Genomic DNA, 230686 nt, shown 5'->3' with positions numbered 1-230686 from the left:
TCACCCGTTACACAATGTTTAATTGAAAAATCAATCGCAGGTTATAAAGAAATTGAGTACGAAGTAATGAGAGACTCAAATGATAATGCAATTGTAGTTTGTAATATGGAAAACATTGATCCAGTCGGTATTCACACAGGGGATTCAATCGTAGTTGCACCTTCACAAACATTAAGCGATAAAGAATATCACATGTTACGTGACGTATCATTAAGAATCATTCGTGCGTTAAAAATTGAAGGTGGATGTAACGTACAGTTAGCATTAGATCCACATTCATTTAATTACTATATTATCGAAGTTAACCCACGTGTATCACGTTCATCAGCATTAGCTTCAAAAGCAACAGGATATCCAATTGCAAAGCTGGCTGCGAAGATTGCGGTTGGTCTAACATTAGATGAAATGTTAAATCCGGTAACAGGCACAAGCTATGCAGCATTTGAACCAGCGCTTGACTATGTTGTATCTAAAATTCCACGTTTCCCGTTCGATAAATTTGAAAAAGGTGAACGTGTACTCGGAACACAAATGAAGGCAACTGGAGAAGTCATGGCTATCGGACGTACATACGAAGAGTCGTTATTAAAGGCAATCCGCTCTTTAGAATATGGTGTACACCATTTAGGATTACCGAACGGTGAAAACTTCGAATTAGATTTCATTGAAAAACGTATTAAAGAGCAAGATGATGAGCGTTTATTCTTTATTGGTGAAGCAATTCGTCGCGGCATTTCTTTAGATGATATTCATGAATGGACGAAGATTGATTACTTCTTCTTAAATAAATTCCAGCATATTATCGATATCGAGCATGACCTAAAAGAACATATTGGTGATATTGAACGTTTAGAATGGGCGAAAAAATATGGCTTTAGCGACCGTGTTATTGCACATCGCTGGAATATGACAGAACGTGAAATCTATGATTTAAGACAAGCTAACAATATCAATCCAGTATTTAAGATGGTTGACACATGTGCATCAGAATTTGAATCGAATACCCCATACTTCTATGGTACATATGAAAATGAAAATGAATCTATCGTAAGTGATAAGAAGAAAGTCATCGTATTAGGATCTGGTCCAATCCGTATCGGTCAAGGGGTAGAATTTGACTATGCAACAGTGCACGCTGTATGGGCAATTCGTGAAATGGGTTATGAAGCAATTATCATTAATAATAACCCGGAAACTGTGTCAACGGACTTCTCTATCTCAGACAAATTATACTTTGAACCATTAACTGAAGAAGATGTTATGAACATTATTAACCTTGAAAAACCTGAAGGTGTAGTCGTTCAGTTCGGTGGACAAACAGCAATCAACTTAGCAGAAAAATTAACGAAATACGGTGTAAAAGTATTAGGCACTTCTTTAGAAAATTTAGACCGTGCTGAAGACCGTAAAGAATTTGAAGCGTTAATGCAAAGAATTGAAATTCCTCAACCATTAGGTAAAACGGCTACATCTGTAGAAGAAGCTGTAGATAATGCTAACTTTATCGGTTATCCGGTACTTGTTCGTCCATCATACGTATTAGGTGGTCGTGCGATGGAAATCGTATATAATGAGTCTGAACTTGTGGATTATATGAACAGAGCAGTTAAAGCAAGTCCAGAACATCCGGTATTAATTGACCGTTACTTAACAGGTAAAGAAATTGAAGTAGATGCGATTTGTGATGGTAAGACAGTGGTGATTCCAGGTATTATGGAACACATTGAACGTGCCGGTGTTCACTCAGGTGACTCTATCGCAGTTTATCCACCACAAACATTAACTGAAAAACAAATCGATACTTTAGTAGATTATACGAAACGCTTAGCGCATGGTTTAGAAATCGTAGGACTTTTAAACATTCAGTTTGTTATTGCGGATGAAGAAGTTTATGTTTTAGAAGTAAACCCACGTGCATCTCGTACAGTACCATTCTTAAGTAAGATTACAGATGTACCGATGGCAAATATCGCAATGAAAGGTATTTTAGGTGAATCATTACTTGAAAAAGGTTACAAAGAAGGTTTAGTACCATTTAAAGATGGCGTATTCGTAAAAGCACCTGTATTTAGTTTCTCAAAACTTAAAAATGTTGATATTACATTAGGACCAGAGATGAAATCAACTGGTGAAGTGATGGGGAAAGATAAAACCCTTGAAAAAGCATTATACAAAGGTTTAGTAGCAAGTGGATTACAGGTAAAAGATCATGGTACAGCATTGATCACTGTTGCAGATAAAGACAAACAGGAAGCGTTAGGTCTTGCGAAACGATTACATGAAATTGGATACCGTATTATGGCAACAAGTGGTACTGCTAAACTATTAAAAGAGAATAATATTCCGGCGGTAGAAGTAAGTAAGATAGGTACAGAATTTAACTTATTAGATGTTATTCGTGATGGACACGTTCAAATCGTTATTAACACAATGACAAATGGAAAGCAAACTGAACGTGATGGCTTCCAGATTAGACGTGATTCTGTTGATAATGGTGTACCATGCTTAACATCATTAGATACTGCACGTGCATTAATTGAAGTAATTGAGAGTATGACATTTAATATGAATCAAATGTAGGAGGGATCACAAATGCAGGAAGAAATGAGAGTCGTTAGTCAACAAAGTATCGCAAAAAATATTTTTGAAATTGTACTTGAAGGTCAAATTACGAAAGAAATGACAACACCTGGACAGTTTGTTCATATTAGAGTAGGGAATTCTTCTGAGTTTATGCTACGTCGTCCCATTTCTATTTGCGAAGTTGATCAATCTAAACATACATTAACTTGTTTATATCGTGCAGATGGTAAGGGTACTAAAGCATTATCACAATTAAAACAAGGTGATACTGTTGATATTCTCGCACCACTTGGACATGGTTTCCCTGTTGAAGCAGCAGGAAATACTGCATTACTTATCGGCGGAGGAATAGGTGTTCCGCCTTTATATGAATTATCGAAACAATTAAATGCACGTGGCGTTAAAACAATTCATGTATTAGGATTCCAATCAAAAGAAGATATGTTTTACCTGGAGCAGTTTAGTGCTTTAGGTGAAACACATATCGCAACGGTCGATGGTTCTTTCGGTACGCAAGGATTTGTCACTGATGTTATAAATGCATTACCTAAGATGTATGATACTTTCTATACGTGCGGGCCAATCGTGATGATAAAAGCGATAGAAAACGCATTACCGGATACACCAGGGTTCGTATCACTTGAAGAACGAATGGGATGCGGTATCGGTGCATGTTATGCATGCGTTTGTAAAGCTGATAATGAAGAAGGATATGTAAAAATATGTACAGACGGTCCTGTATTTGAGAAAGGAGCGTTAGCCCTATGAGTCGATTAAATGTTACTTTACCTGGCTTAGATTTGAAAAATCCAATAATGCCTGCCAGTGGTTGTTTCGCTTTCGGGAAAGAATTTGCGAACTTTTATGATTTAAATGAACTAGGTGCCATTATGATAAAAGCTGCGACACCTGAGTTACGTTTCGGTAATCCGACACCACGAGTTGCTGAAACTTCAAGTGGAATGATCAATGCGATTGGATTACAGAACCCTGGCGTTGATCATATTATTGCACATGAATTAAAATGGCTTGAACAATTTGAAACGCCGATTATCGCAAATGTTGCGGGGTCTAAAGAAGAAGATTATGTCGAGGTTGCTGAAAAGATTTCTAAATCACCTAATGTTAAAGCATTAGAGTTGAATATCAGTTGTCCAAATGTAAAAGAGGGTGGCATCCAGTTCGGAACTGACCCAAAAACAGCTGCTGAATTAACACGAAAAGTAAAAGCAGTATCTCAAGTACCTGTATATGTTAAATTATCACCGAACGTAACGAATATTGTAGAGATGGCAGAAGCAGTTGCTGAACACGCTGATGGTATTACAATGATTAATACACTTGTTGGTCTTCGTATCAATGAAAAAACGGGTGCTCCAATTATTGCCAATGTTGTCGGTGGACTTAGTGGACCTGCAGTCAAACCGGTAGCAATGCGTATGGTCTATGAAGTGCGTAAAGCCTTACCTGATTTCCCAATTATCGCAATGGGTGGCGTTACAGATGCACAGGATGTAATTGATTTTATTTCTGTGGGGGCTGATGCTGTTGCAGTAGGTACAGCAAACTTCCAAAATCCTAATGTTTGTGTAGATATCATCAACAGTTTACCTGCTTATTTAGATAAACTTGGTGTAAACCATATTCATGAATTAAAAAATAGAACACATCAATTACTGGAGGCAAAATAAATGTTTCATAAACCGATTATTGCATTAGATTTTAAAAATATGGATGAAGTAAATGCATTTTTAAAGCCATTTGATGAACCGTTATTTGTGAAAGTCGGTATGGAATTATTTATGCAGAATGGTCCGGAAATTGTGAAAGTGATTCGTAGTAAAGGCCATGAAATATTTTTAGACCTAAAACTTTATGATATACCTAATACCGTGCGTCAAGCCATGTTAGGCTTAGGAAAGCTAGATATACAAATGGTGAATGTGCACGCTGCAGGCGGAAAAAAGATGATGCAGGAAGCGATGAATGGATTGCGTGATGCAGGAAGTGAAGCGAAATTAATAGCTGTAACGCAATTGACAAGTACATCGGAAGCGGTAATGCAAAATGAACAAGGTATACCACTAACGATTGATGAATGCATATTAAATTACGCAACATTAACACGTGATGCTGGGCTTGATGGTGTTGTATGTTCTGCTAATGAAAGTAAAATGTTAAGAGATGCTTTAGGAGAAGACTTTTTAAAAGTAACTCCAGGGATTAGAACATTATCAGATGCTGTTGGAGATCAAGTGCGAGTGGCGACACCGGAATTCGCTAAAGAAAATGGTTCAACGCATATTGTAGTTGGTAGATCAATCACACAAGCTGATAATCCTGTAGAAAAATATTATTCAATAAAGAAAGCGTGGGAAAATCATGTTAAGTAAAAATATAGCGAAATCATTATTAGAAATTGGAGCAGTATCTTTACAACCAAATGATCCATTTACATGGTCATCAGGAATAAAAAGCCCGATTTATTGTGATAACCGTTTAACGATGAGTTATCCTGAAGTCAGAGATGAAATTGCTGAAGGCTTAAAAACATTGATCGAAGAACACTTCAGCGATGTAGAAGTTTTGGCGGGAACTGCAACAGCAGGTATACCCCATGCTGCTTTTGTTTCTCAAAAGATGAACTTACCGATGAGCTATGTACGTTCTTCAAGTAAGAAACATGGAAAAGGCAATCAGATTGAAGGGAAAGTTGAACCTGGGCAGAAAGTTGTTGTTGTAGAAGATTTAATTTCTACTGGTGGATCAGCAATCGATGCTGCTGATGCTTTAAAAGCGAATGGTGCTGAAGTTTTAGGAATTGTTGCGATATTTAGCTATCAGTTATCTAAAGGTAAAGAACGTTTAAGAGAGAGTGGCTATGAATATTACACATTAAGTGATTTTGATACGTTAATTCAAGTCGCTAAAGAAATAAACAAAATTGAAGCTAGTGATATAGACAGCCTAACTGAATGGCGAGACGCTTTATAATGTTAATTGAAACTGTTTAATGTATACTTACATTAAACAGTTTTTTTGAGGTGACAATATTGGCAGACAAATGGGGACATATTAATAAATTTATAAAGAATCCAACACCTGTGGCTGGAAAAAAAAGAATTGACACTGAAATTAAGGATAACGAAAAATTTTCTAAAAATAAATTGATTGCACAAGTTAAACGACCTATTAAAGAATTTGATTATCAAATCGATTCTTTCTTTAACTATGTTTATAGAACAATTGCAATGCCAAATAAAATTATTGATAATCCAAAAAGCAGTAAATATTTTTTCTTTGCAGCACTGAACTTTATCGTCTATTTACTGCTCATATTTGCACTTGGTGCATTTCATTCTACGCAATTTAATGTTGAATCAGGACTAAGAATGACTGTAAGTGGGGCAATTTTCTCTTTAATATCAATATTTTTTACATTTCTCATACAAATGGTGGCATTGAATCGTACGAATAATTTCTATAAAGTATTTGTTGATTCAATCAGTTATTACACTATATATAATCTATTTGTCATATTTGAGCTCATCGCATTATATTTTTCACCAGATACAGTGATGCTTTTTTATATCATTCGTTTCTTAATTATCATGACAATTCCATTTAAACTTTTTGTAACATATCGTGAAATGAATGACATAAAAATGGATGTCTTTCCTCTACACATCACATTTATCATTATCATGGTAATTTTTATCTTTATTTCTAAAGATATAGAGTGGTTAAACTTCTTTAAGTTTGAACCGACAAAATAAAACGAGACTGGAATATCCAGTCTCGTTTTATTTTTATATTTTTTATTTACCAAATATTTCATTGTTAATTTTTTCAGCAATGGTATCAATATCATCTGTAATCATTGATACATATAATTTTATTTTAGGTTCAGTACCAGATGGGCGTAGTGCAATCCATCCTTCTTCAAAGTAGAACTTTAATACATTTGCTGGTGGTAATTCTAATTTCGTGATACCTTCTGCAGTAGTGCTAGTCTGCGCTAAGAAATCTTCAGTTTTAATCACTTTAAATCCAGCGATTTCAGATGGTATGTTTTGTCGATTTTCACTCATGATTGTATCAATTTTGTCTTTACCTTCTTGACCTTCAAATGTATGTGAGAATAATTTTTCATGATAGTTACCATATTTAGCATATATCTCATTCATTGCATCTACAATTGTTTTACCTTCATTTTTTAATTCGCTTGCATGTTTAATAATCAATGGAACGATTTGTACGGCATCTTTATCGCGAATGAAAGGACCAGCCATATATCCATAGCTTTCTTCATATCCAAAGATATAGTTATAATCTTTCGTTTCTTCAAAAGAAGCAATTTTTTCTGCGATAAATTTAAAGCCAGTCAACACATCAAACATCTTCACATTATTTTGTTCTGCAATGACTTTACCTAATTCACTTGTCACAATAGACTTTACAGCTGCACGATTTTCAGTGTCTTGTGTTGATTGAATTCTATAATTTAGGAGTAATGCACCAATTTGATTGCCATTAAAATAGTGGAATTGTCCATCAACTTGAGCGACAATACCCATTCTATCAGCATCCGGATCCGTCGCAATCAGTAAATCAGCATTGCTTTTTTTAGCATACTCAATGGCCATGTCAAAAGCATCGTGATCTTCTGGGTTTGCAGATTTTACTGAAGAGAAATCTGCATCAGGTACAGCTTGTTCTTTTACGACTTCATATTGTGTAAAGTTCAGTGCATCTAAAATCTCTGGAACAATTGGAACACTTGTCCCATGTAAACTCGTAAATACAACCTTTAAGTCTGAAGCTGGAATACTTTCAACTAAATTAAATACTTCCTGTTTATATGATTCAATGACGTTTGTATCTACGTATTCAATTAAACCTTTATTTATTAATTCTTCTTTATCTTCTGATTGTAAATTGAATACATCATCTATCTTATCAATAAATTCACTAACTTTTGCAGCACCTTCTAATGCTAACTGACCGCCATCCGGCCCATAAATCTTGATACCGTTGTATTCTGGAGGATTATGACTAGCAGTAATCATCACACCTGCATCTGTTTTAAGGTGTCTTACACAGTAAGAAAGTTCAGGTGTCGTATGATAACGGTCAAACATGAATGTTTTCACGCCATAACTACCAAGTACGCATGCAATCACATCACAAAATTCAGGTGAAAAATGACGTGTATCATAAGCGATAACGACAGTGGCATCTTTTTTCACTTCATTTAAATATTTTGCAAGACCTGTAGCTACTTTTTGCACTGTGTATTTGTTTAATCGATTCGGACCTAGACCGATTTTCCCACGGATACCTGCTGTACCGAATGCAAGTGCACCAACATATCCATCTTCTTTTAATGCTTCAGAAGTGGCCGAATAAACTTCTTGCGTAATTAAACTGTTTTCCAAATTTTTTTCCCATAATTCACGAACTGACATGTGCTTCCATCTCCTTAGTAATCATCATATATTTATTAAAACAGGTAATGATATCGTTTACAATTAATTTCTATTAGACTTTTCCCTATAATTTCTTTTTTAATACAACATATTCAAAAGGACTGAGGTCGTAAAAGTTTTTAATTGCAATGTCCTCATTATAGTTCGAAAGAATGACCATAAATTCACCCATTCTTGGTAGGTTGACGATATGATGTAATGGTGTTGGATTAAAAAGTAAAATGAGTTCAGATTTTGAATCAAATAATAAAATACCGAGCAAAGGATGTTCCAATTCAAAAGGTATAATGCGTTTATTGATTTTATCGATATTTTTAGTTCTAAAAATGCGATGTTCATTTCTAATTTGAATGGCTCTTTTTATCAGATTGATATCTTCTTTGTATTTTATGCGTCGGTTCCAGTCAATGCGGTTGATGAAGTCACTTAAATTATACGTATTCCCATGGCCATATTTAGTTCTGTAAAATTCCTGACCGGCATGTAGAAACGGGGTACCCAGTGATAAAATTGTAAAGACGGTTGCTAACTGATGGATCATATTTTTTTCTGCTAAAGATTTATTACTCGTATAGTTGATGCGATCAAATAATGTATGATTATCATGAACTTCTACATAGTTCACAGTTTGGTTGACAGGTAACTCGCCTTTCAGTCCAATAAATATATTGAACATTCTTTCATAATACCTACCACCACCATTAAAATATCCTCGATCCATCAAATTAAAGTTATTACCTTTTAATGTATCTCTAAAATAATCATTGAAAAAATGTATCTCCGGAAGTTTATATGCGTTTTCATGTGTTGTCTTAAGTTCTTTCGGAAGTGCTGTAGCGAGATCCCAGCCTTCACCAAGTAAAAATGCATTTGGATTATCCTGCATGACAACAGATTTAATTTCCTGCATAGTATCAATATCAATCGTTCCCATTAAATCAAAGCGAAACCCATCAATTTTAAATTCATGGATGTAATATTTAATCGTATCAACAAAGAATTTACGCATCATTAGACGTTCTGTCTTTGTGTCATTACCGACGCCTGTTCCGTTGCTTACTGTACCGTCCTCATGATATCTAAAGTAATATCCTGGCACGAGCTTATCAAAACTTGAATTCGGCATGTAGAATACATGATTAAATACTACGTCTAATATGACACCAATACCTTTTTCATGAAATGCATGGACAACATGTTTTAATTCCTGAATTCTTTTTGCGGCATTAGCAGGTTGTGTTGAATAACTGCCATCGATTGTCTGAAAGTATTCAGGATCGTAGCCCCAGTTATATGCTTTTTCAAATTCTATATCGTCAACTCGCGCAAAATCATTGATAGGTAATAATTCTACATGCGTAATACCTAATTGAGTCAAGTAATCAAATCCTGTTGATTCACCTGTAGCAGTCGTTGTATGGGGTTCGATTAATCCAAGTAATTTACCTTTATTCTCTGGAGAAACCCCACTATTAGGATGCATCGTAAAATCTCTTACATGTACTTCATAAATAAGTGCATCTTTTTGCATTGTTTCAGGTCGTGATAGGTCATAGAAACCGTCGATGTTCGTTTTATTAAAATCGATAACGACAGATTCAGTAGCATTCAATGTTAAACCTTTTGAATATGGATCATTTACCTGAATCCATTGGTGGTTAATATATGCATCATAATGATAACTTTGGAGATGGTAATTTCCATATAAAGTGATACGGTGTGTACCATCTTTTAATTTCTCCATCGTATGACTCTTATCATTAATATTGAGCTTAATAACTTTTGCAACTGGTGACCAAACTGTAAATGTAGTTTTATTGTCACGAACAATTGCACCAAACTCATGTTCACGCGCATCAAACATTTGTTCAAACGTATCCGTTTGGGTAACTTTACCTAAGATTACAGGTATTTTTAACTGTTTGATATGAATAAAAAATTTATCTGAAATATCAATCGGTCTATCTGTTTTAAACTTATAGTAAGAATGATTTTCAAAATGATTCGTTTCAATTAAATCGAGATTATGTACAAATTTATTGCTGACAAGTTGAATCGTCTTAAAATAGTTTTGTGGATTTTCGACTAAATCATAATGTAGCGTGATAATCTGAAAATCATCAATATATGCTGTGCTCATAACAACCTCCTGATACGATTATTATATCGAGTTTTTCAGATATTAGTAAATAAAATGATATTATTATTAAAATTAAGATGACAGATGTATACTAATAATATATAAGCATTTGTGTTATAAATTTTATTATGGTTAACGCCATACAAGTTAACACGAATGTAATGATTTCTTTGGGTTAATTCACACTAATTGACGTAATATTTACAAAATTATTATATAATAAAAGATAGAGAATAGAAGCGGTAAGGGGTGAGGGCATGATAACAGATTTAGACAAATATTTATTTCACCAGGGAACACACTATCAATCTTATTCATTTTTAGGTGCACATTATAAACCGGAGACTAAAGAAACAACATTTAGTGTATGGGCACCTAATGCTTTAGAAGTATCAGTTGCATTAGATGAAAATAATTGGACAGGGAATCATTTTCATCTAACTCGAGTTGAGGATAGTGGTATTTACACTGGAACGTTCAAAGTACAGGAGAATACTGCATATAAATACAAAATAACGCCTCAGAATGGAGAACCGTTTTTAAAAGCGGATCCTTATGCATTTTATGCAGAGAAACGACCACTTACAGCTTCAATCGTTCGTGATATTGATTATATCTGGCAGGATAAGCAATGGATGAATAAACGTAAGCAATATAATCATCTATCTTCTCCGATGAATATTTATGAAGTGCATCTCGGAACATGGAAAAAGCATAATGCTGAGCGAACACCAGAAGATACGATAGATACTTATACCGATAAAACGCACTTTTCATATATTGAAATGGCAGAAAAGCTCGTTCCATATTTAGTTGAAATGGGTTATACACATGTTGAACTGATGCCGATAACTGAACATCCTTTTGATTTAAGCTGGGGCTATCAGGTAACTGGATATTATGCACCGACTTCAAGATTTGGCACACCTCAGGATTTTAAATATTTTATCGATCAATGTCACCAGCATAATATCGGTGTCATTCTTGATTGGGTACCCGCACACTTTTGTAAGGATGAACATGGATTACGTATGTTTGACGGTACACCATTATTTGAATATCAGGATATGTACCGTGCTGAAAAACGTAGCTGGGGAACATTGACCTTTGATTTTGGACGTACAGAAGTTCAGAGCTTTTTAATTTCAAATGCTATTTTCTGGTTGACTGAATATCATATTGACGGCTTAAGAGTTGATGCAGTGCATAGTATGACAGACCTCAATTTTGAGAACCATGAAGATCATGAAAAGATTTATAACGATGAAGGAACAAATGAACATAAAGAAGCGGTAGCTTTTATAAAGAAATTAAATGATGAAATCCATAAAGCTGTACCACATGCAATTATGATAGCAGAAGATTCCTCAGATATTACGTCCATTACAACACCTGTTAAAGATGGCGGATTTGGATTTGATTACAAATGGGATCTCGGATTTATGCACGATACATTAGATTATTTTGAAATAGCTCCGGAAGACAGACAAAGCCATCATAATCACCTCAATTTCCCGATGATGTATCGATATAATGAACATTATATTCTGCCTTTTTCACATGATGAAGTTGTGCATGGTAAATTATCAATGCTTGATAAAATGCCAGGAGATGAATGGAGAAAGTTTGCACAATATAGATTATTGTATGGCTATCAATTGACCCAACCTGGTAAGAAACTAAACTTTATGGGTAGTGAAATTGGAATGTATGCTGAATGGAAAGATAAAGAACAAGTAGACTGGTTCTTATTGGATTATCCTGTACATAGTGGCTTACATCGATTCATAAAAGATTTTAATAAATTGTATTTAAGAGAAAAAGCATTATTTGAACAGGATTATAGTCACGATGGATTCCAATGGATTGATGCAGATAATAATGAACAGCGTTTATTAAGTTATATACGTCGGGCAAAAGATGGTACTGAACTCATCGTACTATTAAATTTCTCACCTGAAGTTTATTATGATTTCAAAGTTGGTGTATCACAACCAGGAAAATATCGTGAGTTATTTAATTCAGATGCAAAGCAATATGGCGGATCAAATCAGATAATATCAAAATATTTATTTAGTAATCCAAACCCTATGCATGGTTTAAATCATTCAATTCAAGGGAAAATACCACCATTAGGTTTTGTTATTTATAAGAAAGTTAAAGAGCGAAAAAATTTATCTAAGTAAAGGATTTTTTGCAAGAAAACTATAAATAATTTTAGAATAGGGGATTTCAAAATGGCTAAAGAAATTGTTGGTATGTTATTAGCAGGTGGTAAAGGTACAAGGTTAGGTCAATTAACAAAAAATGTGGCAAAACCAGCAGTACCATTTGGGGGGAAATATAGAATCATCGATTTTACCTTAAGTAATTTAACGAACTCAAATATTAATACAGTAGGTGTGCTCGTTCAATATGCACCTTTGATGTTAAATCGCCATATTGGCATGGGTAAACCTTGGTCGCTGGATAAACTTGATGGTGGCGTTACAGTTCTTGCACCGTTTGCTAATCAGACTGGTGCTTCATGGTTTGAAGGAACAGCTGATGCAATTACAAAAAATATTCATTTTATCGATCAATATGACCCTGAATATTTATTGATTTTATCAGGTGACCATATTTATCAAATGGACTATCAGGCAATGCTCAACCATCATAAGGAAAAGAATGCAGACGCAACGATTTCTGTAATCGAAGTACCTTTTGAAGAAGCAAGTCGATTCGGTATTTTAAACACGGAAGATGATCTTAAAATTTATGAGTTTGATGAGAAACCAGCAGTTCCTAAAAATAATCTAGCTTCTATGGGTATTTATATCTTTAATTGGAAAGTATTACGTGAATATTTAGTTGAAGACGAAAAAGATACACAATCTGAACATGATTTCGGGAATGATATCATCCCAAAAATGTTAGAGGATAATAAATTGTTATATGCTTATCGTTTTGATGGATACTGGAAAGATGTAGGGACTATACAGTCATATTGGGAAGCAAATATGGATTTATTAAATGAAGATTTATCTGAATTATTAAATAGTAAGACATGGCCGACATTTTCTCATGAGGCTAATTTACCACCTCAATTTATCGGTAGTGAGGCTAATATAACTGATTCTTTAATTTGTCCTGGGTCATTTATCTTTGGTCACGTTGAACACTCCGTTTTATTTAGTGAAGTAACGGTTGGTAATGGTACTTTCATTAAAGACTCTATTATTCACCCTAAAACAGTAATCGGTGAAAACTGTAAAATTGATAAGGCGATTATCATGGATAAAATAAATATTCCTGATGGCACTGTAATAGATGGCAATACTAGTGAAGAACCAATTGTAGTTGGACCAGATAATTTAAGCGAGTTCACAGGGGGTACTAAATAATGAGATCATTAATGGGATTAATCAATATCGAAAATGAACATGACTTTTTAGAAGAATTAACTTATTTTAGAAATGGTGCAAGTGTTCCATTTGCAGGACGTTATCGTCTTGTGGATTTTAGTTTATCGAATATGGTAAATAGCGGTGCAAATGAAGTTGCTCTATTTGTTAATCAGAAATATCGTTCATTAATGGACCATCTGGAAAATGGTGATAACTTTGGATTAGATGATAGACAATCTCGTTTATTCGTTTTACCTCCTGATTGGCATGATCCGACAGATATTTCTCGTGGTGACTTGCGTCATTTCCATAACAACCGTGATTTCTTTACAAGATCAAAAGCAACAGATGTTATTATTTCAGGGTCACAATTTATTGCCAATACCGATTATAAAGAAGCATTTAAACATCATATCGAAAGTGATGCGGATATTACACTGATTACAGAACAAAAAGAACATTTAGAAGAGATGCATCAGCCATTGCTACGTGTCAATATAGATGGCGATCGTGTAACATTTTTAAATCATGATCAGGAGAATCATCATATATTTACAGGTACTTATATTGTTAAAAAAGAAAAATTATTTGAAATTATGGATTTCTGTATTCAAAATTATAAAGATAATTTCTTTGTCCAAGGTATTCAGGAACGTATGCACGAATTAAATATTAAGTATTTCGATATCGAAGAGACAACGATGTATATCAATTCTTTAAAAGCATTTTACAAGTGTAATCTTGATATTTTAGATCCTGATAAATATAAGAAAATATTTATGAAGGAAAACCGTATCAAAACTAAGATTTCTAATCAACCACCTACAAAGTATAAAGATGGCTGTATCGTTAAAAATTCAACCGTTGCTAACGGATGTGTGATTGAAGGCCATGTTGAAAATAGTATCTTATATCGTGGTGTAGAAGTTGAAAAAGGTGCAGTGATTAAAAATTCAATTATTATGACAAATTGCTGTATTCATAAAGATGCTTACATTGAAAATGTAATACTTGATAAGGATGTTACGGTTAATGAACATCAAAAGTTAATTGGATCGACAGATAAACCATTTGTAGTTGCCAAAAGACAAACAATTTAACAGAAAGTTGGAAGATAATAATGAAAAAAGTATTGTTTGTGGCCTCAGAATGTACACCATTCTTTAAATCTGGAGGACTTGCCGATGTAATCGGTAGTCTTCCAAAATATTTAAATCAAACGAATCAATGTGAAGTTCGTGTCATTTTACCGATGTATGCAAGCCTGAAAAAAGAATACCGAGATATGCTTGAAGAAGAAATGGTTTACCAGACACCTGTTGGCTGGCGTTTTCAATATACACGTATATTATCTTTAGAATTAGAAGGCATTAAGTATTACTTTGTTGATAATTTACAGTATTTCGGTCGTGATGGTATGTATGGATATGAAGATGACTGTGAAAGATTTGTATTCTTTTCAAATGCAGTAATAGAATTTATCTATCGCAGTGATTATAAACCTGATATATTACACGGACATGACTGGCAAGCAGGTGCAGCTGTAGCAATTTGTAATATTAAACGACCGGTAGAAGGTATTAAGACTGTCTTTACCATCCATAATATTAAATATCAAGGTTTACTGATGTACGATGCTTTTGAAGATGTGTTTAACTTAGATAGAACACATTTTGCAGGCTTTGAATGGAACGGCATGTTAAATTTACTTAAAGCTGGTATCTTCCATGCAGATAAGATTACAACAGTTTCTCCAAGCTATGCTGAAGAAATAAAGACACCTTATTACGGAGAAGGTTTAGAAGATTTGCTGAATATGCGTCACCATGATTTAATAGGTATTGTGAATGGCATTGATGTTGATGATTATCACTCAATGAAAGATCCGTCAATACCGGTTAATTTCAAAAGTTCAATCCCTAAAAAGCAAGAAAATAAGACCATTTTACAAGAGAAAATTAATTTACCTGTCAATAAAGATATCCCTATGTACGCGATTATTACAAGAATGGTTGAACAAAAGGGACTCGATCTTGTTATGCGTATATTAGAAGAATTTGTTCAGCAAGATGTTCAAATTGTTATTTTAGGTAATGGTGATTATCGATATGAACAATATTTCCATTATTTAAGCGATAAGTATCCTGATAAAGTGAGTTTACATCTTGGATTTAATGAAGCATTTTCAAGAGAAATTTATGCTGCAAGTGATTTCTTTATTATGCCATCATTATTCGAACCATGTGGGTTAAGTCAGTTGATAGCACTTCAGTATAAATCAATACCAATCGTTAGAGAAACAGGTGGATTAAAAGATACTGTTATGCCATTTAATTATGTGACACATGAGGGTACTGGTTTAAGTTTCGCTAATTATAATGCACATGAATTACTTGACCGCTTATATGCTTCATTAGCAATTTATAGAAATAAAGAAGAGTACAAATCATTAATTAAGAATATTACCAAAGTAAATCATAGCTGGGATGCATCAGCTCAAAAATATCTAGAGATCTATTAAGGAGACTTCAATGAAAACTTATTCAAAAACAGAATTCCGTGAACGCCTGGAGATGAAATTAACGAACAAAAGAAATACAACATTAGAAGATACGACAGATACAGATTTATTCTATGCGATTTGTTCAATTTTAAAAGATGAAATCAACCAAGCGAGTGTTGAAACGAAAAAAACTAATATAGAAAGAAAAAAACGTCAAATCAACTATTTATCTATGGAATTTTTAATTGGTCGTTTAATTGAAAGTAACTTATTAAATGCAGGTTTATTAGATGTTTGTAACGAAGTATTAACTGAATTAGGACGTGATCCTAAAAAAGTTTATAGTGAAGAAAATGATGCTGGACTTGGTAATGGTGGATTAGGACGACTTGCAGCCTGTTTCTTAGATTCTATCGCGAGTCTTGGTTATTTAGGTAATGGTTTTGGTATTCGTTATCGTTATGGATTATTTGAGCAACGCATCGTCAATGGTACGCAAATTGAATTACCAGATAACTGGTTACAAGAAGTATATCCTTGGGAAACACGTAAAATAGATGAAGCGATGCATGTTAACTTCGGCGGTGAAGTATCAAGTGAAGTCGATGAGCATGGTAATTTTAAATTCACGTATCACAATCAGGAAACAGTATTAGCTGTACCATATGACGTGGGTGTAGTGGGATATGACAATGACGTTGTGAACCAGTTAAGATTGTGGAGCGCTGAATTACCATCAGACGTTATCGATTATGGCAATTATAAAAATAGATTAGAACATATGCAGAATGTTGAACGTATCTCAGGGTTCTTATATCCGGATGATTCGACTGAAGAAGGACGTTTCCTGCGTCTAAAACAACAATATTTCTTAGTATCATCAACGATTCAGACATTAATTAAACAGTTTAAAGAAAAATATGAATTACCAGTGACGCAGTTCCATGAATACCATTGTATTCAAATTAATGATACACATCCTACATTCGGTATCCCTGAACTCATGCGTATTCTAATGGACGAAGAAGGCTTAGGATGGGATGAAGCCTGGTCGATTGTTACTAAGACATTTGCTTATACGAACCATACAATCATGCAGGAAGCATTAGAAAAATGGCCAGTAAGTCAAGTTCAAAAGGTAAATCCAAGAATCTTTATGATTATTAATGAAATTAATGAAAGATTCTGTCGTGAAGTATACGAGAAACATCCAGAAATGCGCGACAAAATAGCTGATTTAGCAGTGATTAGTAATGATGTTGTGCATATGAGTAAGCTAGCTATCGTGGGCTCGTTCTCAGTAAATGGTGTTGCAGCACTTCATTCTGAAATTATTAAAGATCATACATTTAATGATTTCTACAGAATCCAACCTGAAAAATTCAATAATAAAACAAATGGTATTACGCACCGTCGTTGGTTAATGACAGCAAACCCAGGCTTAACGCATTTAATCAATGATGCAATAGGTGATGCATGGCATAAATCACCACAAGAATTAACACAGTTAATGCGTTATTATAACGATGAATCATTCTTAAAAAAATTAGCTGATGTAAAGTTAGAGAATAAGCGTGTATTAAAAGAAGTGATCTATCAAAAGACCGGTATCGAAGTTGATGAAAATTCGGTATTTGATGTACAGGTTAAACGCCTACACGAATATAAACGTCAATTGCTGAATGTATTACACATTATCTATCTATACAATGAAATTAAACGTAAACCATCAATAAAAATACAGCCAAGAACATTTATCTTTGGCGCGAAGTCTGCACCAAGTTATCATATTGCAAAAGAAATTATTAAGTTAATTCATTCTGTAGCACAAGTAGTGAATAATGATGCTGATGTAGATAACAGAATTAAAGTAGTATTTTTAGAGAACTATAATGTAACACTTGCAGAAGATATTATGCCAGCTGCTGAAATCTCTGAACAAATATCTACAGCATCTATGGAAGCATCTGGAACTGGTAATATGAAGATGATGATGAACGGTGCCGTGACACTTGGTACAATGGATGGTGCGAATGTTGAAATCGCTGAATTAGTAGGTAAGGAAAATATCTTTATCTTTGGACTAAGTTCAGAAGAAGTGATTAACTACCAGAACAATGGTGGTTATCAGGCGGAAGCTATCTATCAAACAGATGGACGTGTTAAAGGTGCGATGGATGCACTTAAAAACGAACAGTTCGGCCGTGACTTTGCATTTAATGATCTATATTATCATGTGCTTACAAATAATGATCCATATTTCTTATTAAAAGATTTTAATTCTTATGTTGATATTCACTTAACTGCGATGGCAACATATCAGGATAAGAAGAAATGGAATCAAATGAGCTTGATGAATATCCTGAAATCAGGACAATTCTCAAGTGATAGAACAATCCAGCAATATGCAACTGATATCTGGAAATTAGTATAGTAAGAGTTTGACCAATCCCGAGTGAAGGGTTGGTCTTTTTTATTTGCTGGCAGAGATATAGCGGAATCGATGGTATTAAGACTAAGATACCGCTAAAAGTACATAGTAATAGCGGAATCGATGGTATGAAGAGTGAGATACCGCTAAAGGTACAGAGTAATAGCGGAATCGATGGTATGAAGAGTGAGATACCGCTAAAGGTATAGAGTAATAGCGGAATCGATGGTATTAAGACTAAGATACCGCTAAAAGTACATAGTAATAGCGGAATCGATGATATGAAAAGTGAGATACCACTAAAGGTAGTAAGTATTAGCGGAATTACTATCTAAAAATAAACAATATCGCTATTACTTTCACTATAAATCTATTCTCTGATAATATATAATATAAATAAATGGAAGGAGTGGATAAAATGACTAAACATATCATGAGTGTCAATGCATCGATGTCTTTATATCGATCAACTTTAGTACCAGGTAAATTAAATTTATATGATGACGTCATAACTTTTGAAGCACAGGGTCCCTTGGCAGGAACTGAAGTAAAGGATACTTTTTTATTAGATGAAATTAAGAGTATCAAAAGCGGCATCTCAACAGTTCCATTCCGTATCGCGATTATGGAAAACAACGGTGAATCGTGGCTGTTTGATCAAGTGAATCGAAAGGAAGCAAAAGCATTTGTAGAAGCATATAAAGCAACCGTTGGATAATTACCTGACGGTTTTATCTTGTGTTTAACATTCTAAAAGCATCTCACCTTTATAACATGTATTATTTTATAATACATGTTATATTTAAGAAGTCGTGGTATTGTTGAAGCATTATATCAGGCTGGGGCATTCGTAATTATCGCTGACATTGATGAGGAGAATGGTCAGAAAGCATCTGAGGATGTACAAGGTCAATTTATTAAATTAGATGTAACTGATCAGCTGACTTGTAAAGCAATCATCAAAGAAATAATTGATGAGCAAGGAAAGTTTGATATATTATGTTCAAATACAGGGATTTTTCCACAGGTGATGATTGAAGACATGACTGAGGAAGATTGGGACAAAACACTTAATATTAACTTAAAAGGGATGTTTAATATAACGCAACAAGCATTAATAGCGATGAAAGAAAAGGGTTATGGTCGTGTCATTCTTACATCTTCTGTGACTGGTCCAATTACGGGTTATCGAGGATGGGCACATTATGGTGCATCAAAAGCGGGTCAGTTAGGTTTTATGAGAAGTGCTGCTTTAGAATATGCAAAGTATGGTATTACTATCAATGCAATTCAGCCCGGTAATATATTAACAGCAGGCTTGAAAGCACAAGGTGAAGATTACTTAAAAGGAACTAAAGCGATTGTACCGACGCATGAACTCGGTGAACCGATAGATATCGGATATGCTGCAGTGTTCTTTGCATCAAAAGAAACTAAATATATTACGGGTCAAAGTATAGTCGTTGATGGTGGACAAATTCTGCCTGAAGAACCTAACGGTATTTTGTAATTAAGCTAATCATTGTTATAATGAATGTAAATATAATACTTATACACTAGGGGTGCACTTCAGTGCTGAGAGGATTCATCCGACCCTTTGAACCTGTTGGTTAATGCCAGCGTAGGGAAGTGGGAAGATACCTATACCTTACGTGTATAGGTATCTTTTTAGCGAGGAGGAATAGAATGTTTACGGAACGTATTTGGCAACGTGTTGAACCTATTTGGAGTTCTTATCTTGATCATCCTTTTGTGAAAGGATTAGCGGATGGTACACTTTCAAAAGAAAAATTTCAGCATTGGTTGAAACAAGATTATGTATATTTAATTGAATATGCTAAATTAATGGCGATTGGAAGTGCTAAATCTAGAGATTTATCTACGATGAGTACATTCGCACATTTGTTGCATGGCACTTTATTTATGGAGATGGATTTACATCGTAAATATGCAGCATCTTTTGGCATATCTTCTGATGAACTTGAAGCTACTGATTCAGCTGCCACAAACACTGCTTATACGAGTTATATGCTGAATCATGCACAACGTGGAGGTGCTGAGCATGTCGTTGCATGTCTACTAGCATGCGCATGGAGCTACAATTATATCGGTAAATCATTAGCACAAATGCCTGGTGCACGCGATGAAAGTAATCTTTATCACGACTGGATAGCAACCTATTCTGGTGAAGAATTTACTGAATTAACGAATGAAGCAATCAGATTAATGGATGCGTTGACTGAAGGTAAGCCTGAAGCGGAATTAGCAGAATTAGAAGAAATGATCGTTAAGACAAGTTATTATGAATATATGTTCTGGGATATGTGTGAAAATCTTGAAACATGGCCAATCCCACAAAAATAAACCTAGGCATTTTCCTAGGTTTTTATTTTTCAAATAAAACGAGTTCTTTAACAAGTGTGCGATAGAAATCAATTAATTCTCCTGGTGTATGGAGTAAATTTGTCATATTACCGCCAATCTGATCCATATGATCCCAGCCATACATTCTAGGAACAACATGCCATATACCACGATCTATCATCACCTTTTTGTTGTAAGATTTAGGTTCGGTGAATGGACCTTCAGCAGAAATTGCTGGGACAAGTCCATCATTTTCCCACCATTCTGGTGTACCTGATATTGTACTGATCATACCTGTAAGATAGAAAGGGGCAAACATCCCGACATTTGCAATTTGATATTTCGTGAAGAAACTTTTATGTGTAGCAACAGTCGCATAACTTTTATATCGAATGTTGGGATTAATTGAAAGCTTGTTATTGATTTCCTCTGAACCTTTTAATGTTAAGTCATAAAAGCCGTTGTCAGTAGTCTGCCAAAGCTTATTCGCTCTAACACGTTTAATGTATGCAAAGTAACTTTCATCTTTTTGTTGACGTAACCCCCATTGACCAAAGCCCCAGTCTACTTTAAAGCTTGCTAAACCTTCGTTCTCAACGAGACGATAAAAAAATGATTTAATCAAATTCTTATTACCTAATCGATCTGCAATATAAGTTCCATTATGAGGTGTGCCAATTGTCGTAATTGTATTGATCATATCATCTTGTCCACCTATAAATAGAGGAGCAACTTTTAAATGGTGGGCGTTTGCATAGGCTACTTCTTCAGGACGACCAAAACGTAACATATGCTCTAATATACGAATTGTCTGTCCGCCCATACTATGACCTATGAAATGCACTTTTTTACCTGGCTGCCAATCTGGAAAAATGCCCTCATATGTCTTACCGAAACGATGATGCCCAAATTTCTTACTATGAAAAGCACCATAGTCTACACGTCCACCTTTTATATAATAATATAATTCAACAGCACGGTCATAACTTGAGGTCATAGCACCTATGCTTGCTTCATAAATATTATAGCCTTCAATATTTAATGTAGAAGTTATATTAACTTTTAAACCACCCCAATAAGGCATTAACCCATGCGGTGTATTGTCCCTTGCAAATCCCGCAAAACCATGGACTAAAATAATCGGCTCTTTGTTAATTTTTAAATCATTGTCTGCTACTTTCTCAGGTATAATCGGTGCACGTTCTGTAAGTAATGTTGTAAGACGTTTACGCATTATCAAAACTCCTTCAACAAAATAAGATCTTAAAAAATTGTTTAATATATTATATCATTTCAAAATATTTATATCAGAATCTAAAATTATATATTGACCATGACGTAACGTTATAGTTTAAAGTAACATTGTAAGGAGGTCGGATATGAATATTAAAAAAGTATCTGAATTAACAGGTGTAAGCATAAGAACTTTGCATTATTATGATGAAATCGCCTTACTATGTCCAAATAAAAAGGATAACGGATATCGTGAATATAATGATTTAGATTTAGACAGACTTCAACACATAATGCTCTATCGCAAAATGAATCTATCACTAAATGAAATCAAAGCGCTATTAAACAACAATGCAAATATGATAGATGTCCTTACAGATCAACGAACAAGATTGGAAGCGCAACAACAACAGATTCATTCAATGATTACACTAATCGACCAAACAATAAAAAGTAAGAAAGAGGGTAGTAAGATGACACCAGAAGAAAAATTTAAAGGGATTAATTTTAACGATAACCAGTATGAACAAGAAGCTCGTAAGAAGTATGGGGATAAAGCAGTAGATATATCACAAAAGAAAATTAACCAGCTTTCAGATAATGGTAAAGATCAGCTTTCACAGGAATGGATAGATATATTCGTGACATTTAATCAATTAAAAGATAAACCTATTGAAGACCAAACAGTCTTACAGCATACTGAAAAATTTTATCACTTTCTAAATAAAAATTTTGGAACTTATTCATTAGATGCCTTTTATGGATTAGGTGATATGTATATAATTGATGAACGATTTACCAACAACATCAATCAGTATGGCGAAGGACTTGGGGAATATATGAGTGAAGCAATGAAATATTATGCTACGATAAATTCTTAAAACAGCGCATCAGCTGTTTTTATTTTGCATAAATTTAACTATGCAAAATAATTATTATACGTTAAAAATAAAGTCCTTAGTAATAAATTTTTTCAAAGACTTTTAAAAATTCAGAATTTAATATAAAATGTTATTAACAAATATGAAAAATAGGTGACATGATGATAAAACCAGTAAAAATAAAAAAAGGTGATACAATCGCCATTGTATCTTTATCTAGTGGCATGGCAGGCGATGATGATTTCATATGGAGAACGAAGCAGGGCTTAGAAAGACTTGAATCTGTATTCGGGTTAAAATATAAAGTAATGCCGAATGCATTAAAAGGTTCGGAATATTTATATGCATATCCTGAAAAAAGAGCAGAAGATTTTAATCAGGCAGTTTTAGATCCAGAAGTTAAAGCAATTATTTGTACAATAGGCGGTACCGAATCAGTGCGTATTATGTCTTATATAGATGTAGAAGCGTTTAAACAGAATCCAAAGATTTTTATGGGATATTCAGATACGACAGTACAACATCTTTATTTCTATCAGCACGGAATAACAACATATTATGGTCCTGCACTGTTAACTGACTTTGCTGAAAATGTAAAGATGGATGAATATACAATCAGTCAAATATTAAATTTACTTTTTACTGATAATCCAGTTGGGCGTATATATACTTCAGAAACTGTGCGTAAATTTGGATTGTTATGGGATGAGATTGCTAAAGATTTTGAGCGAGAAAATTTACTCAATACAGGGTACGAAGTGATTAATGGCGTAGGTAAAGTTCAAGGACACTTAATAGGTGGCTGTGTTGAATCGTTAAATCATATGCAAGGCACGAAATACTTTCCAGAATTATCAGCATTTAAAGATGCGATTCTGTTCCTTGAAACATCAGAAAGACACACACATCCTGAAGTGTTAGAGCAATATATTAGAACGTATGCAGTGATGGGAATCTTTGATATAATCAATGGGATGATAATTGGTAGACCACAAGATGGTGTCTATTATGAAGAAATTAAAACAGTCTTTCAAAAAGTACTTAAAGAAATCGGCAGAGAAGATTTACCGGTATTTTATAATGCAAGCTTTGGCCATAATGAACCAAAAGGGATATTACCTTATGGCGTTCAGGCTGAACTCGATACTAACAATAAGACGTTTACAATATTAGAAAATGCAATAGAATAACCAGCGCTGGCTGGTTATTTTTTTAACTAATATTATTGATTCATTCTTTTGAAAAATCTGATAATAATATATCATTAATATAATATGTTAAGTGGGTGATGATTATGAGTAGCATACAATATACATCTCAAATCAAACAAGATGAGTATCAACAATTAGTAGCGGTATATCATAGTGTTGGATGGATGGGACATGATTTAAATAAAGTTGAACAAATATATAATAATAGCTCACATTATATGATTGCCAAAGACAATGAAACAGTAATTGGATTTGCGAGGGCATTATCTGATGGCGTATTTAATGCAGCAATTTATGATGTTGTTGTCCATCCGAATTATCAAGGACGAGGTATTGCTAGAAATCTCGTGCAGCAATTATTAGATCAATTTGAATCATTATCGTGTATCCATTTGATATCAACAACAGGAAATGAAGCGTTCTATAATAAGTTGGGATTTAAAAAACTAACAACAGCAATGGCAGTATATCATAAACCACAATTGGAAGCAGAATATACTGAATAAATTTTTTTGATATAAATTTTTTGTTATCAAACGAACAATCGAGATAATAAAAATCTAAATAATTCGCTACCTAGTACTTATATACAGAGGTGATGACAATGGATGAATTTATAAAAGAAATAATGAAACTAATTAATCAATCGACTAAATCAATCAATATTAGAATTAGTGGACATGGTGCATCTGGCAAATCTACATTCACTAATCGATTAATAGGTAAACTGGAAGATGAAACATACAATTTATTAGAGACAGATCCATATATTATTGATAGCGGCATTAGAAAATTAGCATATGCTGAATATGTGTTTAATGGACAAAAGTATAAAGAAAAAATTACGGGATGTATGCCATTAGCGCATGAACTTAATAGTTTAAAAAGAGATATATTGGCATTAAAGAATGGTATGGACATCATAACAATTGATGAACCTTGGGCACCTAGTGTCAAACTAAATGGTAATCGTAAAATTAATATCTTTGAAGGATTGAGTCTATTTTTCTTAGATAAAGCGTTATTCGATATTTCGATTGTATTTAAATGTGATGATGAAACTGAAATACTGAGAAGGCTAGATAGAGATGTCAATATTAGAGGTGGAAATCCTGAATATATTAAATCAACGCAAGCATTACGTAGAAGACAATATGAACATTTCATGATGCCTCTAGAAGCTGAATTTGATTATGTAATCGATACTTCTAACAACGCATTTATTATGGAGAAATCAATATGAAAACATGGAATGGTGCGAGTGTTATTGTAATTAATAATAATAAATTACTAATCGTTAAGTCAAAGAGTGAACAGAAATGGTCTATACCAACAGGTGGTATTGAAAAAGAAGAGACTTCCGAGGAAGCTGCAATAAGAGAAGTATTTGAAGAGACAGGTTATACCATTACAATATTAAACCATATTAAAACGCTAAGTAAATTAGTGAAAGAATATAAAGTTACCGTAGATTACTTCTTAGGAGAAGTGCATTCTGGAGAAATGTTAAATAATGATCCTGATGACGAAATTGAAGAAATAAAATGGATAACAATATCTGAATACGATGATATAGATTGGATGTATCCAGAAGATGAAATATTCATAAAAAGTTATATAAAACCGGGAGGTCAATATGTTTAATAAAGTATCTATCATTTTACCAAATAAAGAATTTATTGCTGATTTATATTTTTGGCTATTTGAAGATGAAGTACAAGAATCTTCCAAATGGAATGGACCATATTATGCGAGACCTACAACGGAGCTAACAAAAGAGGAATATGTGAACAAGCCACTGAATATAGAATATGTCTATCAATGTATTCCGAAATCAATGTATATCATCCACGAAGGACAATTTCTTGGGACTCTTCATGCAAACTGGGTGAGTGAAGAAACAAATTGGATGGAGATAGGTATTGTTATTTTCAATCCTGAATATTGGAGTGGAGGTTATGGTACTTCTGCATTCCAGCAATGGGTTGATTATATATTTAATAATAGTGATTTACACCGTATCGGGATATCAACATGGTCTGGGAATGTTCGTATGATGAAATTGGCTGAAAAAGTTGGAATGATGGAAGAGGCAAGAATTCGTGATGCAAGAATAGTTGATGGAAAATATTATGATGCGATTAAAATGGGCATGCTGAGAAGTGAGTGGGAGGTTCAAAATGATCATAAGACATGCGACAATTAATGACGCTGAACGATTAATGAATTTAATATCACATGTAGAATCGACATCTGACTTTATGTTGATGGAGCCGGGAGAGCGTAATAATAGTGTGGAGAAACAAACGAAAATGATTGAGCATTTTAATAATCAATCTAATAGCACATTATTAGTTGCTGATAATGATGGATTATGTGGTTATCTCATCGCGATAGGCAATACTTCATTACGAAATAAACATTCAGCGTATTTAGTAATAGGCGTACATCAAGATGTCAGAGGACAAGGTGTTGGGACTTTGTTATTTGAAGCGGTTGAACAGTGGGCTAAAACTGTCGGTATAACGAGATTAGAATTAACAGTTGTAACCGAGAATGAAGCAGGTGTTAAATTGTATCAGAAAAGTGGATTTGAAATCGAAGGTACAAAAAGAAGATCACTCAAAATTAATGAGAAATTTTATAATGAATATTATATGAGTAAATTATTGTAGGTGAATCTATGGTTCCACAGATAAGATTAAGATTATTAAATATTGATAAAGATATAAAATATGCTGAAAAATGGTATAACAATCGGAGAGTATTACTTGGTTCAGAAGGTATAAACGTCTCAGGTTATAACGAGTTGACAATTAGAAGAATGTACAATGATTTAAATACTAAAGGTACTGTGTTTATCATCGAAATAATGGATAAACATTGGAAACCCGTTGGAGATATAACACTTTCACTAACTACTGTACCCATAATTATTGGTGAAGATAAATATGTTGGTAAAGGGATAGCTAAACGAGCGATGAAATTACTCTTAAAAATTGCAAAGTATAATGACTATAAAGAAATAAAAGTAAGTAAAGTTTTTGACTATAATATAAATTCACAAAAGTTATTTGAAAGTCTGGGCTTTGAAAAAAGTGAATTAATAACAGGTAGTAAAGATGAATTATATTATCAATATTATTTGAAATTGTGAGTAAGAAAAGGTGTCACTTCAATAAAATGAGAACTATGTTGGACATAATTGCTTAATAGTTATTGAACTCATTATAATTAATGTTAACAATAATAATCTGATTCGATTAAATTCCGATATAAATATTTAATCATACCAATAAAAAGGTGAAATATTATGCCCATAACAATTAGAACAGCAGAAATTAACGATTTTGATTCTATATATAAAATTGATGATGAAATATATAAATCAGAATTATATTTTATTTCAACTTTAAAAGAATGGCATGCTGAAGATAAAAATAAATATAAAGAAAATTTACTGACTAAGATATGCGATCCACAGTCACAATTTTTGGTTGCAACTATGAATAATGAAGTAATTGGTTACATTGTTGCATATCGTTCGAATCGAATGAGAACCCAACATAATAGAAGCATAACAATGGGGTTAGCCTCTCATTCAAGAGGGAAAGGTATAGGTAAGCAATTATTGAGAGAAATTATATCATGGGCAATAAATAATGATTCTGTAGAGAATCTTTGTTTAGGTGTACTTTCAACAAATATAAAAGCGATTAAATTATATAAATCTTGTGGTTTTACTGAAGAGGGAAGGTTTGTTAACGAATATAAATTTGGTGAGCATTACGTTGATGATATTTATATGAAATTAAATGTAAAAAGCGTCGTATGTGAATAAATGCATACGACGTGTTTTTATTTTTGTATTAGATTAATAAGACTAGTTTTAAAAATAAATTTTTAAATAACAGTTGATAATATATATAGTTGATAATATCAACTATATATATTATAATTTTTCCAGGGGGTAATTATAATGCAAATAAAAGAAATTAGACGATTAACAAGATCATTAAGTCGTTCACTAGTAGTATCTGAAAAAGAAGGTGCAAGTTGTTGTGGATTACCTATTCTCCAAAGTCATATTCTTATCGAACTCGGGGAGAAAAATGGTTTATCATTAAATGAATTATCAAAACAATTAGCAACAGAAAAAGCAAGTTTAAGTCGTGCAGTACAGGCTTTAGTTGAAAAAGGTTACGTATCTAGAAATACTGAGAGAAAAGATAGAAGAGCGATTTCAATTCAATTGACTGATAAAGGTCAAAAAAGTGTGAATGATATTACAAAAGATATGAATAGATATACAGAAGAAGTTATAAATCAATTTGATGAAAGTGAAATTGAAGATTTGATGTATTATTTAAAAAAATTAGATAATGCACTTGAAAAAGTCAATCATTGCACTTCTGGTAAATGTAAATGAATGAGTCCATATTAATAAAAATATTTACAGAGTTTATCTCACTTAGTAAAAATTTGTTGGTTCTTTTCTTTCTTATTTCATTATTTGTTAGTTTTCTAGAGCCTTTTATTCCGTTTGAAAAATTGGAAAGATGGATGAACAAACAGAATTTGTTATTAGGAAATTTTGCCGGTGCATCATTAGGTTTTATCACACCTTTTTGCTCATGTTCTACAATACCTTTACTTGTTACAATGATTAACCGTAATATTCCATTTCAAATTATGATGACATATTTATTTTCATCTCCACTATTGGATCCGTGGATATTAGGTTTAATGTATTATATTTATGGCTTTAAAGTTACTTTAGTTTATGGTTGTGTGACTTTTATATTTTCAATGATAATAGGACTTATACTTGATAAGTTAGGTTTTGAAAAATATGTAAAAAACGTTGTATTAGAAGGAGTTAATTTAGAAACAGATCATAAAAGAAGAAAAAATATATTATTGAATATTAAGGTTTCATTAATAGAAACATTACAGTTAATGAAATCAGTTATTGTATATATCCTTTTAGGAGCATTTATTGGTGCTATTATTAAAGAAGCCGTTCCAACAAGCTTTCTTTCATCAATCGGGGATTATAATCAATGGATTATTGTTCCGTTGGCAGCGATTATCGGTGTTCCTTTATATATAAGATTATCAACAATGTTACCATTAACGAATGCTTTGCTTGCTAGTGGTTTTCCTTTATCTCCGATGATGGCTTTACTCATAGGAGGCGCAGGTGCGAGTTTGCCGGAGGTAATAATGTTAAAGAGTATTTTCCAGAACAGATTAGTTTTAGCTTTTGTCATTTCAGTATTTTTAATGGCTACTTTATCAGGATATTTATTTTTATTGATAAATGTTGATTAGGAGGTAAAATATGAAAATAAGAGATCTTTTTAAGAAAAAAGAAAAAGACTGTTGTACCATTAAAGTTATTAATTTAGATACAAAAAAAGAAGAGAATAATGGTAAGAAAAAAGAAAGTAAATAGGTTCAAAATTAAAGGAAATCTTTTAGAAAAGATTTCCTTTTTTACTAATAAAAAAGTACTATTTATGATAATATAAAATGATACAAAATATTCTGATAAAAGAGTTGATACTATGTATAAAGATATATTTATAAGTATTCATCCAAAATATACAAAGAAAATTGAATTCAAGGAAAAAAGATATGAATTAAGAAATTTTAATACCAAGTATCCCATAAAACGTTTTTATATATATGAATCAATGCCAGTATGTAAATTGACTTACATAGCGAATGTCGAACTTCCAATTATTTTTCCGAATAAAATAAAAAATAGTTGCATAGAATCAGAAAGATTTAATAATGGAGAAACTCATTATAAAAAAGCATATGAAATAAAAGATTTATATAAAATAGAGGAACCAATACCTTTACATAAATTAAAAGAAGATTATCAATTCAATGCACCGCAAAGTTATACATATTCAGAGAAATATCCAGATTTAATTAATAAAATCAGTAACATGAAATTAATTAAAATTTTTTAATAACAATATTATATGAGGTAAAATTATGAAAAAAATCGGACTTATTTCAGACATACACGGCAATACTACTGCTGCAAGAGAAGTGATAGAAGATGCAAAAAGAAATGGCGTAGATGAATTTTGGTTCCTAGGTGATTTATTTATGCCTGGCCCGGGGACTTCAGATTTGTTAGATTTACTACTTGATTCAAATACAACCACTTTTGTAAAAGGCAATTGGGATGGGTGCTTTACTAGTGTTATTGAAGAATACGACACAATTAATTACGACGATCCGGAAGAAATATTTATCTTTATGTTAGTGAAGTATGTATTTGATAATTTAAGTGAAGATCAAATAAACTTTATGTTCGATTTACCAATGACAGTTGAAAAAGAAGTTTATGGCGTAAAGTTTCATCTGTCACATAATTTACCGAATAAATTTAATGGTGGTGATTTAGTCGTAGAAGCACCATCAGAAAATTTTGCAAAATTGTTTGAACATACTGATGCTAAAGTTGCTATATACGGTCATATTCACCAACCTGTCATGAGACAAATAGGTATTGGGGATGAAAGAAGTATAATCAATCCTGGTGCGGTCTCTACAACCAAAGGAAAAGAATCGAATTATGCAATCTTAAAAGTCGAAGAAAACGGTAATTGGTCTGTGGAATATAGATATATTGTACATAATCATGATGAAGTATTAAATGAATCAAGAATAAAAATGATTCCATACTTCGATTTATACGAAGACACAATGCTCACACATGTGATACATACACATAATGCAGAAGGTATACACCAAAATAATATGAAGTATGACTATGCGGAGATATTGAAAGAATGGTTAGAAGACGAGGATAATAAGCGAAAGTTTGACGCGATCAAGTTAATGAGAAAGGAATAAGAAAATTGAAATATTATATATGTCCCGTATGTGGATACGATAAAATAGATGAACCTCCATATGGAATTGGTGGTAGTCCATCTTTTAACATTTGTTCGTGTTGTGGATTTGAATATGGATATAGTGAAGATTTTGAAGTCAAACATAAAGCAATAGTCTTACCTAAAAGTCAATTTAACTGGGCATTTCACCAATATTTAAAGCAATGGGTTAATGATGGATGTAAAGTTTTTGATGAAGAAGATTTTACAAATGAAGAAGTAGAAAACGGTATTTTGAAGAAAGAAATTTTCAAAGAACAATTAAAAAGAATTGATATTAATATTGATGATGTTTTATAAAAAAGGAGGAGAATTATGTTAGATACAGAACGATTACTGATTAAAACACCGACACTTGAAGATATACCTGAATTATTCACAGTTCATAATAATCCCGCTAATCAACTATATAATCCGAATGGTCCTGATACAGATATTGATAAATTTACAGAAGGTATTAAATCATGGATTAAGCACCATGAACAACATGGATTTGGATATTATGCATTAATAGATAAAGAAGACCAAAAAATATTTGGCGCATGTGGATTGAAATTTAAAACAATTCTTGATAATACTTATTTAAATATATACTACCGTATTAATTCAGATAAAACACGCAAAGGTTTTGTAAAAGAAGCGGCGAATGAAATCATTAAACACGTAAATCAAATAACTGAAGGTAAGTATAAACTTGTTGCTCAAACACAATATAATAATATTCCATCAATTAAAACTGCTGAATCATTAGGTTTTGAAATGGACCCATCTTTTGATGACGTGTTAGAGAAAGGCAATGTATTTTTGTTTAGATAAAAATAATATAAGGAGCAGTATTTATGGATGATGAGATAATTTTATTAAATTGGATTGAAGATTTTTTTAAACAAAACATTAGTATCAGTATTTTTGTGAAATATTATAGAGATATCTTCGATTTCCTAATTAGGGAAGAAGAAATAGAAGAACGAAGATATTATTTGTATAAAGAATTACATGAATACTTAGAAAGTTATGATTTTATAAGTAATACAATTGCTGAATATTATTATTTAGATGAAAATGATGTACGTGTGAAAGTATCAGAAATGTATTCGAGAATTCTTAACTGAATATAATAGGAGATTAATAAGATGGAATTCAGAAGACTGACGATTAATGATGAAAAATTATTTATGGAATATTTTAATGCTTGGGGAGAAGAACAGGAAAGTATTGTACCATCTGCTACAAACTTTAAACGATATAAATCTTTTCAAGACTTTATCAACAATTTAGAAGAACGTGAAAAATCATATGAAGTATTAAATACTACATTATTTTTAATTGTAGATGGTAAAATCATAGGTTCTTCTAATATACGTCATTACTTAAATGAGTTTTTAATGAATTATGGTGGCCATGTTGGATATGGAGTAAGACCTGATATGAGAGGTCAAGGTTATGCATCAAAGATTCTAAATGAGTCCTTAAAATTTTTGAAATCTTTGAATTTAGAAAAAGCACTTATTACTTGTGATGAAGAAAATATTGCGAGTAGAAAAGTAATATTAAACAATGGTGGTGTACAAGATCAATCGCATATAAGGGAAGATGGTGGCGTAACGAACAGATTTTGGATTGTAATAAAATAACAGGGGTGAAAAGAATGAAAATCAGACCATTTGATATATCAGACTTAGGTCAAGTTGCTGTATTGTTAGATGAGTATAGAATGTTTTATAAAAAAGATTCTGATGTTAAAGCTTGTAAGCATTTTATTGAAGCAAGATATAATCATAACGAATCTATCATTTTTGTTGCTGAAGAAAATGATATCGTATTTGGATTTGTTCAACTATATCCTGTATTTTCAACTGTAAGTCTCCAAAGAGCGTATATTCTCAATGATTTGTTTGTGCAATCAAATCATCGTTCAAGTGGAGCAGGTAAGAAATTAATTGAAAAATCATTTGAATATGCAAAAGAAAATAATGCAAGATATGTATGTTTAGAAACTGGTGTAGATAACGTGAAAGCACAAGGATTATATGAAAAAATGGGTATGTCAGTAGATAATGAAGTATTGTATTACTCAAGCGTATTTTAATATACTTGTATTTATAATCTATTCATTGTAAAATGTAAATGAAAAGAGGAGTGCTACACACACTCCCCTTGTAGATTCGTTTATACGGTGACTAGCTTTTTATGGTTTCAATTTCGAATAACCACTCAGCTTAGCCAAGCCATTTAGTGGTTATTTTTTTGATTATCTATTAGTCTAATAATGAGCGGTATAATGATTGCAAACATCATCAACATTATACTCAATAACTCAAAATCAGTCATGCATTCCTTTCCAGGAGAAACACCTAATAAACATAATCAAAGGCATCACCCCCTAGGGCTAGCCACCACTATAAACTTATCTACAATTACTATTATAAAGCGTAAATAAAATAATTAGAACAAATGTTCTCTATTTGTTGTTTTTGCATTTTCATGAAATCCATTGTAAAATGTAAATGAAAAGAGGAGTGCGGTAACACTCCTCCGGTAGATCCGTTTATACGGTGACTAGCTATAGTATTTAATTGATCAATAACCACTCAGCTATGTCCAGCTTATGAGTGGTTATTTTTTGTCTTTGTCATTTAGTCTAATAATGAGTGGTATAATGATGGCAAAAATCATCAACATTATACTCAATAACTCAAAATCAGTCATGCATTCCTTTCCAGGAGAAACACCTAATAAACAAAATCAAAGGCATCACCCCCTAGGGCTAGCCACCACTATAAACTTATCTACAAATACTATTATAAAGAGGAAATAAAATAATTAGAACTGATGTTCTGGTTATTTTGTTATTTTTATCCCAAAGTCAGTACTCGCAATATACTTTATTTCTTTCTGATTGCGAAGTGTTGGAATCAATAACCAGAGTATTGAAAGGGCAAAGTAACATATTCCAGATAGAGAAATAAGTTGTATAGCACTTACATACTCCAATAGTATACCAGCAAGTAAAGAACCTAAAGGTAAACCTAATATACCAACACTATTAGATACAGAACTAACTCTCGCTAAATATTCATTCGGAATAATACTTTGGTTAACAGAAACGAGTAGAATATTAGCGATGCCAACAATAATCCAACTTATACAGTAAAAAATTAAATAGAATGGTAAAGAAATGAAAAATCCGATCAGTATAGTTAACCCAGCTGTTACAAATAGAAATATCATTAATTTCCCGAGTGGCTTAGACTTAAATTGACCTGCTATAAAAGTTGAGAGTATCATACCAATACTCATTGTTGCTAAAAATAGACCATAATAGACTGGATTTTCAATTTCATGAGCCAATGTTGGTAATGCACCGTAAACGATACCAATACCAATATTCACAGAAAAAGCACCAATAATAAATATCCAAATGAATGATGAGGTTACTATTCTAATGCCAGAGCGTAATGATCTGAAATAATTAAACTTTGTATTATCATATATTTTTGATTGTTTAACCATTGGTATCTGAAAATATGAAAGTGCAGCAAATAAGAATAACATGGCACTTATCATATAGAAGATATCAGCACTCATTGTGATAAACAACCCAGCTATTACAGTATTTAAAACGATATCTAAGGTATTATTCGCAAACGTCATCTGTGCATTTCCTTTTACCAATTCTTCTTTAGATAACAATTGAGGTACGAGTTTATTACTAATTGGATATGACATTTCACCAAATAACATTGATAGTACTACTAATGTAATGATTAATTGCCAGTGATTATTCTGATTCATCACAAAAATACCTAATATCATCATTAAGATTGATTGTGAACACTGTGAGAAAATTAAAATTCTTTTTACATTAAAGTGATCTATTATTGGTCCATATAATAGTTGAATGAATTTCACCGCTAACATTGCAGATGTTGTAAAACCTGATATCAATGGACTTTGTGTAATTTGAAATATATAAAGTGATGAAATAATAAAATATATACTATCTGCTGCATTTGTAAAAATTCGTCCTATTAATAATCGATGAAAAGGACTTAAAGTCATTGAATCACCTCATTTTATTCAAATACATCTTTCGTTATTTCAAATGCTGTGAGATTAATATAATAGTTTTTTGATAAATTTTCTTCTTCCCCCTCCATCATATTCTCATTATCAATTGCTTTACTGTATTTTTTAATCAAAAGATTAAACGCATCTTTAAAAGCTGTAACATCATTCTTATCAATTCTAATTTGCTGTGTAGTTGAAATAACATATTGATTATCTTTAATTATTCCAAATTGATTTAATACTTGAACCGTTCTATTTAATTGTTCGGTTATGATTTTTTTGGATGGATGTATATTATCGCTATTAATTAATGCAGGATTGACATTAAATCCGTTGTGTGTGGCTCGGTAATATTTTAGTATGTTGCTGCCTTCAGGAATTTGTTGTGTCATTTCGATCATTTTGTGTTTCTCTAATTCTTTCATGTGATAAAAGATTTTTGCTTTAGGAATATTTAACTGTTTAGATATATCAGTAACTGTCATTTCTTTTTCAATCAATAAAATAGAAATTCTCATACGTAACTCATCTGAAATACATTTTAATTGTTCGAACGTATTAATTTGAAATTGTGTCATAGCTGCCTCCTAGGTTAGTTGAAATAAACCGGTTAATTTATTTTAACCCTAAATATAATAAAACACAAATGATTTATGGGAATATTCTAATTATTTGTGCTTTATTACTTAAGAAAGGATGATTTATATGATTAGACTCGAGCAAACAAAGCATTCAGAAGTAGATGTATTATTAAATATTCAAAAGAGGGCATTTATAACTGATTTTGATAAATACCAGGATCATGAAACGAATCCCTATTGTGAAACAGAACAAATATTATTGGATAGCATAAAGAACGATGAATTTTATACGATTTACGATAAAGAAAAAATAGTCGGTGCTGTTGTTTTGAAAGTAGTTCCGAAAGAGAGAATTCATATTTATAAATTATTTATTGATCCTGAAATACAAGGTTCAGGTTATGGTACGGCTGCAATTAAAAGAATCTTTAATCTTTATCAAGATGTTCCACTATGGACGGTATACACGCCGCACGGTAATGTGTTAAATCATAAATTCTATGAAAAATTTGGATTTGAAAAGTACGGTGAGGCAGAAATTAGTGATAAATTATCTTTATACAAATTCAAAAAAGAGGATGTATTTTATGATTGAAGCAATAAACGAACAGAATAGAGCATCAGTTATTGAATTCTTTAATGAACATTGGGGATCTTCAGAAATAATTGTTTCTTCTGGGAGATATAATTGTGCTGAGTTACCAGGTCTAGTTTATATGGAAGATAAAAAGATTACTGGGCTATTAACATATATTATTAAGGATAAAACGATTGAAATCATTTCTTTGGATAGTGTAATTGAAAATAGAGGAGTCGGTACACAATTAATCAATTTCTTGGAACGATTAGCGTATAAAAATTGTAAATTTAATATTAGAGTAATAACAACTAATGATAATATAAATGCATTGAAGTTCTATCAAAAATTGGGCTACAGAATAAAAGGAATAATTCCCGATGCTGTAAATGAAGCGAGACTAATTAAACCACAAATACCAATGGTTGCTGAGAATGGAATCCCAATATTAGATGAATTAGTATTAGAAAAATTTATATAGAGAGGTAAATAAATGAATATAAGAAAAGCAACAATTAATGATATAGAATCAATTAAATTAATTTATAATCAAGGTATTGAAGATAGAATAGCAACATTAGAAACTGATGTAAAAGATAATGAGTATATTAAAAATTGGTTATTTAGAAGACCTGAAAAATATACCACGATTGTATTACATGATGCAGAAGAGATTCTAGGATTTGCAACCATTAATCCATATAGTTCCCGATGTGCTTACAGTGATGTTGGTGAAGTATCAATTTACATTGATAGAGAATATCGCGGTAAAGGATTCGGTACCATAATATTATTGGAGTTAGTAAAAATTGCAAAAAATAATAAATTTCATAAGTTGGTATTATTTGCTCTTGAGAAAAACAAAGCAGGTAATAAATTATATGAAAAAATAGGATTTAAACATGTTGGTGTTTTTAAAGAGCAAGGCAAAATTGAAGGGGAATATGTTGATATTGTAATAAAAGAATTATTACTTGATTAATGTTTTCAGAAAAGATTTTATTTTATCCACATATTTTCTTATTATTTTTGGACAGATCAAAACATCCCGTAAACATTAGCAAATAAACATTCACAATTTTAAGTTGGAATGATCAATAAAAAGATATTTATGAATGATGTACTTCCTGATATTTATATGGTTGAAAATAGTATTTTAATAAATCCAATGAGCAATGAATCCATTGAATTTTATCCCTATGAGGTACTTGAAGAAATTTAAGAGTTAGAAACCCTCCATTGACAAAATAATCTATGTCAATGGAGGGTTTAGGGTTTATTCTAATGGTAAAAAGTCACCTTTAAGTTTGTACTTGTTCTTAAATTTTTGAATGTCGTGTTTTTTAATTTCTTTCTTTTTATTATTAATAACGTCGTAAGTGAAGTATCTATTATTTCGGTTCCTTGTAATGAAAAATGTTTTATTATAAATAATACCAGTCATGTATTGAGGATACTGTATATCATCATCTTGTCGCTTTACGACATATGATCCTCCCCCCATACGCCATATTTTGATGTCTTTTTCCTTATCAATCCAAATGGTATTAGGAAAAGAATTTTCTATTTCTGCTAATCCATCTATCCATTCTTGTTCTGTAGGAAGCCAGTCGATAAACGCTACGATTAGGATAATAAACTTTGTTATTACAAAGAATACATTATTTTTATTTTTCATCTAGATAACTTCTCCTTTTACCCCCACCACATTGCAGTAATGAAGAAAGTGATAGCACCACCGATAACAGAGAATACGATGACCATCATTGAAGATACTATATAAGGTTCGCTATTATTTTTTCTAATATTATTAATAGATTTAAATATAGCTAATAATAAAAATAAGAAAGCAAATATATTAAGGGTTGTAAGAACATATATAGGATTTATTATTGCTTCAGGTAAGTATGCGATATCTTGTGAAGTGTATGTAATTAAGATTGCGATTAATAAAAAAATAACGTGTTTCCATTTTTGAAAATACTGACGTATTATCACTCTTTTTATTTATTATACACAGAAATGCAGAAAAATAGAAAAATATGTATAATAAAATTATTAAAAATAGTGGAGGAAAGATTAATGAAAAATCAATACCCAATTGGTCGTTATCAAATACCTCAAGAATATAATAGAAATATCTTGAATCAATGGATTACAGATATCGAAGAATTACCCTATAAGATAAACGAAATAATTTCAAATATTGATGATGAATCTAGAAAAAAACAATATAGAAATGGATCGTGGGATGTAAATACCTTAATTCATCATATAGCCGATAGTCATCTTCATGGTTATATACGAACAAAATTAATATTAACTGAGGATAAACCAAAAGTATCTACATATGAAGAGAATGAATGGATAAAACTTGCTGATAATGAAAATGACTGTCATGATTCGATTATGTTTTTATTTGGTATACATCATAGATGGTCAACTATATTAAAAGAATTAACAGAAGAACAATTGGAAAGAGTTATGATACACCAAGATAACGGGGAAGTGACGTTGAAACAAATGCTATCACTTTATGCCTGGCATGGAAATCATCATTTAGAACATATTAAGATAGCTCTTGGTATTATTAAGGGAAAATAAATTTAGTTAAAAAAATTATGAGAGTTAATATGCAATAAAAATGTAAAGATGCAGTAAAATAAATAGTTTCGAATATTTATTTATATAGATTTCTAAAAGAGGTCTATTTTTTTATTTTTTTCATATATAATATAAATATCTAAAAATTCTGAAAAAGGAGTATATATGAAAAACATAATAAATATGTCTATCACCATTCTCATGCTCTTTTTTATTGCTTGTTTACCATCACTTTTTCACAATCAAAGAATAGATGTTCCTAATTTATTAATTGCAATTAAAGACGCGTTTTATTCATTATTACATCCAGATACAATCGTATTTGAGAATTTAAAGTCAGGTGTCAAACATGATATTTTCACATTTATTATTGAACCTTGGATAAATTCAATGACGATACTATTTAGTGCGCTTATTATCTCTTTATTATTCTCATTAATAATCGCATTCTTGATGTATCAATCTCAAGTTTTTCACAATATTGTAATGCATATTAACCGCGTATTAAGTATTGTGCCTGATATTTTTTATATCCCTGTATTTATTTCAATTATTATATTCATTTATCTTAAAACACATGTATTGATATTTGATGTTGCATCAAGTCATGAACAAAACGCTGTTATATTCCCGATTTTATTACTGCTAATTATCCCAATAACAAATAGTATTACTGTGATTAATCAATTATTAATTGCAGAAAGAGAAGAAAGCTATGTATCTTTTGCAAGAAGTAAGGGTTTAAATAACAAAGAAATTTTCTATCGTCACATTTTAAAGAATATACTAACAGGCTATTTTATTAACTTTAAACAAATTGTCTGGATGACTTTATCAAGTTTATTATTTTTAGAACGATTATTAAATGTATTTGGAATTTCTGTTTTTATTTTTGAATATAATACGCCAGTAGTACTGTTTATCTCATTTCTAATGATGTATATCCCAATACGTTTATTATTCTTATTTTCTGATTTATATACTAGACACACTACAGGAAGGAGCATGTCATAATGAAACGCATTTATCTTTCTATTTGTTTGCTCATCATTCCTGCGATTATTGGATTTATTTACTTTGATATATTAAATGGGAAGGTGAAAAAGACCAATTTCTTATATGATAAAGATGGGAATATGTTGGCGAGTTCACCATTTCCGCCCGGAAAAGATTATATATTTGGCGTTGATAGGAACTCTAGACATATGACTTATGAAGTATTATCTGGGTACAGAATCACATTAACACTACTTATTGTTGTTGCTTTAATGACACTCATCATAGCGATCATCATAGGAACTTATTTAGCCTTTAAGAAAAGTAATTTGGCGTTAATTGATCAATTACTACATCCGTTTTTTTATATACCGCAGTCGATATTAGGTTATTTATTACTCAAACCTATACTTTATGAACCAATCGATCAATTTACGACAACACAAAGTTTTCGAATAATATTTAATTTAATTATTCTAATTTTACTCATGTTACCAACAACGATAGTATTAGTGAAGTCAGCAACACAAATGATATTAGAAAAAGAATTTATCAGTAGTGCGAAGACAATGAGCCCATCTAAAGTTTATATCTATATAAAGCATCTATTACCAAATATGATGATACAATATGTCATTGTATTTTTTAGAATTATGTTTCAGTCACTAGTAGTCATATCACACCTCGCATTTTTTAAAATATTCTTTGGAGGAACAGATGTATGTTATGGACCAGGTTGTTTAATAAATGAGCAACCAACGATACCAGAACTAAGCAGTTTACTTGGATTTCATTTCTATGATTTACAAGTTGCTTGGTGGACATTCTATTCGCCATTATTTGCAATAATCTATATGTTGTTTATTTGTCAGTATGTTTATCAACGATTAGATGTTATGAGTGCAAAGTGATTTTTCCTTTTTAACGATAGAAATGATTGATAAAGGTACTTTTATTAATAGAGTTTTAAACGACATTGGCATGGAAGAAAATTGTATTAATTTAAATCCACTGAGTAAAGAATCTATTGTATTTTTTCCAGAAGAAGTGTTTGAAGGGTTTCAATAAAATTGAAAAAGAAATATTTAATAGATCTCTAAAAGAGGTCTATTTTTTTATAATTTATTGTATAATATAAATGACTAAAAATTCTGAAAAAGTAGTTTATTTCAAAATTTTTGGATAACATGAAGTATTAATTAAAAAATTAAACGGGATAAGGGGATTTTATAATGGAAAAGATTAATATTTTTAATAGCAACTATACTTCAAAAGGGGTTATGGCTTATGAAGAGGCACATCGAAATGAAGAATGGCATGAGACATTTCAGTGCATCTTCACTTATAAAGACTTCGTTATTTTACAAAAACGCAGTCAGGAATTAAGTGATTATACTGGTATGTTAGACGTTTCTATCGGTGGGCATATTCGTCATGATGAGACGATGGCAGATTGTGTGCGAGAAATTAAAGAAGAATTAGGTATAGAAATATCATTTGATGATTTAAAGATGCTATGTGTCATTCCTGAAAGTATTGACAATGAAGGTACAATGGATAAGGAATTTATCAATATATTCACTTGTGAAATCTCACGTGAATTATTAGACAAGATTGTAATCGATAATCACGAGGTTGAGGATTTAATCTTAATGAATGTGATGGACTTTAAATCATTGCTTCAAAATAAACAGAAAGTTTTATCAGGAAAGACATTTAAAGATGATGAAAGATTTGAAATTACAAAGCAGATGTTTATTCCATATAGTGATAAATACTTCTGCATCGTAAGTGAAGTAATATAAAATGATATTATTAGATATAAAAATAATAACACCTGTAAACTATTATTTTACAGGTGTTATTTTTGCGCTTTTGATAAAGAAGAATACAGATAAATATGTAACACCGCCTAAAATCGACCAGATAATAAAACCGTTAGATAGGTTATCGATTAACAATCCACCGGCAAGTGGTGCAATGATACGCGAAATACCAGTAAGGCCTGTTAACGCATAATACGAACCCTTCATTGATTGAGGTGAAAGCTCATCAATTCTCAAGTCCCACATCGTGAAGACGAAGATTTCACCGATTGTCAGAATAAACATTGCTATACAAAGATTAAATAAGTCAGGAGAGATACCAACAAGCATCAAACCTAATGGTAATAATATTGCTCCGATAATGATAGAGGTACTTGTCTTAATATGCTGTCCAATTTTATAGACGACAATCTGTAGACAGATTACAGCAATCGCATTGACTAGTGTAAGTATTGCATAATGATGAATGGCAGTTGCATAAGGATAGATCTTACTTAAATAGATGCTCAGTGAAGTCATCATCTGCGTATAACCAAATACGATAAATATATTACCGAGTATTAAATACAGAAAAGCTTTATCCTGTTTGAAGATAAACATCATATTAAAGAAAGGGATATGTGTCATGGATTGTTTATTTTTAAGATCGATATCATATTTATTGAAGATAACAATAAACATGACTAAATTAATCAGCAAAGCTGCAACCACGATATAAAAAAGCTTTTCAATACCAACCCACTGAATTTGACTAGAGATATAAGGACCCATTGCAGCAGCAACGTTGATTAAATAATATCTGATATTAAATATCAGTTTCTTGTGCTCATCTGCAGTAAATTGTGTAATAAGTACACGATATGTCGGCTCAACTAGTGTATTGCCGATAGTGGAAGTAATAGAGAAAAGAATGAAACCAGGAAAACTATGTATCATTGGAAATGCGAGATAACTCAGTATACCGATAATGAGACCGAAATATATGACGTGTCTTTTATTGAAGCGGTCGATGACACTACCTGACGTCATACTTAATATAATCGCTACGATACCTGCCACTGATAAAATGATCCCAATCTGAAACCCTGAATAATGATATGTATTGATTAAATAGATAGATAAGAACGGCATAACCATCAACAAACTAAACCGTGCAATGAACGTTGCTGCAAGTAAAGCTAAGATAATTGGTGAGAAACGTTTCATATATAACCTCCCACAAAGTAAATTTAAATCATTATAACATATTGAAAAAATAAAAAAACTGCCATAATAGACAGTTTAGATTAATCAGTTTTTAAAACATGATGAACAATAGACTTTATGTTGACTTAACCAGCTTTTTAGATTGGTAATACCGTTAAGCCCTGTATTTTTAATTTCAGGATAAAATACTTCATTCTTTTCAATTAATTTACCGCATTTACTACATTTTAAGTCACCAAACAATTTCATATAAACACTCCTAACGATCTGATCGGAATACTTTTGAAAAATTCATTAACAGTAACGATCCAAATATTATAAAAATGAAAGCTATCATTAAAATATGTTCACCTAAATTTGTATACTCCACCAAAGTGATGAAACAGGCAGTAAAAATTAGTAACACACCTACAAACTGACATAATCGTTTTTCATTATACTTCGCTTTTTCTGCTTCAGGCATAGTATTATATCCAGCAACTAAGAACCCACCACGACCTGTTAACATGTAAATACCTAAAAGTGCAAATAACAGAATAATAACTATCATAATATCACTCCTTATGTTTTTTCTTAAAAGGTATGAATCTAATCATAAAAGCTATAAATAGCATAAAGTAAAATGGATACAATGAAATGATATAATCATCTTCGCTATGATTTTCTCCAATTATGCCCGTATCAATTGTTAAATAGTGCCATGAAATCGATAATGGATTCTTAGCATGCATTGATATATCACTTAAGTAAAACTCAGGTCTAGAAATGAGCCATATAAAATATGAGACAACACATAACATAAATATGTTAGAAATGATTTTTCTTTTCATCATCTTACCACCCTGAAATGTAGTAGGCTAAAAGCAAAAGTGCACCCATCAATAATATTGGAACAAGACTAAATAACAATAAAAGTATTTGATGTTTTGCTTTTGAGATAATGGATAATATAAATCCGACGAATCCTGAGAACATAAAGATATTCATACAAATACCTTGAGTATCATAATTGCTCATTATATCGTATGGGAGTATAAAGGATAGGGCGAAAGCGATTAAACTAATTGATGTAAAAAATATACTTATCCATTTCAATTGCATATCATCACCTCTTACAATGATTATACACTATTTACAAAATTAGTATAAATCAAAACATATCGATGATATTTTTGATAACAATACAAGAGACGATTAGGATAATAATCGCTGAAACTTTATTAAGGATTACAATAATAGTACCTTGCTTATCAATAGATCCAATAATTTTTCCGATATAGGCAAGTGATATGAACCATAACCACGATACTGCGATACAGGTTAATGTAAATGCAATTCTGTTATGACCAGCATATGTCGTTGCACTTGTACCGATGACACCAATAGTATCCATTATAGCGTGTGGATTAAGTAAAGATACACTCATTGCAAATCCAATTTGTCTTTTCGCTGACATTGCTTCGGATTTATCTTGATTTCCTGGATTTTCATTCCAAATTGAATATGCCATATATAATAGGAATAATAAACCGATGATATAAATGATGAGCTTCAAAGTGGGAAATGTATTTAAAAATAAAGTAACGCCAAGGACTGCTAACAAAATTAAAAATGTATCACAAAGACTTGCTGTAATGATAACGGGTAAAGATTTCTTCAAACTTTTATGGTTCGCACCTTGATTAAATACAAAAACATTTTGTGCACCTAACGGAAGAATTAATCCGAAGGCGAGTAGAATACCGTGAAAAATTGCTTGTGCCATAGGTTCTCCTTTCAAACCAACCAATATAGGTGGTTAATTGTTATTTTACTTAAATTTTAAATTATATTATTATTTTAATAACCAACCAGATTGATATTTTTAAATCAACCAGAGGTGATTAATTGAAGAAGACAGATGAAATAATAAATATCATTGTAGATGAAATTAATAAAGGAATTTATGAAGTCGGTGATAAATTGCCATCTCAAAGGGCTTTATCACAACGTTTTAATGTTAATCGTTCAACAATAGTGGATGTGATGAATAAACTGAAATCATTTGGTGTTATAACAACAATAGAAAAGAAAGGAATATTTGTTAGTGATTCATTAAATGTAATGGTCCATAACCACGTAAAATGGAAGAATCGTATTCAACCACATTTAGAGAAACAAAATCAATATTATATAAAACGAATCAATGAACTCGAATTTGATGAAAAAATAGTTAGACTTGGTACTGGTGAATTATCACCAGATTTAGTTCCTATAAATAAATTTAAAGAGATTATGGAAGATGATTCTTTACATCCTTTTACATCAAATTATGAAGAACCACTTGGAAATATTCATTTACGAAAAGCAATTCAAAAGCATGTACTTAAAAGAGGAATCAAATGTGAAATAAATGAAATATGTGTTACCTCAGGCGCACTTCAAGGGCTAAAATTAATTGCAGAAGGTTTTTTATTACCTTCTTCAAAATTATATATTGAGTCACCTTCATATATGCATTCTGTGAAAACGTGGAAAAATTATTCTTCAACGATAATACCAATTGATATAAATCAAATAGAAAGAAAACTGATGATAGAAGAACGGTATCAATCTAATAGTTTGCTATATTTAAATCCGATTTTACATAATCCAACTGGTCATACTTATTCAAAAGAAGTAATGGAACGACTTATTAAAGAGTGTAATGAATTAGGACTACCAATCATAGAAGACGATATTTATAGTGAGATTTGGTTTGATAATGAACCACCATTACCTATGAAGTCGTATGATTTAAATAATAATATTATATATTTAGGAAGTTTGTCTAAGACTGTGAGTCCTGGCTTACGTATCGGATGGGTAATTGCAAATCATAATGTAGTAAAAAATCTAGCAGAGTTAAAGATGCAAACAGATTATGGAGCAAGTTCCATAGCTCAATATGTTGCTTCTAAGTGGCTACAATATCATCACGACGAACATATTAATCAATTAATAAAAAAGTTAAAATATAAAAGTAAAAAAATGATCCAATCACTAGATACATATTTTTCAGATATTGCAATATGGAATGAACCTCAAGGCTCGTTCTATATATGGTTAAAATTCAAAGAGAAAATAAATATGAATAAATTATTTGAGACTTGTATTGAAAATAATATACTGATACATCCTGGTGAAATTTATGATGAAAAGCAAAAATATGCATTGCGCCTATCTTATGCTTATGTCGATGAATTAGAGATTGATAAAACAATTAAACTTTTAAGAAAGATAGTACAACAAATACAAAAATAAAGGAGTATTTATGAACATTGCATACAGACCATTAATCATAGAAGATAAAGATGCAATTTTTAATTTATTAACGAATGATGAAGTCTCACGTTATCAATCATGGGTTATTGAAACCATGGAAGATACCGAGGCGTATATCCATCAAATGCTATCACTCTCTGATAAGATGCATTATCGAGTAATTGAAGATAAAGATTCAAATAAATTAATTGGAATTTGCAGAATCACATTAAATCATAAACATCAAAAAGGTGAGATTGGATATATGATTCATCCAGATTATTGGGGGGATGGTTTTGCAACACATGCTGCGAAATATTTAGTTCAATATGGTTTTAACGATCAGGGGTTAAATAGAATTTATGCTGTAACAGATATTAAAAATACAGGTTCGATTCGTGTTCTAGAGAAAACAGGGCTACAAAGAGAAGGATTAATGCGTCAGGATAAAATAATACGTGGGCGATTTAGAGACAGTTATATGTATAGTATATTGAAAAATGAATATAGGGGATAGAAATGAAACATATTGAAATAGATGATAAACTAGTAAATCAAATATTTAAAAAATTCATTAAGAAAGTGTCTCCATTTGGTATAGCATATCTTGGTTTACATCAAATTAACCGAGTTCCTCATAAGAGATACGATATATTATTCATACATAATGAGGACAAGTTCCATCGTGGTGAGAATGAAGCAATCGACCTTTATACTTACTTTTTTGTAAAAAATATTATAGCTGCTTTTCCTGATAAACGTTTACTAACTTTAAGTTACCATACAGAAAGTTTTGAAATACAGTATTCACCGGATTTATATGTAGATTATCCAGCATTTCCAAATAGTGATGATGTCTTATATTATATAGATGATGATAATATGATTTGGATACCATGGTTTGGTCATTCGATTTATGTCATCGGAGAAAAGTTGATAGAAGTAATAGATGTTTTTAGTGAGAAGAATAATTCTAATAATAAATTTATTAAACTTTTAGAACATAAGAGTCGTAAATTTTTTAAAGATAATGAAGTTGAAGAACGAGGTCCAGTGGTTGATTTAATTATGAAAGCAAATGAGGCGGTAATTGATCAAGTTGAGATTTATGAAGAAACTTTTACTTTAATTGATGATTTAGTAGCAAATCATAATAAAAATTATTCGATTTATGGTGAAACAATAATAGATGAAAAACTAAAGTTACAAATATTAAAAGATATTAGAAATAAACAGTATAATCCTAAACATGAACCTATCATTAAAGAATTCGAAGCCATATTAAATACATATAATATGACTTCACTAATAATATCGGGTGTATAAATTAATGAACTATTAACCACCCGATAAATGCTATTATAACTAACACTAAAATAAATATACCTAAGGCTTTATTACTCATAGAACTTAAAAAATTACCGGTATATGCATTTTGTGAACTATCTTTAAGATTGCCGATACTATTTCGTTCCATTTCTTTTCTTCTTAACTGGTCTCTTTGATCCTCTGGTGACAGACTCATTAATATCAACTCATTTCATTTTTTAATTTATTATACATAATTTTCAGAAAATTGAAAGTAAAGTTTTATATCGATCTTCTCTGGGTATGTATTAACTTTAAGATATTACATACTAACTTAGAGGAGGCGCATATGAAAGATATCGAAATCATCCAATACACAGACGACTATAAGCAAGAGGTGAATGAGTTTATCATCAATATCAAACTCCATGAATTTGATATTGAAAATGTAACTTATGATAATCAACCAGATTTAAAGAACATTTTAGGAACCTACATTAATACAGGTGGTCAGTTCTGGTTAGCACTCTATGAAGGTAAAGTCGTTGGTACTATCGCTTTATTAAAATTAAAAGATAACAACAGTGCTTTGAAGAGGGTATATGTTGATTCAAATACAAGAAATATGAAAATAGGTAAGAAACTATTAGATCATGTTACTCAACACGCACATGACGATGGTATTAAATCTATTTATTTAGGAACAATTGATAAGTTTGAAGCAGCTCAACATTTCTATAGAAAGAATGGCTTTCATTTAATTCCGAAAGAAGAACTGCCAAGCGATTTCAGTGTTGCTCCACAGGATAATCGTTTTTATTATAAAGATATTTAAGATACCGAGAGGTGTCTTTTTTTATTTGTTCATATATAATATTGATAATTATTTGATATGATAAGGAGATTCTAATGTTCAGAGAACTAGATGATATTTCTATGATAAATCAGGAAATAACTGATTTGATACAATTAGCAGTGAGTTCTAAAAGTGTAAACGAAATATTAGTAAATGCCATTACTTGTAACGATGCTAAGTGTTATGTTTATGAAGATGAGCATAAATTCATTGGTGTTATAACTATAAATGTACAAGACGATAAATGTGTAATTACTAGTCTTGCAGTTGATACAACTTATCAAGGAAGAGGTATTGGAAAGAAATTGATCAATCACATTAAAGATAAATATAATTATATTGTTGCAGAGACAGATGATGAAGCAAAAACGTTTTATCGTAAACAAGGATTTGTTATTGAATCATTAGGAGAAAAATATCCAGGTGTTAATAGATATTTATGTACAAATAAAATAGAGCGGTAATATATTGATATAAAGAATTCTATAAAACGTGAGAGGTAGTGAATGGTTTATGTGTATTTTCTGTAATGGTCTTGATAAAGATCAAATTATATATGAGACAAAGCATTTTAAGGTTGTATTTGATATCGATCCAGAACAAGAAGGGCATATGCTTTTGATATCAAAGGAACATTATATGAATTATCTAGAACTACCAGATAGAGTGGTTTTAGATTTAATTCAACTAGAAAGAAAACTAATTCAAATATTAGAAAGTGATATGAATATATTTGGCGTTTCATTAATAAGAAATAATGGACGAGTAATGGACAATGGAACACATTTTCACGAACATATTATACCGCGATATGAATCAGATGGATTCTGGGAAGAGGGTCCAACTGAAAATTTCCCGTTTAATTTTAAACAATTTATAACATTATTAAATGCCTGAATGAGCATAGCAGATGCTATGCTTTTTTATATCATCTGAAATTTAGATAATATTAGCGGTATCACCTGATTTGAAATCAGGATACCGCTAATACTCATGAGTTTTAGCGGAATTGAATTAAAAATTAATACGATACCGCTAATATTCGATAATTTTAGCGGTATCGGTTTATAAAAAGTTACGATTCCGCTATATACATAAAGAAATGTTCTGCTATACCTTAAATTTAACTTAAATATTTAGTATTTTTATCCAATTTTTTAATTTTAGTGGTAAATTTAAGTTGTACTCATAGAAAGGGTGTTGTATATGAAAGAAAAAATTAGTATTAAAGATTATAAATTTATGCTGCTTTATTTAATACCATTTGCATTTTTTGATGCATGGGCGGAAATTGTCAGAGGGGATATGATAGTATTTATCCCAATTTTAATTTTTGTTGTAATTATGAATACGATAATTTATAGAAAGAAACTGAATTTTGGTTTCATAGCACTTGGTGTATTTATGAGTTACTTAGTAAGTTTAGGTGTGAGCTATATTGCACCTATTACAGTAAATGCTAGAAATGACAGCTATGCATTAATGCCACTTGGCGTAAATTTATACATTTTACTTTCTTCCATTGTATTTTTATTTATACATACAATTTCTTATTTCGTGATGAAAGTGATCTATAACACGAGAGGGAAAGGGTATTATAAGAACTAACGGAGGTAAATATGGTAAGAAATATAACTTTTAAAGATGCCTATATGGATTTCTGGAAACGCGCTTTAGATTTCTCAGGGCGCTCATCACGTAAAGAATACTGGATTCCGATGTTAGTGAATATCATTTTTCTATTGTCAACATGGACGATGTGTACATATATAGATGGACAGTTAGATATTGATCCAGATTCTAGATTAAGTATAAGTAATATTGTATATAAAACACTTAGTTTCTTTTTCTCGATTGGTGTTTTAAGCGTTTCAGTTAGAAGATTGCATGACACAAATTTATCAGGAATTATTGCAATAGTACCTGGAGTACTAGTTATGACAATCGTTTTAATATCGATGTTATTAAATCAATTTGGAGTGGATACAGAAAGTATGATTAGTATTGCAATGCCCGTTTGCCTTATTGGTATTGTAATTATATACCTTGTGTTACTTCTTAGAGACGGAACACATGGACCAAATGAATATGGTGAAGACCCATTGAACAGGTAATAATAGCGGTATCACCTGATTTGAAATCAGGATACCGCTAATACTCATGAGTTTTGGCGGTATCGAATTAAAAAATAATGCGATACCGCTATTATTCGTTTGTTTTAGCGGAATCGGCACATAAAAAGTTGCGATACCGCTAAGTACATTTCATAAAGTCGGTACTTACCTTAAATTTACCTTAAATATCAAAATAATTAGCACTATTTTACAATAAAAATGGTACATTTAATTCAAGAGGTGATGATATGAGATGGATGTTTATAATAGTGATATTTATACTCTACATCAGTCTCACAACGCGTTTAAATATGATGACATTTAATCGAAGAAAAATGGAACGTAATATAAGTAAGGATACATATTTTAAGTTAAGCCTTGGTGTAAACACTTTATGTATAACTATATTTATTATTTATTACATTTTTACAAAATAAAGAATAAGAGGAGCAATATCATGAAAAAATTACTAGCAGCAACAATTATTATGACGTCTTTAGTATCACCTGTTGTTATGAATCAATCAGCAGAAGCGGCAACGAAGTTAGAAAAGAAAACAATTGTATTACCAAAAATCAATCAAACAAATATCAACCAAATGAAAAAAGGAACTTACAGTTACCATGGTGTTCGCCTTGGCATGACAAAAAAACAAGTTGAAGAAAAAATAGGGAAGACAAAGTTAGCAATGGGATCTCATGATAAAGACGATATTATTGGTACTTCTTACACTACAGTCTACGGTAAGAGCGAGCGTTTATGGCTGAATTTTTATGATATTAATTATAAAACAAAATATAATGATGCTAAACTTGCAACAATTGGTTTTAGAACAGATGATAAATATATTACAAAAAAAGAATTTGAAAAGTATACGGGTAAAGCTACTGAATATGAAGGTAATATGAAAAAAGATAAAGAAATTGTACGTAAGTATGGAAAACTTCATGTAGCTTATTGGAAGCAAAAAGGGAAATGGGTTGTATATAGTTATGGGATTGTAAGTCCTATGAATGAAGTAGGTATGCATGAATATGGTTATAAAGAAGGTCGTAAATTACCAGCAGGTGTGAAGTTACCTAAATGGATTACTGAAGACAATGGTGTTGAATATCAGTAAGGTATAGAAAGAAATTATGAGGTGATGATATGGACATTTTTTCAATGATATCAAGTTGGACTTTTGTTATTATTATTGCAACTCTAATGACGTATGAAGATAAGAAGAATAAGGTAAAAGTTACTAGTAAACGTAGTTATTGCTACATTGCAACTGATGCTATCATGAGAATCGTTATTTTATCAGTTGTAATGAAATTTACGATGGAATTTATGATTAATATATTTAACTTATAAGTATTAACAGACACCCCTTACGGACAAGTAAGGGGTGTCGTATATATTTGACACTTGTTTTGTATTACCATATACTAGTAGTACAATATATATGACATATTGGGGTTGGTGATTTGAATAAAGTAAGAGAAAATAGATTAGCATTAGGTCTTTCACAAAAAGATCTTGCACTAAAAGTCGAAGTGTCCAGACAAACAATTAATCTGATAGAAAACGATAAGTACAATCCCACAATTCAATTATGCTTAAAGATTTGCTGGGCATTAAACAGTGATTTAAATACTTTATTTTGGGAGGATTATCATGCGTGATATATACAAGAAAGATGAACGTGAAATGTTGAATTACAATCAAGCTATGGCGAACTCTTTTAAAATAACTTTCACCGTAATAGTTGGATGTTTATTGCTAAGTACTGTATTTGATGCAATTAAAAGAGAGATTTCTTTAAGCTCAGTTTTATTATTACTGACACTATTAATTGTTTCGATAGTGGCAATAATTCAAGCCACAAAACATGATAGCAGAGATATCGCTGTTTATAGTGAAGAAGAATACAAAGGCGCACTGCGAAAAATAAAAAATACGATGATAACACTTTGCATTCCTACAGCATTTATTTGTCATATTTTATTTAATATACTTCCACAATTCTTTCAAAACAAATCGATTACGATTGACCCTTTAGCGATAATTGATGATTTTGTTTTCATGACGATATTGGGAATTATTTTTTATTTTATAGAGAAGCAGAGGGTTAAGAAAGATTATTAAATGTATTATAACTCTAATATTCAAAGTGAAAACCAGACGCTAATTTTTTATGTTAGCCTCTGGTTTTTCTAGATTATTTATTAAATTCTTCTGATTTTTTGTAATATGCGATAGTAGAATAGATGAGCACAGATGTAATTCCTATCATTGCTAAATATTGATTTTCACCACTTGCAGCATGATAGTATGCCAGTAATAATAATAATCCACTTAACATATATATCATTACGATATATGTCTTTGATAGTGCATGTAACATCACAAGTCTTTCACCTTCATCTATATTGTTAATAAGCGTTGTCATGATTTGTCTATCTTCATAATCTAATTCAAATCCGCTATTAGTGATTGAAGGAAAGGCTAATATTACAGTTCGATTATGTTTAGTGAATATAAAGACTAGAATTAAAAATATAACTACTAATACAACATAATATATTAAATATTGATTTGAACTCTTCAATATAAAATCTGCTGTTGCTAAAGCAATTGCCAGAATAAGAATATTACTAGCATTTACAATATTTTTAGAAGATTTATTATATTGATTAAGCTGATAGATATATTGTTCATCTTCACTTTTATTTTGTGGTTGAGACATTGATTTATATTGTTGCTTAGATTTTAAATATAATAAAACAGAGACGATCATTAACAATGGAACGATATATATCATAAAATCAATTTGATATTTATGCGTAAAGTAAGTTATAAAGTCATTTACTAAAGGGACTCCACTTCCTATTATCCCACCGAAAATAGCTCCGATTAATATTAGATATAAGCTTCTTCCTAACTTTTTATCTTTTTTCACAGCTCTTCCTCCTCAAATATAAATACATTTTCCACGGGTTCATCAAATATTCTAGCAATACGTACTGCGGTAAGTATGGATGGCATGAAATCATCTCGCTCTATGAGAGAAATGGTTTGTCGAGATACTTTAGCGAGTTTAGCGAGTTGCGTTTGGTTATAGCCATCGCGTGCTCTTAGTTCTTTGAGTCTGTTTTTCATCTCTTTTCTCCTTTCCCTTCCTCTTTCTACACTCATAGTGTAATACATATTTATCATTTTGACAAGTATAATAGTCAAAATAAATATTATATTTGTCAAAAATATAAGGATAATAGTCAAAAAAAGTTGGAAATATTCAATAATATTTATTGTTTTGTTGTATTTATTCACTATTAAGTGTTGTAAAATATAGTTCAATAAACGGAAGGTAGGTAATCATATGTCGGAAGGTTTAACGATTAGTGGGATTTATAAACAGTATTGGTTAGACAGTTTTAAAGTGAAGGGTAGAATCAATCGTTCTTCTTTTTGGATTCCATATGCACTTTTTTTACTGATGTATTTATTTTTCATGTTTGTTGGAATGGCGATTGATCTTTCGATAGAAAAGTATAATATCAAAATTTTATTTAGTTCAATATTACCTATACTATGGTACTTAATTAATCTTTTCCCACTATCATCGAGTTATATTAGAAGATTACAAGATGTAGATGTAAAGCCATATTGGGCAGGTATTCCGATAGTATTTACTTTTATTTTTGCTTTATTTATCAAGAATATATTATACTTTGGTGCATTAGGAGTTACGTTGTTATTTTTATTCAGTATTATCTTCCTATTAATTGCAATTCTGATAATTGGATTAATTATTGCTGGGATAATGATTGTTGTAGCAGTTATTATTATTGGAATGATTTGTATTATTTATTTTTCAATCTTTTGTGCAAAAGGGACAGTAGGTCCGAATAAATTTGGTCCTGAACCCCCTAAAAATTTACTACACAAACTTTGAATGGAGGTATAGCAATGGATAACAATATGAATGTAATGGATATTTATATGAGCTATTGGAAGAATTTCATTAACATGAATGGGCGTACACGTCGACGTAATTATTGGATTCCTGTAATAATTACACTTGTTATCGAGTTTATAATCGGTATTATTGGAGGCTTCTTTGATTTAGTGGTAGGTAACCATTTTGGTGAAGAAGGCGGTATTGGGGATAATTTAGGTGACCTTATGGAGTTTAATCAATTTGATACCGAACTTCACTTTGACTGCACGTCGATTACAAGATTTAAACTATAACGGCTGGCTCGCATTAATCCCAACGCTTGGTTTAGTGATACTGATATTTGGGACAATCATATTTGCTTTTATTACATTTGGAATTGGATTAATATTCGTACCATTTATAATATTATTAGCGATATTAATTCAAATTGGATTCTTCATATTAACGCTCATAGAGGGGACACAAGGTCCAAACCAATATGGACCTGACCTAAAAAAAGAATGGCACGTTATTAATAATTGAAAAAATAGGTTTGATCTTGAATATATTGATCAAATCTATTTTTGTGTTTTTTGGAAGTATCATGTAATATAACAAATAGAGGTGAATACATTATGAATAAAGAATTGAAAGAATGGATTATATCCTTAATCATTGCGGTTGCTGCAATTTTACTTATACGCACGTTTTTCTTTGTACAGTATCAAGTGAGTGGTGATTCTATGGCACCGACATTTGAGGATAAAGAACGTTTGATCATCAATAAAATGTCAACTTGGACAAATGGATTGGATAGAGGAGACGTCATCGTCTTTCATGCAAATGAAGAGAAAGATTACATTAAGCGTTTAGTTGGGCTCCCAGGCGATAAAATTGAGTACAAAGATGATATGTTATACGTAAATGGTAATGCTGTAGAAGAAAATTATTTAAAATCGAATCGTGAATTAACAGCCAATCCTATGCTTACACCAGATTTTTCTGTGAAGACATTGACGCATTCAGGTGGTAAAGATACTATACCTGATGGAAGATATCTTGTTTTAGGTGACAATCGTGATATTAGTTTAGATAGTACGAAACCAGAGTTAGGTTTAATTGAAAGTAAAAGTGTAGTAGGGAAAGTATCATTACGTTTTTGGCCGTTGAAATCTTTTGAAACAGGTTTTTATGAAAGTGATTTTGATGAAGTGAATAAATAATTCTTTGGAAATGTAAATTAAATGAAGCAAGAAGAAAAAATCATTGAAATAGCACCAAAAGATACTAATATTATAGAAATGGTTGAAAGAATACCACGTAGAATTAGTAGTTTTGTAAAGGAAATATCATTAGATCAAAGTCTAGGTAACCCTAGATTTTTAAGAAATACAATCAATCCAAGACGTTTTTATTTAGTATATAATAATGACTTTGCCACACTATATGATATCAATGAAAAATTAATCGTATACGAAACAGATGTTACAAATTTAATTGATAAAGAAATGAAAGAAATTACATTTGAATTAGGTGATAGTATGTATGAATTACATAAAGTAATTCGACGATTATAGAAAAACGACTATTTGGTTTTTACCAGATAGTCGTTTTTTTATCTTATGATTCTAAGAAATTGTGTGTTAATGTTGCTAATGCAGCGCCAACTAATGGTGCTACGATAAAGATCCATAATGTTGATAAAGCATCTCCGCCAGTAAAGATTGCTGGTGCAATACTTCTTGCTGGGTTCACTGATGTTCCTGTTAATGGAATACCGATTAAATGCACCATTGTTAATGTTAAACCAATTACAAGCACGGCTAAACTTGGTGCGATAAACTTAGTTTTTGTTACAGATAATACAACGAACACAAATACGAACGTAAGAATTACTTCTACTAAGAAAGCGCCCATATTGTTGATGTTATTTGGCACGTTAGCACCATAGATGAAATCAACTTTTTTCGTAAATGAGCTTAGGATCGCCCAGATTAATGATGTCGCAATAAATGCTCCTATGATTTGGAATACAGAATAAATCGCGAAGTCTTTAAAAGATAAACGTTTATCTAGAAACATTGCAAAAGAAATTGCAGGGTTAAGATGTCCACCAGAAATATCACCGATTGCATATGCTGCTGCAATAACAGTTAAACCGAATGCGAATGCGATTCCGAAGATTCCTACGCTAGCGTCTGGATTTAATGTAGCCATAACTGCTGTTCCAGTACCAAAGAATACTAGTACGAATGTACCTAGTAATTCAGATAAATATTTTTTCATTATAAAATTTCCTCCTAAAAATAGTGACAAGAACAATCATAATACAATTAACATGTATATGCAAGAGTAAATTTTCATTAAAAAAGAAGAATCATATATTATGATTCTTCCATGAATTTATTAGTTGTTATTATAAACGCGCTCCACATACTGGCCATGGTTGAGATCCACGTTGGCTGTAAAGGATTTGTGCACGTTTCGTTTGCTCAGCAGCTGATGCTTGTGAAGGAACACCTGATCCTCCAACTGCACGCCATGTTTGAACGTCAAATTGGTATAATCCGTGGTAAGTTCCTGAAGCATCTACGATACTTGGATTTCCACCAGATTCACATTGTGCTAATGCTGACCAGTTAACACCGCCAGTATTAGATACTGCTGCAGTTTGTTGAACAGGAGCTTTGTAAGTTTTTACTGCTGCAGGTTTAGCTACAGGAGCTTTATAAGCTGTTTGTTGAACGGCTGGTTTAACAGCAGTTTGAGTAACTGTTTTCGCAACAGGTGCACTTACTATTGATTGTACTTCAGCTTTAGGAGCTTCAACAGATGCAACTTCTACTGATTTATTAACTACAGTATCAGCAGCGCCAGTGTATTTATATTCCCAAGTCCAGTAGATACCATCTGATTTGAATTCATAAGAGAATCCATCTTTGCTGAATTCGTAGTGGTAAGGTCCAGCATGAACTGGTTTTTCGTTTAATGATGCAGATTCAGCTTTAGCTAATTCAGCTAATTGAGCGAAGTCTACTGTTTCTTTTTGAGTGTTTTCAGTTTCTGAAGCATATGCTTGACCAGCAGTTGCTACCGACGTTGTACCTAATGCTAATGCTAATGATGATGTTAAAATTGCTTTTTTCATAATATATAAGTCCTCCATTAATTTACGTTTTGTTATTTTCGTTATCGATTGTCAAAGTTGACTGTCGATAATTATCTCTCTTTCGACATTAATAATGTAACATATAAAATCATTACATACGTTACAGTAAAATAACAATTCATTACAATGTCGAAATGTTTTTGTAATATAAAAAGTGAAGAATGCACTACAGAGCATTCTTCGCGTGTAATAATTTAAATATTAAGCTGTAACCCAATGTTGTGCACCGTACTCATTATATAATTTTACGGCAGCTGCATCTTGAACAGATTCCGGTGCTGAAGCTGGTGATTTACCTTTCCATTCTGCCGGAGCAACAGTATCCCATGTACTTTGTAAAAATTGATATTTACCTGCTGCACCTGATGTAGGGTTGATCGCACGAATATTACCACCTGATTCGCGTTGTGCAATTAACTGTAAATGTGCATTGACACTTACATTTGATGTTGACGTTTGTGAAACGGGAGCTTTATAAGCGCTTTGTTGAACCGGTGCTTTTTGTTGAACCGGTGCCTGATAAGTTGTTTGTTTAAATTGTTTAGCTGGTGCTTGATAAGCTGTATGTTGAATTGGTGAATGTTCTTTAACATTATCAAATTGTTGTACGGCTTTTGTTTGAGTAGATGTATGATTTACAACCGTATCTGCTGCACCTGTGTATTTATATTCCCAAGTCCAGTAAACGCCATCTGATTCAAAGTTATAAGAATATCCATCTTTATTAAATGAATAATTGTAAGCTCCAGCGTGTACTGGGCGTTCATTTAATGTTTCTGAATTGTTTCTTGCTAAGTTTGCAAGTTCATTGAAATCCACTTTAACCGCTTGTGTCGTTTCTGATGCTTGTGCTTCGTGTGAACCATTTACTCCTGATAATCCTGTTACACCTAATGCTAATGCTAATGATGAAGTTAATAATGCTTTTTTCATAATATATAATCCTCCAGTAATTTAAAAATTTAATGTCTCTTGTCAAACTATGTCGATATTGATGTGTATTTCGACAAGAAGAAATGATTTAAAAAATATTTTAATAAGTTACAGATAATAAGAACAATTTTTAATTCTCCATATTTAAACTGAAATGCAAAGTTTATTTTTCTGTAACGGTTCATATTAGACCATATATATTCTTTGAGTTCAAAAATTTTGAGTAAGAAAAAGATAATTCTATTCATATTGCTTACATTTTATGTAAAAAATATATGTTGTTTTTATTTCATTGATGGTGATTAAATATAGGAGATGAAAGAGATAAAATATATATATAAATTTTGCAACGAATATGTTTGTCAAAAAATGGTCACAAATAAAAAATTTTTTAAAAGGATACTATACTTCTGATTTATTTATCACAATTTGCAAAGAAAAATTGATGTTTAATAACACTATATTAATTTGAGTTTCTTCTATTATAAATGTTGATCATTATTTGCTGCTGGTTTAATAAGAAGTATTTAATGAAATAAAATAAAGGTCAAAGAAAGTCAAAATAATGTTTGACCTTCTTTGACTAAAGAAGTATAATAAGATTATCAAAGGAACATAATACCCTTTGTAGTAATACTTACAACTAAATAGGAGTGATTTTTTATGAATAACGGAATTTTTGACAGTAACTTTGATGCAATGTTCAATAGCATGTTTAATGAATTAGGACAAGGTCAAGTGAAGCGCAAATTTTATATTAATGGGCAGGAAGTAACACCTGAAGCAATTCAAAATATACAAAATAACCAATTTAATGATAATCAGACACAACAATTAAAACATCAAAATAACAATGTACAGGGAGAGCTTTTATCAAAAATTGGTAGAAACTTAACTGAAGAAGCACGTAATGGGGAACTAGATCCAGTGATTGGACGTTCTAAAGAAATACGTAATACTGCAGAAGTATTAAGTAGAAGAATAAAGAATAATCCAATCTTAGTTGGTGAAGCAGGGGTAGGTAAGACGGCGATTGTCGAAGGTTTAGCTCAAGCTATTATTGACGGAGATGTACCGCAGGCAATTAAAGATAAAGAAATTATTTCAATAGATATTTCTGCGCTTGAAGCAGGGACACAATATCGTGGTGCTTTTGAAGAAAATGTTCAAAAATTAATTGATGAAGTGAAATCTAACGATAATATCGTATTATTCTTAGATGAGATTCATCAAATGATCGGAAGCGGAGCAACAGGTGCTGATTCTGGTAGTAAAGGCTTATCTGATATTTTAAAACCAGCATTAAGCAGAGGAGATATTACAATCATCGGTGCTACTACTCAAGATGAGTATCGTAATAATATATTAAAAGATCCAGCTTTATCTCGTCGATTTAATGAAGTTGTCGTGAATGAGCCGAGTGCAGATGATACAATCGCTATATTACAAGGTATAAAAGAAAAATATGAACAACATCATGCAGTAGAAATACCTGATAATGTGATTAAAGCTTGTGTTGATTTAGCGATTCAATATATCCCGCAAAGATTATTACCGGATAAAGCGATAGATTTACTGGATATCACTGCAGCACATGTTGCTTCTAATCATACAGTCGTTGATACGGTTCAATCAGAAAAACAAATCGAACAGCTTGAACAAGATAAATTAAAAGCAGTAGATAGAGAAGATTATGAACAAGCAAAAGCACTACAGATGAAGATTAAATCAATAAAGGATAGTCTAGAAAAAAGCGTCGATACAAATACGTTAACAGTTGATGATGTAGCAGGAACAGTTGAAAGATTAACTGGTATCCCTGTTTCACAGATGGACAGTAATGATCTTGAACGTCTGAAAAATATTAAAGATAGATTATCAGAAAAAATTATCGGTCAAAGTGAAGCGGTACAGGCGGTGGCAAAAGCAATCCGTAGAAATCGTGCTGGATTTGACGAAGGTAACCGACCAATCGGTAGCTTCTTGTTTGTTGGTCCAACTGGCGTCGGTAAAACAGAACTCGCAAAACAGTTAGCTGTAGATTTATTTGGTAATAAAGAAGCATTAATTCGTCTGGACATGAGTGAATACAGTGATTTAACAGCTGTTTCTAAAATGATCGGTACTACTGCAGGTTACGTGGGATACGATGATAACTCAAATACATTAACAGAAAAAGTGCGCCGTAATCCTTATTCAGTGATTCTGTTCGATGAAATTGAAAAAGCAAATCCACAAATATTAACATTGTTATTACAAGTATTAGATGATGGAAAATTGACTGATGGTCAAGGTAATTTGATCAACTTTAAAAATACGATTATCATTGCTACAAGTAATGCAGGATTTAGTTTAGACAGTAAAAAAACTGATGAAACTGATATTATGGCAATCATTAAAGATTATTTCAGACCTGAATTCTTAAATCGATTTAATGGTATTATTGAATTTAAATCTTTAGATAAAGCAAGTTTACTTCAAATTGTTGATCTTATGTTAGATGATGTAGAACGAACTTTAGCTAAAAAGGAAATCACAATGAAAATTACAGATGAAGCGAAAAACTGGTTAATTGATAATGGTTATGATGAATTACTAGGTGCAAGACCGTTACGCCGTGTTGTTGAACAACATGTTAGAGACAATATTACAGATTATTATTTAGATCATCCGGAAGTTAAAGCTGTTCAATTAAAATTAAATGAAGATAAAACAGATTTAGAAGTTGCATAAGAAGAAAGCGAGTACATTTGTACTCGCTTTTTATTTTTGTGATAAAAATCACTATTTATTATACATTTATAATTATATATGTCTAAATTATGAATATATATATAATTCATATAATATTTAGATATTGCTTAGACAAAGATGTAAGCGTTATCAATTTTATTTATACATATATAGATTTTAACGATTTCACAATACATTAATATATCAATATACTAAAGATATAAAAGAAAACGTTTACAATAAAATGGAGGTTGAACAACATGACAATTAAATTAAGTGATGTGAATTTTAGCAAGACTTTTGAAGACTATGCAACACCTTTTGACATGGTACAAGTTTTAGATCCGGAAGGTAAAGTTGTAGATCAGGAAACAATAGAAACTCTGTCAGACGAAGAGTTAGTAAAAATCATGGAAGATATCGTTTGGGGTAGAACTTTAGATGAAAGAACAATTCTCTTAAACCGTCAAGGTGCTTTAGGAAACTATGCAACAGCAGGGGGACAAGAAGCTTCTCAACTTGCATCGATTACTGCAATTACAAGAGATGACTTCTTCGTACCAACGTACCGTGATATTGGTGCATTAATCAAACATGGTTTACCGATGTATAAAGCATTCCTTTGGTACAAAGGACATGTTGGTGGTAACCAATATGATCAGGACTTTCATGCTTATATCCCTCAAGTTATGGTAGGGGGAACTTTACCACCAGCGGCGGGCGTTGCAATGGGTAAGAAATTTAATGGATCTAAATCAGTTGTATTAACTTTCTGTGGTGATGGCGCGACAAGTCAAGGTGACTTTTATGAGGGTTTAAACTTTGCTGGCGCATATAAAGCACCTTTAATCACGATCATTCAAAACAATGGATATGGTATTTCAGTACCAACATCGAAACAAACAGCTGCACAAACATTAGCGCAAAAAGGTGTAGGTGTAGGTGTTCCTGCAATTCGCGTTGACGGTATGGATCCAGTTGCAATGTATGCAGCAGTTAAAAATGCTCGTGCATATGCTTTAGAGGGTAACGGTCCAGTATTAATTGAAGCAATGACATATCGTTTCGGTCCTCATACGATGAGTGATGATCCTAAACGTTATCGTACAGATGAAGAAGTTGAAGTGTGGCGTGCGAAAGATCCATTAAAACGTTTAAGAAATTATTTAACTGAAAAAGGTTTATGGAATGAAGAAAAAGAACTAGAAGTATACGAAGCTTGTAAACAAGAAGTAAAAGAAGCGATGTCACAAATGGCGAAAGAGCCAGCTCAAAAAGTGTCTGACTTCTTAAAAAATATGTATGAAGTTCCACCACAAAATATTCAAGAACAAATTGCTTACTATGAAAGAAAGGAGCAACAATAACATGGCAGAATTAACTTTAGCGCAAGCAGTCACTCAAGGTTTAGATGAGGTGTTAGCGAAAGACGAAAAAACATTGATTTTTGGTGAAGATGTAGGTAAAAACGGAGGAGTATTCCGTATTACGGATGGCTTACAAGCGAAATATGGTGAATCGCGAGTATTTGATACACCTTTAGCAGAGTCAGGTATTTTAGGAATTTGTGTAGGTTTAGCAACAGAAGGTTACAGACCAATTCCAGAAATTCAGTTTTCAGGATTTATTTTAGAAGCGATGGATGCTTTAGTTGCACAATTATCACGAGTAAGATATCGCTACGGTAATACACGTAACGCAGCCATCACAATTCGTGCACCATATGGTGGTGGCGTGCATACACCTGAACTTCACTCAGATAGTTTAGAAGGTATTATGGCACAAGTGCCAGGTATTCGTATTGTTATTCCTTCTTCTTCATACGATGCAAAAGGGTTAATTATTAGTTCTGTAGAATCAAATGATCCGGTTATATTTCTGGAACATTTAAAATTGTACCGTTCAGTTAAAGGAGAAGTTCCTGAAGGATATTATACAGTACCTTTAGATAAGGCAAACGTTGTTAAAGAAGGTAAAGATATTACGTTAATTGGTTACGGTTTAATGGTGCCATTAGCAATGAAAGCCGCAGAAAGCTTAGCTGCAGAAGGTATCGATGCAGAAGTAATTGATTTACGTACAGTTGCACCATTTGATATGGAAACAATTAAAGCATCGATTCAAAAAACACATCGTGCAGTTGTATTACAAGAAGCACAACGTATTGCAGGTGTAGCTGGCCAATTAATCTCTGAAATTAACGAACGTTGCTTCATGGATTTAGATGCTCCGGTAAACCGCGTAACAGGTCCAGATACAGTATTCCCGTTCGGAGCTGCTGAATCAGTGTGGATTCCAAATGAGCAAGATATCATTGAAAAAGCGAAAGAAACTTATTCTTATTAATTGGGAGGGTCAACAATGTTCACATATATTATGCCTGATGCAGGTGAAGGAACACATGAAAGTGAAATTTTAAAGTGGTTTGTTGCTGAGGGTGATACAGTTACTGAAGATCAACCATTGTTAGAAATTCAAAGTGATAAAGCAGTAGTAGAATTACCAAGTCCTGTAAGTGGTGTTGTTAAAAAGCTATATGTACCTGAAGGTGAAATGGCTTTAGTAGGGAAACCGATCGTAGATATTGAAACAGGTGATGGATCTGCGCAACCTGAGCAAACGGCACCAGTAGAAGCAGTAAAAGAAGAAGTACAAGTAGAAAAAGTTGAACACTCAGTAACACCAGCAGCAATGAATGCAGATGTACGTCATTTAGCAGTGCCACGAGTACGAATTTATGCACGTAGTAAAGGTGTTGATTTAACACAAGTAACAGGTACAGGTAATCACGGTAAGATTACCATTGAAGACATTGATCAATTCTTACAAAATGGTTCTGCAGTACAACCAACAGAAGCACAACCTGAAGTTCAAGCAGCGGATGAAACAAAAGTTCATGAAACAGTTCAACCTGCAAAAACCGTTGAAACTGTTCAAGGTGACCGCGTAGAAAAATTAACACCAATGCGTAAAATTATTGCTAAAGCAATGGTAGATAGTAAACATGTATCACCACACGTTACAGTGTTTGATCAAGTCGAAGTTTCTGGTCTTGTTGACCACCGTAACAAAATGAAAAAAATAGCGAAAGAAAAAGGCGTTAAATTAACATTTACAGCTTATTTCGTCAAAGCAATCGTTGCAATGTTAAAACGATTCCCTGAATTAAATGCTTCTATTAATTTAGAAAAAGGTGAAATGTACTATCACAACTACTTCAATGTAGGTGTCGCAACGAACACTGATAACGGTTTATTTGTTCCTGTCATTCGTAATGCAGAACGTTTAAGTCTTTTTGAAATTGCTGAACAAGTGACAGAATTATCTCAAAAAGCTCAAAATGGTGAACTAAAAGGTACAGATATGGGTAACGGTTCTATGACATTAACAAACGTTGGTGGTGCCGCGACAGGTGGTGTTTGGTCTACTCCAATCATTAACCAGCCGGAAGTAGCAATTTTAGGTGTTGGTCGTATTGAAGAAATGTTCGTTCCCGACGAAAACCGCCAACCTGTATTAAAACCAATCTTAAAATTATCATTTGCGTTTGACCACCGTGCAGTCGATGGTGTGTTAGCTCAAACAGCAATCAATACATTAAAAGAGTATTTAAATAACCCTGACTTATTATTAGCGGAAGGATGATGATCAAATGGTAGTAGGAGATTTTTCTAAAGAAGCAGAAACGATTGTCATTGGTTCTGGCCCTGGTGGATATGTGGCTGCGATTCGCGCAGCCCAACTGGGTCAAAAAGTTATCATTATTGAAAAAGAAAATATCGGTGGTGTGTGCTTAAATGTAGGGTGTATTCCTTCAAAAGCATTAATCTCAGCTGGTAAAGATTTTTCAAAAACGAAACAAGACAATCCGTTTGGTATCACTTATGGTGAAACAACGATCGACTTTAAACAATTACAAACTTGGAAACGTGACAAAGTCGTTGCAACACTTACTAAAGGTGTACAAGCATTACTAGGTAAGAATAAAGTTCAAATCGTTAAAGGTGAAGCCTATTTCACAGGACCTAATAGTCTACATGTCATGCAGGAAGAAGGCAGCATGGGTGAGACATACAGTTTCAAAAACTGTATCGTTGCTACAGGATCGCGTCCGATTGAAATTCCAACGTTTAAATTCAATGATAACGTATTAGATTCGACAGGATTATTAAATCTTGAAGAACAACCGAAATCATTGATTATAATCGGTGGTGGATATATTGGTATGGAACTTGCGGGTGCATATCAAAATTTAGGCACTGAAGTAACTGTATTAGAAGGTGCTGAACGCGTTCTTGCCGGATTTGAAAAAGATTTAGTAAAACCTGTCGTTAAAAAGTTAGAAGAAAAAGGTATGAAGATCATTACGAATGCTAAAGCGAGTGGTTATACAGAAGCAAATGGTCTAGTTGCAGTGAGTTACGAAGTTGATGGCAAAACAGAAACAATTTCAGCAGAAAAAGTAGCTGTCGTTGTTGGGCGTCGTCCAAATACTGATGAACTTAGCCTTGAACTTGCTGGCGTAGAAGTTGGAGAACGTGGTTTAATTCCGGTTAACGAAGTGGGTCAAACAAACGTACCACATATTTATGCGATTGGTGATATCGTTGCTGGACCTGCTTTAGCACATAAAGCAAGTTACGAAGCTAAAATTGCAGCAGAAGCAATCAGTGGCGTACCAGGTGTTGCTGTAGATTACCAAGTAATACCTACAGTATGTTTCACATCGCCAGAGATCGCAACTGTTGGTATGACTGTAAATGATGCAAAAGAAAAAGGTATTGATGTAAATAAAGCAACTTTCCGTTTCCCGGCAAATGGTCGTGCATTATCTATGAATGAATCGGAAGGATTTGTACGTTTAGTATCAGATAAAGCAACTGGTAGATTACTTGGTGCACAACTTGTAGGACCTGAAGTAAGCGAACTTATTGGAGAAATCACATTAGCAATTGAAAACTTACTTACAGCAGAAGATTTAGTATTAACGATTCATAATCATCCATCGCTTTCTGAAACATTTATGGATGCTGCTGAAGTATTACTTGGGCAAGGTATTCATCAATAGGAAGAAGGAATCGATATGGAAAAATTATCGGCAAAACAATTTACAATGAACGTATTAAATGGACTAGCAATCGGGGCGGTAATTGTCCTGATTCCTGGCGCATTACTTGGAGAATTAATTAAAGCGTTATTACCTAGCATGCCATTTTTAGCACCTGTATTAGGCGCATTATCAATGTCAAATGCAATGATGGGATTAGTCGTTGGTATGATGGTAGGAATGAACTTTAAGTTCAATCCAATTCAATCAGCATCACTTGGACTTGCAACAATGTTTGCTTCTGGTGCTGTCCAATTTGGTGAACAAGGAGCAATGTCATTAAAAGGTACTGGTGATGTTATTAATATGGGTATAACTGCTGCTTTAGGTGCAGGACTTATTTTACTCATAGGTAACTCTTTAAAAGCTTATACAATTTTAGTTATTCCTGCTTTAATATTATCTGTTATTGGATTTATTGGTCGTTTATTATTACCACACGTGATGCAAATTACAGCATTAATTGGTAAAGGTGTTGCCTCACTATTACATTTACAACCGATTGTTATGTGTATTTTACTTGCAATTATTTTCGGTGTATTAATTGTTTCACCGATTACAACGGTAGGTATCGCACTTGCAATTTCACTTGCTGGCGTTGGATCAGGTGCAGCAAACGTTGGTATTTGTGCAACAGGATTTGGGTTTGCAATTTTAGGGTGGTCAGTTAACACGCGTGGAACAAGTTTAGCACATTTTATAGGATCGCCTAAAATGTCTATGGCCAATGTTGCTAAGAAACCAATTATATTACTTCCGATTATTTGTTCGGCAGCTTGTTGTGGATTAATCGCAGCGATATTAAATATCGTAGGTACTCCTATGAGCGCTGGATTTGGATTTAGTGGACTTGTTGGTCCGATTAATTATCTTAATTTAGCAGAAGGCGGCTGGAACTTTATTAATTTTATGAAGACACTTATTGCCTTTATAATAGCTCCGGTTGGTTTTGGTTTCTTATTTAAATATGTATTTACTAAATTAGTACCAATAGTAAAAGTTGAAGATTATTATTTAGATATTTAAGGAGTGAAAAGATGACTTTAATGCAATCAATGAAAGACATTATTCAGAACAAATCAAATGATAAACAGTTTAACCTTGTTGCTGTTAAAGCAGCAAATGATGAAGTCATGTCGTGTATTAAAATGATGCTCGATGCAGAAATAGGTAAAGCGATTCTGATTGATGATGAAAGCACATTAAAACCACTCATCACGTCTTATGGTTTCACTGATGATCAAGTAGAAATCGTGAATATTGCAGATGACTCATTAGCTGCAGAAGAAGCGGTAGCACTCGTTAGAGCAGGTCGTGCAAACGGTATTCTTAAAGGACATATTAGCACAGGTAAATTATTAAAGGCAGTCGTAAATAAAGAAAAAGGCATTGTAAAAAGTCCTTTATTATCACACGTGGCAGCATTGCATGTACCTAAATTAAATAAAATTATTGGTATTACGGACGGTGGTATGATTCTTACACCGAACAAAGATGAAATGAATGTAATTATTGATCATGCTGTTGAAGTATTCCATAAGCTGGGTGTCTCAACACCAAAAGTTGCATTATTATCAGCAGCTGAAACATTAATTCCAAAGCTTTCTTCATCAGTGATTCAAGATGAAATCGCAAAACAAAATAACCGTACAAATTGCATTATTGAAGGACCACTATCAGCGGATTTAAGCTTAAGTCCTGAAAATGCCAAAGATAAACATTATCCAGGGCAAATTCAAGGTGATGCTGATATTATCGTTGTACCTGATATTGTTACTGGAAACAGTTTATCAAAAAGTATGTTGATGTTTGGTGGGGCACAAATGGCTGGATTAATTATCGGTGCACAAGTACCGATCATATTAACATCAAGAAGTTCATCAGCAGCTGAAAAATTTGCATCAATTCTACTAGCACAAATTGTTGATGCATAAGGAGGACATTATGAAGAAAATAATCGTTGTTAATCCGGGTGCAACATCAACAAAAGTTGCGTATTTTAATGATAAAGAAATGGTTTGGAGACATGAAATTACTTATGATAACGCAGTGATTGATCAATATGAAAAAGTTTTTGATCAGTTTGACTTACGTTATAAAGATATCCATGATTTATTAGTAGAAAAAGATATTGAATCAATTGATGTTGCAGTAGGTCGCGGTGGATTAATCGGTCCAGTTGCACCTGGTGCGATGATTGTAGACGAAAAATTAATTGATAAACTAAAAAACAATCCAATGTTAGAACATGCATCGAATTTAGGTTGTGCATTAGCAGATCGCATTGTTAAAGATTTTGGTGTTGATAACGCAAACGCTTATGTATATGACCCAGTAACTGTAGATTCAATGAGTGAAGTTGCTCGTATTACAGGTCTAAAAGAAGTGAAACGTTCAAGTGTAGGCCATCACTTAAATATGCGTGCTGTAGCGATTCGTGCAAGTGAAGATTTAGGGAAGTCATATAAAGATACAAACGTTATCGTTGTTCATTTAGGTGGTGGTGCATCAGCAAGTGCCCACCAATATGGACAAGTGGTAGACTTTGTATCTGATGATGAAATAATGTTCTCAGCTGAACGCAGCGGTGGATTACCAATTAAAATGATGATGCCTTTACTTAAGTCAATGTCTTTAGATGAATTTAACAAAAAAGTACGTAAAGAAGCAGGACTTCAAGCGCATTGTGGTACAAAAGATTTACGTGAAATTGAAGATCGTATTAATAATGGTGATCAATATGCGAAACTTGTTATTGAAGCGATGGCATTAGGCGTTGCAAAATGTATAGCAAGTTTAGCAGCAACACTTGAAGGACAAGTAGATTGTATTTCAGTTACAGGTGGAATGGTTCATTATCCATTTTTACGTGAAGAAATTGAACGTCGCGTATCATTTATCGCACCTTTTAAACCATATCCTGGTGAATTTGAATTACAAGCATTAGCATATGGTGGATTACGCGTCATTAACGACGAAGAAGAAGTGAATTATTATACTAAATAAACTAAATAGATGCAATAAAAAGAGTAAATTGAGTAAAATCAATTTACTCTTTTTTTAATTTTTGAACAATTTTCGACATTCATTATATTTCTATTTTTTATTGTTGTAAGAAAAGTATATAATATAAATGAAAGCGTTTACATATATATTGCGAGGAGGCATTAAAAATGATTAGTGTAGCAATACCAGGTGGGTCACGTAAAGAAATATTAGCAGTCGTGAAACAAGCTAAAGCAATTTATAAAGATGATGTAAAGTTCTTAGTATTTGATGAAGAACAAAATATTGATGTAAATGACTTATGGGAATATAGGCCATGCACTTCAGAGGAAGATAGTGTAAAAAATGCGGTACAAAGTATTGTTGATGGACATGCACAAGTATTAATGAAAGGAATGGTTCAGACAAGAACGATGCTTAAAGAAGTATTAGTTAAAGAAAATGGATTGCGCGATAAAAATGTATTATCGCATGTTGCGCTCGTTAATTTGCCTCAATATGAGCGCAATATTTGCTAACTGATGCAGCGATGAATATTGCACCGACAACGGAGCAATTGATTCAAATTGTGGAGAATGCAATTCAAGTTGCGCATCGTACTGGGATTAGTCAACCCAAAATTGCGTTACTTAGCAGTGCTGAGAAATATAATCCAAAAATGCCATCATCAGTGTTAGCAAAAGAAGTGATGGATCATTTTACTGACCGTAACGACGCTATCATTTATGGACCAATCTCTTTAGATCTTGCAATTTCTGAAGAAGCTGCTGAGCATAAAAGATTTGATGCACCAATTAAAGGAGATGCTGATATTTTAATCGTTCCAACCATAGATGTCGGTAATACATTATATAAGGCATTTACAATAATTGGGGATGCCGTTATTGGGGGCGTTATTGTCGGTGCAAAAATTCCAATAGTATTAACAAGTCGAAGTGATGATAATGAAAGTAAATTATTTGCATTAGATTTTGCAATACAACAAGTTCGATAGGAGGGTTTTTATTGGGATATGTATTAGTAATCAATCCAGGATCAACATCAAGCAAAATCGCACTCTTTAAAGATGGAGGGCTAATAAATGAAAAGTCAATACGCTATACAAATGAAGAATTATCAATATATGAATCAATATTTGACCAGAAAGATTTCAGAAAATCACGTATTGATGACTTCTTAGCTGAAAATGGTATCACGAAAAACGACTTAATTGCAGTTGTAGGCCGAGGAGGGTTAATGAAAGCTGTCGAAGGTGGTACATACATCGTAAATGACACAATGGTGAAAGATTTATCAGAAGGTAAATATGGTATGCATGCGTCAAACTTAGGTGCAGTACTCGCAAAAGAAGTAGCTGATGAAATTGGTATAAAAGCATACATTGTTGATCCTGTTATTATCGATGAGATGCAAGATATTGCACGTATCAGCGGTCTAAAAGGAATAGAGCGCAGAAGTGTATTTCATGCTTTAAATCAAAAGTCAGTCGCAAGAAAAGTTGCAGAACAGAAAAATAAACAATATGGTGAAGTTAATTTAATTGTTGCACACCTCGGTGGCGGTATATCAATCGGTGCACACGAAAAAGGTAAAGTGATTGACGTGATCAATGGAATTGATGGTGAAGGACCGTATTCTCCAGAACGAACTGGCACGTTACCTTTAATTGATTTTGCTCAATTAATTATTAATGAGAAATTAAATATTGAGCAAGTAAAGAAGATTCTTGCAGGTCATGGAGGCATTCAATCATATTTAAATGATATCGATATGATCAATGTAGAAAATCGTGCTTTAGCAGGTGAAGCAGAATATAAAAAATATTTAGACGGCATGTGCTATCAAATTGCAAAAGGTATCGGCGAAATGTCAGTTGTGTTAAAAGGTAACGTAGATTATATCGTGCTAACGGGTGGTATCAGTTATTCTGAATACGTCGTACAATCCGTCAAAGAACACGTACAATTTATTTCAGAAGTTGTGGTAATGCCTGGTGAAGAAGAAATGCGTGCTTTATATGAAGGGACAAAGCGTGTATTAGATGGCATTGAAGCAGCAAAAATTTATTAATAAAAGGAGCGTATCACATGATTGAAACAGATTTACTCATCCTAGGCGGTGGGACTGGTGGTTACGTTGCTGCGATACATGCAGCAAAAAAAGGAATGAATGTCATTATTGTAGAAAAAGATAAAATGGGAGGGACATGTTTACATCGCGGATGTATTCCTACGAAAGCACTACTAAGAAGCGCTGAAATATATGACACAATGAAAGCAGCAGATAGTTACGGAATTGAAACAGAAGGTAACATGGCGGTGAACTTCCTAAAAGTTCAGCAACGTAAAGCGGAAATTATTGAACAGCTTCATCAAGGTGTTGAAGGATTATGTAAAAAGAATAAAATTCAAATCATTCGTGGCGAAGGTGCAATACTTGGTCCATCTATTTTCTCGCCAGTATCAGGTGCAGTTGCAGTGACATTTAAAGATAGTGATGAAGAAGAAGTCATTATTGTTCCGAAAAAGGTAATAATCGCAACTGGATCATCACCACGTACATTACCAGGTGTAACGATTGATGAACAATATGTATTATCTTCTAACGGTATGTTAGAGCTTGAATCTTTACCAGAGCGTATCGCAATTATCGGTGGTGGTGTTATTGGTGTTGAGTGGGCATCATTACTCAATAGTTTTGGCGTTGATGTAACGATAATCGAATATGCTGATCGCCTTGTGATTAACGAAAGTAAAGCAGTGTCAAAAGCATTAGAAAAGTCATTTAAAAATCGTGGTATCAAAATCATTACTAACGCTGCAGTTGCTTCAACTGAAGTAAATGGTGAACAAGTAACTGTAAAAGTAAAAGATATGGATGATCAGACATTTGATAAAGTAATGGTAGCAGTTGGTCGAGCTCCAAATGTTAATGGAATAGGATTACAAAATACATCAGTTAAGTTTGATGATAAAGGTATTGAAGTAAATGAATATTATCAAACAACTGAAAGCCACATTTATGCAATTGGTGACTGCATCAATACTTTACAACTGGCGCATGTTGCATCAAAAGAAGGTGAACTTGCAGTTGATCACATCTGTAATGAAGCAGTTGAAACGCTTAACTATACAAACGTACCAAAATGTACGTACACGAGCCCTGAAATTGCAAGTGTTGGTTACAATGCGTCAAATGTTCCGGAAGGCATGAAAGTCAAAGTAGGGAAATTTAACTTTGCAGGTAACGGTAAAGCATTAATTCATGGTCATGCTGAAGGTTTTATAGAAGTGATTCGTGACGAAGCTACTGATGATTTAGTTGGTGTGTCAATTATCGGACCAAATGCAACAGACTTAATTGCAGAAGCAAGTACATCGATTTATTTAAATGCAACACCATTAGAACTAGGTCAGGCAGTTCATGCACATCCAACGATGGCTGAAACGTTAATGGAAGCAGCACTTGATACTTACGGACTAGCGATACACAAATAATATAAGAAAGTAGGGAAAGTAATGAAACAACTAAAAGAAACAGGGTTATCAAAAGAGCAATTAATCGAAGCATTTACTCATGTACTTAGAGGACGTAGATTGGATGAACGTTTATGGCAGCTTACACGTATCGGAAAAACATCATTTAACATTTCAGGTCAAGGTGCTGAAGTAGCACAAGTTGCCATGGCTTTAGCATTTGATTCAAGCAAAGACTACTTCCTACCCTATTATCGAGATATGACTGCTTGTTTAACATGGGGGATGAGTTCTAAAGATGTATTGCTCGGTTCATTTGGTAAAGAAGCGGACCCATCATCTCATGGACGTCAAATGCCAAACCATTATGGTTCTAAAAAACACAATATCGTATCGCACTCTTCACCGGTATCAACACAAATGAACGTTGCAACAGGTGTAGGATATGCATCATTACTTGAAAATGATGGATCAGTTGCTTTAACTACAACAGGAGAAGGTTCATTTAACCAAGGTGAAGTTGCAGAAGCGATGAACTTTGCAGGTGTTAAGAAATTACCAATTATATTCGTTGTTGAGAATAACCAATGGGCAATTTCAGTAGGAGTAAAAGAACAATATGCCAATGAAAAAATGTCAGACCGAGCACATGGTTATGGCTTTGAAGGAAAAACGGTTGACGGCAGTGATTTCACTGATGTGTTCTTAACATTTAAACAATACGTTGAAAAAGCAAGAAATGGTGAAGGCCCAGCATTAGTAGAATTAATGGTTTCGCGTATGACTTCACACTCTTCTGATGATGATCAAACGATTTATCGCTCTAAAGAAGAACTAGAAGAAATGAAACACCATGATGCACTTGCAACATTCCAAAAACAATTAATTGATGAAGGTTATTTAATGCAAGATGAAATTGATGAAATTGAGAAAAAATTAAAAGATGAAATAAATCAAGCAACAGATGAAGCAGAAGCAATGCCAGATCCTGATCCAAATGAATTATTAGATGAAGTTTGGGCTAAAAACTAAAGAGGAGCGATAAATTATGACAATGATGACATATTTAGAAGCAATTAATAAAGGAATTGCTGAAGAAATGGAAAGAGACGAAAAAGTTGTAATTTTTGGTGAAGATGTCGGTGGAGATAAAGGTGGTGTATTTGGCGTAACGAAAGGTCTTGCTGCTAAATATGGTGATCACCGCGTGTTTAATACACCTCTGACTGAAGGATTGATCGGGGGTCTTGCGGTTGGATTAGGTGTTAGAGGATACCGCGCAATAGGGGAATTCCAATTTGCAGACTATATTTTACCAGCTGTCAATGAAATTATGTCTGAAGCAGCTCGAATGCGTTACCGTACAAAAGGTGACTGGACAACACCAATTGTTTATCGTACCCCATACGGTGGAGGCGTTCGTGGTGGATTTTATCACTCTCAAACAACAGATAAGATTTTCGTAGGTCAACCTGGTTTACGTGTAGTTACACCTTCTTCAGTATATGATGCTAAAGGTTTAATTAAAGCAGCGATACGAAGTGATGATCCGGTTCTATTTTATGAGCATAAACGTTTATATCGTTTACTGAAAGAAGATTTACCTGAAGAAGATTACATTGTACCTTTAGATAAAGCCAATGTTGTAAAAGAAGGTGACGATGTTACTGTCATCGCATACGGTATGGCACTACAAATGGTAATCAAAGCAGCTGAAAAGTTAGAAAAAGAAGGAATCAGTGTTAATGTAGTTGATGTACGTTCACTTTACCCGTTAGACAAAGAAACTTTAGTAGAAGCAGCAAAGAAGACAGGTAAAGTATTACTTGTTACAGAAGATAACAAAGAACAAAGTGTCATGAGTGAAATTGCGGCAATCATTGCTGAAGAAGCATTATTTGATCTAGATGCACCAATTGGTAGACTTGCAGGACCAGACTCACCTTTAATGCCTTATGCATTGCCATTAGAACGTGCATTTTTAATTAATGAAGATAAAGTTTATGCTGCAGTTAAAGAATTAGCCGAATTTTAATAATAGGGGGATTAATTGATGGGAATTAAAAAAATCTTATTACCGGGCTTAGGAGAAAGTGTTACTGAAGCTTCAATTACAAATTGGTTAGTAAAAGAAGGTGACACAGTTGAGCGTTATCAACCAATCGCAGAAGCAGTGTCTGATAAAGTAACAACGGAAATACCATCTGATTTTAGCGGTGTCGTTAAATCATTTTTAATAGATTTAGATGTAGATGTCCCAATTCATACACCGATCATGGAAATTGAAGTTGAAGGTGAAGGCGATTCAACAAGTACTAGTGACATTCAAGAAGAAAGTGCGGCTCTACAAGAAGAAACAACTGCAGCGCCTGTAAAGAGTGCAGGGGATGCCATCGTGAATACTTCTGAAATGCCATCTGACGAAGTAAATACGAAACCTGAAAAAATCGTATCAGAAAAAGGTGCACGATTCTCACCAGCAGTATTAAAAATTGCGGGAGAACGTGGTATTGATTTATCACAAGTTAAAGGAACAGGTAAAGGTGGACGTATTACGCGTAAAGATGTATTAAACTTTAAACCTGAATCAGTTAAACAAGAACCAGCAGCGATGCATGACATGGTCGCTTCACAAGTATCTGAAGCACCAGTTCAAAGCGCGCCTGAAGTTAAATCAGCACCTAAAACAGAAAGTATCAGTAATTCTCAAGATACAATTGTTAAACCTGATGGTGTACGTAAAGCTATCGCAAAACGTATGGTACAAAGTGTAAATGAAATCCCACATGCATGGTTAATGGTTGAAGCGGATGTGACTGAACTTGTGAAATTAAGAAACAAATACAAAGATGACTTCAAACGTAATGAAGGTATTTCATTATCATTCTATCCATTCTTTATTAAAGCGGTTGTTCAAGCTTTGAAGAAACATCCTAAATTTAACGCATCTTGGGTTGATAATGTCATCACATATCATAAAGATATCAACATCAGTGTCGCTGTTGCGACGGATGAGCATTTATTTGTACCCGTTATTCGCAATGCAGATCAATACTCTGTTATGGGCATTGCGAAAGAAGTGAAACGATTAGCAGATGCTGCCCGTCAAGGTAATTTAAGCAATGAAGATATGCAGGGTGGTACGATGACCGTTAACAACACAGGATCATTCGGCTCAATCATGAGTCAAGGTATCATTAATTATCCTCAAGCGGCGATATTACAAATTGAAAGTATTAATAAACGCCTTGTACCAACTGAAGATGGAGGATTTAAAGCTGCAGATATGATTAATTTATGTTTATCGATTGATCATAGAATATTAGATGGATTACAAGCAGGACGATTCTTAAAAGATGTGAAAGAGAACTTAAGCCATTTTACAAAAGAATCAGATATATATTAAATAAGGAACAGCAATCGCTGTTTCTTATTTTTAATTTGATTTAATGAGTTTAATAAAATCAGTTACAGATTCACTGCATATGGTGTTTTTCTTAAGCGAAATGCCAATAGGATAGTGATTATTTTTATCAGCCAAAGGAATCCAAACAAGTGATTTTAATTTACTAAAATGTTCGTACTCCGTTGGTAATAATGATACAGAATTTAGATTGGTCAAGCTATGTGTTAACACTTCCCAATCATTATTGATAAAAACAATATTAGGTTCGAATCCAAGTGATCTAGTACGCTCTGTCACAAGTTTGCCAAGCATAAAATCTTCTGTTAACGTACTAAAAGAAGCATCCTTCAAATCGGAAAAACTGATGGTATTACGACTAGCTAAAGGATGCGATTGATCCATAACAACACTGACATTATATCCATGTGTCGTCGTATTAAGTGGCTCCATTATGATGTCATCATGGATTTGAGGAAATGAGTTCAGTCCGACATCAATTTTACCTTCAGCTAGCATTTGTTGAATTTTTCGAGAACCACCTTGTGTAAAATGTATATCGACATTAGGATGCGTCGCAATAAACGTCGATATTTCTTTCATAAATTGAATAGCAAAGAGTGCTGTAAGTCCAACACGAATTGTTTCCTTTTGCTTATCTTGCGTTTGATGTAGTTCTTCGATTAATTCGTCGAAATCTTTCACAATTTTTTTACCTTTGTTATAAAGAATTTCTCCCGTCTTTGTAAGATGGAATTGTTTATCATTATGAATGAACAATGAAGTATTCAACTCAGCTTCTAATTTTTTAATGGATTGAGAAAGTGTTGGTTGCGTAATAAATAAACTTTTAGCAGCATATGAAAATTTTAGTTGTCTGCAACTGCAATAAAATATTTTAATTGTCGAATATCCATAATTTACTCCTTATTCATTGTTGGCGAGCTGATAATTATTTTTTAACTTTTCAATATATGATTTTTCCGGTGTAACAACAACAGTAGATTGATCTGTATACGTTACAAAACCAGGTTTAGCTCCGGTTGGCTTATAGACATATTTAATTTCAGTATAATCTACTGGAATTTTAGACGAGCCTTGTGCTTTAGAGAAATAACCTGCTAGCATTGCGGCATCTTCAATTGTTCCATCTGTTGGGTTACTATCTAAGATAACGACATGACTGCCCGGTATATCTTTCGTATGGAACCAAAGATAATTGTTTCGCCCAAGTTTGTGTGTAATATATTCATTTTGAAGATTATTACGCCCTACGACCATCTTTTGATTATCTCTAGATAAATAATGATCGATACTTTGTGTGTTATTTTTCTTCTTATTCGTTTGTTTATGCTTTTTCTTTATTAAATTTTGTTCTGCAAGCTCGTTACGAATATCATCAATATCATTTAATTCAATATGATTCAGCTGCATTTGAATGGTTTGAATATATTCGATTTCAGATTTAGTTTCATCAATTTGAGCAGCAGCATGTTGCTTACGTGTTTTTAAACGATTATATTGTTTGTAATAAAATTGTGCATTTTCTGCAGGCGTTTTTCTTGGATTCATTGGAATCGTAACAGTTTCATTATTATAATAATTAATTGTTTCAAATGATGCCATTCCTTGCTTTAACTGATACATATTACTTGTTATCAGTTCACCAAATAAATTCATTTCTTCCATACGACTCGTTTCTTCTAATTCATGAATGAGCTTTGCTAATTTTTTCTCGTTCTTTGCAAGTAAATTCGATAAATGACGTGATAAGTCATTCGTTTGATTTCTAACACGTTCTCGTTTTGCACGATCTTTGTAAAAATCATCAAGTAATGCGCTTAATGTATCGTATTGCGTCATTTGGGTGGCATTTGCGACAGGTTTAAAATAGAAATCTTCTTTATCGTTTAAAGTAAAAGCAACAGGTGATATTTTATCCTGAGCCATAAATTGTTGGAAATTCTCATCTAAATCATTTCCAATTGCGAGCATGTCATTGATGGCAATTGGACTAAATCCCTCTAGGGCATTTAATAGTGCTTTGTTAAGCTTTAATTCCGGATCAATGATGTGACTAATCTTATTTAATTCAAATGGATTGTATTTCTTTATTGTCGGTGGATACTCATACATAAATCCTGGCATTAACGTTCTAGCACTATTTGTGTTCGGTGTTAAATGTTTTAAGCTATCAAGAATTTTTCTGTTTTCATCTGTAAGGATGATGTTGCTATGTTTACCCATTATTTCAATGTAGAGATGTCGTACGATACGATCACCGATTTCATTTGTATTATTGATGATAATTTCAATAATGCGGTCATTTCCAATTTGATTGATGGAATGAACAATACCACCTTCGATATGTTTACGTAATACTCTTAGAAACATTGGTGGTTCAAAAGGATTATCAAACGTGTTATCTGTCAGTTGAATACGCGCAAAATTTGGATGTGCTGATAATAGAAGTTTCTGATTTTTTCTATTCGCACGGATGACGAGTACTACTGTATAATCATCAGGTTGTGTAATTTTATTAATACGTGCTGTTTCTAAAAATGATATTTCTTTAATCATTTGATGTGTAAATAATCCATCAAAAGCCATATGCTCACCTCTTTTTTTCGTCCCTTTAGTGTATCATGAATTCATTCATCATCATATATAAGTGCACATTAATAATAGAAAACCTATCTGCTTAATATTATCATGTATTTTTCTTAAGATTTATGATAAATTTAAATATAATCACTTTTAGATGAAAGGTCGTTATTATGGAGAAAGAAAAAGGGTTATTAATTGTTCTATCAGGTCCATCAGGTGTTGGTAAAGGTACAGTGCGTAAAGCAATATTTGATGATCCGGAAACTGATTTTGAGTATTCAATTTCTATGACTACACGCAACCAACGCGTTGGAGAGGTTGATGGCGTAGATTACTTCTTTAAATCAAAAGAAGAATTTGAAGCATTGATAAAAGATGATGCATTTATAGAATATGCAGAATATGTTGGTAATTATTACGGAACACCTGTACAATATGTTAGGGATACGATGGATGCAGGTAAAGATGTATTTTTAGAAATAGAAGTGCAGGGTGCACGTCAAGTACGTAAGAAATTTCCTGAAGCTTTATTTATCTTTTTGGCACCACCTACTTTAGAACATTTAGAACAGCGTTTAATCGGTCGTGGTACTGAATCGCAGGAAGTGATACAAAACCGTATTAATGAAGCGCGTAAAGAAGTAGAAATGATGAATTTATATGATTATGTTGTCATCAATGATGAAGTAATGGAAGCGAAACAAAAGGTGCAGACCATCGTAGAAGCAGAACACTTAAAACGTGAACGCATAGAAGCGCGTTTTAGAAAAATGATATTGGAGGCAAAATAGATGTTAAATCCACCGTTAGATCAGTTGAAGAAAAATGTAAATTCTAAATACTTAATCGTAACACTTGCAGCTAAACGTGCACGTGAATTACAGGATAATCCAGAAGGTGCTTTATTAGATGATTACATCTCATATAAACCAGTTGGACGTTCTTTAGAAGAAATCGCAGCGCATAAAATTAGAATTACGAATGAATTACCAAATTAAAACTAAGACTGACAAATTAATTTTTGTCAGTTTTTTTACTAGGAGGAAATCATGAAAATAATATTAGGTGTAACAGGTGGTATTGCAGCATATAAAGCGATTGACTTAACGAGCAAACTGACACAGGCTGGTCATGAAGTACGTGTGATTATGACGGAGGGTGCATTGGAATTTGTAACACCACTGGCATTTCAGGCATTGAGTCGAAATCCTGTGTATACAGATATCTTTAAAGAACATAATCCAGCTGAAATTCAACATATTAGTCTCACTGATTGGGCAGACTGTATGGTAATCGCACCTATTACCGCATCAACTATTGGTAAGATAGCACATGGTATCAGTGATAATATGCTTACTGCAACGTATTTAGCATATACTGGACCTGTATATATTGCACCTGCGATGAACGCTAAGATGTATGATCATCCTGCTGTGATAGAGAATTTAAAGACGTTACATGAAAGAGGCGTTCAAATTATTGAGCCAGGCGCAGGTTTTCTTGCATGTGGATATATTGCAAAGGGACGTATGAGTGAACCGATTGATATTATGAACATTATCACTGCAAAACAGCAATTGAAACAAGTTGAACAGGATTTAACAGGTAAAAGTGTGCTAATTACAGCTGGTCCTACCATTGAGAAAATAGATCCGGTGCGATATTTAACAAATCGTTCTTCTGGCAAAATGGGGTACAGTTTAGCTGAAGCGGCAAGTGTACGCGGTGCGCATGTCACGTTAATTTCAACAGATTTACCACTAGATGTTCCACAAGGCGTAAATCATATCAAAATTGAAAGTGCTGAAGATATGTTCAATGCAGTAAAAGATAACATGGATAAAGCTGATATTATAATCAAAGCAGCAGCAGTTGCAGATTATACGCCTGTTGAAGTGTATGATCAGAAGCTTAAGAAAAAAGACGGTGATTTAACGATTACATTTAAACGTACACAAGACATTCTAATGTATATCGGGACACATAAAACGCATCAATATGTTATCGGATTTGCAGCTGAAACCGAACAGGTTGAAAAGTATGCACGTGGCAAACTCGTTAAGAAAAATGCAGATGTCATTATTGCAAATAACGTTGGTGATAAAACGATTGGTTTCAAGTCAGATGATAATGCAGTAACGATGTATTTTAAAGATGGAAGTGAAGCATCGATTGAAAAACAGCCGAAATTAGGTGTTTCTCACGAAATATTAACACAAGTGATAAAGAAGGGATTTAATTGATTGCTAAAGTAATCGTTGATGTGAATAGCAAACGGGTTGACAGATTATTTGATTATCTTATACCCGATCATCTTGAATCACATATTGTTCCTGGCATGCGTGTCGTCGTTCCCTTTGGACCTCGGAAAGTACAAGGTTATGTGATCGCATTAAGTACGACTGCTGAATTTGATAAATTAAAACCGATCATCAGTGTACAGGATTATGTACCGGAGTTGACACAGGAACTGATTGAATTAAGTGAATGGATGAGTTACACACATGTTTCAAAACGTATCGCAGTACTTGATGCAATGCTGCCAGCTGCTTTAAAAGGAAAATATAAGAAGATATTACGTGTCGTAAATGACGAGGATATACCGCAAGATTTAATAAAATATTTTAACAATGATCAATTATATTTAGAGCGTGCACAAGAATTAGAAATGATGCCGATACTTTCCCCATTTATTGAAAACGGAAGTATCGTAGAAGATATTGAAGTGACTCAGAAAAATAAGGTGAAGAAATTACTAGGTGTAAAGCTCGCTCCAGGTGTCGATTATGAATCATCGGCAAAAAATGATAAGCAGCTTGCAGCCTGTGAAGAAGTACTATCGAACCGTGAAGGATTAACATTTGTTGAATTGGAAGCACGAGGTATTTCAAAAGGGGTATGTAATACACTTATAAAGAACGGTGTGTTCGAAAAAGTCGAACTAGAACAAATGCGAGATCCATTTGCACATAAAGTATTTTTTGAAGATGATAAGAAACAACTGCTTCCTGAACAGCAAACTGCGTATAACGCAATTCACGAAGTTTATGAAAATAAAAAAGCTGAGACATTTTTACTACATGGTGTTACCGGTTCAGGTAAGACAGAAGTATATTTACAGCTGATTAGCGATGTATTAGATAATAATCAGCAGGCGATTGTGCTTGTCCCTGAAATTGCTTTAACACCTCAAATGGTTGACCGCTTTAAATCACGATTTGGCGATGAAGTGGCAGTATTACATTCAGGACTATCAAGTGGTGAACGATATGATGAGTGGCGTAAAATTAAAAATCAGACTGCAAGTGTGTCAGTCGGTGCTCGAAGTAGTATATTCGCACCATTTAAAGATGTCGGTATCATCATCATCGACGAAGAACATGAAACGACATATAAACAAGAAGATTATCCAAGATATCATGCACGAGAGATAGCAGAATGGCGTGCGAAATATCATCAATGCCCACTCGTATTAGGAAGTGCGACACCATCACTAGAAAGTTATGCAAGAGCTGAAAAGGGCGTCTATACGAAGCTTGAAATGTTAACGCGTGCGAATCAACAGGCGATGCCTGAAATGTATATTGCCAATATGCGTGATGAACTGGCAAATGGCAATCGATCGATGTTCTCTGAAATTTTGCGTGAAAAGATACAGGAAAAAATCGATAAAGATGAACAGGTCGTTCTATTTTTAAATCGACGAGGACATGCGCAATTTATGTTATGCCGAGATTGTGGTCATGTGCCCATGTGTCCGAACTGTGATATCAGTCTGACTTATCATAAGTTTACCGATGATTTGAAATGTCATTACTGTGGATATAAGGAACCACCAGTAAATGTATGTCCAAGCTGTGGAAGTGAACATATCCGTGAGATGGGTGTTGGGACACAAAAAGTTGAAGAAATTATTTATGAGACATTTCGTGATGCGAAAGTATCCGCATGGATAATGATACGACAAGAAAGAAAGGATCTCATGAAAAACTGCTTGAGCAGTTTAAACGAAAAGAAGCGAATATATTACTTGGTACCCAGATGATTGCAAAAGGCTTAGACTTTCCTGATATTACACTCGTTGGTGTATTAAATGCAGACACGATGCTGAATCTACCCGATTTCCGTGCAAGCGAGAAAACGTATCAATTACTTACACAAGTATCCGGACGTGCCGGAAGAAGCACGAAAAGTGGGGAAGTCGTCATTCAGACATACAATCCAGAGCATTATGCCATTCAATATGCAGTAGCAAATAATTACCACGGTTTCTATAAAGAAGAAATGACGTATCGTAGATTAGGGAAGTATCCACCGTATTTTTATATGGTGTATCTGAATTTTAGTCATTACGATTTAAGGAAAGTACTACTCGAAAGTAAACATATACATCAAATATTATTACAACATTTGACGCCGGGCAGTTATGTATTAGGGCCTGCACCAAGTCCGATTGCACGCATTAACAACCAGCACCGTTTCCAGATTATGATTAAGTTTAAGTCGGAACCGGAATTACTGAAAGCATTGAACTACCTTGATGATTATTATCATGAACAGTTTATGAAAGATAAGTTTACGCTGCATATAGATATTAATCCATATATGATGATGTGATTATATGGACAAAATTGCTTGAAATATGTATTTATTACTTATAATAAGTATGATAATCGAGCAAAAAGAGGCTCTTGAGCGTTACAAAGATAAATCTAATACAAATATGCAGATACTAAAAGAATGCTTAAGACACTACTCTAAAAACGAACAGAGGGATATTAAACGTTATCTAATATCAAACGGTAATTATGGCAGAATTGATTTAATTGAACAGTTAAGAAAAGATATATTTGAGTATCGTCTTAATGGCTTTTTAGAGCGTGATACAGAGCAATTTAAAGCAGAGGATATAAAAACCTATGGAAAGTGTTTGATTGCAGTATGAGTAAGGAAAAACGGGAATTAAAGAAGTACATATTGAACTATCACAAACAAATTGAAGATGTTGAAATTGATGATCATATGTTGGAAGATGAACAATTTTTCTCTTTAGATGATGTAACTGATGTAGATTACAATGATGCACTTGAACAGGATACTAATATAGCAGATTCAAATACTATTAATGTGCTGATTGAGAAAATTCAAGAGGTGACAACTGAAAGAGAAGAGGCTATATTTATATGCTTCTTGCAGGGTAAGGATATGGAAGAGATTAAACGTATATTTATGCTTGGTGAGGCAATGCTTAATAAACATCTTGATAAAGTGATTGATAAAGTGATAGAGGGTAGCCATTAAATTGGTTATCCTCTTTTTAATGGTGATAAATGTTGATTTGGGTGATAGTCAGATAGCCAATGATTACCGGTATAATAGTAGTTTACAGTGTGATAAGACATTTCATATTCACTATTATGATTTGCCAATCATTTTCCATTCCATTAAGATTATTGTAATAAATAAATTCAATGGAGGGCTTATAGTGAATAATGTATTTTTCAAATCTAAACTACTTATTTCATTAGCAATAATCGGGATATTATTTGGTATTCTCGGTGTCATTCTAGCAATTTATAAAAGTGAGTATGCATTGATCCCAACATTAATATGTGCATTAATACCTATACTTTTTGTACATTACTATGATAGTGAAGAAAAAAAGTATTATGAAAATCACAAATAACCACATTGTATAAATAGCAATGTGGATTTCTTATGCCAAAATTTAAAACACTTTTCTTGCAATCACCCACTAACTAAAAGTTATCGTGTAAAAAGGGATGTCAGAACACTGTAATTTACATAAATCATTGAAAAACAATCTTTATTTCATTAAGATGATTGTAATGGAAGATAATTCTAAATGATATTACTTTGTGAAAGGGATGTTATTTTGAATAATAAAAGCTACAAACTAAAAGAATTAGATGTAATTTTGATGGTAGTTTGTATGGGAATAGGTGCGTTTCTAGGGTTATTAGCATATACACAAAACTGGTTAGGATAATGTTTAGGTACAATTAATTTATAATAAGGTGGTTAATATGCAATTTTTTATAATGATGATTTGTTTCTTATGTTTAATACCTCAAATAGTAGAAGTGATAAATAAGAAAAAAAAGACAATAACCTGATATGCACCCTATAAAGTTTTCACTTTTAAAGTGTCTAATTGACAGGGTGATGTTCAACCACCCACAACAATAGTTGTAGAAACACAAAAAACTACAAAAAAACGACAATAAAACTACAATAGATAATATCCAATGAAATATAAAACTACAGATAGGGTGCTTTAAACCCTTGATAACACTGTATTTTACATTTTATCGGATGTTATTTTTTCGCTATACGTGATACATATATGATGATGTGATGTGATTTGTAAAGTTGTGACGGAAACGGTAGTATTTCAAAAATACAGCCGCTTCCGCAAAGAAAAAATCAACATCACATGAGTAAACGGTAGTATTTCAAAAATACAGCCGCTTCCGTAAAGAAAAAATCAACATCACATGAGTAAACGGTAGTATTTCAAAAATACAGCCGCTTCCGTAAAGAAAAAGTCAACATCACATGAGTAAGCGGTAGTATTTCAAAAATACAGCCGCTTTCGCAAAGAAAAAGTCAACATCACATGAGTAAGCGGTAGTATTTCAAAAATACAGCCGCTTCTGCATCACAAAATCAAACCCCACACCCCAACATTTTGTATATAACCGCAAAATATAGTAAAATGACACTAAACACTCTCTTTAGCCAAAGTTAAAGAGAGTTTTATCATTCAAACGAATATATCGCAATCTTAAGCAAAATAAAGTAAAATAAAATGATTGAATAAAAAAGGAGCAAGTCCATTGATTAAACCATTAATAGATAAAAATGATGCATTACTGCATAGAGAAGTTAAAGATGTAACGGCTTTTGACAATAGTCTAAAAGCTTTGATTCAGGATTTAGAAGATAGTTTATACCATTATAATGGTGTAGGGATCGCAGCCCCTCAAATTGGTGTCGATTTAAAAGTTGCACTTGTAGATATGGAACAGGATGGTATTTTACAGCTCGTAAATCCAGAGATTACTTATTACTCGGAAGATAAAGAGAGTGATGTTGAGGGTTGTTTATCGGTGCCAGATGTATTTGGTATGGTTGATCGTTCAACAGAAATTGTTGTAAAAGCAAATGATTTAGAAGGTAATGAAATTGAAATGACGGCATATGATGATATCGCGCGTATCATTCAACATGAAGTTGATCATCTGTACGGTACAATGTTTACAGATAAAGTAACGCGTTACATATCTGAAGAAGAGCTGGAGGCGATGTATGATGAAGAAGCCTAATATTATTTTTATGGGAACACCTGACTTTTCAGCACCTATTTTAAAAGCAGTTCACGATGCATATGGTGTAGCGCATGTCATCACGCAACCGGACAAACCAGTTGGTCGTAAAAGAGTCCTTACAGCACCGCCTGTGAAAGTTCAGGCAACAGAACTTGGGATTGAAGTTTATCAACCGGAAAAGATGACAAGTGATGAAGCTTATGAATATGTTCAAAACTTAAATCCAGATCTTATTATTACAGCTGCTTATGGTCAATTGTTACCTGAGCGTGTGCTTGAAATTCCTCGACTTGGTTGTATAAATGTACATGCTTCATTGTTACCGAAATATCGTGGAGGTGCACCGATTCATAAAGCCATCATCAATGGTGAAAGAGAATCAGGTGTTACTATTATGTACATGGCAAAAAAACTAGATGCTGGTGATATGATTGCTCAAGTTGTTGTACCAATTGAACAAAATGATACAGTTGGCACATTACATGACAAATTAAGTACAGCAGGTACGAAATTGTTACTACAGACTTTACCGGATATATTTGCAGAAACAAATGACAGAATACCGCAAGATCACGACGCCGCAACGTTTGCTTCAAACGTCAGTCGTGATGAAGAATTTGTTTCTTTTGATCGAACTAGTCAAGCGGTTCATGATCATATCCGTGGGTTAAGTCCATGGCCAGTCGGTTTTGCTAAACTTGATGGACAAAACATGAAACTTTGGATGTCTGAAATTGTGGATGGTTCAGGACAACCTGGTGAAATAATAAGTGCAGATAATAAAGGGATTAAAGTGGCGACAAACGACGGTGCAGTGTTGCTCACTGAAGTTCAACCGGCTGGCAAGAAACGAATGAATGCCGGTAGTTACGTTGCAGGATTAAAACAAACGATTGTGGGGCAGACATTTAATGGAGCATAAACGTAGTGTTAGATATATTGCCTTAGAAATTTTGGATCAGGTTTTAACGGATGGTGGCTATAGCAATTTGCTTATTAATGAAGCGATTAAAGAAGGTTATGTTGAACCTGTTGATAGAGCTTTACTCACAGAACTTGTTTATGGTACTTTACAACATAAATTAACGCTTGAGTTTTACATTGAGCCTTTTATAAAAGCAAATATAAAAGGGTGGATGCGTCGCTTACTATTAATGAGTGTTTATCAGGCTGTATATTTAGACAAAGTACCAGATCATGCGATTATTAATGAAGCGGTAGAAATTACAAAGCAACGTGGCTCAATTAGTGGTGCAAATACAATGAATGCTATTTTGCGTAACTTCCAGCGTAGTGAATTACGTGATTTTGCTGAAATTAAAGATGACCTAAAACGTTTAAGTGTTGAAACAAGTACACCGCTTTGGTTAATCAAACACTGGAATACACATTTCGGTTACGATAAAACACGTGCGATGGCGGAAGAATTTCTGACGTATCCTGATACAACGGTGCGTGTTAATACGACAAAAATTACGATTGAAGAAGCAATTCAGCGATTACAGGATGAAGGCTATACTGTTGAACAGTCAGAGATTATTCCGGAATGTCTAGCGATTGATGGGCCGCCTATCGTACAGAATCCATTGTTTAAACATGGTTTCTTAAGCGTTCAGGATGCATCAAGTATGCTTGTTGCAAATGTGTTAGATCCACAAGAGGGAGAAACAATCCTTGATACATGTAGTGCTCCTGGTGGTAAGTCTTGTCATATCGCTGAAAAGATGAACCGTACGGGACGCGTCATCAGTCACGATGTCTATCCGCATAAGATAGATTTGATTAAATATAATATCAATCGTTTAAGTTTACGCAATATAGAACCTTCAGTACATGATGCATTACTACCGTTTGAAGGAGAGTATGATAGAGTACTCGTTGATGCACCTTGCTCAGGATTTGGTGTCATTAAGCGTAAACCTGAGATTAAATATGAAAAGACACCTAAAGATATTGATACACTGTGGCCGATGCAATTAGAAATACTCACGAATGCCAGTAAAGTTGTAAAACCAGGTGGTCTCTTAGTATACTCAACATGTACGATAGAACAGATGGAAAATGATAACGTTGTCTATTCATTTATAAAACAGAATCCAGATTTCGAGATTGAACCGATAAAATTACCAGTATTAGGTGAACATAAACTATTGCAAATTTTACCGCAAGACTTAAAGTCTGACGGATTCTTTATTGCAAAGTTAAGAAGGAAGAGTGAATAATTATGGCTTTATTAGAAAAGAAGAATAAAAAATTTATGCCCAATTTTGAAAAACCGTCAATCTACTCATTACAATTGGATGAGTTAAAAGATTGGTTAGCAGATCACAAACAACAATCATTTAGAGCGAAACAAATCTTTGACTGGCTATACGTTAAACGTGTAACCAGTTTCGAAGATATGACGAACTTATCAAAAGAATTACGCGAAGTGCTAGAAAGCAACTTTACGATGACGACTTTAAAAACAGTCGTTAAACAGGAAAGTAAGGATGGAACAATTAAGTTCTTATTTGAACTACAAGACGGATATACAATTGAAACTGTATTAATGCGCCACGATTACGGTAATTCTGTCTGTGTTACGACACAAGTTGGATGTCGTATCGGCTGTACCTTCTGTGCTTCAACGTTAGGTGGCTTAAAACGTAATTTAGAAGCTGGTGAAATCGTTGCTCAAGTACTTGCAGTGCAACAAGCGTTGGATTTAACAGAAGAACGTGTAAGTCACGTTGTTATTATGGGTATCGGAGAACCATTCGAAAACTACGAAGAAATGATGGACTTTTTAAAGATTATTAACCATGATGATGGATTAAACATTGGCGCACGTCATATCACAGTTTCTACTTCTGGTATCATACCAAGAATCTATGATTTCGCGGATGAGGCATTACAAATTAACTTTGCATTAAGTCTACACGGTCCTAATAATGATATTAGAAGTCGTTTAATGCCGATTAACCGTGCATATGATCTAGAGAAGTTAATGGAATCAATTGAATACTATGTGAATAAGACAGGACGCCGTATCACTTTTGAATATGGTTTATTTGGTGGCGTGAATGATCAGGTACATCATGCGAAAGAGCTTGCTAAACTAATTAAACATTTAAACTGTCACGTAAATTTAATTCCGGTTAACCATGTACCGGAACGTGATTACGTACGTACTCCGAAAGAAGATATCTTTAAATTTGAAAAAGAATTAAAAAGAAATGGAATAAATGCTACAATTAGACGTGAACATGGTGCAGATATTGATGCTGCATGTGGACAATTACGCGCGAAAGAAAGAGCAGAAGAAACGAGGTAGTCATATGCACGCACGTTTTTTTACGGATATGGGACCGGTCAGACAACGCAATGAAGATGCTGGCGGAGTATATTACAATCATACTGGACAGATGCTCGTAGTTATTTGTGATGGTATGGGTGGACATAATGCAGGGGATGTAGCAAGTAATTTTGTTAATGATTTACTTGGTGCACGTTTTACAGAGGAAAACTATATTGAACGTCAAAATGCTGAAAGTTGGCTGAAAAGTAATATCTCGGATATTAATCGTCAACTTTATCAGCGAAGTCATGAAAATAATGAAAATCAAGGAATGGGTACTACTCTAGTTTGTGCTTTAATGTTCGACCATCAGGTTGTAATTGCGAACGTTGGTGATTCACGTGCTTATCTTATCAATGAGCGTGAAATGCGCCAGGTAACGCATGATCATACATTTGTAAATCATTTACTGATGGCTGGTGGTTTAACGAAAGAAGAGGCACGTAACCATCCTCAACGCAATGTTATCACAAAAGTAATGGGTTCAGACAAACGTATCCATCCGGATATGTTTGAATATAATTTCGACCGTTATGATTATCTTCTATTATCTTCTGATGGCCTAACTGATTATCTTGAAGAATCATACATACATGATATTATCAAGACACGTGAAAATGTTAAAGCAGCTGGAGAAGCATTGATTAATGCTTCTATAGAGGCAGGAGCACGTGATAATATATCTGTAGTACTTGTCCCTTTAAAAGGGGGCGAGTAAATGATTGGTACTATTATTAGTGATCGCTATAAATTAGTTAAATATATCGGTGGTGGTGGAATGAGTAGTGTATACCTCGCCGATGATATTATTTTAGATGCACAGGTCGCTGTAAAAATCATTAATGTTCCTCCTGTCGATGTTGATCGTGCAGTTAAGCGTTTTGAACGTGAAGTACAGAATGCAACGACATTATCTCATCCTAATATCGTTAAAGTGCTCGATGTAGATGAAGATGAACGTCATTATTATATGATTATGGAGTATATTGATGGCCCTACATTACATGAATACATACGTGAGAATGGTCCGTTAGATGTAAAAGAAGCTGTATTTTTCACGAAACAAATACTGCGTGGTATTGAACATGCGCATCAACATCGCATTATTCATCGTGATATAAAACCTCAAAATATTTTGATGACGCAATCAAAAGAGCTTAAAATCTCTGATTTTGGGATAGCACGCGCATTGAGTGAGACAGCATTGACGCATACGAACCACATTATGGGAAGTGTGCATTACTTGTCACCTGAACAAGCTAAAGGGAAACAAACGGATGAAGCAAGTGATATATATTCAATAGGTATCGTTTTATTTGAAATGTTAACCGGACATCCTCCTCATGAAGGTGAATCTGCAGTCGGTGTAGCGATTAAGCACATTCAGGAACAACTGCCATCTGTAATTGAAGAAAACCCAGCAGTACCACAAGCGCTTGAAAATATTATTTTAAAAGCAACGATGAAAGAAAAATATCAACGTTACCGTACAACGCAGGAAATGTATGATGATTTAAACACCTGCCTTGACGAAGAACGTTCAGAAGAACCTAAAATGATGATTGTTGACGATGCAACAAGAATGATTCCAGTTGTTCAGGCTGATGATACGATTGAAATGCATCCTGTTTCAACGATGCCAACGGAATCAGCAGAGGATCAAAATAATGATGAAATAGATAATCATGAATCGAAGAAGAAAAAGAGAAAATGGTGGTTATGGTTATTACCGTTATTACTAATTTTAGGTTTAGGAACGGCTATTGCTTATATGACCTTTGCACCAAAATATAGTGAAGTACCGGATATCAATGGTAAATCAATATCAGAAGCAACAAGTTTACTTGAACAAAATAATTTACGAAAAGGTCATGTTGATTATGTTTATAATGATTCATATGACGATGGTACTGTGATAGAATCTGACCCGATGATCGGAGAAAAAGTGAAAGAGTTATCACTAATAAATCTTACGGTATCAAAAGGTACTAAAAAGTTTATGTTCGAAGATTATGTGGGGCAGGATATCGCGAAGGTCAAGAAAAAATTAGAAAAGCAAGGTTTCAAATCAGTGAAAGTTAAGCAAGTCTATAATTATGAGAAGTCAGGCACGATTATTAAGCAAAATTTAAAGGGTAATAAAGAAGTGGTGCCTCAAGATACGAATGTTGTTTTTACAGTTTCAAAAGGCGTTGAAGAGATATTTGTACAGGATTATACGGGTCAATCCTTTGAAAAAGCCAAAGCAGAGCTTGAGCAGTTAGGTTTTGTCGTTAATGTGGTACAAGTAATATATTCTGATGACGTTGCAAAAGGTGATATTATTTCTCAGAATGTCCGTAACATAAAGTTCCCTTATGGATCAACAATAAATTTTGAAGTATCAAAAGGAAAAGAGAAAAAGAATACAGAAGAGAAAGTCACTACTGAAACACCAAAAGAAAAAGATAAGAAGTACATCGGAATGGTTAGTATTCCGTATAAAGGCAAAGAAGTGACGCCAACAACAGAAGCACCTGCTACAAATGAAGAAGGTGATACTGTAGAACAACCTTCTGAACCGCCTGCTACCGAAAAGATGCCACAACTTGTCGAGATTTTTATTAAAGATAAAAACAATGATATTTCAACAATCTATGAATCTTATGAAACAACAAAAGAAAGTAAGAAAAGATTAGTACTTACAGTTGAACCAGATACACAAGGTGCGATTATTATAAAAATTGATGGCAAGACGTATTTGCAGGAACAAATCGATTATGACGAAATTGAATAGTTTTTTAGACGGCATAGTAAATTCATTTTTTGCCGTCTTTTTATGCTTTTTATTTGTAATATTTAATAATTAAACCTATATTTTAAATATACACACAAGGGGGTCACGACATGTCATACCATTACCACGAAATATTTTCTGAAGTGAAAGAGAAAATAGCAGCACAGTATAATTTATCAGATGATGCTGCAAATACATTATATTTAAATATTATTAAAAATCTAGCACCGGACAATGACTATACTTTTCAACAGATTATGCTGGAATATTTAACTGAACTACAAATAAAAAGCCTGTTTTTCTTTCACAAAGATATGGTAGGACATAATGGCTTTTACGTAAAAAAACAAGGTGATGCATTAATCGTCACAGAAGTAAATGAAGATAATCGTCTCGTTGTTGGGGATGTTATTACAAAAATGAGTAATGATGAAATTAATATTCTTGAATCAAGATACAAAAAATTGTTATTTCATGAAGATGATAATAACCAGGACTGGACACATATTATTGCTAAACAATCACAACTTTCTATTTCACGTGGGGCAGAAGAATATACATTTGAGGTACAGCACTTCAATCAATTTCCAGAAAATACAGTAAGACGATATGACGGCTATCAGGTTGTTACAATCTATAATTTTGATGAAATGGTTACATATCAGCATGATTTACCTGTTATTTTAGATCTTCGTTATGCACGTGGTTTGCATACACATCAATATGCAGCTGATATTATCTTAATATCACCATTAACGAAAGGAAGTCCTGAATATTTTGCATCACAAAGTAATGCAAAGAAAATTGGAGAAAACTCTTTCGGTGCGGCAAACATCTTTAATACAATTGAATTTGATGACTTTGTATTCGTACATGGCACAGATGAAGAATTTGTAGTTCAACCGGATATGCATATAACGAATGAAGCAGAAAGTGATACAATATTGGAAGAGGCAAAACGAATAATTTTAAGTTAAATTTTTGTAATTTAGGGTATAGATAATTAATACTTATTAGGGGGAATCATCATGGCGAAAAGAATGCCAAAAGATAGAGGTCTTGATAATACTTTAACGATTATGAAAGAAGGATATGAATATATCCAGAATCGTACGAAAAAATTTAATTCTAACGTATTTGAAACCCGTGTTCTAGGTGGTAAACAAGCTGTTGTTATTAGCGGTAAACAAGCTGCTGAATTATTTTATGATAACGATAAGATTGAAAGATCTGGTACATTACCACCTCGTGTAGTTAAGACGTTATTTGGCAAAGGTGCGATACATACAACGACGGGCAAAAAGCATATTGATAGAAAAGCTTTATTTATGTCTTTAATGACAGATGAAAATTTAACATATTTACGAAAGTTAACGCGCAATTACTGGTTTCAGAATACGCAACGTATGCAGTTAATGGATGAAGTGAATGTATATAAAGAGTCTATTATTTTATTAACAAAAGTTGGCTTTAGATGGGCCGGTATTATTGAAACACCTGAAAATATTGAACAGCACGCAATGGATATGGATAAGATGATTGATTCATTTGGCGCAATCGGTTCACCATATAAAGGATATCGTGAAGCTAAAAAAGCACGTGCACGTGTAGAAGATTTCTTAGAAGAACAAATAATTAAGACACGAAAAGGTAAGATTCATCCGGAGCCAGGAAGTGCATTATATGAATTCAGTCATTGGGAAGATATGAACGGCAAACCAATGGATTCAAGACTTTGTTCAGTAGATTTAATGAACGTGATTCGACCACTTGTTGCAATTAACCGATTTGTAGCTTATGGTGTACTTGCGATGCATGAGTTTCCTGGAGAAAGAACGCGTGTTGCCCGTGATGATAATGATTATGCGTATAAGTTTGTACAGGAAGTTCGTCGTTATTATCCTTTCGTACCTTTCTTACCAGGTAAAGCTGCAAAGAATATAGAATTTGATGGCTATAAGATTAAGAAAGATACGATGATTATATTAGATGTATTTGGTACATTGCATAGAGAAGATACATTTAGCGAACCAGAACGATTTAATCCGTATCGTTTTGATAACTGGGATGGTAGTCCGTTTGATTTGATTCCTCAAGGTGGAGGAGACTATCATACGAATCATCGCTGTGCTGGGGAATGGATGACGATCATCATTATGGAAGAAACAATGAAATACTTCGCGCAGGAAATTAATTATGATGTGCCACCACAAGATTTTACTGTTGATCGTACGAAGTTACCAGGGCGTGTGAAATCAGGCATGATCATTAATAATGTAAGATTGAACATTGATCGTACTAAATAGAAATGTATTTAAAAACCGTGCTCGATTGAGCACGGTTATTTTTAATCTTCTATCTTTACTTCTCCAGTCCAGTCATCCATACCTTGTTCTGCAACAGTAACGTTGTAACCTTTTTCTTCCAAATACTGACCAGCTTTCATCGCACGGCCACCTTTTTTACAAATAATAATATATTCAACATCTTTAGCAAGAGCAACCGATTGCGTTTCAATTTCCGAAAGTGGAAGATGCGTAGCTTCAGGAATATGACCTGCTACAAACTCATCTAATTCTCTTACATCAAGTATAACTGCATCTGTTCCAGTATTTATTGTATCCTGTATTGCGTCTAATGTGATTGTTTTTGTCATTTGTTTCACTCCATTCTTCATTTATAGTAATATCATACATATATTTAGTGCATTTATAAAATAATAAGAAAATAATAAGGGAGATTATTCATGATATATTTTACGAAACCATTTAAAAACTTAGAAGATTTTATTGTTGAAAAGCAGGATCAGTTTCAGGCAATGATAGATCAGCTTCAATTGATGGTGATATTGGGATTTTCTAGTCTAGTTATCTTGATGTTATCGATATTATTCTTCAACTATAAGATTTATCGTCGTATGAGTCAGTCACATATTGATCGAATAAAGCTGGAAGTAGAAAGAGAATTACTTAAAAAATACGATTTAGAATTAAAGCCGGAATATAAAGAAAATCTTGGTAAAACATATAAAAATATTGATCGTAAAAACGAGAAACTGGGTAATCAATAAGTGTTAAAAAATTTTTTTGTAATATGCTTTAAATGAGAGTGAAATGCAAGAATCGGTTGAAATCGATAAGTAAATGATTAGAGGTGCGATAATGCATATAAATCAGAATAAAAAAGTGAATATAGGGATGCTGTTAATCGCCCTTGGTATTGTATATGGCGATATAGGAACATCACCTTTATATGTTATGAAAGCAATTGTATCTGTTAACGGAGGATTAGCACATTTAACAAGAGAATATATTTTAGGATGTCTATCACTTGTTATATGGACGCTCACGATGCTGACAACGATAAAGTACGTGATGATTTGTATGCGTGCGGATAACCAGGGTGAAGGTGGTATATTTAGTCTATATACACTCGTACGCAAGCAGAAGAAATGGTTACTTGTTCCGGCGATCATCGGTGGTGCTGCTTTACTCGCCGACGGTATTTTGACACCTGCAGTTACTGTGACATCAGCTATCGAAGGACTACAGGAAATTCCTTATTTTTATCATAGTTTCGCATCTGATCAGAATAATATTATTATGATTGTTATCGCGATTATTACGGCTATATTTTTTGCTCAACGATTTGGTACAGGAAGTATCGGTAAAATCTTTGGGCCGGTGATGCTGTTATGGTTTTCGATGATGGGTATATTCGGAACGATTCAGCTTGTACAGGATTTATCTGTTTTAGAAGCTTTTAATCCATTACTTGGCATTAAAATATTATTTAGTCCTGACAATAAGATGGGATTATTAATTTTAGGGACAGTATTTTTATGTGCGACTGGTGCAGAAGCACTTTATTCAGATATGGGACATGTCGGTAAAAAGTCAATTTACTACACATGGCCATTTGTAAAAATAATGTTGATTTTAAGCTATCTTGGACAGGGTGCCTGGACAATTCAGCATATTGGAGATACAAAGCATCTAGAAGAAATTAATCCATTTTTTCAGATTATGCCTGAGTCTTTCATTCTTTATGGTGTATTAATGGCGACATTTGCTGCAATCATTGCATCGCAAGCTTTAATTACTGGAGCATACACTTTAGTTTCTGAAGCAATCCATTTAAAGTTTATGCCTAAACTGGATATTAAATATCCTTCGACAGTAAAAGGTCAAATGTATATTCCATCTGTGACAGCAGTGATCTGGTTTTTATGTATACTTGTTGTCCTGTATTTTAAAACGAGTGTCAACATGGAAGCAGCTTATGGATTAAGTATTACTGTCACAATGATGATGACAACAATTTTACTTTCTTACTATCTTAAAAAGAAACAAGTCAATACATTGTTATTATATTTAACGATTTGCTTCTTCTTTATATTTGAATTCGCATTCTTTATCTCAAGTCTGGCAAAATTCATGCATGGTGGTTATGTAGCAGTGCTTATTTCTTGTTTGATCATATTTATCATGATCGTTTGGTATAACGGTTATCTGATAAAAGATAAACAGTCACATGATGTTGCGATCGATGAATATTTAGGACAACTGAAGTCATTAAAACAAGATCGTAGTATACCGAAATTTGCGACTAATTTAGTTTACTTAACGACCAATGAAGAGGATCGTATGATAGAGAAACAAGTGATTAAGTCTATATTAGACGGTCGACCAAAACGTGCTGATGTGTATTGGTTTGTGAATGTAAAGGTTAGTGACGAACCATTCCAGGTCAACTATCGTATAGAAAACTTTAATACTGACTCAATATTTAAAGTTCAATTAATATTAGGATTTAGAATGCACCAGAACGTCAATTACTACATCAAGAACATTGCCAGAACTTTAGTTAAAACGAAACAGATGAAAGAACAGTTCAGACCGTATGGTACAAATAATCTGCGTGTCATCAGTGACTTTAAATTTGTAGTACTTAAAGATGAAGTATTACTGGATGGCGATCTATTATGGTACGAAAGACTTATTCTGCAATGGAAGATCGCGATTAAAAGATTTACTGCATCACCGGTGAAGTGGTTTGAACTACCTTCAAATGAAGTAATGTATGAAACGATACCGCTGACTACACCGATGACAAAAATGATTCCGATGAAACGAATCGATTAATTATAAAGTATTTTAAAGTAATGGGACATTTAATAGTCCTGTTGCTTTTTTTTTAGAAAAAAAGTTGTTGTATATTAAGTGATAATGCATTAAAATTATCTTGTGAAAAATATCACATAAGGAGAAAAGATATGAAGAATAATAACCAGTCATCTGAACTAGACAACTTTAACTTTCCGGAAACCGAAAAATTTTTTTACGGAAGAAAGTTAATGGATGGGATACAGGACACAGTTTTAACGAAAGAAAGTCTCGTAAAAGATTTTTTTATCAGATATATATTTAGAGCGATGATGGCAGGTTTTATTATCGGATTAATGATAGTATTCACCTGGAAAACGCGCATTGATTTTACGCCATACATTGGTGCAGATCTGGCTAGCCTTGTCGGTGGAATAACTTTCAGTTTTGCACTCATTTTTATTATATTTACCTATTCGGAGCTGCTAACGAGTAATTTTATGTATTTTACAGTTGGTATTTTCTATAAATCAGTGACAGTTCGTCGTGCATTCCTTGTTTTTACACTGTGTTTTCTTGGCAATATGATAGGTGGTATATTGTTGTTTAGTCTGTTAAAATTTAGTACAGTAGTATCAAATGATATGCTTGGATTAATGCATACAATCGTTGATAAGAAGCTTCATTTATCAAATGATGATATTTTTATTCGCGGAATATTAGCCAACTTTTTTATCAATATTTCTATCATCGTAACGATGCATTTTAAAGAAGCTTTACCAAAGATGGTCGCGATGATTATCGGTGTGACGATATTTGCATATATGGGATATGAACACGTTATCGCTAATGGCGTTATGTTTATCTGTTCTCTATTTTATCAATTTAACCCGGAGAACATTTTACCTATGCTAAGAAATTTATTATTTAGTGGTCTGGGTAATTATGTTGGTGGGGGACTATTTATCGGTTTATTCTATGCATATTTAAATGCTCCGAAAAGACATTAATATAAGAGGTGAATATTATTAAAGGTCAAATTATTAAAGCATTAAGCGGTTTTTATTATGTGAAAAGTGAAGATGATAGCGCAATTTATCAATGTCGTGCACGAGGAAATTTCAGAAAAAAAGGTATAACACCATATGTCGGTGATTTCGTGACATTTCAAATAGAGAACGAAAACGATGGTTACATTCTTGAGATTCATGAAAGAAAAAATGCACTGGTACGACCGCCAGTTGCAAATGTAGATCGTGTAATAATCGTCATGAGTGCAAAAGAACCTGAATTCAGTTTAAATTTAGTAGATAAATTTATTACGATTATTGAATCTTATGATGTAGAACCCGTACTTCTTGTGACAAAAAAAGATTTATTAAATGAACAGGAAATTAGTTTTATTACGACACATTTAGACTATTATGAACGAATTGGATATGAAGTAATGTTCGTTTCAAATCTAGAACAACAAAACTTTAATGATTTAATAAAAGGCATCACTGTGCTTGCTGGACAATCAGGTGTAGGTAAATCATCGTTTATCAATGCTTTAATACCAGATGCGAATTTGAATACTGGTGTTATTAGTAATGCGCTTAATCGTGGGAAACATACGACAAGACATGTTGAATTGATTCCATTAGATCATGGCTATATCGCAGATACACCGGGTTTTAGTTCACTAGATTTAGATAATCTTGATAGAAATACCTTAAAATATTGTTTTATTGAATTTGCTGACCGTGCCAATGAATGTAAATTCAGAGAATGTATGCATATCAATGAACCAGGTTGTGCAATTAAGGCTGGTGTTGAAAATGGAGAAATTCTGGAAACAAGATATTTACATTATCAGCAAATGCTAAATGAAATAGACACGAGAAAGGTGAGATACTGATGAAAGTAGCACCAAGTTTACTATCTTGTAATTTTTTAAACATACAGCAGGAAATTAAGCGTCTGGAAGAAGCAGGAGTAGACTATATACATTTTGATGTGATGGATGGCAATTTCGTTCCAAATATTTCTTTTGCTTTTCCAGTCTTAAATCAAATTAGACAAGTTACTGATTTAACGATTGATACACATTTAATGGTTCAGGATCCTGAGCGATACATTCAAACCTTTGCTGAAGCTGGTAGCGATATTATTACCGTACATGTTGAAGCAACAAATCATATTCATAGGGCAATTCAAATGATTCATGATACAGGGAAGAAAGCAGGTGTTACACTAAATCCAGGTACACCTATTGAATCCGTTGTACCTGTGCTTAAGGATGTTGACCTTGTGCTTGTCATGACAGTCAATCCTGGCTTTGGTGGTCAGCAATTTATCGAAAATGGTATTGAGAAAATTAAATTTTTAAAAGACTATAAAGAAAAACATCATCTTAATTATGAGATCGAAGTTGATGGTGGGGTAAACGAAGATACTGCTAAAGCTTGTATTGAAGCGGGTGCTGATGTATTAGTAGCAGGATCATACTTCTTTAAGCATAAAGATTTATCAACACCAACAAGTGTATTGAGAGGTGAGTAATATGGACTTACATATACTTTGTACACATTTAGGGGTATCAAATTCCCTTTTAGAAAAATATCATGATGAAGATTGGATTGGTATTGATTACGGAACAATAATGCTTGTTGATGCAGGTATTCGACCTATAGCAGCATTTGGTGATTTTGATTCTGTGTCTGAGGACGAACGTTTAAGGATTGAAGAAGTAATTGATATTGAATATCTGCCATCTGAGAAAAACGAAACAGATCTTGAAGTTGGTGTACAATATGCCAACGGATTAGGATATGACAAAGTTTATATTCATGGGGCAACAGGTGGAAGGTTGGATCACTTTTTAGGTAATTTACAGACTCTTGTCCATCCGGATTTGTTATTATCTGAAACAGAATTTATTATTGTAGATGCATATAATGAAATACAGGTGTTATCTACCGGTACACATATTATTGAAAGAAGCGAAGATAAAAAATATATATCGTTTATCCCAGTCAATGATGGTGTAGTACTGACAATTGAAGGATTAAAATATGAGACCGACCGTTTAGAAGTAAAAATGGGGTTTACCCGCACAGTAAGCAATGAATTTATAACGGACCGAGCAGAAATAACAGTCGAACAAGGTATGGTCTATATGATTCAAAGTAGTGAAGCTAAATAAGACAAATAAAAAAAGACCTTTCACACAAAGGTCTTTTTTGTATCTATATATTCAATTAAACGCGAGTCACTTTACCTGATTTTAATGCACGAGCTGAAACCCATACACGTTTAGGCTTACCATCAACTAAGATTCTAACTTTTTGTAAGTTAGCACCAAAGCGACGTTTGCTGTAGTTCATTGCGTGAGAACGGTTGTTACCTGAAACTGCTTTACGACCTGTAACATGACATACTTTAGCCATTGTTTTGCCTCCTTTAATAGAATATAGAGATACACTTATCTTTTACATACTATAACAATTTATCACAATCGACTTTTGATTGCAAGATTTATTTATCCATTAATCCATTTTTTACTGCTTCTATATGACTGATAAATTGCTTTCTATTCTCTTTTGTATCTTGCAGGTGATAGTAGCGCATTTCATAGATAAAATCGATTAATGGATTTGCAGTATTGATCTGACTGAAGTTTTGAGCAAACGTTTTATTCGGTTGAATCGGATAGCCCTTTTTAATATAAAGTGATTCCAGTTTTTTAAGATGTTTCATATAAAAAGGAGGTAAATGTTTGTAATCTGAATTTACTGTTTTAAATTGATGAACATATTGAATCTTTCTACTTTCTTGTTGGATTTGTGGTATCTGAAATACATCTCGTCTTTTGTAGAGTATTAACGCGATAATCGAAAGTATTATCGTTGCCAATGCATAAACCCACAAGAAGTTGTCAGGTTCTTTTTTTATTTTTCTCATCGGTTTTGTTTCTATTGAAGGTGATTCTTCCTGCTTTATATCTTCAATCTGCCTAGGATTGATTTTCATCGGCTCATAGTCAATATTTTTCAAAATATTAGAAGGGATATGCATAACAACCGTTTGATATGTTATTAATAAACCTGTTCCGATGATAAACGTTGCGCCCATAATACTTAATAAAGCAATAATCTTTTTATAATCGTTAAATATCGGGAAGAATAAAATGAAAATCATACATACCGCATAGATTGCAGCGAGCACAAAAAAATGTTGATAATAACTTAGAAATAACAATAGATGCACGACAAAGAATGATTGAACGTAATATGCTAGATGCATGTCGTTTGTTACCTGATATAATGCAACTAAACCGTATAATAACATTAAATAAAAATGTGATACATCAAGATAAATACTTGCAATGATACCGATGATTAATGATATACCCAAACTTAATAAAACATTATCTTTCGTATGATATAGCATCAATAACAAAAAAACATGAACGATAAAAAATGAAGAATGAATAAACGTTAAAGGTGATAAAGCAATAAAGAAAATAAAATAATTAAAAATATTTTTATATTGCATCGATTTCACCTCGCTCAAAATAAATCATATGGTGCTTTATTTTCATAACATCACTATCTTTTATTTCCCCGAAATGAATCCATCGGTTTACTTTATGAGTATGAAGCACTTCGTCAACGAGGTTACTGAATTGAAAAGTGTAACTATCCTGATTGAATTCAGCAATTGCCCGATGCATCGCATGCATATCACCTGTGTTTTTTATAGTAATGACAACTGGTTCATCTGAAATGAGGCTCGTTTTTATATTAATCGCAATGAAAAAAGACATGTGCTGTTCGAAATAAGTATAGGCATAATCTGAAAGTGACTTTAGAATTTCTTCGATTTTATGATGGATGTGCTGATTACTTAATACATTTGCGCTAAGCATGATTTGATTTGCTTCATAGACTTCTGTTTGTTTAACGAGCAGCTCATTAGCTTTTAATGATGCATTAAAGTCAATAAGATGGAAAGGCAAGTCATATTGATAAGGCAAATTACTATATTTATCGTTAGAAGGACCTATGACTTTATGACCTGTTTCATCCAGTGACAGCTCGTGCTCAATATTTTTTTGATTATAGGTGCCGTAACTTGCATATAATGTTGATAAAGAAAATGGTTGATCTACTTTATAACGCAATAACTTAAAGAATCCTTCTACTTCAACTTCATATATATATACTTTGAATCTACCGCGCTTATTGACTGTTATCGGTAGAGAAATAACTGTCATTTCGTGAGGTGAAATTTCAGTTTCAATTATTTGAGAACGATTTTGATTTGCGAAATAATTTTGTTCCAGCCCAAAGCGAATTTTTAGCTTTTGTTGAGATTTCGATGTTATGAACACTTTATAATTGAAGATTGAATCAACGAATGGATAAGTGTGTTGCTGATCATCTTCAATTAAAATGGCGTGTTTTAAAGCGAAACGTCTATCTAAAAAAAACAATATATAGATTAATACGATAAAATAAGAAAAGATGAAAAACCTTAAAAATAAACTAGAAATTAATACAAGCATTAGTAATGCATTGACTGGTGCAAGGTTATATACAGGCTTTAAGTTGATATCATTTTTATAATGGAACATGAATATTTCCTAAACATTCATTTAGACAATCAATCTTTTCGTTATGATGTCTAATCTGACTGTTAAACTGAATTTTATGAAGTGCTACATAAGGTAGGACTGCCTGTATATCGTCAGGTATGACATAATTTCTATCGTTTATATATGCATAGCTTTGTGCCATCTGTCTTATTTGAATGCCTGCACGGGTGCTTAATCCTGTAGTGATATTATGATGATTTCTTGTTTCATTCAATATTTGAACGATATAAGTTGTTAAATCTTCATCGACATGTATCTTTTCAATTTCTTTTTGATACGCTAATAATGTTTCTTTATCCATAACATTTTGTATATTGGCAAATTGTTTTAACAATATATTTTTTTCTGCATCAACATCTGGATAAGTTACGTTAATCTTGACGATAAATCTATCCAATTGTGCTTCCGGTAAAGGGTATGTACCTTGATTTGTCTCAATATTGTTTTGAGTACCGATGACAAAAAAAGGTTCAGATAACTCGTGTGTTGTGTCATCAATCGTTACAGTATGTTCCTGCATTGCTTCGAGCAAACTACTTTGTGTTTTCGGTGTCGCACGGTTAATTTCATCGGCAAGTAATATATTAGTAAATACAGGTCCATATTTAATTTCAAACTGCTTCGATCCAGGATGAAAAAACTTTATTCCTGTAACATCGCTCGGTAACACATCAGGCGTAAACTGAATACGATTAAATTGTAGACCTAAAGATTGTGCAATTGTATGTGCGAGTTGTGTTTTTCCGACACCTGGTGGACCTTCCAGTAAAATATGGCCCTTACTGAGCATTGCGCAGTAGATGATTTTTAAACTTTTGGTATGACCGATAAATCCCTTTTTCCATTCCTGTATTATAGTGTTCATCTTATCTCCCTCATTTTTTGAATATTTAGTAAATTAATTATAGCAAAAAGTTATATTTCTGAGTATAATTTTGTCATTTTGTGTGTGATTTACTATTCGTTTATAATAAATTACACAGAATACAATAGAATTCTTGTAATTATCATAAATTATTGATTATAATAATGTGACGAATGTAAAACGATAAGGAGGATGGATTATGACGTTAGAGATAACAAATGAATTAGGCTCTATTGATATTTCAAGTGATGTCATTGCTACAATTGCAGGTGGGACTGCAGTAGAATGCTATGGCATTATTGGAATGGCGAGTAAACATCAGGTAAGAGACGGTATTGCTGATATCGTTGGAAGAGATAATTATTCAAAAGGTGTCATTGTAACGAATAATGATGGTGTGTTAGATGTTGATATGTATATCATCGTTGCATACGGTACAAAGATTTCTGAAATTGCAAATAACGTTCAATCATCTGTTAAATATACATTAGAAAAAACATTAAACTTAAAAGTAAATTCAGTAAACATCTATATACAAGGTGTACGTGTTATTAAACTGGACGATGAAGAATAGGGAGGATAATATAATGAAAACGATTGACGGCAAGCTATTTGCTGAAATGATTATCACAGGAGCAAATAACTTATCTCAAAATGCAGATTATGTAGATTCATTAAATGTCTTCCCGGTACCAGATGGTGACACAGGAACAAATATGAATTTATCAATTACATCAGGTGCTCAAGAAACTGAAGCACATATTGAATCACATATTGGTAATGTTGGGATCGCATTTTCTAAAGGTTTACTTATGGGAGCACGTGGAAACTCAGGTGTAATTCTTTCTCAGTTATTCCGTGGCTTCTCAAAATATATCGAACAAGATGAAGAAATCGATGCGAAGAAATTTGCTAAAGCATTTAAAGCGGGTGTGAAAACTGCTTATAAAGCAGTAATGAAACCTGTTGAAGGTACAATCTTAACAGTTGCGCGTGAAGCAAGTGAAGGTGCAATGAAAGTTGCTGAAGAAACGGACGATTGCATCGCTGTTATGGAAGAAGTAGTTCGTGCAGGTAATGCATCATTGCAACGTACACCTGATTTATTACCAGTCCTTAAAGAAGTTGGCGTTGTAGATAGTGGTGGTCAGGGATTAATGTATGTTTATGAAGGATTTTTAAGTGTGATGAAAGGTGAAGCGATTGCGGCACCTGTTGCCCGTAAAGTGGATGATGACTTTATTAATGATGATCATGACTTTGGTGATGTTGTAAAGACAGAAGACATCGTTCCTGGCTTCTGTACAGAATTTATGGTACGCTTCAAACCAGGAATGAAACCATTTAATGAAGATGATTTCAGAAACGATATGGCAGAATTCGGCGATTCATTACTGGTAATCTCTGATGAAGAAATCGTAAAAACGCATGTCCATTCAGAAACACCTGGTGAAGCGTTAACATATGGTAGTCAGTATGGTGAAATTATTAAGATCAAGATTGAAAATATGCGAGAACAACATAGAGAAGTGTTGCGTAAACGTGGTATACGTCAGGAAGAAACAGCTAAAGTAGAAAAAGCAATTATTACTATTTCTATGGGTGACGGTATTACTGAACTGTTTAAATCAATCGGTGCAACACATGTGATCAGTGGTGGACAAACAATGAATCCATCGACTGAGGATATCGTTAAGATTATTGAGAAAAGCGGATGTAAAGAAGCAATCGTTTTACCGAATAATAAGAATATCATCATGGCCGCTGAACAAGCAGCTCAAGTTACAGATATTCCTGTAAAAGTTGTACCCTCAAAAACGATACCACAAGGTTTAACAGCAATGTTATCATATAATTCTGATGCTTCAATTGAAGAAAATGCACAAAATATGACAGATGCACTGTCTAATGTTAAATCTGGTTCAGTAACTTATGCGGTAAGAGATACTTCAATAGATGGTGTGAACATAGAAAAAGATGCTTTCATGGGTATCAATGAAAGTAAAATTACGGTATCTGATAAAGATCAACAAAAAGTGTGTATTGAATTATTAAAATCTATGCTAGATGAAGACTCAGAAATTGTTACTGTTATAAAAGGAGCAGATGCTTCTGACGCAGATGTTCAGGCGATTGAGTCGTTCTTAGAAGAACATTATGATGATGTTGAAGTTGAAGTTCAGGATGGTAAACAACCGATTTACAGCTTTATGTTCGCTGTAGAATAAATCATATTGTAAAATAAAATCCGAGCAGCTTATTTATCCATGCGGATGATTAGTTTGTTCGGATTTTTCACAATAATGAAGTATTAAATATTCATGAATATAATTTAAAGGGGAAATGGAAATGAAATATAGAAGTGTTTTTGATATTATTGGTCCGATAATGGTTGGACCATCTTCATCACATACTGCGGGGGCTGTTAGAATCGGTCTGGTTGCAAGAGATTTATTTGGTGGAACACCTGCTCAAGCTGACATCTATTTATATGGTTCGTTTATGGAAACATATAAAGGACATGGAACGGATGTTGCATTAGTTGCAGGATTACTTGGCTTTGATACAGATGACAGTCGTATTCCTGAAAGTCTTGAACTTGCTAAACAATCTGGTTTAAACGTAACATTTATTGAGCAGGATGAAGAGAAAAGCCATCCGAATACTGCAGTCATCCATATGAAAGATGGAGATAAAGAATTAACGATAGAAGGTATTTCTATCGGTGGTGGTAAAATTGAAATTGTTGCATTAAACGGCTTCCCGATTACGATTTCAGGTAATTATCCGGCATTACTTGTTTTCCATCAGGATTCATTTGGTACAATTGCAAATGTGACACAAATACTTGGGGCAAACAGGATAAATGTTGGTCAAATGCAGGTATCACGTAAAAACAAAGGTGAAATTGCTTTAATGACTTGTGAACTTGATGATTTAATTGACGAAAGAATTATAGAAGAAATTAGACAATGTAATGGCATATCTACTGTTACTTTAATGTCTGAAGCTTAAGGGGGATAATATGTTTAATAGTGTAGAAGCATTAATAGAACTATGTAAAACTGAAAATATTGCTATATCAGAAGCGATGATACGTCAAGAAATGGAAGTATCTCGTGCGTCACGTGAAGAAGTATTTGCAAAGATGGAACGTAATCTCGTGGTAATGGAGCAAGCTGTTGAAAGAGGTTTAAATGGTGTAAAAAGTCCGACAGGTCTTACAGGAATGGATGCTGTAAAATTACGTGAATATATAGCGCGTGGCAATACATTAAGCGGTGAAACATTACTGGATGCTGTAAGTAAAGCTGTCGCAACTAATGAAGTCAATGCTGCTATGGGTTTAATCTGTGCCACACCAACTGCTGGTAGTGCCGGTGTTGTTCCGGGTACATTGTTTGCTATGAAGACGAGACTGAATCCGACGCGTGAACAGATGATTGAGTTTTTATTTACTACTGGTGCATTTGGATTTATTGTGGCTAATAACGCATCGATTTCTGGAGCTGCAGGCGGTTGTCAAGCTGAAGTAGGTAGTGCTGCTGCAATGGCAGCTGCTGCGATTGTTGAAATGGCTGGTGGAACACCTGAAATGAGTGCGCATGCATTTAGTATCTGTCTAAAAAATATGTTAGGACTTGTTTGCGATCCAGTTGCAGGTCTTGTAGAAGTGCCTTGTGTCAAACGTAATGCAGCGGGTGCATCAAATGCTATCGTTTCAGCAGATATGGCTTTAGCAGGTGTAGAGAGTAGAATTCCTACAGACGAAGTAATTGAAGCGATGTACAAAATTGGACAAACAATGCCGAGTGCATTACGTGAGACTGGTAGAGGTGGTCTTGCAGGCACTAAGACTGGCCAGGAAATGAAGGAAAGAATTTTTGGAAGCAAAACAACAACTCATTAAAGAACAGTCGATTGCTACATTAAAAGGTGTTGGACCAAAAACACTTGAACATTTAAATACATTAAATATATATGATATGGAAAGTTTATTATTATATTTACCATATCGTTACAATGATGAAACAATTATTAATATTCATGACGCTATGGATGGTGAGAAGATAACAGTTGCCGGAGAAATTTATTCTCAGGCAACTGTTGCACATTTCGGCAGAAAAAAATCTAAAGTATCTTTTCATATCATGGTTGATAATGTTGCAGTGCGTGTAGAATATTTTAATCAGCTATATATTAAGCCGCAGGTTGTCGTCGGTGAACAAGTAAAAATAACCGGTAAGTGGATGAGAGGTAAACAAATTATACAAGGTACTGGTTTTAAGAAAATATCAGAGGCCAACCAAAATGATGATCTTGTCCCACAATATAGTCTTAAAGGGCTGATTAAACGCGCTACTTTTCAGAAAATATTGCATAATGCATTATTAACAACTGATTTGCCGCCATTTTTACCGGATTATTTAAAACAAAAATATAAACTTTGGGATTTTAAAGAAGCAGTCGCTGAACTTCATTTCCCAGGATCACATGAGCGTCTTATACAGGCTAAGCGAACATTTGCTTTCTGTGAATTATTATTGTTTCAGTTAAAGATGCGAATGCTGCATCTTAAGGAACATCAATCAAGCAATAGTGATATTCATTATAATATAGATGACGTCAAAACATTTATTCAAACGTTGCCATTTGAACTGACTGACGCTCAAAAACAAGTTGTCAATGAAATATTCCGTGATTTAAAATCACCGATGCGAATGAATCGGTTATTGCAGGGAGATGTTGGTTCAGGAAAGACGGTTGTTGCAGCAATAGCAATGTATGCACTTAAAACAAGCGGTTTACAAAGTGCATTGATGGTTCCAACTGAAATTTTAGCAGAGCAACATGCTGAAAGTTTAAGTGAATTATACGGTGAGACGGTTAATGTTGCGCTATTAACATCATCCATAAAAGGGAAACGTCGAAATATTATTCTTGAACAATTAGCTTTAGGTGAGATAGATGTTTTAGTTGGTACACATGCACTCATTAGTGATCCGGTAAATTTTCATCATCTTGGCCTCGTTATTACAGATGAACAGCATCGTTTCGGCGTGAATCAAAGGAAGTTATTACGCGAAAAAGGTGAAAATGCTAACGTACTATTCATGACAGCGACACCTATTCCACGAACTTTAGCAATTTCTGTTTTCGGTCAACTTGATGTATCTACAATCAAACAAATGCCTAAAGGTAGAAAACCGATTATTACTGAATGGGCAAAACATGAAGCAATAGACACTGTCTATGAGAAAACAAAAAGGCAGATAGAGATTGGGCATCAAGTATATGTTATATGCCCACTCATTGAAGCTTCTGAGCATCTGGATGTCAAGAATGCTACTGAAATATATATGGCTTATCAAGCTATTTTTGGAAAAGACCGTGTAGGTCTCATGCATGGTAAGATGAAAGCTGAAGAGAAAGATAGCATTATGCAGCAATTTGCCACTCATGAAATTGATGTTCTCGTATCAACTACTGTTGTTGAAGTAGGTGTAAATGTTCCGAACGCTACAATGATGATTATCTATGATGCAGAGCGATTTGGATTATCAACATTACATCAATTAAGAGGCCGTGTAGGTAGAAGTAGTCATCAAAGTTATTGTATACTAGTAGGTAATCCAGAAACTGAAACGGGTATCGAACGTCTTCAAATAATGACTCAGACGACAGATGGCTTTATTCTAAGTGAAAAAGATCTGGAAATGCGTGGCCCAGGTGACTTCTTTGGGGTGAAACAAAGTGGTTTGCCAGATTTTAAAGTTGCAAATATTGTAGAAGACTATAGAATGTTAGAAGTAGCAAGAGATGAAGCAAGTGAAATTATTTTAAGCGGAATGATTGATTCACCTGAATTATCGTTTTTAAAACAACGATTAACCGACGAGATACATTCACAAGAAATTGATTAAGGAGCACATGATGGGAAGAATATTACTGAGAATTATTGGCGTACTTTGTATTGTAGCAGCATTGGTTATGTTTTTCTGGCAGAATATCCGTGAGTATTACACTGAAATTGTAAACGAAAAGATTATTACTGCATATGAAAAAAATGAAGATAAACCTAAAGTAAATGAATTGGAAAAATGGATTACGAAGACTGAACCTGATAAATTAAAATTAAAGGCAAATATGTTAGGGTACTTAAAGGTACCGGCAGCTAAAATTAATGAACCGCTACTTAAAGGACCAGCAACACAAAAGAATTTGAAGAATGGTGTGTCTCTTGTGGAAGAAGGAGAAAAGCTATCTGAACAAAATGTAGCAATCGCTGGACATAGAGTGGAAGGTGCAGGCATACGATTCAATTATTTAGATCGTGCCAAAGTTGGAGATACTGTCATTCTGCAGTCACGTGATGGAATTAAAAAGTATCGCATCTATAAAATCTTTAACGTAAAACCAACACAAGTTGGTGTGCTAGATGAAAAGAAAAACGCACTACAGGAACTTACATTAATCACGTGTGATAATTATGATCCACAGCGTATGCTTTTTAGTGAACGCATGATTTTTAAAGCAAAGTTATATGAAGAGAATGGTGAAAAAGTAAAAGCACCACAAAAATCAAATACTAAAAAAGCTGCATAATAAAGATCAGACATTTAAGTCTGGTCTTTTTTCGTATAAAAAGTTGCAGTTAAAATAACAGTTATGTTATATTTACTAGTACTAAGACCAACTACTAAAAGGATTTGTATATATGAAAAAATTAAATAAAAAAGAACGTCAGTCAGAACTCACGAAAAGACTTAATGAAGACCCATTTTTAACCGATGAAGACTTGAGTCGTGATCTCAATGTGAGTATCCAGACAATTAGATTAGATCGATTAGAACAAAATATTCCGGAACTACGCGAACGTATTAAAGATGTAGCAGTAAAACAGCGAGACGAGGTACGTGCATTACCATTAGATGAAATTATTGGTGAAGTCATAGATCTGGAACTTGATAAATCTGCTATCTCTATACTTGATATAAAAGACGAACACGTATTTTATAGAAATAAGATTGCACGTGGACATTACTTATTTGCACAAGCTAATTCATTATGTGTAGCTGTGATTAACGACGAATTAGCACTTACAGCTAAGAGTGAAATTAATTTTAAGAAACCTGTAAAGCTAGGAGATCGTGTCATTACGAAAGCTACCGTTATCTCGAAAGGAAATAAACGTGCTAAAATCGAAGTTGTAAGTACAGTTAAACAGACGACGGTATTTACCGGACAATTTGAAATGTATTATACAGGTGAGGATGAGATAAATGATTAAAATAGCAGTTGATTTGATGGGTGGAGACGATGCCCCTCAAGCTGTATTGGATGGTATTGAACTTTTCTTAAAAGCGTTTAATGATGTTGAGATTCAGGGATATGGCTTACCAGAATATAACACGATTAAACATGATAATTTTAAATTTATTGCTTGTTCAGAACAAATTACGATGGATGATGAACCGGTACGTTCAGTACGCAGGAAGAAAGATGCATCGATGGTACGTGCTGCAGAAGCCGTTAAGTTAAAAACAGCTGATGCATGTGTTTCTGCAGGTAATACTGGTGCATTAATGTCAGCAGGTTTATTTATTGTTGGCCGTATTAAAGGCATAGAGCGTCCAGCCTTAGCCATGACGATGCCGACGATTGATAATAAAGGCTTTATGTTACTTGATATGGGAGCAAATGCTGATGCAAAACCTGAACATCTAGTACAATATGCAAAGATGGCAAATATCTATGCGAAAGCAAATCGTAAAATCGCTAATCCGACCATTGGATTAGCCAATATTGGCACTGAAGATAAAAAAGGAAATACATTGACGAAAGAAACATTTGCATTACTAAAAGCTGAAAATACAATAAATTTTATTGGTAATGTAGAGCCTAAAACGCTATTGAATAGCACGGCAGATATCGTCGTAACAGATGGTTTTACCGGAAATATCATATTAAAAACACTAGAAGGTACGGCTAACAATATTTTTAAAATGTTAAAACAAACGTTAACAAGCAGTACTAAAAATAAACTCGCAACAGCAATTATAAAGAACGATTTGGCAAAACTAAAAGGTAAGATGGATTATTCTGAGTATGGTGGAGCTGTATTGTTTGGTGTGAATGGTCTTGTAATAAAGGCACACGGATCTAGCGATAAAGTTGCGATTTATAATGCACTGCGTCAGGCTCGAATTGCCGTTGAAGAAGATGTCGTATCAACATTGACGAAAGAGGTAGGAACAGATGAGTAAAGTATTGATGTTTCCTGGACAAGGCTCGCAGTACACTGGAATGGCAAATGATATCTATAATGATCCAACAGGTAAGTCATTATTAAATGACTTAAATGCAGTTCTTGATGAAGATATTATTGCAATCATGGAGAGTGGAGAAAAATTAGCTGAGACAGAAAATACACAACCTGCAATCGTCATGCATAGTATAGCTGCACTGAAACTTGCGCAGTTAAACGCTGATTATGTAATTGGCCATAGTTTAGGTGAATATGCAGCACTTGTTGCAGCAGAAGTCATTTCACCGATAGATGCTGTGCGAATCGTACGCAAACGTGGTCAATTGATGCAGTCTGCATTTCCTCCGGGCGTTGGTTCAATGGCAGCGATAATGGGGACAGACCGAGACATTATCGAAAAAGTATGTCAAAGTTTATCAAATGACAATGAAAAGATAGATATTGCAAATTTAAATTGTCCTGGCCAAATCGTCGTTGCAGGTCATAAGACATTGATCGATAAATTAGTTGAAGCGAAAGCAGAGCATCAAATAAAGAAGATTATTCCTTTAAATGTTACGGGTCCGTTTCATTCAAGCTTAATGAAAGTTATTGAAAGTGAGTTTAGTGCATTTTTAGATACAATTGATTTTAGTGATGCATCAATTCCAGTTATCCAGAATGTGACAGCATTACCTGTAACAGATAAAGACGAAATCAAAGCAAATTTAGTGAAACAATTGTATTCTCCAGTTGAGTTTACCGCTTCTATAGAATATTTGCTAGCACAAAATGCAGATACATTTATAGAGGTAGGTCCAGGAAAAGTATTATCTGGATTAGTGCGAAAGATATATAGAAATACAAATACGTTACAAGTGGATACACTTGAACAAATCAATGAGGTGAAGTCATGGCATTAGCAATTGTAACAGGAAGTTCAAGAGGAATAGGTGAAGCAACTGCAATTAAACTTGCTGAAGATGGATTCGATGTTCTCGTGAACTATTCAGGTAATCAGGAACGTGCAGAAGCGGTTGTTGCAAAGATTGAAGCATTAGGACAAAAAGCGATTGCTGTTAAAGCGAATGTCAGTGATGCTGAAGAAGTTAAAGAAATGGTACGTATTGCAATTGAAACTTTTGGTTCAATTGATGTCGTTGTCAATAATGCAGGGATAACACGTGACAATTTAACAATGCGTATGAAAAGTGAAGATTTTGATGATGTTATTGCGACAAATTTAAAAGGTGTATTTAACGTTGTGCAATCGGTAACACGACAAATGCTTAAGCAACGATCAGGCGTCATTATTAATATGAGTAGTGTTGTTGGTGCTTTGGGTAATGCCGGACAAGCGAACTATGTTGCAAGTAAAGCAGGTGTTGAAGGTTTAACGAAAACATTTGCTCGTGAGTTTGCTAGTCGTGGCGTGCGAGTAAATGCTGTAGCTCCTGGCTTTATTGTAAGTGATATGACAGATAAATTAGGTGCAGATTTAGTAGAAGGTATGAAACAGCAAATTCCACTTGGTACACTTGGTGAAGTGAATGATATTGCTGAGGCAGTGAGCTTTCTTGCAAGTAATAAAGCAAAATATATCACGGGTCAGACATTACATGTAAATGGTGGCATGTTTATGAACTAAGGGGTAAAATAATATAGGATATTTTAAGGAGGTGAAACACATGGAAAACTTCGACAAAGTAAAAGAAATCATCGTTGATCGCTTAGGCGTTGATGCGGATAAAGTTACTGAAAATGCTTCATTTAAAGATGATTTAGGTGCTGATTCTTTAGATATCGCTGAATTAGTAATGGAATTAGAAGATCAATTTGGAATGGAAATTCCGGATGAAGAAGCTGAAAAAATCAACACAGTTGGTGATGCAGTTAAATACATTGAATCTTTAGAAGCTTAATCGTAGGAAGAGGCTGGGACAGAAGTGTTCTGCCACAAGCAAAAACCGGACAAAACTAATAAATCACTCTTTGATTTATAGTCTTAGTTCGGTTTTTGTCGTAGGGGCAACTTTTGTTTCGCCGTTTAATCTGTTAAACAGAAGAGGGATAAGCTTATGTCTATCCTTTTTTTTAGAAATCTCATATATTGCTTTTTTTATAAATCGTTTTAACGTAAAATATAAAGAGTGTAACCTGAAAAGGAGGAAAAAAATGAACAAAAGACTAGCAATTATTGAGAAGTTTAAGAAAAAAATTAACATAACGTTTGAAATGCTGGATATTGTACCTCAAGACATCACGATTTATACGCAGGCGTTTTCACATTCTAGTTTCATCAATGATTTTAAACTAGATAAAGTGAATGATAACGAACGTTTAGAATTTTTAGGTGATGCGGTGTTAGAATTGATGGTCTCACAATATTTATACAAAGAGCACAGTCATTTACCAGAGGGTAAATTAACGAAGTTACGTGCAGCAATCGTATGTGAACCTTCACTTGTGACATTTGCGAAACAATTAGGATTTGATCAATTGATCCTTCTTGGTAAAGGAGAAGAAAAAACTGGTGGCAGAACCCGTCCGTCATTAATTGCTGACGTATTTGAGGCTTTCGTTGGTGCATTATATTTAGATTTAGGATATGATGCAACGTTAAAGTTTTTCAATCAGTTTATTTTTCCGAATATTACTGAAGACTTAATTGAAGGCATATTAGATCATAAGACATTTTTACAGGAATATATTCATAAGACGAAAAATGTTCAGGTGACATATCAATTGATTAGTGAAGAAGGTCCAGCACACTTTAAAACGTTTACTTCGGTTGTCTGTATCGAAGGTGAGCGTTTAGGTATCGGAAGCGGAAGAACGAAGAAAGAATCAGAACAGAAAGCGGCGCAGGATGCGTTAGCAATTCTGATGGCAGGAGCGTAATATGGTTTATTTGAAACAAGTCTCTGCATATGGCTTTAAATCATTTGCAGATAAGACAACTGTTAATTTCGATTCGGGTGTAACAGCAATAGTTGGACCAAACGGTTCAGGAAAAAGTAACATTACGGATGCAATTAAATGGGTGTTAGGTGAACAATCAGCAAAGAGTTTACGTGGCGCGAAGATGGAAGATGTAATATTCTCCGGTGCACAGGATAGAAAGCCACAAAATTATGCTGAAGTTACACTTACGATGGATAATCACAAACGCATGTTAAACATAGATGCTGATATTGTAGAAGTAACACGTAAATTATATCGTAATGGTGATAGTGAATATTTATTAAATAAACAAAAAAGTCGTCTTAAAGATGTAACGGAATTATTTTTGGATAGTGGACTAGGACGAGATGCATTCAGCATGATTTCACAAGGTAAAGTCGATCAAGTATTAAACGCAAAACCAGAAGAACGCAGACAATTAATTGAAGAAGCGGCTGGTGTATTAAAGTATAAAAAACGCAAAAAAGAAACAGAATCCAAACTCGAAGATACGAATAATAATTTGCTGCGTGTTCATGATATCATTTACGACCTAAAAGATAGAGTGGAACCATTAAAGATTGAAGCCAGTATCGCTGAAGAATATTTAGCACTTTCTGAAGAAATGAAAGATGCTGATATACAAGTGACAATTGCTGATATTGAAACGACGCGACAAGACTTTACGAAATATGAAAATGAAATCAATGAATTTAATGGTTTGATTCAGTTTAAAAAAGAAAAAAGTGAGCGTATTAATGAAAGGTTATCACATCATAAATCAGAAAGAAAAACACTTCAGGAAAGCATTCATACTTTGAACCAATCGCTTCTCTCAACGACTGAACAAATTGAACGATATATCGGTCAGGTAAACGTTCTAAAAGAACGTTTAAGCAACCAGAATGAATCTTCAGCGAAACGAAACGAACGTTTAAAAAAATATAATGAACAGTTAACAAATGAATTAGCAAGAAAAGAAGAAATTGAAGCGAAGATTCAAACTTTATCGGTGAGTAAGAAAGCGTTAGACCGTCAATTAAAAACGCAACAAAAGGAATTAGCAGAACTGGATTCAGATATTGAAACGTTGATTGAAGAAACACGTGATAGCTATTATGAAAAGTTAAGCGAGCAAACTGCACTGTCGAATGAAATAAAACTTATTGAAAAAGAAGTCGAGCAATTTAATCAGAAACAATCGAAACAACAAACTGTCAATAATAATGTAGAACAAGACTTTGAAGCGATTCAGCATACAATAGGACATTTGAACAATACAATTATATCCAAGACAAATGACCTTGATAAATTGCGAGAAGATTATAAACGGGCACTTTCTCATATAGAAACCAGAAAAGCAGAATATAATACCGCGCGGGAAAAATATTCACAAGCACGCCGTTATATTGAAGATTTAGAGCGTAAAAGAGAACGCTTAACATTAATGCAGGAAGAGTATCAAGGGTATTATCAAGGTGTCCGTATGTTGTTAAAGCATAAAGATCAATTAAATGGCATCCACACTACTGTATTAGATGTCATTGAAATAGATGCACAATATAATGATGCGTTAGATAGTGCACTTAGTGCTAGCTTACAACATATTATCGTAGATGATGAACAGGCGGGACGTGCAGCAATTCAATTTTTACGCGATAAAAAGTATGGCAGAGCAACATTTTTACCGCTCTCAGTGATTAAACCGAGATTAATCACACATGAAGTCCGTCAAATGGTAAACAATATGCCAGGTTTTATTAATACTCTGAATGAACTGATTCAAACAGAGCAAACGTATCAATCAATTATTGATAATGTATCAGGAAATGTACTTGTTTGTGATACTTTGAAGCATGCTAATGATATTGCGAAAGCAATTGGATATAAATATCGTATCGTAACATTAGATGGGGATATTGTTAATCCAGGCGGATCAATGTCTGGAGGAAGTAAAAATAAACCGACGCAAGCTTTAACAGCACGAAATGATTTACAAGTGATAACAAATCAACTTGCAGAATTTAGAGCATCTACAGAGCAACTAAAAAAACAGGTTGATACTTTATCAGAAATGATAACAACTGAAGAAATGAAAGTGAACCAGTTGCGTATTGATGGCGAAACATTGCGTGATGATGTGCATCAACTGAAATTGTCATTAGAAGAAGCAACTGCAAAAGAACGCCGACTAAAATTGATGCATGAAGAAGTGGAATCATTAATGAAAGAGTCTGAATACATTGCTTCTAGACAACAGCTTATTAAAGTGCATCGCGAAACGATAAAGGCAATCGAATTAGAACTGGTTAATTTAAATACACGTATTCAAAATTTTAATAATAATGCGACCGACAAGAAGTCAATTGAAAAAAAATTAAATGATAATATTAATGATTCGAAAAATGAACTTGCAGTATTAACAACAAATATTACGCATCAGACTGATATATTAAATGAACGTATAGCTCAAATCAAAGATATACAAGCAGAAATAGATGCCCTTCATCTGGATGCAAATCAAATAAATGTAGCAGCTGTTGAGCAGGAGATTATTGCTAAAGAAGAAACATTAAGAACATTATCTGAAGAAAAATTAGCAATTGAGTCGCGTATGCAGACTGAAGATGAAAATTTATCTGAACTTGCATCATCCATTGATAATATGGATAAAGAATATAATGAATTATTGCGTCAGATTAGTGGTATTGAGAATGGAGTAGGTGAATTAAAAGGGAAGCATTCCAGATTAAATGTTCTGCTGGACAACCTAATTAATCATTTACTTGAGCAATATCAAATGACATTTGAAGCAGCAAAAGATTATGTTTGGGAAACGCTCGGTGTTGACGATGTCTTCCAGACCGATTTAGAACATCTACGCAAGCGAGTTCGTTTAACGAAGATTTCTATCGAAGAACTCGGTAATGTTAATTTAAATGCGATTGAGCAATATAAGGCAGTCGGTGAACGTTATGAATTTTTAATAAATCAGGAAGCTGACTTATTAGAAGCGAAAGCAAATTTAGAATCGATTATTCATGAAATGGATGATACAGTTTCTGTTCGTTTTATGGAAACGTTTGAAACTGTATCTCATGCATTCGAACGTATATTTAAACAGTTATTTGGTGGTGGTACTGGATTATTACAACTTACAAGTGAAGATGTACTGACTGCGGGTATCGATATATTTGTTGAACCACCAGGGAAACGACGTCAAAATTTAAGTCTTTTGTCAGGTGGGGAACGGGCGCTGACTGCGATTGTATTATTATTCTCAATTTTACAGGCAAGAAGCGCGCCATTTGTTATACTAGATGAAGTAGAAGCGGCACTTGATGAAGCAAACGTTAATCGTTTTGCTGATTTCCTGAATACTTTAACACATGAAACGCAGTTTATCGTTATTACGCATCGAAAAGGAACAATGGAAAAAAGTGATCGTCTTTACGGTGTAACAATGCAAAATTCTGGTATTACACAGCTTGTGAGCGTAAATTTAAAAGATTTAGATGATAAAAAACTAAAGGAGCTGACTAAATAATGAGTTTTTTTAAGAAACTTAAAGATAGATTCGTCGCAAAAGAGGAACCGAAAGATATGCAAGATGACTTGCAGCCTTTAGATGATATCGGCACGCAGGATATCGATCCTCAAAGTGAGAGTCAAACGAAGACGTTCGACCATAAACCTGTTGATGTATTTGAGCAACCCAAGCAACAAACGAAGTCACAGCCAAAAAAGCAATCCAACGGATGGGAATTTGACTTTGAAGATGATGATTTAATTTCTATAGAAGAGTTCGAAGAATGGGAATCACAACAACTAGGTGCGAAATTCCGTGAAGGTTTAGAGAAATCTCGTGAAAACTTCCAGAATAAATTAAATGATCTGTTAGCGATGTATCGTACAGTAGATGAAGATTTCTTCGAGGCATTAGAAGAAATGTTAATTCAAGCCGACGTTGGATTTAATACAGTGATGGAACTTGTAGAATCATTACGTATGGAAGCGAAACGCCAGAATATCACTGAAACTGCAGATTTACGTGAAGTTATCGTTGAAAAAATTGTAGAAATTTACGAGCAGGAAGACGATGAACTTCAAAAGATGAATATTCAGGAAGGCGAGTTAACGGTTATTTTAATGGTTGGGGTAAACGGTGTTGGTAAAACGACAACAATCGGTAAGCTCGCACACCGCTATAAAGCGCAAGGTAAACAAGTAATGCTTGCAGCAGGAGACACTTTCCGTGCCGGAGCCATTGAACAATTACAAGTATGGGGAGACCGTGTTGGTGTCGAAGTCATTAAACAGAAAGAAGGATCAGATCCAGCGGCTGTTATGTATGATGCAGTAAATGCTGCGAAGAACCGTGGCGCAGACATTTTAATTTGTGATACGGCAGGTCGTTTGCAAAATAAAGCGAACTTAATGACAGAGCTTGAAAAAGTGAAGAAAGTATTATCAAAAGCAGTACCAGGTGCACCCCATGAAGTATTATTAGCACTTGATGCAACGACCGGACAAAATGCTTTAGTTCAAGCGAAAGCTTTTAAAGAAGTAACAGATGTGTCAGGTATCGTGTTAACTAAATTAGATGGTACCGCAAAAGGTGGTATCGTACTTGCTATCCGTAATGAATTACACATTCCTGTTAAGTTTGTCGGACTAGGAGAAAAGCTGGATGATTTGCAACCGTTCGATGCAGAAAGTTATGTATACGGATTATTTGCTGATATGATTGAACAATCTACAGAAGAAGAAAATAAAGCAGCAGAAGTATTAAAGGATGCTCGAGATGAGTAGTGATTTAGTTAAAACGATGCGTATGAATTATTTGTTTGATTTTTATCAGTCATTATTAACTGATAAACAGCGCAATTATTTGGAGCGTTATTACTTACTGGATGAATCACTTTCTGAAATTGCAGAAACTTTTAATGTGTCACGTCAGGCTGTTTATGATAATATTAGACGTACTGACGAATTATTAGAAGAATATGAGACGCGTCTAGGCTTATATGGAAAGTTTGAAGAAAGACAACAATTAATCAGTAGTATTCAATCAGAGTTAGCAAAGGAAACAATTAATAAAGAAAAGATTAATCAATATATTGAAGCACTACAGAAAATAGAATAAGGGGGTCATTGTATGGCTTTTGAAGGATTATCAGATCGACTCCAGGCTACAATGCAGAAAATTAAAGGAAAAGGTAAAGTTACTGAAGCGGATATAAAAGTAATGATGCGTGAAGTACGTTTAGCATTGCTTGAGGCAGACGTTAACTTTAAAGTTGTAAAGCAGTTCGTTGCAACTGTTTCTGAACGCGCGCTGGGTTCAGATGTTATGAGTTCTTTAACACCTGGACAACAAGTCATTAAGATTGTACAAGATGAGTTAACAACGCTGATGGGCGGAGAAAACACTCAAATTAATATGAGTAAAAAACCACCGACAGTAGTTATGATGGTCGGTTTGCAAGGGGCAGGTAAAACAACAACTGCAGGGAAACTTGCACTATTAATGAGAAAGAAATATAATAAAAAACCTTTACTTGTTGCCTGTGATATTTATAGACCAGCAGCAATCCAGCAATTACAAACAGTTGGTAAACAAATCGATATACCAGTATTTACTTTAGGAGATCAAGTATCACCTGCTGAAATTACAGAACGCGCATTGCAACATGCAAAAGAGGAACATCTTGATTTTGTGATTATTGATACTGCAGGTCGACTGCATATTGATGAAAAGTTGATGCAGGAACTTGTAGATGTCAAAGAAGTAGCGAAACCTGATGAAATAATGCTCGTTGTTGATTCAATGACCGGTCAGGATGCAGTAAACGTTGCTGAAAGCTTTGATGGACAGTTAGATGTTACGGGTGTTACTTTAACTAAACTTGATGGAGATACACGTGGGGGTGCGGCGCTATCTATTCGTAGCGTAACGCAAAAACCTATTAAGTTTGTTGGTATGAGTGAGAAGATGGACGGCTTAGAACCTTTCCATCCTGAACGTATGGCATCACGTATTTTAGGTATGGGTGATGTATTAAGCTTAATCGAAAAGGCTCAATCTCAGGTTGATGAATCGAAAGCAAAAGAATTAGAACAAAAGATGCGTACGTCATCATTTACTTTTGATGATTTTCTCGATCAGCTGGAGCAAGTGAAAGCACTTGGACCTTTAGATGATTTGCTTAAAATGATACCTGGTGCAAACAAGATGAAACAGGTTAATCAACTGAATATGAATCCAAAACAAATTGATCATATACAGGCGATTATTCGAAGTATGACAAAAGAAGAACGTGAAAATCCGGCAATTATCAATGTGAGCCGTAAAAAACGTATCGCTAAAGGCTCAGGACGTAGTTTATCGGAAGTTAACAAACTGATTAAACAGTTTGATGAGATGAAGAAAATGATGAAGCAGTTTAGCGGAATGAAAAAAGGTAAAAAAGGCAAAAATCCATTTGCAGGTATGAATTTACCATTTTCATAAAAATTATTATATTTCATAGTTTATCACTGTAGGCAACCACTTCAAATAGAAGTTGATGTCTACAGTTTTTTTAGTGAAATACACGATGATTGACATATGAGCATATAAATATTATACTTAGTATATTAATTATATCTTGAGAGAGAAGGTTTGAGATGAAAGTTGAATTAGGTTTAACATCATTTGGAGATAATAGTGATATTCATACGCCGGACGGCATTTTACCGAAAATACCTGCCGATGAAAGAATAAGAAATATTGTAGAAGAAATTAAACTCGCTGAAGAAGTAGGTTTAGATATTTATGGTTTAGGTGAACACCATCGTAAAGATTTCGCAGTATCGGATCCTGTTACGGTTCTTGCTGCAGCAGCAACACAGACTAAGCATATTAAACTTTCATCAGCGGTTACAGTCCTTTCTTCTGATGATCCCGTCAGAGTATATCAGAGATTTGCAACATTAGATGCATTATCTCATGGCCGTGCAGAAATAATGGCAGGTCGTGGTTCATTTATTGAATCATTCCCATTATTCGGTTACGATTTAGATGATTATGATTCATTATATGAAGAGAAATTGGATCTACTGATGAATATTAACAAAAATGAAATCGTGAACTGGTCAGGTCAGACAAGAGCTCCTATAAATAATTTAGGTGTATATCCACGAGCGGTTCAAAAAGAGATACCGATTCATTTAGCCACTGGTGGTACACCTGAATCATCGGCTAGAGCTGGTATTTTAGGGTTGCCAATTACATATGCAATTATTGGTGGTAATCCAGCGAGATTTCGTTATAATGTTGAAATATATAAAGCTGCGGCAAGAGAACATGGCCATGATTTATCTAAGTTGGTGATTGCCAACCATTCATGGGGATACATTGCAGATACGGATGAACAAGCCTTTAAAGCATATTATCCTTCAATGGCCGCGAGTCATGCAGTTATTGCAAAAGAACGTGGCTGGGGTGCGTATACAATGGAAAATTATATGACTGAAATTGAACACGGATCGTTGTATGTAGGTGGCCCAGAGCGCGTTGCACAAAAGATTATTAATACGATGGAAACGCTCGGTTTAACAAGGTTTATGATTCATCTCCCCATGGGTTCAATGCCTCATGAGCAGGTGATGCATGCGATAAAACTTTATGGAGAGAAGGTTAAGCCGATTGTTGATGGGCATTTTGAAAATAAATAATTAATCTGTAAAGAAAAAATACTTTACAGGATGAAGAGAGTCTGTTATTATTAATTCTTGTAGAAAGTTATGAAATGGAGAGATTTAATTATGGCAGTAAAAATTCGTTTAACTCGTATGGGATCAAAAAGAAACCCATTCTATCGTATCGTAGTAGCAGACGCTCGTGCACCTCGTGACGGACGTATCATCGAAGCAATCGGAACTTATAATCCAGTTGCTAAACCAGAAGCTGAAATTAAAGTTAATGAAGAGTTAGCTTTAAAATGGTTAGCTGAAGGTGCTAAACCTACTGATACAGTACGTAATATCTTGTCTGGACAAGGTATCATGGAAAAATTCCATAACCAAAAAATCGCGAAGTAATTCCGATGGAAAAATTATTACAAACGATTATTGAACCACTCGTCGATCATCCGCAAGATATTAAGATTGAAAAAGAAGAACATGCAACGAGTATTACCTATCATTTAATACTACATTCAGATGATGTTGGAAAAGTAATAGGTAAACATGGACGTATTGCGAAAGCGATTCGAACGGTCGTTTCAGGGTCTAATAACGAGTCAAGTAAGAAAGTGTTTGTAGAAATTGATTAAGAGTGCCATTTTTGGTACTCTTTTTTTATGAGGATGAGTGGAGGTAATCATAATGAATGTAAATGTTGGAAAGATTGTAAATATGCATGGTGTTAAAGGTGAGGTTAAAATATTATCAGCATCTGATTTTGCTGAAGAACGTTTTCAGCCCGGTAAAGTATTATTGATTCCTTTTAAAGATGAAACAGTGGAACTTACAATTAAGTCATATCGTGTGCATAAGAACTTTCATATGGTCTCATTCGTTGGCATTAATAATATTAATGACGTTGAACAATATAAAGGTCTTGATGTTTATCAGGATGTAGATACTGCATCACTACCTTTAGAAGAAAATGAATATTATTATAGCGACATCATTGGATGTGAAGTTTTTAATGATGGTGTATCAATCGGTAAAGTGACAGATATTTTTGAAACAGGGGCAAATGATGTTTGGGTAATTCGTGGAGAAAAAGAACATCTTATTCCATATATTGAAGATGTCGTAAAAGAAATTGATATTGAAAATAAACGTATTACAATAGAAGCGATGGAAGGTCTTTTATCGTGAGGATTGATTATTTAACACTTTTTCCGGAAATGTTTGATATATTAAATCATTCCATTATGAAACGTTCACAAGATAAGGGCATCGTTCAATTCAATACTGTTAACTTTAGAGATTATTCAAACAATAAACATCATCAAGTTGACGATTATCCATATGGTGGTGGTCAGGGAATGGTGTTAAAACCAGAACCAATCTTTAATGCGATGAATCATCTTAACAAAACTGATAAGACGCGTGTCATATTAATGTGTCCACAAGGAAAACGATTTGATCAGGCTAAAGCCGAGGAATTAGCACATGCAGAGCATCTCGTATTTATTTGTGGTCATTATGAAGGATATGATGAGCGTATTCGTACAGAACTTGTTACGGATGAAATTTCTTTAGGAGATTTTGTATTAACGGGTGGAGAATATGCGGCGATTACGATGACAGATGCCATTGTACGACTCATACCGGAAGTATTAGGTAATGAAGTTTCCCATGAAGATGACTCATTTTCAAGCGGTTTACTTGAGCACCCTCAATATACGAGACCAGCAGAATTTCAAGGCTTAAAGGTGCCAAACGTACTCATGAGCGGCGATCATAAACGCATTGCAGAATGGAGACATATAGAATCTCTAAAGAGAACGTTAGAGCGTCGACCTGATTTGTTAGAAACTTATCCTTTAACCGAACAAGATTTAAAGATATTAAAGCAATTGAAAGATAATAAGTAGTATAATATAAATAATATATTGACTTGTATTATGTAACCTAGTATAATTATAAAAGTGTGAAAAGCACATAAATCACTATGATCCGCTGAGCAAAGCCTTAAGAACATAGGTAGAAGGAGAAGAATAATATGTCAAATAATGTATTAATCGATGCAATTACAAAAGACCAATTGCGTACAGACTTACCATCATTCCGTCCTGGTGATACTTTAAAAGTACACGTACGTATCGTTGAGGGATCTCGCGAACGTATCCAGGTTTTCGAAGGTGTTGTCATTAAACGTCGCGGTGGCGGAATTTCTGAAACTTTCACGGTTCGTAAGATTTCTTACGGTGTTGGTGTTGAGCGTACATTCCCTGTACACACACCTAAAATCGAGAAAATTGAAGTATTACGTCGTGGTAAAGTACGTCGTGCGAAACTTTATTACTTACGTAGCCTTCGTGGTAAAGCTGCTCGTATTAAAGAAATTCGTTAATAGAAGCAACAATTGGAGTCACTTCAGAAATGAAGTGACTCTTTTTTTAACTTAAATAAACACCCCTAATGATTTAAGGTTCAACTTTAGGGGTGTATTTCATATTTGACCATTTTTTGTTATCTTTTTAATATTAATATCTCTAATGTTGATAAATGGTATTCTTTATAGCCAAGTTTCATATATTGTGCGATTAACTGAGACTGTTCAGAGCCATCAGTCGATAATGCTCTAGGTACAACGACATATTCAATATTTGTATCTATTTTCTTATCATTATGATAATCAAGATCATATAAATATTTGTTTTGAGCAAGCTGCGTCGTATAAAAGCCATAGGCCAATATTTTTTTATTTCGAGGCAGTGATTGTAACGTTTGCTTTTTATCTTTATAGTAAGCACTTTGTTCTACATATGCTTTAATACCGTATGTTGATGGATGCATCAATGTAAAGAATATCGACGCTGACATAATGCATGCACATGTTAATAATAATATGATTTTGCGATGACCTTTTGTCATTAATGTTAGTTGTTGTTTTTGATTCTGTTCGTTGATTGAATCTCTATTTTTGTCTAATGTATTAACTGCAAGTATTGTCATAAACAATAACAATGCTGTACTTCCGTAATGATACTGAAAGCCGAAGTCAGCCTGATACGGGAAATCACTTAATAGATTGATGACAAGCATTGGAAGCAGTAGTATATAGCTGATCCAATGTTTCTGTATTAGTGGTAAAAATATATACATTGAAAGCAAAGTAACGATGTATTTGATCTTATTAAACGTAAACAGCGCACTAAAGAAATAGGTTGGATTCGTGAATATGTTGATAATTACATCCTTTAGACCCGTTTGTCCTGGTAACATAAAGTTTGTGAAACGCGTTGTCATTGAACCATCACCAAATGTATTTAAATAGTACATACATATAGCAAAGTATACTATTGGCACTATGATTTGAGTTAACACTGTAAATAATGTACGTTTTGACGACATATCAAATTGTTTTTGAAAAGTAAAATACAATCCAATCGCAATAATATAGATCATAATATCTTCTTTAATCAGTAATGTGAATCCTAAAATAATTATCAGACGATACGTCCAGCCTTTTAAATTTGCAAGTATAAGCCATAACAAGAGTGGTGTAAGAAAACAGTTCTCATGTAAACCGTATAAATGAGAACTTGAAAGTGTTGGTGTGACAATAAATAGTAATAAAAATAATGATTGTATCAATTTGTTGAACTGGAAATGTTTCAGTATTAAGTAAAACGGAATAATGCCGCTCATTGTAACAAGCACCTGTAACAATTCCAGCGTTTCAGGTTTCGGCCATAGCATATAGAAAGGGAGCATTAAATAAAATATTGGTGAGACATGCACATGGAAATGTGACATCCACTGATCTCTTTCAAGTGAGGTCATTGGACCTAGACCTTGACGCATACTTTCAAACATTTGTGTGAATAATCCTTTGTCATAAGTTGCAAAACCCATGACGAGCTCTTTACCGATCATAATTATAGATGTGTAACTTGTAATGAGTATAAGCATAACGATGACAAATATTTTTAAAGCAGGTTCTATTTTTATTTTATTATTTAGTTTATTTAAAAATTGAGTGCGTTGCAAAATTAAAAGTATACCAGCCGTAAAAATTGACAGATACAGTCCGATTAACAGACCTTTTTTTAAAGCAAGTTCTTTTTCTGTGATAACATAGTTGAACTTTTGTAAAGCTTCACCATTTACATCATGTAAAAATATGCCTTTAATCATGATAACAATAAATGAAATGCCGATAAATATAACAACCATGCTTTTCTCAAATAATAGTTTCGTCAGTATCATGATATTGATCGCTAGAAATCCAATAATAATTAAAGGGCTTGGTGCTTTTAGACAAACACTTATCATATAAACGCTTAAACATATACTTGCTAATTCAAATGGAGAAATAGGTACGAAACGATTCATAAAATAACATCCTATAGCCACAGCTACAACAGCAAGACAAACCACAGGGAAATCATATGGTCGTGACAATTGGAAATATAAATTATTGGAATCGGTAGTGAAAAGACTGAAAAGTGCATACATAGTATATGCACTTAAAAAGTAGTAGAACCAATTTGAAATAATGCGCTTTGAAAAATTGAGTGAGTGTTGATTTGCTTCGTTATTCACTTATATCTTCTCCTTACATCTCAGTTGTTAAATGATGATTAAACTGATTATCTTCTTCCTTATAAGTTATGTTGTTTCTTTTCTGATGTAAGAATTTACGTTGATAGACTGCTTTAGCAAACAGAATAGCTAAAATAATAGATATTATTGAGATAAATTGCATCAAGTGAAAATAAGGTGGTGTATAGCGAATAATGATTTGTTGTGCTCCTTTTTCAATTGGGACAGCTGTCATTAAATAGTTACCTTCCTGTACCTCACTTTTTTTACCATCTACTTCAGCTTTCATTCCTTTTAAATAGGGTACCGGTATAACCGCGTAACCTCCCTTATGCTCACCGAGTTTAATTATCATCTTATCTTTATCTTGTGTGAATTGATGATTATTTTTTTGTTTTGCTGCTTGTTTTAATGTTTTATAATTCTCACCATAGATGCCATTTAGTTTGTAACGATATTCACCAGGTTTAAGTTTTAGTTCTAATAAAGCACTTGCTTTCACTTTCAATGTTATCGTTGGATTAAATCGACGATAGTCATCATCAAGAGGTTTACGAGACTGATAAATCTCATTAATCCAGACATAGTGAAAGTCTTTAAATGTTTTTGATTCAATGCTCAAAGTGACATACAGATCTTTATATTGATCGACGATATTTTGAGGTAATTGTATTCTCGGACCACCATTTTCCTGAGTGACGATTAATTTATTACCATCAAATGTTGCATCTTTATAAGTCACTTGAGCTTGGTCTAATAAGTTTTTGGCAGATGGTATAGATGTTTTGCCTTTTCTATCAAGCACTACACCATTTAACATCGCATGTTCACGGTCGATAGGTGTGTTTAGTGTCTGTGCATTATACACATTGTTTGTAACGCGGACAAATGGTAGTTGATTTTCATTGTTATAGACAATGTATTGTTTTGTGCCATTTGGTTCAGCATACGTTTTACCCTTTGAGAAACCATAGGGTATCGTACTACTTTCTGCGTTTCTGATGGTAGTATCGACATTAAATAAACTATAAAGATTTGCACGTTCTCCAAGTCCATAATAAATAGAGTTACTATCTGTTGGCATCGTGATATTGAGTTCTTTATCATAAAACTTTAAGATGTCCTGATCAAAGATTGATGAATATAATTTAATACCATTGAATTTTTGATACATCGGTGTATTATGCGTACTTGATGTTTGCCATTCAATGCGTTCGCCAGGTAATTGATCTTTCTTAATACCATTGATCATTTGTTGTTGTGTCTTAGAATTAAAGTTTTCAGAGTTTAAGAAATCAATATTATGTTCTTTTGCTGGATGTAATGTATCCATCTGCTGCGTCACATAATCATAGACAAAGACTAAATTCATAATAATGATGGTTGCATGTAATAATTGATATGTAGTTCTATTTTTACTGTATAAATAGAAACCTATCATGATACAGATAATTGGAATAAATAATAACCACATCAATACTTTTTCATGACCATACATTGATACCGGATAGATGATACACACCGGGATAAGTGAAATTAGAAAAGTCTTTAAATCAATGTGTTTTAAATGATTTAAATAATGCGCAATTAATACAGCTGACGTAAATGCGAGTAGATAGATCCAGCGACGTTGATCGATTGAAAAGCCATTAAAAAAGCTGTCGAATAATGGACTTAATGAACAAACCATAAAGATTAACGTAATCGTCGCAAACAGACGATACATATAATGTTGATACATTTTAAATGACATTAATGCAAGAACAGTGATAAAGCAAATAATAACGTAATAGCCATCATAGAATAGGTTATAGAAACCTACCATATCAATAAATGGCTTAACCTGAATTGATGGCAATGTTCTATCATTCATTAAATAACTTGATATTCCTGTAAATATACCTACAGCTGCTATACCAAGACCAAGTAATGAGGCTATAGCTAATAATAATAGTTTTTGTATACGATCAACGACGTCAGTCTCTTTTGGATAAATAATGCGATACAGAAAATAAAATAATACAAAAATAAATTCATAATAGCTAAAGTAAAAATTCGAATGTAATGTGAGTGCAATCGCTACAATAAATAATCCGATTTTTCTTTCATGAAAGAAACGTTCCATGCCTAGGATGGTTAAAGGTAACCAAAGCATCACATCACTAAAAAAGCTCCACGTAAATGTAAAGAAGAAATAAGCTGTAGACCAGCCATATATAAATGCACCTGTCCAGCTTGAAAGTTGATTTAGATTGATATAACGTAAAAGTTTATACGTCGTAAAGATAATAAACGTAAGTTTTATGATAGAAATGACAAATTGATTCTTTGCCCAGAAAACAGGGTCAGTCGTATCTATTGGCAAGATGATATTGCTAAGCCACACGATTGCGAAATTTAAATATGAAAGTGGGGCAGTTGAATAGTAATAAGCAAGACTTCTAAAAAAGTCTCCGCCAATACCAAAATCAATATCATAAAAGAAATGTAAATGTGTAAATTTGTCATACAAATACATTTGAAATGGAATCATTTGCGCGATTCCATCACCTTTACCCGTAAACAAGGTACCATCCTTAAATAAACGAAAAAGGACGAAACTATGAGCAAGGAGTGACAATATACTTGCCACTCCTAAGATTTTTATGTTAGACCAGTTCCTGTTTTTTATTTTTTGAGAAAACATATTTTATCTTCTTCCTTTCACCACTCGAATTTCTCGTGTACAACACAGAAAGAATAATACCTATAAGTGATATTGCGACCATCAAATAAAAATATGGTGGCGTATAACGAAATTCTACTGTTTTTGTATTTTCATCGACTTTCACAGCGCTCATAATATAATTTGCTCTTTCGACATTAACTTTTTTACCATCAACATATGCGCGCATCCCATCACGATATGTGATAGGTACTGTTAAGTAGCCATCTTTTGATGATTTAAGCTGAACAGTCATTTTATTACCTTTATCAGTAAACGTATAATTGTTTGTCTGATTCACTTTAGATAAAGTTTTATAGTCTTCTCCGTAAATACCATTAATTGTTAATTGATATGTCCCGCCAGTTAGACCGATCAATATCTTTCCATTTTTCGGTGACTTTACTCTATACATTAGATCGTCATAATGTGTACGATATTTACTCGTTTGAAAAAGTCGATTATTCGCGTATCCATTGATATTAATCTGATGATTTGTAACAGGTGATTGTAACTGTACATGCATATCAACATAAAAATCTTTATATTGTTTTAATAAAGTTTTTGGGATGTCGATTACTAATCCACCGCTCGGCGGATTCACTTTTAATGTCTTATTATCAGCAATCCATTCAGCACCAGAAGGTGTCACTTTCATTTCAGATAATAAATTTTGAGCTGGATTAATCTTATAATTCGTTGCTAAACGATCAGATACGATACCATCTATCATTGCATGTTCTCTGTCTATCGGCGTTGTTAAATCTTTGCTGTTTACTACGTTTGATGTAATTCGAGCGAATGGAATCATTTTAGTATTTTCATATATTTTATATTTTCCATTATCAGCAATTAACTTAAAGTTTTCAGGGATATCTGTCTGATATGATTTTCTTACTAAATATCGAATATTCATAAGAGATTCTAAGTTACTTCTTGAATTAAATGTAGAGTATCGAGATAATGACTCTTCTTTAATGTTGATTTTTAATTGTTTGTAGTAAAAATCGATTAGTGAGCCATCAAAGATACTTGAATATAATGAAACCCCGTTAAAGTTTTGATACATCGGTGTATTATCTTGTTCTAATACACGCCAGTCGATACGTTCTCCGGGCTTTAATTTTTTCTTTAGTTCATCTACAATTTGCCTTTGCAGTGGAGAATCATAAACACTAGACTCGATATAACTCATCTTTGCACGCTCATCAATACCTGGATTATAGTTATCGAGTTTATTATGTACGCGAACGATATCCCAGTTCAGTATAATCATCATTGCAATCAGTAAATAGTAAAAAGTCTGTTTGATAGCATCGTCTTTTACGATCAAAACAATTAATCCAATAATTGCGATAACTGGTAAGAGCCATACCCAGGTTACGGCTTTATCTATATAATGATGACTCATAAATACAATGACGAATCCCGGAATTAAAGAATATAAGTAATTCTGGATTGAAATCTCTTTAAATTTCATAATATAGAAACCGATTAAGCCACTCGTAAAGAATGTAATTAAATAGTGCCAGCGTTTTTGAGGTGCACTAAAACCATTAAATACCGAGTCGATAAAAGGCGTGAAGCTAAGTAACATCAAAGCAATAGACATAATTGCAAAAAAGCGATAGAAATAATTTTTATAGAATTTAAACGTAAGCAATGCCTGTAAAGTAATAAATAGGACAATGACAAGATAGTTATCATAAAATATATTCGCATTTTGATCGAAAGGATCGAATAATGGAATTTTTACGTTATATGGCGCACGTTCATTCTGCAGAAAACTCTTTGCCCCGTAAAAGAATGCAAAAGCGCTGACCATTAATCCAAGCACAGCCATGATCACAAAATTAATCCACTGTTTGCCGCGTTTAACTGTATCATACTCACTTCTGAAAATATTTCTTAATACAAAATAGATTAATCCGAATAATACCTGATAATATGCAAAATAGAAGTTGTTGATAAAAATACATGCGGTAGCTATGATAAAAATACCTTTTTTCTCATCTTGTATGTAACGTTCAATACCAAGTAATAACAATGGTAAGAAAATAAAAACATCACTAAAGAATGACCAGTATAATGTAAACCTAAAGTATATTGCTGATGTTAAGAATAGAAAACCGGACAATAAAGCAGGCAGTGGTGTCATCTTTATCTTTCTAAAATAATAGTAACTTGCTAAGATGCCAGCTGTTGATTTAGCTATCGAAATAAAGAATGCATTTTTAGCCCAGAAAGTAACAGTGTCTACTTGAAAATTAAAAAATAAATCAAAAAAACGTACAGCGAGCATATTAATAAAGAAAATAATCGATGTAGAATAGTAATAAGCTAAATCTGTATAATAATCTCCGCCAAGCCCAAAGTCTAAATTATAAAAGAATTCCCTGGATGTGAATTTGTCATAAAGATATAGCTGCATCGGTAACATTTGTTCCAGTCCATCATTTGGTCCTGTAAAGATAGTCCCGTCTTTAAAGAATCGATAGATGTAAAAACTATGACCGAATATAGCCAATAATAAAGCGATTACAGTTAACAATAGTGGTGAATATTTTTTGTTATTCATTTTTGCTCCTTCGTTAATATATAAGTTGTTATGATATAAGTTATTGGAATTGTAAAAATTAATGCAGGAAAAGGTGCCCAGACTTTATTGATTGAAAGAATATCAACAAATACATACAGTAATGCTGTCTGAATCCCCATATTGACAACCTGTGTTAATGGAAATGCTATAAATTTTTGCCATGTAGGTTTAACTTTATAGACAAAGTAGCAGTTAAGGAAAAACGAAATAATAAACGAACAGATAAATCCTGTTAAGTGACTAAATAAATAGTTGGCATGCACTATTTTTAAAAAGAAAAGATATATCACATAATAGTTTAAAGTATTGATAATACCTACAATAATAAACTTGATAAATCGTTGATATGATTGATTAATTTTCATCTGATTCACCAGCGCTGCGTTCAATATTCGTATCCTTAATGATATAATGTGGTCGTTTCTTCGTTTCAAAATATATTCTGCCGATATATTCTCCAATGATACCTAAACTAAAAAGCTGCAAAGCACCTAAAAACAACACAGATGAAATAATCGTGAAATAGCCTGGTTCATCAATGCCGTGTGTCATTATCTGGATCAAAGTCATTAAAATATATAATAAACATAGCACCATCGTGATGCTTCCTAAATAAAAACAGATTCTAAGTGGCTTATTGTTATAACTGATAATGCCATCAATTGCATAATCGATAAGTTTAAGACTGGAAAATGATGATTGGCCTGACTCACGCTGAATATTCTTAAATGGTATCGTTTTTTTGCTATAACCAACCCATTCAAAAATACCTTTAGAAAATCGATTATATTCTTCTAAAGAAACGATACTGTCAATCACATCACGGGATATTAATCGAAAATCTCCTTCGCCATCTGTTAATTTAACGTCAACTGCACTGTTGATTAATTTATAAAAAATTTGAGTCGGAATTTTTCTTAAAAAATGCTCTCCGGATCTGTCTCTACGCATAACGACCTGATCATATCCTTCTTGATATGCCGCAATCATTTCGGGAATAAATTCTGGAGGATGCTGAAGATCGGCATCTAAAATGATTGCACAGTCACCTGAACAATTTTTAAGACCCGCAAACATTGCTGCTTCCTTACCGAAATTTCTTGAAAAAGAGATATATTTAAAATTGTGATGCTGTGATGCAATTTCTTTTAATAACTGTAAAGAACGGTCTTTTGAACCGTCATTAACAAGCATTACTTCATAGTGATAATGATGTTTATCCATTGTTTGCTGAATCGTTTCAGCAAGCTTATAAATATTTTTTTCTTCATTGTAGATAGGAATAATCAAAGATATTAACATATGTACGCCTCTTTTTTAAAATATATCTTCATAATAGTATATAATATTATAATGACATTATAATAAAGTTCACGTGTTAAATCATTAAATATATAGTAGGGAGATATAATATAGATGACGATTCAATGGTTTCCAGGTCATATGGCCAAGGCAAGAAGAGAAGTAACTGAACAATTAAAACTGGTAGATGTAGTATTTGAGCTTGTAGATGCACGTATTCCTTATTCATCTCGTAACCCGATGATTGATGAAGTAATAAAAGATAAGCCACGTGTAGTTCTATTGAATAAGATGGATATGGCAGATCTTAATAAGACGCGTCAATGGATGCATTATTTTGAAGATAAGGGTTTCTATCCTGTGCTAATAGATAGTAAGAACGGTAAGAACTTATCGCAAGTGACGAAAGCTGCAGAAATTGTAACGAAAGAAAAATTTGATCGTATGAGAGCGAAAGGTTTAAGACCACGTGCAATACGTGCGATGATAGTAGGTATCCCAAATGTTGGTAAGTCAACGCTGATTAACCGTTTAGCAAAGAAATCAATCGCTAAGACGGGCAATATGCCGGGTGTTACTAAAAAGCAGCAATGGATAAAGGTAGGAACTAGTTTAGAATTACTTGATACGCCAGGTATACTCTGGCCGAAGTTTGAAGATCAGTTTGTCGGTAAAAAGTTAAGTTTAACCGGTGCTATTAAAGATAGTATCGTTCATTTAGATGAGGTCGCGATATATGGGATTGAGTTTTTACAACAACATGATCTCCAAACGCTGAATAAACATTATAATATCAATGTTGAAGCGGATACACCTTATGTTGAAGTATTCGATGCTATCGGAAAGTCTCGTGGAATGAAATTACGTGGTAATGAAATTGATTATGAAAGTGTTGTTGAATTGATCATTCGCGATATACGTAATGAGAAAATTGGTAAATATACGTTTGATTCACTTGATTTATTAGAGGAAAAAGATGAAGAGTAATGACTATAATATCGCCCAGTTAAAATCAATGATACAAACAATGCCTGAAAGTGAACTTGATGCTTTCTTTGAAAATGAGACAAGAGCTGGTGCTATAAAAATTAAAACGCAGCAACACAAAATTTATGAAAAAGAGAAGCAATTAATTAAACAATATGATGAGATGCTTTTATATGAAAATAAATATCCAGGGAAAGTTATAGCCGGTATTGATGAAGTAGGACGTGGACCACTTGCAGGACCTGTTGTAGCATGTGCTGTTATACTCAATGAGAATCATGCATTTTACGGACTAAATGATTCTAAACAAATGTCAAAATTAAATCGTGCTAAAGTAGAAGCAGAATTACTGGAAAATGTGACTTATGCAATCGGCATTGCGACGGTAGAAGAAATTGACGCTATAAATATTTATGAGGCTACTAAAATAGCGATGTTGCGAGCTATTGAGGCATTACCTGTAACACCTGATGTGCTGTTAATTGATGCGATGAAGTTACAAACTGGATTAATAGAAGAGTCTATCATAAAAGGAGATAGTACAAGTATTTCTATTGCAGCAGCAAGTGTTATTGCTAAAGAATACCGTGATCGTTTAATGGCAGAATTAGCTAAAACCTATCCAGGTTATGATTTTGAAAATAACGCAGGATATGGGACGAAGAAGCATCTCGAAGGAATAGCGACTTACGGCATAACACCTATTCACCGAAAAACATTTGAACCGATTAAATCGATCGTAACAAGCAATTTTTGATTTAAACGTTACTTAAAACGTGTTTTTACTCATTTTTGAAAAATTTGAGTGAAAACACGTTTCTTTTTAGGTTTATTCAGTTTACAATAGCGCTTACATTTTCTATAATTGAAACGTAACATAAATAATTGTGCAATCTAGGAGGATGGAAGATGAATATCCATGAGTATCAAGGGAAAGAAATTTTTCGCTCGATGGGTGTAGCAGTACCGAACGGTTCAGTTGCATATACACCTGAAGAAGCAGTTGAAGTAGCAAAAGGTTTAACAGAAGGCGTGTATGTTGTTAAAGCTCAGATTCACGCTGGTGGTCGTGGTAAAGCGGGCGGCGTTAAAATTGCTAAATCATTAGATGAAGTAGAAAGCTATGCTAAAGAATTATTAGGCAAAGTTTTAGTTACGCATCAAACTGGCCCTGAAGGTAAAGAAATTAAACGCCTTTTAATTGAAGAGGGTTGCGACATTCAAAAAGAATACTACCTAGGTTTTGTATTAGACCGTGCAACAGATTCAGTTGTATTAATGGGATCTGAAGAAGGTGGAACTGAAATTGAAGAAGTAGCAGAAGCTACTCCTGAAAAAATCTTCAAAGAAGTTATTGATCCAGTAGTAGGATTAATGCCTTTTCAAGCGCGTCGTTTAGCATTCAACATTAATATTCCTAAAGAATCAGTAAATAAAGCAGTTAAAATTATGATGGGATTATATGATGTATTTATCCAAAAAGATGCATCTATCATTGAAATTAACCCATTAGTTACAACAGGTTCTGGAGACGTGCTAGCTTTAGATGCTAAGATTAACTTCGATGCTAATGCTTTATTCCGTCAAAAAGACGTAGTTGAATTACGTGATTTAGACGAAGAAGATCCAAAAGAAATCGAAGCATCTAAATATGATTTATCATATATTGCTTTAGATGGAAATATTGGATGTATGGTTAACGGTGCGGGTCTTGCGATGGCTACAATGGACACAATTAACCACTTCGGCGGAAATCCGGCGAACTTCCTGGATGTAGGGGGCGGCGCTACGAAAGAGAAAGTTACTGAAGCGTTTAAAATCATTTTAGGTGATGAAAAAGTTGAAGGTATTTTTGTAAATATCTTTGGTGGTATCATGAGATGTGACATTATCGCTGAAGGTGTTGTAGCAGCAGCGAAAGAATTAGAATTAACAATTCCATTAGTTGTACGTCTAGAAGGTACAAACGTTAAAGAAGGTAAGGAAATTCTAAACAATTCTGGATTAGCAATCACTCCAGCAAATACAATGGCTGAAGGTGCACAAAAAATCGTTGAATTAGTAAAAGAAGCTAAATAGGAAGCGGGGATAAACGTGGGAGTATTTATTGATAAAGATACGAAAGTAATCGTACAAGGTATTACAGGATCAACAGCATTATTTCATACAAAACAAATGATCGAATATGGTACAAAAATCGTTGCAGGTGTTACACCTGGTAAAGGCGGCATGGAAGTTGAAGGCGTGCCTGTATTCAATACAGTAGAAGAAGCAGTTAAAGCTACTGGTGCAACAGTTTCAGTAATCTATGTACCAGCACCATTTGCTGCTGATGCGATTGTAGAATGTGTAGATGCAGAATTAGATTTAGCAATCTGTATTACGGAGCATATTCCAGTATTAGATATGGTTAAAGTTAAACGTTATATGCAAGGCAAGAAAACACGTTTAGTCGGACCAAACTGTCCAGGTGTGATTACGGCTGACGAATGTAAGATTGGTATCATGCCAGGATACATTCATAAAAAAGGACATGTTGGTGTTGTAAGTCGTTCTGGAACATTAACTTATGAAGCAGTGCATCAATTAACACAGTTAGGTATCGGTCAGACAACTGCAGTTGGAATTGGTGGAGACCCAGTTAACGGTACAAACTTCATCGACGCTTTAGAAGCATTTAACAATGACCCAGAAACTTTAGCTGTCGTAATGATCGGTGAAATCGGTGGAACAGCGGAAGAAGAAGCAGCTGAATGGGTTAAAGCAAATATGACAAAACCAGTTGTAGGCTTCATTGGTGGTCAAACAGCTCCTCCAGGAAAACGTATGGGACACGCTGGTGCAATTATCTCTGGTGGTAAAGGTACAGCATCAGAAAAGATTAAAGCGATGAATGCTGCAGGTATTAAAACAGCAGCAACACCATCTGATATCGGTTCAACATTAGTAGAACGTATTAAGGAAGAAGATGGGTTATACGAAAAATGTTTAACAGTTAAATAATAAATGTTAGTAAGCTGAGACTCAATTAAGGGTCTTGGCTTTTTTATTTAGAGTAATTCAAGAGAAAATGTGTTGATAATATGTACTAAATCAATTATGGAAAATATAATATTTGAAAATAAGTGATGTTTTTTACATATATTATGAAATAAAAGAGTGAAAAATATTTTAACCTTAAAATTTTTATTAAATCTAAATAATATAATGAATTAATTTAACAATGAGTTAATATCAAACAATTATTGTAGTGTTTGAGGTGATAACAATGAATTATTCACATGAAGAGCAACTCATATTAAAGCTCATCGCATCTGGATTTACAACGCAACAACTTCATAAAATAAAACAGAACTATAATACATTTGATATACCATACAAACGTGTCTTTCCGATATTAAATAATTTACTTAATCGGGATAATAAATTAAATTTAAAAATTCAACGATTCAATTCACTTAGTATTGAGGAAATACACCACGCTTTATCTTCCCGTTTTATTACACCTGTATTTTACAATTCTGACCAATTTCCATTTTTATTAAAACAAATTTATGATTTTCCCTTTGTGATTTTCTGTAAAGGGGACATTTCTATATTATCGCGCAAGTATTTTTTAGCGATTGTCGGTAGTCGCAATAGAACAGATTATACGTCAGAAGTGATAGATCAATTTATGCCGCATATAGTAAAACATAATATTACAATTGTAAGTGGCTTAGCGAAAGGTGCGGATAGTGATGCACATTTAGCTGCAAATTATCATGGCGGCAAAACCATTGGAGTTCTTGGTTTTGGTCATGATTTTTATTATCCTGAAGAGGTGACGTTATTACGACGCAATATGGAATGTCATCATCTTGTGATTAGCGAATATTATCCAACAACACAAATTGCTAAATTTCAATTTCCTGAAAGAAATAGAATTATCAGTGGACTATCTCAAGGCGTTTTAATTACTGAAGCGCAACTGAGAAGCGGTAGTTTAATAACGTGTGACCAGGCAATAGATCAAAATCGAGAAGTTTACTGCTTGCCTGGCAAGATAACTTCAAAACATTCTCAAGGCTGTAATCAAAAGATTGCTGAAGGCGCTAAAATAATTGTTCAAGTAGAAGATATTTTAGAGGATTTTATATAGATGAGTTTCTTCTATTATAATTATAATTTTTTAGAAATTTTATCATCAATGCTATTGTTTATATTTTTATTTTAGTATGAATTTAGAAATAAAATTTGACAAGATAGAAATGAAACGTATATTATTTATCATTGAAAAGCAAAACAGTTTTAAAACAAAAGGGGGATATCAAAATGGCAGAGAATCTCGTCATTGTAGAATCGCCTGCAAAAGCAAAAACCATTGAGAAATATTTAGGAAAAAAATTTAAAGTTGTTGCATCGATGGGACATGTTAGGGATTTACCTAGAAGTCAAATGGGTGTGGATACTGAAAACAATTTTGAACCAAGATATATCACGATACGCGGTAAGGGTCCTGTTGTACAGGATTTGAAAAAACATGCGAAAAAAGCGAAGAACGTTTATCTCGCAAGTGACCCGGACCGCGAAGGGGAAGCGATTGCCTGGCATTTAGCACATATTTTAGATATAGATCAATCAGCAAAATCTCGCGTTGTATTTAATGAGATAACAAAAGATGCTGTTAAAGAAAGCTTTAAAAATCCACGTGAGATTAAGCATGAATTAGTTGATGCCCAACAAGCGCGACGTGTATTAGACCGTCTTGTTGGTTATAATATCTCGCCTGTATTATGGAAAAAAGTTAAGAAAGGTCTATCTGCTGGTCGCGTTCAATCTGTTGCATTAAAACTCATCATCGATCGTGAGGAAGAGATTAATGCATTTAAACCTGAGGAATACTGGACAATTGATGGATTATTTTCATTTAAAAATAAAGAATTTAAAGCAAAGTTTTTGCATGAATCAAACAAACCGAAAAAATTAACGAATGATAAAGATGTTAAAGCGATTGTTAGTCAGCTAAAGACGGATATGTTTGAGGTAATGGATGTTACTAAGAAAGAAAAACTGAGAAATCCTGCTTTGCCTTTTACAACGAGTTCTTTACAACAGGAAGCTGCACGTAAACTCAACTTTAAAGCGCGTAAAACGATGATGTTGGCGCAACAATTATACGAAGGTATAGATCTTAAGAAGCAAGGAACTGTTGGTTTAATAACGTATATGCGTACCGATTCAACACGTATCTCTGATACAGCAAAAACTGAAGCTGCAAGCTATATTGAAGAAAAATTTGGTAAAGAATATTTATCAAAACGTAAAGCGAGCGCTAAAGGTGGTGCTCAAGATGCTCACGAAGCAGTACGTCCAACTTCAGCACTTCGAACACCGACTGAAATGAAAGCATATTTATCTCGTGACCAGCTTCGACTATATAAATTAATCTGGGAACGTTTTATGGCGTCTCAAATGGCACCTGCTGTTATTGATACTGTAAGTGTCGATCTTGTTCAGGATAATATTAAATTCCGTGCGAATGGTCAGACGATTAAATTTAAAGGGTTTATGAGTGTATACGTTGAAGGTAATGATGAAGATAAAGAGGAAGGCGAAAACAGATTACCCGAACTGAATGTCGGCGATAAAGTAAAAGCAGTAAATATTGAAGAAAATCAACATTTTACTCAGCCACCGCCACGGTATACTGAAGCACGTCTTGTTAAAACTTTAGAAGAAAAAGGAATCGGTCGACCATCTACATATGCACCGACGATTGATACGATTCAAAAACGTAACTATGTTAAAGTTGATCAGAAAAAATTCTATCCGACAGAACTCGGACAAATCGTTCATGAATCTGTAAAAGAATATTTTCCAGAGATTATTGATATTGATTTTACAGTAAACATGGAAACGCTTCTTGATAGAGTTGCGAACGGAGAAATAGAATGGAAAAAGGTTATTTCAACATTCTATGGTGACTTTAAAACACATGTTGATCGTGCAGAACAAGAAATGGAAAAAATTGAAATTAAAGATGAACCAGCGGGTGAAGATTGCGAAAAATGTGGTTCCCCTATGGTTTATAAAATGGGTAGATACGGAAAATTTATGGCATGTTCAAACTTTCCTGATTGTCGTAACACGAAAGCGATTGTCAAAACAATCGGCGTACCATGTCCTAAATGTAACGATGGTGAAGTCGTTGAACGTAAATCGAAGAAGAATAGAATCTTTTATGGTTGCAGTAACTTCCCTGAATGTGATTATTTATCATGGGATAAACCAATCGCACGTAAATGTCCAAAATGTGAGACTCAACTTGTAGAACGTAAAAAAGGCAAACAAACGCAAGTCGTATGTACAAATTGTGATTACGACGAGAAAGCACAATAAAAAAATGTGCACATCAAATATACAGATGTGCACATTTTTTTGTCTTTGTAAATTTTCTATTAAGAATTAGACAAATTTATAATAAATTCAGATAAATCTCTTTTTAAAAATGTGAAAATATATTACAATCGGGTAGGACTTAGAGGAGGAATAAAATGAAGACAGTAAATATCATTGGTGCAGGTTTAGCAGGTTCTGAAGCTGCATATCAATTAGCAAAACGAGACGTGAAAGTTAAATTATATGAAATGCGCCCAGTCAAACAGACTCCGGCACATCATACAGATAAATTTGCAGAGTTAGTATGTTCTAATTCATTACGAGGCAATGCACTTACAAATGCAGTGGGTGTATTAAAAGAAGAAATGAGACGATTGGATTCATTAGTTATTAAAGCTGCTGATAATGCTTCAGTTCCAGCAGGAGGTGCATTAGCTGTTGATCGACATGAATTCAGTGGATATATTACGGACACTTTAAAAAATCATCCGAATATTGAAGTGATCAATGAAGAAATAACAAGTGTACCTGACGGTCCAACAATTATTGCAACCGGTCCTTTAACGACAGAAAGTTTGAGTAAAGATATCCAACGCTTAACTGGACAAGAACATCTTTATTTTTATGATGCGGCTGCTCCTATCATTGAAAAGGATTCAATTAATATGGAAAAAGTTTATTTAAAGTCACGTTACGACAAAGGTGAAGCTGCTTATTTAAATTGTCCGATGACAGAAGAAGAATTTAATCGATTCTATGATGCATTACTTGAAGCAGAAGTTGTTCCATTAAAAGAATTTGAAAAAGAAATTTATTTCGAAGGTTGTATGCCTTTTGAAGAGATGGCTAAACGCGGTCGAAAAACTTTATTATTCGGACCAATGAAACCTGTTGGGTTAGAAGATCCTAAAACGGGAAAACGACCATATGCAGTTGTTCAATTACGTCAGGATGATGCTGCCGGAACTTTGTATAATATAGTAGGTTTCCAGACACATCTTAAATGGGGTGCACAAAAAGAAATATTAAAGTTAATTCCAGGTTTAGAAAATGTGGAAGTAGTCAGATATGGTGTTATGCATCGTAACACATTTATTAATTCACCGACTAACTTACAGCAGACATATCAATTCAAAGGAAACGATGATTTATTTTTAGCTGGCCAGATGACTGGTGTTGAAGGATACGTGGAATCAGCAGCGAGTGGATTAGTTGCAGGTATAAATATGGCTAAGCATATTAGTGGTGCAGCGCCTGTTTTATTTCCTGAAAAAACAGTAATCGGTTCAATGGCATATTACATTACGCATACGAACAGTAAAAACTTTCAGCCGATGAATGCCAACTTTGGACTGCTACCTAATTTAGATACACGTATTAAGGATAAAAAAGAGCGTTATGAAGCACTTGCTGATCGTGCGTTAACTACTTTAGAACATTTTAAAGTAACACTTTAATTTATTAATAGAAATCATTTCAAAATAAAAATGAATTGTGTTACAATTCAGATAAATAGGGGTGAAAGTATGATAAACACTGAAGTTAAAGCATTTCTTAAATATTTAGAACAAGAACGCAACTTTTCAGAGCATACGATTGCTGCCTATGAAAATGATTTACAGAATTTTTTAATCTTTTTACAAAAAGAATGTTTAACGCTATCAATTTTTGAGTATCGAGATGCGAGAAATTATTTAGTCCACATGTATAACAGTGGACTTAAAAGAACGACTGTTTCCAGACATATCTCATCATTAAGGTCATTTTATAAATATTTATATCAGGATTCAGAAAAAGTTAATCCTTTCAATCAGCTCGTTCATCCAAAACAAGAAAAATATTTACCTAAATTTTTTTATGAAGAAGAGATGGCGCAATTATTTGAAGCGATCGATACATCGAAACCTTTATATACGCGTGATAAAGTAATTTTGGAATTACTTTATGCAACCGGTATACGGGCTGCAGAATTAACGAATCTTAAACTTACGGATCTAGATCAGCAAATGATGATGCTAAAAGTTCGTGGAAAAGGGAACAAAGAAAGAATAGTGCCATATGGTGCATTTGCACAAAGTGCTATTGAAGATTATCTTGCATTGAGAGAAACCCGAAAAATTGATCATGATTATTTATTGATAAATAACAGAAATGCCCCACTAACTGAAAGGGGCGTTCGTTATGTCTTAGACCAAATCGTAAAGAGAGCATCTGGACCGAATGAAATACATCCACATAAATTGAGACATACATTTGCCACTCATTTATTAAATAACGGTGCAGATTTACGAACGGTGCAGGATTTACTCGGTCATGTTAACTTATCTACAACTGGTAAGTATACACATGTCACAAAAGAACATCTTAGAAAATCTTATTTAAATGCACATCCTAGAGCTTAAGGAGCTGATATTTTGAATAACCAATTACATGCTACAACGATATTTGCAATTCGTCATAATGGTCAATGTGCCATGAGTGGTGATGGACAAGTCACACTAGGTCAGCAAGTTATCATGAAACAAACTGCACGCAAAGTGAGAAGGCTATTTAATGATGAAGTTGTTGCCGGTTTTGCAGGTAGTGTAGCAGATGCATTTACATTGTTTGAAAAGTTTGAAATGAAATTACATGAATATAATGGCAATTTATCACGTGCAGCAGTGGAACTTGCTAAAGAATGGCGTGGCGATAAAATGTTACGTCAACTGGAAGCAATGTTAATCGTGATGAATAAAAATGAGTTACTTGTTGTTAGTGGAACGGGTGAAGTGATACAACCAGATGACGATATTATCGCAATCGGTTCTGGCGGTAATTATGCACTTAGCGCTGGACGCGCATTGAAAAAACATGCCAGTCATTTAAGTGCAAAAGAAATTGCACTGGCTTCTCTTGAAACTGCTGCTGATATTTGTGTGTTTACAAACCATAATATTATCGTTGAAGAATTATAGTGGAGGGTTAAACTTGGATAAAAATAATTTAACACCGAAAGCAATTGTTGCAAGTCTTGATGAACATATTATAGGACAAGCAGATGCTAAAAGAAAAGTTGCGATCAGTTTACGCAATCGATATCGTCGAATGGCTTTAGATGAAACCATGCAAAAAGAAATCATACCGAAAAATATCCTTATGATTGGTCCTACTGGAGTGGGTAAAACTGAAATTGCACGTCGCATGGCGACACTAGTAGGTGCGCCGTTTGTCAAAGTAGAAGCAACAAAGTATACAGAAGTTGGGTATGTAGGTCGTGATGTTGAAAGTATGATTCGTGACTTAACTGAAAACGGTGTACGATTAATTAAAAACAGAATGAAAAATGAAGTACGCACTGAAGCGGAAAAGAATGCAACAGAACGTCTTATAAAATTATTAGCACCAGCAATGAAGAAAAAAGAAAAGCAATCTTCAAATCCTTTTGAAATGTTGTTTAATCAAACGATGCAACAGGAAGAAGAAGTTGAAGATGTACCTGATGAAAGTGTAAAACTTAAACGAAAAGATATTAGAGAAAGACTTTTGGCAGGTCAATTAGAAGATGAGACCGTAAAGATTAAAGTAGAACAGGAAATGAAGGGTTTGGGTATGTTTGGAATGAACGGCATGCAGGACAACATGCAGGATATGTTCAGTCAGATGATGCCAAAGAAAAAAGTAGAACGTACATTACCTGTATCACGTGCCCGTGAAATTCTTATCGATGAAGAAGCAACGAAATTGATTGACGAAGAGTCTGTACAGGATGAAGCGATTCAACTCGTAGAAACGATGGGAATTGTCTTTATAGATGAAATCGATAAAATTGCTGGTAGTAATCAAGGCGCAGATGTTTCCCGTCAAGGTGTGCAACGTGACATTTTACCGATCGTAGAAGGTAGTGTTGTTCAGACGAAATATGGTGCGGTTAACACTGAACATATTTTATTTATTGGTGCAGGCGCATTCCATGTTTCTAAGCCAAGTGACTTAATTCCTGAACTTCAAGGTCGTTTTCCGATTCGTGTAGAATTAGAAAAGCTTTCTGTAGAGGACTTTATTAAAATATTAAAAGAACCGAAAACATCACTTTTAAAACAATATGAAAGTTTAATGCAAACAGAACATGTAACAATCAACTTTACAGATGAAGCAATAGAAAAGCTTGCTCAAATTGCATATGATGTCAATCAGGAAACGGATAATATCGGAGCGCGTCGTTTGCATACGATATTAGAAAAAATGCTTGAAGATTTATCATATGAAGCGCCTGATATGCCGCATGCAACGGTTGAGATCACTGCGCAATATGTTGAGTCTAAGCTTGGAACAATCGCTAAAAATAAAGATTTAAGTGAATTTATTTTATAAGAATTCTTAATTAAAAAGATTAAATCATTAATCTAAATATAAAATATATTTTAAAGGAGAATCATTATGTCATTATTAAAAAGAACGCGTGAAATCAATCAGTTACTACAAGAACATAAAGGTTTAGCAGTTGATTTTAAAGAGATGGCCGATCAATTAGGTTCGACGATGCAGTCCAATGTATTCATCTTATCTCGTCGCGGTAAATTATTAGGATTTGGTGTTAATGAACTTTTAAAAAATGAACGTATCATTAAAATGCTTGAAGAACGCCAATTTCCAAAAGAATACGTTGATTTATTACTAGAAGTTGATGCTACAAAAAGCAATATTACATTAGATAATAAATTAACGGTTTTCCCACCTGAAAATGAGGAGCTATTTAAAAATTCAAATACAGTCGTTATACCTATTAAGGGTGGCGGTACACGTTTAGGTACTTTAGTGCTTGGCCGAGTAGACAAAGATTATGATGAAAATGATCTTGTATTAGGAGAATATGCTGCAACAGTGGTTGGTATGGAAATTTTAAGAGAAAAGCATGCGGACATTGAAAAAATTGCCCGCGATAAAGCAGCGATCAATATGGCAATCAGCTCACTTTCATATTCAGAAAAAGAAGCAATTGAACATATCTTTGAAGAACTTGGTGCTAACGAAGGATTACTTGTAGCTTCTAAAGTAGCTGATCGTGTGGGTATCACACGTTCAGTGATTGTTAACGCATTAAGAAAATTAGAATCTGCGGGTGTTATTGAATCTCGTTCATTAGGAATGAAAGGTACATTTATTAAAATTAAGAAAGAAAAGTTCTTAGAAGAATTAGCAAATGCGCATTAAAATAAAAAAGGTACACGTTTCATCACTATTTTACATTTAAAGTATTGATGAACGTGTTTTTTTATGATATATTTACATATGGCTTGAAAAAAGCCAAATTCACACACTATAGATGAATATTTTGGATGGTGCAACGTACGTTGTTTCCAAAGTTGCCTGTAGTGGAGGAATAAAACCAATTAGGAGGAAATTAAAATGGCAGTAATCTCAATGAAACAATTGTTAGAAGCTGGTGTACACTTTGGTCACCAAACACGTCGCTGGAACCCAAAAATGAAGAAATATATCTTCACAGAAAGAAACGGAATCTACATTATCGACTTACAAAAAACAGTTAAAAAAGTTGAAGAAGCATACAACTTTATGAAATCTGTATCTGAAGAAGGCGGTACTGTATTATTCGTAGGTACTAAAAAGCAAGCACAAGATGCAATTAAAGACGAAGCAATTCGTTCAGGTCAATTCTTTATCAACGAACGTTGGTTAGGTGGAACTTTAACGAACTACAAAACAATCAACAAACGTGTTAAACGTATTTCTGAAATTGAAAAAATGGAAGAAAACGGTACTTTCGACGTACTTCCTAAAAAAGAAGTTGTTGAACTTAAAAAAGAATATGATCGTTTAATCAAATTCTTAGGCGGAATTCGTGAAATGAAATCAATGCCTGCAGCATTATTCGTAGTTGACCCTCGTAAAGAGCGTAATGCGATTGCTGAAGCTAAAAAATTACACATTCCTATCGTTGGTATCGTTGATACAAACTGTGATCCAGACGAAATCGATTATGTTATCCCAGCAAATGATGACGCAATCCGTGCCGTTAAATTATTAACTGGTAAAATGGCAGATGCTATCTTAGAAGGACGTCAAGGCGTTTCTAATGAAGAAGTAGCTGCTGAACAAAATATCGATTTAACTGAAACTGCTGAAGAGCCTGCTGCAGAAGCAACAGAAACTACAGAAGCATAAGTTTTAAAATGAAGGTGATAAGTGTATAACATTTATCACTTTTTTTAAGAATTAACACTTTACTTTAGCGTTTTTCGCTTGAGTTTAGTATTATTATATTGTAAAAACACAAATTCTTTGGAGGTATTATATAATGGCTATTACAGCACAATTAGTTAAACAATTACGTGAAAGAACAGGCGCAGGTATGATGGACTGCAAAAAAGCATTAACTGAAACAAACGGAGATATCGACGCAGCTGTTGATTACTTACGTGAAAAAGGTATTGCTAAAGCAGCTAAGAAAGCTGACCGTATCGCAGCAGAAGGTACTACTTATGTAGCTTCTAAAGGAAACGATGCAGTATTATTAGAATTAAACTCTGAGACTGACTTCGTTGCACGTAATGAAGGCTTCCAAGCTTTAGTTAAAGAAATCGCTGATCATATTTTAGCAACAAAACCTGCAGATTTAGATGCTTTAATGGCTTCTGAAATCGAAGCTGGTAAAACAGTTGAAGTTAAAATGAATGAAGCTATTTCTACAATCGGTGAAAAATTAACTTTACGTCGTTTCGTATTAGTATCTAAAACAGATGCAGATACATTCGGTGAATACTTACACATGGGTGGACGTATCGGTGTATTAGCTTTAGTTGAAAACTCAACTGACGCTGAAGCTGCTAAAGACGTTGCGATGCATATTGCTGCTTTAAACCCTAAATTCGTATCTCGTGAACAAGTTTCTGCTGAAGAATTAGAACACGAAAAGAACGTATTAAAACAACAAGCTTTAAATGAAGGTAAACCTGAAAATATCGTAGAAAAAATGGTTGAAGGTCGTCTACGTAAATATTTAGAAGAAATTTGTGCAGTTGACCAACCATTCGTTAAGAATCCAGATCAAACAGTTGCTGAATTCTTAAAATCTAAAGGTGGCACTTTAAAATCATTCGTACGTTATGAAGTTGGAGAAGGTATCGAGAAGCGTCAAGATAACTTTGCTGATGAAGTAATGGGACAAATGGGTAAATAATATGAATTAAAGACACTTCGGTGTCTTTTTTTATACATATTGAATAAATGTAAGGTTTATTCTGATTTTCTTTTCATTCATATTTAATTATTGGTATAATACTTATAGTTTTGTGTATAATAGAATTTAAATTAATGCAGTTTTTTGAGTTAATAAAGTATGAAAATGAGCATTAATATCATTGAGAGGGCGGAGTTAATAAAATGAAAGAATTATCTAAATACAAACGTGTCGTATTAAAATTAAGTGGGGAAGCACTTGCTGGAGAAACTGGTTTTGGTATCAATCCTTTCGTTATAAAAAGTATTGCTGAGCAAGTAGCAGAAGTTGCTAAAATGGATTGTGAAGTTGCAGTTATCGTTGGCGGAGGTAACATCTGGCGCGGTAAAACAGGTAGTGACTTAGGTATGGACAGAGGTACAGCTGACTACATGGGTATGCTTGCAACTGTAATGAATTCTTTAGCCCTGCAGGATTCATTAGAACAATTAGACTGTGATACTCGCGTGTTAACATCAATCGAAATGAAACAAGTTGCTGAGCCGTATATTAGACGTCGTGCGATTCGTCATTTAGAAAAAGGCCGTGTTGTAATATTTGCAGCAGGTATTGGTAATCCTTACTTCTCAACAGATACAACAGCAGCGTTACGTGCAGCTGAAATGGAAGCTGATGTCATTCTTATGGGTAAAAATAATGTAGATGGTGTATATTCTGCAGATCCTAAAGTAGACCCTAATGCTGTTAAATATGAAAAGTTAACATATATCCAAATGTTGCAGGAAGGATTACAAGTAATGGATTCAACTGCAAGCTCATTCTGTATGGATAATGATATTCCTTTAGTTGTATTCTCTATTATGGAAGACGGTAATATTAAACGTGCAATTATGGGAGAAGAAATTGGTACGACGATTACGAAATAATTTGGTATAATTAAATTATCAATGATATAAAAGGAGATTCAAAATGACGACTGAAATAATCAATGACTTAAAGTCTAAAATGGAAAAAAGTATTGAAAGCCTAGTTCGTGAATTTGCTGGTATTCGTGCAGGTCACGCAAATGCAAATTTATTAGAACGCGTATCTGTAAATTATTATGGTGCTGATACACCAGTTCAACAATTAGCTGGTATTTCTGTACCTGAACCAAGAATGTTACTTGTAACGCCATATGATAAAACTTCAATCGATGATATTTTAAAAGCAATTAATATGGCAAATTTAGGTGTTAATCCTACTTCAGATGGAAACGTAATCCGTATTACAGTACCTGCATTAACTGAAGAACGCCGTAAAGAATTAGTTAAAGAAGCGAAAAAAGAAGCTGAAAATGCTAAAGTTGCAGTCCGAAATATTCGTCGTGATGCAAATGATGCTTTAAAGAAAGCTGAAAAGAACGGTGAATTAACAGAAGATGATTTAAAATCATTTACTGATGATGTGCAAACTGAAACAGATAATCACATTAAAAAGATTGATGCTTTAACTGCTGAAAAAGAAAGCAGTATTTTAGAAGTTTAATCTTTTATAATTGGGCTGAGATAATTGTAACTTTATCTCAGTCTTTTTTTGTCCTTTTTTCTGTATATCCATGTCACTCTGGTATATTTATGATAGAATATATTAATAATGTTTTGAATTTGGAGGACATCATGATTCCTTTCTTTAAAAGAAATAATAAAAAAAGAAATATAGATGAGAATAATAAACAAACACAAGTATCTGCAGAAGCCGTTCCAAGGCATATTGCAATTATTATGGATGGTAACGGAAGATGGGCAAAACAGCGCAATATGCCACGAATTAAAGGGCATTATGAAGGGATGCAGACTGTTAAAGCAATAACGAGACACGCAAGTGATATAGGTGTTAATTATTTAACACTATATGCTTTTTCTACTGAAAACTGGTCACGACCTAAAGATGAAGTAAATTATCTAATGAAATTACCAGGTGATTTTCTTTCAACATTTTTACCGGAACTGATTGAGAAAAATGTAAAAGTAGAAACAATCGGCTTTATCGATCAGCTTCCTGAACATACGCGTAAAGCAGTACTTGAAGCAAAAGAAAAAACGAAAAATAATAGTGGTTTAACATTAGTCTTTGCTTTAAACTACGGTGGACGTAAAGAAATTGTATCTGCAGTACAGTTAATTGCTGAACGATATAAAGATAACCAGATTGATTTAAGTGAAATTAATGAAGAAACTTTTGCAGATTATTTATTTACAAAAGATATACCTGATCCTGAGTTATTGATTAGAACATCTGGAGAAGAACGATTAAGTAACTTTTTAATCTGGCAATCCTCATATAGTGAATTTGTATTTGAAGACACTTTATGGCCTGATTTCGATGCAGAAGCACTGGATCGTTGTATAGAAGAATACCATAGCCGACATAGACGTTTCGGTGGATTATAAGGAGTAAATAATGAAAACGAGAACAATAACAGCAATCATTGCTATGGCAATTTTCTTACCTGTTGTTATATATGGCCAGTTACCATTACTGATAATGGCATATTTATTAGCAATTGTTGCATTAAAAGAAGTATTAAATATGAAAAATATTAAGCTCTATTCATTGCCTGGTATATTTAGTGTAGTAGCTTTATGTTTAATTATGTCTCCGCAAAAAAGTGATCTTGTTTCCTTAGATTACCAAGTACCATTCTTGACAATAATGAGTTTAATTATGCTGAGCTATACCGTGATGTCTAAAAACCGTTTTAACTTTGTTGATGCTGCTTTTTGTATGCTGGCAGTTGCCTATATCGGTATTGGCTTTATGTATTTTTATGAAACACGCGCAGCAGAGAATGGATTAGTCTTTATATTATATGCATTATTAGTTGTCTGGGTCACAGATACTGGCGCATATATTTTTGGAAGATTATTTGGTAAATATAAATTATGGCCGGAGATTAGTCCAAACAAAACAATTGAAGGTTTTGTCGGCGGTATTGCATGTAGTACGATCATTGCAATAATCTTCAGCTTAAACTACGATATGCCACTTTCTATCATGCCATTAATACTCGTAACTTGGTTATTCAGTATGTTCGGCCAGTTAGGTGATTTAGTGGAATCTGCATTAAAGCGACATTTTGATGTGAAAGACTCTGGAAACTTATTACCTGGACATGGTGGAATATTAGACCGATTTGATTCATTTATCTTTGTATTACCATTGATGAATATATTTCTTATTAATTTTCAGTAACAAACACGTAGATATAAATGCTACGTGTTTTTCTTTTTTTAAGTCCAAAGTAGGTGTTCAATTTATTTTATGATAGAATTAAACTAATATATTTTAGAATAAGGTGAAGTCATGAAACATATAGGAATATTAGGAGCAAGTGGCTCTGTTGGAATGCAAGGATTAGACATCATTCGTGAGCATTCGGATAGCTTTAAACTCGTAAGTTTTGCAGTTGGTAAATCAGTAGAAGTTGCACAGAACATTATCGATGAATTTGAACCGGATATTTGCTGTATTCAAAACGAATCTGATTTAAATAAACTTAATTTAAAAGGAAAACAGACTGAAGTTGTATTTGGAGATGAAGGTTTATTAAAGGTTGCAGGTTATGAAAAAAATGATATATTACTCAATTCTATTTTAGGTAGTGTAGGGTTAAAGCCTACATTACACGCCATTGATAACGGCATTGATATTGCCCTCGCTAACAAAGAAACGCTTGTTGTTGCTGGAGAGATTGTTATGCAGCGTGCTAGAGAAAAAGGCGTAAACATATTACCTGTAGATTCTGAGCATTCAGCAATATTTCAATGTCTAAACGGTGAAAATCATAAAAATATTGAAAAACTGATCATAACCGCAAGTGGTGGTTCTTTTAGAGATAAGACGCGTGAACAGTTAAAAGATGTGACGCTTGAAGATGCATTAAATCATCCCAACTGGTCAATGGGTAAGAAAATAACGATAGATAGTGCGACGATGATGAATAAGGGCTTAGAGGTTATCGAAGCAAAATGGTTATTTGACCTGCCAATCGACAAGATTGAAACAATATTACATAAGCAAAGTATTATACATTCTATGGTTGAATTTAACGATACAAGTGTTATTGCGCAACTAGGGACACCAGATATGCGTATGCCGATTCTGTATGCATTCAGCTATCCAGATCGCAAACCGCGTAATGCCGAACGACTAGATTTAGCACAAGTTGGCACGCTTGATTTCAAAAAAATGGATTTAGAACGCTATAAATGTCTGGCACTTGCATATCGTGCAATCGAAGTAGGTGGGACTTTACCTGTTGTGATGAATGCAGTAAATGAAGTAGCAGTTCAACTGTTCCTGGATGGAAAAATATCATTTTTAGATATAGAAACAATCATTGAGCGTGAAATGGATGCACATATCGTGACAGAAAATCCAGATTTAGATACAATTTTAGCAGTAGACGCAGACTATAAAACAAGGAATTACGAGGTGTAATATGGGGATTATTGCTTTTATTATAATATTTGGTTTGCTCGTAACCGTGCATGAATATGGACATCTACTCTTTGCAAAGAGAGCAGGGATCATGTGTCCAGAATTTGCAATTGGTATGGGACCAAAAATATTTTCTTACAAAAAAGATGAAACGTTATATACGATTAGACTTTTGCCAGTAGGTGGGTATGTCATGATGGCAGGAAGCGGAATGGAACAAAATCCGTTAACAGAAGGCATGACAGTTAACATTAAACGTAATGAAGCTGGAGAAGTAACTCATATTTTATTAGATGATCAGCACCAGTTTCAACAGATTGAACAGCTTGAAGTAACTGACTCCGATTTTGAAGATCGATTATTTATTGAAGGTATCAATCAATACACAAATGAACAAGTGAGATATAATGTGGCACATGAAGCGTACTTTGTACGTGAAGGAGATTTAATTCAGATTGCGCCTCTAGAACGCCAATTTAAGAATAAGAAACCTTGGCCAAAATTCCTGGCACTTTTTGCAGGACCATTGTTTAACTTTATTTTAGCTTTTGTGTTGTTTTTAGCACTTGCGTTTATGGTAGGGGCACCGACAACAACGATTAGTGGTGTTGCTAAAGATAGTCCAGCACAAGAAGTGGGGCTTAAAAAAGGTGATACGATAAAGCAGTTAAATGGTGAAAAAGTAACAAGTTTCAATCAAATAAGAAACTATCTTGATCAAAATGGTGGAAAAACCATTAAGTTAATCGTTGATCGTGATGGTCAGGAAAAGACATTTAACTTAAAACCGAAACTGATGAAACAGGAAGTAAGTAAAGGGAAAAGTTTAGACCGTTATATTATTGGATTTGGCCCAGAATTTGGTGGTAGTTTCTTAGATAAGTTACAATACGGTATCACGATGACGATTGATGGTGCTACAAAGATTTTCACCCTACTTGGAATAATGTTTGCCTCTATTTTCAATGGTACATTCTCATTTGATATGCTGAATGGTCCTGTCGGTATATATAAGAATACTGAAAAAGTTGCCAGTATGGGTCTTGAAACGTTGATTGGTTATACTGCAATGCTTTCAGTCAACTTAGGGATTATGAATTTATTACCAATACCAGCGCTTGATGGTGGTAGAATTTTATTTGTGATTTATGAAGCGATTTTTAGAAAACCCGTCAATAAAAAAGCAGAAATGTATATTGTCGCAGCTGGTGCGATATTCGTATTCTTTGTCATGATCATGGTAACATGGAATGACATTTCAAGATATTTCTTAAAATAATGATGATCCGACTTCGGTCGGATTTTTTTATTATTATTTAGTACAGTTAAATTTATTAAACAACAGTATTTATATTATGTTAACTTATATTTTTGTTTAACAATTAATCAATTTATTATATGATATATATATTATCGAAATTCAAGGAGGCAGCTATGAAACAGAGTAAAATGTTCATTCCAACATTAAGAGAAGTACCAAATGATGCTGATTCAAAAAGTCATCAGCTATTACTAAAAGCAGGTATGATAAAGCAAGTAGCAAGTGGGGTTTATAGTTACCTGCCGATTGCTAAACGTGTACTAAATAAGATTGAAGCAATCGTTCGCGAAGAGATGGAAGCGATTGATGGTGTAGAAATATTAATGCCTGCATTACAGCCTTCTGAATTATGGTCAGAATCTGGTCGCTGGCAGAGTTATGGTGCAGAGCTCATGCGTATGACAGATCGTCATGGCCGTGAATTTGCACTTGGACCAACACATGAGGAAATCATCACGTCTTTAGTACGTGATGAATTAAAATCATATAAGAAATTACCGGTTACGTTATTCCAGATTCAAAATAAATTCCGTGATGAAAAGCGTCCACGTTTCGGATTGTTGCGTGGTCGTGAATTTATTATGAAAGATGCGTACAGTTTCCATGCAACAGAAGAGAGTCTTGATGAGACATATCAGGATATGTATGATGCATATTCAAGAATTTTCTCTCGTGTGAATCTTAATTTCCGTCCGGTTATAGCAGATAGTGGTGCGATTGGTGGTAGTCATACGCATGAATTTATGGCTTTAGCTGAAATTGGTGAAGATACAATTTGCTATACTGATGAAAGTGACTATGCAGCGAACATCGAAAAAGCTGAAGTGAAATATGTACCAAATGTAGCACATACAGAAGAAAAAGCGTTAGAAAAGGTACATACACCAGGTGTTAAAACAGCACAGCAATTAGCAGATTTATTGGGTAAACGCTTAGATGAAATTGTAAAATCAATGATCGTAAAAGTTGATGATCAGTTTATCATGTTCTTAATTCGTGGACACCATGAATTAAATGATGTAAAAGTAAAATCATATTTTGGTACTGAAACAGTTGAAATGGCTACAGATGAAGAAATTCAAGCGATTTTAGGTGCTACACCAGGTTCTCTTGGACCAGTTGGTGTAGAAAAGATTGAGATTTATGCAGATAATAGTGTTCAGGATTTAAATAATTTATCGGTTGGTGCGAATGAAACGGACTATCACTATGTTAATGCAAACCTTGGACGTGACTTTAATGTTAAAGCATTCGATGACTTCAGGTTTATTTTAGAAGGTGAGATGGCTGCTGATGGCAGTGGACCGATTAAGTTTGCTGAAGGTATTGAAGTTGGACAAGTATTCAAACTAGGTACGAAATATTCTGAGTCAATGAATGCAACATTCTTAAATGATCAAGGTAGAGCAGAACCGATGATCATGGGTTGCTATGGTATCGGTGTATCTCGTACATTATCAGCAGTTATTGAGCAACATCATGATGACAAAGGTATCATCTGGCCAACGTCAATAACGCCATTTGAGATTCATATCATTACTGCAAATGCGAAACAAGACACACAACGTGAACTTGCTGATCAATTATATGATGCCTATAAACGAGACTTTGAAGTATTATATGATGATCGTAATGAACGTGCGGGCGTTAAATTTAACGATGCTGATTTAATCGGAGTGCCAGTTCGAATCGTTGTGGGTAAACAGGCAGCTGATGAAATTGTAGAAGTTAAGAATAGACGTACAGGTGAATCATTTGAAGTGCCGGTTTCAGAACTAGAAGAAAAAATTAAAGCAATCTATGCATCATTTGAACATTAATTTGTTATAATTGAACAAACAAGTGTGGGACTTTTGTCTCACGCTTTTCATTTTTGATAAGGTGGTTACTCATGACGTTAACACACACAGAAAAATTTAATGTTTTACTTACACAACTGGGTATTACAGACCTATTTGAAGATATTCATAACGGTGAATTGTCCCGTATCGATATTTCAAAGGAAGAACGCCTATGGCACATGCATTTTACATTTGAAACACATTTGCCATTTGTGCTCTACAATATGTTACAAACGAAACTTCATGAACACTTTTCACATATCGCTAATGTCACCTTTGAAATAAAGGTTAAAGATGACACATATTTAACGGATCGTATTCGTGAATATATTCCTTATGCAATCGATCAGACAGGGATGAGTCCAAGCTTAAAAGGACAATTGAAACAAAAGCTGTTTAATTTTTCAGGAGATGTACTTAAGTTTCAGGTTGTTAATGAAATTGAACAGAAGCATTTTGAGAAATCATGTAACGGAAAATTAATGACTGCGTTCAAACAGGCAGGATTTCAATTATCTCAAATTATCTTTGAAATTAGTGACGAAGACCAATTACGTGAACTCGCTTCTCTTGAGGCACATATACAGGAAGAAGAAGCACAACAAAGCGTGCTTCTACGTGAAAAGATGGTTGAGCGAGAGAAGCAGAAAGCAGAAAGTGTATCTGAAGAGATTACACATTGTTCTATTGGTAAAAAGATTCAGGTAGAAGCGATTAAACCGATCGAATCAATTATTGAAGAAGAGTTTAAAGTTGCTTTAGAAGGTGTTATCTTTGATATTGAAATTAAAGCGCTTAAAAGTGGTCGACATATCGTTCAGCTAAAAATCACAGACTATACGGATTCATTAATTTTAAAGATGTTCACGCGTAAAGGTAAAAATGATTTAGATCATTTATCTTCATTAAAAGTCGGAGATTGGGTTCGCGCCCAGGGACGTATCGAGCAAGATACATTTATTCGTGATCTCGTGATGATGATGAGTGACATTGAAAAAATTAATAAAGTACAAAAACAAGATAAATCAGAAAATAAACGTGTTGAGTTCCATTTACATACGGCGATGAGTCAAATGGATGGGATTACCCATATTAGTAGATATGTTGATCAGGCAGCGAAGTGGGGTCATAAAGCAATTGCCATTACAGATCATAATGGATGTCAAGGTTTCCCGGATGCCCACGCAGCAGCAAGTAAAGCGGGCCTTAAGATGATTTACGGTATAGAAGGTATGCTCGTTGATGACGGTGTGGCGATTGCCTATAAACCGCAAGACATTGACTTAAAGACAGCGACGTATGTTGTGTTTGACGTTGAAACTACAGGTCTTAGTTCACAATACGATAAGATTATTGAACTTGCAGCAGTTAAAGTTAAAGATGGTGAAATTGTCGACAAGTTTGAACGCTTTAGCAATCCGGGTGAACGGTTAAATGAAACGATTAAAAATTTAACTGGTATTACTGATGATATGTTAGTCGATGCACCACCGATTGAAGAAGTATTGAATGACTTTAGAGATTTCGTAGGCGACGCTATCTATATTGCGCATAATGCAAGCTTTGATATGGGCTTTATCGATACAGGTTTTGAACGTTTAGGTTATGGTGCGACGACAAATGGTGTTATTGATACCCTGGAATTATCAAGAACAATCAATACTGAAATGGGTAAACACGGTTTAAATTTCCTAGCTAAAAAATATGGTGTAGAATTGACGCAACATCATAGAGCGATATATGATGCTGAAACAACAGCACACATTTTTGTAAAGATGTTAAAGCAAATTGAACAACTGGGTGTAACAAATCATAATGAAGTCGATGCGAAGTTAAGCAACCAGGATGCGTATAAACGTGCTCGCCCGATGCATGTCACGTTAATCGTGCAGAATCAAACAGGTCTTAAAAACTTATTTAAAATTGTAAGTGAATCAATGGTCAATTATTTCTATCGTACACCACGTATTCCGAGATCTTTACTGATGGAGAATCGTGAAGGGATTCTTGTTGGTAGTGCGTGTGATAATGGAGAAGTATTTACAGCCGTGATGCAAAAAGACCAGGAAGAAGTAGAGCGCATTGCGAAGTTTTATGACTTTTTAGAAGTACAACCGAAAGCATTATATCAACATTTATTAGAACGCGATTTAATTCGTGATAATGAAACGATGGAAGAAATATATGACCGAATCATTCAAGTTGGTGAAAAATTAGATATACCAGTTATTGCTACAGGGAATGCGCATTATTTACATGAACACGAAAAGCCAGCGCGAGAAATACTAATTGCATCTAACCCAGGGAATCCTTTAAATCGTCAAACATTACCTGATGCACATTTCAGAACAACCGATGAAATGCTGGATGATTTTCATTTTCTTGGGGAAGAGAAAGCATTTGAAATAGTAGTAACAAATACGAACAATTTAGCAGATGCTATTGACACTGTTATACCGATTCGTGATGAATTGTACACGCCAACGATAGAAGGAGCAAACGAAGAGATTCGTGAAATGAGCTATAATCGTGCACGAAGTATTTATGGTGATGATTTACCTGAAATCGTTGTCGCTAGACTTGAAAAAGAACTGGATAGTATTATCGGTAACGGATTTGCGGTAATCTACTTAATATCACAAAAACTTGTTAAGAAATCACTGGATGATGGATACCTTGTAGGTAGTCGTGGCTCTGTAGGATCAAGTTTTGTAGCTACGATGACAGAAATTACGGAAGTTAATCCATTACCACCGCATTATATTTGTCCGAAATGTAAATCGAGTCATTTCTTTGAAGATGGTAGTGTAGCAAGTGGATTTGACTTGCCGGATAAAAATTGTCCGGAATGTAACGCTCCATATATTAAAGAAGGACAAGATATTCCGTTTGAAACTTTCTTAGGATTTAAAGGGGATAAAGTTCCCGATATTGATTTAAACTTCAGTGGAGAATATCAACCGATCGCCCATAACTATACGAAAGTACTTTTCGGGGAGGATAAAGTATTCCGTGCTGGTACGATAGGTACGGTTGCTGAGAAAACAGCTTTCGGATATGTTAAAGGCTACCTGAATGATTCTGGCATTCATAAACGTGGCGCTGAAATTGATCGTTTAGTGAAAGCATGTACCGGTGTTAAACGTACAACCGGGCAACATCCAGGGGGTATTATTGTAGTCCCTGAAAATATGGATATCTATGACTTTACACCGATTCAATATCCAGCTGATCAGCAGGATTCAGCTTGGAGAACAACACATTTTGATTTCCATTCAATCCATGACAATTTATTAAAGCTTGATATATTAGGACACGATGATCCAACGATGATTCGTATGTTGCAGGATTTATCTGGCATGGATCCAAAGACGATACCAGTCGATGATAAAGAGACGATGAAAATATTTTCTAGTCCAGAGTCATTAGGTGTCACTGAAGACGATATATTATGTAAGACAGGAACGCTTGGTGTACCAGAGTTCGGTACAGGGTTTGTAAGACAAATGCTAGAGGATACGAAACCTTCATCCTTTAGTGAACTCGTACAAATTTCAGGGTTATCACACGGAACTGATGTATGGTTAGGTAATGCACAGGAACTTATTAAATCGGGCACTTGCGATTTATCAAGTGTAATCGGTTGTCGTGATGATATCATGGTGTATTTAATGTATGCTGGTCTTGAACCATCACTTGCCTTTAAAATAATGGAATCCGTTCGTAAAGGTAAAGGACTTACTGAAGAGTTTGAAGCGGCGATGATTGAGAATAATGTACCTGCATGGTATCTGGATTCATGTAAAAAGATTAAGTACATGTTCCCGAAAGCCCATGCAGCAGCATATGTTTTAATGGCGGTACGTATTGCTTACTTTAAAGTGCACCATCCGTTATTCTATTATGCAAGTTACTTTACAGTGAGAGCTTCTGACTTTGATCTTATTACCATGGTTAAAGATAAACATACGATTAAAGCGACTGTTAAAGATTACTATGCACGTTATCATGATCTTGGTAAAAAAGAAAAAGATGTATTGACTGTCTTAGAGATTACAAATGAAATGGCACAACGTGGATTTAAAGTGCAACCTATTTCACTAGAAAAAAGTACAGCCTTTGAATTTATAATTGAAGGTGATACGTTAATTCCACCATTTATCGCTGTGCCTGGACTTGGTGAGAACGTTGCAAAACGTATCGTTGCAGCGCGTGATGAAGGGCCATTCCTATCTAAAGAAGAATTAAACAAAAAAGCTGGTGTTTCACAAAAGATTATTGATTATCTGGATGAACTAGGGAGTTTAAATGATATGCCGGATAAAGCACAGCTATCGATATTCGATTTATAATCATTTGAGTTATGCACTAATATGTGCTATCATTACATTGTTAAAGAAAATACTCTACAAGCGAAAAGAGTGGGATATCCCGCTCTTTTCTTAAGTTTTGTGAGGAGGATTATATGTCAAAGATAACTGAACGTGTGGAAGAAATTGTTGCACCTATCGTTGAATCATTGGGATTTGAGTTGGTAGATGTAGAATATGTTAAAGAAGGCCCTGATTATTATTTGCGTATTGCAATTGATAAGCCAGGTGGCATCGATATCGCTGACTGTGCACTAGCGAGTGAGCATATTAGCGAAGTGATGGATAAAGAAGATCCTATAACAGAAGCTTACTTTATGGATGTTTCTTCACCAGGTGCTGAACGTCCACTTAAGAAAGAAAAGGATTACGAAAATGCTGTTGGCAATAATATTTACGTAAAACTTTATGAACCGATTGCCGGAGACAAAGAGTGGATTGGTATATTAGAGCAGTATAATGAAGAATTCATAACGATTAATGCAAAGATAAAGACGCGTACGAAAACGATTGAAATTGATCGTAAAAAAATAGCAAAAATTCGTCGTGCAGTCGTTTTATAATTTGGAGGGAAACATGAATAAGAATAATGAATTATTAAATGCAATTGATTACCTTGAAAAAGAAAAATCAATTCCAAGAGAAGTTTTAATTGAAACAATTGAAGCTGCGTTAATCACAGCATATAAAAAGAACTACAATTCAGCGAACAACGTCCGTGTTGAGTTAAACATGGATAATGGTGCTTATCGTGTATATTCACGTAAAGATGTTGTTGAAGAAGTAATGAATCCACGAGATGAAGTTAGTTTAGAGATGGCTTTAGAGTCTAATCCAGCTTATGAAGTTGGCGATATTTATGAAGAAGATGTCACACCTAAAGATTTTGGTCGTGTTTCAGCACAAGCAGCGAAGCAAGCGGTAATGCAACGATTACGTGACGCTGAACGAGGTATTTTATACAATGAGTTCATCGATAAAGAAGATGATATAATGACTGGTATCATTGACCGCGTTGATCATCGTTATGTGTATGTAACTTTAGGTAAAACGGAAGCGGTATTATCTGAAGCTGAACGTAGTCCAAATGAAGAATATCGTCCAACTGAACGTATTAAAGTTTATGTAAATAAAGTAGAACAAACAACTAAAGGACCGCAAATCTTTGTATCTCGTAGTCATCCAGGTTTATTAAAGCGATTATTTGAGCAGGAAGTTCCGGAAATTTTTGATGGTACAGTTATTGTTAAATCTGTTGCGCGTGAAGCGGGCGACCGTTCTAAGATTAGCGTGTACTCAGAAAATCCTGACATAGATGCTGTAGGAGCATGTGTGGGTGCAAAAGGTGCACGTGTTGAAGCTGTAGTTGAAGAATTAGGTGGCGAGAAGATTGATATCGTTGAGTGGAGTGGTGATACAAAGACATTTGTTAAGAATGCTTTAAGTCCATCTCAAGTTGTTGATGTATTAGTAGATGAAGCTAATCAGTCTACAACTGTAATCGTACCGGATTACCAATTATCACTTGCTATCGGAAAAAAAGGACAGAATGCACGTTTAGCTGCAAAACTGACTGGCTGGAAAATCGACATTAAATCTGAGACAGATGCAAAAGAAGCAGGCATTTATCCAGTAGAATAGGTGACATTATGAAACAAAAAAAAATACCTATGCGCAAATGTATATTAAGTAATGAAATGAAACCGAAAAAAGAAATGATACGTGTTGTTAAGACGAAAGAAGATGAAATCTTTGTTGATCCAACAGGTAAGCAAAATGGTCGTGGAGCATACGTATCAATGGATTTAGAGGTTATAGAAGCAGCACGTAAAAAGAAGAAGCTTGAGCAATTTTTTGAAAGTGATACTGAACGTCTCAATCCTATATATGATGAAATTATTCGCCTAATATACAGAGAAATGATCCCTAAACGATGAATAATCAAGATAAATTATTTAATTTACTTGGACTTGCGATGCGTGCACGCAAACTTGCTACAGGCGAAGAACTTGTTATCAATGAAGTGAGAAATAAGAAATGTAAACTTGTAATACTAGCGACTGACGCTGGACCAAATACAACAAAAACTGTTACGAATAAATGTAATTCGTTTAATGTGCCGCTCGTGCAGCACGGAACGCGTTATGAGTTGGGATATGCGATTGGTAAGGCCGAACGGGTTACAATCGGTATTCTGGATGCAGGATTTGCAAAATCCATACAGACACTCATTCGTAACATCAATGAGGAGAGAACCTATGATTAAAAAGAGAATATATGAATACGCAAAAGAAGTTAAATTAAAAAGCAAAGACATCATTGATGAACTGAAAAAAATGAATATCGAAGTAACAAGCCATATGCAGGTGATTGAAGATAAAGAAATCACTGCATTAGATAAAATCTTTAAAAAAGATCAGGTAAAAACAGAGCAAAAAACTGAAAATAAACCTGCAGAAAAAGCTGAACCGAAAAAAGAACAACCAAAACAAGAAACGAAACCTGCAGCAAAGCCTGCTGACAAACCAGCAAATAAGCCAGCTCAAAAACCGCGTCATAACAATAATCATCGACCAGGAAGCAATAACAAACCCGGAACAGGCGGTCCAAACCGTAATAAAAAAGGTAAAGGTAAGGGCAATCCGAAACCTGCTCCAGTAATTCAGGAGCCTGTAGTTAAAGAAACACCTTCAAAGATTACATATGAAGAAGGTATTACAGTAGGAGAACTTGCTGAAAAATTAAACAAAGATGCATCTGAAATTGTTAAAAATTTATTTATGGTTGGTATTATGGCGAACATCAACCAAAGTTTAAATCAAGATGCGATTGAATTAATCTGTGATGAATATGGTGTTGAAGCTGAACTTGAAGTTGTAGTTGATGCAACAGATTTAGAAACTTATTTCGAAGATGTTGATGCAAATCCTGAAGATATTATTGAAAGACCGTCAGTAGTAACGATTATGGGTCACGTTGACCATGGTAAAACAACGTTACTTGACTCTATCCGTAACACACGTGTTACAGCTGGAGAAGCTGGTGGTATCACTCAACATATCGGTGCTTACCAAATTGAGAACGAAGGTAAAAAGATTACGTTCTTAGATACACCTGGACATGCTGCGTTTACAACAATGCGTGCACGTGGTGCTCAAGTAACGGATATTACAATTTTAGTGGTTGCTGCAGATGATGGTGTTATGCCACAAACTGTTGAAGCGATTAACCATGCTAAAGCTGCTGAAGTACCAATTATCGTAGCAGTTAATAAAATTGATAAACCGACAGCTAATCCGGACCGTGTAATGCAGGAATTAGGTGAACACGGATTATATCCTGAAGACTGGGGTGGAGATACAATCTTCGTACAGTTATCAGCGATTAAAGGTGACGGAATCGATGAATTGTTAGAAATGATCTTACTTGTTTCTGAAGTAGCTGAATTAAAAGCAAATCCTAAACGTACTGCAATCGGTACAGTTATTGAAGCAGAGTTAGATAAATCTCGTGGACCAGCTGCATCATTATTAGTTCAGGATGGTACACTTGAAATTGGCGATTCAATTGTTGTAGGTAACACGTTTGGGCGTGTACGTGCAATGGTTAACGATTTAGGTAAACGTATTAAATCAGCAGGACCATCAACGCCAGTTGAAATTACTGGTTTACAAGATGTACCTTTAGCGGGTGACCGTTTCGTAGTATTCAAAGATGAAAAACGTGCACGTCGTATCGGTGAAGCACGTCAACAACAAAACATCTTAGCACAACGTCAGGAAAGTCAAAAAGTTTCATTGGATAATTTATTCGAACAAATTAAACAAGGTGAAATGAAAGACTTAAACGTAATTATTAAAGGTGATGTTCAAGGTTCAGTAGAAGCTTTAGCAGCATCATTAATGAAGATTGATGTAGAAGGCGTTAACGTACGTATTATTCATACGGCTGTTGGTGCAATCAATGAATCAGATGTTACTTTAGCATCAGCATCAAACGGTATCATTATCGGATTCAACGTACGTCCGGATGTAAATGCGAAACGTGCAGCTGAAGCTGAAGGCGTAGATATGCGTTTGCACAGAATCATCTACAAAGTAATCGAAGAAATCGAACAAGCGATGATCGGTATGTTAGATCCTGAATATGAAGAGAAAGTGATTGGACAAGCTGAAGTACGTCAAACAATCAACATTTCTAAAGTAGGTACAGTAGCAGGTTCTTACGTAACTGAAGGTAAGATTACACGTGATTCACAAGTCCGTATCATTCGTGACGGTATCGTAGTTTACGAAGGACAAGTTGATGCGTTGAAACGTTTCAAAGATGATGTGCGTGAAGTCGCTCAAGGTTACGAATGTGGTATCACAATCGAAAACTTCAACGACGTTAAAGAAGGCGATATCTTCGAAGCGTTCATTATGGAAGAGATTAAACGTAAATAATTACTTTTTGGCACTCGCAATTATTTGTGAGTGCTTTTTTTGTTTGAGAAAATTTAATTATTTTTATGCATGTTTTATTAATAATTTACTGCAGAAAATCATTTTCTGATAGAAAATTTTGTAGAATATGAATTACTGTATTAATTTTGAATATTCTTGTATAAAAGCACGATAAAGTATGCATTTTAGGCTGTTTGCATGCTCAGTAATTATGTTTTATATTCATTTTGAGGTGATAATTTGTTTATAAAAACAGCAGTGAAACCACCACAACTTGAATATTTAGAAGAAGTTCATGGTAGAACACATATGACTGAATCGGATAGACGAAAATATTTCAATTTAAAATTGGGCTATGAAGGTGAAAAGAAAGTTTATGATTTTCTGAATCAGTTTAAACAAGGTGTATGTATTTGGGATGTACGACTGGATATATGCGGAGAGATACAATTTGACTTCTTTGTGATAGTTAATGGAATTATTTTTTTATTAGAAATTAAAAATTTTTACGGAAACTATACATATAAAGATGGCAATCTGAAAAGTGAAAGTGGTTATGTATGTCGAGATGTATTTTCTCAGGCAAGTAATGAACGAGATAAATTTGAAGCGTTTTGTTATGAACAAAATATTCATTATAAAATTGTAAATAAAGTCGTATTTGTTAATGAGACTTTCAAGGTGATTAATAATGTAAAAGATATTAAATTTAATAATATGTCTGTTATCGAAAATCTTGCAAGATATATGTGCAGTTTTGAAATTACCGATGAGGATGTTGCGATTGGTGAACTGATTGTTAAGCATCATATTGAGCAATCGAAAAATGAACAGAAGCATTTTTATCCATATGAAAAAATGACTCGTGGATTGAAATGTCCAAAATGTCATAGTTTTCTGGAAGTAAATCGCAATGCGAAGAAAAAAGTAAAATGCAGATGTGGACATGTAATGGATAAATCTGAAGCTATACTAGAAGCTTTTAGAAAAATCGAAATGCTGAAAAGGGATAGTGTCAGTGTTAGTGAAGTTGGTGAGTGGATTGATTGTAATCCTTCAGGCATCCGTAAAATATTAGGTGAAAATTTTATTAAGATAGGTACAAATAAGAACAGGAAGTATAAAACTATTAAATAATAAATATGTTGCTAGCGATAAACCAGCAATATCGCTAGCAACTTGTGATCTTTTATTGAAGTTATGTAGATGCTAGCGACAAACCAGCAATATCACTAGCAACTTGCAATATTTTGTTGAAATAGTGTAGATGCTAGCGACAAACCAGCAATATCACTAGCAACTTGCAATATTTTGTTGAAATAGTGTAGATGCTAGCGACAAACCAACAATATCGCCAGCATCTCAAAGCCCGACCCCTTCAATTGACATCAACTCGCTACCCACGTATAATTGACACTATTCAATAGATACAAATGAGGTGAAAATATATGAGCTTAAGAAGTGAACGCGTTGGTCAACAAATGAAGAAAGAAATCAGTGAGATCATCAACCAGAAAATCAAAAATCCTAATGTTGGATTCGTTACAGTTACTGAAGTTGAGGTTACTGGCGATTTATCACTTGCTACTGTATATGTAACAGTACTTGGTGAAGAGCGTGAGCGCAAAAAATCACTGGAAGCTTTAGAAAAATCTAAAGGTTTCATTAAATCAGAAATCGCACATCGTATGGACTTACGTATCGTACCTGAACTAAAATTTCAGTACGACGAGTCAATCGATTACGGTAACAAAATCGAGCGTATGTTAGCTGATTTAAATAAAGGACATTAGACCAAACACACTTTTTCATGTAAACTATTCTAGAGTTTACTGAAAGGGTGTTTTTTTTATGGATGGTATTATAGCAATTAATAAACCGCGTGGTATGACAAGTCATGATGTAGTGTTCAAACTACGCAAAATTTTAAAAACAAAAAAAGTTGGACATACGGGTACACTGGATCCTGAAGTTAATGGTGTGTTACCGATTTGTATTGGACGTGCGACACGTGTCAGTGATTATATGATGGATTCAGGTAAAACTTACGTCGCTGAAATCACACTCGGTACACAGACGACGACTGAAGATCAGACAGGTGAGGTTATCGCCACTAATATAATAGAAGAAAATCAATTCACATTAACACAAATCGACACTGCACTTTCGCAACTCACTGGTGAAATTGAACAGACACCACCGATGTATAGTGCTGTAAAAGTCAACGGTCGAAAACTGTATGAATATGCCCGTGAAGGTAAAGTGATTGAGAGACCTTCAAGAAAAGTAAAAATCAACAACATCACACGTACGACAGAACTAACGTACCATGATAATCAAGTTACATTTGAAATCATCGTTAAATGTGGAAAAGGCACTTATATTAGAACACTAGCAACACAAATTGCGGAAGCACTACAAACAGTAGGTCATATGTCTAAACTTACACGTACTGAAAGTGGTGGATTTACGCTTGAACAAAGTTATACTTTAGAAGCACTACAAGAGATGCCACTTGAATCTATCAAGTCACTTCTACATCCATTGGAAAAGGGGCTATTGCATTTACCGCATCATGAAGTAGACGCACAAACTGCACAACGTATTATGTGGGGACAAAAATTAAAAGATATCACACCGCCGCTTACTGAAGAAACTGTAATGACACATAACGAAAAGGCGCTAGCAATCTATATGCCACATCCAGAACATTCAAATGTAATTAAAGCACGTAAAGTTTTTACAGATTGAGCAATACACACACGAACGAATACAAAAAATGATACACTAAAGAAAAATAAATTCAGAGGTATATGATGATAACAATAGAAATGAACCACCCAATAGAATCGCATTATAATCATCCGGAATTAGCTTTAGCTATCGGTTTTTTTGATGGCTTACATTTAGGGCATCAATCAGTGATCAATGAAATGATAAAAATTGCAGAGCAAAAAGGCTTGAAAAAAGCAGTCATGACATTCGATCCACATCCATCCGTAGTATTGAATCCAGAAAAAAAGCGTACTGATTATTTAACGCCATTACAGGAAAAGAAAAATATTTTAGAGAAAATGGGTATCGATTATTTATTTATCGTACCGTTTACTTCGTCTTTTGCACAAATGGAAGAACGTACCTTTATTCAGGATTATTTTACCCGTAACAAAGTGAAACACGTTATTGCAGGTTTTGATTTCACTTATGGAAAATTCGGTAAAGGTAATATGCTCAAACTTGATGCAGACAAAGATGGCTTTGAAGTGACCGCTGTACCGAAACTTGCAATTGACAACGAAAAAATTTCAACTACACAAATTCGTGAAGATTTACAAACAGGTGCAATCAAACATGCTAATGCCCAACTTGGTAGAGCATATAAAATTACTGGCCTGGTCGTTCAAGGCGAGAAACGTGGACGCACTATTGGTTTCCCCACTGCAAACGTTATGCCAAATGAAGAATTTGTACTACCAAGACTTGGGGTATACGCAGTTACTTTAAAACGCGAATCAACAGGAATAACATATCAGGGTGTTTGTAATATCGGTGTTAAACCGACATTCCACGATCCTGAAAAATCCCAAGTTTCGATTGAAGTGAACATCTTTGATTTCAATGAATCTATTTACGGTGAACGTGTTGAAGTTGAGTGGCATGACTTTATTCGTCCAGAACAAAAGTTTGATGGTATTGATGCATTGATCAACCAAATCAATCAGGACAAACAAACGGCAATTGAAATTTTAGCAAATTTATAACTTGAAACTTTTTGGAAACATGATATACTAATCAAGTACCTTTCCTTGGTATTGAGACACTCCGACTCATACTCGGGTTATGGTGTAAATTAAATTATAGGAGGCTACTAATAATGGCTATTACTCAAGAACGTAAAAATGAAATCATCGCACAATACCGTGTACACGACACTGACACTGGATCTCCAGAAGTACAAATCGCAGTTTTAACTGCTGAAATCAATGCTTTAAACGAGCATTTACGTACGCATAAAAAAGATCACCATTCTCGTCGTGGACTATTAAAAATGGTAGGTCGTCGTAAAAACTTATTAACTTACTTACGTGAAAACGATGTTCAACGTTACCGTGAATTAATTAAATCATTAGGTTTACGTCGTTAATTTTTAATGTAAAGAGCACAAATGAATTTGTGCTCTTTTTTTTATGCAATTTGTGACAATATAACCACTGTCGTGGTATGATTAAAGATATATGCTAAGAGCTAAGAGAGGAAGATATGAATGTCTCAAGAGAAAAAAGTGTTTACAACTGAATGGGCTGGCCGTCCATTAACAATCGAAACAGGTCAACTTGCAAAACAAGCGAATGGTGCAGTACTTGTACGATATGGTGATACAGTCGTATTATCAACTGCAACTGCAAGTAAAGAACCACGAGATGTGGATTTCTTCCCATTAATGGTAAATTACGAAGAAAAATTATACGCTGCAGGAAAAATTCCAGGAGGCTTTAATAAACGAGAAGGTCGTCCTGGTGAAGATGCAACGTTAACATCTCGTTTAATTGACAGACCAATTCGTCCGTTATTTCCAAAAGGTTATAGAAACGATGTTCAGGTTATTTCGATTGTAATGAGTGTTGATCCAAACAACTCACCAGAAATGGCAGCAATGATTGGGTCTTCTATGGCACTTTCAGTTTCTGATATTCCTTTTGAAGGACCGATTGCTGGTGTAAATGTTGGTTTAATTGATGATAAATTTATTATTAATCCGAATGTTGAAGAGCGTGAACAATCCGTACTTGATTTACAAGTTGCTGGACATTTTGATGCGGTGAACATGGTAGAAGCAGGTGCTAAAGAAGTAACCGAAGAAAAAATGTTAGAAGCTATTATGTTTGGACATGATGAAATTAAAAAGTTAGTGACTTTCCAAAAAGAAATCATCGCTGAATTGAACCCGGTTAAAAAAGAATTTGTTCCTATAGAAACTAATACTGAAGTTGAAGAAGCTGTAACAAAGCAAGCTGAAGCATTAAATTTAGCAGCAGCTATTCAAACACAGGAAAAGCAAGAACGTGAAGAACGTATTACTGCGATTAAAGTACAAATTGTTGAAAACTTCCAGGAACAAGGCGAAGAAGTTATCGCAATCGTTAATAAAACGTTTGATGCGTTAGTTAAAGCTGAAGTGCGTCGTCAAATTACAGAAGATAAAGTACGTCCAGATGGTCGTCGTCCTGATGAAATCAGACCATTAGCTTCTGAAGTTGGTTTATTACCAAGAGCACACGGTTCTGGGTTGTTTACACGAGGACAAACTCAAGCTTTATCTATTGCTACTTTAGGTGCACTAGGTGAACATCAAATTATCGATGGTTTAGGTGTGGAAGAAGAAAAACGCTATATGCATCACTATAACTTCCCTAATTTCTCAGTTGGTGAAACAGGTCCAGTGCGTGCACCTGGTCGTCGTGAAATAGGACATGGTGCATTAGGTGAGCGCGCATTATTACAAGTGATTCCTGATGAGAAAGAATTCCCATATACGATTCGTGTTGTTTCAGAAGTGTTAGAATCAAATGGCTCAAGTTCACAAGCATCTATCTGTGGCTCTACTTTAGCATTAATGGATGCTGGTGTTCCGATTAAAGCGCCAGTAGCTGGTATTGCTATGGGACTTGTAAAAAAAGATGAACATTATACCATTTTATCGGATATTCAAGGTATGGAAGATGCATTAGGAGATATGGACTTTAAGGTGGCAGGTACATCTAAAGGTATTACTGCTATCCAGATGGATATTAAAATCGATGGATTATCTGAAGATATTTTACGTGAAGCTTTAGAACAAGCACGTATCGGTCGTCTGCATATTATGGAGCATATGTTATCTACAATTAGTGAACCAAGAGCTTCACTGAGCCCATATGCACCGAAAATTAAAATCATCCATATCAATCCAGATAAAATACGAGATGTTATTGGACCAGGTGGTAAGAAAATCAATGAAATCATTGATGCAACTGGTGTTAAATTAGATATTGAACAGGACGGTACAGTATTTATCGGATCAAGTGATGAGGCAATGATCGCGAAAGCACAGGAATTAATTGAAAATATCGTGCGTGAAGCTAAAGTTGGCGAAATTTATATGTCAACAGTGAAACGTATTGAAAAATTCGGTGCTTTCGTTGAAATCTTCCCGGGTAAAGATGCACTTGTTCATATTTCACAACTTGCAAAAGAACGTGTCAATAAAGTTGAAGATGTGATTAAGATGGGTGATCAGTTCTTAGTAAAAGTAACTGAAATTGATAAACAAGGTCGTGTGAACGCATCTCGTAAAGTTTTACTTGAAGAAGAAAGTAAAAAAGAAGAAAAATAAGCAATTATGAGACTACCGCTTTTGCGTTAGTCTCATATTTTTAGAAATTGAGGGTTATATTTGGAACAAAAAATATTAGAAAATCAACTGAAAGTTGTACATCATAATACTTCGATGCAAATCGTCCATATTGCGATGTATATTAAAGTAGGTACTGCTGATGAGACGAATTATCCAAATGGTATCGCGCATTTCATAGAACACATGCTATTTAAAGGAACAGAACGTTATCCTTTTAAATTGTTGGCTGAATCGATTGATGCAATTGGTGGTGAGGTTAATGCCTATACTACGAAAACATATACATGCTATTCAATTAAAACGTTAAAACGTTTTGAACAAAAAGCGATTGATATACTAAAGGAAATGTTGTTTTATGCAACATTTGATGAAGAAGAACTTGAAAAAGAACGTCTTGTTATCCTTGAAGAAATAAAAATGATAGAAGATGATGATGAAGAAAATGCATTTGAACGTTTTGAAACAATTTTATATAAAGATACGCCTTATAACACGCCAATCTTAGGAACTGAATCATCCGTAAAAGCGATTACGCAAGATGATTTGAAGCGTTTCTATCAAGCTTTCTACCAGCCGGATAACATGATCCTGTCATATGTAGGGAACGATATTGAACATTTATCTGAATCCTTTCAAATAGAAGGGCAACCAACTGAAAAGCAAAATGTTCATCCATTTAATATGAATCCCTGCACATTAACCCATTTTAAAGCTGGACTCGAACAAGCCCATGTCATATTAGCACATCCGGCTGTTGGGTATCGCGATGTTGCCCAACCCGTGTTTGAAATTATCAATAATTTATATGGTGGATCAATGACAAGTTTGTTGTTTAGAAAGCTACGAGAAGAAGAGGGATTATGCTATAGTTTATATTCTTCGGTAGATAGTTATTACTCTGGTGGCGTACTTTACACTTATTTTGCGACGGATAATGAGAATGTACAGAAATGTTTATCGATTATTGATGAAATCCATGCAACACTTGTTAACGGTATTGAACAGGAAATTTTAGATAAAACTAAACAATATTTAATTACTAATCTTCATATGAATCTTGATTATGATGGTGCAATTTTAGAACATATGGGGAAAAGTATGCTGCTCTATGACAAAATCATCGATATTGCTTCAATTGAAGCTCAAATCAGTGCTGTAACATTAGAACAAGTAAACAAGGGTCTTCAAATATTTAAATCTACGAGTGCGTCATATCATTTACTACCGCAATGATTGGCAAGTAATAAATTTAACGGTATAATAAAAATGTAAACGTATACAAGGAGATGAAAAGTAATGGTATTTGACAAAATTCACGTGAATGGTCAGGAATTTGAAACAGATGGTCGCTTTTCGGTAGATGAAGAACTATTAAAAATTTCAACTGCGAATGGTGATGTCGGTTTATTATTCAAACAAATTGAAGCGACAAACGAGCCTGTAGAAGTGGTTCTTTTCAAAGGTGAAACAGACCGTTACCATTCAAAGGATTTAAAATTGACACACTACACTGTAGCTGGTGGGGATTTTAAGATGGAATTACAAAAATAATTAATTGCGAGCAGAATATTCTGTTCGCTTTTTTTTATTGTTAATTAATCTGCAAATAGCTTATAATAAAGAAGTATGAATTGTACGGGCGAATGAATTTAGGAGGAAATATTTTGAACTTAGTTAAAAAAGAAAATCAACATATAAGAATGATACCTTTAGGCGGTGTCGGTGAAATTGCAAAGAACATGTATATCGTAGAAGTTGACGATGAAATGTTTATGCTGGATGCAGGGTTAATGTTTCCTGAAGATGAGATGTTAGGGATTGATGTCGTAATTCCGGATATTAATTATGTTATTGAGAATAAAGATAAGTTAAAAGGTATCTTTTTGAGTCATGGACATCAAGATGCAATTGGTGCGTTGCGTTATATTATTGATCGAGTAGATGCACCAATTTACGGTTCACGTTTAACAATCGCACTAGTTAAAGATCAGATGCGTGAAGCAAAAGTAACAAAGAAAATTAAATACTATACAGTAAATAACAATTCAATTATGCGTTTTAAAAATGTGAATGTGTCATTCTTTAGTACAACGCATAGTATTCCGGATGCACTTGGTATTGTGATACATACGTCACAAGGCGCTGTTGTATATACTGGTGAATTTAAATTTGATCAAAGTATGACTGGTAGCTATGCTCCTGACATTACAAAGATAGGGCAAATTGGAAATAAAGGTGTGTTAATGTTAATCAGTGATTCTACTGAAGCAGAGAAACCTGGTTACAATACACCGGAAAATGTTATTGAAAGTCACATCGTTGATGAATTTGCTAAAGCACAAGGACGTATTATCGTATCTTGTTATGCATCAAACTTCATACGTATTCAACAAGTCCTAAATGCTGCAGCGCGATTAAACCGTAAAGTTTCATTCTTAGGTAAATCTTTAGAATCATCATTTAATATTGCACGTAAATTAGGATATTTTGATATTAAAGAACAACTATTAATACCAATAAAAGATGTTGAGAAATATCCGAAAAATGAACTGATCATCATTTCTACTGGCTCTCAAGGTGAACCGATTGAAGGATTAGCTCAGATGGCTTTACAAAAACACAACATTTTAAATATTGAAGAAGGCGATACAGTGTTTATTACAACGACGCCATCTTCAAATATGGAAGTTATTCTCGGATCAACAATTAATCACCTTGTTAAAGCAGGTGCAAAAGTGATTCCAACGAATAAGAAGATTCATGCTTCAGGACATGGATGTATGGAAGAGCTAAAATTAATGCTGAACTTAATGAAACCGACATACTTCGTACCGGTACAAGGTGAATTTAAAATGCAGATTGCGCATGCAAAACTTGCTGCTGAAGCGGGTGTGCTACCGGAACATATTTTCTTACTTGAAAAAGGTGATGTCATCAATTATGACGGAGAACGTATGATAGCCAATGAGAAAGTACCAGCAGGAAATGTTCTGATAGATGGTATTGGTGTTGGCGATGTAGGTAATATCGTTTTACGTGATAGACGTTTATTAAGTGAAGATGGTATTTTCATCGCTGTTGTAACACTTGACCCTAAAAATAGACGTATCGTAGCTGGACCACAGATTCAGTCACGTGGCTTTGTTTATGTACGCGAAAGTGAAGATTTAATGCGTGAAGCTGAAGAAAAAGTACGTGAAATTGTTGAGCTAGGCTTAATGCAAAATCGTATTGAATGGTCTGATATTAAGCAGGAAATGCGTGATAAATTAGGTAAATTTTTATATGAAAATACGAAACGTCGCCCTATGATCATTCCGGTTATCTCAGAAATTTAAAGATAATAAACAAATGAACAAGCTAACTTTAGCTTGTTTATTTGTTTATATGAAGCAGGTGAAATGAATGGCAGTGAAGAAGAAAACGACCAGAAAGAAAAAAACAAATAAAAACAAAAGTAATGAACCATATCGTTTTATTATTTCTATTTTGTTCATTGCGATGCTGTTTTTAGGTGTTTTTCATTTTGGATTATTAGGTGTAGGCATAGACAGTGTAATGACATATATTTTCGGTTCAGCTCGTTTTTATGCATATATTTTACTCATACTCATAACAATTTATTATGCTGTAAATAATAAATGGATTCCTATCAATCGTCGTGTTAACGGCTGGTTATTGTTATTAATTAGTACTCCATCTTTTATGCAGGTGATCCAGCATTTTTTACATGGAAAATCAGTTACACCTGTTTTTGATAAAATCTTTGAATTACAGTCTAAGTCGGGTCTTCATTTTTTCGGAGGCGGTTTAATTGGTTTTCTATTTGATTCAGTCTTTTCCACGCTATTAAGTGTATTTGGCGCTTTCATATTATCTATAATTATGATTATTTTAAGTATCGTTTTGATATTAGGACGATCTATACGTAATACAGCGCAGAAATTTCTGCTTTATCAAGTTGATAAAACGAAAGATCTTTCAAGGCAGGCAAAAGTTCAATTAGAACAAAGAAAACAAAGAAAAATGGAACAAACGGTCAAAGATGTTTCTGATTTGCCAGAAATTACTGCAATTGAAGTTGAATCTGAGGACTATCCTGAAGACGAAATACCAATATATGACGGCAATCAGGCAGTAGCACTTCAAAATGATCAGGAACATGTTGAAGCAGTACGTCAAAATAGTAATTCTGAATCTGAAACTTTTGATACGAGTCAAGATGAATTTTCAACACAAACTGATGCCACTGAACAAAGTGAAACAAGTGAAATGGAGAACGAAGATTATGATCTACCTCCTATAACATTACTTTCTCCGGCAACTGACAAAGCAAAATCAAATATGCAGGCAGTAAAAAAGCGTGGTCAATTACTGGAAACAACATTGAAGAATTTTGGTGTGAATGCTAAAGTATCACAGATCAGAATAGGTCCAGCTGTAACACAATATGAAGTGCAACCAGCGATGGGTGTAAAGGTTAGTCGTATTGTGAATCTTCATAATGATATTGCTTTAGCGCTTGCCGCAAAAGATATAAGAATAGAAGCACCGATACCGGGTAAATCTGCAGTAGGTATTGAAGTACCGAATAGTTCTACTTCAATGGTCACGTTAAGAGAAGTGATTGAAGCTTCACCTGTTGAAGAAAATAAGTTGAAAGTTGTACTCGGTCGAGATATCAGTGGTGAAGCAATTACTGCAGAACTTGATAAAATGCCTCATTTACTTGTTGCAGGAGCAACAGGTAGTGGTAAGTCTGTATGTATTAATGGCATTATCACAAGTATTTTGATGCATGCTAAACCACATGAAGTGAAATTAATGATGATTGATCCTAAAATGGTGGAATTAAATGTTTATAATGGTATCCCTCATCTATTAACGCCAGTCGTAACAAATCCACAGAAGGCTGCTCAAGCTTTACAGAAAATTGTAGGCGAAATGGAAAGACGTTATGATCTTTTTAGTCATACAGGAACACGTAATATAAAAGGATATAATCAATATTTACGACGTCAGAATGCAGAACTTGGAGAGAAAAATGCAGAACTACCCTATATCGTTGTAATCGTTGATGAGCTTGCAGATTTAATGATGGTCGCAAGTAAAGATGTTGAAGCAGCAATTATGCGTATCGCACAAATGGCACGTGCAGCTGGCATTCATTTAATTATTGCCACACAAAGACCATCTGTTGATGTCATTACAGGTCTGATAAAAGCGAATATTCCTTCTCGTATTGCATTTAGCGTTAGTTCAGCAGTTGATTCTAGAACGATTTTAGATATGCAGGGTGCTGAAAAACTACTTGGTAAAGGTGATATGTTATACCTGCCCTATGGCGAATCAAAACCTAAACGTATTCAGGGCGCATTTCTTTCTGATAAAGAAGTTGAAGATGTAGTAAACTTCGTCTGTAAACAACAATCAGCAAACTATATTAAGTCACTGGAACCAACAGAAGAACTTACTCAAAAAGGTGAATCTGAAGATGAACTTTATCTGGAAGCTTATCAATTTGTCGTTGAAAAACAAAAAGCATCAGCAAGTCTATTACAACGACAATTTAGAATTGGTTATAATAGAGCTGCAAGGCTAATTGATGAGCTAGAAGCAAATGGTGTTATAGGACCAAGTACAGGAAGTAAACCTAGAACGGTATTAATTGAAAACAATGAAATTGTAGAATGAGGTGGAGTACATGTCTGTAAATAGAGATGTCGTCTTTATTAAAGATTGGATTTTAGAACAGATAAATTCAGGGAAATTTGAATTGCATCGACCTTTACCATCGCAATACGAAATATCTCGCATGATTGATCGTTCGAGAGATGATATTGAACTAGCCTTTCATGAATTAGTGACAGAACAAATTATTTCAGAACATTTTCAGGAAGGTTATTATATTAAGTCCAAACCAATATTTTTCTATCCAATTGATGAACTCAAAAGTATAACGAGTATGATAGAAGAGGGAGGACAATCGGCAGGCACATTGATGATAAGTCATGATATTGAACAACCTTCTATTGATGATAAACGCATATTAAATATCGTGGATGAGCGCGACATTACAGTTATCGAACGTATCAGAACGGCAAATAATGAGCCGATCGTATATTGCTTAGATAAGATTGTTGCAGCACCCTTAAACGGTGGACACGATATATTAACCCATTCATTATTAGAAATTATGGATCGTACCGATGGACTTAAAATTGTGTATGCTGAAAGTGAAATTGAATCAATTGCATATGAACCATATATTTCTAATGCGTTGCAATGCACACCAGAAGAAAGCCTATTATTATTTAAACAAATTCATTTTAATGCTCAAGATGAACCCGTATTATATTCATTGAATTATTTTAAATCGAGTCAGGTACAATTCGTTATACAAAGAAAAGTTAGGAGTATTCTATGACAATTAATTTATTGAACACAGACAAATTTAAAACAGTGTCTATCGTGCTAAAATTTAAAGCGCCGCTTGATATTGAAACGATGAGCAGGAGAGCAATTTTATCTAAACTTATTCAAAAGACAACTGCAAAATATGCTGACGAACAGGCAATGATAAATCATCTTGCATATTTATATGGTGCACATCTCTATAGTCATGTTATAAAACAAAACAATGCCCATGTATTAACAGTAGGTATCGATATTATTAATGATAAATATCTGAATGATGAAGACTTATTAGAAAAAGCATTTCAATTATTATACGAGGTCATATATGCACCTAATGTAGAAGACGAATCATTTCGTGAAGATTTATTAGCTACTGAAAAACATCTATTTAAAAATAAGTATGATGCTATAAAAGAGAATTTAGGCCAATATGGTTTTTATCAGTTATTAAAAACAATGTTTGAAGATGAGTCGATGCGTAATCCAAGTTTTGGAGATATACAAAATTTAGAGCTTGTTACAGGCGAAGAAGTTTATCAAGCATATAAATCTATGTTAATGGATGATGAAGCACACCTTTATATCGTTGGAGATGTAGATGAATCGAGAGTTGCTAAACTAGCAAAAGAATACCTGGATTTACCCGAAAACAAAATTGATCTAAAACCGGTAAATTTAAAGGATATTCATACACCTCAGACAGTTGTTGAACACATTGAGACGAAACAAGCACGTATAAATATGGGCTATAAGCTAAATGTTAAACATCCCGAGAAAAGCTACTATGCTTTTATTTTACTTAATCAAATATTTGGTGGTGATCCATCAAGCCTATTATTTACAAATGTTCGAGAAAAATTAAGTTTAGCTTATCAAATACATAGCCAGATTGATGCAAGAAGCGGTATGTTATATGTACTCTCTGGTGTTAACCAGGATAAACGTCAGCAGGCGATTGACACGATCAATGATGAATTTGAAAAGATTAGACAAGGTGACTTCGATAATGAACTATTGAATACGGCGAAACGTATGATTATTAATCAGAAGAAAGAATCTATGGATCGACCGAAAGGCTTTGTAGAAATTGAGTTTTCTAATACGTTTGGCGCACACGTCGATGAAGGTGAATGGATAAAAGGTATACAGGCAATAACGAAAAAAGATATTATAGATGTTGCACACACAGGGGCTTTACATACTGTGTATTGTTTAACAAGCGAGGGAACAGAATGAAACAAACTTATTATAAAGCAATAGATGAAACATTATTTGAAACAGTTTTAGATAATGGCATGCAGCTATTTATTATTCCAAAAAAAGGGTTTCAGAAATCGTATGTCACAATGACAACAAAGTATGGTTCTATACATAATGATTTTGTTAGACAAGATGGAACGAAAGTACATATGCCAAAAGGTATTGCACATTTTCTTGAACATAAAATGTTTGAGAAAGAAGATGGGGATATGTTTAACGCATTCTCAAAATATGGTAGTTCTGCCAATGCATTCACTTCATATGACCGAACAAGTTATTTATTTACTACTGTTGAATCATTAAAAGAAAATATTAAATTATTAGTAGATATGCTACAAACACCATATTTTACAAAAGAAAGTGTAGAAAAAGAAGTAGGTATCATTGCTGAAGAAATTAAAATGTATCAGGATCAGCCTAATTATCGCCTGTATTATCAGACTTTAAAAGCAATGTATCATACACATCCAGTACGTGTTGATATTGCAGGTACAGTTGAAAGTATCAATGAGATTACTGATCAAACTTTATATGACTGCTATAATACATTCTATCATCCAAAGAATATGGTGATGTTTATTGTAGGAAATGTTGAGCCAATTGAAATGACCGACTATATTAACAGTATTATCAAACCATTTAATACATTTCAGCCAGTCAATATATTACCTTTTGAAGAACCTGAAAGTGTAGCAGTTAATGAGGTTAAGTCGATTGATAATGTGCAGATGGATAAATTAATGCTTGGTATTAAAACAGATAATTTTAAAAGTACAGATAACTTAATATTAACTGAACTCAAGATACTATTTGCTTTAGATATGCTTTTTGGAGAACAAACAGATTTTTATCAGTCACTGTTGAAAGATCAATTAATAGATGATTCTTTCGGATTTAATTTTACGATAGAGCCAACTTTCTCACATATGTTTATAGCGGGTGCCACTCGCGATGCTGAAAGATTAAAACAACGTATAATCAGTCAATTATATAACTTTGACTTATTAAACGACCAAAAAGCCTTTGATTTAATTGTCCGTCAAACCATCGGTGAATATGTTTCAAGCATGAATAGCCCTGAATATATTGCGAATCAGTTTACACGATATTTCTTCAATGATGTTATATTATTCGATATTCTGCCACTTTTAGAACAACTGACATTAGCTGAGTGCATTGAAACTTATAAAAGTACATTAAATAATGCTCATATTACGGATAGTAGAATTGTGAAGCGCAATGGGTAAATATCTCGTTATTGGAGCAAGTGGTGATATAGGCAAACAAATAACACATGATTTGTTACTGAAAGGACATGAAGTCATTGCGCATTATAATAATACGGACATTACTGCTTTACAAAATGAATTTCAAAATGAAGCAATAAGTTTTGTTCAATTTGATCTAAGTAAACCGCTTTATGAAAATCCATTACAGAATTGGATGACAAGTTACCTGGATGGTATGATATATGCAGCAGGAACTGCTTATTATGCACCTATACAAGAGGTGACAACAGAAGCTATGGATGCTCAATATCATATTCACTTTTCAAATCTTGTAAAGTTAACTCAATTTGTATTGAGTGGCATGCAAAGTAATGATCATGGTCGCATTGTTGTAATCAGCTCGATTTGGGGAGAAACAGGCAGTGCAACGGAATCCATCTATAGTGGTATGAAAGCAGCACAAATTGGATTTATTAAATCTATTGCGAAAGAACTTATACAAACAAACATTACAGCAAATGTTGTAACACCCGGTGTAGTTAATGGTAAAATGACATTACAATTAGATGAAGAAGATATACAATTATTATTATCACAATTACCACAACAAAGGCTCATTTCACCGAAAGAAATTAGTCATGCTGTATTGTATTTACTAGATGATTTATCACAATCTATTACGGGTACAGTACAAAGCGTGAATGGTGGTTGGTATATATAGGGGGTTTGTTAATGACAGCACTTCATGAAACGAAAGAATGGTATCTTGAATATGAAATTAAGATTAACAGAGCTGGTTTACTTGGAGATGTTTCAAGTTTACTTGGCGTACTCGGAATCAGTATCATTACAATCAATGGTGTTGACCAAGGTGTCCGTGGATTGTTAATTAAAACGGATGATCTTGAAAAAGTAACGCGTTTTGAAAATATTATCAGTCAGTTAGAAGATATTGAAATTATTAAATTACGTAAACCATTATTACAGGATCGTTTGGCAGTACGACATGGACAGCATATTGAAAGAGATAATAAAAATAAGCATACCTTTAAATTTGTGCGTAAAGATTTAGGTATCCTTGTAGATTTAATGGCTGAGTTATTTAAGCAGGATGGTAACCAGGTGATTGGAGTGCGAGGGATGCCACGTGTAGGAAAAACAGAATCTGTTGTAGCTGCAAGTGTTTGTGCACATAAGAAGTGGTTATTTATTTCTTCTACGATGATTAAACAAACCGTTCGTAATAAATTGTATAAGGGCGAATATGACGATAAACATATATTCATTATAGATGGTGCTTTGACAATCAAACAGAACGCTGAACATCTTAATCTTGTAAGAGAAGTTATGTCATTACCAACAACAAAAGTTATAGAGCATCCAGATTTATTTGTACAGAAAACAGATTACACATTAGAAGATTTTGATTACATTATAGAATTACGTGAAACAGAAGATCAGGAAATTACGTACGAAAAGTTATCAAAGAACAGTTTATTTGATAATGACGAATTTGCGTTCTTTTAAGCCGTAAAGGGGGCAATTATGAAACCAATCGGACAAATATTACGTTCAAAACGTGAATCGTTAGGTATGACGTTAATAGATTTAGAGAAAAAAGTGAAGATACAAAAGAAATACATAGAAATGATTGAGAAAAATGAATTTGATCGTTTGCCCAATCCTGACTATACACGAGGGTTTATAGAGAAATATGCAAAAGCAGTTAATTTAAATGCTGAAAATCTATTGAACGAACATCAAAATGAATTACCAACTAGAAAATTAAGTGCTAAAGAAGCAAGCAAACAGATTAAAAGTACTCAAACAACACAAAGTACAGATCATAGTGTTCAAAAATTATTAGCATGGCTGTTAGGGATTATTCTTATGATGTTTTTAATTTGGCTTATCTTTTCACAGTTTATCTTCATTGATAAAAATAGTGAGTGGCAGGCAGAAGATATCAATAAGAGCCGTAATGTTAAAGTTGAAAAAAAGACAGAAGAAAAACCTGTTGCATCTAAAACAGAACAATCAACAAGTGATAAACAAAAAGAAAAAGATAATGCTAAAGTAGAAGCGTCGACTAAATTAACCTATAAAAACTTTGATGGTGCAAACTTAGCATATGAAGTAGAATCAACAGAACCGTTAAAGCTTAGGATAGATTCTAAAATACCAACATGGGTACAAATCTATGATGATAAAAAGAAAAATTATGCATATAAAGAAATGAAGAAAGAAACATTTGAAATCGATGAAAAAGTTAAAAGTATCACGTTAATATCAGGGAACTCAACTTCGATGGAAGTATACATTAACGATAAGAAGGTATCTGTACCAAAAGAAGCAGATAATTTAATTACAAGAACATATTTCTTTAAAGTTTTACAATAAAAAATTGATTTAAACTAATAAGTAAAGGAAGTTAATCATGAATATACCAAATCAAATTACAGTTGCGCGCGTTTTGCTTATACCTGTATTTCTAGTGTTTTTACTAGCAGATTTTAATATGGGGAAAATGAGCTTTTTAGGTAGTGACACAATGCGTATTGAACAATTTATTGCAGCATGTATTTTTATCTTCGCATCACTGACAGACTGGATTGACGGCTATTTAGCAAGAAAATGGCAGCTTGTAACGAATATGGGGAAATTTTTAGATCCGTTAGCTGACAAGCTACTTGTATCAAGTGGATTGATTGCTTTAGTAGAACTTGGATTAATTCCATCCTGGATGGCCATTGTGATTATTGCAAGAGAATTTGCAGTTACTGGTTTACGTTTATTACAAATCGAGCAGGGGTTTGTTTCTGCTGCAGGCCAATTAGGAAAGATTAAGACTGCAGTAACGATGTTAGCAATGACTTTATTATTGCTTAATGAGCCATTCAATCAGATGATTGGTTTCAAGCTGGGTAATCCATTGATGTATATCGCTGTATTTTTCACTATTTTGTCTGGTATTGAATATTTTTATCATGGCAGAAACGTCTTTAAAAATTCTAAATAATATTAAGGGCTAAGTCTATCTTAGCTCTTTTTTTCTAAAATTTTACTTTATTCAAAAATAATTAAGGATAATCCCAGAAATTATAGTGTTTGTTCCCATTTTTAAGGGAATTATAAAAAAAATACAAACATGCGTTCGCTTTTTGCTTGCTAAATTAATAAATAATCAGTATAGTATTACTTGTAGTGAGTAATGAAGTTACGATATAAATATTTGAAATAGTGTTATAAATGTAAGTGATAATATTAGTAGCAAATGAGTAACATAAAACAACAAACAACGATTGTAATTATAGGAGGACTCGAATATATGAGTGAACGTCAACAAGCTTTAGATACAGTAATTAAGAATATGGAAAAATCTTTTGGTAAAGGTGCGGTAATGAAACTAGGAGAAAATGCTACACGCAATGTGTCAGCAGTTTCTTCTGGATCGATTACACTGGATAATGCTTTAGGGATAGGCGGATATCCTAAAGGACGTATTATCGAAATATATGGACCAGAGAGTTCTGGTAAAACAACAGTTGCTTTACATGCGATTGCTGAAGTACAGAAACAAGGTGGTATTGCAGCATTTATCGATGCAGAGCATGCACTTGATCCCGTTTATGCACAAAAACTAGGTGTAGATATTGATAATCTTTATTTATCACAACCTGATCACGGTGAACAAGGTTTAGAAATCGCAGAAGCATTTGTACGTAGTGGTGCTGTCGATATTATCGTAGTCGATTCAGTCGCTGCATTAACGCCTAAAGCTGAGATTGAAGGGGAAATGGGAGATTCTCATATGGGTCTTCAGGCGCGTTTAATGTCTCAGGCATTACGTAAACTTTCAGGTGCAGTCTCTAAATCAAATACGATTGCAATATTCATAAACCAAGTGCGTGAAAAAATCGGTGTTATGTTTGGAAATCCTGAGACAACACCAGGTGGTCGTGCACTAAAATTCTACTCTTCAGTACGTTTAGAAGTACGTCGTGCAGAACAGTTAAAGCAAGGTCAGGATATTGTAGGTAACCGTACTAAGATTAAAGTTGTTAAAAATAAAGTAGCACCACCATTTAAAGTTGCAGAAGTGGATATTATGTATGGTCAAGGTATTTCTCGCGAAGGTGAAATGGTTGATTTAGGTGCAGAGTATGAAGTTCTACAAAAATCAGGCGCATGGTATTCGTATGAAGGTGAACGTATTGGACAGGGACGTGAGAACATTAAAACATACTTACGTGAAAATCCGGAAGTTCGTGACGAAATTGATATGAAGATTCGTAAAGCGATGGGCATCGGTGAAGATAAAGATGCAGTTAAAACTGAAACTACGGAAGCACCCCCAGCAGATGATTTGTTTGATGATGAATTAGTATAATATTTCGAATCCGAATAATATGTTATGAAACAAAATAACATGTTATTCGGATTTTTGTAATATTTCAACAATTAATTAAATATACGTTAAATTATTTTCTACTTATCTTGACACGCTTAACTTATTAAACGTACAATTAATTTGTATATGAAATAAGTGGTATTTTATTTCTGTACTAAAGTCTTATGTGTACTAGATGAAAAAAAGCAAATAAGGAGGTGTTTATGTGGAACTATTAACCCTCTTATACATTTTGCTTGGAATAATTCTAGGTGTTGGTGTAGGGTATGTATTAGCAAAAAACAGCTTAACTAATCAGCAAAATCAAGCGCGTACAACTGCTGAACATATTATTAGTGAAGCAAACAAAGAAGCTGAAAGTCTTAAAAAGGAAAAATTACTTGAAGCTAAAGAAGAGAATCAAGTAAGAAGTGATCGTTTAGAAGCAGAGTATAAAGAACGTCGTTCAGACCTTGCAAGACAAGAAGCAAGACTACTTCAAAAAGAAGAAAACTTAGATCGTAAAAGTGAACTTTTAGATAAAAAGGATGAACTTTTAGAACAAAAAGAATCTAAAATTGAAGAAAAACAACAACATGTAGATGCGTTAGAGCAAAGTGTCCAAGACATTATAGTAAAACATGAACAAGAATTAACACGCATCTCCGGACTGACGCAAGAAGAAGCAAAACAGGAAATCATTGATCAAGTTGAAGATGAATTAACACATGACATTGCTGTTATGGTGAAAGAAAAAGAACAAGAAGCAAAAATGCTGGTTGATAAAAAAGCAAAAATGGTACTTGCAACTACAGTTCAACGTTTAGCAGCAGAACATACTTCAGAATCAACTGTATCAGTAATTAACCTTCCAAATGATGAAATGAAAGGTAGAATTATCGGTCGTGAAGGTCGAAATATTCGTACATTAGAAACGTTAACAGGTATTGATTTAATCATTGATGATACACCTGAAGCGGTCATTTTATCTGGATTCGACCCAATTAGACGCGAAATTGCTAAAACAGCATTAGAAGCTTTAGTTTCAGATGGAAGAATTCACCCTGGACGTATTGAAGAGATGGTTGAAAAAGCGCGTAAATCTGTTGACGAAATTATTCGTGAAGCTGGGGAAGCAGCGACTTTTGAACTTGGTATACATAATTTACATCCAGACTTAGTGAAGATTTTAGGACGCATGAAGTTCCGTACGAGTTATGGACAAAATGTGCTGAAACATTCTATTGAAGTAGCACATTTATCAGGAATGCTTGCAGCTGAACTTGGTGAAGATATTACTTTAGCAAAACGTGCAGGATTATTACATGATATCGGTAAAGCGATTGACCATGAAGTTGAAGGATCACATGTTGAAATTGGTGTGGATTTAGCGAAGAAATATCGTGAACATCCTACAGTAATTAATGCAATTCACTCACATCATGGGGATATTGAACCGAATAGTGTTATCTCAGTACTTGTCGCAGCAGCTGATGCGTTAAGCGCAGCAAGACCTGGAGCAAGACGAGAAACATTAGAGAATTATGTAAGACGTCTTGAACGATTGGAACAAATCTCTGAAAGTTATGATGGCGTTGAAAAATCATTTGCGATTCAAGCTGGGCGCGAGATTAGAATTATCGTTTCACCAGAAGATGTCGATGATTTAAAAGCACATCGTATCGCGAGAGATATTAAAAATCAGATTGAAGAAGAATTACAATATCCTGGTCATATTAAAGTGACAGTCGTCAGAGAAATGCGTGCGATTGAATACGCGAAATAATAATAACAATTTAAACAACGCTTATAGCCGAATGGTTTTAAGCGTTGTTTTTCTTTGCTTAAGGTAAATAGTATCTATAATGGAAATATATTATAATTAAATTATTCATATGCTAGAGAGGAAGATGAGGTTGATGGATACATATTATAAAGAAGAGATTACACAAACCATATTACCATTATATGCATTATTTTTTGATGCATTACCAAATGATATTGGTATAAGTATTCAAATGAATATCGATTTAACAGATTTGTCTGATCACTTTGAATCTTATTGCTCTTATGAAGGATACACTGCTTTTTCCAGGATGAAGGAGACATCGATTAAAGCGCAAAAGAATGCTTTAAAATCCATTAACCATCCTCTGCATGATTTACTTAAGTTATATGAGCAACCAGATATAAAGTCGAAGTTACAACAAGTTACGGATAATGATAGCGATACAACATTACAAAGTAAAATGGAGCAAAATAATGATATCATCAATAAATATTTTTTTGATGCAAACCAAAAGAGTGAAGTGATTAAAAATCATCATGATAATCTAATAAATAAACAATTAAGTGAACTTAGTGAAAATAAAAGAGAGGTCTTCATTCATTTACCACCCATCAATAAAAGAAATATTCATATTTTAACTTCGATTTTCTGCGGGAAATATACAGCTATTCAATTCGCCTTTGCAGGTGATAATATTATAGGTATACATATTGTATAAGGAGTGAAGCGATGGAAAAACGTGTAAAGATTTATTTATGTATAGCTGCAATATTAATTTTACTATCTTTATTACCGCTCCTTGAAGCTTACAAACTTCATTCAAACAGACAAAGTGCAAACAATGAAAGATTATTAACGGAACTAACGATTGATAATAAGAATATTACTGAAGTCAATGCCGCTGATAATATTAATGTGGATATGATTAGTGTTGAACATATATTTATTGATGATAAAGGGAAAGAAATAGTTGCGCATAATATGGATGAATATAAAAAATTAATGAAAAAAAGCGTTAGTTATTCTCGAATGTATCAGATAGATGATCAGACTTTACAGATTACAGAGAATATCAATAAAAAACGTGTGAGTGAAATTTTGATAAATAAGAAGAAAGTAAATATAAATATTAAAACGATTCAACAATTAAATAATCATTATGTGAATACTCCCTTAATCTTTGAAAAGAAAATAGCGACTGGTGAAACATTATTAATGATAATGCAGCAGCATAAAGAAGATATTCGATATATCGGTTTACAAAGTCATGATGACAATACAGTAGGTAAAACGACGCTTGATGCGATTGATTTAGATGGCGTATGGAATAACAGAATCAATTTAGTTGGTTTCACTACATTACCTAAACAGCACTTAAGTCATTATTTTTTTCATCTTTTTATATTTTATCCATTGCTCACATTGATTCTAGGACTATTTTTATGTTATATATGTTATTTAAGAGTGAAAACAACACGAGTGAAAGAATGAGGAAGCTATGAGACTATTATTTATTGGTGATGTTGTAGGAGCTATCGGGAGAGACATGTTAGCAGAATATTTACCACAACTGAAGAAAAAGTATGGGCCGAATATAACGATTGTTAATGGTGAAAATGCAGCACATGGTCGAGGGATTACAGAAAAAATATATAAGGAAATGATGACTTTAGGTGTAGACTGCGTAACGCTCGGCAATCATACGTACGGCCAGCGTGATAGTTATGAACTATTAGATAGTGATGTAAAGATGATACGTCCCGCAAACTATCCGGATGATAATCCTGGAAAAGGAATGCAGATTATCAAATTTAATGACAAAAAGATTGCTGTTATCAATTTGCAGGGGCGTGCATTTATGCAGCAGATTGATTGTCCATTTAAAAAGTTCGATATACTTTATGAAACTGCGAAAAAAGAAACAGATTATATCTTTGTTGATTTTCATGCTGAGACGACAAGTGAAAAAGGAGCATTTGGATATTATGTGGATGGACGTGCAAGTGTTGTTGTAGGTACACATACACATATTCAGACAAGTGATAACCGAATTCTTGATAAAGGTACTGGTTTTATCACTGATGTTGGTATGACTGGTTATTATGATGGTATTTTAGGCATAAATAAAGATGAAGTCATCCATCGCTTTTTAACGTCGATGCCTGTTAAACACGTCGTCCCGGAAAAAGGAAGAGGTGTGTTAAGTGGTGTTTTTGTAGAGTTTAAAGCAGATGGGACAACGAAGAAGATAGAAAGAGTATTAATTAATCAAGATAATCCATTGAAATAGGAGAGGAAAAAATGTTTAGTAAGAAAAATGATAAACCATTTTTAAATAAAAGAGATCAAATCAGTTATACAGACGATTCACTTGATTTTTATAACTATGCTGAAGCCACGTTATTTGATAAGAATGTTATACTCACATTCAAACAAATTACACCAGTAGGCACTGTTAAACAAAGAAAACTTGTTATGTCAGGAATTGTGGCAAAGGTCATTGCTGAGACTTTTATTGAGCCACTAAAAGATTACAAAAAATTTGAAGGTGAAATTGATAGATATAATGTAGATTTCTATAATACACATGATAATGACATACAAACATTAGACGAAACATTATTATATATTCATGATTTTGAAGTAGCTTTCAGTCAAATCGCATTCCTATTACAATTCGAACAGGATACTGCTTTTGAAGATGTATATTATGAAGCATTTATTGTTAATCCAGAACTTGCAGTTTATCTTAAAGACATCCTGGATGATGTAGTCAATCAATACGAAGATAATTTTGGTGAAATTGAATTAGATTAACCGTATCGGCCATTCGACTGATTTTTTATTGAAGAACCACTTGTCTATGTTAAGACAAGTGGTTCTTTGTTATATTATAATAAGTGATTAAAGTAGGAGGGTATTTATGAAATCTCAAATTTCTTGGAAAGTCGGCGGACAGCAAGGTGAGGGTATTGAAAGTACTGGAGAGATGTTTTCAACTGCGCTGAATCGTTTAGGTTATTATTTATATGGATATAGACATTTCTCAAGTCGTATTAAAGGTGGACATACGAATAACAAAATTCGTGTCTCTACATCTAGAGTGCATTCAATCAGCGATGATTTAGATATATTAGTGGCATTTGATCAGGAAACAATTGATGTTAACTATCATGAAATGAATGAAACAGGCATTATTTTAGCAGATAGCAAGTTTGATCCGGAAAAGCCTGAAGATTATGAGGGTAAGTTCTTCCCGATCGCATTTACTGAAATTGCAAAAGAACTTGGTACAGCATTAATGAAGAACATGGTAGCAATTGGTGCGAGTGCAAGTCTAATTGGTGTAGACCTTAAACACTTTGAGGTATTAGTTGATGATATATTCGGTAAAAAGGGAGAAAAGATTTGTGCATTAAATAAACAGGCTTTACATGCAGGTTTTGATTTAATGGAACAAGAAGATTTCCATACGTTTACATTAAATCCGTCAACTGAAGAAGGGCATTTATTCATGATTGGTAATGACGCGATTTCATTAGGTGCAATTACAGGGGGAGCGCGCTTTATGGCAGCATATCCTATCACACCTGCAAGTGAGATAATGGAATACATGATTGATAAGTTACCTGATTTAGGGGGAACAGTTATACAGACTGAAGACGAAATCGCAGCGGCTGTAATGGCAATTGGCGTGAACTATGGCGGCGTAAGAGCATTTACTGCGTCAGCTGGTCCAGGTTTATCATTAATGATGGAAGCCATCGGTTTAAGCGGGATGACAGAACAACCATTCGTTGTGATCAACACAATGCGTGGTGGTCCGTCAACAGGTTTACCTACGAAACAAGAGCAATCAGATTTAATGCAGATGATTTACGGCACGCACGGAGATATTCCGAAGATTGTATTAGCGCCGACAACAGCTGAAGATGCATTCTACTTAACAGCAGAAGCATTTAACTTAGCTGAGCAATATCAGTGCCCGGTTATTTTATTAAGTGACTTACAACTTTCTATGGGTAAACATACAGTGCCTCATTTAGACTTTAACCGCATTAAAATTGATCGTGGTAACTTGATTACAGAAGTTGAGCCACGTGAAGATAAATCATACTTCAAACGATATGAAGTAACTGAAAGTGGTGTATCGCCTCGTGTGATTCCAGGTGTTAAAAACGGTATTCATCATGTTACAGGTGTAGAGCATACTGAAGAAGGTAAACCTTCTGAAAGCCCGGTAAACCGTGCGAAACAAATGGAAAAACGTATGCGTAAAATAGAACAGTTAAAAATATCAGAACCTGTTGATTATAAAGAAAATCACGCAGAAGCGGATGTCTTGGTGATTGGTTACTTATCAACTTACGGTGCAATTGATGAAGCGATTGAACGTATTGATGGCCAGGTTAATCATCTGCACATTAAACAATTACATCCTTTCCCGACAGATGAAGTTCAAGATGCTATTAATAAAGCGAAGAAAGTCATTGTCGCTGAACATAACTATGCAGGACAATTATCAAGCATCATCAAGATGAATACGATGCATGAAGGTAAGATTACGAACTTCACTAAATATGATGGGACTCCATTCTTACCGAAAGAAATTGAAGCAAAAATAAACGAAGTAATAGAAGTAAAGGAGCGCATCTAAATGGCAACATTTAAAGATTTTAGAAATAGTGTGAAACCAAACTGGTGTCCAGGATGTGGTGACTTCTCAGTACAGGCTGCAATACAAAAAGCATGTGCTAACGTAGGTTTAGAACCTGAAGAATTAGCAGTTATTACAGGGATTGGATGTTCTGGTCGTTTATCAGGTTATATTAATTCATATGGTGTTCATTCAATTCATGGCCGAGCATTACCGATGGCACAAGGTGTTAAAATGGCAAATCAGGAACTTACTGTAATCGCTTCAGGTGGTGACGGAGATGGATACGCAATTGGTATGGGACATACAATCCACTCCATTCGTCGTAATATTGATTTAACATATGTCGTAATGGATAACCAGATTTATGGATTAACAAAAGGTCAAACATCACCAAGTTCAGCACATGGATTTGTGACAAAAACAACACCACTAGGTTCTATTGAGAAAAATGTATCGCCTTTAGAACTTGCAATCACTTCAGGGGCAACATTTGTAGCGCAAAGTTTCTCAAGTGATATTAAAGAATTAACAGCAATTATTGAAGCGGCGATTAACCATAAAGGGTTTGCATTCGTTAATGTATTCTCTCCATGTGTAACTTACAATAAAGTAAATACGTACGATTGGTTTAAAGAAAACTTAGTTTCTTTAAACGATATCGAAGGTTATGACAATAAAGACAAAAAACAGGCATTAAACACTGTAGTAGAACATAATGGATTAGTAACTGGTATTATTTATCATGATACTGAAACACCAAGTTATGCAGAGCAATTAAATGGTTACTCAAAATCATTGGCAAAAGAATCAATTGAAATGGACCCATCTAAATTTGAAGCTTTAATGGCTGAATTTAAATAAAATAAAGAGATATAGTAATCAGATGATTGCTATATCTCTTATTTTATTTAAATAACTATTTCTAACAAGAAAAATTAACGCAGAAAAATAATAAAATATTTCTGTTCAGCAGAGCACCAATTAAGTCTTTAACATTTGATACTAGGTATTTCTTTGGTATACTTGTAAAGGAAAATAAAATAACTAAAAACACTAGGGGAGTCATTCTGAGAATGGACATTGGTCCTAAACCCTTATTCACCTGATCTAGATAAAACTAGCGTAGGGAAGTGTCGCTTTTTGACACAACTTTACATGTAGGTTGTGTTTTTTTATTTGGAGGAAAATAAGATGAAAAAAAGTATATTAGTAGGTATGAGTTGTGCAGTATTATTAGCTGGTTGTGGTAGCGAAGAAAATAAGGATACGAATCAATCAACAAGTAAAACAGATAGTAATAAAACTGAAAAAGTTACGATGATGTTAGACTGGACACCAAATACGAACCATACGGGTATTTATGTGGCAAAAGAAAAAGGCTTCTTTAAGAAACATGGTTTGGATGTTGACATTAAAACACCTGGTGATGTTACTGCTGATCAGATGATCGCTGCAAATAAGAAAGATGTTCAATTTGGTATTAGTGCGCAAGAGCAGGTGACGCAATCTCGTTCTGAAGGTGTACCTATTAAATCAATCGGTGCAATCATTCAGCATAACACAAGTGGTTTTATGAGTTTAAAAGATAAGAATATTAAATCTCCAAAAGATTATGAAGGTAAAACGTACGGTGGCTGGGGTGCACCAATTGAGAAGGCTTTTATTGAAACATTAATGAAAAAAGAAAATGCTGATATCAATAAAACAAAGATTGTCAATATGGGGAATACTGACTTCTTCTCGGCTTCTAAGAAAAATATTGATTTCTCATGGGTATACTATGGGTGGACCGGTATTGAAGCAGAAACAAGAAATATTGACGTAAACATGCAATACTTAACGGATTACGATAAAAATCTAGATTATTATACACCTATCATTATTGCCAATGAAAAATATTTAAAATCAAATCCGGATACAGCTAAAGCGTTTATGGCAGCCGTAAAAGAAGGATATGAATATGCGATTAAACACGAAAAAGAAAGTGCGGATATTTTAATTAAATCAGCACCGGAATTAAAGAAACAAAAAGATTTAGTCTATAAATCTCAAAGCTATTTATCACCGAAATATCAAGATGATGCAAAATCTTGGGGGATTCAGGATGAGAAAGTATGGGCCAATTATGCGAAGTATTTAAAAGATAATAAAATTATTAAAAATGATTTTGTAGCAAAAGATGCATTTACAAATGAATTTGTGGAGGGTAAATAATGGCGAATACAATAATGAGCATTCAAATCATCCCAAAAACACCCGAAGGTCAGGATGTAATACCATATGTCGATGCTGCGATTGAAGTGATTGAACAATCAGGACTTAAATTTGTCGTATCACCACTTGAGACAAGTATTGAAGGTGATATGCATGAACTGTTGCCATTAATTGAACAAATGAACCATCGTATGCGTGCATTAGGCTGTGAATCAATTATTTCGCAGGTGAAATTCTATCATGCAGAATCAGTATCGATGGATGCATTGGTCGCGAAATATCGATGATTAAAGCAATAAAATTCTCATTGTTTATGATTTGCTTGTTGCTTGTATGGGAAGGGCTTGTATGGTTGTTAAAAGTCGATCCCTTTACATTACCTGCGCCAAGTGCTATTGCAAAGTCATTTGTAGTAGATTTTCCTGAATACTTTCCACATCTGTTACCTACGATACAACTTGTGTTATTAGGTTTATTTTGTTCAATTATTTGTGGTGTATTATTTGCGGTCATACTTAACTTAATACCAGTATTAAATGATTATATATATCCATTACTCATTATGAGTCAGAATATCCCTGTTATTGTTATCGCACCGTTACTTGTTATATGGTTTGGATTTGGTCTATTACCGAAACTCATCGTGATTACTTTAATCTGTTTCTTTCCCATAACAGTGAGTTTGCTGGAAGGATTTCACGAGACGGATAAAGATTTAAAGAAATATATGCAAATGATGGGTGCCTCACGCATGGAGTTATTTACAAAATTAGAATGGCCAAACAGTATGCCGTTTTTCTTTAATGGTTTGAAGATTGCTGGCACATATTCTGTAATGGGTGCGATTATTTCTGAATGGCTAGGAAGTGACAAAGGTTTAGGTAAATTTATGATACTTGCACAACGTGCATTTCAAGTCGATCAGGTTTTCGTTGCGATTGTCTGGATCATTATATTCGCATTAATAATATATATTGTAATAGAAGCGATAAAACGATTCGTATTGAGGTGGAATCATGAATAACTTAATAACAATACAAAATGTTTCACATCAATATGGAGATAAACAAGTATTAACTGATATCAATCTTACAGTACAGCAGAATGAAATTATTGCAATTCTGGGTCCAAGTGGATCTGGAAAGTCAACGCTTATTAATATTATAGGTGGACTGTTAAAACAAACATCTGGAGTAGTCTATATTAACGATAAGAAAGTGATGACAACCGGACATGTTTCATTTATGCCTCAGACGAGTTCATTAATGCCATGGCGCACTGTGGAAGATAATATTAAACTTGCTACTGAAATTGGTAAACAAAATAGCCAAGATCAAAGTTTATCATTATTAGAGCGTGCGGGTTTTACTGGCATTAAAGATCATTATCCATCAAGCTTATCTGGAGGTATGAAACAGCGCGTGTCTTTCTTACGTGCATTAAATACAAATCATCACGTATTGTTACTCGATGAACCATTTTCTGCATTAGATGAAATTACGCGTGTGGATATGCAGCAGTGGCTTAAGGGATTGATTAAAGAAACAGGTAAGACTGTTCTTATGATTACACATAGCATTGAAGAAGCGATTTCAATGTCTGACCGTATTATCGTACTCAACGGTAAACCTGCTACGATTACTCAAATTTATGATACGCAAGCAATTCAGAACGAAACGGAAAAACAAGGATTGAAATTAAAATTGTTCGATCAATTAAGATAAATACGTAACAAAGCAAAAAGGAGAGACGATTGTCTCTCCTTTTTGTATATATAATTTATTTCTTTAATTACTTACTAACAAGATATTTTTCTGTGTTTGAACCGAGATCTGCAATGGTAAAGAATTCACGTTGATTTGCATTTAAGACATGCAGTTTGATTGCATCGTTTCTTATATATTGTTTGGTTAAATCAGGTTGTGTCTGTGCATTAAAACTAAAAGTTATAGTGCCGTTCGTATTAATCTTACCATTTTTATTCGTAGGTATGATAAATGGCTGATCATTAGTATTCGTACCGATAACGGTATAAAGGGATTTCGGAAGTTCTAATCTATAACTTAAAGAAGGTTTCTCTTTTGATAGATACTTTGCCATCTGTTCTGTAAATCGATACTTTATGATAGACTGAGTTTCATTTCCAGTTTGCTTTTGTGAAAGTGAGCGCACTTTAAAATTTAATGGGAAATCTTTAATACTTTTAACTGGTGGTAAAGATTTAATATCTTGTTTCTGTGTTGTATTAACAGTTTTATTTTCTTCTTTTTGATTATTTTCGCAAGAAGCGAGAATAACGACTAAACTGCATAAAAATAAAAGTAATTGCCTCATTCACTTAACTCCTTATTTGTTTCGTAAGTTCTTAATAACGCTGAATACAGCAGGTAAAACAGATACTAATATAATTAATATAAGAACGATTTCAAAATTATTCTTTACAACTGGAATATTACCGAAGAAGTAACCACCTGCTAAACATATACCTACCCATGCAACAGCACCGATTATGTTATATAGAATAAAGTAACTGTATTTCATAGAACTTGCTCCGGCTACGAATGGGATAAAAGTTCTGATAAATGGCATAAACCTTGCAATTACGATCGTCTTTCCGCCATACGTATTAAAGAAGTTTTCTGCTTTTAACATGTGATCCTGTTTAATTAATCTGCCGATTTTTGGATGATTCACGATACCGTATCCTACCCATTTACCGATATGATAGTTTAGAGTATCGCCAATAATCGCAGCCAGAGTTAATAATATAAATAAAAACCAGATATTTAATGCGCCTTGTGGTGCTAATGCTCCTGCTGCAAATAACATAGAATCACCTGGTAAGAAAGGCATGATGACTAAACCTGTTTCTACGAATACGATTCCAAATAATATTGCATATGTAAGTGTGCCGTATTCTTTTACGATATTAACGAGATGTTCGTCGATATGTAATATAAAATCCATTAATTGAGTGAGTAGTGACATTTTTTTAGCTCCAATTCATTTGTTTTTCTAATCTATTATACGCTAGTCTATCTTACTTGCAAAAGAGTAAGTATATTTATTTTTAAATAATTTATTTAATGGCATAATATGAATAAGAAAGAGGGTGGGAATATGATATTAAAGTTTACGAAGCCATATTCAGGTTATATCATCTTTGCTTTAATCCTGATGTTACTGGAACTGGCTGTTGAGTTAAGTTTGCCTGTCATCTTATCCCAGATTATCAATGAAGGGATATTAAAGAATGATTTGAATCAAACTTTCTTTTATTTAGGTCTTTTACTTGTATTGAGTATTGCAGCATTTATCTGTGGTATCATTAATTCATTTGTTGCGAGTCATGTCTGTCACGGGTTTTCATATGATTTAAGAGAAGCTTTGTTTCAGCATATTCAAAAGTTTTCTTTAGCAACACTTGAGCGATTTAGTACATCGAGTATAATTACTCGTCTTACAAGTGATGTTATCGCATGTGAAATGGTGTTATTTATGAGTTTAAGAATTATGTTGCGTGCACCATTGCTCGTCATCGGTAGTATTATTATGAGTTTTATGGTTGCACCGCATTTAGCGGTATACTTACTTATAGGAAGTCCGATTATCTTTATCTTTTTATACATATCAGCAAGAAGTGGCATGAAACTCTTTAAACGTGTTCAAAAAGAGCTGGACGGTGTCAATCGTACCATTCAACAGAATCTATCATCAGTACGGATGATTCGTGCAAATTTAAGTGGAGCATACGAAACTTCAAAATTTGAAAGCACTTCAACACTACTAAAGAATGACACAGTTAAAGCACTTAAATTGATGGAACGCATTTTACCGTTCTTATTGATTGTTATGAATATTGCACTTTTAATAGTGATTTATATGGGCGCAAAAGATGTTACACAAAATGCGCTAAATGTTGGTGCATTAGTCGCTGTAATCAATTATGCATTGCGTATGCAAGGCGGATTTTCAATGTTTGCTTTCATTATCATTGCTTTCTCACGTGCAAAAGCAAGTAGTGATCGTATGACTGAAGTCCTTGAAACACCTGTTGATGAAGATCTTTCAGAAACTAATATTCAGCCTCATGCAGGTGGAGTAAGTGTTGAGTTTATAGATGTAGACTTTAAATATCCTTTATCACATCGAAATGTGCTGGAGAATATTAATTTTAAAGTGAATGCCGGAGAAAAGTTTGTCGTTATGGGGGCGACAGGGTCTGGTAAATCTGCAATGTTAAGTTTAATCCCTAGAATGTATGAACCAACAAAAGGTCAGATACTCATTGATGGAAAAGATATAAAAGAATATCAGGAAAGCTATTTAAGAGAAATGATTGGCTATGTTCCTCAGAAGAATACACTGTTTACAGGTACAGTATTCGACAATATTATATTTGGCAATCAACTGGCTAGCGAAAGTGAAGTGATGAGAGCGACTGAAATTGCACAAATTCACGATAATATTATGGATTTTGATCAGCAGTATAAAACACGTGTAGGCCAGGAAGGTGTTAATTTATCTGGTGGCCAAAAGCAACGTATCGCAATAGCGCGTGCAATAATTCGTGAGCCGAATATTTTAATATTAGATGATTCGACTTCAGCATTAGATATACATACAGAATCAAAACTATTTAATACTTTACAGCAACTACCGATGACGCGTATTATCGTAAGTCAAAAAATTGAAACCGCAAAAACAGCTGATCATATTTTACTGCTTGATCAAGGTAAAGTAGTCGGCTTCGGAGACCATGCAACATTACTGAAGACATCGGAGCTGTATCAACAAATTAATGATTCTCAGGAAAGAGGTGAGGTAGGTGCCTAAATCAATTCTGGGACATGAATTTATATTAACGAAAGAAGATTTAAAGAAGAAAAAGCAAAAAACTGATCAACGTGGGAACGCAATACCAAATGCGAAGAACTGGCAATATTCAATGAAAAGAATATGGCAGTTGATGGATGATACACATTTTAAACTATTTATCGTAATTATGTGTGTGATTATTTCATCCTTATTAGGATTGCTTGGACCATATATGATTGGTAAGATTATTGATCATAAAATCATTCCAAAAAAGTTTGATGGTCTGACACAGGATTTATGGATTTTACTAATCATATTTATATTATTATCTGTAACATCATATATTGCAGCAATTATCATGGTGACAATCGCGCAGGATACTGTATATAAACTAAGAATGCAATTATTTTCACATATGCAGAAGTTACCGATACCTTTCTTCGATAAACGTCAGCATGGTGAACTGATGAGTCGTATGACAAATGATATTGATACAATATCACAAGTATTAAATTCATCATTTATACAGTTTACATCATCTGTTATCACAATCGTTGGAACGATCATCGTGATGCTGATGTTGTCACCATTACTTACATTACTGACGATGATTATTATTCCGCTGATGTTTATTGCGATGCAGTGGATTACAAGAAGAACTGGACCACTTTATAAACGCAGACAAAAAGCAATTGGTGAAATGAATGGTTATATTGAAGAAATTATTTCTGGACAAGTTGTCGTAAAAGTATTTTCACAGGAACAAGAAGTCATTAGTGGATTTAGTGAAAAGAATAGCAACGTGCGTGACAATAGTTTCTGGTCTGTGACGTATTCTGGTTTCATTCCGAAAGTGATGAACTTATTTAATAATATCTCATTTGCAATAGTTGCCGGTATCGGTGGTATATTAGCGTTAAAAGGATACGGTATAACAGTTGGAACAATCGTTATATTTGCAGAATATGCACGTCAATTTACGCGACCATTAAATGATTTAGCAAACCAGTTTAATACAGTGTTAAGTGCATTAAGTGGTGCTGAACGTGTATTTGAGATTATCGATACTGAAGAAGAAAAAGATGTAGATAATGCGAATCGTAACCTTGAAATAAAAGGCGATATAAAACTAGAAAATGTAGTATTCAAATATAATGAAGAACAGACGAAACCAACAATTAATAACGTATCATTTGAAGTAAAAACTGGTGAATCTTTAGCGCTTGTCGGAGCAACAGGTGCTGGAAAAACAACGATCATTCAACTGCTTGCCAGATTTTATGAAATACAAGGTGGTATTATAAAGATTGATGACATCGATATTAAAGATATACCAAAATCAACCCTTCGGAACCAGATGGCATATGTATTGCAAGACCCATTTATCTTTGACGGGACGATAAGAGAAAATATTAAATATAAAAATCAGGACATTAGTGATGAAGTGATGATTCAGGCTGCTAAAGATGCGAATGCATATGACTTTATTATGAGACTTGAACATGGATTTGATACAGAAATTACTTTTGAATCAACACATCTTTCACAAGGTGAAAAGCAACTGATCAATATTTCTCGTGCACTCGTATTAAATCCTAAAATATTATTGCTCGATGAAGCAACAAGTAATATTGATACTGTAACTGAGATGAAGTTACAGGAAGCGATTGAAAAATTAATGCAAGGTAGAACAAGTATTATTATAGCGCATCGATTAAATACAGTGAAAAAAGCAGATAAGATTGTGGTATTAAATCAAGGGGAAGTCATAGAAGCGGGCAATCAAGGTGATTTAATCGCATCACGTGGTGTGTACTATGACATGCTGAATTCAGATGATGACCTTGAACTGCTGGAATAAAATAAAATGTGAAATTTAGAACCGATAAACCATTGTTTGTCGGTTCTTTTTCTATATAAAAATAGTTTGTAATATACATAATATACCTAATAAAAACAATAAAAATAATAAAATAATTTAAATTTGCGCACTTAATCACTTTACAAAATCGTATATACTGTGTATATTGTATATATACAGTATAACGGTAAAGAAGGTGATATATTGAATATTCATTTTGATCCAAAAAGCGATTTACCAATTTATGAACAATTAAAATCTGAAATAATTCGGCTGATTATGTCAAAGGAATTAAAAGAAGGTGAGCCTCTAATGTCTATGCGTGCACTTGCAAAGATGTTGGGCATTAGTGTTATTACGACGAAGAGAGCGTATAAAGATTTAGAAGATTTAGGCTATCTATATACAATACCTGGTAAAGGAACATTTGTCTCAGAAGGAAATATCGCAATGATCGAAGAACAATCCAATAAAGAACTAGAAAAAATGATCATTAGTGCAATACAACTTGCAAAACAACTAAACTTCGAAAAAACAGATTTTATAGATTTATCAAAGGACTTATGGGAGGAATAAACATGACAAAGCATGTAATCGAAATTTCTAATTTAAAGTTTAAACAGAATAAATTTGTACTAGATATACCAAGTCTTCATATACCCAAGGGCTACATTACAGGGCTTATTGGTGAAAACGGAGCAGGGAAAACGACGCTTATCTATCAACTATTAAATCTTACTACACCAGATAGTGGAGAAATAAAGATATTTGATCAAACTTATTATGAAGATAGAGCAGGGATACTTTCAGAAATAGGTATTGTATTCAGTGAAAATCACTTTCCTGAGTGGATGAATGCAAAGAAACTGGAAACGATTATGAAGATGTATTTTGAGCATTGGGACAGCAATGCATACTATAACTATTTAGACCGCTTCGAAGTACCTGTTAAAACAAAGATTAAACATTTATCACAGGGGATGAAGGTGAAACTCAGTTTAGCAACTGCACTCAGTCATCATGCTAAGTTGCTTATCTTAGATGAACCAACATCAAATCTTGATCCAACGTTTAGGGTGGAATTATTAAAGATATTTCAGGATTTAATGCTCGATGAAGAAATGACGATATTATTTTCGACGCATATCACGTCTGACCTTGAATCGATTGCAGATTATATTGCATATATTGAAAAAGGAAAACTACTAATGATGGATGAAAAAGATGTGATATTAGATGATTATAAAATTGTAAGAGGACCAGCATATATTTTAGATGATGAGATTAATGGATTATTGATCGGAACAGAATATTTTGAAGATAGCTTTACAGCATTAACTAAAGAAGCTCAGGCAATGGAAGAATTATTTGGTAATGAAGTATCAATTCGAAAAGTAAATATCGATGAGCTTATGTACTTTAAGAAAAGGGAGCGCATGCATCATGATCAATCAGTTGAAGTTGTCTCTGCTCTTTAATCGTTATAACTGGATTTATATCATACTTTTTATTTTTATAATTAGTTTTGATTTATTTCACTTATTCACCAAAGAAGAAGTATTCAAGAGATAAAAATTTAATCTGGCATGATGGGAGATAAGTTGCTAGAGAATGGGAGAAAGGAGATTAAATATGTTAAAAGAATTAAAATTTGCGAATAATTTGCTTCGATTTCATAATACAATTTTAATAGCATTTACACTCATAACAATTGGTCTTATTATTCTTAATTTTTTTGTGCCAAGCGACGGTTTTGCTCAATTTACTTTAACGATAACTTTTGTATATTGGATAACTTACTATACTGGATTTCAACTTGTAATAAATAAGTATAAAATATCTGAATTTCTATATGTATTACCTAAGAATATAGAAGATTGGATTCGTAGAGATTTGTTTATAGTAATATTCTCAAATATTGGGGCATATATATTATGGTCATTTTTTCTTGTCGGAACTGATCGGATTTTTATGATGATTCCTTTGTTATATATGATTAGTATCTCAATATTCTCATCAGTATTAATCATTTCACAAAAATATTTAAATACAAGATTTAATGAAAAATTTATGTTTATTTTAAATATGAGTACATTGATTTTCTTTCTAGTCGGATATATGCCTGTTCAAAATTTATATGATAGAGGCATGATAAATCAAGATGTATTTAACTTTACATGGTTACCTTTTATTATTTTAGCGTTATTAACTTTATTCGTTTTCTGGATAAATAGATATTTAAGAAAACACGCACGCTCAAAACACATGCTTTGGAGTGATTAATATGAAAAAGACTTTAGTAACAGATATTAAATTGTTAAGATATTTACCTTTAATTATTATTAGTTTATCTGTATTAACTATAATGCTGAAGATTTTTATTGGTAATGATTCTTTAACTAAGTTGGATCAAAATTATTTGACCTTTAATTTTTCTGATACATTGTTTATATTTCTTGTTGTCTGTATATTTTATATACTTACACAGAAATATGATAATTTGAGAAAATATAAGTTAACTGCTTGGTACGATGCTTTACCAGTTTCTATAAAGGATATACATTTTTCAAATTTTATACTGGTGATTGTGCCGCATATATTGTTATTTATCTTTGCCTGTTTATATTATGCGATAAATGATGATTTCTTTAAATTTCACGGTATTATGCTAATGTACGGTATAAGTCTTATCATGAATGGATGTATGTTAATATTTGGTATTAAAAATCCATTTTCTTATGTGATACTTGCAGGTATCGGTGGTGCATTTCTAATATTTGCATTCGGCTTCCATTACTTATTAGTAATGAATGATTTCAATATGCATCTGAATTTGAGTGAAAATATCTATTGGCACTTTTACTTATATCAAATGCCATATATCTTAACGGTAATTGGATTTATTGTTTGCATAATTTCATTATTTATCTATAAAAATCGTTAAGACACTTCGGTTAAGAAGTGTCTTTTCTAGTAGCAAAAATGAATAAATGTACTAAATAAAAAAGCTCGAATTTTTTAACTGAAGAAAAGATCGATAATATTTGCTGTACTGTTACCCTTATCTTTATAGAACTCTGTATAACCACAATTGTTACATGAGATAGCAACAAAGTTATTGTGTTCAATGTCAAATATTTTAGATAATCCAGAACCTGCCATCGATACATTCTTAACCGTTGTTTCTTTCGTTCCACATTTTACGCATCCTTCAGCTCTTTCCAAAATGTTCACTCCTTTAATATATGATACATCTTATTATATGCTATATATTTCCATTATGAAAATAATAACTGTAAAGTAAAAATACTTTGAAAAAGCGACTTTAAAAAGTTATACTATATGAATGATTAAGTAGAAAATGGGGTTATTATGAAATGAATGAAGAAAGCAGATTAGATGCTTCTCAAGTGCGTGGTAAGAACGCACCAGAGAAAGAATACAGTAAATATTTCGAAAAAGTTTACCAGCCGCCAAGTTTGAAGGATGCAAAAAAACGTGGTAAAGAAACTGTCGAGCATCATGCATTTACAATTGATGAGAAATATAAAGGATTAGGACGTGGTCGTAAATTCTTTATTCGTACCTATGGTTGTCAAATGAACGAACATGATACAGAAGTAATGGCAGGTATATTTGAAGCGTTAGAATATACAGCTACAAACGATGTGAATGAAGCAGATGTTATTTTATTGAACACGTGTGCGATTCGTGAAAATGCTGAGAACAAAGTATTTGGTGAAATCGGTAACTTAAAACATATCAAACTTGCCAAGCCTGAAGTCTTAATTGGTGTTTGTGGATGTATGTCTCAGGAAGAATCAGTTGTCAATAAAATAATGAAGTCATATCAAAATGTAGATATGATCTTCGGTACGCATAATATTCACCGCTTACCTGCAATTTTAGATGAAGCGTATATGTCTAAAGCGATGGTTGTTGAAGTATGGTCTAAAGAAGGGGATGTTATTGAGAACCTTCCTAAGGTACGTATGGGTGAAACGAAAGCATGGGTAAATATTATGTACGGTTGTGATAAATTCTGTACGTACTGTATCGTACCGTTTACACGTGGTAAAGAACGTAGCCGTCTTCCGGAAGAGATTATTGCGGAAGTAAGAGATTTAGCACGTCGTGGTTATAAAGAGATTTGTTTACTTGGACAGAATGTTAATGCTTATGGAAAAGATATTGAAGGATTAAATTACGGTTTAGGTGATTTAATGGCTGATATTCAGAAGATTGATATTCCACGTGTAAGGTTTATGACGAGTCATCCGTGGGACTTTGATGATCGTCTTATTGAAGTATTAGCTCAAGGTGGCAATATCGTCCCACATATCCATTTACCAGTTCAAAGTGGTAATAATGATGTGTTGAAAATTATGGGTCGAAAATATACACGCGAAAGTTATTTAGCGTTAGTTGATAAAATTAAAACTGCTATTCCTGATGTTGCATTAACAACTGATATTATTGTCGGTTATCCGAATGAGACTGAAGAACAGTTTTTAGATACAATAGATCTATATGAACGCGTTGGATTTGAACATGCATATACTTATCTATATTCACCACGTGAAGGTACGCCAGCTGCAAAAATGAAAGATAACGTGTCAATTGAAGATAAGAAAGATCGTTTAAGACGCTTAAATAAAGTTGTTGAACACCATACGGAAAGTGCATTAAAGCAATATCAGGATCAGGAAGTTGTTGTCTTATGCGAAGGTCCTTCTAAGAAGAATGAAGCTATTCTTGCTGGATACACAGATAAAAGTAAGTTAGTGAACTTCCCTGGACCAAGTGAAGCGATTGGTAAATTAGTTAAAGTCAGAATTACTGAAACGATGCGATATTCATTAAACGGAGAATTAGTAGAGATATTAGAACCAGTTGGGGTGGAAAATTAATGTATACAAATGATGAAATATTAGCAAAAGCAAAAGAATTAGGTAAGATGATGGCAGAAACAGAAGCGGTTGATTTCTTTAAACGTGCTGAGGCGCAAATTCATGAAAATCAAAACGTACGTGAAAAAATGGCATCATTAAAATCTTTACAAAAACAAGCGGTTAACTTCCAGAATTATGGTAAAGAAAAAGCATTAGGTATGGTAGAAGAGAAGATTGCGAATGTTGAAGCTGAACTTGATGAAATGCCGATTGTAGATCAATTTAAAGAGGCACAAGGTGAAGTGAATGCATTACTTCAAATGGTATCTCATGCAATTAGTCAAACTGTGACGGATGAAATCATTGTTTCAACGGGTGGCGATTTATTATCTGGTGAAACAGGTGCGGCTGCAGCGAATAGCACACCGGGTAAATGTAGTTAATTATATACAATATAAATAATGTCGGTTCATTTGAATCGGCATTATTTTATTAAATAGGAGGATATATGAGAAACGATACTAAAAAATTAACATTAACGAGTATTTTTATTGCGATGAATGTTGTTTTAAGTCAAATGATCTATATTCCAGTAGGACCAATAAAAGCTTTTCCAATGCAACATTTTATCAATGTATTATGTGCAGTATTTGTTGGACCGTGGTACGGTTTAGCACAAGCTTTTATTAGTTCAGTCCTTAGAAATCTTTTTGGTACAGGTTCATTATTTGCATTTCCAGGTAGTATGATCGGTGTGTTCCTCGCTGCATTGTTGTATCGCAAATTCAAGAGAATTGAAGTCGCATCAATAGGAGAATGGATTGGTACAGGTTTGATTGGTAGTGTTTGTACAATACCATTAATGTGGATGATGCAAATCGATATGAAAGGATTTATGCCGATATTTTATGCTTTCTTATTGAGTAGCTTAATCGGCAGTATCATTGCGTATATATTATTAGTATTACTAAATAAAAGAAATTTATTAAATAAAAGGAATGGTTAATGATGTCCAAACCAACACCAATGATGGCGCAATATTTACAGATGAAAGAACTTTATAAAGATACGATTCTGTTCTTTCGACTTGGTGATTTCTATGAGATGTTCTATGACGATGCGATTCTGGCAGCGAAAGAACTGGAAATTACTTTAACGCGCCGAGATAAGAAAAATGCAATTCCGATGTGCGGTGTACCGCATCATTCAGCAAAAAATTACATTGAACGATTGATTGAAAAAGGTTATAAAGTAGCGATCGCTGAACAAATGGAAGATCCTAAGCTGACTAAAGGGATGGTCAAGCGTGAAGTCGTTCAAATAATTACGCCCGGTACAGTGATGGATGATATGATTAGTGAAAACGAAAGTAATTATCTTGCTTGTCTATATAAGAGTGAATATGATTATATAATCGCTTATAGTGATGTTTCAACAGGTGAATTAAAAGTAACCCAGTGTAATGAAACAACAATGCTGAATGAATTAAGCAGTATTTCACCGAAAGAAATTATTGTAAGCTTTGAACTGCCACAAACATTGGAGAAGCAAATTCGTCTGATGACAAATGTAGTATCTTTGTATGAGTCAGATGACACATTTGATTTAGTGAATGAACTAGATGATGAATTGCAACCAGCAGTTAATTTATTGCTAAGTTATATAAAAGATACACAGATGAAAGCATTGAACCATATCGATAAACCAATTGCATATGAAGCGCTGGGTCATATGAGGCTGGATATGTATGCAAAGCGCAACCTAGAACTTACAGAAAGCATCCGTTTAAAAACAAAAAAAGGTACACTTCTATCCATATATAATCAATGTAGGACACCGATGGGGAATCGCAGATTAAAAGACTGGATTGAACGTCCATTAGTAAATAAGGAACAAATTGAAGCGCGATTATCAGTTGTTCGTTTATTTAATGATGAATTTATACTAAGACATAATTTACGAGAAGCTTTAACGCATGTATATGATATTGAACGTTTAGCAGGAAGAGTTCAGTTTGGTAATGTTAATGCAAAAGATTTGATACAGTTAAAATATTCATTGGAGCAATTACCGAGAATTAATGAATTATTACAACCGTTTCAACATATCATTAGCGGACTTGACGGAATACAAAGTTTAGCACCGTTGTATCAGATGCTGGAAGATAGTATTGTCGATGAACCACCAGTCACGATAAAAGAAGGTGGTATCTTTAAAGATGGCTTTAATGCCACCCTTGATGAATACCGTGATGCCCAGAAAAATGGTAAAGCATGGCTTACAGAACTTCAGACAAAAGAACGTGAACGTACGGGTGTGAAATCACTTAAAATAAGCTTTAACAAAGTATTTGGATATTATATTGAAATTTCAAAGGCGAACTTAGTAAATATTGATATTGCAAAGTACGGATATGATCGTAAGCAAACTTTAAGTAATGCAGAACGTTTTATTACAGAGGAACTGAAAGAAAAAGAAGCATTGATTTTGGGCGCTGAAGAAAAAGCAATAGACCTGGAATACGAAGCATTTATCGAATTACGAGAACAGGTGAAAGCTTATATTCCGAATTTAAAACGTCAAGCAAAACGCATTGCTGAACTTGACTGTTTGCAAAATTTTAGTGAAGTTGCGACGAATAATAATTATTCTGAACCAGTAATTTCAAAACGACGAGTGCTCGATATTAAAGATGCGAGACACCCTGTAGTTGAGCAAGTGATGGAACGTGATCAATATGTACCAAATGATTGTTTGTTAGATGATAATGGCTTTATCTACTTAATCACAGGACCGAATATGAGCGGTAAATCGACCTACATGCGCCAAATTGCATTGATAAGTATTATGGCGCAGATGGGATCGTTTGTACCTGCAAGTCGTGCAGAATTACCGATATTCGATCAAATATTCACGCGTATTGGAGCTGCAGATGATTTAGTCAGTGGTCAAAGTACATTTATGGTGGAAATGTTAGAAGCGAAAAATGCTTTAGTTAATGCAACTGAAAATAGTTTAATTATCTTTGATGAAATTGGTCGTGGCACGTCTACATATGACGGGTTATCACTTGCTCAATCCATGATAGAATATGTTCATAATCATATCGGTGCTAAGACACTTTTCTCAACACACTATCATGAACTTGTCGGATTAGATGAATCGCTTGATGGTTTAAACAATATACACGTTGCAGCAAAAGAATATAATGGTGAACTCATCTTTCTGCATAAAATTATGCCAGGTGCAGTAGAAAACAGTTATGGTATACATGTAGCAAAACTAGCAAATTTACCTGAAGAGATTATTAATCGCGCAGGACATTTGTTAGAAACATTTGAAAATTACAGTATAAAAGATTTAAATTTTGTAAAGAGAAATGATGAAAATGAAGAACGTCATGAAAATATTGCGCAAAATATAGATGATGGTAATAAAAATGAGATCATAAAAGAGCAAGAGCATGTGTTACAGCCATCGTTTGATCTTTTCGGAGAAAGTGAAAATAATGAAATTATTACTGAACTAAAAAATTTAACGATAGAATCTATGACACCAATTGAAGCATTGCTCAAGTTACAACAATTGAAGTCTCAAATAAAGTAGGTGAATAAATGGGAATCATAAAAACATTAGATGCCTCATTAAGTAATAAAATCGCAGCTGGAGAAGTGATTGAACGTCCACAGTCTGTTGTTAAAGAATTGGTGGAGAATGCAATAGATGCTCGTGCCACAAAGATAACTGTTGCAGTAGAAGAAGCAGGTTTAAAAAAAATAAAAATAACTGACAATGGTTCAGGTATTGATGAAGAAGATCTGGAGTTGATGTTTTTAAGACATGCTACAAGTAAGATATCAGATGATCATGATTTATTTCATATTCGCACGTTAGGATTTAGAGGAGAAGCGTTAGCATCAATTGCTTCAGTAAGTCGAGTGACAGTTAATACGTGTAAAGACGGTAAAGTAGGACATCAAATTAAAGTGGAAAATAGTCAAATTGTCAGTCGTAATCTACATGCAGCACGTATAGGAACTGAAATGATTGTTGAAGATTTATTTTATAATACACCTGCTCGGCTGAAATACGTAAAAAGTTTGCAGACAGAGCTTGGTAAAATAACGGACATTATAAATCGATTTATAATGAGTTTTCCGGAAATACAGTTTACTTTAATAAGCGATGAAAAAGTCGTTGTTCAATCCACTGGCAATGGTAAATTAAATGAAGCAATGGCCGTAATATATGGAATGAAGATTGCAAAAGATATTGTAGAAATAAATGGTGAAACAGGAGATTATATAGTGAATGGCTATATTGCTAAACCAGAACATACAAGAAGCAATCGTCACTATATGTCGATATTTATCAATGGTCGTTATATTAAAAACTTTATGCTTTCAAAAGCAATTATCAATGGCTATCATACGTTATTACCAATCGGCAGATACCCGATTGTAAGTATACACATTTCTATGGATCCGAGTCTTGTTGATGTGAATGTACATCCAACAAAGCAGGAAGTTAGATTGTCAAAAGAACCGCAATTAATGCAATTAATTGAACAGTTAATCAAAGAGAAGCTCCTTGGACAAAATCTAATACCGAAAGTTACGACAAAGAAAAAAGTACTCGAACAATTTGAACAACAAAAGTTTGAATATGATCATCGTAATTCTGAGCAAGTTGTGAAGGAAAATCAAAGTTTCGATTTTAATGTCAATCGTGGCTTTAGTATTGAAAAGTCTAACGCTTTTGACAAAGCTTCAGAAGTTGTACAAAATAATAAAGATTATGTACATAGTAATGACACCTTTAAAGCATCGACTAATGAAAGTGATATAGACGATAGTTCTGGTGAAAAAAAACTTGAACATGACCAACTATTAGAGACGAAACAAGATGTTAATAGAGACGCTGTTACCTTCGAACCAGAAATTGTAAAGATGACTGAAGATTCACCACAGCAAGAAGCAGCGCACATTCAAACCCGAAAACTTCCGTATCTAGAGGTTGTTGGACAAGTACATGGCACTTATATTGTCTGTCAAAATGAGTCAGGGATGTTTATGATTGATCAGCATGCCGCCCAGGAACGCATTAAATATGAATACTTTAAAAATAAAATCGGTGAAGTGAGTCACGAATTACAGTCTTTATTATTTCCGGTTAATATACAATTAACACAAGATGAAGCAATGAAGTTTTCAATGCTTCAGGAAAAATTATCAGAAATCGGTGTTACGCTTGAACACTTTGGTGGACGAGATTATGTCGTTAATGAAGTGCCTGTCTGGTTTCCTGAAGACGCAAAATCAACGATTGAAGATTTAATTGAATACTTATTTGAACATCAGCATGTGGATTTAAATAAATTTAGAGAAGAGACAGCGATTATGATGAGCTGTAAGAAATCGATAAAAGCAAATCATTATTTAAAGAAAGATGATATGATGCGATTAATAAATGAGCTAGCACAAACGAACGAACCTTTTACATGTCCACATGGACGTCCGATTACCATTCAGTTTACAACGTATGAACTTGAGAAACTATTTAAGAGGGTGATGTAATGATTTTACCGGCAATCCGTTCTATGAAAGATCTTGAAAAATTTGTGACGACTCAGTATTCCACCTGTGTCATATTAGATGTGCATATTGGTCATGTCAGTCACTATATTCAATTTCTAAATCAACATCAAAAGTCAGCATTTATTCATATTGATTTGATTAAGGGTATGTCAACTGACGAATATGCCGCAGAGTATATTATCCAGAAGTATAAAGTTGAAGGCATTGTATCCACAAAACCCAAAATTATAAAAAGAGCAAACCAGCTTGGTGTTAAAACGATTCTCAGAACGTTTATTATAGACTCAAATGCACTGAAAAAAAGTTATGAACTCATACAAAGTGCTGATCCTGATTTTGTTGAAGTTCTGCCTGGTCTGCTTTTTAAAGCGATAGAAAATATTCACAAAGTAACCGGCAAAAAAATTATAGCCGGGGGCCTTATTGAACATCCAGAGGACGTAGAGAAGGCATTATCTGCAGGTGCAACATATGTGACGACTAGCAGTAAAGAACTTTGGAAAAATTGTGAAATAAAATAATTGACACCGTTTACATAATTAGATATGATAATGTTAAGTTAATAACTGGGACGAGTAGAAGAGACCTCTAATATAAAGTATTAGGGGTCTCTTTGTCTTTTTTTAACTTAACTAAACAATGAGGAGTGGGTCTATGAATGCTTTTGTGGGAGAATTAATCGGGACTGCAATCTTAATCTTATTTGGTTGTGGTGTAAATGCGAACGTTAATTTAAAGGGGACGTACGCAAAAGGCAGTGACTGGATTGTTATCGCAGTAGGTTGGGGTCTTGCTGTGGTTATGGGTGTGTATGCAGTCGGATCAATTACTGGTGCGCATTTAAATCCAGCAGTTACAATAGGAATGGCAGTTGATGGCAGCCTTCCGTGGAATCAAGTCCTTCCATATTTTGCGGGGCAGATGATTGGAGGGGTACTTGGAGCGACACTAGTATGGTTCCAATTTATGCCGCACTTTAAAGAAGAAGAAGATGCAGGTACTAAACTTGGTGTATTTGCTACAGGACCGGCTTATCCTAACTATGTTTCTAACTTTGTATCAGAAATCATAGGAACTTCTATATTGGTTATGGCACTATTATTCATTGGCGGAAATAAATTTTCTGAAGGCTTGAACCCTCTTGTAGTAGGGTTATTGATTATAGCCATCGGAGTAAGTTTAGGTGGAACAACGGGATATGCAATTAATCCGGCACGTGACTGGGGTCCACGTATCGCTCATACGATTCTGCCGATACCAGGTAAAGGGACTTCCAACTGGAAATATGCAGTCGTTCCAATGGTTGGGCCGATGGTCGGAGGTGTCTTTGGAGCAACATTATTCCATGTTTTATTTAAAGAAGATCAATATATGTTATTTGGTATATCAATCGCATTAATTGTCGCTACATTGGTGCTTGGTGTATTCTTGAATAAAGCAGTATTAAAGAATGAAAAAACAGACTTATTATAAAACAAAAGGGTGATGACGATGGAAAAATATATTTTATCAATTGATCAAGGGACAACGAGTACCCGTGTAATACTTTTTAATAAAGACGGTGAGATTAAAGGGGTATCGCAAAGAGAATTTACGCAGCATTTTCCGAAAGCAGGCTGGGTGGAACACGATGCTAATGAAATATGGTCGACTGTATTGTCATGTTTTGCGTCTGTGCTTACAGAATCGAATATCAGACCTGATCAGATTGCTGGTATTGGGATTACAAATCAACGTGAAACAACGGTTGTCTGGGATAAAACTACTGAGCGTCCGATTTATAATGCAATCGTTTGGCAGTCACGTCAGACACAGGAAATCTGTAATGATCTTAAAGATAAAGGATTAGAAGATGAATTCAGAGAAAAGACAGGTCTTCTGCTCGATCCTTATTTTTCTGGAACGAAGGTTAAATGGATTCTGGATAATGTTGAAGGTGCTCGTGACAAAGCTGAAAATGGTGATTTATTATTCGGTACGATTGATTCGTGGCTCGTATGGAAACTTTCAGGGTGTAAAGTACATGTGACCGACTATTCAAATGCAAGTCGTACATTAATGTACAATATTCATGAATTGAAATGGGATGAACAGCTACTTGAATATTTAACAGTACCCGCTTCGATGCTACCAGAAGTTCGTCCATCAAGTGAAGTGTATGGTAAAACTGCAAATCATCATTTCTTCGGACATCAAATTCCGATTGCAGGTATCGCTGGTGACCAGCAGGCAGCATTGTTCGGACAAGCATGCTTTGAGTCAGGAGAAGCTAAAAATACGTATGGTACAGGTTGTTTCATGTTAATGAATACAGGCGAAAAAGCAGTAAAGAGTGAAAATGGATTATTGACAACTTTAGCTTATGGTATTGACGGTAAAGTAAATTATGCGCTTGAAGGTTCTATCTTTGTTGCAGGGAGTGCACTTCAATGGTTACGCGATGGTATGCGCATGATTCAAAGCGCGCCACAAAGTGAAGACTATGCAACTCAAGTTACAGATGCAGATGGCGTTTATGTTGTGCCGGCATTTGTCGGACTTGGTACACCGTACTGGGATTCTGAAGCCCGAGGAGCTGTATTCGGTTTAACGCGTGGTACACAAAAAGAACATTTTATTCGTGCAACACTCGAATCTCTTGCATATCAGACACGTGATGTATTAGATGCGATGGAAAAAGATTCAAAGATTGAAGTTAAAACATTAAGAGTTGATGGTGGTGCTGTAAAAAATGATTTCTTAATGCAGTTCCAGTCAGACATTTTAGATGTTCCTGTAGAGCGCCCAGAAATAAACGAGACAACAGCGCTTGGTGCAGCATATCTCGCTGGTCTTGCAGTTGGATACTGGGAATCAAAAGAAGAAATTCGCGATCGCTGGAATCTGGAAAAGCAGTTTGATCCTAAAATGGATGAACAAACGAGAGAAGATTTATATAAAGGCTGGCAGACAGCAGTTAAAGCGACACAAGTATTTAAAAAATAAGATTTAATGGAGGAATAATAATGCAGCTTTCAAGTCTGAATAGAAATCAAACCTTGAACAAAATGAAAGAAGAATATTACGATATCGTAGTGATTGGTGGTGGTATCACAGGTGCGGGTATCGCATTTGATGCAGCACAGCGTGGTATGAAAGTCGCACTCGTTGAAATGCAGGACTTTGCGAGCGGAACTTCTTCACGTTCAACTAAACTTGTTCATGGTGGATTGCGTTACTTAAAACAGTTACAAATTGGGGTTGTAAGTGAGACGGGGAAAGAAAGAGCGATTGTTTATGAGAATGGTCCACATGTAACGACACCAGAATGGATGCTCTTACCGATGCATAAAGGCGGTACATTTGGACCGACAACAACGTCTCTTGCATTAAAAGTTTATGATTATTTAGCAGATGTAAAGAAATCGGAAAGAAGAACAATGCTATCTGCAGAAGAAACATTAGCTAAAGAGCCACTAGTAAAAGAAAAAGATCTTAAAGGTGGCGGATACTATGTTGAATATAAAACAGATGATGCACGTATGACGATTGAAGTGATGAAACGTGCTGCAGAATTTGGCGCTGATATTTTAAACTATACGAAAGCGACTGGATTCACTTATGATAAGAAAAAGAAAGTAAGTGGCATCGAAGCTATTGATACGATTTCGAATACGAAGTTTAAAATTCAAGGGCGTAAAGTCGTTAATGCATCAGGACCATGGGTTGATGAAGTGCGTGGTAAAGATTATTCAAAAAATAATAAGCAGCTCCGTCTGACAAAAGGGATTCATCTTGTTTTTGACGAAAGTGTGTTTCCGCTGAAACAGGCAGTCTACTTTGATACTGAAAGTGACAAACGTATGATCTTTGCGATTCCTCGTGATGGCAAAACGTATGTAGGAACTACAGATACATTCTACAATAATGATAAAACAAGTCCAAAAGTAACACAGGAAGATCGAGATTATATCATTGATGCAATCAACTATATGTTCCCGACTGTAAAAGTTAAAGACGAAGATATTGAATCAACTTGGGCTGGTATTCGTCCTTTAATCTTAGAAAAAGGTAAAGATCCATCTGAAATTTCACGTAAGGATGAAATTTGGGAAGGTAAATCTGGCCTTCTGACGATTGCCGGTGGTAAATTAACAGGATATCGTCATATGGCTCAGGAAATCGTTGATTTAGTTGCAAAACGTTTAAAAGAAGAATATAAGCTTAACTTTAAAGAAAGCAACACTAAGCATACAACAATTTCTGGTGGAGATGTAGGAGGCAGTGCTAATTTCGAGCACTTTATTGAAAAGTCACTGAAACCTGAACTCTACAGTTATCTTCCGGAAGAGGAACAAAGATTTTTGATTAAAAAGTATGGTTCAAATGTAGAGAAATTATTTAACATTGCACATACCAAACATACTGCTGAAGTGAACGGATTGCCATTAGTTTATTACGCACAACTTGTGTATTCAATACAGGAAGAAATGGTCGTTAAACCAACAGACTTCTTGACACGTAGAACAGGTGACCTCTATTTTGATATTCATAAAGTTGAACAGCATAAGGAAGCGGTTATAGATACGATGGCTAATTTGCTCAATTATGACAACGGACAACGAGAAGATTACACACGTGAGCTTGAACAAAAGATTCATGAAGCAAAATCTCCTTCAGTTCAAGTTTCTGTAGAATAAATAAAGACGAATAACCATTGTGAATAAAACCATCCAAATAATTTTATTTGGATGGTTTTACTATATTTAATTTGAGGATAAGATTATGACGAAAATAAATACTTTCGTTATAATATAGATGAGGTGAAGAATGATGGAAATTACGAATAAGTTTATTACGTTAAAGGATAACACACGTATTGCATTTAAATTATATAGACCAGAAAAAAGTAAGGGTGTCATTCAGATGCTTCATGGCATGGCTGAGCACATGGATCGTTATGATGCAGTTTGTCAATATTTTTGTAGTATGGGTTACGATGTTTTGATTCATGATCACAGAGGACATGGAAAGCATATCAGTCCTTCTGAAAAAGGTCATTTTCCATCAATCGATACATTAATTGAAGATGCAATTGAAATTTTTGAAACATTTGATTTTAAAGGAGAATTTATTTTGTTCGGACATTCTATGGGAAGTATCGTCGCTAGAAAATATGTTATTTATTATCCGGGTTTATTCGATAGACTAATATTGTCAGGTACTAGTTTCTATAATAAGAAATTTGAGGCAGCTGCGCTATTGCTTAAACCACTATTAAAGTTGCTTCCCGCTAATAAAAAGCTAGATTTCGTCAATAAATTGACTCTGAACGATTTTAATCGTAAGTTCAGACCATTACGAACAGAGAGTGACTGGATCAGTTTGAATGAGGATAATGTCGATGCTTTTGTCTCAGATCCTGATGCAGGATTTAATATGTCGATAGGTGCTTTAAATTCAATTAATGAATCATTAAAGTTTACAAGCAGTAAGAAGAATGTTAAATGCATGAATAAAAATCTTAAGATTCTTCTGGTAGCTGGCCAGGAGGACCCTTTCTCAAATTTCGGAAAAGGTGTAGATAAAACAGGGAAGTTATTTAATAAGTGTGGCATTCATCATGTATATGTTCAGCTCTATGAAAATGCAAGACATGAAGTATTGTTTGAAAAAAATCAACAAGAAGTATTAAATAATATTGGAAAGTGGTTAAACCGAAATGAATAAAATACCTTTAATTGTAATTGTAGGGCCAACTGCAGTTGGCAAAACAGCTTTAAGTATAGAAATTGCGAAACGCATTGACGGTGAAATTATTAGTGGTGATGCCATACAAGTTTATCGCGGCATGGATATCGGCAGTGCAAAGATTACCGAAGAAGAAATGGACGGCATTCCACATCATTTAATTGATATTTTAGAGCCAGATGAACCCTATTCAGCTGCACAATTTAAAGTACAAGCTGAGACAATTATTGAAGATATCTATGCACGCGGAAAAATACCTATGGTTGTTGGAGGTACTGGTTTATATATTCAAAGTTTATTGTATCAATATGAATTTGTTGAAGAAGATCAGCTTGTAAAGATGCAATTGCAGGAAAAATATAATCAAATGAATCAAGACGAACTCTATCAAATACTGAAAGAAATAGATGCTGAAGCGGCATCTGTTATCCATCCAAATAATAAACAGCGTGTCATTAGAGCGATTATTTATTTTGAGATGCACAAAAAATCTATTACGTCGCAAAAAAAAAGTCAGACAATCAACGAAAAATATGATACAGTTATTATAGGACTTAATATGCCGCGTCCTACATTATATAATCGAATCAACCATCGTGTATTACTTATGATTGACCAGGGATTGGTACAAGAAGTGAGTAACTTAATAGACAGTGGCTATAGAGATAAACAAAGCATGACTGCAATAGGGTATAAAGAGATAATTCCTTATATAGATGGAGAAGTTTCATTGAATCAAGCGGTAGAAAGTTTGCAGCAAAATTCTAGGAATTTCGCAAAGCGTCAGTTGACATGGTTTAACAATCAAATGTCGATTGAATGGTTTGACAGTAGTGATTTATCCATTCAGGAAATGGGTGATCAAATAATGACTAATATAGAGGGGAATTATTATGACAAATTCAGGTAATCTGCAGGATGCATTTTTAGACAAGTACAAGACAAGCGGAACAGAACTGACTGTTTTCTTAACAAATGGCTTTCAAATGAAAGGTACAGTATTAGACTTTGACAAATATGTAATTTTACTTAAAGTTGGAGAAAAAGAAAACCTTATTTATAAACATGCAATTAGTACTTTTGTAGAATAATGTGATGCAAACAAAACAATAGAACAAATCCAGAGATGGATTTGTTCTTTTTTTTTACTGTTTATTTTTATTAAGTATTATTTATTTTTCCACTAAATACGTGCATTCTTAAAGCAAATTTTCGATATCTTCAGTTAATGATTCCGGTGTCTTTGTTGGTGCGTATCGGTTAACAACATTTCCATCTTTATCTACAAGAAATTTTGTGAAATTCCATTTGATACCGTCACCAAGTAATCCTTTTGTTTCCTGTTTTAAATATTTAAATAATGGATGTGCATTGTCACCATTGACCTCAATCTTATCATGCATTGGAAAGGTTACGCCGAAATTTAAACGGCAGTTTTGTTCTGCTTCAGCACCATCACCAGGTTCCTGGTTTCCAAATTGATTACACGGAAAACCTAATACGATAAAATTCTGATCTTTATATTGTTGATAAATTTTCTCCAAACCATCGAACTGTTTAGTAAAACCACATTCACTGGCAGTATTGACAATTAACATCGCTTTACCTTTATATTGTGATAAAGGGTAAGTTTCATGTTTGGTATTTGTAACATTAATATCATAAATTGACATGTTGTTTCTTCCTTTCTACTTGTTTATTTTATTGTTTTAACGCAAACTATTGTAAGAGGTGATATTTTGAACGATACACATATAAATATTGAACGTGCTCTTATTATAGCAGTTCACTTAAAAAAAGAATCAGATTTTGACTTTCAGGCAAGTGTTTCAGAGATAAGATCATTATGTGAAACTGCAGGGCTTGAAGTAGTAGATACTGTAATACAAAATAAAGATCGTACTGATCATTCATTTTATCTCGGAAAAGGAAAGATTGAAGAGATTATCGAATTAAAAGAACGCGTTGATCTGGAATTCGATGTTGTTGTCGTAAATGATGAACTCACGAATTCACAATCAAAACGTCTTAATGAAATGCTGGACTGCAAAATCATTGATAGAACACAGGTTATTCTAGATATATTTGCTCAACGCGCAAAAAGCAGAGAAGGTAAACTACAAGTAGAACTTGCTCAGCTGGAATATTTATTACCACGATTAAGTGGACATGGTCAGTCGTTATCACGACTCGGTGGTGGTATTGGAACGCGTGGACCAGGTGAAACAAAGCTTGAAATGAATAGGCGACATATTCGTAATAAAATTCACGATATCAAAACGCAGCTTGAAGTAATAAAGGAACATCGTAAAAGATATCGAGAAAATAGACAGAAAAAACAAATGTTCCAGGTGGCGCTCGTTGGTTATACAAACGCAGGAAAATCAACATGGTTTAACAAGTTGACCGAAAGTAATACATTTATGGAAGATAAACTATTTGCAACACTTGATCCAAAAAGTAAAATTATGAAAGTAAATGATGGCTTTAATATTTTATTAAGTGATACCGTGGGATTTATTCAGCAGTTACCGACGCATCTTGTAGAAGCATTTAGTTCGACGCTTGAGGAAGCAAAGTATGCAGATGTGATTGTACATGTGGTCGATCGTAGTCATCCTGATTATATGAATCATATTAAAACGGTCGAAAATATTCTTGCAGAACTTGATATGAAAAATATCCCGATGCTCACTTTATATAATAAAAAAGATTTACTTGAAACGTCTGTTAATACAACTGGTCCACATCAACTCATTGTGTCGGTTAACGACCCTGAAGATGTATCACACTTTAAAGCAGCATTGGTCAATTTAATAAAAACAGAAATGCATTCATATCATATTAAGATGCTGGATTATGATGGACAAACTATTTCTACACTAAAAGAAACGACGCTCGTAGAAAATATAGAATTTAATGAAATGAGTCAGTTATATGAAATTAAAGGATATGAAAATCCTGAAAATGGTGTAACTGAACAATTGATGAATCACAAAGCAGTTGAAACAATATTTACAGAAACAGAGGATAAAAATGAAGATAACTAAAAATGATGCTTTACAGCATTTGATCGAACAAACAGATATAAAAATAGCTGAACAATTGAAACGAATTGAACAAAGCGCACTGTTTAATCAGAAAAAAGTACTGGACGCTTTCAGTGCCTTGAAAATATCTGAAGGAGATTTAGTAGGATCAAACGGATATGGGTATGACGATATGGGACGAGACAATCTTGAAGCAGTGTACAGTCATGTATTTAAAGCTGAAGACACGATTGTCAGACCTCAAGTAATCTCTGGGACGCATGCCATCACACTTGCACTTCAAGCGAACTTAATGCATGGAGATGAATTGATCTATATTACCGGGAAACCTTATGATACGTTACTTGAAGTGATCGGTGTTGAAGGGAACGGTATAGGTTCTTTAATTGAACAGGGAGTAAAATATCAACATATTGAATTGAAAGAAAATCAGATAGATATTCCTTCAGTATTAGATGCGATGAGTGTAAATACGAAGTTGATTGCAATACAACGTTCAAAAGGTTATAGTTCAAGACCGTCGCTTACCATCGCACAAATTGAATCTGCCATACTAGCGATTAAAGCGCAATATCCTAATGTAATTATATTTGTTGACAATTGTTATGGTGAATTTGTTGAAGATAGGGAGCCTATAGAAGTTGGTGCAGATTTAATAGCAGGCAGTTTAATCAAAAATCCTGGTGGTGGTATATGTAAAATAGGTGGTTATATATCCGGTCGAAAAGATTTAATTGAACGTATTGGTTATCGTTTAACAGCGCCGGGCATCGGAAAAGAAGCTGGTGCATCATTATACAGTCTGCTAGAAATGTATCAAGGTTTCTTCTTAAGTCCACACGTAGTCAGTCAGTCATTAAAAGGTGCAGTGTTTACAAGTGCAATATTATCACAATTAGGTATGGAGACTACACCGCGATATGATGATTATCGTACTGACTTGATACAGTCTGTTACATTTAATGATAAAGAAAAGATGATATTATTCTGTCAGGCGATACAAAGTGCTTCACCGATTAATTCTCAATTCTTACCGATGCCATCATATATGCCAGGATACACAGATGACGTAATTATGGCAGCAGGAACATTTATTCAAGGTGCATCTATTGAATTAACGGCAGATGGGCCGATTAGAGCACCATATGAAGCATATATTCAAGGTGGATTAACATATGAACATGTGAAATTGGCCATCATTAAAGCGATCGAAAATTTAGTTGAAAAGCAGATTATTAAATTATGAAAGTCTCCATGTAAGGTTTCCTTACATGGATTTGTTTTTTGAAAAAAAGTATGTTAATTTATAAATAGTTCTTAGTGGAGGTGCAAGATTGGCAAGTGATAAAGTAAGAAGAAACATGCCGGTATTTCCTATAGGTGTAGTAATGAAATTAACAGAACTAACTGCGAGACAAATTCGTTACTATGAAGAACAACAATTAATAAAACCAGAACGCACTGAAGGCAATCAACGCTTATTCTCAATGAATGATCTTGATACATTACTTGATATTAAATTATTACTTGAAAAAGGATTTAATATGAAACGTATCAAATCATTATTATATGAGAAAGAAAGTGCAATTAAGACATCATTTGAAGTGAAAGAATCTTTATATTATGATGTTAGTGAACTAAACAGTAAGACAGATATACCTATTAACCGTGGAGATTTATCAAGATTTTTCAAATAAATTTACTGGAGGCTATTATGGCTAAATACACTAAGGAAGATATTAAAAGATTTGCAGAGGAACAAAACGTACGTTATTTAAGATTACAATTTACTGATATTTTAGGCGCAATTAAAAACGTTGAGATTCCAATCAGTCAGTTAGACAAAGCATTAGATAATGAAATGATGTTTGATGGATCATCAATCGAAGGATTCGTACGTATTGAAGAATCTGATATGAAATTATATCCTGACTTAGATACTTGGGTTATTTTCCCTTGGACATCTGATAAAGGTAAGGTGGCACGTTTAATTTGTGATATTTATAAACCAGACGGTACACCATTTGCTGGTGACCCACGCTCTAACTTAAAACGTGTATTACAAGAAATGAATGATTTAGGATTCTCAGATTTCAACTTAGGGCCTGAACCGGAATTCTTCCTTTTCAAATTAGATGAAAAAGGTGAACCAACTTTAGAATTAAATGACCAAGGTGGTTATTTTGACTTAGCACCTACAGATTTAGGTGAAAACTGCCGTCGTGATATCGTACTTGAATTAGAAGATATGGGCTTTGATATCGAAGCATCTCACCATGAAGTAGCACCTGGACAACATGAAATCGACTTTAAATATGCAGATGCGATTACAGCATGTGATAATATCCAAACATTCAAATTAGTAGTTAAGACAATTGCTCGTAAACATAATTTACATGCGACATTTATGCCGAAACCATTATTCGGTTTAAGTGGATCAGGAATGCACTTTAACGTGTCATTATTCAAAGGACCAAAAGAAAATGCGTTCTTTGATGAAAGTGGTGATATGCAGTTATCAGATGATGCACGTCACTTCATCGCTGGTATTATGAAACACGCAAGAGGATTTACTGCGGTATGTAACCCATTAGTTAACTCATACAAACGTTTAGTACCTGGATACGAAGCACCAGTTTACGTTGCATGGAGTGGACAAAACCGTTCTCCATTAATTCGTATTCCATCATCTCGTGGATTATCTACGCGTGTAGAAGTACGTTCAGTTGACCCGGCAGCGAACCCATACATGGCGTTAGCAGTAATTTTACAAGCTGGATTAGATGGTATTAAAAATAAATTAGAAGCACCAGCACCAGTAGATCAAAATATTTATGAAATGAACCGTGAAGAACGTGAAGCTGTTGGTATCGAAGATTTACCATCAACTTTATACACTGCGATTAAAGCAATGCGTGAAGATGGCTTAATGAAAGAAGCATTAGGTGAACATATTTACCGCCAATTCGTAAGATCAAAAGGTATTGAGTGGGATATGTATCGTTTACAGGTAAGTGAATGGGAGATAGAACAATATTTAAAACATTATTAATAAAGATTAAACCGCCAACTATTGTTGGCGGTTATTTTTTTCTTAATTTTTTAATTGTTAATTTAAAAAAAACCACCCGTATCAGGGTGGTACACAAAAAAAATATTAATTTGTAGTAGCTTCTGTAGTGACATCTTCTGTACTTACAGCATCAGATGTTCCATTTTTTGCTTTATTACCGGCATCTTTTGCGGCATCACTTGCATTAGAACCAGCTTCTTTGGCTTTATCAGCAGCATTAGAACCGGCTTCTTTAGCTTTATCAGCAGCATTAGAACCAGCTTCTTTTGCTTTGTTTCCGGCATCCTTTGCAGCATCTTTTGCTTTGTTGCCAGCTTCAGTTGCATCATTTTTAGCTTTATCTACATCTTCTGAGTTACATGCACCAAGAATTAATGTTGATGCAAGTAAAGTACTTCCAATAACTTTGAGATTCATAATATAATGCTCCTTTAAATTGGATAATTTAAGGTTGATTTAACCTTATAATTATATTATTCCCAAAATAAAATTTTATAATCTTTATTATTGATCTGATATTTATTACAGAATAAATATTACTGTTTCTCAATTTTTACTATCACAGCATTTTGTATATTTAATATTTCGCCTTCATTTAAAGTGACATCCGTTTCTTTTTCGTCCTTTATATTTAATGAATAATAGTTTTTGAATTATACGCTCCATTTTCTTCTTTGAAAGTAGAGATACTTGTGAAACCTTCATCAATTGATGTAAATTTATATTCTTCTGGTTCAATATCTTTTCCAACAGTATAAAAACCTTCATCGAAAGTTACTGTATCAACGTTTGCATTGTTATTTTCATTTTCGTTAATATTATTGTCATTAGTTTATAAATATATCAAATATGTATGTTATTTTACACTTTATGAGTTGTATTTACATAAATTTTACACTTAAATAGTATGATAATTATAAAAAAATAATAATATTATTAAAAATGATTAAAAAGGGTATACACATATTGAAACTATCCATAGATTAATATAGAATATGTTGAATGTGGCTAATTATTATTTATATTTATTATGAAAAATATAGAATTAATAGTTTATAAATAAATAAATGGAGGCAGCAAGATGCCAGAAAAAATTAAAAAGCAATTTATTGCATATTCAGAAGCTGTCAAAGAAGACAGCCCGCTGTATAGTTACATCACTAAGCAACTCGCAGAAGAAGAACAATTAATGATAAAGATTAAGCCTCATTTCTTTAATGCATATTTTATTTCTTTATACTTGTCTTCTGTGTTAAAACATCTATATATTTATGAGGATCAATTACGTGATTATTATCTAAACTTTACGAATGATCCAAAGAAACCTTCAAAAGAGATGATAAAAGCATTTCTTGCTTTTCAGGAAACTCATTTTTCAGATATTTTAGGTGACATTCAACGTTATAACTTAAAGAAGAATATTGTTGAACGATCTTCTGTGTTAGTACCAGTTTTTCAGCATATTATTAAGTTAAGTGGACAGGAACAATTTAATGTTGTAGAACTTGGTTCAAAAGGTGGATTATTACTTAATTATGATTGGTATGGCTACACTTTCAATAAAAAAATAGAAATCGGTAATACGAAAGATTTTAATATTAAAGTAAAATTAAATGGTTATGACGAAGGGTTTGATATTTCAAATCTTGCACATCCACATAAAAAAGTGGGTATCACAAAAAATAAGATTGATTTAACACTGGACGATGAGTATTTCTGGCTGATGAGTCTTTATTATCCAGAAGAGACAAAGCGACGTAAGCATTTTATGAAAGCACGCAAAGTATTTCTGGAACATCCTGTTGAAATATTAGAAGGCGATGAGCTTACGCTTTTACCAGATGTACTTGCGACGTTACCAAAAGATGAAGCTGTTATTTTATTTCATATTCATGTGACCAAAAATTGGTCAGATGATAAAAAGCAACAGTTAATGGAAATCATTAGTGGGTTTTCACAAACGCATGAAATATATCATGTTCATCATCAAATTTTTAATAATGATATCTATCTGGATTCTTTTGTCGAGGGTAAATTACAACGTCAAAAACTAGCACATTTTGATTTAAATGCATTGACCATTGATTGGTTACATAATCAAAAAGTGATATTTTAGATTGAGTAATAAAAAACAGCGTGTTTTGCGCTGTTTTTTTATGCCGTAAAATATGCATCATATATGGCTTGTACTGCTTTTCTTTCATCTGTTTCATCTATCCCAAACATCATGCTAATTTCTGAAGACCCCTGATTGATCATCTTCAAGTTAATATTATTCTGTCTGAATGCTTCTGTCGCTTTATTTGCTGTACCAACCTGAGTTTTCATTCCTAACCCAACAATCATGAGAATTGCAATATTCTCTTCTACAGAAATATCATCAACATTAAGTTGATTTTTTATTTCAGTGATCAGTTCATATAAATTATCGTTGAACTGATTTTTTCTAATGATTAAACTGATATCATCAATACCAGATGGCATATGTTCATAAGAAATATGATGGTCTTCAAGTATCGTTAATAACTTTCTTGTGAATCCTATTTCTCTATTCATTAAATACTTAGTCATATTAATACTAACAAAGCCAGAATCACAACTTACACCGACAACACCGCTTGAAGCTCTTGATTTAGTAATCATCGTTCCAGGATGGTCTGGATCGTTTGTATTTTTAATATTGACGGGTATACCTTCTTTGTATAATGGCATCAATGCTTCGTCATGAAAAACATTGAATCCGGCATAGGATAGTTCTCGCATTTCAGCATACGTTAAGTTGTGAATTGAGGCAGGAGTAGCTACAATATTTGGATTTGCAGCATAAATACCCGAGACATCCGTGAAGTTTTCATAAATTTCAGCATGAACACTTCTTGAAATAATCGCTCCTGTTATATCACTTCCTCCTCTTGAGAAAGTGACGCGATCTCCGTTTTCATTTACGCCAAAAAATCCTGGAATAATTATTTTTCCTTCGATGTTTTGAATTACTTTATATATTTTATCATAGCTATCATCTAGTATAATCGCGTTACCGGGTTCGTCTGACACAATCATATTTAATGCTTTCGGAGATAGATAAGTTGTTTTTATACCATTTTGATTATTATATGCAGCTATGAGCTGTGCATTAAAATCTTCACCTGAACTTTTTAGTGCATCAAGTAATCGTAATGGCTGATTATTATAATTTTGTATCAAGTCCAGAAGTTGTGTCTTGAAAAGAGGGGTTAATGATGTCGTTAATCCTAATTCATCTTCTATACTTTCAAAACGGTGAAGAATATCATTTAATTCATTGTCATATTTTTCACTTAGCAGTACTTTATCATATAATTGAATTAATAAGTCAGTTACTTTGACATCTTCAGCATATCGTTTCCCTGGTGCTGAAACAATTACAATTTTTCGTTGCTCATTTTGATTTATTATATTTAGGATTTTCTTTATTTGCTGCGTATTTGCAACACTACTGCCTCCAAATTTACAAACGATCATTAACAACACTCTCTTCTTTTTGTATTTTAAGCTTTACTTTATTAATGACTTAGTTATACTATAAATATAAATCTTTTTCAAGAGTACAATTGTATTTATGAGAGAAACAGGAGGTTGCTATGAAACAATTAAAGATTGGCTTACTCGGACTAGGAACAGTAGGAACAGGTGTTGTTCGTATCATAGAAGAAAATAAAGAACAAATTAAAGAAAAGCTTAATACAGAATTACTTATCACCGCAATCGGTGTTCATAATATAAATAAAAAACGTGATATAGATGTAGAACAATATCACTTAACAACAGATTTAAGATCAATCGTGAATAGCGACATTGATATTCTTATTGAAGTGATGGGTGGAATAGATGACACTTATGAATTAATTAAAGAAGCATTACAGAATAAAATTCATGTGATAACTGCGAATAAAGATTTACTGGCAGATCGATTAGAAGTACTTGAAAATGCGTCCCGTGAATCTGGCGTTTCACTAAAATACGAAGCTGCAGTAGCTGGTGGTATTCCGATTATCAATGCATTGAACTACGGTTTAAGTGCTAATGGTATAACACATTTTATGGGTATATTTAATGGTACAAGTAATTTTATTTTAAGTAAGATGAGTAATGAAGGTCAGTCTTATGAAGAAGCTTTGCGAATTGCTACAGAATTAGGATATGCTGAAGCCGATCCAACAGCAGATGTCGATGGTATCGATGCCCAAAGAAAAGTTGTGATTATGAGCTACTTAGCATTTAATCAATTCAACAAATTACAGGATTGTACTGTAGAAGGTATTCGAGAAGTACGTTTAAGTCATATAGAGCTGGCCAAACAACTAGGGTATCGCATAAAATTAATTGGTAACGGTTTATATGATGGAAAAACTGCTAAGTTGTCTGTAGCACCAACAGCTATTCCACAAACGCACCAATTAGCACATGTTGAAAATGAATATAACGCAATTTATATTGACGGTAATGCAGTAGGCGATACGATGTATTATGGTAAAGGTGCTGGAAGTCTTGCTACTGGTAGTGCAGTAGTTAGTGATTTACTTCATATTATTGAAATGATTGACACAGATAATCATAATTTACCGCTTCATCTTGAAGTAAATACTAAATCAGTACAATCTAATCAATCTCACAATCTGCTGCTAATGATTGATTTGTTTGCTGATAGTAATGTTGAAAAAATGTTAAAAGATATCAAACATTCTCGTTATATTGTTCAGGACGGCATTGTTGCACTTGAATGTAATGAAATAAATGCACAGGATTATGAGACGATTAAAGATTATTTAAATCAATTAAATGAAATATACAAAATATACAGAATCGAAGGTGTTTAGCATGAAAAGATGGAATGGATTACTTGAAGAATACAAAGCCTATTTACCGATAAATGAAAATACACCATTACTCACATTAAACGAAGGTGGCACACCATTAATTCATATGCCATATCTTTCAGAATTACTGGAAAATGAAGTGTATGTAAAAGTTGAAGGTGCAAATCCTACAGGTTCTTTTAAAGATAGAGGTATGGTGATGGCTGTTGCTAAAGCAAAGGAAGAAGGTAAGGAAATCGTTATCTGTGCATCGACTGGTAATACTTCTGCATCTGCTGCAGCATATGCAGCACGTGCTGGATTAAAGACAGTCGTTGTCATTCCAGAAGGTAAGATTGCGATGGGTAAACTTGCACAGGCAATTATTTATGGCGCTGAAATTGTATCGATTGAAGGTAACTTTGATGAAGCGTTAAATATCGTTAGAAAAGTGAGTGAAATAAGAGATGATATCGCACTCGTAAATTCAGTCAATCCATATCGTCTTGAAGGACAAAAAACTGCTGCTTTTGAAGTGATAGAACAACTTGGTGCATCTCCAGATATTTTAGCAATTCCAGTAGGGAATGCCGGAAATATTTCTGCATACTGGAAAGGTTTTAAAGAGTATGCAGAAAAGCATAGTACTTCATTACCTCAAATGTTTGGTTTTCAGGCTGAAGGTGCGGCACCAATTGTAAAAGGTCATGTGATTGACAAACCGGAAACAATTGCTACAGCGATTCGTATCGGAAATCCTGCAAGCTGGAAACTCGCTGAAAATGCACGAGATGAATCTTCAGGTTTAATAGATGCAGTAACTGATGAAGAAATTTTAGCAGCTTATCAACTCATTACGAGTAAAGAAGGTGTATTTGCTGAACCAGGTAGTAACGCAAGCATCGCCGGATTAATTAAGACCCATAAAGCAGGTAAACTCCCGAAAGGCAAAAGAATCGTCGCAGTATTAACAGGTAACGGACTAAAAGATCCACAAACAGCGATAGATACAATTGAAGTACAACCTAAAGTATTAAAAAATGAAGAAGAAGCTATCATAAAATATATTGAGTCGGTGATTTAAATGTTATATATAAAAGTACCCGCATCTACATCGAATTTAGGACCAGGATTTGATTCATTGGGGATGGCGGTTAATCTGTATTTAGAATTAGAAGTTTCTGAAAGTGACGTATGGAATATCCAGCATTTTGGTGAGGAACTTGCCGGTTTAGAAAATAATGAGGAGCATTATATACGTAAATACTGTTCATATTTTATGGAAAAATTTAATTTACAAACAAAATCCTTTTCTGTTGTTATGCATACAGATATTCCATTAGCAAGAGGTTTAGGTAGTTCAGGTTCAGCTTTAATTGCGAGCCTTGAAATCATTGATTATTTTTATGATCTTAATTTGTCGAAAGAGGAAAAAGTAAGTCTATTATCTGAAATTGAAGGTCACCCCGACAATGTTGCACCAAGTGTATTGGGTGGTGTAGTGGTAGGCTATTATAATGCACATCTCAATACTACAAGCACATTACAGGTTCCTGTCATTGAATGGCCGATTATGGTGGTTATTCCAGACTATGAACTAAAAACAAGTGAAGCACGTGAAGCCTTACCTGCAAGCTTACAATATAGTAAAGCTGTTGAAGCAGGTGCAATTGGAAATATGCTCATTGCAGCATTGTACGCAAAAGATTACGTTACTGCTGGTCAAATGATGATGCAGGATGTATACCATGAACCATATCGTAAACATTTAGTGCCACATTATGAAATGGTGAGAGCAGCAATTACCGGAGATTGTTATGCATTTTTAAGTGGTGCAGGTCCGTCCATCTTTGTCGTATGTCACCCAGATCATTTCAATGAAAACTTTAAACAACTCAATCAGTTACAAAATTGTGAAGTTAAACACATTCAAGTTGATGTAAATGGTGTTATCGCATACGAAAAATAATCATTTTATGATACGATAACTGTATTAAATGATATGGAGTGAAGAAAATGCAATATAAAATGATTGTTTTAGATATGGATGATACACTTTTAACATCTGACAATACTATTCTGGATTCAACGAAAGAAGTATTAATTGAGGCACAGAAAAAAGGCATCAAAGTAGTACTTGCATCTGGAAGACCAACTGGTGGTATGCTTGATGCTGCAAAAACTTTAAAACTTGCTGAATATGGATCATACATCTTAAGCTATAATGGGGCTGAAGTAACAGATATGCAAACAGGAGAACGTATTGCAGAGACATATGTCAGCAAAGCGTCGTTCGATGAAGTTTATGATTATTTAAAGGCACGTGATGTCTTTGTATTAACATATATCGATAACACAATCGTTTATGAAGGCACACATGAATATATGAATGTTGAACATGAATTAACAGGTCTGCCGATGCAGCCTGTTGATGATTTGAAAGCATTTGTACAGAATAATGTTCCGAAATTAATGGGTGTTGATGATATCGATAAAATTAGTGCGATGAACGAGACAATCGGTGGTAAATTTAACGATGATATCCATGCTACAACTTCTAAACCATTCTTCCTTGAGTTTATGAATAAAAATGTATCTAAAGGTAAAGTTTTAAAACAGCTTATTGATAAGTTAGGCATTCAACCAAGTGAGGTTATGGCTTTCGGAGATAGTAATAACGATAAGGATATGCTTGAATTTGCAGGACTTGGTGTTGCGATGGGTAATGCAAATGACAATATAAAAGCAATCGCGGATGTTATTACAGATGATCATAATCAGGATGGAATCGCACGCATTGTTAAACAATATCTATAATAATACAACGCAGGTCATTAAATTTATTATGACCTGCGTTTTTTCAACGGTTATATTGATATCCTTTTAAAAGTGCATAAACGATGTCTAGTATAGGGGTATTGAGTTGATGATGTCTAGCACGTGTATAAATATACCCCTGAATAAACTCAAATTCTGTTAATGCATTTTCTTGTACATCATAATACATCGATGTGCCCATATGATCAGGATAGCCATTATATATATTTAATATTTCATCTATCGTATCATCGTTAAATGTTAATCCATCTTTATTTGCCACTTTGATCCCTTCTTTTAATAACTGATTTAAAACTTGATTAACTTCCTCTACTTTTAATACTTGTGCGGTATTTTTTGTTAATGCTGTCATTGAGTTAATGCCAAGATTAACAAGCAGTTTAAACCAGATTTGTTGAAGATAATCATCGCTAATCGTTATATCAAGGTCTGTATTTAGAAATATCGATTGCAGTTTTTTAGTATGCGCATTGTTCGGCAATACAAGTTGATTATCTCTAAAATATATTACGATATCATCTTTTTTCTGTCCGCTAATATAGACGACAGCATGGAAGGTGTTA

231 protein-coding genes, 3 pseudogenes and 2 riboswitches (2 of these 236 only partly in view) are annotated in these 230686 nt (G+C 33.8%); of the genes and pseudogenes, 198 read left to right on the top strand and 36 right to left on the bottom strand.

Annotated elements, in window-relative coordinates:
• The 6 genes in view from carB to BFS35_RS04520 are tightly spaced (at most 59 nt apart) and all read left to right on the top strand, a layout consistent with a single transcriptional unit that may run on beyond the window.
• A protein-coding gene (carB, locus tag BFS35_RS04545; protein ID WP_099580818.1) for a carbamoyl-phosphate synthase large subunit crosses the window boundary here: on the top strand, positions 1 to 2580 show its 3' portion. The gene continues 594 nt to the left of window position 1, outside the view; 2580 of the gene's 3174 nt are visible here — the last part of the coding sequence; its start codon lies off the left edge, out of view; it ends in the stop codon at positions 2578 to 2580.
• Positions 2581 to 2592: 12 nt separating this feature from the next.
• Positions 2593 to 3351: a dihydroorotate dehydrogenase electron transfer subunit gene (locus tag BFS35_RS04540; RefSeq protein ID WP_099580820.1), complete on the top strand. Its 759-nt coding sequence runs from the start codon at positions 2593 to 2595 to the stop codon at positions 3349 to 3351.
• Positions 3348 to 4274, top strand: coding sequence for a dihydroorotate dehydrogenase (locus BFS35_RS04535; protein ID WP_099580822.1), 927 nt, complete (start codon positions 3348 to 3350; stop codon positions 4272 to 4274). The genes BFS35_RS04540 and BFS35_RS04535 overlap by 4 nt, the downstream gene beginning before the upstream one ends.
• Positions 4275 to 4976: an orotidine-5'-phosphate decarboxylase gene (gene pyrF / locus BFS35_RS04530; protein WP_099580824.1), complete on the top strand. Its 702-nt coding sequence runs from the start codon at positions 4275 to 4277 to the stop codon at positions 4974 to 4976.
• Positions 4966 to 5577 (top strand): orotate phosphoribosyltransferase, encoded by a 612-nt coding sequence (gene pyrE / locus BFS35_RS04525; protein WP_099580826.1) that lies wholly within the window; start codon positions 4966 to 4968, stop codon positions 5575 to 5577. The genes pyrF and pyrE overlap by 11 nt, the downstream gene beginning before the upstream one ends.
• A gap of 59 nt (positions 5578 to 5636) precedes the next feature.
• Positions 5637 to 6359: a hypothetical protein gene (locus BFS35_RS04520; RefSeq protein WP_099580828.1), complete on the top strand. Its 723-nt coding sequence runs from the start codon at positions 5637 to 5639 to the stop codon at positions 6357 to 6359.
• Between the two features lie 42 nt (positions 6360 to 6401).
• Here BFS35_RS04520 and BFS35_RS04515 read toward each other — a convergent pair whose 3' ends face one another.
• Both BFS35_RS04515 and pulA read right to left on the bottom strand, forming a co-directional pair.
• Positions 6402 to 8051: a phospho-sugar mutase gene (locus tag BFS35_RS04515; RefSeq protein WP_099580830.1), complete on the bottom strand. Its 1650-nt coding sequence runs from the start codon at positions 8049 to 8051 to the stop codon at positions 6402 to 6404.
• 85 nt (positions 8052 to 8136) lie between these two features.
• Positions 8137 to 10212 carry a type I pullulanase gene (gene pulA, locus BFS35_RS04510; RefSeq protein ID WP_099580832.1) on the bottom strand — a complete coding sequence of 692 codons (2076 nt, stop codon included), beginning with the start codon at positions 10210 to 10212 and terminating at the stop codon, positions 8137 to 8139.
• Between the two features lie 257 nt (positions 10213 to 10469).
• On the opposite strand from pulA, the gene glgB reads away from it, so the two are divergent.
• From glgB to tenA, 8 genes are all read left to right on the top strand, one after another.
• Entirely contained in the window at positions 10470 to 12398 is a 1929-nt protein-coding gene (gene glgB, locus BFS35_RS04505; RefSeq protein WP_099580834.1) for a 1,4-alpha-glucan branching protein GlgB, read from the top strand.
• A 51-nt stretch (positions 12399 to 12449) separates the two neighbouring features.
• On the top strand, positions 12450 to 13598 hold the full coding sequence (locus BFS35_RS04500) for a glucose-1-phosphate adenylyltransferase (RefSeq protein ID WP_099580836.1): 1149 nt from the start codon (positions 12450 to 12452) through the stop codon (positions 13596 to 13598).
• The gene (gene glgD / locus BFS35_RS04495) at positions 13598 to 14701 is read left to right on the top strand and encodes a glucose-1-phosphate adenylyltransferase subunit GlgD (RefSeq protein WP_099580838.1); all 1104 of its coding nucleotides are present in this window, start codon (positions 13598 to 13600) and stop codon (positions 14699 to 14701) included. Before BFS35_RS04500 ends, glgD begins: the two co-directional genes overlap by 1 nt.
• A gap of 20 nt (positions 14702 to 14721) precedes the next feature.
• A complete protein-coding gene (locus BFS35_RS04490; protein ID WP_170137294.1) occupies positions 14722 to 16122 on the top strand; it encodes a glycogen synthase in 1401 nt (466 codons plus the stop codon).
• Positions 16123 to 16132: 10 nt separating this feature from the next.
• Positions 16133 to 18538: a glycogen/starch/alpha-glucan phosphorylase gene (locus BFS35_RS04485; protein ID WP_099580843.1), complete on the top strand. Its 2406-nt coding sequence runs from the start codon at positions 16133 to 16135 to the stop codon at positions 18536 to 18538.
• 415 nt (positions 18539 to 18953) lie between these two features.
• A complete protein-coding gene (locus BFS35_RS04475; RefSeq protein ID WP_099577445.1) occupies positions 18954 to 19253 on the top strand; it encodes a hypothetical protein in 300 nt (99 codons plus the stop codon).
• Between the two features lie 75 nt (positions 19254 to 19328).
• Entirely contained in the window at positions 19329 to 20045 is a 717-nt protein-coding gene (locus BFS35_RS04470) for an SDR family oxidoreductase (protein ID WP_099577446.1), read from the top strand.
• A gap of 38 nt (positions 20046 to 20083) precedes the next feature.
• Positions 20084 to 20180: riboswitch (TPP riboswitch) on the top strand.
• Between the two features lie 41 nt (positions 20181 to 20221).
• Positions 20222 to 20899, top strand: a complete 678-nt coding sequence (tenA, locus tag BFS35_RS04465) for a thiaminase II (RefSeq protein ID WP_099577448.1) — start codon at positions 20222 to 20224, stop codon at positions 20897 to 20899.
• Between the two features lie 22 nt (positions 20900 to 20921).
• Here the strand turns inward: tenA and BFS35_RS04460 are convergent, their stop codons facing one another.
• Positions 20922 to 22133, bottom strand: coding sequence for an esterase/lipase family protein (locus BFS35_RS04460; protein WP_099577450.1), 1212 nt, complete (start codon positions 22131 to 22133; stop codon positions 20922 to 20924).
• Positions 22134 to 22278: 145 nt separating this feature from the next.
• On the opposite strand from BFS35_RS04460, the gene BFS35_RS04455 reads away from it, so the two are divergent.
• The 19 genes from BFS35_RS04455 (at position 22279) to BFS35_RS04365 (ending at position 33233) form a co-directional block, all read left to right on the top strand.
• Positions 22279 to 23013: a MerR family transcriptional regulator gene (locus tag BFS35_RS04455; protein ID WP_099577452.1), complete on the top strand. Its 735-nt coding sequence runs from the start codon at positions 22279 to 22281 to the stop codon at positions 23011 to 23013.
• A gap of 161 nt (positions 23014 to 23174) precedes the next feature.
• On the top strand, positions 23175 to 24203 hold the full coding sequence (locus BFS35_RS04450; RefSeq protein WP_099577453.1) for a S66 family peptidase: 1029 nt from the start codon (positions 23175 to 23177) through the stop codon (positions 24201 to 24203).
• Between the two features lie 104 nt (positions 24204 to 24307).
• Entirely contained in the window at positions 24308 to 24730 is a 423-nt protein-coding gene (locus BFS35_RS04445; RefSeq protein ID WP_099577455.1) for a GNAT family N-acetyltransferase, read from the top strand.
• Positions 24731 to 24828: 98 nt separating this feature from the next.
• Positions 24829 to 25467 (top strand): uridine kinase family protein, encoded by a 639-nt coding sequence (locus tag BFS35_RS04440; RefSeq protein WP_205757142.1) that lies wholly within the window; start codon positions 24829 to 24831, stop codon positions 25465 to 25467.
• On the top strand, positions 25464 to 25868 hold the full coding sequence (locus tag BFS35_RS04435) for an NUDIX hydrolase (protein WP_099577459.1): 405 nt from the start codon (positions 25464 to 25466) through the stop codon (positions 25866 to 25868). Before BFS35_RS04440 ends, BFS35_RS04435 begins: the two co-directional genes overlap by 4 nt.
• Positions 25861 to 26430 (top strand): GNAT family N-acetyltransferase, encoded by a 570-nt coding sequence (locus tag BFS35_RS04430; RefSeq protein WP_099577461.1) that lies wholly within the window; start codon positions 25861 to 25863, stop codon positions 26428 to 26430. The genes BFS35_RS04435 and BFS35_RS04430 overlap by 8 nt, the downstream gene beginning before the upstream one ends.
• Positions 26405 to 26899, top strand: a complete 495-nt coding sequence (locus BFS35_RS04425; protein ID WP_099577462.1) for a GNAT family N-acetyltransferase — start codon at positions 26405 to 26407, stop codon at positions 26897 to 26899. The genes BFS35_RS04430 and BFS35_RS04425 overlap by 26 nt, the downstream gene beginning before the upstream one ends.
• Before the next feature lie 8 nt (positions 26900 to 26907).
• Positions 26908 to 27381: a GNAT family N-acetyltransferase gene (locus tag BFS35_RS04420; RefSeq protein ID WP_099577464.1), complete on the top strand. Its 474-nt coding sequence runs from the start codon at positions 26908 to 26910 to the stop codon at positions 27379 to 27381.
• Between the two features lie 156 nt (positions 27382 to 27537).
• A complete protein-coding gene (locus BFS35_RS04415) occupies positions 27538 to 28065 on the top strand; it encodes a GNAT family N-acetyltransferase (protein ID WP_099577466.1) in 528 nt (175 codons plus the stop codon).
• A gap of 138 nt (positions 28066 to 28203) precedes the next feature.
• Positions 28204 to 28653 carry a MarR family winged helix-turn-helix transcriptional regulator gene (locus tag BFS35_RS04410; protein WP_099577468.1) on the top strand — a complete coding sequence of 150 codons (450 nt, stop codon included), beginning with the start codon at positions 28204 to 28206 and terminating at the stop codon, positions 28651 to 28653.
• Positions 28650 to 29558 carry a permease gene (locus BFS35_RS04405; RefSeq protein ID WP_099577470.1) on the top strand — a complete coding sequence of 303 codons (909 nt, stop codon included), beginning with the start codon at positions 28650 to 28652 and terminating at the stop codon, positions 29556 to 29558. Before BFS35_RS04410 ends, BFS35_RS04405 begins: the two co-directional genes overlap by 4 nt.
• A 10-nt stretch (positions 29559 to 29568) precedes the next feature.
• Complete coding sequence (locus BFS35_RS04400; RefSeq protein WP_099577472.1) at positions 29569 to 29682, top strand: alcohol dehydrogenase; 114 nt, start codon at positions 29569 to 29571, stop codon at positions 29680 to 29682.
• Between the two features lie 112 nt (positions 29683 to 29794).
• Entirely contained in the window at positions 29795 to 30208 is a 414-nt protein-coding gene (locus BFS35_RS04395) for a hypothetical protein (RefSeq protein WP_099577474.1), read from the top strand.
• 25 nt (positions 30209 to 30233) lie between these two features.
• Entirely contained in the window at positions 30234 to 31103 is an 870-nt protein-coding gene (locus BFS35_RS04390; protein ID WP_099577476.1) for a metallophosphoesterase family protein, read from the top strand.
• A 5-nt stretch (positions 31104 to 31108) separates the two neighbouring features.
• Positions 31109 to 31444, top strand: a complete 336-nt coding sequence (locus BFS35_RS04385; RefSeq protein WP_099577478.1) for a hypothetical protein — start codon at positions 31109 to 31111, stop codon at positions 31442 to 31444.
• A gap of 15 nt (positions 31445 to 31459) precedes the next feature.
• Positions 31460 to 31960: a GNAT family N-acetyltransferase gene (locus tag BFS35_RS04380; protein ID WP_099577479.1), complete on the top strand. Its 501-nt coding sequence runs from the start codon at positions 31460 to 31462 to the stop codon at positions 31958 to 31960.
• Positions 31961 to 31983: 23 nt separating this feature from the next.
• Complete coding sequence (locus BFS35_RS04375) at positions 31984 to 32256, top strand: hypothetical protein (RefSeq protein ID WP_099577481.1); 273 nt, start codon at positions 31984 to 31986, stop codon at positions 32254 to 32256.
• 21 nt (positions 32257 to 32277) lie between these two features.
• A complete protein-coding gene (locus BFS35_RS04370) occupies positions 32278 to 32778 on the top strand; it encodes a GNAT family N-acetyltransferase (RefSeq protein WP_099577483.1) in 501 nt (166 codons plus the stop codon).
• Positions 32779 to 32792: 14 nt separating this feature from the next.
• On the top strand, positions 32793 to 33233 hold the full coding sequence (locus BFS35_RS04365) for a GNAT family N-acetyltransferase (RefSeq protein WP_099577485.1): 441 nt from the start codon (positions 32793 to 32795) through the stop codon (positions 33231 to 33233).
• Positions 33234 to 33985: 752 nt separating this feature from the next.
• On the opposite strand, the gene BFS35_RS04360 is transcribed toward BFS35_RS04365, so the two are convergent.
• Together BFS35_RS04360 and BFS35_RS04355 are read right to left on the bottom strand one after the other, a co-directional pair.
• Positions 33986 to 35206, bottom strand: coding sequence for an MFS transporter (locus BFS35_RS04360; RefSeq protein WP_099577487.1), 1221 nt, complete (start codon positions 35204 to 35206; stop codon positions 33986 to 33988).
• A 14-nt stretch (positions 35207 to 35220) separates the two neighbouring features.
• Positions 35221 to 35793 (bottom strand): ArsR/SmtB family transcription factor, encoded by a 573-nt coding sequence (locus BFS35_RS04355; RefSeq protein ID WP_099577489.1) that lies wholly within the window; start codon positions 35791 to 35793, stop codon positions 35221 to 35223.
• A gap of 127 nt (positions 35794 to 35920) precedes the next feature.
• Here BFS35_RS04355 and BFS35_RS04350 point away from each other — a divergent pair, with 127 nt between their 5' ends.
• From BFS35_RS04350 to BFS35_RS04340, 3 genes are read left to right on the top strand one after another with little or no spacing between them, the layout of a single operon-like run.
• A complete protein-coding gene (locus tag BFS35_RS04350) occupies positions 35921 to 36391 on the top strand; it encodes a GNAT family N-acetyltransferase (protein ID WP_158554250.1) in 471 nt (156 codons plus the stop codon).
• The gene (locus tag BFS35_RS04345) at positions 36384 to 36854 is read left to right on the top strand and encodes a GNAT family N-acetyltransferase (RefSeq protein WP_099577493.1); all 471 of its coding nucleotides are present in this window, start codon (positions 36384 to 36386) and stop codon (positions 36852 to 36854) included. Before BFS35_RS04350 ends, BFS35_RS04345 begins: the two co-directional genes overlap by 8 nt.
• A gap of 12 nt (positions 36855 to 36866) precedes the next feature.
• The gene (locus BFS35_RS04340) at positions 36867 to 37355 is read left to right on the top strand and encodes an arsinothricin resistance N-acetyltransferase ArsN1 family A (protein ID WP_099577495.1); all 489 of its coding nucleotides are present in this window, start codon (positions 36867 to 36869) and stop codon (positions 37353 to 37355) included.
• 294 nt (positions 37356 to 37649) lie between these two features.
• Here BFS35_RS04340 and BFS35_RS04335 read toward each other — a convergent pair whose 3' ends face one another.
• On the bottom strand, positions 37650 to 38051 hold the full coding sequence (locus BFS35_RS04335) for a hypothetical protein (RefSeq protein ID WP_099577497.1): 402 nt from the start codon (positions 38049 to 38051) through the stop codon (positions 37650 to 37652).
• A 404-nt stretch (positions 38052 to 38455) separates the two neighbouring features.
• Between BFS35_RS04335 and BFS35_RS04330 the strand changes: the two genes are divergently transcribed.
• The 4 genes from BFS35_RS04330 to BFS35_RS04315 all read left to right on the top strand — a co-directional run bounded on the left by BFS35_RS04330 (position 38456) and on the right by BFS35_RS04315 (position 41778).
• Positions 38456 to 38977 (top strand): YfiT family bacillithiol transferase, encoded by a 522-nt coding sequence (locus BFS35_RS04330; RefSeq protein WP_099577499.1) that lies wholly within the window; start codon positions 38456 to 38458, stop codon positions 38975 to 38977.
• A gap of 165 nt (positions 38978 to 39142) precedes the next feature.
• Positions 39143 to 39991, top strand: a complete 849-nt coding sequence (locus tag BFS35_RS04325; protein WP_099577501.1) for an ABC transporter permease subunit — start codon at positions 39143 to 39145, stop codon at positions 39989 to 39991.
• On the top strand, positions 39991 to 40884 hold the full coding sequence (locus BFS35_RS04320) for an ABC transporter permease subunit (protein WP_099577502.1): 894 nt from the start codon (positions 39991 to 39993) through the stop codon (positions 40882 to 40884). Before BFS35_RS04325 ends, BFS35_RS04320 begins: the two co-directional genes overlap by 1 nt.
• 321 nt (positions 40885 to 41205) lie before the next feature.
• Positions 41206 to 41778: an NUDIX hydrolase gene (locus tag BFS35_RS04315; protein ID WP_099577504.1), complete on the top strand. Its 573-nt coding sequence runs from the start codon at positions 41206 to 41208 to the stop codon at positions 41776 to 41778.
• A 42-nt stretch (positions 41779 to 41820) separates the two neighbouring features.
• Here BFS35_RS04315 and BFS35_RS04310 read toward each other — a convergent pair whose 3' ends face one another.
• From BFS35_RS04310 to BFS35_RS04290, 5 genes are all read right to left on the bottom strand, one after another.
• Positions 41821 to 43005 carry an MFS transporter gene (locus BFS35_RS04310; RefSeq protein WP_099577506.1) on the bottom strand — a complete coding sequence of 395 codons (1185 nt, stop codon included), beginning with the start codon at positions 43003 to 43005 and terminating at the stop codon, positions 41821 to 41823.
• An 84-nt stretch (positions 43006 to 43089) separates the two neighbouring features.
• On the bottom strand, positions 43090 to 43254 hold the full coding sequence (locus tag BFS35_RS13875; protein WP_099577508.1) for a hypothetical protein: 165 nt from the start codon (positions 43252 to 43254) through the stop codon (positions 43090 to 43092).
• Between the two features lie 10 nt (positions 43255 to 43264).
• Positions 43265 to 43555, bottom strand: coding sequence for a DUF3784 domain-containing protein (locus tag BFS35_RS04305; RefSeq protein ID WP_099577510.1), 291 nt, complete (start codon positions 43553 to 43555; stop codon positions 43265 to 43267).
• Between the two features lie 4 nt (positions 43556 to 43559).
• Entirely contained in the window at positions 43560 to 43838 is a 279-nt protein-coding gene (locus BFS35_RS04300) for a hypothetical protein (protein WP_099577512.1), read from the bottom strand.
• 317 nt (positions 43839 to 44155) lie between these two features.
• Positions 44156 to 44770, bottom strand: a complete 615-nt coding sequence (locus tag BFS35_RS04290) for a LysE/ArgO family amino acid transporter (RefSeq protein ID WP_099577516.1) — start codon at positions 44768 to 44770, stop codon at positions 44156 to 44158.
• Positions 44771 to 44892: 122 nt separating this feature from the next.
• Here BFS35_RS04290 and BFS35_RS04285 point away from each other — a divergent pair, with 122 nt between their 5' ends.
• The 3 genes from BFS35_RS04285 to BFS35_RS04275 are packed head-to-tail and all read left to right on the top strand — an operon-like array spanning position 44893 to position 47613.
• On the top strand, positions 44893 to 46287 hold the full coding sequence (locus BFS35_RS04285; RefSeq protein ID WP_099577518.1) for an aminotransferase-like domain-containing protein: 1395 nt from the start codon (positions 44893 to 44895) through the stop codon (positions 46285 to 46287).
• Between the two features lie 10 nt (positions 46288 to 46297).
• On the top strand, positions 46298 to 46804 hold the full coding sequence (locus tag BFS35_RS04280) for a GNAT family N-acetyltransferase (RefSeq protein WP_099577519.1): 507 nt from the start codon (positions 46298 to 46300) through the stop codon (positions 46802 to 46804).
• Positions 46805 to 46806: 2 nt separating this feature from the next.
• The gene (locus tag BFS35_RS04275) at positions 46807 to 47613 is read left to right on the top strand and encodes a hypothetical protein (RefSeq protein ID WP_099577521.1); all 807 of its coding nucleotides are present in this window, start codon (positions 46807 to 46809) and stop codon (positions 47611 to 47613) included.
• Position 47614: 1 nt separating this feature from the next.
• On the opposite strand, the gene BFS35_RS04270 is transcribed toward BFS35_RS04275, so the two are convergent.
• Complete coding sequence (locus tag BFS35_RS04270) at positions 47615 to 47812, bottom strand: DUF6366 family protein (RefSeq protein ID WP_099577523.1); 198 nt, start codon at positions 47810 to 47812, stop codon at positions 47615 to 47617.
• A 132-nt stretch (positions 47813 to 47944) separates the two neighbouring features.
• On the opposite strand from BFS35_RS04270, the gene BFS35_RS04265 reads away from it, so the two are divergent.
• From BFS35_RS04265 to BFS35_RS04225, 9 genes are all read left to right on the top strand, one after another.
• Entirely contained in the window at positions 47945 to 48430 is a 486-nt protein-coding gene (locus BFS35_RS04265) for a GNAT family N-acetyltransferase (protein ID WP_099577525.1), read from the top strand.
• 74 nt (positions 48431 to 48504) lie between these two features.
• Positions 48505 to 48915 carry a GNAT family N-acetyltransferase gene (locus BFS35_RS04260; protein ID WP_099577527.1) on the top strand — a complete coding sequence of 137 codons (411 nt, stop codon included), beginning with the start codon at positions 48505 to 48507 and terminating at the stop codon, positions 48913 to 48915.
• A gap of 49 nt (positions 48916 to 48964) precedes the next feature.
• Complete coding sequence (locus BFS35_RS04255) at positions 48965 to 49348, top strand: HIT family protein (RefSeq protein WP_099577529.1); 384 nt, start codon at positions 48965 to 48967, stop codon at positions 49346 to 49348.
• A gap of 309 nt (positions 49349 to 49657) precedes the next feature.
• The gene (locus BFS35_RS04250) at positions 49658 to 50059 is read left to right on the top strand and encodes a hypothetical protein (RefSeq protein WP_099577531.1); all 402 of its coding nucleotides are present in this window, start codon (positions 49658 to 49660) and stop codon (positions 50057 to 50059) included.
• A gap of 11 nt (positions 50060 to 50070) precedes the next feature.
• Positions 50071 to 50565 carry a DUF805 domain-containing protein gene (locus BFS35_RS04245; protein ID WP_099577533.1) on the top strand — a complete coding sequence of 165 codons (495 nt, stop codon included), beginning with the start codon at positions 50071 to 50073 and terminating at the stop codon, positions 50563 to 50565.
• Positions 50566 to 51022: 457 nt separating this feature from the next.
• A complete protein-coding gene (locus BFS35_RS04240) occupies positions 51023 to 51685 on the top strand; it encodes a hypothetical protein (protein ID WP_099577535.1) in 663 nt (220 codons plus the stop codon).
• A 29-nt stretch (positions 51686 to 51714) separates the two neighbouring features.
• Entirely contained in the window at positions 51715 to 51921 is a 207-nt protein-coding gene (locus tag BFS35_RS04235; RefSeq protein ID WP_099577537.1) for a hypothetical protein, read from the top strand.
• Between the two features lie 113 nt (positions 51922 to 52034).
• A complete protein-coding gene (locus tag BFS35_RS04230; protein ID WP_099577539.1) occupies positions 52035 to 52232 on the top strand; it encodes a helix-turn-helix transcriptional regulator in 198 nt (65 codons plus the stop codon).
• On the top strand, positions 52225 to 52695 hold the full coding sequence (locus BFS35_RS04225; RefSeq protein WP_099577541.1) for a hypothetical protein: 471 nt from the start codon (positions 52225 to 52227) through the stop codon (positions 52693 to 52695). The genes BFS35_RS04230 and BFS35_RS04225 overlap by 8 nt, the downstream gene beginning before the upstream one ends.
• A 73-nt stretch (positions 52696 to 52768) precedes the next feature.
• Here BFS35_RS04225 and BFS35_RS04220 read toward each other — a convergent pair whose 3' ends face one another.
• Both BFS35_RS04220 and BFS35_RS04215 read right to left on the bottom strand, forming a co-directional pair.
• Positions 52769 to 53509: a DUF3169 family protein gene (locus BFS35_RS04220; protein ID WP_099577543.1), complete on the bottom strand. Its 741-nt coding sequence runs from the start codon at positions 53507 to 53509 to the stop codon at positions 52769 to 52771.
• Positions 53506 to 53709 (bottom strand): helix-turn-helix transcriptional regulator, encoded by a 204-nt coding sequence (locus BFS35_RS04215; RefSeq protein ID WP_096076781.1) that lies wholly within the window; start codon positions 53707 to 53709, stop codon positions 53506 to 53508. The genes BFS35_RS04220 and BFS35_RS04215 overlap by 4 nt, the downstream gene beginning before the upstream one ends.
• Before the next feature lie 220 nt (positions 53710 to 53929).
• Here BFS35_RS04215 and BFS35_RS04210 point away from each other — a divergent pair, with 220 nt between their 5' ends.
• From BFS35_RS04210 to BFS35_RS04190, 5 genes are all read left to right on the top strand, one after another.
• Positions 53930 to 54505 (top strand): DUF805 domain-containing protein, encoded by a 576-nt coding sequence (locus BFS35_RS04210; protein WP_099577544.1) that lies wholly within the window; start codon positions 53930 to 53932, stop codon positions 54503 to 54505.
• A 14-nt stretch (positions 54506 to 54519) separates the two neighbouring features.
• Positions 54520 to 54804, top strand: a complete 285-nt coding sequence (locus BFS35_RS04205; RefSeq protein WP_117945941.1) for a DUF805 domain-containing protein — start codon at positions 54520 to 54522, stop codon at positions 54802 to 54804.
• On the top strand, positions 54728 to 55033 hold the full coding sequence (locus BFS35_RS04200) for a DUF805 domain-containing protein (RefSeq protein WP_099577546.1): 306 nt from the start codon (positions 54728 to 54730) through the stop codon (positions 55031 to 55033). Before BFS35_RS04205 ends, BFS35_RS04200 begins: the two co-directional genes overlap by 77 nt.
• Before the next feature lie 92 nt (positions 55034 to 55125).
• Complete coding sequence (gene lepB, locus BFS35_RS04195; RefSeq protein ID WP_099577547.1) at positions 55126 to 55713, top strand: signal peptidase I; 588 nt, start codon at positions 55126 to 55128, stop codon at positions 55711 to 55713.
• Between the two features lie 21 nt (positions 55714 to 55734).
• Complete coding sequence (locus BFS35_RS04190) at positions 55735 to 56067, top strand: hypothetical protein (protein WP_099577549.1); 333 nt, start codon at positions 55735 to 55737, stop codon at positions 56065 to 56067.
• Between the two features lie 43 nt (positions 56068 to 56110).
• On the opposite strand, the gene BFS35_RS04185 is transcribed toward BFS35_RS04190, so the two are convergent.
• The 3 genes from BFS35_RS04185 to BFS35_RS04175 all read right to left on the bottom strand — a co-directional run bounded on the left by BFS35_RS04185 (position 56111) and on the right by BFS35_RS04175 (position 58592).
• Positions 56111 to 56779 (bottom strand): MIP/aquaporin family protein, encoded by a 669-nt coding sequence (locus BFS35_RS04185; RefSeq protein ID WP_205757146.1) that lies wholly within the window; start codon positions 56777 to 56779, stop codon positions 56111 to 56113.
• 127 nt (positions 56780 to 56906) lie between these two features.
• Positions 56907 to 57638 carry a transglycosylase family protein gene (locus tag BFS35_RS14105; protein WP_275068215.1) on the bottom strand — a complete coding sequence of 244 codons (732 nt, stop codon included), beginning with the start codon at positions 57636 to 57638 and terminating at the stop codon, positions 56907 to 56909.
• A gap of 222 nt (positions 57639 to 57860) precedes the next feature.
• Positions 57861 to 58592 carry a transglycosylase family protein gene (locus tag BFS35_RS04175; RefSeq protein ID WP_099577554.1) on the bottom strand — a complete coding sequence of 244 codons (732 nt, stop codon included), beginning with the start codon at positions 58590 to 58592 and terminating at the stop codon, positions 57861 to 57863.
• A 663-nt stretch (positions 58593 to 59255) separates the two neighbouring features.
• Here BFS35_RS04175 and BFS35_RS04170 point away from each other — a divergent pair.
• The 15 genes from BFS35_RS04170 to BFS35_RS04105 all read left to right on the top strand — a co-directional run bounded on the left by BFS35_RS04170 (position 59256) and on the right by BFS35_RS04105 (position 76320).
• A complete protein-coding gene (locus tag BFS35_RS04170; RefSeq protein ID WP_099577556.1) occupies positions 59256 to 61325 on the top strand; it encodes an ATP-dependent Clp protease ATP-binding subunit in 2070 nt (689 codons plus the stop codon).
• 260 nt (positions 61326 to 61585) lie between these two features.
• On the top strand, positions 61586 to 62692 hold the full coding sequence (gene pdhA / locus BFS35_RS04165; RefSeq protein WP_099577559.1) for a pyruvate dehydrogenase (acetyl-transferring) E1 component subunit alpha: 1107 nt from the start codon (positions 61586 to 61588) through the stop codon (positions 62690 to 62692).
• 1 nt (position 62693) lies between these two features.
• Positions 62694 to 63671, top strand: coding sequence for an alpha-ketoacid dehydrogenase subunit beta (locus tag BFS35_RS04160; RefSeq protein ID WP_099577561.1), 978 nt, complete (start codon positions 62694 to 62696; stop codon positions 63669 to 63671).
• A 15-nt stretch (positions 63672 to 63686) separates the two neighbouring features.
• Positions 63687 to 64970, top strand: a complete 1284-nt coding sequence (locus BFS35_RS04155) for a dihydrolipoamide acetyltransferase family protein (protein ID WP_099577563.1) — start codon at positions 63687 to 63689, stop codon at positions 64968 to 64970.
• 7 nt (positions 64971 to 64977) lie between these two features.
• Positions 64978 to 66393, top strand: a complete 1416-nt coding sequence (gene lpdA, locus BFS35_RS04150; RefSeq protein WP_099577565.1) for a dihydrolipoyl dehydrogenase — start codon at positions 64978 to 64980, stop codon at positions 66391 to 66393.
• A 15-nt stretch (positions 66394 to 66408) separates the two neighbouring features.
• Entirely contained in the window at positions 66409 to 67458 is a 1050-nt protein-coding gene (locus tag BFS35_RS04145; protein WP_099577567.1) for a PTS sugar transporter subunit IIC, read from the top strand.
• An 11-nt stretch (positions 67459 to 67469) separates the two neighbouring features.
• Complete coding sequence (locus BFS35_RS04140) at positions 67470 to 68366, top strand: phosphate acyltransferase (protein WP_099577569.1); 897 nt, start codon at positions 67470 to 67472, stop codon at positions 68364 to 68366.
• A 10-nt stretch (positions 68367 to 68376) separates the two neighbouring features.
• Positions 68377 to 69438: a butyrate kinase gene (gene buk / locus BFS35_RS04135; RefSeq protein ID WP_099577571.1), complete on the top strand. Its 1062-nt coding sequence runs from the start codon at positions 68377 to 68379 to the stop codon at positions 69436 to 69438.
• Positions 69439 to 69605: 167 nt separating this feature from the next.
• Positions 69606 to 69956 (top strand): phosphate acetyl/acyltransferase, encoded by a 351-nt coding sequence (locus tag BFS35_RS13940; RefSeq protein ID WP_205757141.1) that lies wholly within the window; start codon positions 69606 to 69608, stop codon positions 69954 to 69956.
• Complete coding sequence (locus BFS35_RS13935) at positions 69950 to 70432, top strand: phosphate acyltransferase (RefSeq protein WP_205757140.1); 483 nt, start codon at positions 69950 to 69952, stop codon at positions 70430 to 70432. The genes BFS35_RS13940 and BFS35_RS13935 overlap by 7 nt, the downstream gene beginning before the upstream one ends.
• 11 nt (positions 70433 to 70443) lie before the next feature.
• Entirely contained in the window at positions 70444 to 71508 is a 1065-nt protein-coding gene (gene buk, locus BFS35_RS04125; RefSeq protein ID WP_099577573.1) for a butyrate kinase, read from the top strand.
• Positions 71509 to 71525: 17 nt separating this feature from the next.
• The gene (gene lpdA / locus BFS35_RS04120; protein WP_099577574.1) at positions 71526 to 72935 is read left to right on the top strand and encodes a dihydrolipoyl dehydrogenase; all 1410 of its coding nucleotides are present in this window, start codon (positions 71526 to 71528) and stop codon (positions 72933 to 72935) included.
• Positions 72936 to 72956: 21 nt separating this feature from the next.
• On the top strand, positions 72957 to 73946 hold the full coding sequence (locus BFS35_RS04115; RefSeq protein ID WP_099577575.1) for a thiamine pyrophosphate-dependent dehydrogenase E1 component subunit alpha: 990 nt from the start codon (positions 72957 to 72959) through the stop codon (positions 73944 to 73946).
• Between the two features lie 16 nt (positions 73947 to 73962).
• Entirely contained in the window at positions 73963 to 74949 is a 987-nt protein-coding gene (locus tag BFS35_RS04110; RefSeq protein WP_099577577.1) for an alpha-ketoacid dehydrogenase subunit beta, read from the top strand.
• A gap of 18 nt (positions 74950 to 74967) precedes the next feature.
• Positions 74968 to 76320: a dihydrolipoamide acetyltransferase family protein gene (locus BFS35_RS04105; RefSeq protein ID WP_099577579.1), complete on the top strand. Its 1353-nt coding sequence runs from the start codon at positions 74968 to 74970 to the stop codon at positions 76318 to 76320.
• Between the two features lie 30 nt (positions 76321 to 76350).
• Here BFS35_RS04105 and BFS35_RS04100 read toward each other — a convergent pair whose 3' ends face one another.
• Positions 76351 to 77214, bottom strand: coding sequence for a LysR family transcriptional regulator (locus BFS35_RS04100; RefSeq protein ID WP_275068220.1), 864 nt, complete (start codon positions 77212 to 77214; stop codon positions 76351 to 76353).
• A gap of 30 nt (positions 77215 to 77244) precedes the next feature.
• The gene (locus BFS35_RS04095) at positions 77245 to 78927 is read right to left on the bottom strand and encodes an Rqc2 family fibronectin-binding protein (RefSeq protein WP_099577583.1); all 1683 of its coding nucleotides are present in this window, start codon (positions 78925 to 78927) and stop codon (positions 77245 to 77247) included.
• A gap of 167 nt (positions 78928 to 79094) precedes the next feature.
• Between BFS35_RS04095 and gmk the strand changes: the two genes are divergently transcribed.
• The 15 genes and pseudogenes from gmk to BFS35_RS04020 all read left to right on the top strand — a co-directional run bounded on the left by gmk (position 79095) and on the right by BFS35_RS04020 (position 94698).
• A complete protein-coding gene (gmk, locus tag BFS35_RS04090; RefSeq protein ID WP_099577585.1) occupies positions 79095 to 79715 on the top strand; it encodes a guanylate kinase in 621 nt (206 codons plus the stop codon).
• Complete coding sequence (gene rpoZ, locus BFS35_RS04085; RefSeq protein ID WP_099577587.1) at positions 79716 to 79922, top strand: DNA-directed RNA polymerase subunit omega; 207 nt, start codon at positions 79716 to 79718, stop codon at positions 79920 to 79922.
• Between the two features lie 48 nt (positions 79923 to 79970).
• Positions 79971 to 81167, top strand: a complete 1197-nt coding sequence (gene coaBC / locus BFS35_RS04080) for a bifunctional phosphopantothenoylcysteine decarboxylase/phosphopantothenate--cysteine ligase CoaBC (protein ID WP_170137302.1) — start codon at positions 79971 to 79973, stop codon at positions 81165 to 81167.
• Between the two features lie 20 nt (positions 81168 to 81187).
• Positions 81188 to 83541: pseudogene (gene priA / locus BFS35_RS04075) on the top strand (primosomal protein N').
• A gap of 25 nt (positions 83542 to 83566) precedes the next feature.
• Complete coding sequence (locus BFS35_RS04070; protein ID WP_099577591.1) at positions 83567 to 83869, top strand: hypothetical protein; 303 nt, start codon at positions 83567 to 83569, stop codon at positions 83867 to 83869.
• Between the two features lie 32 nt (positions 83870 to 83901).
• Entirely contained in the window at positions 83902 to 84225 is a 324-nt protein-coding gene (locus BFS35_RS04065; protein ID WP_158554249.1) for a hypothetical protein, read from the top strand.
• Positions 84226 to 84409: 184 nt separating this feature from the next.
• Positions 84410 to 84610, top strand: coding sequence for a hypothetical protein (locus BFS35_RS04060; protein WP_099577595.1), 201 nt, complete (start codon positions 84410 to 84412; stop codon positions 84608 to 84610).
• Positions 84611 to 85784: 1174 nt separating this feature from the next.
• Positions 85785 to 86273: a peptide deformylase gene (gene def, locus BFS35_RS04055; RefSeq protein ID WP_099577597.1), complete on the top strand. Its 489-nt coding sequence runs from the start codon at positions 85785 to 85787 to the stop codon at positions 86271 to 86273.
• Positions 86260 to 87198 carry a methionyl-tRNA formyltransferase gene (gene fmt / locus BFS35_RS04050; protein WP_099578580.1) on the top strand — a complete coding sequence of 313 codons (939 nt, stop codon included), beginning with the start codon at positions 86260 to 86262 and terminating at the stop codon, positions 87196 to 87198. Before def ends, fmt begins: the two co-directional genes overlap by 14 nt.
• Entirely contained in the window at positions 87188 to 88498 is a 1311-nt protein-coding gene (gene rsmB / locus BFS35_RS04045) for a 16S rRNA (cytosine(967)-C(5))-methyltransferase RsmB (protein WP_099577599.1), read from the top strand. Before fmt ends, rsmB begins: the two co-directional genes overlap by 11 nt.
• A 2-nt stretch (positions 88499 to 88500) precedes the next feature.
• Positions 88501 to 89592 carry a dual-specificity RNA methyltransferase RlmN gene (gene rlmN, locus BFS35_RS04040; RefSeq protein ID WP_099577601.1) on the top strand — a complete coding sequence of 364 codons (1092 nt, stop codon included), beginning with the start codon at positions 88501 to 88503 and terminating at the stop codon, positions 89590 to 89592.
• Positions 89593 to 89596: 4 nt separating this feature from the next.
• Positions 89597 to 90334, top strand: coding sequence for a Stp1/IreP family PP2C-type Ser/Thr phosphatase (locus BFS35_RS04035; RefSeq protein WP_099577603.1), 738 nt, complete (start codon positions 89597 to 89599; stop codon positions 90332 to 90334).
• Positions 90335 to 92392, top strand: coding sequence for a Stk1 family PASTA domain-containing Ser/Thr kinase (pknB, locus tag BFS35_RS04030; protein ID WP_099577605.1), 2058 nt, complete (start codon positions 90335 to 90337; stop codon positions 92390 to 92392).
• Positions 92393 to 92502: 110 nt separating this feature from the next.
• A complete protein-coding gene (locus BFS35_RS04025; protein ID WP_099577607.1) occupies positions 92503 to 93369 on the top strand; it encodes a hypothetical protein in 867 nt (288 codons plus the stop codon).
• A gap of 51 nt (positions 93370 to 93420) precedes the next feature.
• Entirely contained in the window at positions 93421 to 94698 is a 1278-nt protein-coding gene (locus tag BFS35_RS04020) for a cytochrome P450 (protein ID WP_099577609.1), read from the top strand.
• Between the two features lie 41 nt (positions 94699 to 94739).
• Here BFS35_RS04020 and BFS35_RS04015 read toward each other — a convergent pair whose 3' ends face one another.
• Positions 94740 to 95048, bottom strand: a complete 309-nt coding sequence (locus tag BFS35_RS04015; RefSeq protein WP_099577611.1) for a rhodanese-like domain-containing protein — start codon at positions 95046 to 95048, stop codon at positions 94740 to 94742.
• Between the two features lie 90 nt (positions 95049 to 95138).
• Here BFS35_RS04015 and BFS35_RS04010 point away from each other — a divergent pair, with 90 nt between their 5' ends.
• From BFS35_RS04010 to BFS35_RS03985, 6 genes are all read left to right on the top strand, one after another.
• Entirely contained in the window at positions 95139 to 95462 is a 324-nt protein-coding gene (locus BFS35_RS04010) for a hypothetical protein (RefSeq protein ID WP_099577613.1), read from the top strand.
• 91 nt (positions 95463 to 95553) lie between these two features.
• Positions 95554 to 97536: a KUP/HAK/KT family potassium transporter gene (locus BFS35_RS04005; RefSeq protein WP_099577615.1), complete on the top strand. Its 1983-nt coding sequence runs from the start codon at positions 95554 to 95556 to the stop codon at positions 97534 to 97536.
• Positions 97537 to 97667: 131 nt separating this feature from the next.
• Complete coding sequence (locus BFS35_RS04000; RefSeq protein WP_099577616.1) at positions 97668 to 98507, top strand: formate/nitrite transporter family protein; 840 nt, start codon at positions 97668 to 97670, stop codon at positions 98505 to 98507.
• Positions 98508 to 98521: 14 nt separating this feature from the next.
• On the top strand, positions 98522 to 99397 hold the full coding sequence (gene rsgA / locus BFS35_RS03995; RefSeq protein WP_099578582.1) for a ribosome small subunit-dependent GTPase A: 876 nt from the start codon (positions 98522 to 98524) through the stop codon (positions 99395 to 99397).
• Complete coding sequence (gene rpe / locus BFS35_RS03990; protein WP_099577618.1) at positions 99394 to 100041, top strand: ribulose-phosphate 3-epimerase; 648 nt, start codon at positions 99394 to 99396, stop codon at positions 100039 to 100041. Before rsgA ends, rpe begins: the two co-directional genes overlap by 4 nt.
• 1 nt (position 100042) lies before the next feature.
• Positions 100043 to 100684: a thiamine diphosphokinase gene (locus BFS35_RS03985; protein WP_099577620.1), complete on the top strand. Its 642-nt coding sequence runs from the start codon at positions 100043 to 100045 to the stop codon at positions 100682 to 100684.
• 55 nt (positions 100685 to 100739) lie between these two features.
• Here BFS35_RS03985 and rpmB read toward each other — a convergent pair whose 3' ends face one another.
• The 4 genes from rpmB to BFS35_RS03965 form a co-directional block, all read right to left on the bottom strand.
• A complete protein-coding gene (rpmB, locus tag BFS35_RS03980; protein ID WP_096076757.1) occupies positions 100740 to 100928 on the bottom strand; it encodes a 50S ribosomal protein L28 in 189 nt (62 codons plus the stop codon).
• A gap of 88 nt (positions 100929 to 101016) precedes the next feature.
• Positions 101017 to 102036: a hypothetical protein gene (locus BFS35_RS03975; protein ID WP_099577622.1), complete on the bottom strand. Its 1020-nt coding sequence runs from the start codon at positions 102034 to 102036 to the stop codon at positions 101017 to 101019.
• Positions 102026 to 103117 (bottom strand): hypothetical protein, encoded by a 1092-nt coding sequence (locus BFS35_RS03970; protein WP_099577624.1) that lies wholly within the window; start codon positions 103115 to 103117, stop codon positions 102026 to 102028. Before BFS35_RS03970 ends, BFS35_RS03975 begins: the two co-directional genes overlap by 11 nt.
• On the bottom strand, positions 103104 to 104003 hold the full coding sequence (locus tag BFS35_RS03965; protein ID WP_099577626.1) for an AAA family ATPase: 900 nt from the start codon (positions 104001 to 104003) through the stop codon (positions 103104 to 103106). Before BFS35_RS03965 ends, BFS35_RS03970 begins: the two co-directional genes overlap by 14 nt.
• Before the next feature lie 199 nt (positions 104004 to 104202).
• Between BFS35_RS03965 and BFS35_RS03960 the strand changes: the two genes are divergently transcribed.
• From BFS35_RS03960 to rplS, 22 genes are all read left to right on the top strand, one after another.
• Positions 104203 to 104577 (top strand): Asp23/Gls24 family envelope stress response protein, encoded by a 375-nt coding sequence (locus BFS35_RS03960; RefSeq protein ID WP_096076753.1) that lies wholly within the window; start codon positions 104203 to 104205, stop codon positions 104575 to 104577.
• A 10-nt stretch (positions 104578 to 104587) separates the two neighbouring features.
• Positions 104588 to 106231 carry a DAK2 domain-containing protein gene (locus BFS35_RS03955; RefSeq protein WP_170137301.1) on the top strand — a complete coding sequence of 548 codons (1644 nt, stop codon included), beginning with the start codon at positions 104588 to 104590 and terminating at the stop codon, positions 106229 to 106231.
• Positions 106232 to 106352: 121 nt separating this feature from the next.
• Complete coding sequence (gene sdaAB, locus BFS35_RS03950; protein ID WP_099577630.1) at positions 106353 to 107018, top strand: L-serine ammonia-lyase, iron-sulfur-dependent subunit beta; 666 nt, start codon at positions 106353 to 106355, stop codon at positions 107016 to 107018.
• Positions 107019 to 107028: 10 nt separating this feature from the next.
• Complete coding sequence (gene sdaAA / locus BFS35_RS03945) at positions 107029 to 107913, top strand: L-serine ammonia-lyase, iron-sulfur-dependent, subunit alpha (protein ID WP_099577632.1); 885 nt, start codon at positions 107029 to 107031, stop codon at positions 107911 to 107913.
• A complete protein-coding gene (recG, locus tag BFS35_RS03940; RefSeq protein ID WP_099577634.1) occupies positions 107888 to 109927 on the top strand; it encodes an ATP-dependent DNA helicase RecG in 2040 nt (679 codons plus the stop codon). The genes sdaAA and recG overlap by 26 nt, the downstream gene beginning before the upstream one ends.
• Positions 109928 to 109937: 10 nt before the next feature.
• Positions 109938 to 110609 carry a class A sortase gene (locus BFS35_RS03935; RefSeq protein WP_099577636.1) on the top strand — a complete coding sequence of 224 codons (672 nt, stop codon included), beginning with the start codon at positions 109938 to 109940 and terminating at the stop codon, positions 110607 to 110609.
• Positions 110610 to 110721: 112 nt separating this feature from the next.
• Entirely contained in the window at positions 110722 to 111294 is a 573-nt protein-coding gene (fapR, locus tag BFS35_RS03930; RefSeq protein ID WP_099577638.1) for a transcription factor FapR, read from the top strand.
• Positions 111287 to 112270, top strand: a complete 984-nt coding sequence (gene plsX, locus BFS35_RS03925; RefSeq protein ID WP_099577640.1) for a phosphate acyltransferase PlsX — start codon at positions 111287 to 111289, stop codon at positions 112268 to 112270. Before fapR ends, plsX begins: the two co-directional genes overlap by 8 nt.
• Positions 112263 to 113174: an ACP S-malonyltransferase gene (fabD, locus tag BFS35_RS03920; protein WP_099577642.1), complete on the top strand. Its 912-nt coding sequence runs from the start codon at positions 112263 to 112265 to the stop codon at positions 113172 to 113174. The genes plsX and fabD overlap by 8 nt, the downstream gene beginning before the upstream one ends.
• The gene (gene fabG, locus BFS35_RS03915) at positions 113165 to 113899 is read left to right on the top strand and encodes a 3-oxoacyl-[acyl-carrier-protein] reductase (RefSeq protein ID WP_099577644.1); all 735 of its coding nucleotides are present in this window, start codon (positions 113165 to 113167) and stop codon (positions 113897 to 113899) included. Before fabD ends, fabG begins: the two co-directional genes overlap by 10 nt.
• A gap of 40 nt (positions 113900 to 113939) precedes the next feature.
• The gene (locus BFS35_RS03910; protein WP_096076743.1) at positions 113940 to 114173 is read left to right on the top strand and encodes an acyl carrier protein; all 234 of its coding nucleotides are present in this window, start codon (positions 113940 to 113942) and stop codon (positions 114171 to 114173) included.
• Positions 114174 to 114426: 253 nt separating this feature from the next.
• Positions 114427 to 115152: a ribonuclease III gene (gene rnc / locus BFS35_RS03905; RefSeq protein WP_099577662.1), complete on the top strand. Its 726-nt coding sequence runs from the start codon at positions 114427 to 114429 to the stop codon at positions 115150 to 115152.
• Between the two features lies 1 nt (position 115153).
• Positions 115154 to 118741 carry a chromosome segregation protein SMC gene (gene smc / locus BFS35_RS03900; protein WP_099577663.1) on the top strand — a complete coding sequence of 1196 codons (3588 nt, stop codon included), beginning with the start codon at positions 115154 to 115156 and terminating at the stop codon, positions 118739 to 118741.
• On the top strand, positions 118741 to 120006 hold the full coding sequence (ftsY, locus tag BFS35_RS03895; RefSeq protein WP_099577665.1) for a signal recognition particle-docking protein FtsY: 1266 nt from the start codon (positions 118741 to 118743) through the stop codon (positions 120004 to 120006). The genes smc and ftsY overlap by 1 nt, the downstream gene beginning before the upstream one ends.
• The gene (locus BFS35_RS03890; RefSeq protein WP_099577667.1) at positions 119999 to 120340 is read left to right on the top strand and encodes a putative DNA-binding protein; all 342 of its coding nucleotides are present in this window, start codon (positions 119999 to 120001) and stop codon (positions 120338 to 120340) included. Before ftsY ends, BFS35_RS03890 begins: the two co-directional genes overlap by 8 nt.
• A gap of 12 nt (positions 120341 to 120352) precedes the next feature.
• Positions 120353 to 121708, top strand: coding sequence for a signal recognition particle protein (gene ffh / locus BFS35_RS03885; RefSeq protein ID WP_099577669.1), 1356 nt, complete (start codon positions 120353 to 120355; stop codon positions 121706 to 121708).
• Positions 121709 to 121863: 155 nt separating this feature from the next.
• Positions 121864 to 122913: an LLM class flavin-dependent oxidoreductase gene (locus tag BFS35_RS03880; RefSeq protein WP_099577670.1), complete on the top strand. Its 1050-nt coding sequence runs from the start codon at positions 121864 to 121866 to the stop codon at positions 122911 to 122913.
• Positions 122914 to 123003: 90 nt separating this feature from the next.
• Complete coding sequence (gene rpsP / locus BFS35_RS03875) at positions 123004 to 123279, top strand: 30S ribosomal protein S16 (RefSeq protein WP_099577672.1); 276 nt, start codon at positions 123004 to 123006, stop codon at positions 123277 to 123279.
• A 5-nt stretch (positions 123280 to 123284) separates the two neighbouring features.
• Positions 123285 to 123512, top strand: a complete 228-nt coding sequence (locus BFS35_RS03870; protein WP_096076735.1) for a KH domain-containing protein — start codon at positions 123285 to 123287, stop codon at positions 123510 to 123512.
• Between the two features lie 52 nt (positions 123513 to 123564).
• Positions 123565 to 124065 (top strand): ribosome maturation factor RimM, encoded by a 501-nt coding sequence (gene rimM, locus BFS35_RS03865; RefSeq protein WP_099577674.1) that lies wholly within the window; start codon positions 123565 to 123567, stop codon positions 124063 to 124065.
• Positions 124062 to 124787 (top strand): tRNA (guanosine(37)-N1)-methyltransferase TrmD, encoded by a 726-nt coding sequence (trmD, locus tag BFS35_RS03860; RefSeq protein WP_099577676.1) that lies wholly within the window; start codon positions 124062 to 124064, stop codon positions 124785 to 124787. Before rimM ends, trmD begins: the two co-directional genes overlap by 4 nt.
• Positions 124788 to 124915: 128 nt before the next feature.
• Positions 124916 to 125266, top strand: coding sequence for a 50S ribosomal protein L19 (gene rplS, locus BFS35_RS03855; RefSeq protein ID WP_096076732.1), 351 nt, complete (start codon positions 124916 to 124918; stop codon positions 125264 to 125266).
• Positions 125267 to 125385: 119 nt separating this feature from the next.
• Here the strand turns inward: rplS and BFS35_RS03850 are convergent, their stop codons facing one another.
• The 5 genes from BFS35_RS03850 to BFS35_RS03830 are packed head-to-tail and all read right to left on the bottom strand — an operon-like array spanning position 125386 to position 134069.
• Positions 125386 to 127464: a DUF2079 domain-containing protein gene (locus tag BFS35_RS03850; RefSeq protein ID WP_099577678.1), complete on the bottom strand. Its 2079-nt coding sequence runs from the start codon at positions 127462 to 127464 to the stop codon at positions 125386 to 125388.
• 13 nt (positions 127465 to 127477) lie between these two features.
• Positions 127478 to 130150 carry a YfhO family protein gene (locus BFS35_RS03845; RefSeq protein ID WP_099577680.1) on the bottom strand — a complete coding sequence of 891 codons (2673 nt, stop codon included), beginning with the start codon at positions 130148 to 130150 and terminating at the stop codon, positions 127478 to 127480.
• The gene (locus BFS35_RS03840; protein WP_099577682.1) at positions 130113 to 132746 is read right to left on the bottom strand and encodes a YfhO family protein; all 2634 of its coding nucleotides are present in this window, start codon (positions 132744 to 132746) and stop codon (positions 130113 to 130115) included. Before BFS35_RS03840 ends, BFS35_RS03845 begins: the two co-directional genes overlap by 38 nt.
• Positions 132743 to 133132, bottom strand: a complete 390-nt coding sequence (locus BFS35_RS03835) for a GtrA family protein (RefSeq protein ID WP_099577684.1) — start codon at positions 133130 to 133132, stop codon at positions 132743 to 132745. The genes BFS35_RS03840 and BFS35_RS03835 overlap by 4 nt, the downstream gene beginning before the upstream one ends.
• Positions 133122 to 134069, bottom strand: a complete 948-nt coding sequence (locus BFS35_RS03830) for a glycosyltransferase family 2 protein (RefSeq protein ID WP_099577686.1) — start codon at positions 134067 to 134069, stop codon at positions 133122 to 133124. The genes BFS35_RS03835 and BFS35_RS03830 overlap by 11 nt, the downstream gene beginning before the upstream one ends.
• A gap of 114 nt (positions 134070 to 134183) precedes the next feature.
• Between BFS35_RS03830 and ylqF the strand changes: the two genes are divergently transcribed.
• The 56 genes and pseudogenes from ylqF (at position 134184) to BFS35_RS03555 (ending at position 195153) form a co-directional block, all read left to right on the top strand.
• Positions 134184 to 135056, top strand: coding sequence for a ribosome biogenesis GTPase YlqF (gene ylqF, locus BFS35_RS03825; protein ID WP_099577688.1), 873 nt, complete (start codon positions 134184 to 134186; stop codon positions 135054 to 135056).
• Positions 135046 to 135813, top strand: coding sequence for a ribonuclease HII (locus BFS35_RS03820; RefSeq protein WP_099577690.1), 768 nt, complete (start codon positions 135046 to 135048; stop codon positions 135811 to 135813). Before ylqF ends, BFS35_RS03820 begins: the two co-directional genes overlap by 11 nt.
• Before the next feature lie 152 nt (positions 135814 to 135965).
• Positions 135966 to 137135, top strand: coding sequence for an ADP-forming succinate--CoA ligase subunit beta (gene sucC / locus BFS35_RS03815; protein ID WP_099577692.1), 1170 nt, complete (start codon positions 135966 to 135968; stop codon positions 137133 to 137135).
• Between the two features lie 15 nt (positions 137136 to 137150).
• Positions 137151 to 138059, top strand: a complete 909-nt coding sequence (sucD, locus tag BFS35_RS03810; protein ID WP_099577694.1) for a succinate--CoA ligase subunit alpha — start codon at positions 137151 to 137153, stop codon at positions 138057 to 138059.
• A 265-nt stretch (positions 138060 to 138324) separates the two neighbouring features.
• Positions 138325 to 139197, top strand: coding sequence for a DNA-processing protein DprA (dprA, locus tag BFS35_RS03805; protein ID WP_099577696.1), 873 nt, complete (start codon positions 138325 to 138327; stop codon positions 139195 to 139197).
• Between the two features lie 167 nt (positions 139198 to 139364).
• Positions 139365 to 141437 carry a type I DNA topoisomerase gene (gene topA / locus BFS35_RS03800; protein WP_205757144.1) on the top strand — a complete coding sequence of 691 codons (2073 nt, stop codon included), beginning with the start codon at positions 139365 to 139367 and terminating at the stop codon, positions 141435 to 141437.
• A 155-nt stretch (positions 141438 to 141592) separates the two neighbouring features.
• Positions 141593 to 142894, top strand: a complete 1302-nt coding sequence (trmFO, locus tag BFS35_RS03795) for an FADH(2)-oxidizing methylenetetrahydrofolate--tRNA-(uracil(54)-C(5))-methyltransferase TrmFO (protein ID WP_099577700.1) — start codon at positions 141593 to 141595, stop codon at positions 142892 to 142894.
• Between the two features lie 69 nt (positions 142895 to 142963).
• Positions 142964 to 143839, top strand: coding sequence for a tyrosine recombinase XerC (gene xerC / locus BFS35_RS03790; RefSeq protein ID WP_170137293.1), 876 nt, complete (start codon positions 142964 to 142966; stop codon positions 143837 to 143839).
• Positions 143840 to 143848: 9 nt separating this feature from the next.
• Positions 143849 to 144394 carry an ATP-dependent protease subunit HslV gene (gene hslV / locus BFS35_RS03785; RefSeq protein WP_170137300.1) on the top strand — a complete coding sequence of 182 codons (546 nt, stop codon included), beginning with the start codon at positions 143849 to 143851 and terminating at the stop codon, positions 144392 to 144394.
• Between the two features lie 13 nt (positions 144395 to 144407).
• Complete coding sequence (hslU, locus tag BFS35_RS03780) at positions 144408 to 145790, top strand: ATP-dependent protease ATPase subunit HslU (RefSeq protein ID WP_099577704.1); 1383 nt, start codon at positions 144408 to 144410, stop codon at positions 145788 to 145790.
• 66 nt (positions 145791 to 145856) lie between these two features.
• Positions 145857 to 146630, top strand: a complete 774-nt coding sequence (gene codY / locus BFS35_RS03775) for a GTP-sensing pleiotropic transcriptional regulator CodY (protein ID WP_099577705.1) — start codon at positions 145857 to 145859, stop codon at positions 146628 to 146630.
• 195 nt (positions 146631 to 146825) lie between these two features.
• Positions 146826 to 147602, top strand: a complete 777-nt coding sequence (rpsB, locus tag BFS35_RS03770) for a 30S ribosomal protein S2 (protein WP_099577707.1) — start codon at positions 146826 to 146828, stop codon at positions 147600 to 147602.
• A gap of 133 nt (positions 147603 to 147735) precedes the next feature.
• A complete protein-coding gene (gene tsf / locus BFS35_RS03765; RefSeq protein ID WP_099577709.1) occupies positions 147736 to 148617 on the top strand; it encodes a translation elongation factor Ts in 882 nt (293 codons plus the stop codon).
• Between the two features lie 203 nt (positions 148618 to 148820).
• Positions 148821 to 149543, top strand: coding sequence for a UMP kinase (gene pyrH / locus BFS35_RS03760; RefSeq protein ID WP_096076714.1), 723 nt, complete (start codon positions 148821 to 148823; stop codon positions 149541 to 149543).
• Between the two features lie 43 nt (positions 149544 to 149586).
• Positions 149587 to 150144 (top strand): ribosome recycling factor, encoded by a 558-nt coding sequence (gene frr, locus BFS35_RS03755; protein ID WP_099577711.1) that lies wholly within the window; start codon positions 149587 to 149589, stop codon positions 150142 to 150144.
• A gap of 170 nt (positions 150145 to 150314) precedes the next feature.
• Complete coding sequence (locus tag BFS35_RS03750) at positions 150315 to 151049, top strand: isoprenyl transferase (protein WP_407943222.1); 735 nt, start codon at positions 150315 to 150317, stop codon at positions 151047 to 151049.
• A 10-nt stretch (positions 151050 to 151059) separates the two neighbouring features.
• Positions 151060 to 151851, top strand: coding sequence for a phosphatidate cytidylyltransferase (locus BFS35_RS03745; RefSeq protein WP_099577715.1), 792 nt, complete (start codon positions 151060 to 151062; stop codon positions 151849 to 151851).
• Between the two features lie 111 nt (positions 151852 to 151962).
• Positions 151963 to 153099, top strand: coding sequence for a 1-deoxy-D-xylulose-5-phosphate reductoisomerase (locus tag BFS35_RS03740; protein WP_099577716.1), 1137 nt, complete (start codon positions 151963 to 151965; stop codon positions 153097 to 153099).
• Position 153100: 1 nt separating this feature from the next.
• Entirely contained in the window at positions 153101 to 154378 is a 1278-nt protein-coding gene (gene rseP, locus BFS35_RS03735) for an RIP metalloprotease RseP (protein WP_099577718.1), read from the top strand.
• Positions 154379 to 154533: 155 nt separating this feature from the next.
• Positions 154534 to 156240, top strand: a complete 1707-nt coding sequence (locus BFS35_RS03730; protein WP_099577720.1) for a proline--tRNA ligase — start codon at positions 154534 to 154536, stop codon at positions 156238 to 156240.
• A gap of 71 nt (positions 156241 to 156311) precedes the next feature.
• Positions 156312 to 160613 carry a PolC-type DNA polymerase III gene (locus BFS35_RS03725; RefSeq protein ID WP_099577722.1) on the top strand — a complete coding sequence of 1434 codons (4302 nt, stop codon included), beginning with the start codon at positions 156312 to 156314 and terminating at the stop codon, positions 160611 to 160613.
• Positions 160614 to 160726: 113 nt separating this feature from the next.
• On the top strand, positions 160727 to 161194 hold the full coding sequence (gene rimP, locus BFS35_RS03720; RefSeq protein WP_099577724.1) for a ribosome maturation factor RimP: 468 nt from the start codon (positions 160727 to 160729) through the stop codon (positions 161192 to 161194).
• Between the two features lie 13 nt (positions 161195 to 161207).
• On the top strand, positions 161208 to 162272 hold the full coding sequence (gene nusA, locus BFS35_RS03715) for a transcription termination factor NusA (protein WP_099577725.1): 1065 nt from the start codon (positions 161208 to 161210) through the stop codon (positions 162270 to 162272).
• 8 nt (positions 162273 to 162280) lie between these two features.
• On the top strand, positions 162281 to 162568 hold the full coding sequence (rnpM, locus tag BFS35_RS03710; RefSeq protein WP_099577727.1) for an RNase P modulator RnpM: 288 nt from the start codon (positions 162281 to 162283) through the stop codon (positions 162566 to 162568).
• The gene (locus BFS35_RS03705; RefSeq protein WP_096076703.1) at positions 162565 to 162897 is read left to right on the top strand and encodes a YlxQ family RNA-binding protein; all 333 of its coding nucleotides are present in this window, start codon (positions 162565 to 162567) and stop codon (positions 162895 to 162897) included. The genes rnpM and BFS35_RS03705 overlap by 4 nt, the downstream gene beginning before the upstream one ends.
• A pseudogene (locus BFS35_RS14265) lies at positions 162890 to 163054 on the top strand (translation initiation factor IF-2 N-terminal domain-containing protein); the annotation flags it as partial. The gene BFS35_RS03705 and the pseudogene BFS35_RS14265, both read left to right, overlap by 8 nt.
• A 252-nt stretch (positions 163055 to 163306) precedes the next feature.
• A pseudogene (gene infB, locus BFS35_RS03700) lies at positions 163307 to 165076 on the top strand (translation initiation factor IF-2); the annotation flags it as partial.
• 240 nt (positions 165077 to 165316) lie between these two features.
• On the top strand, positions 165317 to 166213 hold the full coding sequence (locus BFS35_RS03695) for a nuclease-related domain-containing protein (protein ID WP_099577731.1): 897 nt from the start codon (positions 165317 to 165319) through the stop codon (positions 166211 to 166213).
• 311 nt (positions 166214 to 166524) lie between these two features.
• Positions 166525 to 166869: a 30S ribosome-binding factor RbfA gene (rbfA, locus tag BFS35_RS03690; protein WP_099577733.1), complete on the top strand. Its 345-nt coding sequence runs from the start codon at positions 166525 to 166527 to the stop codon at positions 166867 to 166869.
• Positions 166870 to 166927: 58 nt separating this feature from the next.
• Positions 166928 to 167827, top strand: coding sequence for a tRNA pseudouridine(55) synthase TruB (truB, locus tag BFS35_RS03685; protein WP_099577734.1), 900 nt, complete (start codon positions 166928 to 166930; stop codon positions 167825 to 167827).
• Between the two features lie 65 nt (positions 167828 to 167892).
• A complete protein-coding gene (locus BFS35_RS03680) occupies positions 167893 to 168837 on the top strand; it encodes a bifunctional riboflavin kinase/FAD synthetase (RefSeq protein WP_099577736.1) in 945 nt (314 codons plus the stop codon).
• 113 nt (positions 168838 to 168950) lie between these two features.
• Positions 168951 to 169220: a 30S ribosomal protein S15 gene (gene rpsO, locus BFS35_RS03675; RefSeq protein ID WP_099577738.1), complete on the top strand. Its 270-nt coding sequence runs from the start codon at positions 168951 to 168953 to the stop codon at positions 169218 to 169220.
• Positions 169221 to 169340: 120 nt separating this feature from the next.
• The gene (gene pnp / locus BFS35_RS03670) at positions 169341 to 171449 is read left to right on the top strand and encodes a polyribonucleotide nucleotidyltransferase (protein WP_099577740.1); all 2109 of its coding nucleotides are present in this window, start codon (positions 169341 to 169343) and stop codon (positions 171447 to 171449) included.
• A 60-nt stretch (positions 171450 to 171509) separates the two neighbouring features.
• Positions 171510 to 172703: a M16 family metallopeptidase gene (locus BFS35_RS03665; protein ID WP_099577742.1), complete on the top strand. Its 1194-nt coding sequence runs from the start codon at positions 171510 to 171512 to the stop codon at positions 172701 to 172703.
• Between the two features lie 63 nt (positions 172704 to 172766).
• Positions 172767 to 173021: a hypothetical protein gene (locus BFS35_RS03660; RefSeq protein ID WP_099577744.1), complete on the top strand. Its 255-nt coding sequence runs from the start codon at positions 172767 to 172769 to the stop codon at positions 173019 to 173021.
• 113 nt (positions 173022 to 173134) lie between these two features.
• Positions 173135 to 174808, top strand: coding sequence for a ribonuclease J2 (gene rnjB / locus BFS35_RS03655; protein WP_099577746.1), 1674 nt, complete (start codon positions 173135 to 173137; stop codon positions 174806 to 174808).
• 67 nt (positions 174809 to 174875) lie between these two features.
• Positions 174876 to 177164, top strand: a complete 2289-nt coding sequence (locus BFS35_RS03650; protein WP_099577747.1) for a DNA translocase FtsK — start codon at positions 174876 to 174878, stop codon at positions 177162 to 177164.
• Positions 177165 to 177174: 10 nt separating this feature from the next.
• Positions 177175 to 177897, top strand: a complete 723-nt coding sequence (locus tag BFS35_RS03645; RefSeq protein ID WP_099577749.1) for a GntR family transcriptional regulator — start codon at positions 177175 to 177177, stop codon at positions 177895 to 177897.
• Positions 177894 to 179123 (top strand): EF-P 5-aminopentanol modification-associated protein YfmF, encoded by a 1230-nt coding sequence (gene yfmF / locus BFS35_RS03640; RefSeq protein WP_099577751.1) that lies wholly within the window; start codon positions 177894 to 177896, stop codon positions 179121 to 179123. The genes BFS35_RS03645 and yfmF overlap by 4 nt, the downstream gene beginning before the upstream one ends.
• A complete protein-coding gene (yfmH, locus tag BFS35_RS03635; RefSeq protein WP_158554247.1) occupies positions 179120 to 180394 on the top strand; it encodes an EF-P 5-aminopentanol modification-associated protein YfmH in 1275 nt (424 codons plus the stop codon). Before yfmF ends, yfmH begins: the two co-directional genes overlap by 4 nt.
• Positions 180387 to 181097, top strand: coding sequence for an elongation factor P 5-aminopentanone reductase (gene ymfI, locus BFS35_RS03630; RefSeq protein WP_099577755.1), 711 nt, complete (start codon positions 180387 to 180389; stop codon positions 181095 to 181097). The genes yfmH and ymfI overlap by 8 nt, the downstream gene beginning before the upstream one ends.
• An 11-nt stretch (positions 181098 to 181108) precedes the next feature.
• Entirely contained in the window at positions 181109 to 181903 is a 795-nt protein-coding gene (locus BFS35_RS03625) for a DUF3388 domain-containing protein (protein WP_099577757.1), read from the top strand.
• Between the two features lie 18 nt (positions 181904 to 181921).
• Positions 181922 to 182776 (top strand): helix-turn-helix domain-containing protein, encoded by an 855-nt coding sequence (locus tag BFS35_RS03620; protein WP_099577758.1) that lies wholly within the window; start codon positions 181922 to 181924, stop codon positions 182774 to 182776.
• 37 nt (positions 182777 to 182813) lie between these two features.
• Positions 182814 to 183395: a CDP-diacylglycerol--glycerol-3-phosphate 3-phosphatidyltransferase gene (pgsA, locus tag BFS35_RS03615; protein ID WP_099577760.1), complete on the top strand. Its 582-nt coding sequence runs from the start codon at positions 182814 to 182816 to the stop codon at positions 183393 to 183395.
• 309 nt (positions 183396 to 183704) lie between these two features.
• Positions 183705 to 184766, top strand: coding sequence for a recombinase RecA (gene recA / locus BFS35_RS03610; protein ID WP_099577762.1), 1062 nt, complete (start codon positions 183705 to 183707; stop codon positions 184764 to 184766).
• 226 nt (positions 184767 to 184992) lie between these two features.
• Positions 184993 to 186552 (top strand): ribonuclease Y, encoded by a 1560-nt coding sequence (rny, locus tag BFS35_RS03605; protein ID WP_099577764.1) that lies wholly within the window; start codon positions 184993 to 184995, stop codon positions 186550 to 186552.
• Positions 186553 to 186685: 133 nt separating this feature from the next.
• Positions 186686 to 187273: a hypothetical protein gene (locus BFS35_RS03600; RefSeq protein ID WP_099577766.1), complete on the top strand. Its 588-nt coding sequence runs from the start codon at positions 186686 to 186688 to the stop codon at positions 187271 to 187273.
• A gap of 11 nt (positions 187274 to 187284) precedes the next feature.
• The gene (locus BFS35_RS03595; protein WP_099577767.1) at positions 187285 to 188046 is read left to right on the top strand and encodes a hypothetical protein; all 762 of its coding nucleotides are present in this window, start codon (positions 187285 to 187287) and stop codon (positions 188044 to 188046) included.
• 7 nt (positions 188047 to 188053) lie between these two features.
• On the top strand, positions 188054 to 188845 hold the full coding sequence (locus BFS35_RS03590; RefSeq protein WP_099577769.1) for a TIGR00282 family metallophosphoesterase: 792 nt from the start codon (positions 188054 to 188056) through the stop codon (positions 188843 to 188845).
• Positions 188846 to 188856: 11 nt separating this feature from the next.
• Positions 188857 to 189372 carry a hypothetical protein gene (locus BFS35_RS03585; protein WP_099577771.1) on the top strand — a complete coding sequence of 172 codons (516 nt, stop codon included), beginning with the start codon at positions 188857 to 188859 and terminating at the stop codon, positions 189370 to 189372.
• Positions 189373 to 189478: 106 nt separating this feature from the next.
• Complete coding sequence (locus tag BFS35_RS03580) at positions 189479 to 191212, top strand: 2-oxoacid:acceptor oxidoreductase subunit alpha (RefSeq protein ID WP_099577773.1); 1734 nt, start codon at positions 189479 to 189481, stop codon at positions 191210 to 191212.
• Positions 191213 to 192076 (top strand): 2-oxoacid:ferredoxin oxidoreductase subunit beta, encoded by an 864-nt coding sequence (locus BFS35_RS03575; RefSeq protein WP_099577775.1) that lies wholly within the window; start codon positions 191213 to 191215, stop codon positions 192074 to 192076.
• Between the two features lie 184 nt (positions 192077 to 192260).
• A riboswitch (TPP riboswitch) is annotated at positions 192261 to 192361 on the top strand.
• A gap of 45 nt (positions 192362 to 192406) precedes the next feature.
• On the top strand, positions 192407 to 193429 hold the full coding sequence (locus tag BFS35_RS03570) for an ABC transporter substrate-binding protein (RefSeq protein ID WP_099577777.1): 1023 nt from the start codon (positions 192407 to 192409) through the stop codon (positions 193427 to 193429).
• Positions 193429 to 193716, top strand: coding sequence for a thiamine-binding protein (locus BFS35_RS03565; RefSeq protein ID WP_099577779.1), 288 nt, complete (start codon positions 193429 to 193431; stop codon positions 193714 to 193716). The genes BFS35_RS03570 and BFS35_RS03565 overlap by 1 nt, the downstream gene beginning before the upstream one ends.
• A gap of 65 nt (positions 193717 to 193781) precedes the next feature.
• Complete coding sequence (locus BFS35_RS03560; RefSeq protein WP_240628350.1) at positions 193782 to 194453, top strand: ABC transporter permease; 672 nt, start codon at positions 193782 to 193784, stop codon at positions 194451 to 194453.
• Positions 194446 to 195153: an ABC transporter ATP-binding protein gene (locus tag BFS35_RS03555; protein WP_099577782.1), complete on the top strand. Its 708-nt coding sequence runs from the start codon at positions 194446 to 194448 to the stop codon at positions 195151 to 195153. Before BFS35_RS03560 ends, BFS35_RS03555 begins: the two co-directional genes overlap by 8 nt.
• A 67-nt stretch (positions 195154 to 195220) precedes the next feature.
• Here BFS35_RS03555 and BFS35_RS03550 read toward each other — a convergent pair whose 3' ends face one another.
• Positions 195221 to 195763: a hypothetical protein gene (locus tag BFS35_RS03550; protein WP_099577784.1), complete on the bottom strand. Its 543-nt coding sequence runs from the start codon at positions 195761 to 195763 to the stop codon at positions 195221 to 195223.
• 12 nt (positions 195764 to 195775) lie between these two features.
• Complete coding sequence (locus BFS35_RS03545; protein WP_099577785.1) at positions 195776 to 196417, bottom strand: VTT domain-containing protein; 642 nt, start codon at positions 196415 to 196417, stop codon at positions 195776 to 195778.
• A 132-nt stretch (positions 196418 to 196549) separates the two neighbouring features.
• Between BFS35_RS03545 and BFS35_RS03540 the strand changes: the two genes are divergently transcribed.
• The 6 genes from BFS35_RS03540 to BFS35_RS03515 all read left to right on the top strand — a co-directional run bounded on the left by BFS35_RS03540 (position 196550) and on the right by BFS35_RS03515 (position 203052).
• The gene (locus BFS35_RS03540) at positions 196550 to 198265 is read left to right on the top strand and encodes an ABC transporter ATP-binding protein (RefSeq protein WP_099577787.1); all 1716 of its coding nucleotides are present in this window, start codon (positions 196550 to 196552) and stop codon (positions 198263 to 198265) included.
• Complete coding sequence (locus tag BFS35_RS03535) at positions 198258 to 200108, top strand: ABC transporter ATP-binding protein (protein WP_099577789.1); 1851 nt, start codon at positions 198258 to 198260, stop codon at positions 200106 to 200108. Before BFS35_RS03540 ends, BFS35_RS03535 begins: the two co-directional genes overlap by 8 nt.
• Before the next feature lie 204 nt (positions 200109 to 200312).
• Positions 200313 to 200684: a GntR family transcriptional regulator gene (locus BFS35_RS03530; RefSeq protein WP_240628348.1), complete on the top strand. Its 372-nt coding sequence runs from the start codon at positions 200313 to 200315 to the stop codon at positions 200682 to 200684.
• A gap of 2 nt (positions 200685 to 200686) precedes the next feature.
• Positions 200687 to 201586: an ABC transporter ATP-binding protein gene (locus tag BFS35_RS03525; RefSeq protein ID WP_158554246.1), complete on the top strand. Its 900-nt coding sequence runs from the start codon at positions 200687 to 200689 to the stop codon at positions 201584 to 201586.
• A 154-nt stretch (positions 201587 to 201740) separates the two neighbouring features.
• Positions 201741 to 202391 carry a hypothetical protein gene (locus tag BFS35_RS03520; protein ID WP_099577793.1) on the top strand — a complete coding sequence of 217 codons (651 nt, stop codon included), beginning with the start codon at positions 201741 to 201743 and terminating at the stop codon, positions 202389 to 202391.
• Between the two features lies 1 nt (position 202392).
• The gene (locus BFS35_RS03515; RefSeq protein WP_099577795.1) at positions 202393 to 203052 is read left to right on the top strand and encodes a hypothetical protein; all 660 of its coding nucleotides are present in this window, start codon (positions 202393 to 202395) and stop codon (positions 203050 to 203052) included.
• Between the two features lie 74 nt (positions 203053 to 203126).
• Here the strand turns inward: BFS35_RS03515 and BFS35_RS03510 are convergent, their stop codons facing one another.
• Positions 203127 to 203333, bottom strand: coding sequence for a zinc ribbon domain-containing protein (locus tag BFS35_RS03510; protein ID WP_099577797.1), 207 nt, complete (start codon positions 203331 to 203333; stop codon positions 203127 to 203129).
• A gap of 152 nt (positions 203334 to 203485) precedes the next feature.
• On the opposite strand from BFS35_RS03510, the gene miaB reads away from it, so the two are divergent.
• From miaB to hfq, 12 genes are all read left to right on the top strand, one after another.
• Positions 203486 to 205018 (top strand): tRNA (N6-isopentenyl adenosine(37)-C2)-methylthiotransferase MiaB, encoded by a 1533-nt coding sequence (gene miaB, locus BFS35_RS03505; protein WP_099577799.1) that lies wholly within the window; start codon positions 203486 to 203488, stop codon positions 205016 to 205018.
• Positions 205018 to 205443 (top strand): YlbF/YmcA family competence regulator, encoded by a 426-nt coding sequence (locus BFS35_RS03500; protein ID WP_099577800.1) that lies wholly within the window; start codon positions 205018 to 205020, stop codon positions 205441 to 205443. The genes miaB and BFS35_RS03500 overlap by 1 nt, the downstream gene beginning before the upstream one ends.
• A 65-nt stretch (positions 205444 to 205508) precedes the next feature.
• Complete coding sequence (thiW, locus tag BFS35_RS03495) at positions 205509 to 206006, top strand: energy coupling factor transporter S component ThiW (RefSeq protein ID WP_099577802.1); 498 nt, start codon at positions 205509 to 205511, stop codon at positions 206004 to 206006.
• A 2-nt stretch (positions 206007 to 206008) separates the two neighbouring features.
• Entirely contained in the window at positions 206009 to 208606 is a 2598-nt protein-coding gene (gene mutS / locus BFS35_RS03490) for a DNA mismatch repair protein MutS (RefSeq protein ID WP_099577804.1), read from the top strand.
• 8 nt (positions 208607 to 208614) lie between these two features.
• The gene (gene mutL / locus BFS35_RS03485; RefSeq protein ID WP_099577806.1) at positions 208615 to 210576 is read left to right on the top strand and encodes a DNA mismatch repair endonuclease MutL; all 1962 of its coding nucleotides are present in this window, start codon (positions 208615 to 208617) and stop codon (positions 210574 to 210576) included.
• A complete protein-coding gene (locus BFS35_RS03480; protein ID WP_099577808.1) occupies positions 210576 to 211118 on the top strand; it encodes a glycerol-3-phosphate responsive antiterminator in 543 nt (180 codons plus the stop codon). The genes mutL and BFS35_RS03480 overlap by 1 nt, the downstream gene beginning before the upstream one ends.
• A 133-nt stretch (positions 211119 to 211251) precedes the next feature.
• Positions 211252 to 212070, top strand: a complete 819-nt coding sequence (locus BFS35_RS03475; RefSeq protein WP_099577810.1) for an MIP/aquaporin family protein — start codon at positions 211252 to 211254, stop codon at positions 212068 to 212070.
• An 18-nt stretch (positions 212071 to 212088) separates the two neighbouring features.
• The gene (glpK, locus tag BFS35_RS03470; RefSeq protein WP_099577812.1) at positions 212089 to 213582 is read left to right on the top strand and encodes a glycerol kinase GlpK; all 1494 of its coding nucleotides are present in this window, start codon (positions 212089 to 212091) and stop codon (positions 213580 to 213582) included.
• A gap of 20 nt (positions 213583 to 213602) precedes the next feature.
• The gene (locus BFS35_RS03465; protein ID WP_099577814.1) at positions 213603 to 215276 is read left to right on the top strand and encodes a glycerol-3-phosphate dehydrogenase/oxidase; all 1674 of its coding nucleotides are present in this window, start codon (positions 213603 to 213605) and stop codon (positions 215274 to 215276) included.
• A gap of 130 nt (positions 215277 to 215406) precedes the next feature.
• The gene (locus BFS35_RS03460; protein WP_099577816.1) at positions 215407 to 216306 is read left to right on the top strand and encodes an alpha/beta fold hydrolase; all 900 of its coding nucleotides are present in this window, start codon (positions 215407 to 215409) and stop codon (positions 216304 to 216306) included.
• A complete protein-coding gene (gene miaA / locus BFS35_RS03455) occupies positions 216299 to 217237 on the top strand; it encodes a tRNA (adenosine(37)-N6)-dimethylallyltransferase MiaA (protein ID WP_099577818.1) in 939 nt (312 codons plus the stop codon). Before BFS35_RS03460 ends, miaA begins: the two co-directional genes overlap by 8 nt.
• A complete protein-coding gene (gene hfq / locus BFS35_RS03450) occupies positions 217221 to 217418 on the top strand; it encodes an RNA chaperone Hfq (RefSeq protein ID WP_099577820.1) in 198 nt (65 codons plus the stop codon). Before miaA ends, hfq begins: the two co-directional genes overlap by 17 nt.
• A gap of 108 nt (positions 217419 to 217526) precedes the next feature.
• On the opposite strand, the gene BFS35_RS03445 is transcribed toward hfq, so the two are convergent.
• Complete coding sequence (locus tag BFS35_RS03445) at positions 217527 to 218000, bottom strand: glutathione peroxidase (protein ID WP_099577822.1); 474 nt, start codon at positions 217998 to 218000, stop codon at positions 217527 to 217529.
• 66 nt (positions 218001 to 218066) lie between these two features.
• On the opposite strand from BFS35_RS03445, the gene hflX reads away from it, so the two are divergent.
• From hflX to glnA, 4 genes are all read left to right on the top strand, one after another.
• Positions 218067 to 219377 carry a GTPase HflX gene (gene hflX, locus BFS35_RS03440; RefSeq protein ID WP_099577824.1) on the top strand — a complete coding sequence of 437 codons (1311 nt, stop codon included), beginning with the start codon at positions 218067 to 218069 and terminating at the stop codon, positions 219375 to 219377.
• Positions 219364 to 220623 (top strand): methionine gamma-lyase family protein, encoded by a 1260-nt coding sequence (locus tag BFS35_RS03435; RefSeq protein WP_099577826.1) that lies wholly within the window; start codon positions 219364 to 219366, stop codon positions 220621 to 220623. Before hflX ends, BFS35_RS03435 begins: the two co-directional genes overlap by 14 nt.
• Before the next feature lie 115 nt (positions 220624 to 220738).
• Positions 220739 to 221074, top strand: a complete 336-nt coding sequence (locus BFS35_RS03430; RefSeq protein ID WP_099578588.1) for a MerR family transcriptional regulator — start codon at positions 220739 to 220741, stop codon at positions 221072 to 221074.
• 17 nt (positions 221075 to 221091) lie between these two features.
• A complete protein-coding gene (glnA, locus tag BFS35_RS03425; RefSeq protein ID WP_099577828.1) occupies positions 221092 to 222429 on the top strand; it encodes a type I glutamate--ammonia ligase in 1338 nt (445 codons plus the stop codon).
• A 105-nt stretch (positions 222430 to 222534) separates the two neighbouring features.
• Here glnA and BFS35_RS03420 read toward each other — a convergent pair whose 3' ends face one another.
• Positions 222535 to 222867, bottom strand: a complete 333-nt coding sequence (locus BFS35_RS03420; protein WP_205757138.1) for a hypothetical protein — start codon at positions 222865 to 222867, stop codon at positions 222535 to 222537.
• Between the two features lie 664 nt (positions 222868 to 223531).
• On the opposite strand from BFS35_RS03420, the gene BFS35_RS03415 reads away from it, so the two are divergent.
• The gene (locus BFS35_RS03415; RefSeq protein WP_099577830.1) at positions 223532 to 224566 is read left to right on the top strand and encodes a DUF2332 family protein; all 1035 of its coding nucleotides are present in this window, start codon (positions 223532 to 223534) and stop codon (positions 224564 to 224566) included.
• A 38-nt stretch (positions 224567 to 224604) separates the two neighbouring features.
• On the opposite strand, the gene BFS35_RS03410 is transcribed toward BFS35_RS03415, so the two are convergent.
• Positions 224605 to 225951 carry an aspartate kinase gene (locus tag BFS35_RS03410; RefSeq protein WP_099577832.1) on the bottom strand — a complete coding sequence of 449 codons (1347 nt, stop codon included), beginning with the start codon at positions 225949 to 225951 and terminating at the stop codon, positions 224605 to 224607.
• Between the two features lie 119 nt (positions 225952 to 226070).
• On the opposite strand from BFS35_RS03410, the gene BFS35_RS03405 reads away from it, so the two are divergent.
• The 4 genes from BFS35_RS03405 to BFS35_RS03390 are packed head-to-tail and all read left to right on the top strand — an operon-like array spanning position 226071 to position 230102.
• Entirely contained in the window at positions 226071 to 227306 is a 1236-nt protein-coding gene (locus BFS35_RS03405) for a homoserine dehydrogenase (RefSeq protein ID WP_099577834.1), read from the top strand.
• 1 nt (position 227307) lies between these two features.
• Complete coding sequence (gene thrC / locus BFS35_RS03400) at positions 227308 to 228369, top strand: threonine synthase (RefSeq protein WP_099577836.1); 1062 nt, start codon at positions 227308 to 227310, stop codon at positions 228367 to 228369.
• Positions 228370 to 229254, top strand: a complete 885-nt coding sequence (gene thrB / locus BFS35_RS03395) for a homoserine kinase (RefSeq protein ID WP_099577838.1) — start codon at positions 228370 to 228372, stop codon at positions 229252 to 229254. It begins immediately after the preceding gene.
• A 47-nt stretch (positions 229255 to 229301) separates the two neighbouring features.
• Positions 229302 to 230102: a Cof-type HAD-IIB family hydrolase gene (locus BFS35_RS03390; protein WP_099577840.1), complete on the top strand. Its 801-nt coding sequence runs from the start codon at positions 229302 to 229304 to the stop codon at positions 230100 to 230102.
• Positions 230103 to 230145: 43 nt separating this feature from the next.
• Here the strand turns inward: BFS35_RS03390 and BFS35_RS03385 are convergent, their stop codons facing one another.
• Positions 230146 to 230686 carry the 3' portion of an oxidoreductase gene (locus BFS35_RS03385; protein ID WP_158554245.1) on the bottom strand. The gene runs 323 nt beyond the window's last position, so 541 of the gene's 864 nt are visible here — the last part of the coding sequence; its start codon lies off the right edge, out of view; it ends in the stop codon at positions 230146 to 230148.

The sequence above is a fragment of the Macrococcoides goetzii genome, from assembly GCF_002742385.2.
GTDB classification, from domain to species: domain Bacteria; phylum Bacillota; class Bacilli; order Staphylococcales; family Staphylococcaceae; genus Macrococcoides; species Macrococcoides goetzii.
Note: the sequence above shows the minus strand (reverse complement) of the source record. Positions and strands in the feature narration are given on the sequence as shown.

Bases quoted from the DNA above. Each gene is read 5' to 3' on its own strand.
- BFS35_RS04430 (WP_099577461.1), top strand. From the start codon at position 25,861: ATGTTTAATAAAGTATCTATCATTTTACCAAATAAAGAATTTATTGCT.
- BFS35_RS04175 (WP_099577554.1), bottom strand. From the start codon at position 58,592: ATGAAAAAAGCATTATTAACTTCATCATTAGCATTAGCATTAGGTGTA.
- pknB (WP_099577605.1), top strand. From the start codon at position 90,335: ATGATTGGTACTATTATTAGTGATCGCTATAAATTAGTTAAATATATC.
- BFS35_RS04315 (WP_099577504.1), top strand. From the start codon at position 41,206: ATGGAAAAGATTAATATTTTTAATAGCAACTATACTTCAAAAGGGGTT.
- trmFO (WP_099577700.1), top strand. From the start codon at position 141,593: ATGAAGACAGTAAATATCATTGGTGCAGGTTTAGCAGGTTCTGAAGCT.
- rpsP (WP_099577672.1), top strand. From the start codon at position 123,004: ATGGCAGTAAAAATTCGTTTAACTCGTATGGGATCAAAAAGAAACCCA.
- BFS35_RS04460 (WP_099577450.1), bottom strand. From the start codon at position 22,133: ATGCGTAAACGTCTTACAACATTACTTACAGAACGTGCACCGATTATA.
- BFS35_RS03965 (WP_099577626.1), bottom strand. From the start codon at position 104,003: ATGAACACTATAATACAGGAATGGAAAAAGGGATTTATCGGTCATACC.
- BFS35_RS03985 (WP_099577620.1), top strand. From the start codon at position 100,043: ATGGACTTACATATACTTTGTACACATTTAGGGGTATCAAATTCCCTT.
- BFS35_RS04490 (WP_170137294.1), top strand. From the start codon at position 14,722: ATGAAAAAAGTATTGTTTGTGGCCTCAGAATGTACACCATTCTTTAAA.
- BFS35_RS03575 (WP_099577775.1), top strand. From the start codon at position 191,213: ATGGCAACATTTAAAGATTTTAGAAATAGTGTGAAACCAAACTGGTGT.
- BFS35_RS03550 (WP_099577784.1), bottom strand. From the start codon at position 195,763: ATGAGGCAATTACTTTTATTTTTATGCAGTTTAGTCGTTATTCTCGCT.
- rseP (WP_099577718.1), top strand. From the start codon at position 153,101: ATGGGGATTATTGCTTTTATTATAATATTTGGTTTGCTCGTAACCGTG.
- BFS35_RS04540 (WP_099580820.1), top strand. From the start codon at position 2,593: ATGCAGGAAGAAATGAGAGTCGTTAGTCAACAAAGTATCGCAAAAAAT.
- codY (WP_099577705.1), top strand. From the start codon at position 145,857: ATGTCATTATTAAAAAGAACGCGTGAAATCAATCAGTTACTACAAGAA.
- lepB (WP_099577547.1), top strand. From the start codon at position 55,126: ATGAATAAAGAATTGAAAGAATGGATTATATCCTTAATCATTGCGGTT.
- BFS35_RS04140 (WP_099577569.1), top strand. From the start codon at position 67,470: ATGACTTTAATGCAATCAATGAAAGACATTATTCAGAACAAATCAAAT.
- pyrF (WP_099580824.1), top strand. From the start codon at position 4,275: ATGTTTCATAAACCGATTATTGCATTAGATTTTAAAAATATGGATGAA.
- pyrH (WP_096076714.1), top strand. From the start codon at position 148,821: ATGAAAGAATTATCTAAATACAAACGTGTCGTATTAAAATTAAGTGGG.
- BFS35_RS04370 (WP_099577483.1), top strand. From the start codon at position 32,278: ATGGAATTCAGAAGACTGACGATTAATGATGAAAAATTATTTATGGAA.
- BFS35_RS03970 (WP_099577624.1), bottom strand. From the start codon at position 103,117: ATGTTCCATTATAAAAATGATATCAACTTAAAGCCTGTATATAACCTT.
- BFS35_RS04395 (WP_099577474.1), top strand. From the start codon at position 29,795: ATGTATAAAGATATATTTATAAGTATTCATCCAAAATATACAAAGAAA.
- BFS35_RS04205 (WP_117945941.1), top strand. From the start codon at position 54,520: ATGGATAACAATATGAATGTAATGGATATTTATATGAGCTATTGGAAG.
- smc (WP_099577663.1), top strand. From the start codon at position 115,154: ATGGTTTATTTGAAACAAGTCTCTGCATATGGCTTTAAATCATTTGCA.
- BFS35_RS03870 (WP_096076735.1), top strand. From the start codon at position 123,285: ATGGAAAAATTATTACAAACGATTATTGAACCACTCGTCGATCATCCG.
- BFS35_RS04270 (WP_099577523.1), bottom strand. From the start codon at position 47,812: ATGAGTCTGTCACCAGAGGATCAAAGAGACCAGTTAAGAAGAAAAGAA.
- BFS35_RS04265 (WP_099577525.1), top strand. From the start codon at position 47,945: ATGAAAGATATCGAAATCATCCAATACACAGACGACTATAAGCAAGAG.
- yfmF (WP_099577751.1), top strand. From the start codon at position 177,894: ATGACAATTAATTTATTGAACACAGACAAATTTAAAACAGTGTCTATC.
- frr (WP_099577711.1), top strand. From the start codon at position 149,587: ATGACGACTGAAATAATCAATGACTTAAAGTCTAAAATGGAAAAAAGT.
- BFS35_RS03585 (WP_099577771.1), top strand. From the start codon at position 188,857: ATGTTTAGTAAGAAAAATGATAAACCATTTTTAAATAAAAGAGATCAA.
- rplS (WP_096076732.1), top strand. From the start codon at position 124,916: ATGTCAAATAATGTATTAATCGATGCAATTACAAAAGACCAATTGCGT.
- BFS35_RS04355 (WP_099577489.1), bottom strand. From the start codon at position 35,793: ATGACACAATTTCAAATTAATACGTTCGAACAATTAAAATGTATTTCA.
- BFS35_RS03650 (WP_099577747.1), top strand. From the start codon at position 174,876: ATGGCAGTGAAGAAGAAAACGACCAGAAAGAAAAAAACAAATAAAAAC.
- dprA (WP_099577696.1), top strand. From the start codon at position 138,325: ATGAATTATTCACATGAAGAGCAACTCATATTAAAGCTCATCGCATCT.
- BFS35_RS04440 (WP_205757142.1), top strand. From the start codon at position 24,829: ATGGATGAATTTATAAAAGAAATAATGAAACTAATTAATCAATCGACT.
- BFS35_RS03660 (WP_099577744.1), top strand. From the start codon at position 172,767: ATGGTATTTGACAAAATTCACGTGAATGGTCAGGAATTTGAAACAGAT.
- pdhA (WP_099577559.1), top strand. From the start codon at position 61,586: ATGACAATTAAATTAAGTGATGTGAATTTTAGCAAGACTTTTGAAGAC.
- recA (WP_099577762.1), top strand. From the start codon at position 183,705: ATGAGTGAACGTCAACAAGCTTTAGATACAGTAATTAAGAATATGGAA.
- sucC (WP_099577692.1), top strand. From the start codon at position 135,966: ATGAATATCCATGAGTATCAAGGGAAAGAAATTTTTCGCTCGATGGGT.
- BFS35_RS03580 (WP_099577773.1), top strand. From the start codon at position 189,479: ATGAAATCTCAAATTTCTTGGAAAGTCGGCGGACAGCAAGGTGAGGGT.
- sdaAB (WP_099577630.1), top strand. From the start codon at position 106,353: ATGAAATATAGAAGTGTTTTTGATATTATTGGTCCGATAATGGTTGGA.
- BFS35_RS03445 (WP_099577822.1), bottom strand. From the start codon at position 218,000: ATGTCAATTTATGATATTAATGTTACAAATACCAAACATGAAACTTAC.
- BFS35_RS03890 (WP_099577667.1), top strand. From the start codon at position 119,999: ATGAGTAGTGATTTAGTTAAAACGATGCGTATGAATTATTTGTTTGAT.
- fapR (WP_099577638.1), top strand. From the start codon at position 110,722: ATGAAAAAATTAAATAAAAAAGAACGTCAGTCAGAACTCACGAAAAGA.
- ffh (WP_099577669.1), top strand. From the start codon at position 120,353: ATGGCTTTTGAAGGATTATCAGATCGACTCCAGGCTACAATGCAGAAA.
- BFS35_RS04435 (WP_099577459.1), top strand. From the start codon at position 25,464: ATGAAAACATGGAATGGTGCGAGTGTTATTGTAATTAATAATAATAAA.
- BFS35_RS04190 (WP_099577549.1), top strand. From the start codon at position 55,735: ATGAAGCAAGAAGAAAAAATCATTGAAATAGCACCAAAAGATACTAAT.
- BFS35_RS03935 (WP_099577636.1), top strand. From the start codon at position 109,938: ATGGGAAGAATATTACTGAGAATTATTGGCGTACTTTGTATTGTAGCA.
- BFS35_RS04005 (WP_099577615.1), top strand. From the start codon at position 95,554: ATGCATATAAATCAGAATAAAAAAGTGAATATAGGGATGCTGTTAATC.
- thrB (WP_099577838.1), top strand. From the start codon at position 228,370: ATGTTATATATAAAAGTACCCGCATCTACATCGAATTTAGGACCAGGA.
- BFS35_RS03680 (WP_099577736.1), top strand. From the start codon at position 167,893: ATGATAACAATAGAAATGAACCACCCAATAGAATCGCATTATAATCAT.
- BFS35_RS04475 (WP_099577445.1), top strand. From the start codon at position 18,954: ATGACTAAACATATCATGAGTGTCAATGCATCGATGTCTTTATATCGA.
- BFS35_RS03390 (WP_099577840.1), top strand. From the start codon at position 229,302: ATGCAATATAAAATGATTGTTTTAGATATGGATGATACACTTTTAACA.
- BFS35_RS04160 (WP_099577561.1), top strand. From the start codon at position 62,694: ATGGCAGAATTAACTTTAGCGCAAGCAGTCACTCAAGGTTTAGATGAG.
- BFS35_RS04310 (WP_099577506.1), bottom strand. From the start codon at position 43,005: ATGAAACGTTTCTCACCAATTATCTTAGCTTTACTTGCAGCAACGTTC.
- BFS35_RS04445 (WP_099577455.1), top strand. From the start codon at position 24,308: ATGAGTAGCATACAATATACATCTCAAATCAAACAAGATGAGTATCAA.
- BFS35_RS03555 (WP_099577782.1), top strand. From the start codon at position 194,446: ATGAATAACTTAATAACAATACAAAATGTTTCACATCAATATGGAGAT.
- fabG (WP_099577644.1), top strand. From the start codon at position 113,165: ATGGCATTAGCAATTGTAACAGGAAGTTCAAGAGGAATAGGTGAAGCA.
- BFS35_RS04210 (WP_099577544.1), top strand. From the start codon at position 53,930: ATGTCGGAAGGTTTAACGATTAGTGGGATTTATAAACAGTATTGGTTA.
- gmk (WP_099577585.1), top strand. From the start codon at position 79,095: ATGGAGAAAGAAAAAGGGTTATTAATTGTTCTATCAGGTCCATCAGGT.
- BFS35_RS04035 (WP_099577603.1), top strand. From the start codon at position 89,597: ATGCACGCACGTTTTTTTACGGATATGGGACCGGTCAGACAACGCAAT.
- BFS35_RS04215 (WP_096076781.1), bottom strand. From the start codon at position 53,709: ATGAAAAACAGACTCAAAGAACTAAGAGCACGCGATGGCTATAACCAA.
- BFS35_RS04330 (WP_099577499.1), top strand. From the start codon at position 38,456: ATGAAAAATCAATACCCAATTGGTCGTTATCAAATACCTCAAGAATAT.
- glnA (WP_099577828.1), top strand. From the start codon at position 221,092: ATGGCTAAATACACTAAGGAAGATATTAAAAGATTTGCAGAGGAACAA.
- BFS35_RS03830 (WP_099577686.1), bottom strand. From the start codon at position 134,069: ATGTTAATATCTTTGATTATTCCTATCTACAATGAAGAAAAAAATATT.
- rpmB (WP_096076757.1), bottom strand. From the start codon at position 100,928: ATGGCTAAAGTATGTCATGTTACAGGTCGTAAAGCAGTTTCAGGTAAC.
- BFS35_RS03730 (WP_099577720.1), top strand. From the start codon at position 154,534: ATGAAACAGAGTAAAATGTTCATTCCAACATTAAGAGAAGTACCAAAT.
- rpsO (WP_099577738.1), top strand. From the start codon at position 168,951: ATGGCTATTACTCAAGAACGTAAAAATGAAATCATCGCACAATACCGT.
- pgsA (WP_099577760.1), top strand. From the start codon at position 182,814: ATGAATATACCAAATCAAATTACAGTTGCGCGCGTTTTGCTTATACCT.
- BFS35_RS03705 (WP_096076703.1), top strand. From the start codon at position 162,565: ATGAATAATCAAGATAAATTATTTAATTTACTTGGACTTGCGATGCGT.
- BFS35_RS03565 (WP_099577779.1), top strand. From the start codon at position 193,429: ATGGCGAATACAATAATGAGCATTCAAATCATCCCAAAAACACCCGAA.
- rnpM (WP_099577727.1), top strand. From the start codon at position 162,281: ATGAAACAAAAAAAAATACCTATGCGCAAATGTATATTAAGTAATGAA.
- BFS35_RS04400 (WP_099577472.1), top strand. From the start codon at position 29,569: ATGAAAATAAGAGATCTTTTTAAGAAAAAAGAAAAAGACTGTTGTACC.
- hfq (WP_099577820.1), top strand. From the start codon at position 217,221: ATGACAAATTCAGGTAATCTGCAGGATGCATTTTTAGACAAGTACAAG.
- glgB (WP_099580834.1), top strand. From the start codon at position 10,470: ATGATAACAGATTTAGACAAATATTTATTTCACCAGGGAACACACTAT.
- BFS35_RS03625 (WP_099577757.1), top strand. From the start codon at position 181,109: ATGACAGCACTTCATGAAACGAAAGAATGGTATCTTGAATATGAAATT.
- ymfI (WP_099577755.1), top strand. From the start codon at position 180,387: ATGGGTAAATATCTCGTTATTGGAGCAAGTGGTGATATAGGCAAACAA.
- BFS35_RS03835 (WP_099577684.1), bottom strand. From the start codon at position 133,132: ATGAAAATTAATCAATCATATCAACGATTTATCAAGTTTATTATTGTA.
- BFS35_RS04350 (WP_158554250.1), top strand. From the start codon at position 35,921: ATGATTAGACTCGAGCAAACAAAGCATTCAGAAGTAGATGTATTATTA.
- BFS35_RS04240 (WP_099577535.1), top strand. From the start codon at position 51,023: ATGAAAAAATTACTAGCAGCAACAATTATTATGACGTCTTTAGTATCA.
- BFS35_RS04170 (WP_099577556.1), top strand. From the start codon at position 59,256: ATGAATAACGGAATTTTTGACAGTAACTTTGATGCAATGTTCAATAGC.
- BFS35_RS03480 (WP_099577808.1), top strand. From the start codon at position 210,576: ATGATTTTACCGGCAATCCGTTCTATGAAAGATCTTGAAAAATTTGTG.
- BFS35_RS04515 (WP_099580830.1), bottom strand. From the start codon at position 8,051: ATGTCAGTTCGTGAATTATGGGAAAAAAATTTGGAAAACAGTTTAATT.
- BFS35_RS03840 (WP_099577682.1), bottom strand. From the start codon at position 132,746: ATGAATAACAAAAAATATTCACCACTATTGTTAACTGTAATCGCTTTA.
- BFS35_RS03645 (WP_099577749.1), top strand. From the start codon at position 177,175: ATGTCTGTAAATAGAGATGTCGTCTTTATTAAAGATTGGATTTTAGAA.
- pulA (WP_099580832.1), bottom strand. From the start codon at position 10,212: ATGAGCACAGCATATATTGATGATTTTCAGATTATCACGCTACATTAT.
- BFS35_RS04145 (WP_099577567.1), top strand. From the start codon at position 66,409: ATGGAAAAATTATCGGCAAAACAATTTACAATGAACGTATTAAATGGA.
- BFS35_RS03465 (WP_099577814.1), top strand. From the start codon at position 213,603: ATGCAGCTTTCAAGTCTGAATAGAAATCAAACCTTGAACAAAATGAAA.
- BFS35_RS04155 (WP_099577563.1), top strand. From the start codon at position 63,687: ATGTTCACATATATTATGCCTGATGCAGGTGAAGGAACACATGAAAGT.
- BFS35_RS03420 (WP_205757138.1), bottom strand. From the start codon at position 222,867: ATGAATCTCAAAGTTATTGGAAGTACTTTACTTGCATCAACATTAATT.
- BFS35_RS04000 (WP_099577616.1), top strand. From the start codon at position 97,668: ATGAAGAATAATAACCAGTCATCTGAACTAGACAACTTTAACTTTCCG.
- BFS35_RS04425 (WP_099577462.1), top strand. From the start codon at position 26,405: ATGATCATAAGACATGCGACAATTAATGACGCTGAACGATTAATGAAT.
- buk (WP_099577571.1), top strand. From the start codon at position 68,377: ATGAAGAAAATAATCGTTGTTAATCCGGGTGCAACATCAACAAAAGTT.
- BFS35_RS03460 (WP_099577816.1), top strand. From the start codon at position 215,407: ATGATGGAAATTACGAATAAGTTTATTACGTTAAAGGATAACACACGT.
- BFS35_RS04415 (WP_099577466.1), top strand. From the start codon at position 27,538: ATGCCCATAACAATTAGAACAGCAGAAATTAACGATTTTGATTCTATA.
- BFS35_RS04020 (WP_099577609.1), top strand. From the start codon at position 93,421: ATGGCGAAAAGAATGCCAAAAGATAGAGGTCTTGATAATACTTTAACG.
- fabD (WP_099577642.1), top strand. From the start codon at position 112,263: ATGAGTAAAGTATTGATGTTTCCTGGACAAGGCTCGCAGTACACTGGA.
- BFS35_RS04410 (WP_099577468.1), top strand. From the start codon at position 28,204: ATGCAAATAAAAGAAATTAGACGATTAACAAGATCATTAAGTCGTTCA.
- BFS35_RS03525 (WP_158554246.1), top strand. From the start codon at position 200,687: ATGACAAAGCATGTAATCGAAATTTCTAATTTAAAGTTTAAACAGAAT.
- mutS (WP_099577804.1), top strand. From the start codon at position 206,009: ATGTCCAAACCAACACCAATGATGGCGCAATATTTACAGATGAAAGAA.
- rimM (WP_099577674.1), top strand. From the start codon at position 123,565: ATGAATGTAAATGTTGGAAAGATTGTAAATATGCATGGTGTTAAAGGT.
- fmt (WP_099578580.1), top strand. From the start codon at position 86,260: ATGAAGAAGCCTAATATTATTTTTATGGGAACACCTGACTTTTCAGCA.
- BFS35_RS04115 (WP_099577575.1), top strand. From the start codon at position 72,957: ATGAAACAACTAAAAGAAACAGGGTTATCAAAAGAGCAATTAATCGAA.
- BFS35_RS03415 (WP_099577830.1), top strand. From the start codon at position 223,532: ATGCCAGAAAAAATTAAAAAGCAATTTATTGCATATTCAGAAGCTGTC.
- BFS35_RS03515 (WP_099577795.1), top strand. From the start codon at position 202,393: ATGAAAAAGACTTTAGTAACAGATATTAAATTGTTAAGATATTTACCT.
- BFS35_RS04380 (WP_099577479.1), top strand. From the start codon at position 31,460: ATGTTAGATACAGAACGATTACTGATTAAAACACCGACACTTGAAGAT.
- BFS35_RS04335 (WP_099577497.1), bottom strand. From the start codon at position 38,051: ATGAAAAATAAAAATAATGTATTCTTTGTAATAACAAAGTTTATTATC.
- miaA (WP_099577818.1), top strand. From the start codon at position 216,299: ATGAATAAAATACCTTTAATTGTAATTGTAGGGCCAACTGCAGTTGGC.
- BFS35_RS03475 (WP_099577810.1), top strand. From the start codon at position 211,252: ATGAATGCTTTTGTGGGAGAATTAATCGGGACTGCAATCTTAATCTTA.
- BFS35_RS04275 (WP_099577521.1), top strand. From the start codon at position 46,807: ATGAAACATATTGAAATAGATGATAAACTAGTAAATCAAATATTTAAA.
- yfmH (WP_158554247.1), top strand. From the start codon at position 179,120: ATGAAACAAACTTATTATAAAGCAATAGATGAAACATTATTTGAAACA.
- BFS35_RS03545 (WP_099577785.1), bottom strand. From the start codon at position 196,417: ATGTCACTACTCACTCAATTAATGGATTTTATATTACATATCGACGAA.
- BFS35_RS03590 (WP_099577769.1), top strand. From the start codon at position 188,054: ATGAGACTATTATTTATTGGTGATGTTGTAGGAGCTATCGGGAGAGAC.
- BFS35_RS04110 (WP_099577577.1), top strand. From the start codon at position 73,963: ATGACAATGATGACATATTTAGAAGCAATTAATAAAGGAATTGCTGAA.
- miaB (WP_099577799.1), top strand. From the start codon at position 203,486: ATGAATGAAGAAAGCAGATTAGATGCTTCTCAAGTGCGTGGTAAGAAC.
- BFS35_RS04105 (WP_099577579.1), top strand. From the start codon at position 74,968: ATGGGAATTAAAAAAATCTTATTACCGGGCTTAGGAGAAAGTGTTACT.
- BFS35_RS04095 (WP_099577583.1), bottom strand. From the start codon at position 78,927: ATGGCTTTTGATGGATTATTTACACATCAAATGATTAAAGAAATATCA.
- BFS35_RS04375 (WP_099577481.1), top strand. From the start codon at position 31,984: ATGGATGATGAGATAATTTTATTAAATTGGATTGAAGATTTTTTTAAA.
- lpdA (WP_099577574.1), top strand. From the start codon at position 71,526: ATGATTGAAACAGATTTACTCATCCTAGGCGGTGGGACTGGTGGTTAC.
- rpsB (WP_099577707.1), top strand. From the start codon at position 146,826: ATGGCAGTAATCTCAATGAAACAATTGTTAGAAGCTGGTGTACACTTT.
- mutL (WP_099577806.1), top strand. From the start codon at position 208,615: ATGGGAATCATAAAAACATTAGATGCCTCATTAAGTAATAAAATCGCA.
- glgD (WP_099580838.1), top strand. From the start codon at position 13,598: ATGAGATCATTAATGGGATTAATCAATATCGAAAATGAACATGACTTT.
- tenA (WP_099577448.1), top strand. From the start codon at position 20,222: ATGTTTACGGAACGTATTTGGCAACGTGTTGAACCTATTTGGAGTTCT.
- rpoZ (WP_099577587.1), top strand. From the start codon at position 79,716: ATGTTAAATCCACCGTTAGATCAGTTGAAGAAAAATGTAAATTCTAAA.
- BFS35_RS04455 (WP_099577452.1), top strand. From the start codon at position 22,279: ATGAATATTAAAAAAGTATCTGAATTAACAGGTGTAAGCATAAGAACT.
- BFS35_RS03725 (WP_099577722.1), top strand. From the start codon at position 156,312: ATGACGTTAACACACACAGAAAAATTTAATGTTTTACTTACACAACTG.
- BFS35_RS04390 (WP_099577476.1), top strand. From the start codon at position 30,234: ATGAAAAAAATCGGACTTATTTCAGACATACACGGCAATACTACTGCT.
- BFS35_RS04405 (WP_099577470.1), top strand. From the start codon at position 28,650: ATGAATGAGTCCATATTAATAAAAATATTTACAGAGTTTATCTCACTT.
- BFS35_RS03430 (WP_099578588.1), top strand. From the start codon at position 220,739: ATGCCGGTATTTCCTATAGGTGTAGTAATGAAATTAACAGAACTAACT.
- rnc (WP_099577662.1), top strand. From the start codon at position 114,427: ATGAACAAAAGACTAGCAATTATTGAGAAGTTTAAGAAAAAAATTAAC.
- rlmN (WP_099577601.1), top strand. From the start codon at position 88,501: ATGGCTTTATTAGAAAAGAAGAATAAAAAATTTATGCCCAATTTTGAA.
- BFS35_RS03600 (WP_099577766.1), top strand. From the start codon at position 186,686: ATGGATACATATTATAAAGAAGAGATTACACAAACCATATTACCATTA.
- thiW (WP_099577802.1), top strand. From the start codon at position 205,509: ATGAGAAACGATACTAAAAAATTAACATTAACGAGTATTTTTATTGCG.
- BFS35_RS04325 (WP_099577501.1), top strand. From the start codon at position 39,143: ATGAAAAACATAATAAATATGTCTATCACCATTCTCATGCTCTTTTTT.
- BFS35_RS03410 (WP_099577832.1), bottom strand. From the start codon at position 225,951: ATGATCGTTTGTAAATTTGGAGGCAGTAGTGTTGCAAATACGCAGCAA.
- BFS35_RS04500 (WP_099580836.1), top strand. From the start codon at position 12,450: ATGGCTAAAGAAATTGTTGGTATGTTATTAGCAGGTGGTAAAGGTACA.
- BFS35_RS03570 (WP_099577777.1), top strand. From the start codon at position 192,407: ATGAAAAAAAGTATATTAGTAGGTATGAGTTGTGCAGTATTATTAGCT.
- tsf (WP_099577709.1), top strand. From the start codon at position 147,736: ATGGCTATTACAGCACAATTAGTTAAACAATTACGTGAAAGAACAGGC.
- rsmB (WP_099577599.1), top strand. From the start codon at position 87,188: ATGGAGCATAAACGTAGTGTTAGATATATTGCCTTAGAAATTTTGGAT.
- BFS35_RS04015 (WP_099577611.1), bottom strand. From the start codon at position 95,048: ATGACAAAAACAATCACATTAGACGCAATACAGGATACAATAAATACT.
- BFS35_RS04280 (WP_099577519.1), top strand. From the start codon at position 46,298: ATGAACATTGCATACAGACCATTAATCATAGAAGATAAAGATGCAATT.
- BFS35_RS04420 (WP_099577464.1), top strand. From the start codon at position 26,908: ATGGTTCCACAGATAAGATTAAGATTATTAAATATTGATAAAGATATA.
- BFS35_RS04225 (WP_099577541.1), top strand. From the start codon at position 52,225: ATGCGTGATATATACAAGAAAGATGAACGTGAAATGTTGAATTACAAT.
- ftsY (WP_099577665.1), top strand. From the start codon at position 118,741: ATGAGTTTTTTTAAGAAACTTAAAGATAGATTCGTCGCAAAAGAGGAA.
- BFS35_RS03405 (WP_099577834.1), top strand. From the start codon at position 226,071: ATGAAACAATTAAAGATTGGCTTACTCGGACTAGGAACAGTAGGAACA.
- BFS35_RS03435 (WP_099577826.1), top strand. From the start codon at position 219,364: ATGAAGATAACTAAAAATGATGCTTTACAGCATTTGATCGAACAAACA.
- BFS35_RS03960 (WP_096076753.1), top strand. From the start codon at position 104,203: ATGACGTTAGAGATAACAAATGAATTAGGCTCTATTGATATTTCAAGT.
- BFS35_RS03880 (WP_099577670.1), top strand. From the start codon at position 121,864: ATGAAAGTTGAATTAGGTTTAACATCATTTGGAGATAATAGTGATATT.
- BFS35_RS04365 (WP_099577485.1), top strand. From the start codon at position 32,793: ATGAAAATCAGACCATTTGATATATCAGACTTAGGTCAAGTTGCTGTA.
- plsX (WP_099577640.1), top strand. From the start codon at position 111,287: ATGATTAAAATAGCAGTTGATTTGATGGGTGGAGACGATGCCCCTCAA.
- BFS35_RS04345 (WP_099577493.1), top strand. From the start codon at position 36,384: ATGATTGAAGCAATAAACGAACAGAATAGAGCATCAGTTATTGAATTC.
- BFS35_RS04245 (WP_099577533.1), top strand. From the start codon at position 50,071: ATGGTAAGAAATATAACTTTTAAAGATGCCTATATGGATTTCTGGAAA.
- glpK (WP_099577812.1), top strand. From the start codon at position 212,089: ATGGAAAAATATATTTTATCAATTGATCAAGGGACAACGAGTACCCGT.
- BFS35_RS04305 (WP_099577510.1), bottom strand. From the start codon at position 43,555: ATGATAGTTATTATTCTGTTATTTGCACTTTTAGGTATTTACATGTTA.
- BFS35_RS04070 (WP_099577591.1), top strand. From the start codon at position 83,567: ATGTATTTATTACTTATAATAAGTATGATAATCGAGCAAAAAGAGGCT.
- BFS35_RS03820 (WP_099577690.1), top strand. From the start codon at position 135,046: ATGAAGAGTAATGACTATAATATCGCCCAGTTAAAATCAATGATACAA.
- BFS35_RS04290 (WP_099577516.1), bottom strand. From the start codon at position 44,770: ATGGCACAAGCAATTTTTCACGGTATTCTACTCGCCTTCGGATTAATT.
- BFS35_RS04260 (WP_099577527.1), top strand. From the start codon at position 48,505: ATGTTCAGAGAACTAGATGATATTTCTATGATAAATCAGGAAATAACT.
- BFS35_RS03975 (WP_099577622.1), bottom strand. From the start codon at position 102,036: ATGCAATATAAAAATATTTTTAATTATTTTATTTTCTTTATTGCTTTA.
- BFS35_RS04255 (WP_099577529.1), top strand. From the start codon at position 48,965: ATGTGTATTTTCTGTAATGGTCTTGATAAAGATCAAATTATATATGAG.
- BFS35_RS03500 (WP_099577800.1), top strand. From the start codon at position 205,018: ATGTATACAAATGATGAAATATTAGCAAAAGCAAAAGAATTAGGTAAG.
- sdaAA (WP_099577632.1), top strand. From the start codon at position 107,029: ATGTTTAATAGTGTAGAAGCATTAATAGAACTATGTAAAACTGAAAAT.
- BFS35_RS04320 (WP_099577502.1), top strand. From the start codon at position 39,991: ATGAAACGCATTTATCTTTCTATTTGTTTGCTCATCATTCCTGCGATT.
- BFS35_RS04470 (WP_099577446.1), top strand. From the start codon at position 19,329: ATGTTATATTTAAGAAGTCGTGGTATTGTTGAAGCATTATATCAGGCT.
- BFS35_RS03740 (WP_099577716.1), top strand. From the start codon at position 151,963: ATGAAACATATAGGAATATTAGGAGCAAGTGGCTCTGTTGGAATGCAA.
- BFS35_RS04250 (WP_099577531.1), top strand. From the start codon at position 49,658: ATGAAAGAAAAAATTAGTATTAAAGATTATAAATTTATGCTGCTTTAT.
- BFS35_RS14105 (WP_275068215.1), bottom strand. From the start codon at position 57,638: ATGAAAAAAGCAATTTTAACATCATCATTAGCATTAGCATTAGGTACA.
- xerC (WP_170137293.1), top strand. From the start codon at position 142,964: ATGATAAACACTGAAGTTAAAGCATTTCTTAAATATTTAGAACAAGAA.
- BFS35_RS03595 (WP_099577767.1), top strand. From the start codon at position 187,285: ATGGAAAAACGTGTAAAGATTTATTTATGTATAGCTGCAATATTAATT.
- BFS35_RS04010 (WP_099577613.1), top strand. From the start codon at position 95,139: ATGATATATTTTACGAAACCATTTAAAAACTTAGAAGATTTTATTGTT.
- BFS35_RS03845 (WP_099577680.1), bottom strand. From the start codon at position 130,150: ATGTTTTCTCAAAAAATAAAAAACAGGAACTGGTCTAACATAAAAATC.
- rbfA (WP_099577733.1), top strand. From the start codon at position 166,525: ATGAGCTTAAGAAGTGAACGCGTTGGTCAACAAATGAAGAAAGAAATC.
- BFS35_RS04235 (WP_099577537.1), top strand. From the start codon at position 51,715: ATGGACATTTTTTCAATGATATCAAGTTGGACTTTTGTTATTATTATT.
- ylqF (WP_099577688.1), top strand. From the start codon at position 134,184: ATGACGATTCAATGGTTTCCAGGTCATATGGCCAAGGCAAGAAGAGAA.
- BFS35_RS04300 (WP_099577512.1), bottom strand. From the start codon at position 43,838: ATGATGAAAAGAAAAATCATTTCTAACATATTTATGTTATGTGTTGTC.
- BFS35_RS03520 (WP_099577793.1), top strand. From the start codon at position 201,741: ATGTTAAAAGAATTAAAATTTGCGAATAATTTGCTTCGATTTCATAAT.
- truB (WP_099577734.1), top strand. From the start codon at position 166,928: ATGGATGGTATTATAGCAATTAATAAACCGCGTGGTATGACAAGTCAT.
- BFS35_RS04535 (WP_099580822.1), top strand. From the start codon at position 3,348: ATGAGTCGATTAAATGTTACTTTACCTGGCTTAGATTTGAAAAATCCA.
- BFS35_RS04485 (WP_099580843.1), top strand. From the start codon at position 16,133: ATGAAAACTTATTCAAAAACAGAATTCCGTGAACGCCTGGAGATGAAA.
- BFS35_RS03620 (WP_099577758.1), top strand. From the start codon at position 181,922: ATGAAACCAATCGGACAAATATTACGTTCAAAACGTGAATCGTTAGGT.
- BFS35_RS04360 (WP_099577487.1), bottom strand. From the start codon at position 35,206: ATGACTTTAAGTCCTTTTCATCGATTATTAATAGGACGAATTTTTACA.
- BFS35_RS03745 (WP_099577715.1), top strand. From the start codon at position 151,060: ATGAAAACGAGAACAATAACAGCAATCATTGCTATGGCAATTTTCTTA.
- pyrE (WP_099580826.1), top strand. From the start codon at position 4,966: ATGTTAAGTAAAAATATAGCGAAATCATTATTAGAAATTGGAGCAGTA.
- nusA (WP_099577725.1), top strand. From the start codon at position 161,208: ATGAATAAGAATAATGAATTATTAAATGCAATTGATTACCTTGAAAAA.
- BFS35_RS04025 (WP_099577607.1), top strand. From the start codon at position 92,503: ATGTCATACCATTACCACGAAATATTTTCTGAAGTGAAAGAGAAAATA.
- BFS35_RS13875 (WP_099577508.1), bottom strand. From the start codon at position 43,254: ATGAAATTGTTTGGTGACTTAAAATGTAGTAAATGCGGTAAATTAATT.
- pnp (WP_099577740.1), top strand. From the start codon at position 169,341: ATGTCTCAAGAGAAAAAAGTGTTTACAACTGAATGGGCTGGCCGTCCA.
- lpdA (WP_099577565.1), top strand. From the start codon at position 64,978: ATGGTAGTAGGAGATTTTTCTAAAGAAGCAGAAACGATTGTCATTGGT.
- BFS35_RS03540 (WP_099577787.1), top strand. From the start codon at position 196,550: ATGATATTAAAGTTTACGAAGCCATATTCAGGTTATATCATCTTTGCT.
- BFS35_RS04340 (WP_099577495.1), top strand. From the start codon at position 36,867: ATGAATATAAGAAAAGCAACAATTAATGATATAGAATCAATTAAATTA.
- BFS35_RS03910 (WP_096076743.1), top strand. From the start codon at position 113,940: ATGGAAAACTTCGACAAAGTAAAAGAAATCATCGTTGATCGCTTAGGC.
- BFS35_RS04450 (WP_099577453.1), top strand. From the start codon at position 23,175: ATGATAAAACCAGTAAAAATAAAAAAAGGTGATACAATCGCCATTGTA.
- rimP (WP_099577724.1), top strand. From the start codon at position 160,727: ATGTCAAAGATAACTGAACGTGTGGAAGAAATTGTTGCACCTATCGTT.
- BFS35_RS13940 (WP_205757141.1), top strand. From the start codon at position 69,606: ATGATTAGTGTAGCAATACCAGGTGGGTCACGTAAAGAAATATTAGCA.
- thrC (WP_099577836.1), top strand. From the start codon at position 227,308: ATGAAAAGATGGAATGGATTACTTGAAGAATACAAAGCCTATTTACCG.